We start from the raw sequence: 225,435 nt of genomic DNA on the forward strand, positions 1-225,435 counted from the left end.
ATGTCTTCTGCAGCCCAGCCCGACGTCCCCATCTGGTCGACGGTTCTGGACCGCCTCGCTGAGGACGAGCGGGTCACCCCGCAGCTGCACGGCTTCCTCAGCCTCGTCGTCCCCGCCGGGGTGATGAGCGGCGTGCTGTACCTCGACGTGCCGAACGACCTGACCGCCGCGCAGATCAACAAGCGCCTCCGCATCCCGATCATGGAGGCGCTGTCCAACGCCGGCGACGAGGTGACCTCGTACCGGACCGTCGTCAACCACGAGCTCGCCGACCAGCCCACCGCTCCCATCTCCGTCCCCGACTTCGCCTCTCCGGAGCCGGCGAGGCACGAGTCCCCGATCGAGCAGCCCACGCCGATCCGTCACGAGTCGCGGCTGAACCCGAAGTACACCTTCGACAACTTCGTCATCGGCCAGTCCAACCGCTTCGCTCACGCCGCGGCCGTCGCCGTGGCCGAGGCGCCGGCCAAGGCGTACAACCCGCTGTTCATCTACGGCGACTCCGGCCTCGGCAAGACCCACCTGCTGCACGCCATCGGCGACTACGCGCAGTCGCTGTACGCGGGCGTCAAGGTGCGCTACGTCTCCAGCGAGGAGTTCACGAACGACTTCATCAACTCGATCGCCAACAACCGCGGCGCCGTGTTCCAGGCCCGCTACCGCGACGTCGACATCCTGCTGATCGACGACATCCAGTTCCTGCAGGGCCGGGCGGAGACGCAGGAGGCGTTCTTCCACACCTTCAACCAGCTGCACGACCACAACAAGCAGGTCGTGATCACCAGCGACGTCGCGCCCAAGCACCTCACCGGCTTCGAGGACCGGATGCGCAGCCGCTTCGAATGGGGTCTCATCACCGACGTGCAGGCGCCCGACCTGGAGACACGCATCGCGATCCTCCGCAAGAAGGCGCAGAGCGAGGCCCTGCACATCCCCGACGAGGTGCTCGAGTACATCGCGACGGTCGTGTCGTCCAACATCCGCGAGCTCGAGGGCGCCCTCATCCGCGTCTCGGCGTTCGCGAGCCTGAACCGCTCGTCGCTGGACATCTCCCTGGCCCAGACGGTGCTGCGCGACATCATCGACACGGCCGAGGACAACATCATCTCGCCGACGGACATCATCACGGCCACCGCGCAGTACTTCAAGCTCACGGTCGACGACCTGTACGGCTCCAGCCGCTCGCAGCAGATCGCCACGGCCCGGCAGATCGCGATGTACCTGTGCCGTGAGCGCACGAACCTGTCCCTTCCGAAGATCGGTCAGCTGTTCGGCAACCGCGATCACACCACGGTGATGTACGCGTACAAGAAGATCAGCGAGCTCATGAAGGAGCGCCGCTCGATCTACAACCAGGTGACCGAGATCACCACCCAGCTCGGCCGCCGCTGACGCGGGAGCGCGCCTCCGCCCACAGGTGTTGTGGATAACGTGTGGAGAATCGCTCCCGCGCCCCCGCTCGATCACCGGTGTCTGTGGATAACTCGACCGGCGACGTGATCGGGACACAGCCCGGAAACCCGCGGATTCCTCAGGGATTCCACATCTCACACGCGTGTAGTTTCCTACTCGCGACTGATATCCACCGACTTATCCACACAATCCACAGCTGTTAACACCGTTAAGAGATCTCTCCCTGGTGAAGGGCTCTCCGATGACCAGAGACATGTGGATGCCGGGTCGGAGCGGAGACGGATGCGGGTCCGATGCAGGTCGGATGCGGTGTAGCGGGCGCTCCGCGTCGTACGACTAGCATGGGATGGCCTGCAGTGGGTCCACTGCGCTGCAACGACAACGAGGGAGCGCCCGTGAGGTTCCAGGTCAACCGCGATGTGTTCAGCGAAGCCGTGTCCTTCGTCGTCAAGCTGCTGCCTCAGCGCAACCCGCAGCCCATCCTCGCCGGCGTGCTCATCGAGGCATCCGCCGAGGGACTGACGCTCTCGGCGTTCGACTACGAGGCATCCGCGCGCACCACCATCGAGGCCTCGGTCGAGGAGCCCGGCACGATCCTGGTGCACGGGCGCCTGCTCTCCGACATCGCCAGCCGGCTCCCGAACGCCCCCATCGAGGTCGCGGTCGAGGAGGACGGCGGCATCGCGGTCACGTGCGGATCCGCGCGGTTCACGCTGGCGGCCATGCCGGTCGAGGAATATCCCTCGATCCCCGAGGTCTCCGGCTCCACCGGCGTCGTCCCCGCCGAGGATTTCGGCACCGCGATCGCCCAAGTCGCCTTCGCGGCCTCCCGCGACGACGTCACCCCCGTGCTCACCGGTGTGCAGCTCGAGGTCTCCGGCACCAGCCTGAGCCTCGTCGCCACCGACCGATACCGCGTCTCGCTGCGCGACGTGCCGTGGGATGGCGAGGGCGCGGAGCAGACCGCGCTCGTGCCGGCGCGCACCCTCACCGAGGTCGGCAAGACCTTCGCGCACGCCGGCAACATCGAGGTCGCCTTCTCCGGTGCTGGCGACCGCGAGATCATCGCGTTCACCGCCGGCAACAAGACCGTCACCTCTCTGCTGATCAAGGGGAACTTCCCGCCCGTGCGGCGCCTGTTCCCCGAGCAGACCGACCACTACGCGGTGATCAACACCGCCGACCTCATCGAGGCCGTCCGGCGCGTCTCCCTCGTGCTCGACCGCTCCGCCCCGCTGAAGTTCACCTTCAGCACCGACACCGTGACCATGGACGCCTCGGGCAGCGAGCAGGCCCGGGCATCCGAGTCCGTCGACGCGCACCTCACCGGCGGCGACGAGGTCACCCTCGGCCTGAACCCGCAGTACCTGCTCGAGGCGCTCAGCGCCGTGAAGAGCGAGTTCGTCCGCGTGACCTTCACGTCCTCGGAGAACGCCAACAAGCTCAGCCCGATCCTGGTGACGAGCCAGACCTCGGTGGACCAGGCCGGCTCCGACTCGTTCAAGTACCTCCTGCAGCCGAACCTGCTGCTGCGCTGACCCGAACCGCGCTTCGTCTCGCTCCGCCTGCGGCGGTGCTCCTCAACGGCCGCCGCCGGCCGGAGCGTCCGAGCCCGAAGGTAGGCTGATGCGGTGATTGTGGAGCACCTGAACCTGGTCGACTTCCGCAATTATGCGACCGCCGATCTCCGCCTGCATCCGGGCCCCAACGTGCTCGTCGGCCGCAACGGCCAGGGCAAGACGAACCTCGCCGAGGCGGTCGTCTTCCTCGCGATGCTCGGGTCGCACCGGGTGTCGTCGGATGCCCCGATGGTGCGCGACGGGCAGGAGTTCGCCGTCATCCGCGCCCGGCTCGCGCACGCCCAGCGCACCGTGCTCGTCGAGATGCAGCTGAACCGGCAGGGCTCGAACAAGGCGCGCATCAACGGTTCGCCGGCGAAGACGAACGAGCTCCCCCGCTACGCCCACGTCGTGCTGTTCGCCCCCGAGGATCTGCAGATCGTGCGCGGCGACCCGTCCGCGCGGCGCCGGTTCGCCGATCAGCTGCTCATCCAGCGCACCCCGCGTATGGCCGCAGTGCTCGCCGACTACGACCGGGTGCTGCGCCAGCGCACCGCTCTGCTCAAGTCCGCGCGCGCCCGCGGCATCCGCGGCGACGCGCTCACCACCCTCGACGTGTGGGACGACAAGCTGATCGCGCTCGGCTCCGAGATCATCCACGCGCGGCTCCACCTCGCCGAGGATCTGCAGCAGCCGCTGACGGATGCCTACACCGCGATCGCCGGCGCGGATCACCGTCCCGAGCTGGACTGGGCGCTGTCCGTCCGCGGCGGCGACCCCGAGGAGGACGCGCCGGCCGAATCCCAGGACGTCCGCGGCGACATCGAGGAGCTGTTCCGCGGCGCCCTGCGCACCAAGCGCGACACCGAGCTCGACCGCGGTCTCACCCTGGTCGGCCCGCACCGCGACGACCTCGTGCTCCGCGTCCGCGACCTGCCGGTGAAGGGCTACGCCTCGCACGGGGAGTCGTGGTCGGTCGCGCTCGCGCTGCGCCTGGCATCCGCCGAGCTGCTCCGGGCCGAGTCGCCGGCCGGCGACCCGGTGCTGATCCTCGACGACGTCTTCGCCGAGCTGGACGCCGACCGGCGGCGCCGGCTCGCCTCCCTCACCTCCGGGTACGAGCAGGTGATCGTGACCGCCGCGGTCGAGGAGGACATCCCCGACGCGCTGCACCGCCACGTGGTGCGGATCCACGCCGGGACGATCACGGATGAGCGCGAGGACGCGGGATGACCGAGCCGGAGACCCCCGAGACCGTCGCCACCTACCTGCGCCTGCGCGGGCTGAAGCCGAGCGCGAAGAACTGGAAGCGCAAGCGGCGCATCACCGACGACGACGAGAACGCGCCGTTCACCCCCGGCCGAGACCCGGGCCGGCTCGGCGACATCCTCGACTCCTTCACCAAGGAGTCCGGATGGGAGAAGACCCTCGCCGCCGAGGATCTGGTGCGGCAGTGGGCCGAACTCGCCGGCGCCGACACCGCGAAGCACTCCGAGCCGGTGTCGCTCGAGCGCGGCATCCTCACCGTGAAGTGCGATTCGACGGCGTGGGCGAAGAACCTGCAGTTCATGCGGGCGGTGATCCTCACCGAGATCGGCAGGCGGTATCCGGATGCCGGCGTGGAGAACCTTCGGTTCATCGGACCGGATGTCCCGTCCTGGAAGTGGGGACCGCGAGTCGTCCCCGGACGGGGTCCACGGGACACCTACGGGTAGGGCACCACGAAGGCACCCTGACGCGCTCAGAACGCCACACAAGGCGTTTGGCACGGCATCCGACCCCCGCGACCCACTAGAATGGACGGGCACCCCACGATCTGGAGAACGCCTTCTGATGACGCCTGAAACCCCCGCTGACGACAACGGATCGACGACCGGGGGCACCCCCGACCCTTCGACGGACTCAGGGTCCGGGGCAACGGGCTCCGGGGCGACGGGCTCCGAGGCTTCGGGCTCGGAGGCGAACGGCGCGGAGGCGAACGCGAAGCGCGTGCCCGGCGAGTACGGCGCCGACGCGATCCAGATCCTGGAGGGCCTCGAGGCCGTCCGCAAGCGCCCGGGCATGTACATCGGCTCGACCGGCCCGCGCGGCCTGCACCATCTGGTGTACGAGATCGTCGACAACTCCGTCGACGAGGCGCTGGCCGGCTACTGCGACACCATCGAGGTCACGATCCTCGAGGACGGCGGCATCCGCGTCGTCGACAACGGTCGCGGCATCCCGGTCGACCCGCACTCCTCCGACCCGACCAAGTCCACGGTCGAGGTGGTCCTCACGATCCTGCATGCCGGCGGCAAGTTCGGCGGCGGCGGATACGCGGTCTCGGGCGGTCTGCACGGCGTCGGCTCCTCCGTGGTGAACGCGCTCTCCACCCGGTTCGAGGTCGAGATCAAGCGCCAGGGTCACGTCTGGCGGCACAGCTTCGCGAACGGCGGCGTGCCGCAGCAGTCTCTCGAGAAGGGGGAGGAGACCGACGAGACCGGCACCACGATCACGTTCTGGCCGGACCCGGCGATCTTCACCGAGACCGTCGACTTCGACTACGACACGCTGCGCACCCGCTTCCAGCAGATGGCGTTCCTGAACAAGGGGCTGCGGATCACGCTACGCGACGAGCGTCCGGACTCCGCGTACGAGGTGGAGGAGGAGGGCACTGTCGTCCTCAAGCAGCCGGACGACGACTTCCTCTACGAGCGCGGCCTCGTCGACTACGTCGAGTACCTGAACCGGGTGCGTCATGCCGAGGTGGTCAACGACGAGGTCATCGCCTTCGAGTCGGAGGACACCGACCGGCGCATCTCGCTCGAGATCGCGATGCAGTGGACCACGGGCTACACCGAGAACGTGTTCACCTATGCGAACACGATCAACACGCACGAGGGCGGAACGCACGAGGAGGGCTTCCGCGCGGCGCTGACCAGCCTGGTCAACCGGTACGCCCGTGCGAACAACATCCTCAAGGAGAAGGAGGACAACCTCTCCGGCGAGGATGTGCGCGAGGGTCTCACCGCGGTCATCTCGATCAAGCTCGGCGAACCGCAGTTCGAAGGCCAGACCAAGACCAAGCTGGGCAACACCGAGGCGCGAGCGTTCGTGCAGAAGGTCGTGAACGACCAGCTCGGCGACTGGTTCGAGCGCAACCCGAACCAGGCGAAGAACGTCATCCGCAAGGCGATCGACGCGGCCACCGCCCGCATCGCGGCCCGCAAGGCGCGCGAGACCGCCCGCCGCAAGAGCGTCTTCGAGTCGGCCGCGATGCCCGACAAGCTCAAGGACTGCACCAGCAAGGACCCGTCGATCAGCGAGATCTTCCTGGTCGAGGGCGACTCGGCCGGCGGCTCGGCGGTGCAGGGCCGCGACCCGCACACCCAGGCGATCCTGGCGCTGCGCGGCAAGATCCTGAACGTCGAGCGCGCGCGCCTCGACAAGGCCCTCGGCAACAAGGAGGTCCAGGCGATGATCCAGGCCTTCGGCACGGGCATCGGCGAGGACTTCGACATCGAGAAGGCCCGCTACCACAAGATCGTGCTGATGGCGGATGCCGACGTCGACGGTCAGCACATCACGACGCTGCTGCTCACGCTGCTGTTCCGCTACATGCGCGGGCTCATCGAGGCCGGTTTCGTCTACCTCGCGATGCCGCCGCTGTACCGGCTGAAGTGGACGAACGCGCCGCACGAGTACGTGTACTCGGATGCCGAGCGCGATGCGCTGCTGCGCGACGGCCTGGCGAACGGCAAGCGGATCCCGAAGGATGCCGGCATCCAGCGCTACAAGGGTCTCGGCGAGATGAACGCCAAGGAGCTGTGGGAGACCACCATGGACCACACCACCCGCACGCTCCGCCAGGTGACCATCGACGACGCCGCGGCCGCGGACGAGATCTTCAGCGTGCTGATGGGCGAGGACGTCGAATCCCGCCGCACCTTCATCCAGCGCAACGCCAAGGACGTCCGCTTCCTCGACATCTGACAACCCCTACACACAAACACCACCGCTGCTCGTGAGCAGTGCCATTTGAACAGAACAGAGGGCGAAGGGATCTTCGCGGAGTGAGCATCGGGGTGGCGCGTCAGCGCCGGGGCCCCCGCTCTGCGAACGAAGCGAAGATCCTGCAGCCCGCGAGCAGCAGGCGATTCGTCCCGCTCCGCTCGCTCAACGACCGGATACGGACACATGACTGACGAAGAACGCCCCGACCCGAACGCCGCACACGAGCACGGCCGGATCGACCAGGTCGACCTGCAGGCGGAGATGCAGCGGTCGTACCTCGACTACGCCATGGCCGTCATCGTCGGCCGCGCCCTGCCCGACGTCCGCGACGGGCTGAAGCCGGTGCACCGCCGCGTCATCTACGGCATGTACGACGGCGGCTTCCGCCCCGACAAGTCGTTCTCGAAGTGCGCCCGCGTGGTCGGCGAGGTGATGGGTCAGTACCACCCGCACGGCGACTCGGCGATCTACGACGCCCTGGTCCGCCTCGTCCAGCCGTGGTCGATGCGCTACCCGCTGGCCCTCGGCCAGGGCAACTTCGGCTCCCCCGGCAACATGGGCGCCGCCGCCCCCCGGTACACCGAGACCAAGATGGCTCCGCTCGCGCTGGAGATGGTGCGCGACATCGAAGAGGAGACCGTCGACTTCTCCGACAACTACGACGGGCAGACCAAGGAGCCGGACGTCCTGCCGTCCCGCTTCCCGAACCTCCTCGTCAACGGGTCGGTGGGCATCGCCGTCGGCATGGCCACGAACATCCCGCCGCACAACCTGCGCGAGGTGGCGGATGCCGCGCTGTGGGCGCTGGAGCACCCCGACCTCCCGCGCGAGGAGCTGCTGGAGGGCCTGATCCAGCGCATCCCCGGTCCCGACTTCCCCACCGGCGCGCAGATCCTGGGCACCAAGGGCATCCACGAGGCCTACCGCACCGGCCGCGGCTCCATCACGATGCGCGCGGTCGTCGAGGTGGAGGAGATCCAGGGCCGCACCTGCCTTGTCATCACCGAGCTGCCGTACCAGGTGAACCCGGACAACCTCGCCGTGAAGATCGGCGAGCTGGCCCGCGACGGCAAGATCACCGGCATCGCCGACATCCGCGACGAGTCCTCCGATCGCACCGGCCAGCGCCTCGTCGTCGTCCTGAAGCGGGACGCGGTCGCGAAGGTCGTGCTGAACAACCTGTACAAGCACACCCAGCTGCAGGAGAACTTCGGCGCCAACATGCTGGCGATCGTCGACGGCGTGCCGCGCACGCTCGCTCTCGACGGCTTCATCATGCACTGGCTGGAGCACCAGCTCGACGTCATCGTGCGCCGAACCCGGTTCCGGCTGCGCAAGGCCGAGGAGCGGATGCACATCCTGCGCGGCTACCTGAAGGCGCTCGACGCCCTCGACGAGGTGATCGCGCTGATCCGCCGCTCCCCCACGGTCGACGACGCGCGCGAGGGACTGAAGAAGCTCCTCGACATCGACAATCTGCAGGCCGACGCGATCCTGCAGATGCAGCTGCGCCGCCTCGCGGCCCTCGAGCGGCAGAAGATCATCGACGAGGCCACCGAGCTCGAGGCGCAGATCGCCGAGTACAACGCGATCATCGCGGACCCGGCCCGTCAGCGCGCCATCATCCGCGAGGAGCTCACCGAGATCGTCGACCGCTTCGGCGACGAGCGCCGCACGCACATCCTGCACGGCTTCGACGGCGACATGTCGATGGAGGACCTCATCCCCGAGGAGGAGATGGTGGTCACCGTCACCCGCGAGGGGTACATCAAGCGCACCCGCAGCGACAACTACCGCTCCCAGCACCGCGGCGGCAAGGGCATCAAGGGCGCCCAGCTGCGCGCCGACGACATCGTCGAGCACTTCTTCGTCACCACCACCCACCACTGGCTGCTGTTCTTCACCGACAAGGGCCGGGTGTACCGCGCCAAGGCGTACGAGGTGCCCGAGGCCGGCCGCGACGCGAAGGGCACGCACGTGGCGAACCTGCTCGCGCTGCAGCCCGACGAGAAGATCGCGCAGATCCTCGACATCCCGGACTACAAGGCGGCCGAGTACCTCGTGCTCGCCACCCGCGGGGGACTGGTCAAGAAGACGCGCCTGGGCGACTACGACACCAACCGCCAGGGCGGCGTCATCGCCATCCGTCTGCGCGAGGGCGACGAGCTCGTCAGCGCGCTGCTGGTCGACAAGACCGACGACATCCTGCTCATCTCGCGCAACGGCATGTCGCTGCGCTTCAACGCCACCGACGAGGCGCTGCGCCCGATGGGCCGCGCCACCGAGGGCGTGAAGGGGATGAGCTTCCGCGGCGACGACACCCTGCTCTCGGCATCCGTCGCCACCGAGGACGGATACGTGTTCGTCGTCACCGACGGCGGCTACGCGAAGCGCACGGCGGTGTCGGAGTACCGGGTCCAGGGACGCGGCGGACTGGGCATCAAGGTCGCCAAACTCAACGACGATCGCGGGGTGCTCGCGGGCGGTCTCATCGTCTCCGAGGACGACGAGGTCTTGGTGGTTCTGTCCAGCGGCAAGGTGGTACGCTCTGCCGTGGCCGAGGTGCCCGCCAAGGGCCGCGACACCATGGGTGTCGTCTTCGCCCGGACCACAGCGGACGACAGGATTCTCGCGATCGCGCGGAACACCGAGCGCGGCCTCGGAGAGGACGAGGCGGAATCCGGCCCCGAGACCTCCGAGACCACCCCGACCCCTGAGGAAACAGACGCATGAGCACGGTAGCCGACAAGCTGGCGAAGAAGTCCACGCGCAAGACCACCGGCAAGCAGGTGCGCCTCCGCCTGGTCTACGTCGACTTCTGGTCGGCTGTGAAGCTGTCGTTCCTCGGCGCCGTCGCGCTGGCGATCGTCACCATGGTCTCCTTCTTCCTCATCTATCTCGTGCTGCAGGCGACGAGCGTGCTGGCCCAGGCCAGCGAGTTCCTGAGCACCATGACCGGGGGGGAGATCGAGCTCACGTCGCTGATCGGGCTGCCGCGGGTGATGGCGTTCGCGGCGGTCGTCTCCATTCTGAACCTCATCGTGTTCACGGTCCTGGGCGCTGTCGCAGCCGGCATCTACAACCTCGCGGTCAAGGTCACGGGCGGGCTGCTCGTGGGCTTCATGTCGAACTGACTTCTGCCTTTCGCTGACCCCGGGGGGTCGGGGCGGACGCCTTCCCTCCGCTCGCAGGTTCCGGGGGGTCGGGGCGGACGCCTTCCCTCCGCTCGCAGAGTGGGGCCCTCCGCCGCTTCGGGTAGGGGAAACCCGAGGGGGAGTGTGGGGGTAGGGCGGTGTCGCGGGGAGGACGGGCGGTCGTAGCGTGGGGGCATGACCACGAATCCGACGCCGTTGATGCCGCCCCCCGCAGGGGAAGCACCGCCGTCGCCCGTCCCCGCGGAAGGGCGTGAGGGCGGGAAGGCGCGGCTGCGCATCCTGCTGACGATCCTCGAGCTCGCCGCGCTCGGCGTCATCGGCTCCGCTCTGCTGGCGGCGTTCACCGCGATCCTCGGCCTCGGCCTGGGGCTGATCCTCGCCGCCGGCATCGGCATCATCCTGCTCGTCGGCCTGGTGTACGGCCTGTTCGGCCTGGCCTGGTTCGAGGTCGCCCGCGGTCGCCGCGCTCCCCGACACGAACGGGCTCGACGAGGCGGTCGCCTCCCAGTCCCCCGATCTGTGCATCCTGGACGTCCGGCTGCCGCCGACGTTCACCGACGAGGGCATCCGTGCCGCCCTGGCACTGCGCACCGCGCACCCGGGGCTGCCGCTGCTCGTGCTGTCGCAGTACGTCGAGGAACGGTATGCGGCCGACCTCATCTCCGCGCAGGCCGGGCCGCTCGGCTACCTGCTCAAGGACCGCGTCGCCGACGTCGCCGAGTTCGTGGAGTCCGTCGAACGCATCCGCGCCGGCGCCACCGTGCTCGACCCCGAAGTCGTCGCCCAGCTGCTCGCGCGGCGCAACCGCGACGAGCGGATGCTGCGCCTCACCGAGCGGGAGCGCTCCGTGCTCGCCCTGATCGCCGAGGGCAAGTCCAACAGCGCCATCGCCGGCCTGCTGTTCCTCAGCGAGGCCAGCGTCGAGAAGCACATCACCTCCATCTTCCAGAAGCTCGGGCTCGAACCCGAGGACGGCAACCGGCGGGTGCTCGCGGCGCTCGCCCACATCGAGAACAGCGGCAGCGCCGCACCGACCACTCCAGGAGGCACGCGATGAACGCGACCGGAACCACCAGAGCCGGGCTCACCACGATCACGGTCCTCACCGCCGTCGTGGGCGGGGCGGTGCTCACGACCACCGGTGCCTCGGCGGCCGTGACCGCCGGGTTCCAGCTGAGCAGCACCGACCAGACGCGCGCCGTGGACGTCGACGGCGTGGAGGCGATCGACGTCGAGGTCGGCGGCGCCGACCTGACCGTGCGCTTCGGCGACGGAGATCAGGCGCGGCTCGAAGTGAGCGGACCGGATGCCCGGGGCTGGTCGCTCCGCGCCGACGGCGGCGAACTCGTCGTGCACGGGCCCGACCGCGGCTGGAACTGGTTCGGTCCGGACTGGCTGCGCGGTGGCACCACCGCCACCCTGACGCTGCCCGCCGAGCTGGCCGGCGCGGATCTCGGCCTCGACCTGCAGGCGGGGCGGATCGATGCGGAGGGCGAGTTCGGCGTCGTCCGCATCGACGTCGGCGCCGGGTCGCTGAACCTGGAGGGCGCCGCGACCGCGCTCGACGCCGAGGTCAACGCCGGCCGCGCGGACATCAGCCTCACCGGCGTCCGCGAGGCGGACTACCGGGTCTCCGCCGGCCGCCTGCGCGCCGAGCTCACCTCGGCGCCGGATGCCGTCACCGCCGAGGTCTCCGCCGGGTCCCTCGATCTCACCGTGCCCGACGAGGAGTACGACGTGCGTCTGGAGCGCACCGCCGGGTCGATCGACAGCGAGCTTCGCTCGTCCCCGGACGCCCGACGGACCATCACCGCCACCGTCGCGGCGGGCAGCATCGACCTGCACCGGGAGGACTGAACGCCCCGATTCGGATTTTTCGTCGGCATCCGGTAACCTCTTGGAGGTTGACGGGGCTATAGCTCAGGCGGTTAGAGCGCTTCACTGATAATGAAGAGGTCCCAGGTTCAAGTCCTGGTAGCCCCACTCCGTTCGCGGAAACCCGCGGTCCCGCGCCGCACGGGGCCTTAGCTCAGTTGGTAGAGCGCTTGCTTTGCAAGCAAGATGTCAGGAGTTCGAATCTCCTAGGCTCCACACTGTGTTGAGACAGTTCGAGAAGGCCCCGCTCCGGCGGGGTCTTCTTGTCTCCGACGGCGATGCGCGACGAGGCCCGGAGCAGGATGCAAAGACAGGCTCCTGGAAAGGCGGCAATCCGCGTATTCTGACCGTCGTTGCTTTGGTGGATTGATCTTCGATTTGTGCGGTGTCCGGCCTCGGGCGGATACTCGTCACGCGCGCCGACCCCGCGCGAACCGCCATGAGCATCTCCCGCACCCCTGCGCTCACCCGCGTGAGCATCGTCGGACCCGGCCGGCTGGGCCTCGTCCTCGCCCGCGCGCTCCGCGCGGCCGGCGTCGAGGTGCACGGTCCGGTCGGCCGGGGTGAGCCGGTTCCGCCCGCCGAGGTCGTGCTGCTGTGCGTGCCGGATGCCGCGATCCCCGCGGTCGCGGCCCGGGCACGGCCCTCCGCGCGGCTGCTCGGGCACACCTCTGGCGCCGCACCGCTCGACGCGGTCGACTTCGGCTGGCATCCGCTGCAGACCTTCACCGGCGGCGAACCGGCCGAGGCGTTCCACGGCATCGCCTGCGCGATCGACGCGCACGACGACGACGGACTCGCGGTCGCCCGCACTCTGGCCGTGACGCTCGGCGCGCAGCCCTTCGTCCTCCCCGCGCACGCGCGTGCCGCGTACCACGCCGCCGCATCCTTCGCCTCGAACTTCCTCGTCACCATCGAGGACGCCGCCGAGCGGATGGCCGGGGTCGCCGGCATCCGTCCCCGCGAGGCGCGCGCCATGCTCGCCCCGCTGGTGCGCCGCACCGTCGAGAACTGGGTGGCGCACGGTGCCGCGGCGCTGACCGGCCCGATCGCCCGCGGCGACGAGGAGACCGTGGCGCGCCAGCGGACCGCCGTGACCGAGCTGCCCGAGCTGCTGCCGCTGTTCGACGCGCTCAGCATCCGCACCCGTGCGATCGCGGCCACGCGCTCCCCCGGGAGCAGGGAGGAGAACGCATGAGGATCCTGCGCACGGTCGCCGAGGTGCGCGACGCGGTGTCCGCCGCCCGCGGCGAGGGCCGCACCGTCGGGTTCGTGCCCACCATGGGCGCCTTCCACGAGGGACACCTCTCCCTGATGCGCACCGCCCGCGCCGCGCACGGCCTCGTCGTGGTCTCCCTGTTCGTCAACCCGACGCAGTTCAACGCCGCACACGACCTGAGTACCTACCCCCGCGACGAGGAGCGCGACGCCGCGCTCGCCGAGGCCGAGGGCGTCGACATCCTGTTCGTCCCCTCCGCCGCCGAGATGTACCCGGACGGCTTTGCCACCCGCATCCACGTGTCCGGCATCACCGAGGTGCTCTGCGGCGCGTACCGCGGACCCGAGCACTTCGACGGCGTCGCCACCGTTGTCGCCAAGCTCTTCGCCATCGTGGCCCCCGACGTGGCGTATTTCGGTCGCAAGGACGCGCAGCAGGTGCTCGTGGTGCGGCGCCTGGTGCGCGACCTGAACCTCCCGGTCCGGATCGACGCGTGCCCGATCGTCCGGGAGCCGGACGGCCTCGCGATGAGCTCGCGCAACGTCCGCCTCGATCCGGAATCGCGTGAGCGGGCGACCGCCCTGCACCGCGCCCTCGCCGCAGCCGAACGCGCCGCCGCGGCGGGCGAGCGCGACGCCGGAGCGCTCATCGCCGCCGCCCGCGCCGAGCTCGCGGCCGCCGGCGTCGAGCCGGAGTACCTCGAACTCCGTGACGCCCAGGACCTGCATGAACTGTCGCACGTCGAGGGCGAGGCTCTGCTCGCGGTGGCCGCGCACGTCGGCGGCGTCCGCCTCATCGACAACACCCTGCTGAGAGGAGACGCATGATGCGCCGCACCATGCTGAAGTCGAAGATCCACCGCGCCACGATCACCGGCAGCGACCTGCACTACGTCGGCTCGATCACGATCGATCCCGATCTGCTCGACGCAGCGGACATCCTCGAGCACGAGCAGGTGCATGTGGTCGACGTCGACAACGGCGCCCGCTTCGAGACCTACACGATCGCGGGCGAGCGGGGCTCGGGAGTGATCCAGGTCAACGGCGCCGCGGCCCGTCTGGTGCACACCGGCGACACGATCATCGTCATCTCCTATGCCGAGTACGACGGGGCCGAACTGCAGAACCACCGGCCGGTGGTCGTGCACGTCGACCGGAGCAACGCCGTCCTCGCGGTCGACGACGCCGTCGGCACCCTGCTCACCCCGGCGTCCGCATGAGCGCGCACGCGGAGGCGACCTCGCGCCTGGGTCTGGCCCACTTCCCCGCCAAGAAGGCGGCCGGCGAGCCGATCGCGATGGTCACCGCGTACGACCATCCCAGTGCGCAGGTGGCGGATGCCGCCGGGGTCGACGCCGTGCTCGTCGGCGACTCGGCGGCGATGACCGTGCTCGGCTACGACAGCACCGTCCCGGTCACCGTCGACGAGATGATCATGCTCGCCCGGGCCGTCCGCCGCGGGCTGCGGCGGGCGCTGATGATCGCCGACCTGCCGTTCGGGTCGTACGAGGCATCCGACGAGACGGCCGTCGCCACGGCGCAGCGCTTCGTCAAGGAGACCGGCTGCGACGCCGTCAAGATCGAGCGCGGCGGCACCTCCGTGGACCGCGCTCGGGCCATCGTCCGCGCCGGCATCCCGGTGATGGGCCACGTCGGCCTCACGCCGCAGACCGCCACCGCCCTCGGCGGCTACCGCGCGCAGGGCCGCACCGCCGCGGAGGCGGAGGAGCTGTGCCGGGCGGCGCTGGCGCTGCAGGGCGCGGGATGCTTCGCGCTCGTGCTCGAGGCCGTGCCGGCCGCGGTCACCGAGGCGCTCGTGCCCCTGCTGCGCATCCCGGTGATCGGGATCGGCGCCGGGCCGGCGACCGACGGGCAGGTGCTCGTCTTCCACGACCTGCTCGGCATCTACGACGGCCCCGCCGCCCGGTTCGTGAAGAGGTACGACGGGCTGCGCGAGCGGATGCAGGCGGGAGTCGCCGCCTACGTCGAGGACGTGCGGACCGGCGCCTACCCCGCGCCCGAGCACACGTACGGGATGCCGGATGCCGAGGCGGAGCGGATGCGGGAGTCGATCCGCTCCCTGTGACGAACCACCGACCCGGTGAGCGGATCATCGAACGCGGCCTCGCGAGCGTCGTCCGCTGTCGGCTGTGACAGGCTGGGGGCATGAGCCTTCCCCATGCCGATGTCGATCCCGATGGCCTGCTGGAGTACTCGGTGGTCTTCACCGATCGCTCGCTCAACCACATGTCCGCCCGGTTCGTCGAGGTCATGCAGCAGACCCTCGCCATCCTGAGCGAGGCGTACAACGCCGACGGCGTCGCGCTCGTGAACGGTGGCGGAAGCCTCGCGATGGAGGCGGTGGCCCGTCAGCTCGCGACCGGCCGGCGCGTGCTGATCGTGCGCAACGGACTGTTCTCGTACCGCTGGTCGCAGATCCTGGATGCCGGCGCCATCGCCGCGGAGACGACCGTGTGCGCGGCGCGCCCGGACCGTGAGGGTGCGCAGGCGAGCTGGAGTCCGGCCCCGATCGAGGAGGTCGTCCGCACGATCCGCGAGGCCCGGCCCGAGGTCGTCTTCGCCCCGCACGTCGAGACGGCCGCCGGCATCATCCTCCCCGACGACTACGTCGCCGCGCTCGCCGCGGCGGTGCACGAGGTCGGCGGCGTCCTGGTGCTGGACGGCATCGCCTCCGGCGCGATGCGCGTGGACATGGCGGCGCTCGGCGTGGATGTGCTGATCAGCGCCCCGCAGAAGGGCTGGAGCGGGAGTCCCGGAGTGGGCTACGTCATGCTCAGCCCGGCGGGGCGCGCGGCCGTGGCATCCGGCACCGCGACGAGCTTCGGGCTCGACCTCGCGCGCTGGCTCGCGATCGCCGACGGATACCGCGACGGGTCGGCGGCATACCACTCCACCATGCCGACAGACACGATCGCCCGGAACCTGCGGCAGATGGTCGAGACGCGCGACCGCGGTTACGACGTGCTCCGCGCCGCGCAGCTCGAGCTGGGTGGGCGGGTGCGCGACCTGCTCGCCTCACGAGGGCTCCCGTCGGTGGCCGCACCGGCATTCGCCGCGCCGAGCGTGATCGTCGTGCACACCGACGATCCCGCGCTGCGCAGCGGCGCCGCCTTCCGCGAGCACGGTCTGCAGGTGGCCGCCGGCGTGCCGCTGCACTGCGGCGAACCGGAGTCCTTCTCCACCTTCCGGGTCGGGCTGTTCGGTCTCGACAAGCTCGACGACGTGGACGGCACGGTCGCGCGTCTGGAAGCCGCCCTCGACGCGATGGGACGCTGAGGGCGGACTCCCCGACGCGGACCCGGCCCGCGCGACGGAGGCGGGGGCGCGCCGGACCTCAGCTCACCGCGCGCCGGAGCCTCTCCGCGAGGTGCGCCCGGTTCTCCTCCGTGAGCGCGAGCACGGCGTACGCCGTGGGCCACAGGGTTCCGTCGTCGAGGTTCGCGGGCTGCTCGAAGCCGAAGGTTCCGTACCGGGTCTTGAACTTCGATGCCGGTTGGAAGAAGCACAGCACCTTGCCGTCCTTCGCCCACGCCGGCATCCCGTAGTACGTCCGAGGGACGAGGTCGGGCGCGACCTCGGCGACCAGGTCGTGGAGCCCTTCGGCGAGGGCGCGGTCGTCCCCGCTGAGCTTCGCGATCGCCTCGTTCAGATCGGCCTCGCCTTCGGCGCGCACCTCTTCGGGTGACTTCTTCGCCCGGGTGCGCGCCTTGCGCTTGTCCGCCGCCGCGGCCTTCATGGCCTCGCGCTCCTCCGCGGTGAAGTTCTTCTCGTGGTCTGCCATGGCTCTCTCCTTGCTTTCGAGGGGCGACGACTTCAGGCTACGGATGCCGGAGCACGCCGGCTTCTCGAATCCTGATCGATCCGCCGGCCGGCGCCCGGTCGTCACCGGGACCGTACGCTGGAAGCTGGATCGTTCAGGTGACGGGAGGCGGCATGGCAGACGTCCTGCGGCTGGCCTCGCGCGATGCGGCGGACGTCGAGGAGATCTGGACGCGGTACGTGCCCTCCGCGCGGGTGCAGAACCTCGACCCGAAGCCGTTCGGCTTCCAGTGGTGCTCGGTGTCCCTGGGCGGGATGTCGATCGTGCGCTACGCCCTCACCGCCACCGTCGACTCGGCGGTGCAGCCGGAGGACCAGCTCTTCGCCTGCCGCGTCACGACGCCGAACGGATGGGTCCGCAGCGGCCGCTCGCACCTGGACACCTCGGTGCCCTGGGCGACCGACGGCGCGCAGGTCGAGGCGCACTGGGAGGGCACGGCGGACGTCAGTGCGCTCGTCTTCGACCGCGCCGAGGCGCAGCGCCTGGCCCGGCGCATCACCGGGGACGACCTGCTCCGGCTGCGGCTGACCGACGCGGTGCCGCGTGACCGCACCGCAGGTCGCCACTGGAACCGGGCCTTCGACTACCTGCTCTCGGCCTCCGCGGCCGCCGGGGACGACCCCCTCATCGAGTCGAGCCTGGTGCGTCACGCCCTGCTGACCACCCTGAGCACGTTCCGGTCCACGTTCTTCGACGCGGCGGTCAGGGATGCCGGCGGCGGCGCGCCGCGGGAAGCCCTCGAACGACGCTGACGCCGCCGGCGGATACCGGAGACGAAGAAGGTGTGCGCATCGCGGACCGGAATCGTGCCGGCCCGCGGTCCGGCGTCGCCGGTGCCGTAGCGTCCTCTCGAAATGGGACTCCTCTTCTACGGCGACTTCGCCGACCCGATCGAGATGGACGACCGCACCCTGGCACACCTCAAGGTCGTCATCGCCACGAAACTGCGCCGCAAGGAGAGCTTCACGCTGTCGTGGCGGCATGACGGCGAGGACGCCCGGGGGCGATCCACGCTCTGGCTGCATCCGTCCATTCCGCTCCGCTTCGTGTTCGACGAGCCGGAGCCGCCCGAGCTGAGCTCGCCGTGGCTGGCCGAGCTCGCCGCATCGGCGAACAGCAGCGGCGGGATCCAGCTGACCCCCGAGAAGCGCGCCCCGTCCGAGGGTCAGCCGAGCTGACGCGGACGGTGCGGGCCGATCTGATGCCGCGGCCCGCCACTAAGGTGGATCCATGGATCTGCGTGTCGCCGCGTACGCGGTCGTCACCGATGACGACGACCGCGTCCTCCTGGCGCGCTGGACCGAGGGCCGCCGCGTGGCGTGGACCCTGCCCGGCGGCGGGCTCGAGCCCGGCGAGGATCCCGAGGTCGCGATGCGCCGCGAGGTGCGCGAGGAGACCGGGTACACGGTGCAGTCGACCGGCCTGCTCGGCATCCACTCGCGGGTGATCCCGGCCGGGCGTCGCGTGCACGATGCGGATGCCCCGCTGCACACCCTCCGCATCGTCTACCGGGCGCGCGTCACCGGCGGCACGCTGCGCTTCGAACGCAACGGCTCCACCGACATGGCCGGCTGGTTCACCCTCGACGAGATCGCCGGCCTGCAGCGGGTGCGTCTGGTGGACATCGCCCTGCGGATGGCCGGACTGCTGGGCGGGGACGCGGCGGCCTAGAACACCGCGACTCAGAAGGCTCCCGGCCCGAAGCCCGCCCGCTCCACCGCGATGCAGAGCAGCACCCGGTTGCGCGCGCCGAGCGCGATCCGCGCCGCCTCCAGGTGGGTCTTCACCGTCGCCACGGAAAGATGCAGCCGGTCGGCAATCTCCTGGTTCGAGGCGCCCTCGGCCGCGAGCACGGCGACATCCTTCTCCCGCGGCGAGAGCGCGCCGAAGCGCTCGCGGGCGATGCGGCGTGCGGCCTCGTCGCCCTCCGCGGCGAACCGCGCGATCAGGTGCGCGGTGCTGCGCGGCGACACGAAGCCGTCGCCCTTCATCACGGCGTGCGCCGCCCGGATGAAGTCCGCGGGCTCGGCGTCCTTGAGCAGGAACCCCTGCGCGCCGGCCTCCAGCATCCGCATCACGTAGTCCCCGGAGTCGAAGCTCGTGATCGCGATGACGCGGGTGTCCGGCAGCTGCTCCCGCAATGCCGTCGTCGCCTCGTCGCCCGGCATCCCCGGCATCCGCACGTCCATCAGCACGACGTCGGGACGATGCCGACGGGCGATCTCGATCGCCTCGCCGCCGCCGGACGCCTCCCCGATCACCTCGAGGTCTGGGGCGGCCGAGAGGATACCGCGCAGCGCCTGCCGCACCAGGGCGTCGTCGTCGACGATGAGGATGCGGATCGCGGGCGAGACGCCGTCGGGACTGCTCATACGACGAATATAGGTCGCTCGCCGGTCACGTCCGCGGCGGCCACGGCAGGGTGACGTCCACGAGGAACTCCCCCTGCGTCTCGCCGATCCACGCCGTGCCGCCGAGCAGCTCTGTGCGCTCCCGGATGCCGTTCAGGCCGCGTCCGGCGCCGGCGACGCCTGAACCCGCGGCGCCCGGCAGCGGGTTGCTCACGCGGATGCGGACCCCGCTGGACGGCGCGGCCTCGACGTACACCGACACCGGGGATCCGGGCGCGTGCTTGAGCGCGTTCGTCAGACACTCCTGCACGATCCGGTAGACAGTGCGGTCCAGCGCCGCACCGGCGTGCTCGGCGTCGTCGATGAGCACGAACGCGTCCACCGCGGCCCCGCTCTGGCGCACGGTGCGGATGAGGTGGCCGATGGTGCGCATGGATGCCATCGACGGGGGCACGGCCGCATCGGTGTCTGCGGCGGTGCCCGGCTCCCGGCGGAGCTCGCCGAGCAGCCCGCGCAGGTCCTCGAGGGAGGCGTGCGCCTGATGGCGCAGGGTCTGCGCGGCCTGGGCGACGGCCTGGTCCTGCGAGCGCGCCGCCTCCTCGAGCGCCCCCGACTGCAGGGAGATCACCGACAGCCGGTGCGCCAACGCATCGTGGATGTCGCGCGCCAGACGTTCGCGCTCCGCCTGCCGGCCGACCTCGGCGGTCAGGCTCTCAGCCCGGTCGTGCTCCACGCTGACGCGGTTGCGCAGCGCCAGGCTCTCCCGCCGCGTCCGCACCAGGATCGCCAGACCGAAGGCCGCGCCCACCGAGAGCGCCGCGATGCCGATGGTCAGGGCCGCGCCCAGCACGAACGAGGGTGGTTCACCGGCACTGCGCGCCACCGAGGTGAGCAGGATGTCCGCGTCGCCCCACGGCGTGAACATCTCGCGCAGGACGAAGACCAGCACCAGAGCGGCCGCGGCACCGGTCGCCATCCGCCGTGCCTTCACCGGCCAGCGCAGCAGCGCGCTCGCTGCGCCCAGCAGGAGCAGCAGGTACTCCATGCCCACCAGAGCCAGCACGGCACCCGCGGCGAGCGGCACGGCCGGCTGCCGACGCCGGAAGAAGACCGCCACCCAGGCGAGCATGCCGAGCATGAACAGACCGGTCCCGAGATCGGTGACCTCGATGCTCCGCCCGGCACCGGGGTGGGCGGCGCCCGGCACGTTCGCCACGCCGCACGCCGTGACCATGATCCCGAGGACGTACAGACCCAGCGAGCCGCCGGCCCGGAGCCCCTGCGCCACCATCCGGCGGCCGGAGGCGACAGCGCGGTCGGCGACGGCGTCGATCCGGGACGGGACGCCGGGGGCGGGCGTGACGCCGGTGCGGTGCGGGGCGTCGGCGCGGGACGGGAGGTGCATGCATCCGAGAGTAGGGCCGGCCTCCCGCATCCGCTTCCGCCTCGCGGCCGGTGCGATCCAGCCGATCGGCTGGCGAGGTCCAGCCGGGGGGAGGAGGATGCCGGGCGGGCCCCGTTCCTAGCGTGAGAGGACCGCGGCGCTCGACCGAGCAGCCGCCCCACGTCCGAACGGAGAGCACCATGTCCGACAGCATCCCCACCCCGCCCGCGCAGCCGCCGGCCGCTCCGTACGGCGCCCCCGCGGCCCCCGTTCCGCCGCCGGCGCCCGAGCGGAAGAGGTCGGTCCTCACCCGCTGGTGGTTCTGGGTGATCGCCGGCGTCGTCGTGCTCGGCGTCGTCGGGGCCGTCGCCGGGGGCGGCGACCGGTCCCCCGAGTCGGCATCCGCGCCGGCCGCGGAGAAGCAGGCGGAGGATCAGCCCGCCGAGGGCGCCGCCGAGGATCAGCCCGCCGAGGAGCCGGCGGAGACGCCCATGCCCGGGATCGGCGAGAAGGTCGTGATGGACGGCTTCGAGATCACCGTCACCTCGATCGAGACCGGCGTGCCCAGCGTCGGCGGCGAGTACGCCTCCGAGCAGGCGCAGGGCGCCTTCACGCTGCTGCACATCGACGTCACGAACACCGGCACCGCCGCCGAGACGATCATCTCCTCGAGCTTCACCGTGCGCGACGCCGAGGGCCGCGAGTTCGAGGCGCACCCCACCGCGTCGCTGTACCTGCAGGACACCGGATTCGCCTTCGAGCAGATCAACCCCGGCAACACCGCCAGCGGCATCGTCGTCTTCGACCTGCCGGCCGGCACGGCGCCGCACACCCTGGAGTTCCAGCCGGGGATGTTCGGCGGGAAGTCGGTCACCATCGCGCTGACCTGACCCCGCCCACCGACCGCGCTGGGGATGCGGTCGCGGTGCCCGTCGTCTGCTGACGGCGGGCACCGTGGTGCGTGCGGCGGGCGGCGGGCGCGGGTGCTATTCCGGGACGGAGATGTCCGCGACCGTGGCGCCGTAGGCGCGGATGAGCGCATCGGCATCCGTGAACAGGCTGAAGCCGTGGCTGCCGGCGCCCATCGCGATGCGGCGCCCGACGATGGTCTCGTCGGCGTACACCGGCCAGTCGTGCGTGCTGCCGATCGGGACGATCGTGCCGCGCTCGTACCCGGTCGCTGCGAACGCGAGCTCGGGCTCGGGCAGGCGCAGCCTGTTCACGCCGACGACCGCGCGCAGCTTGGGCCACGAGATCGCACGCCCGCCCGGTACGAGGGCGAACAGGTACTCCCCCTCGGGTGCCGAGCTCGTCGAGGCGCGCTTCACCACGAGCGTCTTCACGATGTCGGACGGCTGCAGCCCGAGCAGGGCGGCGGCCTCGTGCAGGTTGCGCGCCGCGGGGCGCTTCACGATCTCGATCTCGAGGCCGCGAGCGGATGCGGCGGCGCGGACGCGGGCGTGCGGGTCGGGTTCTTCGTCACGTCGACCCGCCGGCTCGCTCGATGCACCGCCCTGGTCGCCTGCGGCGACCTCGTTCGACGACCGGGAGGACGGGGAGGTCACGCGTTCGGCGGCGAGAGCGGGTCGTCGGCGACCCAGAGCTCGTCGTCGGCGCGCAACGCCTGCCAGGCGGCGAAGACGACGCCGATGGCGGCGGCCGCACCCAGCACGATCGCGATCACCGAGCCCACGCCCGGGCCCTTCTTCTTCGGCGGCGGCGCGAACCGGTTCATGATGTCGTGGCGCTTGGCGTTCGCGACATCCCAGGCCGACAGCGCCGAGCCGACGACGCCGCCCACGGCGGGGACGACCTTGTCGTCCACCACGTGGCGGCCGATCTTCACACCGCGGTCGACGACCGGGGCGAGACGGCGGTTGTATGCATCCTGCACGACGGGGACCACCTGCTCGCGGTTGAGGTGACCGAGCTGGCGGCCGGCCTCCCGCGCGATGTCGGCGGCGTGGCCGACGAGCACCTGCTGCGACTCCCAGAGTCGTCTGGCCTCTTCCTGAAGCTTGCGCAGTTCCTTCTTACGCTTGCGGCTGAGGTTCACGTTGCTCTCCCGTCGGTCGGAGTCCGTATGGGCCCATCCTGCCAGATCAGGCTGGATGCGGGCAGTGATCTGGCGCATCCGCTGCGGGTGCGCCACAATACGCGTTCCGGCATCCGCAGCCCGTCCCCGGGCGGCCTCTGCGAGAATGTCAGCATGCCTCACGCCTCACACGTCGCAACCCTGTACACCAACCACGGTGACATCGTCATCAACCTGTTCGGCGATCACGCCCCGAACACCGTGAAGAACTTCGTCGGCCTCGCCGACGGCACCAAGGAGTGGACCGACCCCGCCACCGGCAAGCCGGGCGAGGGTCCGCTCTACAAGGACGTCATCTTCCACCGCATCATCCCGAACTTCATGATCCAGGGCGGCGACCCGCTCGGCCAGGGCGTCGGCGGCCCCGGCTACACCTTCAACGATGAGATCCACCCCGAGCTGAACTTCAACGAGCCGTACGTGCTCGCCATGGCGAACGCGGGCCTGCGCCGCAACGCCATCACCGGCCAGGTCGAGGGCACCAACGGATCGCAGTTCTTCATCACCACCGACCCGACCCCGTGGCTGCAGGGCAAGCACACCATCTTCGGCGAGGTCGCGGACGACGCCTCCAAGGCCGTGGTCGACGCCATCTCGGCCGTGCCCACGGGTGCCGGTGACCGCCCGATCGAGCCGGTCGTGCTGCACTCGATCGACATCGTCGCGGCCTGATCGGCGAGAGCACGAGCCGATCCGGATGACGACGCCAGAGTTCACGAGCAACCGCGACAACTTCTGCTACCGGCATCCGGATCGGCAGAGCTTCGTGCTCTGCCAGCGGTGCCTGCGCACCATCTGCCCGGAGTGCCAGACCCAGGCACCGGTCGGGGTGATCTGCCCCGAGTGCATGACCGAGATGCGCAGGAACCGCACGCCCGCGCAGCGCCGTGCGCAGCGGCGCTGGATCGGCGCGGTCGCGGCGGACACCCGGCCCCTGGCGACCTACGCGATCATGGCGCTGACGGCGTTCGTCGGCGCGCTGCAGCTGTTCGTCCCGGTGATCTCCGAGGTGCTCCTCTTCGCCGGGGTGTACATCCTCCCTGGCATTCCCGGCATCCCGTTCCAGCCGTGGCGGCTGCTCACCGCCATGCTGGTGCACGCGGGCATCATGCACTTCCTGCTGAACATGCTCGCGCTCTGGATGATCGGCCGCAGCCTGGAGCCGATGCTGGGACGCGCGCGCTTCGTCGCGCTCTACCTCATCGGCGGGCTCGGCGGCTCGGTCGCCGTGGCCTGCTTCGACCCGCGGATCGCGACCGTCGGGGCATCCGGCGGCGTGTTCGCCCTCCTCGGCGCGCTGCTGGTGATCGGCCGGCACATCGGCGCGGACATCCGCGGCATCCTCGTCGTGCTCGGCATCAACCTCGTGATCGGGTTCGTGCCCGGCTTCCACATCGCCTGGCAGGCCCACCTCGGCGGCGCCGCCATCGGCGCGCTGATCGGGCTCATCTACGCCCGCACCCGCCGACCCGCTCAGCGGGTCTGGCAGATCGTGCTGCTGGCCGCGCTCGTGGCCGCGCTGCTCGCCATCGCCTTCCTGGTCCCGGCGATGGTCCTCGGCATCCGGATCTGACGCCGGCGCGCATCCCGCGCGCGGCCGGGCGCGCATCCCGCGAAGTTATCCACAGGTCTGTACCCAGGTGGGGAGAATTACACACATGTGATTCCCCGCTCGGCATCCGCCCGGACATGCGACGGCGCCCCCTCACCGCGTGAGAGGGCGCCGCGAACGGATGCCGGTCAGCGCCAGCGTGTCGTCATCAGGAACCCGATCAGGGCGATGCCCAGGCCGATCGCGAGGTTCCACGCCTGGATGCCCGGGATCGGCAGCGCCTGTCCGGAGATGTAGTAGACGAGGATCCACACCAGCCCGAGGAGCATGAAGCCGACCATCACCGGCTTGAACCAGACGGCGTTGGGAGCCTCCTCGCCCTCCGCGCGCTCGACGGCGGGCTCTTCAGATCTGCGGTCTCGTGCCATGCCGACAGTCTAGCCATGGCGCATAGAATTCCCTCATGACGGCAACGGCTCCCGCGCGCCCGGCGCGACGGCGGTCGAGAGCCACCGTCACCAGCGTCCTCGGTGAGCTGCTTCTGACGGCCGGCGTGCTCGTGCTGCTCTTCGTCGCCTGGCAGATGTGGATCGGCGACGTCATCATCGGCGCGCAGAACAACGAGCGCGGCACCGAGCTCACCGAGAGATGGGCCGCCGAGCCGGTACCGGAGCCGCCGCCCGTGATCGCCGACGGACCGGCGCCGGTGTACGAGCCGCCCGTGCTCGAGCATCCGGACGACGCCGAGGTCTTCGCGACCATGCGCGTGCCCCGCTTCGGCGCGGACTACAACGTCCCGATCGCCGGGGGCACCACGCGGGCGCGCACCCTCGACCGGATCGGCATCGGCGTGTACACGCAGTCGAAGATGCCGGGCGAGATCGGCAACTTCTCCGTCGCCGGCCACCGCACCACGTGGGGCCGGCCGTTCCACGAGATCGACCGGCTGCGGCTGAACGACGCCATCGTCGTGGAGACCGAGGTCGGCTGGTACACCTACCGCTTCCGCACGCTCGAGTACGTCCGCCCGGACGAGACCGAGGTGCTGCTGGACGTGCCGCAGATGCCGGAGATGCAGACCGGCGAACGGTTCATCACGCTGACGGCATGCTCGCCGATGTACTCCCTCGCCGAGCGGATCGTCGCGTACGGGGTGTTCGAGGGCTTCCAGCCGCGGGCGGAGGGCCCGCCGGCCTCGCTGACCGAGGGGGTCTCCTGATGTACGCCGCGCTGTGGCGCCTGCTGCCCGGTCCCTGGTGGGTGCGGGTGCTGATCCTGCTGATCCTGGTGGCGCTGGTGCTGTATGCGCTGTTCTTCCACGTCTTCCCGTGGATCAGCCCGCTGATCACCCCGGCCGAGGTGGATCTGGGATGACGACGCGGGTGCTCGTGGTCGACAACCACGACAGCTTCGTGCACACCCTGATCGGCTACCTGCGGGAGCTCGGTGCGGACGTGCGGATGGTCGAGGCGGATGCCGAGGATACCCTGGCCCTGACGGCGAGCGGCGCGCTGCTCGACGGCTGCGACGCCGTGATGGTCTCCCCCGGTCCCGGCACGCCGGCGGACGCCGGGGCGTCGATCGACGTGGTGCGCCTCGCGGCGGACCGGCGGATGCCGTTGCTCGGGGTCTGCCTCGGGCACCAGGCGATCGGGGCGGCGTTCGGCGCGCCCGTCGTGCCGGCTCCGGAGCTCATGCACGGGATGGTGTCGCAGGTGGAGCACGACGGGTCCGGGCTGTTCCGCGGACTGCCGTCGCCGTTCGCCGCCGGCCGCTACCATTCGCTGGCGCTGAAGGAGGTCGACCTGCCGCCGGAGCTGCGGGTCACCGCGCGCGCCGAGCACGGCACCGTGATGGCGATCGCGCACGAGACGCTGCCGATCGCCGGGGTGCAGTTCCACCCCGAGAGCATCCTCACCGAGGGCGGGCACCGGCTGCTGGCGAACTGGCTGGAGCTCGCCGGGCGGCGCTGACCGCTCCGGCGGCGGCCGGCGGCGCCGGTCAGCCTGTGCCGGTGCAGTGCCGCAACTCGACCGTGGACTGGATCGGGATGTCGCCCGGGGCGAGCGACATCGATGACACGGTGTGCGGCGTGGTGGCCGGGCAGTCCGGCACCGCGACCGGCACCGGGGTGAGCGACAGGCTCTCCAGCTCCTGCGTGGCGGCCTCGAGCGTCCAGCCGGTGAGGTTCTTCAGCGTCACGCGGCCGCTGGCGACGACGAGGTTCACGACCGTGCCCGGCTCCACTTCGGCGCCGGCCTCCTCACTGGCTTCGAGGACGATCCCCTCGCCGGTGAGCGGGTCGTTCTCCGGGCGCACGGTGCCGAACACCAGTCCGGCATCCTCGAGCGCCTGCTTGGCCGCCTCCTGGCTGAGCCCCTCCAGCACCGGTACCGACACCGTCTGCGCGCCGCTGGAGACGTAGACGAGGATCTCCTCGCCCTTGTTCACCGTCGCGCCGGTGCCGGGCTCGGTGCGGATGACGTGGTCCTCGTCGAAGTCCGCGCTGGGCTCGGTGCGCAGCTCCGCGTGCAGGCCGAGCTCTTCGAGCGCCTCCTCGGCGTCGTCGGAGGTCATGTTGATCAGGTTGGGCACGGTGCGCGAGGTGCTCGGCACCTCCGGCGGGCGCATGCTGAGGCTGACCACCCAGAACAGCACGGATGCCACGAGTACGGCGATGAGCGCCACACCGGCCCAGATCCATGCCACCGGCGGGCCGGACTGGGTGCGGGTCATGGTCGTGTCGGTGCTCAGCTGCCGGAGCGTGCGGGCGGTCTCCTGCGCGTGCCGCGGATTCGGTCCGTACAGCTCGCTGGTGAGCGCCCCGATCTGCTTGCGGCTCGGCTCCCGCCCGCCGACCGCGGCGTCCAGCGCGGCGCGGAAGCTCGCGGCGTCCGGGAAGCGCTGGTAGGGGTCCTTGGCGAGGGCGCGCAGCACGACGGCGTCGAGCGCGCGCGGCACCTGCTCGTTGACCTCGGTGGGCGGCACCGGGGTCTCGCTCACGTGCTGGTAGGCGACCGCCACGGCGGAGTCGCCGCGGAACGGCTGCCGGCCGGTGAGCAGCTCGAACAGCACCACGCCGGTGGAGTACAGGTCGGTGCGGGCATCGACCGGCTCGCCCTTGGCCTGCTCGGGCGAGAAGTATGCGGCGGTGCCGATGATCTGCGTGGTCTCCGCGACCGTCGACGACGAGTCCGAGACGGCGCGCGCGATGCCGAAGTCCATCACCTTCACCGCGCCGGACGGCGTGATCATCACGTTCCCGGGCTTGATGTCGCGGTGGATGACGCCGGCGCGGTGCGAGTAGTCGAGCGCCTCGAGGATGCCGTCGACGTAGCGCACGGCATCCTGCACCGGCACCGGGCCCTGCGCGATGACGTCCTTCAGCAGGGTGCCGTGGACGAGCTCCATCACGATGTAGGGGAGGTCGGTGCCGGATGCCGTGCCTCCCGACCCTGAGCCCGAGCCTCCGGACCCTGAGCCGGAGCCTCCGGACCCTGAGCCCGTCGAAGGGTCCCCCGCGTCGTACACGCGCACGATCGACGGATGCGACATCCGCGACGCCGCCTGCGCCTCGAGCCGGAACCGGGTGCGGAAGGCGGTGTCGCGCGCGAGCTCCTTGTCGAGGATCTTGATCGCGACCTCGCGGCCGAGGGTCAGGTCGTAGCCGCGGTACACCTTCGCCATGCCGCCATGCCCGATGAGCTCATCGACGCGATAGCGATCCGCGATGATGCGCGGCTCCGTGGACACGAAACGACCCCCCAGATGACGACGGCTGAACGAACTAGCTTAGGTTACCCTTCGCCCTGACCCTCTCCCGCACCGTTCCCGGTGCCCGGCGTGGGGACGGGGACGGCGGGCAGGATCGTCGAGGACTGGCCGGCGGCCGACATCTCCGAGGGGCGGTCGCCGCAGAACGCGCGGTAGGTGGCGGTCACCGTCTGGCCGGCGGTGCCGTCGTTGACGACGATCGGGGCCTGGCGGTCACTCGGGCCGAAGGCCCGCGTCGTGCCGCCGGCCGCGAACTGCGCGTTGGTGAGCACCACCTCGTAGGACGTGACCGTGCCGGTGCCGGACGGGCAGGAGAACGCCGACCAGCTCACGGTGGCCTGCTCGCCCTCCTGGATGGTGCCGGAGAACGTGGGTGCCGACTGGGGCTGCCCGATCGGGACCTGCTCCGCGAACAGCGTGAGGGTGAGCTGCGTGCCCTGCTCCACGGTGCCCCGCGGCTCCACGCTCTGCACCGTGCCCACCTGCTCGGGGGTCTCCGCGGGCGTGTTCCCGGTGACGCAGGTGACCTCCAGACCCGCGCTCTCGGCGGTCTGCTGGGCCGCGTCGCAGGTCATGCCGACCAGGCCGAGCGCGTCGACGTCCACGCGCTCCGGGTCGTCGGGCGTGGGCGACGGGGGCGGCGCGGTCGTGGTGCGCACCGGCGCCGAGCTGCGGCTGCCGGTCGGGTCGGCGCCGCTCTGACCCTGGTTCCCGAACAGAGCGAACAGGGTGCCGCCGAGCACGAGGAGCAGCAGCAGGATCAGCGCGATCAGCGGCCACGTCCACGGGCTGCGCTTCTTCTTCTCGGGCTTCTCCTCCTCGACCGGCTGCCCGGTGGGCAGCTGGGCCGTGGTCGGCATCATCCGGGTGGCCTGCTCATCGCCCACGCCGGTGAGGATGCGGGTCGCGTCGCCGGCATCCGACACGCCCGCACCCGCGATGGCGGGCACGGCGATCGCGGCGGAGTTCAGGTCGCCGCGGCGGAGCGCCTGCGCCGCGCGCGCGACCGTGGCGGCCGAGGACGGCCGGTCCGCCGGCTTCTTCGCAATCATCGCCATCACCAGGTTCTGCACCGGGATCGGCACGGTCGCCGGCAACGGCGGCGGCTGCTCGTTGATCTGCGCCATCGCGATGGCGACCTGCGACTCGCCGGTGAACGGGCGCTTGCCGGCGAGGCATTCGTAGGCCACGATGCCGAGCGAGTAGATGTCGGTGGCGGGGGAAGCCGCGTGACCCGACGCCTGCTCGGGCGACAGGTACTGCACGGTGCCCATCACCTGGCCGGTGGCGGTCAGCGGCACCTGGTCCGCGATGCGCGCGATGCCGAAGTCGGTGATCTTGACGCGGCCGTCCGGCGTGATCAGCAGGTTGCCGGGCTTGATGTCGCGGTGCACCAGGCCGGCGGCGTGCGCGGCCTGCAGTGCGGACGCGGTCTGCGCCACGATGTCGAGCGTCTTGTCGGCGCTCAGCGCCCCGTCGCGCTCCAGGATCGTCGACAGCGCCTCGCCGGGGACGAGCTCCATCACGAGGTAGGCGGAGCCGTTCTCCTCGCCGTAGTCGAACACGCTGGCGATGCCCTCGTGGTTCACGAGCGCGGCGTGACGGGCCTCGGCGCGGAAGCGCTCGAGGAACCCCGGGTCGCCCATGTACTCGTCCTTGAGGATCTTGATCGCGACCGTGCGGCCGATGACGTGATCCGTCGCCTCCCACACCTCGCCCATGCCGCCGATCGCGATCCGCGACTGCAGCTCGTAGCGACCACCGAACGACACACCCTGCGTCGGCCTCATCTGCCCAGCACCGCCTCTATGACCTTTTTGGCAATCGGCGCGGCAATGTCATTGCCGGATCCGGACTGCCCCATTCCACCGCCGTCCTCGACGACGACTGCCACCGCCACCTGCGGGTTCTCCGCGGGGGCGAAACCTGTGAACCACAGCGTGTGCGGACGCGACCCGCCGTTCTGCGCCGTACCCGTCTTACCGGCGACCTCGACCCCGTCTATTCTTGCACCCGTGCCCGCGCCGGAATCGACGCCGGCGACCAGCGCGCCGGTGATCGCGTCGGCGCCTGCCGCGTCGAGCACCTCGCCGAACACGGTGTCGGAGTACTGGCGGTGCACGGCGAAGTCGTCGCCGATCACGGCATCCACCATGCGCGGCGTCATCACCACGCCGTCGTTGGCGATCCCGGCGGCGACCATCGCCATCTGCAGCGGCGTCGCGGTGACCTGGCCCTGGCCGAATCCGGTCAGCGCCGTCTCCGGGTCGTTCAGCGAGGACGGGTAGCTGGACGGGGTGACCGCGAGCGGGATCTCCAGTTCGGCGTTGAAGCCGAACTTCTCGGCGGTCTCGCGGATCGTGCGGTCGCCGAGCTGGTACGCGAGGTCGGCCATCGGGATGTTGCAGCTCAGCCGCAGCGCCTCCGCGATGGTCGTCGTGGCCCCGTCGCCGCACGTGCCGCCCCACGCGTTCGAGATCTCCGTGGACGTGCCCGGAAGTGTGTACCGCGCCGGGTTGGGCAGCTGGCTGTCCATGGTCCACTTCCCGGACGCCAGGGCCGCGGCGGCCACGACGACCTTGAAGGTCGATCCCGGCGGGTTCAGGTCGCCGCCGATCGCGCGGTTGTAGAGCGGATGCGCGGGGTCGGCGGAGAGCTGGTCGTAGGCGGCGTTCACGGCATCCGGATCGTGCCCGGCGAGCGTGTTCGGGTCGAAGCCCGGGGTGGAGGCCATGGCCAGGATGCGGCCGCTGGACGGCTCGATCGCGACGACCGCGCCCTTCAGACCCTGCAGCGCATCCCAGGCCGCGCGCTGCGCGGCGGGGTTCAGGGTCAGCTCCACGCTCAGCCCCTGCTGCGGCTGGCCGGACAGGATCCGCTCGATCTCGCCGAAGAACGCGTTCGCGCCGGTGCCGGAGAGGTCGGAGTTCATCACGCGCTCGATGCCGGTGGACGAGTCCAGCACCGGGTTGTAGTAGCCGGTCACGGGGGCCCACATCGCGGCATCCGTGTACACGCGCTGGTACTGGTAGCGGTCGTCGACCGGGGTCGACGTCGCGATCGCGGTGCCGTCGACGACGATCGATCCGCGCTGGATCTCGTAGCTGTCCAGGCGGGTGCGCGTGTTCGCGGCGTTCTGGGCGAGGTTGTCGGCGTCGACGACCTGGATCCAGCTCGTCGCGATGAACAGCGACAGGAACATCGCCAGGATCACGAAGCTGAGACGCCGGAGCTCCCTGGTCATCCGATCACCACCCTGGGCTGACGGCGGACGGCGTCGCTGATGCGCAGCAGCAGCGCGACCACCAGCCAGTTGGCGATCAGCGACGAGCCGCCCGCGGCGAGGAACGGCGTGGTCAGACCGGTGAGCGGGATCACCCGCGTCACTCCGCCGACCATGATGAACACCTGCAGCGCGATCGTGAACGACAGCCCGGTCGCCAGCAGCTTGCCGAAGTCGTCCTGTCCTGCCAGGCCGATCCGAAGGCCACGGCTGACGAACACCATGTACAGGCAGAGGATCGCGAACAGCCCGACGATGCCGAGCTCCTCGCCCAGGCTGGGGATGATGTAGTCGCTGTGCGCGAGCGGCGTCACGTACGGCCGGCCCTGCCCCCACCCTGTGCCGATCAGACCGCCGTGCGCGAGGCCGAAGATGCCCTCGACGAGCTGGTAGCTGCCGCCGTCCGCGGCGATCACCTCGGGGTTGAACGCGTCCAGCCAGTTCCGGAAGCGACCTCGGACGTACTCCAGGATGCGGGTGGCCAGGAACGCCCCGACCGCCACGCCGGTGAGGCCGATGAGCACCCAGCTGGTCTTGCCGGTGGCGACGTAGAGCATCGCGATGAACATGCCGAAGATCAGCACGCCGGTGCCGAGGTCGCGCTGGCTGACGATGATCGCGAGGGACAGCACCCACACCACCAGGACCGGCCCCAGCTCGCGCATCCGCGGCCACGTGATGCCGAGGAACCTCTTGCCGACCGAGGCGAGGCTTTCCCGGGTGCGGACCAGGTAACCGGCGAAGAACACAGCAAGGCAGATCTTGGCGAGCTCGCCGGGCTGGAACGCGAACAGGCCCGGGATCGACACCCACACGTCGGCGTTGGAGCCCTCCGCCTTCAGTCCCGGGATGAACGGCAGGACCAGCAGCAGGATGCCGGCCAGGCCCGAGACATACGTGAAGCGGTACAGCACGCGGTAGTTGCGCAGCGCGATCACGAGGGCGATGGCCCCGGCGACCGAGAGCGCGGTCCAGGCGAGCTGCTTGGTGGAGTACGCGTCCCAGCCGGTGTTCCGCTGCGCGATGTCGATGCGGTAGATCATCGCGATCCCGAGGCCGGTGAGCAGGGTCGCGATCGGCAGCACGAACGGGTCGGCGTCGGATGCCACGAAGCGCAGCACCACGTGCAGGGCGAGCACCAGCACCGCGAGCACGCCGCCGATCGCGAGGATCAGCGGGTCGAGGGTGCCGAGCGCCCCGAGCTGCACGAGGCTGAACGCGGCACCGGACAGGGCGCAGGCGAACAGGAGCAGGGCGAGCTCCCGGTTGCGCTGCTTCTGCGGCATCCGGATCTTCTTCAGCGCCTTCAGGACGCTGGTGTCTGCGGTCACGGCGGTCATGGTGTCGGCGCTCCGGTCGGCGTCGGCGTGGCCGGCGGGGTCGGCGTCGGCGTGGGTTCGGGGGTCACCGGCGGGAGCATGCTGTCGCGCAGCCTCTCGGTGATCGCGTCCGCGTCGGCGAGGGAGCGGGCGTTGATGGTGCGCTCCACCGACGAGCGCTGGTACTGCGGCAGGTCGGCGAGCAGGATGCCGGTGTCGCGCACCTCGGTGGAGAGCACGATCGGGCCGAGGTTCTGCTGCACGCCGCGGAAGATCACCACGCTGTCCTCGTCGGCGCCGACGAAGTAGCGGGTCTGGGTCCAGCTGTAGGCCAGCCAGGCGCCGGCGACGAGGGCGAGCACGGCGGCGATGAACGCGGCGAACCAGGCGATCCGCCGGCGTCGGGCCCGGCGGCGGTCCTCCTCGATGATCTCCTCGAAGTACTCGGCATCCGGCTCGAAGTGCGTCGGCTCGTTCGCCGCCTGCAGCACCGGGTGCAGCCAGCCCGTGAGCGAGGGCCGCGCGGGTGCCGGGCTGGGCACCGGCAGCTCGGCCGGGTTGGATGCCGCGCCGACGATCGTGGCGGTGCCGGAGGAGAGCGGATGCGCGCCGCCGACGTCGACGATGACGATCGTGACGTTGTCGGGGGCGCCGCCGTCGAGGGCCTGCTTGAGCAGGCTGTCGGCGGTGCGCCCCGGGGGCAGTCCGAGGCGGAGCGCCTTGCGCAGGTGCGCCTCGTCCACCACGCCGGACAGGCCGTCGGAGCAGATCAGCCAGCGGTCCCCGGGCAGCGTGGGCATGACGAACATGTCCAGCTCGGGGTCGATGTCCATGTCGCTGAGCACGCGCATCAGCACCGAGCGCCGGGGGTGGTAGCGCGCCTCTTCGGGCGTGATCCGGCCGGAGTCGACGAGGCGCTGTACGAAGGTGTGGTCGGTGGTGATCTGGGTGAGCTCGTCGTCGCGGAAGAGGTAGATGCGGGAGTCGCCGATGTGGCCGATCACGGCGTAGTCGTCGACCATGATGATCGCGCTCAGCGTGGTGCCGAGGCCGGCGAGCTCGGGGCGCTCCTTGGCGGCGCGGACAAGGTCGGCCGCGGCGGTCGTCGCGGCGGCCTGCAGGGCGGCCTGCGCGTCGTCGGTGGAGGGGTAGGCGTGGTCCAGTCCCTCCATCCGCTGGATCGCGATGGTCGAGGCGACGTCGCCGCCCGCGTGTCCGCCCATGCCGTCCGCGACGACGAACAGGTTGGCCCCGGAGTATCCGGAGTCCTGGTTGTTGGAGCGGACCTTCCCGGTGTGGGAGATTGCGGCGCTCGAGCCCTCGAAGACCATGGTCCGGGTTACGCCCGCAGCTCGAAGGTCGTGGCCCCGACCTTGATCGGCGCGCCGATCGGGATCGGATGCGGACGGTCGGAGATGCGCTCGCCGGCGAGGAAGGTGCCGTTCGTCGAGCCGAGGTCCTGGATGGTCCAGGCGCCGCCGTGCAGGGCGAGGCGGGCGTGGTGGCTGGAGGTGTAGTCGTCGCGGATGACCAGGCCGGACTCGCTGGAGCGGCCGATCGTCATCGGCTCGGTGCCGAGGGGGACCTCGAGCCCGGCCTTCGGGCCGGAGGTGATGACGAGTTTGGTCGGCGTCCTGCCCGGTGACGGGGCGCTCGGCTTCGGGGCCGGCGCGGGACGGGCGGCGGGGGCAGCCGCGGCCTGCTCGGCCGGGAGCTTGCGGACCCGGACGCCGAAGAGGTCGGCGCGCAGCGAGTAGACGACGCCGAAGACGAAGAACCACAGCAGCACCAGGAACCCGATGCGCAGGATGAGGAGGACCAGTTCACTCACGGGGCGACCCCGAAGGCTCGCGTGGCGTCCTCGCCGCCGGCCGCGACCGGCACCACTCTGAACACCAGGTCGGTCCGGCCGATGGTGAAGACGGTGTCCGGCGGCAGGGCGGCCTCGCGGATCTTCTGCCCGTCGATCTTGGTGCCGTTCGTGGACCCGAGGTCGCGGAGCATCGCGCGCTCGCCGTCCCAGAGGATCTCGGCGTGGCGGCGGCTGGATCCGGCATCCGAGATCGTGATGGCGGCGTCGCTGCCGCGGCCGATCACGGTGCGGGCGCTGGTGAGCGGATGCCGGCGCCCGTCCACCTCGACGACGGCCTGCCAGGAGACGCGTCCCTCGACCGAGCCGGAGCTGACGCGCACCATCCCGGTCGAGAGCTTGTCGTCGGCCTCGAGGGAGATCGACAGTGGCCCGGCGAAGCTGTAGCCCTGGGTCTTCGCGTGCGTGGTGAGCAGCGCGTGCAGCTCCTCGTTCAAGGCGCGGCCGAGGCCCCGCATCCGCTCGGCGTCTTCGGGGCTGAGGCGTACGACGTAATCGTTGGGGGTGATGATGCGCTCGCGACTGACCACCGCGGCCTTCGTGTCGGCCTCGCGGCGGAGCGCCGAGGCGATCTCCACCGGCTGGATGCCGCTGCGGAAGGTCTTCGCGAACGCGCTGTTCACCGCGCGCTCAAGACCCTTCTCAAAGCTGTCAAGTAGTCCCACTGGGCTCCTCTGGCATGCCGACCGGTACGCACATCGTAGCCAGCCCGCCTGAAGATCCGCCTCTGCGGGTCGCCTGGAGCGGGCGCGGCCGCGGTGCGGGTGGCCGGGCGGTCGGGTGGGCGGGTGGTCACGGGGCGGGTGGTCGGGGGCGAGACGTGGCCATCAGCACGAGACTCAGTCCCTGGCGCTGAGTCTCGTGCCGGAAAGCAAGTCTCGCGTCGGATGCCGGACGGATGCCGTGCAAGAGGAGGTCCGCGCACGTGATATCCTCGGGAGGTTGAGTTCTCCGGAACACGACATGCGCGAGTGGCGGAATAGGTAGACGCGCTGGCTTCAGGTGCCAGTGTCCTTACGGACGTGGGGGTTCAAGTCCCCCCTCGCGCACAGAACGGCCGAGGGCCCGGACCGCAAGGTTCGGGCCCTCGGCCGTCTCGTGTTCAGGGTGGGCCCTTGGAGCGCTGGGCCCGGCGGAGGCGGCGGAGCGTTCAGGCGACCTTCGCGGGGCCGGCGGCGACGCCGGTGCGGTAGAGGTCCGCGAGGGCATCCACTCCCCCCGCCTCGAAGGCGCGCAGCTGGCGCTCCGCGCCGGTGCCGTCGCGGCGGAGGCGTTCCAGGTGCTCGTCGACGAAGGCCGCGTCGCCCAGATCGTCGAGCACGGGACGGATGCCGGCCAGCAGGCGGTCCACAGCGCCCCAGGCATCCTCGATCCCGTCGCCGGCGGGAGTGAAGAAGCGGGCGCGCATGCCGTGCCGGGCGGCCAGCCACAGCGAGGCGTCGAGATCCTCGTGACGCGCCTCGTCATCGAGGCCGTCGGCGCACGCGATGGCGCGGATGAGTGCGACCAGCAGGAGCGTGTCCTCGACCCGCAGCTGCGCATCGGTGACGCGGGCCTCGACGGTGTCGAAGCGCTCGGACAGCCGCACCGCCCAGGACACCGAGGACGAATCCGGGAGCAGGCCGATGCGCACCATGCGCTCGACCATGGAGTGGTAGTCCTCGGCATCCGCGAATCGAGGCGGGCACCACGAGACCGGAAGCCGGCGGATGAGGATGCTGCGCCAGCTGGCGAAGCCGGACGGGCCGCCATACGCGAACGGCGCGTTCGTGCTGAGCGCGAGCAGCACCGGCAGCCACACCCGGAGGCGCCGCAGGGCGCGCACCCGCTCCTCGTCGTCGGGCACCTCGACGTGCACGTGGAGGCCGTTCACCTCGTGCTCGCGGGTGATCCCGCCCAGCAGCGCGGCCACCTCGTCGTAGTGCGGCGACACCGAGACGTCCGGACCGCCGATGAGGGTGAACGGCGTGCCGGTGGGACCGCTGATCGCGCCGAGCCTGGCGGCGTGGGCCGCCACGGTGCCACGCAGCTCGACCAGTTGCGTCGACGCCTCGTCGAGTGTGGCGACCGGGTCGGTGGCGCACTCCAGCTGGCTGGTCAGGTACTCCTTGGAGATGCTGCCGCCGGGGGTACCGGCGCGCAGCACCTGCCGCTGCGCACTCGCCGCGGACAACGGCACCAGGGTGCGGTCGTCGAGCAGCACGAACTCCTCCTCGACGCCGAAGCGGACCGATCGCGGCATGGGGACCTCCAGGAAGAAAGGGGCGATGCGCCGCCGGCGTCCCGAAGGGCCGACGGCGCACCGCCTGGTAGGGGGCGGGATCTCAGCGAGACCCCGTGCGGAGAGGGGTCACTTGTCGTCGTCGAACGCGTCCTTGACGCCTTCCTTGACCTCGTCACCGGCCTGCTTCACGTTGGCCTTCGCCTGGTCGAGCTTGCCCTCGGCCTGAAGGCTCTCGTTGTCGGTCGCGTCGCCGATGCCCTCCTTGGCCTTGCCGACCATCTCCTCCGCCTTGTGCTTGGCCTTGTCCATGCTTCCCACAGCGCTCTCCCTTCGTTACGGGACGGTGTGCCGCCCCTCGATGAGTGGAATGCCACTGTGCCACCGAGCAGGGCGACGGGCGACGGGATTGACAGCCGGGCGGCGGGCAGGGTAGCGGGAACGGGCCGCGAGCGGGGCGGAGGCGGACCGTGGAGCGGCCATGGTGACGGAGGCGGCCCGGCGGGGCGGGCGATGAACGGATGCCGTGAGCGCTGTCGCGGTTTCGGGGGAGACGGTGCCTCGCTGTGCGTCCGTCTCCTCCCGAACCTGCGATCCCCCTGAGAAACCCTTCGCCACTCCCCCAGGTGAGAGTTCCCTCCCGTATGGTGAAGGGGCATGCCTCGGGAGATCGATCGCCGCCGTCGTATCCCCAGCGACGGAGCGGCTATCCCCAGTGCCTCGACGATCCCTGCATGCAGTGGCCCTTCCGACTAGACGGTATGTAGTAGCCCTCTTTTGGTGAGGGGGTCGCGGGACGGGGCCTCACTCGCAAAGCTCGTGGGTTACCGGGTGGAGGTGGTCCGCCCGGCCTATCCGACAGTTGTGGGAGGCCCCGTGTTTACTGAGCGTACGAGTGTTGGGCTCGACGTGCACGCCCGTTCCGTCGCGGCAGCGGCGATCGATGGTGTGACAGGCGAGCTAATCCAGGCGAAGTTGCCGCCGGGCAATGATCGAATCGTTGAGTGGGTGCGCGGGCTTCCCGGTCCGGTCGCGGTGGCGTATGAGGCCGGCCCGACGGGGTTCGGGCTGCACCGGTCGCTGATGTCGGCAGGTGTTCGGTGCGTGGTCGCGGCGCCGTCAAAGTTGCAGCGTCCGTCGGGGGATCGGGTGAAGACCGATGCGAAGGACGCGGTGCATCTGGCGAGACTGCTGCGGCTGGACGAGATCACCGCGGTTTCGGTGCCGTCCGCCGATCAGGAAGCCGCACGCGATCTGGTGCGCGCACGCGAGGACTGTCGTGGCGATCTGATGCGCGCGAGGCATCGGCTCAGCAAACTGCTGCTGCGACACGGGATCGTCTATGACGATGGTGCCGCGTGGACGGCCAAGCACGACCGGTGGCTGCTCCAGCAGCACTTGGTCGGTGCCGCGTCGCGGGCGGCGTTCGATGCGGAGTACGAGACGGTGCTGCAGATCAAGGCACGCCGGGATCGGCTCGACCGGGCGATCGAGCAGCTCGCCGCCGACAGCGAGTTCACCCCGGTCGTGCGCAGGCTCGGGTGTCTGCGTGGAGTGAGCACGCTGACGGCGTTTGCTCTGGCCGTGGAGATCGGCGACTGGGACAGGTTCACCGGCAACAGCATCGGATCGTTCGTCGGACTCGTGCCCAGTGAGTTCTCGTCCGGGCAATCCCGGGTGCAGGGGCCCATCACCAAGACCGGCAACGGCCATGCCCGTCGGCTGCTCGTCGAATCCGCCTGGCATCATCGTCCGCGCTATCACGTCGGCGCTGTCATGCACGGGCGTTGGGAACAAGCCTCCGCCGCAGCTCGTGCCCGCGGTGACCTCGGGAACAGGCGCCTCCACGACCGGTGGGTCAGGTTCATCGAACGACGCAAACGACCCACGATCGCGAACGTCGCCGTCGCGAGAGAACTCGCCGGCTGGTGCTGGTCCCTGGCAGTGATGAACGACTGATCCCTCGAGCTGCTTCGCGATCTCAACGGCCGGTGGCAGCGCGAGGAGCGACCCGCGAAACACCTATGAGCAGCTCGGCATCATGCGGGCGACGCTCGTTCCTAGACACGCGGTCCCGCTCCTGCCGAAGAACCGTCCTGCGGTAACCAACCCGCGAATATCAGACTGACCGCGCGTCGCAACGACACGCTCACCCGCCAGCCCGACCACGAAGCAAGAGGCGCCGCCCGGGGCAATCCCGGACGGCGCCTCGCCATGCCCTCTTGACAACAAGGCACTACATATCAGGTGTTCTTCCCCGTGAGGTTGTGAACGCGTTCGGCGGGGGTGGAGCCTCCGAGCCCGGTGTGGGGTCTGTGGTGATTGTAGTGATGGAGCCAGTCGTCGTGAGCGGTTGCAACTGTCGCGCGTCAGACTTTGTGGCAGGACCATTGATTGAGTCCTGAGCGGAGAGTTCGACATGGGAAGACCACCTGTGATCCCGGTGGAGAAGAAGACGAGGATCGTGCTGAGCATCCTCGCCGGCGAGATGACGATCGCCGAGGCGGCCAGGCGCGAGAAGGTCAGCGAGCAGTCGATCGGCCGGTGGAAGGCGGACTTCCTCGAGGCCGGGAAGACGAGTCTCGCGGCGGGCAAGAACGGGCCCTCGACCCGGGAGCAGCAGCTCGAGGCGGAGGTCGCGGAGCTGACCCAGGCGCTCGGTGAGGCGGCGGTCGAGATCCGGGTATGGAAGAAGTCCGCGGAGGGACGCTTGGGCCCTTCGAGGACCTCGAGGTGATCCGCGTCGAGGCGGGCATGTCGACCGCGAGGTTCTGCAAGCTGATCGACATGCCCGAACGCACCTGGCGACGCTGGCAGGCCAAGGCGCGGCAGGAACAGCCGCCGAAGGGGGCCGCGGCCGCAGCCGGCGAGGGATGCCGCTCGGCCGCTGGTGGTGAAGCATGCGTTGGCGAAGCCGGCGTGGGGTCACCGGAAGATCTGGGCGATGACGCGGCACGACGGGCCCAAGGTGTCGCAGGCGACGGTGCTGCGGCTGCTGCGTGACGACGGGCTGATCCTGCCGTCGGAGTACCAGAAGCAGCGTCGGGAGTTGGCGAAGGACCGGAAGGCAGCGTTCGCTCGCAACCCGACCGGACCGAACCAGGTGTGGCAGCTGGACTTCAGCGAGTTCGAGACCACCCAGGGCGGGACCTGGCGGATCGCGGGGTGTCGGGACTGGTTCTCGAAGCTCGAGTACCCGTTCCATGTGTCGCCGACGGCGAACCAGTACGACGCGATCGCCGCGATCGATCTCGCCTTGGCCGAGGACGAGCGTCTGTTCGGGCACCCGCTCGTCGACGAGTGTGAGGTCGATGCGGACACCGGGGAGCTGCTGCCGGTCCTCACCATCGTCACGGACAATGGCGGCCCGTTCCGGTCGTTGAACTTCGAGTTGTTCATCATGCGTCACCCCGAGCTTCGGCATGTCCGCACCCGGGTGAAGTCGCCAGGCCAGAACGGGTCACGCGAACGCGGGTTCGGGACGCTGAAGTACGAGCGGCTGTTCCTCGACGAGATCCCGGACGCCTTGACGCTCATCGAGCGGGCCGAGGACTACCGAGTCGAGTACAACACCGAGCGCCCTCATGAGGCGATCGCCTGGAACCGGCCACTGGAGGTGCACCTCGGCCTGGCCGACCCCACCACCCCCACCTTTGAAACAGAAGAAATCCTGCCAACTACTTGACGCGGGACATCGCGACTGTGGTCCATACTTGCCGCATGGGGTTCATCAGGTGGCTGGGGCTAGTTGGGGTACTCTGGCTGACGCTGTGGTTGACGCTCGAAGTGTGGAAGTTGGACGCGATTCTCGCGAGCGTGCTCACCATCGTGACCACAGGGGGCTACTTGATGTGGCTTAGCAAGCGCGATGAGCGCGGCTTGCGCTAAGGGATGGGGAATACATGGCCAAGGTCAGCAAGAAGCGCCTGAAGCAGAAGACTGGCAAGAGTAACGCCTTCGGTGGGTATGAGAAGGTCAAGCACAAGGACGGCTCCTTCTCGATGAAGAAGACCAAGAAGAAGTAGCGTCCAACCTGGCCGTGTCGGGCGGCTTGCGAACGCGCGGCGCACGGCTGACTCAGTACGTCGGCGACCTGTGCGCCGGAAGCCATCAGGCGACGACGACCAGCCGGGATGTGAGGCGACGCTGTGCCTTGGCCACACCGTTGACGGTCCACGGCAGGCCGGTAGCCGTGGTGTGCCCCTCGGCATTCAGCGCGGCAGCCGTCGCGGCGAGCGTGCCCGTGCGGCGCAGCGCCAGCAGCCGCTCACCGGTCGCCTCGGGCAGCACCGACACGCGCCCCATGTGACGGCCTGCCCGCTTGGCTGCCTGCATCGCGGCGCTGGTGCGCTCACCGATCACGCGGCGCTCCCACTGGGCTACGGACATCATCACGTTGGCCACAAGCTCGCCGGTCGGGGTGCTGGTGTCCACTCCCAGGTCGATAGCGACCAGCGCCCAGCAGCGCGAGCGGGCCAGTTCCAGCACGCGGGCGAAGTCGGCCACGCTACGGCTCAGGCGGTCCAGCTTGGCGACCACAATGCCGTCAACGTCGCGGCGCTTGGGGCTGGTGTCCAGCCGGTCGAGCGCGGCCTGTAGCTGAGGGCGGGCGAGCGACTTGGCGCTGAGGCCCGCGTCCTCGTACCAGAGCATGTCCCAGCCGTGCGCGTCTGCGTAGCGCTGGATGGTGTCGCGCTGGGCATCAAGCCCGAGGCCGCTGCTGGCCTGTTCCTCGGTGGACACGCGCAGGTAACCGATCATGACGGTCATGCCGTCACCCCCCGCCACTTGCCACGGTTGGCAGTTCGGAGCCGGTGGCAGTTGGCGCACACGACCTCGCATTTCGCTATTTCGGCCCGTAGCTGCTCAATGGTGTACTTGGCCGGGTTGTGCACCATGTACGCCACGTTCGCCACCTTGTGCACGCCTGGTAGGTGATCAAGATCTACCTGGCACGGCTCGTAACGCTGCCCGCAGTCGCTGCACGGCTGGCGCTTTACGGCGTCCACAATGGCGCGGTGCTCAGCGTTCAGCCTGGACGACTTGCCAGCAGCGCGACGCTTCGTCCTGTGATCTCTACGGCACGGCTTGCACTGGCCATGCTGGCCTACGTTCTCAGGCGTCCGAGAGTGCCCGTTCTTGCACACGGTCTCCGGGTCAGCGGCGCGCACCGTGATGCCTCGCCGCTGGGCCGACGAAATGCCAGCAGACCGGCGCTGGGCACTGTAGATCCTCCGGCAGTGCAAGCAATGGCCGCTATTGCCCGTGTTCTCCGGTGATAGCGCGGACGATGATGCCAGGCGGATTCGACGAGCAGCCGACGGGCATGGCCGTTGCCGGTCTTGGTGATGGGCCCCTGCACCCGGGATTGCCCGGACGAGAACTCACTGGGCACGAGTCCGACGAACGATCCGATGCTGTTGCCGGTGAACCTGTCCCAGTCGCCGATCTCCACGGCCAGAGCAAACGCCGTCAGCGTGCTCACTCCACGCAGACACCCGAGCCTGCGCACGACCGGGGTGAACTCGCTGTCGGCGGCGAGCTGCTCGATCGCCCGGTCGAGCCGATCCCGGCGTGCCTTGATCTGCAGCACCGTCTCGTACTCCGCATCGAACGCCGCCCGCGACGCGGCACCGACCAAGTGCTGCTGGAGCAGCCACCGGTCGTGCTTGGCCGTCCACGCGGCACCATCGTCATAGACGATCCCGTGTCGCAGCAGCAGTTTGCTGAGCCGATGCCTCGCGCGCATCAGATCGCCACGACAGTCCTCGCGTGCGCGCACCAGATCGCGTGCGGCTTCCTGATCGGCGGACGGCACCGAAACCGCGGTAATCTCGTCCAGCCGCAGCAGTCTCGCCAGATGCACCGCGTCCTTCGCATCGGTCTTCACCCGATCCCCCGACGGACGCTGCAACTTTGACGGCGCCGCGACCACGCACCGAACACCTGCCGACATCAGCGACCGGTGCAGCCCGAACCCCGTCGGGCCGGCCTCATACGCCACCGCGACCGGACCGGGAAGCCCGCGCACCCACTCAACGATTCGATCATTGCCCGGCGGCAACTTCGCCTGGATTAGCTCGCCTGTCACACCATCGATCGCCGCTGCCGCGACGGAACGGGCGTGCACGTCGAGCCCAACACTCGTACGCTCAGTAAACACGGGGCCTCCCACAACTGTCGGATAGGCCGGGCGGACCACCTCCACCCGGTAACCCACGAGCTTTGCGAGTGAGGCCCCGTCCCGCGACCCCCTCACCAAAAGAGGGCTACTACATACCGTCTAGTCTTCCGGGGGCCTCTGGCACCATCATCGCACCGAAACTCGATTTTGTCCCCCAAATGGGGGACAAAATATTCAGATCTGTTGTACGCTGGTATCCGACGCACCCTCCGGTCGTCTTCCGGCCCCCATCGCTCCCCCCGCGGTGGGGGCCATCAACGTCCATCGGCGGATGCCGCGGGCCGCGCCCGGCCCGCCCCCGAGCATCGCACCGACGGGTAGCGACAGGCCTCTGCAACATTTGGATCACCTTCTGTCAACCCGTACCGCCGCATCCGTGCCCTGGGCTAGCGTTAGCACCAGTCGGCGCAGCCCGCGGCGGCTTGGCAATCAGCAGAACGGCAGTAAATGAGCACCCAGGGCACGGTCAAGTGGTTCAACTCGGAGAAGGGCTTCGGCTTCATCTCCCCCGACGACGGCGGCGACGACCTCTTCGCGCACTACACCGCCATCCAGGCATCCGGCTACCGCTCCCTTGAGGAGAACCAGCGCGTCGAGTTCGACGTCGCGCAGGGTCCCAAGGGCCTGCAGGCCGAGAACATCCGCCCCCTCTGAGGCGGGACTCACCGGACTCCCCGTTCCCGGACCATGTCGTCCGGGGCGGGGAGTTCGTGCGTCGAGGGCGCCCCGCGGGCGACGAGCGGGCTCGGCGTGTGCTGAGGGGGCCGGCCTCAGGCATCCGTCCGCCGCATGCCTTCGATGAGCGTGCGGAAAGACCCCTCCCACGCGTCGCCCACGGGCGCACCGCGCAGCTGCAGCGTCGCCAGCCCCTCGCACAGCGCATGGAAGGCGAAGGTGTGCGCGCGGAGGGCGGACGCGGGCGCGCCCTCGGGCAGCACCCGGGCGATCCGTGCGCGGAGCCGGGCGAGCGCCGAGCGCTGCAGCGGGCGGATCTCGGGCCACGCGGCCTCGGCGGGTTCGCTGTCGTGGAAGGCGACCCGGAAGAGCGCCGTGTGCTCAATCGCAAGGCGGCGGAAGACGAGGCCGGCGTTGACGAGGTCGGATGCCGGGTCCGCGGTCTCCGGAACGGCCGCGACCTCCTGCTCGAGGATGCGGAAGGCCCGGCCGGCGAGAGCGGCCAGCAGGTCGCGCTTGGACCCGAACGTGCTGTACACGGCGCGCGTGCTCGTGCCGGTCGCGCCCGCGAGCGCGCGGATCGAGAGCGCCTCGACACCCGAGGACTCGATCAGGCGCTCCGCCGCGTCGAGCAGGCGCAGAGCGGTCGCCTCGTCATGCATCCGTGGTCGCCCCATGCTTGACAGCATACCGAAACGGCGTTACGTTACGGTGTAACGATAGGCGTGCGGCGGCTGGGGAGCGGCGATGGACGGCGAGCGGCGGGGAGAGCCGGAGGGGCGTGCTCGCTTCCGGACGCTGCGCAGGGCGGCCTTCGCGAGCCGCGGCTTCCCGGCCGCCGAGCGGCTGATCACGGATGCACAAGGACGGCGGACGGCCGTCCTCGACCACGGCACTGGGCCGGCGGTGCTGCTGATCCACGGCGGCGTGGGGGTCACCGCCGAATGGGCGCCGATCGCGGGGCGGCTGTCGGGGCGCGTGCTCGTCGCGGACCGGCCGGGATTCGGCCTGTCGGATCCGAGGGATGTGCGGGTGCGCGGATTCCGGCGGGAGTCCGCGGAGTGGGTCGCGACGCTCCTCGATGCGCTCGAGCTCGACCGCGTCGACCTCGTCGCCGGGTCGATGGGCGGGTTCGTCGCCACGGCGTTCGCCACCGCGCATCCGGATCGGGTGCGCCGGCTCGTGCTCGGCGACCAGGACCGCCTGCTGCCGCCGTCCGCGGCGCAGGCGCTGGCGAGGCGGATGCCCGATGCCGAGGTGACGGTGGTCGCGGATGCCGGGCACATCCCGCATCTGGATCACCCGGAGGCCGTCGCGGCGGCGATCGCGGAGGCGCGGCGGTAGCGCGAGCGGGTCCGCGGCGCGACCGGGTCGGCGCCGGGGCCGTGTCAGGCGAGCAGCAGGCTGCGCAGCTGCTCGGGCGCGGCGGCGCGATGGACGGCGCCCGCTCCCTCACCGGCATCCCCGAAGCCCCACTCGGCGAAGATCACCGGGATGCCGTGCTCGGCGGCGCCGTCGATGTCGTGATGCCGATCGCCGATGAGCACCGGTGAGCTGACGTCGGCGCCGGCATCCGCGAGGCGCTCGAGGGCGCGGGCGACGACGAAGGACTTGCCGTCGCTGCGGCCCTCCGGGCCCGGGCGCGCCCCCGAGATCGCGGTGAAGGCGGCGAGCAGCTCATAGTGCTCGAGGATCGCGGCGACCTGGTTCTCGGGCTTGGTGCTCGCGGTGGCCTGCGGGATGCCGGCATCCGACACCGCGCGGATCACGTCCGCCACACCCGGGTACAGGGCCACGGATGCCGCGTATCCGTCGGCCGCGGCCAGGGCGCGGTACCGGCCCAGCGCCTCCTCGGCCTGTTCGGGCGTCATCCCGGCGTGGAGCTGGAACGACTCGAACATGGGCGGGCCGATCCACGCGGCGAGGGCCTCGGGCGCGGGCTCGGGCAGGCCGTACGAGGCGAACACCTGTCGCAGTCGGGGAAGGATGCCCGCGGATGCGTCGGCGATCGTGCCGTCGACGTCCCAGAGGATGCAGGAGTAGCGGGAGGCGGGCATGCCCTCCAGCCTACGGGTGCCGACTGCGCGCTCGCGCGCCGGCGGACACCCGGACCCTGAGCCTGTCGCCCGACCCCGAGCCCGTCGAAGGACCCTGAGCCTGTCGAAGGGTCCCGCCTCCTCCCTCAGAACAGCCGCGGAACGCCCGACTCGAGGCCCTTCATCTCCTCGTAGTCCAGCACCAGGCAGCGGATGCCGCGGTCCTCGGCCAGCACGCGCGCCTGCGGCTTGATCTCCTGCGCCGCGAAGACGCCCCGCACCGGGGCGAGGTGCGGATCCCGGCCGAGCAGTTCCAGGTAGCGGGTGAGCTGCTCGACGCCGTCGATGTCGCCCCGGCGCTTCACCTCGACCGCGATCGCCGCCCCCGCCGCATCCCGCACGAGCAGGTCCACGGGACCGATCGCGGTCGGGTACTCCCGGCGCACCAGGGTCGCCCCCTCGGCGACGAGCTCGACCTGTTCGGCGAGGAGGCGCTGCAGATCCGCCTCCACGCCGTCCTTCTGCAGCCCGGGGTCGATGCCGAGGTCGTGGTTCGAGTCGTGGATGACCTCGTAGATCTGCACGCGCAGGGCATCCCCGGTCTTCTTGTGCGTGACGCGCCACACCTCGACGACGCCGGCGCCGGCCTCCTCCTCCCCCGGCTCCTCGGTGGCGAGCGAGCACGGCGGGCTCATCCAGTTCAGCGGCTTGTAGCTGCCGCCGTCGGAGTGCACCAGCAGGCTGCCGTCGCCCTTGTGCACCAGCAGGCGCGTGGCCAGGGGCAGGTGGGCGTTGAGACGACCGGTGTAGTCGACGGAGCAGCGGGCGATGACGAGACGCACCCGTCGAGCCTACTTCGTCGCGCTCGCCGTCAGCTCGTCCGCAGGCAGCGGCCGGGCGGCGCCCGAGAACAGACCGGATGCCACGACGAGGCCCACCAGGATGAACAGGGTGTTCAGCAGGCCGATGTGCTCGCTGATGAAGCCCAGGACGGGCGGACCGCCGAGGAAGGCGATGTATCCGATCGTCGCGGCGGCGCTCACGCGCGCGGCGGCCTTCGCCGGATCGTCGGCGGCCGCGGACATCCCGATCGGGAATCCGAGCGACGCCCCGATGCCCCACAGCGCGGCGCCGACGAGCACGAGCGGCAGCGACGGTCCCAGGATGAAGAGCAGGATGCCGGCGGCCGCGGTCAGCGCGAGCGCGCGGAGCACGGGCACCCGGCCGAACCGGTCGACGACGGGGCCGCCGAAGAGGCGCACCACCGTCATGCCGACCGAGAAGACGGCGAGGGCGACGGCGCCCATGCCGGGCGCGGCGCCGTGACCCTCCTCCGCGCCGAGCGCGATCCAGTCGTTCGCGCCGCCCTCGGCGAAGGACATGCCGAGCATGACGACGCCGAGCGCGTAGGTGCGCGGCTCGCGCCAGGCCTCGAGCGCCACGTGCATCCGTTCCCGCCAATGCGGCTTCTCCTCGTCCACCGGGTCGAGCGCCGCCTCGCGGGCGGGGACTTGGAAGAAGCAGACGACGGCCGCGACCGCGATGACGACGCCGATGACGCCGGCGTGCGCGGCGACGTCGAGACCGACGGATGCCGCGAGGGCCCCCGCCCCGGCGCCGAGCACGGTGCCGAAGCTGAACAGGGCGTGGAAGACCGGCAGGATGGTCCGGCCCATCTGCTGCTCGATCGCGGTGGCCTCGACGTTCATCATCACGTCCACGCATCCGTTGCCGAAGCCGAACAGCGCCATGCCGAGCAGGACGACCGGCACCGAGCCGAACACGTTCGCGCCCAGGCCGATCAGGGCGATGCCCGCGGCGAACAACAGCATGCTCAGGAGCATGCCGCGGCGCGCGCCGGTGCGGGCCATCACGGCGGGGCTCAGGGAGATGCCGAGGATCGAGGCGACGCCCATCCCCAGCAGCAGCACGCCGACCTGCGCGTTGTCGAGGTCGAGCGCCTCCTTGATGCCGGGCACGCGGGAGGCCCAGGTCGCGATGGAGAGGCCGCTGGCGAGGAAGATCGCGAAGATCGCCAGGCGCCAGCGGACGAACTGGGAGCGGGTGAGCGTCGATTCCACTCCCCCACCCTATCGAATCGATTCGATCCGCGCAGCGACTCCGGGTTATCCTCGGGGTATGACGATCCAGCCGCGCCGGCCGACGATCGCCGACGTCGCCCGGGCGGCCGGGGTGTCGACGTCGACCGCCTCGGTGGTGTTCAGCGGCAAGGTGAACGTCGCCGAGGCGACCCGCCGACGGGTGCTCGACGCCGCCGCGGAGCTCGGCTATGCGGGGCCGGACCCGCGTGCGGCCTCGTTGCGCCGCGGACGCAGCGGGATCGTGGGCGTCGTGCTGTCCGCGCACCTGCGCCATGCGTTCCTCGACCCGGTCACCACGGCGATGATGGACGGGCTCACCGATGCGCTGACGGATGCCAGTGCGGGACTCCTCCTCCTGCGCGACGATCCGCAGGGCGACGATCCACCGCCGATCGCGGAGGCGCCGGTGGATGCGGTCGTGCTCATCGGATGCTCCGCGCGCACGCGCGCCGCGGTCGAGACCGTGCGGCAGCGCGGGCTGCCCGTGGTCGTCATCGAGGGCGCGGCGGGGGAGGGCGTGCCCCGGGTCACCCTGGACAACCGGGAGGCCAGCGCGGCCATCGCGCGGCATCTCCGCGACCTCGGGCATGAGCGGGTGGCGGAGATCACGCTGCCGATGGAGCCGGCGCGCGAGCGCGGACCGGTCACGCCGGCGCGCCTGCGCGCCGCGACCGTCGACGTCGCGCTCGACCGGCTCGCCGGGTTCCGCGAGGTGTTCCCGGACGCCCCGGTGGTCAGCGCCGCGGGGAACCTCATCGACGAGGGGATGATCGCCGCGCGAGCGCTGCTGACCGACGAGGCGGGGAAGCGGCTGCCGGATGCCGAACGGCCGACCGCGATCGTCGCGCAGAGCGACCTGCTGGCGGTCGGTGCGATGCGCGCCGCCGAGGATCTCGGCCTGCGGGTGCCGGAGGATCTCAGCGTCGTCGGCTTCGACGGGATCGCCGTCGACGGACTCGGTGACCAGCGGCTGACGACCATCGTGCAGCCCGCGATCGAGAAGGGGCGCGCCGCCGGCGCCCAGATCGCGCGGATGCTGGCCGGAGAGCCGGGGGAGTCGGTGCACTTCACCTGCCGTTTCCGCGAGGGGACGACGACGGCGCCGCCCGCGGGGCGGTGAGGGCGCGGGCGCTGGCGCCGCGTGCGCGCGCCGGGCGCGGGCCGGTCGCGCGGGGCGGTCGGCGGGAGCTTTCTGCATCGGAAACGCCCGTGTCCGGTGCGTTTCTCTCCCGCCGAGAGTGACGCGCTCCGCCGCCGGGAGGCTCCCACAGCCCCGGGGCGTTCCGCGGTGCGTTCTTCTCCCGGCGGCCGCAGCGTGTCCAGCCGTGAGGAGGTTCCCGCATCCGCGAGGCCGCCTTGCGGTGCGATTCTCTCCCGGCGAACCCGGCGATGGTCAGGAGCGCTGGGGGCCGAGGGGGAGCGGATACGAGGCGTAGTCGAGGATGCGGTAGCGGCCGCATTCGATGACGCGGTCCGGCACGGCGCCAGGCGGGGGAAGGTCCCACGGGACGGTCTGCGCGTCCTCAACAAGGAACGTCACCTCGCCGACGGCGAAGTCGGTGCGGTTGACGAGCCATGCGTAACCGCGCAGCCGGTGGTCGACCTGCACGAGCCGTGAGGGCTCGGCGAGATGCAGCTTCGGCAGGCGCACAGTCCAGAACTGGCCGGCGCCCGTGCGGCCGGAGCCGTCCACCCAGTCGGTGACGCACGTGAGATCGGGATCGGGCCGTCCGGCGGCGGCGCCGATGGTCGGGATGCCGATCACGACGCCGGCTGCAAGTGCGACGGCGGCGACGGACGCCGCCGCCCGCCGAACAAGCCGGGGCGACGGCAGAGCGGTCGGCCGGGCGACAAGACCCAGCACCGGAGCGAAGGCGATCGGTGCGAGATAGCGGGCTGCGTGCGTACCCAGCGCGATCGCCCCCAGGACGACCAGTGCCGGCGCGAGCCAGCCGTAGAGCGCAATCACACCTGAGCCGTCGCCGGCGCGGATGCTGCGAACAACGCACAGCGCGATGAGCGCCGCCGTGAGGACCGCAGCCGCCAAACCGTGCGGTGACGCCAGACGCTCGATCCCCAGCGCGGCGTAGTGGCTCATGGACTCCTGCCAGAGCGCCGGCTGTGCGTATCCGGTCCCGCTGTTCGCGATCCATTCCGACAGCGGTATGCGGCCGATCATCCCGCCTGCGGCACCGGCGAGAAGCGCACCGACTCCGGACAGCGAAGGCACTCGCTGGTCGTCACGCACGGCCCGGACGGCGAGGATCACGACGAGCGGAGCGACGGCCCAGGCGACGAAGAGCGGGTTGGAGACGGTCGAGACAACGGTGGTGACACCGAGCGCGAACGTCGTGCCGAGCAGCACTCTGCGCGACGTCGTGTCGAGAAGGCGGCGCACGAGGCCCACCGCCATGACGGCGCCGATCACCGTCGCGGAGTAGTACGTCGTCGTCAACAGCAGCGATGCCGGCTCGAGAGCATCGCGGGAAGCGGACGTCTCGGATGCGGCGAGCATGCCGAAGGCCCCGAGGGCGATAAGCGACCACGCGACGGGCGACCGGCCAGGCTCGCGCCGCCCGGCAGCCAGCCGGGTCGCTCCGTACAGCGCGACCATGTTCACGACCGCGTTCACGGCGAGCAGCGCATCGACATCGAGGAAGGGCAGGCCCGCCTTCAGCACGAGGAAGCATGCGGCTTCCGGAATGAACAGGACGCTCGAAAAGGCCCAGTCCTGCGGATCGCCCTCGAGCATCGAGCGGACGAGCAGCGCGACCGCCAGGGAGTCCCCATCGCGGAACAGCAGCTCGCCGCGGGGCGAGGCCGCGACGACCGCCGTGACGGCGATCGCGATCCCCGTCGCCGCGAGCAAGCCGACGAGCTCGCGGAGGGACGTGCGGGTCATGGCACTACTGTCGCACGCCCGTTGCCTGGCACTGGCGGGTCCGGTGCGGTGGGGTGCGCGGCGGGGCGGACGCTTCGACAGGCTCAGCGTCCGTGGACGGGCTCCGCGTCCGACGGTGCGACCGGCCGGCGCGGCGCGCGAAGGCCGGCGGAGTGCGGGCCGGGAGGGCGGGGGAGACCGCCCGATAGGATGGGGAACACCGCCCGCCGCGCCGAGAGGCCCCGAAGCGCCAGAGGAGCTGCTTATGCCGTTGCTCCTCGCCGTGTTCCTCGCAGGGGCGCTCGTCCTTCCTGCACTGGTCCGCTGGCTGGGAGCCCAGGCCTTCGCGATCGGCGCGCTCGTCCCCGCCGCCGCCTTCGTGCACGCGCTCACCCGCACACCCGACGTCCTCGACCCCGAGCGCGTGCCGTTCTTCAGCTACGACTGGATCCCCCAGCTCGGCCTGCACCTCTCCCTGCGCATGGACGTGCTCGGGTGGGTCCTCGCCCTGATCGTGACCGGCGTCGGCGCTCTGGTGCTGCTGTATTGCCGCTGGTACTTCCACGACGACGCATCCAGGGTGGCGCCCTTCGCCGGCGTGCTGCTCGGATTCGCCGGCGCGATGTACGGGCTCGTGCTCACCGACGACCTGGTGATGCTCGTGATGTTCTGGGAGCTCACCAGCATCCTCTCCTACCTCCTGATCGGGCATTACCACCGCCGCGCCGCCAGCCGCCGCTCCGCGCTGCAGGCCCTGCTGATCACGACGCTCGGCGGACTCGTGATGTTCGTCGGCGTGATCCTTCTCGTCGTCGACACCGGCACCGCCAGCATCCGCGAACTGCTCGCGATGGCGCCGACCGGACCCATCGTCGATGCCGCGATCGTGATGCTGCTCGTCGGCGCCGTGAGCAAGTCGGCGCTGTTCCCGCTGCACTTCTGGCTCCCGGGAGCGATGGCTGCGCCCACGCCGGTGAGCGCGTACCTCCACGCCGCCGCCATGGTGAAGGCCGGCATCTACCTGATCGCCCGCTTCGCCCCGATCTTCGCCTTCGCCGCGCCGTGGCAGCCGATCGTGATCACGCTGGGGATCATCACCATGCTTCTCGGCGGCATCCAGGCCCTGCGCGAGACGGACCTGAAGCGCATCCTCGCCTTCGGCACCGTGAGCCAGCTCGGCTTCTTCGCGATCGTGTTGGGCTACGGCACGCCGGCGGCCGCGCTCGCCGGGCTGGCCCTCGTCATCGGGCACGCCCTGTTCAAGTCGGCGCTGTTCCTGATCGTCGGCATCATCGACCGCCAGCTCTCCACCCGCGACATCACCGAGCTCTGCGGCGTCGGCCGCCAGGCCCCGGTGATGGCCACGGCGGCGGTCCTCTCGGTCGCCTCGATGGTGGGCCTCGCGCCCACGATCGGATACGTCGCGAAGGAATCCACCCTCACGGCGCTCATCGACGAGACCCTGCACGGCTCGGCATGGGGCGCCGCGGCCCTCGCCGGCGTCGCCCTCGGATCGGTGCTGACGGCGGCGTACGGCGCCCGATTCCTGTGGGGCGCGTTCGCGCGGAAGACGGATGCCGGCGGCCGCGTGCCGGACACCGCCTGGCCCGACCCGCCGGTGGGGTTCCTCTCCGCGCCGATCGTGCTCGCGGGCGCCACCATCGCCCTCGGACTGGGCGTTCCCGCGGTGGACCGGGCGCTGCAGCCATACGCGCTCAGCCTGGCAGGAGGCGACGCTTCGACAGGCTCAGCGTCCGCGACGGGCTCAGCGTCCGCGACCGGCTCCGCGTCCGGCGAGCCGGGGCATCTGGCGCTCTGGCACGGCCTCGAGCCGGCGCTGTTCGTCTCGATCGCGGCGATCCTGCTCGGCGTCGGCCTGTGCGCACTCACGATCCGCACCGGATGGGACCGCCGTCGCCGGTTCATGCCGTTCACGGCATCCGATGCCTACTATGCCGTCGTCCGCGGCATCGACCGGCTCTCGGTGCTGACCACGACCTTCACCCAACGCGGCTCGCTGCCCCTCTACGTCGGCACGATCTTCATCGTGCTCGTGGCCGCCGAGGCGACGGCCCTCGTCGGGGGAGGGGCGCTCGGCGAGCATCGGCTCTCCGGCTGGCACACACCGGTGCAGCTCGTCGTCGCGCCGATCATGGCGGCGGCCGGCCTCTTCGCCGTGCGTGCCGAGAAGCGCTACACCGGTGTGGTCCTGGTGTCGGTCACCGGGCTGGGCATGGTGGTGCTCTTCGCCACGAGCGGCGCCCCCGACCTGGCCCTCACGCAGATCCTCGTCGAGACGATCACCCTGGTCGCCTTCGCGCTCGTGCTCCGGCGCCTGCCGTCGCGCATGGGCGAGCACAACGCCTCGGCCGGCCGGGTGCCGCGCGCCCTGCTCGCCGTCGGCGTCGGCGTCGTGATGGCGTTCGTCGCGATCGTGGCCACGCAGGCCCGGTTCGTCGACCCGATCTCCCTCGCCTACCCGGAGCTCGCCTACGAACTCGGCCACGGCAAGAACGTCGTCAACGTCGCACTCGTCGACCTGCGCGGCTGGGACACCATGGGCGAGCTGGGGGTGCTGGTGCTCGCAGCCACCGGCGTGGCATCCCTCGTCTTCGTCACCCACCGCGCCGACCTGCTCTCGGCCACCCGCGACCTGCCCGACACGAAGCGACGCTCCACCGCCCGCCGGCCGATGGTGGAGACCACCGAGGGCGTGCGCTTCCAGACCCCCGAGAACCGCGACGCACCGCGCGCCTGGCTCGTCGGCGGTCAGCAGGTCAAAGCCGCCAACCGTTCGATCCTGCTCGAGGTGATCGTCCGGATCCTGTTCCACACGATCATCGTGGTGTCGATCTACCTGCTCTTCGCCGGACACAACAGCCCCGGCGGAGGCTTCGCCGGCGGCCTCGTCGCCGGGATGGCGCTGGTGATGCGGTACGTCGCGGGCGGCCGCTGGGAGCTGGGCGCGGCGGCGCCGACGGATGCCGGGCGCCTGCTCGGCGCGGGCCTCGTCGTCGCCGCCGGCACGGCCGTACTGCCCCTGTTCTTCGGACTGGGGCCGCTGCAGAGCGCGGTGTGGGAGGCCGACGTTCCCGTGCTCGGCCACCTCGAACTGGTGTCGTCGACGCTCTTCGACGTGGGCGTGTACCTCGTCGTGATCGGCCTCGTGCTCGACGTGCTGCGCAGTCTCGGCGCCGAGGTCGACCGGCAGACGCAGGCCCTGCGCCACGGGCAGCGGAGAGGGGCGGATGCCTGATGGACGTCTCCCTGACCCTGATCCTCATCATGGCGGTGCTGTTCGCGTGCGGGGTCTACGCGATGATGGAGCGCAGTCTGACGCGTGTGCTGATCGGCTTCCTCCTGCTCGGGAACGCCACCAACCTGCTGCTGCTCATCGTGATGGGCGTGCCGGGCAGGGCGCCGTTCCACGGCGAGGACGCGCGGGTCAGCGATCCTCTGCCGCAGGCGCTCACCCTCACCGCGATCGTGATCACGTTCGCCGTGTCCGCCTTCCTGCTCGCCCTCATCTACCGCTCGTGGCAGCTCGGCCAGGCCGACACCGTCGCGGACGACGAGGCCGACCTCGCTCTGCGTGCCCGGACGGATGCCGAGGAGGACGTCATCGACGACGAGGCGGAGCTCATCGACGAGGACGCCACGACCGACTTCGTCGGTCTGGAGACGGTGCCGGTCACGGTGCGCGTCGCGACGCCCCTGCCGGTGGATCCGGATGCCGCGGGGGACGCTTCGGCAGGCCCGGCGCCCGGGGGCTCAGCGTCCGGGGGCTCCGCGTCCGGGGGCTCCGCGGGGGAGGCGCCGGCTCCGGCGGCATCCGCTCACGACGTCGCGCGGGACAAGCGCGACGAGACGAGCCGCCCCGACGACAGCGGCGAGGAGGGCCGCCCGTGACCGCCCTCGTGCCGCTGATCGTCACCCTGCCGCTGCTCGGCGCGGCCGTCACCCTCGTGTTCGGGCGCAACCCGCGTCTGCAGATGGTCGTCTCGGTGGGCACGCTCGCCGCGGTGTCGATCATCGCCGCGGTGCTGCTGGTCGCCGTCGATGCCGGGTCGCCGCTGGCGGTCTCGGTCGGCGGCTGGCCGGTGCCGTTCGGCATCGTGCTCTACGTCGACCGGTTCGCGGCGCTGCTCGTGCTCGTCTCCAGCATCGTCCTGCTCGCCGTGCTCCTGTTCTCGATCGGCCAGGGCGTCGCCGACGGCGTCGACGAGACCCCGATCTCGATCTTCAACCCGTCGTACCTGATCCTCGCCGCGGGCATCTTCGACGCGTTCATCGCGGGGGATCTGTTCAACCTCTACGTGGGCTTCGAGATCCTGCTCGTCGCCTCTTACGTGCTGATCACGCTGGGCAGCACGGAGTCCCGCATCCGCACCGGGGCCGTCTACATCGTCGTCTCGCTGGTGTCGTCGATCCTGTTCCTCGCCGCGATCGCGATGATCTACGGCGCCGTCGGCACGGTGAACATGGCGCAGCTCACCGAGCGCGTCGCCGCCCTGCCGCAGGAGACGCAGCTCGTGCTGCACCTGCTCCTGGTCGTCGCCTTCGGCATCAAGGCGGCCGTGTTCCCGGTGTCGTTCTGGCTGCCGGACTCGTACCCGACCGCGCCGGCCCCGGTCACGGCGGTGTTCGCGGGCCTGCTCACCAAGGTCGGCGTGTACGCGCTGATCCGCACCGAGACGCAGCTGTTCGCCGAGAACAGCATCGACACGCTGCTGCTGATCGTGGCGCTCGCCACGATGATCATCGGCGTCCTGGGCGCCGTCGCGCAGGCCGAGCTGAAGAGGATCCTCTCGTTCGCTCTCGTCAGCCACGTCGGCTACATGATCTTCGGTCTCGCGATCGTGACGCCGGATGCCATCGGCGCGACGGTCTACTACATCGTGCACCACATCGTCGTGCAGACGACCCTGTTCCTCGCGGTGGGGCTGGTCGAGCGACGGGCGGGCAGCACGTCGATCCTGCGGGTCAGCGGGCTGATGAAGGCGGCGCCGGTGCTGGCCGTGCTGTACTTCGTGCCGGCGATCAACCTGGGCGGACTGCCGCCGTTCTCCGGCTTCCTCGGCAAGGTCGGACTGTTCGAGGCGGCGGCCGGCGTGGGCACCCCGCTGATGATCGTGGTGATCTTCGGGGGCGTCGTCACCTCGCTGCTCACGCTGTACACCCTGATGCGCGCGTGGAACCTCGCGTTCTGGCGCGAAGAGGAGGAGGACGACGCCGACCTGAGCCGTGTCGCCCACCTGACCACGGCCCCCGCCGCCGACGAGCGGCAGGAGACGCGGCGGATCCCTGCGATCATGACCATCGCCACCGGCGGCATGGTCTCGGTGACGCTCGCGCTGACCGTGTTCGCGGGGCCGCTGTACGCTCTCTGCGACCGCATCGGCGGTGCGCTCCTGCAGCCGGTCAGCCTGGTGCAGCTCGAGGAGGAGGTGGGCGGATGAGCCCGGACGCCTCGACCCGCCGCATCCTGCGCGACATCGGCCTGCAGGTGCCGTTCCTGCTCTGGCTGGTGGCGCTGTGGATGCTGCTCTGGCAGCAGTTCACGCCGCTGGCGGTGGTGACCGGCCTGGTGGTGGCGGTGGTGGTCACCCGGGTCTTCCGGCTCCCGACGGTCGAGCTGGTCGGCCGGATCAACCTCTGGTACGCGGCGCTGTACGTGGTGCAGTTCCTCGCCGCGATCGTGATGGGGGCGCTGCGGGTGACCGCCCAGGTGCTCGATCTCGGTCGGCAGCCGGGCGCGGCGATCATCGCCGTGCCGCTGCGCTACGCCGACGACCTCGTGATGACGCACGTGGCCGTCACCTCCTCGCTGATCCCCGGATCGCTGGTCGTGGAGGCCGATCGCGACCGCCGCATCCTGTACCTGCACGTGATCGGGGTGCGCAGCCGCGAAGACGTCGACGACGTGCGCGAGGGCGTGCTGCGCTGGGAGAAGCGCATCGTGCGCGCCCTGGGGACGCCCGCCCAGTACCGGGCGCTGCGCGCCGACGAGCTCGGCACCGGCAAGCGGAAGGCCCGCCCATGAACATCCTGCTCACGGCGATCCTCGTCGTCTTCGGCGTCGCCGCCATCCTCACCGTCATCCGGATCGTCCGGGGCCCATCGATCCTCGACCGCGCCGTGGCATCCGACGTGCTGCTGACCGAAGTGATGTGCGTGCTCGGCGCCGAGATGGCGATCAACGGGCACACCCGCAACGTCCCGGTGCTGCTCATCATCGCCGCGGTCGGCGTGTTCGGATCCATCTCCGTCGCCCGCTACGTCGCCCGGAGGGATGTCACGACGCCATGACCCTGCTCGGACTCGAGATCCCCGACCCGCTGCTGGATGCGATCGTGCTCGGGCTGATCCTCGTCGGCGCGCTGCTGTGCCTATCGGCCGCGATCGGCCTGCTGCGCTTCCGCGACGTGCCCTCCCGGCTGCACGCCGCGACCAAACCGCAGGTGCTCGGGCTGCTGCTGATCTGCCTGGCGATCGCGCTCTCGCAGCGCAGCGTCGGCGGCATCCTGCTCGGCCTCGTCATCGTCGCCCCGGTGGTGCTGATGCAGTTCGCCACCGCACCGCTGTCGGCGCACATGGTCGGCCGCCAGGCGTACCGCAACGGCACCATCCACCAGCGCGGTCTCGTCGTCGACGAGTACGCCGAGTCGAAGCAGACGCCCCCGGCCGCCGGGTAGCAGGTCGCCGGCCGGAGCGCCCTCAGAGCTCGGCGACGAACCGGCGGATGAGCTCGGCCGCCGCCCAGGAATCGCTGATCAGCGTGCCGTGCCCGTGGTCGGGGATCTCCTCGAAGCGGGCGCCGGGGATGTTGTCCACGATCTCCCGGCACCAGCTCATCGGCGCGAGCGGATCGCGCTGGCCGCGCAGCACGAGCACCGGATGCCGCACCCGGCCGTACGCCCGCTTCGCATCGTGCACGATGGTCGCGCGCATCTTGCGCAGCAGGTGCGGCCCGCCGCGCAGGTACTCCCGGGCGCCGCGCCAGAGCACCACGGGGCGCTCGTGCAGCAGGTCGAAGAGCAGGTAACCGGCCTGGGCGCGGATGCTGCGCGAGGCGCTGTTCACGGTCGGGCCGGCGAGCACGAGGCCGGAGACGACGTCCGGATGCCGGGCGGCCACCTCGGCCGCGATCTGCGCGCCCATGGAATGGCCGATGATCACGGCGTCCGTGATCCCGCGGTCGCGGAGGAAAGCCGCGACCAGGTCGGCGTGCCGCTCCATCGTCAGCGTCCGCTCCGGCTCGGGCGCCTCGCCGAACCCGGGCAGGTCGAGGCCGATGATCCGGCCGCTCAGCCGCGACACCAGGTCGATGTAGACGCTGCGGCCCATGCCGATGCCGTGCAGCAGCACGATCGGATGGTCGCCGACGCCGAAGTCCTCGGACACCAGGGTGGCCCCGCCGGATGTGAACTCCTCGATGACGGCGGGCGTGCCCTCGGGGGCGAGCAGACGTTCCGGCATCCTCCCAGGCTATCCGGCCGGCCGCAGCACCAGCGTGTCGACGGCCGCCCGCGTCACGGCTTTCGCGGTGAACGGCCACGGCCGCTGCACGCCCGCGGCCCAGTCCGCGGTCTGGTCGGTGTAGTGCTGGTGGAAGGCGTGGCCGGACTGGCCCGTCAGCTGGTTCCAGCTCGACGCGTCGAAGTTGGCGAGGTCGACGACCATGCGCATCGACGGCACCGTCTCGGTCGCGTACGACCCGCTGCCGAGCGACCATCCGGTGGCGTTCACGACCGACCCGCCGCCGCCGACCGGGAACGGGCCGCGGTTGAACAGCGCCTCGATCGGCGCGATGCCGGAGGAGCCGAGCGTCTCGCTGCGCAGCTGCAGGGCGTGCAGCGAGCCCCACCGCCACAGCCGCACGTCCTCGCCCTGCAGCTCGCGCAGCTGGCGGTAGGCGTCCTCGGCGGAGCGGGAGAGCATCTCCTCCATGCCGTCGACGTCGATCCGCTCGTTCGTCCACAGCGGGTGCGTGGGGTCGTCCAGCAGGGCGGCGACCACCGTGAACAGCCTGCCCTGGTCGTCGACCGGGAGCGGCACCTCGCGCTCGGTGAAGAGGTTGCGGGCCAGGTGCGCCCACAGGGCGTTCGCGTACGCGGCCGCGGGGGAGTCGGCGTCGTTCTGCGCGTCCCAAGTGCGCAGCAGATCCACGGCCGCCTTCGGGCCCTTGCCGGTGACGGTCACGCCCTCCATCGCCATCGCCAGGCGCTTGCCGATCCACATCTCTTCGTCGGCCTGGATGTCGCGCATGTCCTGCGCGGTCAGCGGGGCCGCCGCGGCGCGGCGCTCGAGGAGGTGCGCGATGCGGTTCGCGCGATAGCCGTGGTCCCAGTCCCGCGACAGGAAGTGCGCGTACTGGTCGTCGACGATGGCGTTGTTCGCCGTCACGATGTACCCGGATGCCGGGTTGTAGGACACCGGCAGCTCCTCGAACGGGATGAACCCGGTCCAGTCGTAGGCGCTGTCCCAGCCCGGCTGCGGCAGCCAGCCGTCCCCGGCCCCGCGCACCGGCAGCCGTCCCGGGGTCTGGTAGCCGATGTTGCCGTCGACATCGGCGTAGATCAGGTTCTGCGCCGGCACGTCGAAGAGCGCTGCGGCGCGGCGGAAGTCCTCGAAGTCCTGGGCGGTCGCCATCGCGAACACCGCGCTCGCCGTGGTGCCCGGGTCGAGGGCGGTCCAGCGCAGGCTGACCGCGTATTCCGCATCCGGCATGCCGTCGTCCGCGAGGGAGGTCGCGCCCGCGCTCCCGTCGGTGACGGCGGGACCGTCGGCGATCGCGGTCATGTCCGGTGTGAGGTCGGAGATGAGCGGCCCGTGCACCGTCCGGCGGATGGTCAGTTCGATGTCGTCGCCGCCGGCGACCTCGATCGTCTCGGTGGACACCTCGAGCGGGACGAGGGCGCCGTCGCGCCAGTAGCTGTCGCCCTGCACGCGCTCGATGTAGAGGTCGGTGACGTCGGTGGTCAGGTTGGTGAAGCCCCACGCGATCCGCTCGTTGTGCCCGATCACCACCCCCGGCAGCCCGGAGAAGGAGAATCCGCCGACGTCGAACGGGCACTGCGCGGTCACCGTCGCGCATTTCAGCTGCACCTGGTACCAGACCGAGGGCAGCGAGGCGCCCAGGTGCGGGTCGTTCGCGAGCAGCGGCTTCCCGCTCTCGGTGAGGTCGCCCGAGACCACCCAGGAGTTCGAGCCGATCCCCTCGCCGGGGGAGCCGAGGAGCAGGCTCGCCGCCTCGATCACATCCGATGCCTGCTGCCACTCCACGGTCATCAGGGCGTCGGATGCCTGGCTCTCGCCGGTCGTGGCCGCCGCGGGCGCGGCATCCGTCCCGCTCGCGGGGAGGCTCGAGATCTTCGGCACGATCACGGGGTTGTCGGCGAACGGATACCCGGGGTACATCGTTTCGAGCTGCGCGTTCACGGCGGCCGGGTCGCCGGTCTGCTGCTGCAGGTCGGCGGCGAGCAGGGCGCGGGCGGTCTCGTCCTCGATGTTCGTCCGCAGGTCCCAGGCCATCGCCTTCAGCCAGGCCACGGAGTCCGCCGGCTCCCACGGCTCCGGCTCGTACTCCGGATTCTGGATGCCGAGAACGGCATACTCCAGCGACAGGTCCGCGCCGGAGCGCGAGGAGAGGTACGCGTTCACCCCGTCGGCGTACGCCTGGTAGTACCCGCGCGTGGTGTCGTCGAGGGCCTCCACCTCCTGCTCGGCGACGGCGCGCCAGCCGAGGGTGCGGAGGAAGGCATCCGTCGCCGCCTGCGACGCGCCGAACATCTCGGCCACCCGCCCGGCGGTGACGTGCCGGCGGAAGTCCATCTCGAAGAAGCGGTCCTGCGCGTGCGTGAACCCCTGCGCGAAGAAGAGGTCGTGCGTGGACTCGGCGGTGATCGTGGGGATGCCGAGATCGTCGCGCTGCACGGAGACGGTGCCGTCCAGGCCGTCGAGCGTCAGTTCGCCGGCGGTCTGCGGGAAGGAGCGGTGGATGGTCCAGGTGACGGTGAAGGCCGCGGCGACGGCCATGACGACGACGAGCGCGATCACGAGGAACACGATCCGTCCGATGCGGGCCCTGAGCGGGTGGCGGGGAACGGCGGATGCCGCGGGTTCGGTCGTCATGGACGGACACCTCCGGGTCGGGCGGTGGGACTCCGTCTCACGGAGTCCGGGTGCGCGTGTCGGCACGCGCGTGCCCTGGCATCCTATGCCACTCGCTCCTGTCGTACTCCGTCGCGTGCGCTCCGTGGGTGCCAGGTCACCCGATCAGGCTCGGCTGCAGGTCCCGCAGGGTGCGCCGGTGCGTCATCCGGGTGACGCCGATCGCGGCGATCACGAGGGCGCCGACGAGCCAGACGCCGAGCACCCCGAGATCCCAGAGCGCGCGGTGCAGATCGCCGCCGTACATCAGCTGACGCATGGCGTCGACGACGTATCCCATCGGCAGCACGTGGTGCAGGGTGGACAGCGGCGCCGGCAGCGTCTGCCAGGGGAACGTGCCGCCGGCGGTGACGAGTTGCAGCACCATGAGCACCAGGCCCATGAACTGGCCGACCGAGCCGAGCCAGACGTTGAGGGCGAGGATGATCGCGGCGTAGGTGGCGGATGCCATCACCATGACCCCGAGCGAGCCGCCGGGGTGCTGGAAGTCGAAGCCGAGGGCGAAGCCGAGCACCGCGAGCAGGCCGACCATCTGCAGCGCGCCGAGCCCGGCGGGGGTGAGCCAGCCGGCGAGCGTGATCCGTACGGGGGAGTGCAGGGCGGTGACGGCGCGATGCGAGATCGGCTTGACGATGAGGAACAGCGCGTAGATGCCGATCCAGCCGGCGAGGGCCGCGAAGAACGGGGCCAGGCCCTGGCCGTAGTCCTTCGCGGCGGCGACCTTGTCGCTCGAGACCGACACCGGATCGGCGATCGTGTCGGCCTGGGCGGCGCGCAGCTCGGGGGTGGAGGCCGGGATCGCGTCGACGCCCTGGGCGAGGCCGTCGCGGAGCGTGCCGATGCCCTCGCCCAGCGTGTCCAGGCCGTCGCGCAGGGTGCCGGCCCCGTCGCGAGCGGATGCCGCGCCGTCGGCGGCGCTGCGGGCGCCGTCCGCGAGCTGCCGGGCGCCGTCCGCGACGGAGCGGGCGCCCTCGGCGAGCTGTTCGACCTTGCCGGCCGCCTCCTGTGCGGCGGTGTTCCCCTCGCGGAGCCGGTCGGCCACCGGGTCGAGCCGACTCAGCACGGTGTCGATCTGCTCCGGGGTCAGGCCCTGCTCGGCCATCGCCTGCGCGAGATCCCCGCGCGCGGTGGGCAGGGCGTCGGTCGCCTGCTGCGCGAGCGAGGCGGCTCGGCCCGCGGCATCCGCGAGCTGGGCGTTGCCGTCGCGCACCTGCGCGGCACCGTCGGCCAGTCTCTGGGCGCCGTCTGCGAGGGTGCCGGTGCCGTCGGCGAGGGTGGCGAGCCCGGATGCCAGGGTCGCGGAGCCGTCGTGCGCGGTGCCGGCACCGTCGAACAGCTGCGTGGCGCCGTCGGCGGCCTCGGACAGCTTGCCGCGGACGTCGCTGAGGCCGGTGAGCAGGCGCTCCGCGGCCTCGGAGCCGACCATCTCGGCGACCGACCGGCGGATGCGCTCGACCGTCTGGCTGCCGATGGTCGAGGCGAGGTAGTTGTTGGCGTCGTTGGTCTCGAGCTCGATCAGCGCCTGGTGCGGCTGATCGCCCCCGGCGGAGGCGAGCGCCGCGGAGAAGTCGGCGGGGAGGGTGACGGTGAAGTCGACGGTGCCGTCTTTGAGCGCCTGCTCGGCCTCGGCCGCCGTCATCACGCGCCAGTCGAACGCGCCGTCCTCGAGGAGGTTGTCGGCGACCTTCTGCCCGTAGTTCTCGGGGGCGGATGCCTCGGCCCCGGACCCTGAGCCCGTCGAAGGGTCGGTTCCGGCGTCCTCCACGACCAGCGCGACCGGCACGTCGGGGAACCGGCCGTACGGGTCCTGGTTCGCCCAGAGGTAGAGGCCGCCGTAGAGGATGGGCACGCACATCAGCGCCACCAGGGCGATCGCCGCCATCGGACTGGCGGTCAGCCGCCGCAGCTCCGCCGCGATCATGGACGGCACCTTCATCGCTCCTCCTCCTCCTCCGTTCCGGTCGTCCCTTCCTCCCGACCCGCGGAACGCGTTTCGTCTCGCTCGCCTTCGGCGTGCTCGCTCAACGACCGAGAGGGTTCGTGCTCGCTCGACGACCGGGAAGGGAACGAGGCGAGGACAGCCGCGGCGACGCCGCCGACGATCACCAGGACGGCGTAGCCACGCTCGGCGAATTCGGCGGAGATGCGCCACCAGCCGTCGGGGCGCCCGCCGTGCCGGTCGGGGGAGACGAGCACCAGCCCCTCCACGCCCTCCCGCAGCACCGCGAGCTCGCACAGGATCCGCACCCGCGCGGCCGGATCGACGGTGCCGATCGGGGCGTCGGCGAGGTCCGGGAAGCCGAGGTTCTCCAGCCAGCGCCGCGCGTGCACCGGGGTGGCCGCACGGCCGGCGAACATGAGCTCCTCGCCGACGACGGCGGCGACGGTCACGTCCGGATGCGGATCGCTGACGTCGGGGGCGTCGACGAGCGCCACCCGGTGCCGCAGCGCCGCGGCATCCGCATCGTCGTCGATCGTCACACGACCGGTGGATGGCCTCATCCGCCCGGAGGCGATGAGGCCGAGCACTGTCGGGCGCTGCTCGGTCTCGGCGAGCACGAAGCGGGCCTCACCGGTCTCGTAGCTCAGCGACATCTCCGGCAGGGCCTGGCCGCGGCGTCCCTTCGAAACGCGGTCGAGCACGATCCTCATGCGTCCTCCTCGGCCGGGTCGAGCAGGTCGGGGTGGGCGCGCAGCACGGCATCCGCCTCCCGCCAGGAGAGGCCGGCGACGCTGAGCAGGGTGCGCACGACGAGATCGGCGGCGGCCGGGGACGAGGCATCCGTGCGCGCCACGACCGTGCGCGCGATCTCCTCGATGAGCCGGGCGAGCGTGGGCGCCGCGAGGTCGGTGCGGAAGGTGCCGTCCTCCTGCCCGCGGCGCACGAGATCGGCGACCGCGCGGCGCAGCGGGGCCAGGGCCTGCGCGGTCTGGGCGACGTGCGCGTCGTCCAGGGCCAACGCCGCCGCGACCTGCACGTGCGCCGCCTCGCGCCAGAGCCGTGCAGCCAGGCGGGCGAGAGCGAGCCGGGCATCCGTGTCGGTGACGGATGCCGCGATGGCGTTGAACCGCTGCGCGCCCGAGGCGATCAGCTCGCGGATCAGGGTGTCGCGGTCGACGAAGTGCCCGTAGAGCGTGCGCCGGGACAGTCCGGCCCTGCGCGCGATCGCATCGATCGACGCGTGCGGGTCGCTCGCGAGTGCGTGGCGGGCCGCGTTCAGGATGCCGGCGCGGTTGGCGCGGGCGTCGCTGCGGGGCGGGCGGGCGGGGGTCATGCCTCCAGTGTACGTAACTTGCACATGACCGTGCAAGTTAGTGCCCCGGGCATCCGTTCCACGGATACGAAACGGGGGTCGACACGCCAGATGTCGGACCGAACCGTGGGAACGGTCCGACATCTGGCGTGTCGACCCCCGAAGTGCAGCGGAGGACGCCGGATCAGTCCGTGCCGGAGTCGAAGGCCGCGCCCTCGGATGCCGCGTCGACGGCATCCGTCAAGGCCTCGTCCGGCTCCGAGACCGAGCCGTGCACGGCCTCGGTGATCTCGCCCGCCTCGCCCGCGGTGACACGGCCGACGAGCTCGCCGGTCGCACCGCCCACGAGCCCGAGGCCGGCGTACTGCTCGAGGCGCGAGCGGGAGTCGGCGATGTCCAGGTTGCGCATGGTGAGCTGACCGATGCGGTCGACCGGGCCGAAGGCGGCGTCGCCGACGCGCTCCATTGACAGCTTCTCGGGAGCGTAGGAGAGGTTGGGCGAGACGGTGTCGAGGATCGTCCAGTCGTCGCCGCGGCGCAGCCGGATGGTCACCGAGCCGGAGATCGTCGAACCCACCCAGCGCTGGATCGACTCGCGCAGCATGAGCGACTGCGGCTCCAGCCAGCGGCCCTCGTACATCAGGCGGCCCAGGCGCCGGCCCTGCTCGTGGTAGGTGGCGAGGGTGTCCTCGTTGAGGATGCCGTTGACCAGGCGCTCGTAGGCGATGAACAGCAGGGCCATGCCCGGCGCCTCGTAGATGCCGCGGGACTTCGCCTCGATGATGCGGTTCTCGATCTGGTCGCTCATGCCGAGGCCATGGCGTCCGCCGATCGCGTTCGCCTCCTGCACCAGCTCGACGGGGTCGGTGTACTCGGTGCCGTTGATCGCGACCGGGCGCCCGCCGTCGAAGGTCACCGTGACGTCCTCGGCGTCGATCGAGACCTGCGGGTCCCAGAACTTCACGCCCATGATCGGGTCGACGGTCTCCAGCGAGACGTCGAGGTGCTCCAGGGTCTTCGCCTCGTGCGTGGCGCCCCAGATGTTGGCATCCGTGGAGTACGCCTTCTCGGCCGAGTCGCGGTAGGGGAAGCCGTGCGCGACGAGCCACTCGCTCATCTCCTTGCGTCCCCCGAGCTCGGTGACGAAGTCGGCGTCGAGCCACGGCTTGTAGATGCGCAGGCGCGGGTTGGCCAGCAGGCCGTAGCGGTAGAACCGCTCGATGTCGTTGCCCTTGTAGGTGGAGCCGTCGCCCCAGATGTCGACGCCGTCCTCCTTCATGGCGCGCACCAGCAGGGTGCCGGTGACGGCCCGGCCCAGCGGCGTGGTGTTGAAGTAGGTCTTGCCGCCGGAGCGGATGTGGAAGGCGCCGCAGGCGAGGGCGACGAAGCCCTCCTCGACCAGCGCGGTCTTGCAGTCGATCAGGCGCGACTTCTCGGCGCCGTACTCCAGGGCGCGGCCGGGGATCGAGGCGATGTCGTCCTCGTCGTACTGCCCCAGGTCGCCGGTGTAGGTGAACGGCACGGCACCCTTGTCGCGCATCCACGCGACGGCGACGGAGGTGTCGAGACCACCGGAGAACGCGATGCCGACGCGCTCGCCGACGGGGAGGGACTGGAGGACCTTGGACATGGCTCTCAGTCTATCGGCGGGGATGCGGCGCCCCCGGCCGTGCGTCGGCGGTCAATCCGGCCAGGCCCGTAGCTCGGCCGTGAGCCGGTCGAGGTACTCCGCGGGCCCGGCCTCGGCGAACCAGAGCCACAGCTCGGCGGCGTGGATCGGATACCAGGCGCGCACCGCGGCCGGCTCGGCGCCGTACGCGTCGATGAGGGCGGCGGCCGAGTGCGGGTCCTTCCGGCCGGCGGCCCAGGCGGCGCGCGCGAGCTCGCGGAGCGGATCGCCGACGTGTGCGGACTCCCAGTCCACGATGCCGGTGATCCGCGCGCCGGTCGCGAGCAGGTTCCCGTCCGACCAGTCGCCGTGGCAGAACGCGCGTCCCGAGGCCGGCGGCACCTCGAGGGGGAGGGGCGGGCCGCCGGCATCCCGGTAGCGGGCGATGATCGCGGCATCGTCCGGCGCCGGCGAGAGCCCGGCGGGCGGGTGCAGAGCGTGCAGCATGCGGAGAGCGGATGCCGAGGCGCGCAGTCCCTCGCGGCGGGCATCCGGGTCGAGCTCGTCCAGCCGCCGCCCCGGGCGCAGCGTCATCAGGATCGATCCCGGCCGTTCCGCGACGATCTCCGGAACGGGCAGACCGGAGCCGGCCAGCGCCCGCAGCGCCCGCACCTCCGTGCCGTGCCGCACCGGATCGGTCATGCGCTTCTCGACCAGTCGCCGCCCGTCCCGCACGACGATCCGCACGTGCCCGACCGCTCCCTGTCGCATCCGATCATCCTGTCATCGCGATGCGGGACGGGGAACGGCGGGGGCGACGGCCGGGCCGGCGCTCGCCGCATAACCTGCCGCGCGCCGCACGTTCAGGAGGAGAACTCCCGTTCGGGAGGAGCATCCGCCCCCACAGCATCCTCCCGAGGTCGAGAACTCCTCCCGAAAAGGCGAGGGGAGGTCTCTGCGGACCCTCTCGCCTCCTCCCGAGAGGGCGAGGGGAGGTCTCGGCGGACCCTCTCGAGGCCGAGGCGCACCCGACTCAGAACCCCGGGTACTCCTTCAGGCGCTCCTCGAACTCGGCCCGGTCGCCCTCGCCGAGCAGCTGGCGGGCGTGGATCACCAGCTGCACGCCCTCGAGCGGCTCGCCGTTCTCCTCGTGGTAGCTGCGGCGCTCGGCGAGGAGGTCGCCGGTGCGGTCCTTGGACAGGTCGTACACGGTGACGTACAGCAGCATCGGGTCGGGGTAGGCGTCGCTGTACCACTCCCAGGTGTGCTGCTGTTCGGGATCGGCCGACCCGTACAGCTTGGCGACCATGTCGTCGGAGATCCCCGAGCCGGGCTCGTTCAGGGCGTACAGGTCGTACATGCCGTGCGCGCGCAGCACCTCGTCGATCGTGCGCATGACGGCGCGCTTGCGCTCGTTGTCGCGGACGGGCTCTGCGGTGGTCCACACCGTGGAGGTGTACCGCTTCAGCATCGACTCGCCGCCGTAGCCGTTGCGCTCCGGGCTGATGTCGCGCGCCCCCGACTCCACCCAGCTGAAGCCGTACTCGGCGGTGAGCCGGTCGCGGATCTCGGCCATCAGGGCGTCGCCGTCGGACTGCACCTGCTCGAGCGAGCGCTGGTCGAGGATGTCGCGCGAGGACGTGCCCCGGATGCCCGGATACGCCTGCTCGTGCTTCTGCTCCTCCGTCTTGGTGCCGTCGTAGTCGTGCACGGCCGCGGCGCGCAGCGCCCCCATCGCGCCGACGGTGGCGACGTTGAACAGCAGGGTCACCGCCAGGGCGATGGCGCCGAGCATCCGCCCCCGCGCCGTGGCGAGGGCCGCGATGACCACGCCGACCACGACCAGCTGCAGCGTGATCATCGTGACGCCGTAGAGCGCGTCGGTGCCGCCGGCGAGCATCAGCAGCAGCAGCGTCAGCGTGAACAGCACCACGACCGAGATGGCGACGAGCCCCAGCACGTTCGCCGAGCGCTTCTCGGCGATCGCGGGTTCGGTGTGCGTGAGCGTCGCCGGCGCCGCGGGAGCACCGGCGGGGAGGCCGGCGGTGACGGCGGTGCGCCTGGCCCCGCGGTACCCGCCGGGCGGGGGCGGCGGGGGCGCGCCCTCCGAGCCGCCGACGTATCGCGAACGCTGCCTGTCTACCACGGCTTGTCCGTTCCTCCGCCGCCCTCGTCGCCGCCGCCGAGCTGATCCTCGCGCTCCTGCTGGCCCTGGTTCAGGCGCTCCTCGATGTCGTCGAGCTGCTCCTGCGAGGGCTGCGGCTCCTCCTCTTGCGGCGGTTGCTCGCCCTGCTGCGGCTGCTCCTGCTCCTGCTGACTCTGCTGCTGCTTCTCCTGCTGGCGCTGCTCGTTCTGCTCCAGAGTGTCGCTCATGTCGCGGTTCGGGTCCGGCGACTGCTCCTGCGCCTGCTCGCTGTTGCACTCCTCCGGGGTCTCCATCGTGATCTCCAGCGCCTCGCCGTACAGCTGGGCGGCCTTGGCCGCATCCCCGTCGGCCTGCGCGGCGTCGCCCTGGCGCTCGATGACGAGGGAGAGGTTGATCCGCACGTAGCAGACGTCGAGCCCCGAGGCCAGGGGGAGGGCCTCCTCGAGCTCGGCGCGCGCAGGGCCCAGCTTCTCGGCGCCGGCCAGCGCGGTGCCGATGTTGTACGGCGCCTTGAACGGCTCGAACCAGTTCAGCCAGTCCTGCCCGCGAGCGGCCGCCTCCGACTCCGCGTACTCGCCGACGATGTACGAGCTGATCGCCTGGTGCGCGAACGCGTAGATGCTGAGGATCCTGCCGGCGAAGAACAGCGCGGCCAGGGTCAGGGGGAGGGTCCCGATCGCGATCCAGCGACGGATGCGGCGCCGGCGGCGATTCGATGCGAGCAGGGCGGCCGCGGCGTCGGCCTGGGTGGGGGCGGTCATCGGTCACCTCCCTCGGTGGCGGATGCCGCGAGGCCGCGCATCCGCGTCACCAGCATCGTCGCGCGGGCGAGCTCGACGGCGAGGAGGGCGACGAGGGCGAGGGCGAGGATCCAGTACAGCTCGATGACGTTGCCCACCTCGCCGGAGGACGAATAGTCGGTGGTGCTGGTGGGCGCCTCCGGCAGCTGCGGAGCGGTGTCGGCGGTGCGGTGCTGGTACTCGACGCCGAGCTCCTGGGCGATCGTGCGCAGGGCGTCCTCGTCGATGACGGAGCGGGCCGGCGCGCCCTGGTACTCGATGTACTCGCCGCCCGACCCCGAGCCCGTCGAAGCGTCGTCCCCGCGCCCGGTCGTCTTCATCATCGGCCCGCCCTCGGCGGTGCCGTACCCGAACACCGCGCCGCCGTCGACGTACTTGGCGCTGGAGCCGAACGACTCCGGCTCGGAGGACGCCGTCTGCTCGCCGTCGCCGAAGTAGAACACCATGCGCGAACGGTCCGGCGAGGACTTCGCGGCAGCGGAGAGGGTGTCCGCGAGCATCCGGTTCGCGATGCCGATCGAGCTGCCGCGCGACTGGTCGGTGACCTCGGGGCGCATCACCTCGAGCGAGGACATCAGCGCCGTGGCATCCGTCGTCAGCGGCAGGCGCAGCTGCGCCGACGCGTCGAAGGTGATCAGGGCGAAGCGCGCCCCCGGATACTCGTCGACGATCGCCTGCACGTCCGCGCGGACGCCGGTGAGCCGCGGCTCGTCGCCGTTCCAGTCCTCGGCGACGATGCTCGCGGTGCTGTCCACGACCAGCACGATGTCGGTGTCGGTCGCGAGGGTCTGCGAGGTGCCGCCCGGGATGCCGGGACGCAGCAGCATCACGAACGCGAGGAGCACGATGAGCAGGCGCAGGGGCCAGAGCCAGCGCGGGGTGGAGCCTGAGCGCGTCGGAGGGTCGGGGCGTTTCGTCTCGCTGCGCTCGCTCAACGACCGGGACACGATCTCCCGGACGACGACGAACACCACCGGCGCGCACAGCAGCACGAGCAGGAGCGGATGCAGGACGGGCTGGAGGATCACAGGTGCAGCCTCCAGACCAGCACGAGGAAGGCGAGCAGGGCGACGAGGGTCAGCGCGATCCACAGGTTCGGGGTGTCCACCCACACGACCTGGGCCTGACCCTTCAGCGCCGTCGCCTCCTGCTTCTGGATCTCGGTGATGATGTCGCCGACCGTGGTGGTGTCGCGGAGCGCGTACGACTCCCCGCCGGTGAGACGGGCGGCATCCGTCAGCTGCGCGCTCACCTGCGCGTCCTTGCCCTGCACCGGGTTGATCGCGAACACGCGGACGCCCCGTGACTTCGCGTACAGGGCGGCCTCCTCCACGGTGAGGATCGAGGCGCCGGCGAGCTCGTTGTCGGTGGCGAGGATCACCGAGCGGCTGCGCTCGTCGTCGAGGTGGTCGAAGCGCATGGTGCAGGCCGCGAGGCCGTCGCCGATCAGCGAGGCGCCCGGCCCGTTCAGGGTGCCGACCCAGTGCTCGGGCGTCTCGCTGGTGTAGTCGAAGCTCTCCCGGATCCGCTGCAGCTGCTCCCGGATGAAGACGTAGTCGTCCGTGAGGGGGAAGACCTGCACCGGGGAGCTGTTGAAGATGGTCAGCCCGATCCGTTCGCCCTCGAAGCCGTCCAGCAGCTCGAGGAACACCCCGAGCACCTCGACGTCGACGTCCGACATCGACCCGGAGACGTCGAGGCACAGCATGATGTCGCGGCTGTTGTTCACCGGCTGGATCGTCTGCGCCGACATCGGCCGCGCCGCGACCACGCCCCCGAGCAGCACCGCCACCGCGCCGAGCGCGAGCACCCCCGCGAGCAGCGTCACCCGTCGGCGCACCGCCTGCCGGAAGGCGGGCAGCGCCCGCATCCGTTCCGCCCGCGAGATCAGCACGGGTGCGGATGCCCGGTCCCGCCGCCCCGCGCGCAGGCCGAGCAGGATGCCGACGACCACCGCCGCGACCAGCACGCCGACGGCGACGAGGACCAGCCACCAGGTGTTCAGTGCCACGTCGTCACCACCTTCCGGGCGGCTTCGGCGCCGTAGATCGGGTCGATGGCCGGCCCGCGCTGGAAGATGCTCGGGTAGTAGTGCCGCCGGATCGCGTCGATGAGCGCCGGGTGGACGCCGCGGGCGACGAGGTCGTCGAGGGCGAGCACCGGCGCCTCCAGGCCGGAGTACTCGTTGACGAATGCGCGCACTGCCCGGCTGAGCTCGAGGTTCGCCCGGCGCGGGTCGAGGGCGCCGGCGCGGTAGGCGTCCTCGATGCGCTGCACCTCGGCGAGGTACTCCCCGCGCAGCTGCGACAGCACGTCGGGGGTGAGCAGCGTGATCGGCGCCGCCCCGGTCAGCGTGATGCTGCGCCGCGGGCGGGTGAGCACGATCACCAGCCAGGTGGCGAGGGCGAGCAGGGCGAGGATGCCGAGGGCCAGCAGCAGCCAGCCCCAGCCGTACTGCACCGGCGGATAGAGCTCGTCAGAGGCGGGCATGCGACCTCCGGTTGAGCATGGCCAGCAGCGCCGGCACGGCGTCGTCGAGGCCGGTGAGCTCGGCGTGCGTGATCTCGAGGCGGCGCAGCACGTCGTGGCGGTGGGCGGTGTCGGCCGCCTCCTGCGCGTCGACGGCGCGGATGAGCTCCTCGTCGCCGTGCACGAAGTCGGGCACCACCCAGCCGCTGTCCACGTCACGGCGGGTGCGGGTGCTGCGGCCGAGCACCGGATGCGCGTCGCGCAGCGTGATCCAGAGCACGTCGTGCTGGACGCGCAGCCGGCGCAGCATCCGCTCCGTCTCCTCGGTGACCGGCGCCTCGTCGGTGACGATGACGACGATCATGCGCCGAGCGATGGTGCGCGCCACGAAGGAGAGCAGCGACTCGCGGTCGTTCGGCGCCGTGCTCTCGGCGATGGCCCGGTCGATCGCGCGCAGCGCGTGCTCAAGCGCGCCCTCGGTGCCGCCCGGGGCCCGTCGGCGCCGGCCGCCGGCATCGCCGTGGACCACGGAGAAGTCGTCGCCGTGCCGCACGGTGAGGAACCCGAGCGCACCGACCGCGAGGATGGCGAGCTCGCGCTTGGACCGCTCATCCTCGGCCAGCGCGTTCATGCCCCGGCCGGTGTCGACGACGAAGAGCACCGTGTGCCGACGGGTCGCCTTGGTCCGCTTGATCAGCGGTGAGCCGTGCTTGGCGGTCGCCCGCCAGTCGATGTCGCGCACCTGATCGCCGTACTCGTACGGACGCAGGTCCTCGAAGTCGAGGCTGCGCCCGCGCAGCAGCGAGGCGTACGCGCCGTCCAGCGCGTGCACCGACTTCTGCGTGGAGCGGATGAAGAGGCGGCTCTTCACCTGCGTGATCAGCATGGTCATCGGTTCCTGAGCCTGTGGTCACTGAGCCTGTCGACGTGTCAGGGCGTCGGCACCGAGGCGAAGATCTGGTCGATGATCTCCTCGCTGCGGATGCCCTCGGCGTCGGCCTCGAAGGTGAGCAGCACGCGGTGGCGCAGCACGAGGTGGCGCAGGGCGCGGATGTCTTCGGGCAGCACGTGGGTGCGCCCGCTGAGCAGAGCGAGGGCGCGCGACGCCTGCAGGAAGGCGATGCTCGCACGCGGGCTGGCGCCGTACTTGATGAACCGGGCGCGCTCCTCGCCGATGTACGGCGCCGGATTGCGGGTGACGTAGGCCAGCTGCACGATGTAGTTCCGGACGGCCGGGTCGACGTACACCCGGGAGGCGATCTCCTGCAGGTCCTGCACGTCGTCGAGGCTGATCGCGCCCGGCACGTGCCGGTCGGGGTTGAGCACGCCCGAGTCGATCCGGTTCAGGATCTCGAACTCCTCGGCGGGGCTCGGGTACTCCACGATCTCCTTGAGCAGGAAGCGGTCCATCTGCGCTTCGGGAAGCTCGTAGGTGCCCTCCTGCTCGATCGGGTTCTGCGTCGCGATCACCAGGAACGGGCGGGGCAGCGGATGCATCTCGCCGCCGATCGTGGTCTGCCGCTCCTGCATCGCCTCGAGCATCGCGCTCTGGGTCTTCGCGCTGGAGCGGTTGATCTCGTCGAGCAGCACGAAGTTGGCGTGCACGGGACCGAGGACGGTGCGGAACGACCCGGTGGCGGATTCGTATATCTGACTGCCGGTGATGTCGCTGGGCAGCAGGTCGGGCGTGCACTGGATGCGCTTGAAGCTCGCCTTCACGGTGTCGGCGAGCGTCGACGCCGCGGTCGTCTTCGCCAGACCCGGGACGCTCTCGAGCAGGATGTGCCCGCCCGCGATGAGCGCCACGAGCAGGCTGGTGCGCAGCCGGTCCTGGCCGACCATCTTCACCGAGTACGAATCCGAGATGATCTTCAGGATGCGCTGCGCGCGCACCAGCTCGTCGCGGGAGAGCGGGGCCTTCGCGTCCTGCGCGGCGGGGGCGGCGGGTGCCGAGGGCGGAGGAGGCGTGCGCATCGCCGGCGGCGGGGGCGGCGCCGACGAGGTGGATCCGGGAACCGGGACATCGGTCATTCAGTCTCTCCTCCTGCGTCGGGGACCGGCCACGACCGCAGATCCCCCGGTACAGGCTATCGGGCGCCCCCGGGGGAGCACCCGCCCCTGCGCCGCTCAGCGGTCTCCGGCAGTGAGATCGAGCAGCCTCTGCTCGACGGCGGAGACGTCCTCCGTCCGCTCGTCCACCGTGAGCTCACCCACCTGCGCGCGGACCCGGATGTCCCGCCCGGGCTGCGCCTCCACGTCGATCCGCGCGCCCGCTGCGGTCGCCCGGAACGACAGCCGGTCGCTCGCCTCGACCATCCACCCGCGGCGTTCGATCGCCTCGGAGACGCTCTCAGCGATCAGCGGGGCACGGCGGTCGTAGCCGCTCTCACGATCCGATCCCCGCGCCGCCCGGCGGTCGAGCGCGCCGCGGCCGAATCGCGCGAGCACCTCCGCCTCGTCGATGCGCTCGAACCAGCGGTCGTCGACCACCATGGACCATCCGTCGTCCTCGGCCAGCAGCTCCGCGCGCTGCCACAGGCTGACCATGACGGTGTGCCGTGTCATGGAGCGGGGGTGTTCCGCACGTCGTGGACGAACTCCGCCAGGCCCTGCGCGGGCAGCTCGAGGGCGGCGTCGGCGCCGGGGTTGACCACGACGCCGACCGACGGCGGAATCCGCTGCAGCAGCTCGAATCCGTTGATGCGCACGGCCGCTCGCTTGCCGGTGAGGTACGTCGTCATCGCGTCGCCCGACGTGAACACGGCCAGGAACTGATGGCCCTCGCGCTCCAGGAGCACCGGTGATTCAGGGAGGCTCGCGCCCTTCGGCTCGTCCTCTGCGAGGAAGTACACCTCGGCGGCCGCCAGGGCCCACAGCGCCGTCTCCGGCGTCAGCGTTCCCTGCCGCGCACCGAGGATCGCCCGCTCCACGGCCGGGATCGCCTTGCGCTGGTCACTCATCTCACGCTCCGAACTTCCGGCGGCCGGATCGTCCCGACTTCTCGTCGCACGCCGTCTCCCAGATTAGTGGGCAGGTCAGAAGGCACGGGTGACGTTCCAGGAGCCGTCGAGGCCGATCTGGAATCCGAACGAGCCCGGCGGTACGACCGATCCGCCGTCCATGACGAACTCGCGCACGTCGTTGAGCATGTACCCGGACCCGGTGTTGACGGCGGTGTGCCCTCCTTCGAGGAAGTGCGCCCAGCCGTCGGCGTCCGCCGCGGTCGCGGTGCGCTGCGGCGGTGCGGCGTCGTTCGGGAACACGATCCCGTGGATGGCGCGGTCGTCCGGGTTGGTCACCGGCCGGGACAGGTCCGGATCGCCCGTGGTCCAGTCGATCTCGTACCCCGTGTAAGCGCGCATGGTCGCCGGAGACATGCCGGTCGCGCGTGCGGCGTCGGACGCGCTGGAGACGTGTGCGCCGTCCTCGAGCGGCATGACCCAGAACGGGCGCCCCTCCGCACCGAGCGTCGGGTTCTCCGTCTCGTAGTAGTCCCGCTGCGCTCGGCCGTCGAAGAAGACGACGGAGTAGCGGCCGCCGCGTGCGAGGTCGTCGCGCTCGCCCCGGCCCAGCTGCGTGCCCGGTTCGGGCGTGCGCGGCGTGTCCGGCCTGTCGTCGAAGCGGTCCTGCGACCGCACCTGCCGGACCACGGTGTCCACGTGATCGGCGATGTTCGCGGTGACCTGGTGCAGCTTGCGGTCCGCGTGGGCGAAACCTCGGAGGGCGGCCTGCTTGAGCTCGCGGATGATCGGTTTGATCGCGCTCATCGGTCTCCTCGTACGGCACTTCCTCTGCGAGCACCCTAACCGGGCGCGCGGCGCCGCGCACATGGGGAGAACCACCCACGCCGTGTCATCGTCGCCGGATGCCGAGCTCCGCGCGGTTATGCTCCGAGCATGCGAACAGTGCCGTTCCTCGACCTCGCCGACACCGCCTTCGACGTGAACTCCGACGTCGTGCACGAGGCCCGCGACACCAGCTGGTACGCGGAGACGCCCTACGGCTGGGCGGTGCTGCGCTACGAGGAGGGCACGGCGCTGCTCAAGGACCGGCGCTTCCAGCAGGGGAACGCACGCTGGCCCGCGCAGAACGGCATCCACGACGGGCCGTGGCAGCAGTGGTGGGGCGAGACGCTGCTGAGCCTGGAGGGGGCCGACCACCTGCGGCTGCGGAAGCTTCTCGGTCCGGCGTTCCGCAACAAGACCATCGAGGCGATGCGGCCGCGGTTCCAGGCCCTCGCGAACGAGCTCATCGACGCGTTCGCCCCGCGCGGTCGCGTCGAGTTCGTCTCCGAGTTCGCCGAACCGTACGCCTCCCGCATCCTCTGCTACCTGCTCGGTCTGCCGGACGACGAGTGGCCGCAGGTCGCGCACTGGGTCGACGACCTCGGCAAGTCCTTCGGCATCCGCGTGCGCGACGACCTGCCCCGCATCGAGGCGGCACTCGAGGGACTCACCGGCTACATCGAGGAGGTGATCGAGGACCGCCTCGCCCGGCCGCAGGACGACCTCGTCACCACGCTCGTGCAGGCCCACGACCCTTCGACAGGCTCAGGGACCCCTTCGACAGGCTCAGGGACCCCTTCGACAGGCTCAGGGACCGAGTCCCAGCTCAGCCGCCGGGAGCTCAGCGTGGCGCTCGTCTTCCTCGCGTTCGCCGGGATGGAGACCACCCGCAACCAGCTGGGCCTCGCCCTGCAGACGTTCCTCGCGCATCCGGATCAGTGGGCGCTGCTCGCGCAGCATCCGGAACTCGGCGGCCGCGCCGTCGAGGAGGTGATGCGCGTCAACCCGACGGTGACCTGGGTGACCCGTGAGGCGACCGAGGACGTCGACCTGAACGGCCTGCACGTGCCGAAGGGCGGCATCGTGCAGGTGCTGTCGCACGCGATCGGCACCGATCCGTCCCGGATGGGCGACGAGCCCGGTTTCGACATCCGCGTGGAGGACCGCCCGCTGCACTCCGGCTTCGGCGGCGGCATCCACCACTGCCTGGGTCACTTCGTCGCGCGCACCGACATGTCCGTCGCGCTGCCGCTGCTCGCCCAGCGGATGCCGGATGCCGAGCCCGACGGTCCCGGTGAGTGGCTCCCGGTCTCCGGGAACACCGGGCCGGTGCGGTTCCCGATCCGGTTCACGCCCGGCCACTGAGCCCGCCGTCCGAGATCGTCGCGCGGGCGGAGATCGTCGCGCGGGCCGGGCGCGGTCGATCCCCAGGGCGTCTCGGACCGCAGGGCGATCCCGAGCGTGCGCTGCAGCTGCGCGAGGATCGCCGCGAGGATGAGCGCGGCCGCCGCGAGCCGGGCGAGGTGCCACCACCTGGTCATTTCTGCCTCCGCAGGTCACCTTAGCGAGCCGCGGGCTCGGGATCTCGAGCACCGGGGCGCCGACACGCCTCCGATAGGATGGGGTCGCCCGTTCGGGCCAGCTCATCGGCCGGTGCAAACCCGGCGAACAGCGGCAGCTTCAGGGGGGTCCACCCATGCCAGGAATCGTGATCGTCGGCGTCCAGTGGGGCGATGAGGGCAAGGGCAAGGCCACCGACCTGCTCGGCGAGCGGACCGACTGGGTCGTCAAGTACAACGGCGGCAACAACGCCGGGCACACCGTCGTCGTCGGCGACGAGAAGTACGCCCTGCACCTGCTGCCCTCCGGCATCCTCACCCCGGGCGTGAACGCTGTGATCGGCAACGGCGTCGTGGTCGACCTCGAGGTGCTCTTCAGCGAGCTCGAGGCGCTCTCCGCCCGCGGCGTGGACATCTCCCGGCTGAAGGTGAGCGCGAACGCCCACATCATCACCCAGTACCACCGCACGCTCGACAAGGTCACCGAGCGCTTCCTCGGCAAGCGCATGATCGGCACCACCGGGCGCGGCATCGGCCCCGCCTACGCCGACAAGATCAACCGCGTCGGCATCCGGGTGCAGGATCTCTTCGACGATAACATCCTGCGGCAGAAGGTGGAGGGCGCCCTCGACCAGAAGAACCACCTGCTGGTGAAGGTGTTCAACCGGCGTGCGATCACGTGCGAGGAGATCGTGGAGGACCTGCTGTCCTATGCCGAGCGGCTGCGTCCGCTCGTCGCCGACACCGCCCTCCTCCTCGACGAGGCGCTCGAGCGCGGCGACGTCGTCGTGTTCGAGGGCGGGCAGGCCACCATGCTCGACGTCGACCACGGCACCTACCCGTTCGTGACGTCCTCGTCGGCGACCGCCGGCGGGGCATCCACCGGGTCCGGCGTCGGGCCGAACCGGCTCGACCGCATCGTCGGCATCGTCAAGGCCTACACCACCCGCGTCGGCTCCGGTCCGTTCCCGACCGAGCTGTTCGACGAGCACGGCGAGTGGCTGCGCAAGCAGGGCTTCGAGTTCGGCACCACCACCGGCCGGCCGCGCCGGGTGGGCTGGTACGACGCCCCGATCACGCGGTACGCGACCCGGATCAACGGCATCACCGACCTCGTGCTCACCAAGCTCGACATCCTCACCGGTCTGGACCGCATCCCGGTGTGCGTGGCCTACGACGTGGACGGCACGCGCTTCGACGAGGTGCCGGTGAACCAGACCGACTTCCACCACGCCAAGCCGATCTACGAGTACTTCCCCGGATGGAGCGAGGACATCTCCGGCGCCCGCACGTTCGAGGACCTGCCGCAGAACGCGCAGGACTACGTGCTCGCCCTCGAGGGCATGAGCAACACCCGGATCTCCGTCATCGGCGTCGGCCCGGAGCGCGACCAGGTCATCGTCCGCCACGACCTCCTCGACTGAGAACGCCCCGGCCCTTCTCCGTCTATTTGTGCCGTTCTGCTGCCTAGCGTGCGCTGAAGCAGCAGAACAGCACAAATAGACGCGGGGGGCGCGCGGCGCGGGGCGCGGGGGCGTGCGGACGCGGGGGGTGGGGGAGACGGGGGAGGATGGGGGCATGACGCGGTTCTGGGTCGGCGGGTACGGCAGTGACATGGACGGCGACGCCGAGGGCATCGGCTTCCTCGCGGTCGACGAGGGGCGCGGTCCGACGACGCTCGCCTACCGGGGCGTCGCGGCGCCGGTCGCCTCGCCCTCGTGGCTCGCTCCGCATCCGGTGCTCGACATCGTGTACGCGGCCCTCGAGGGAGCCGGATCGGTGCAGGCCTTCGCCCGCACGGATGCCGCCACGCTGCGCCCGCTCGGCGATCCCGTCCCGGCGGGCGAGGCCGTGTGCCACCTCTCGGTGTCGCCGGACGGACGGATGCTGATCGCCAGCTGCTACGGCGACGGCCGCGTCGTCCGGTACGGCCTCGACCGTGACGGCCGCATCGTGCCGGCGCAGGCGGATGCCGCGGCCGCGCTGCGCACCGCCCTCTTCGGCGGCGACACGGGCGAGGACGGCGATGACGGAACGGATGCCGCTCGGCCAGGCGCCGGCGCGGCGGCATCCGACCCCTACCCGGTGCCGGCCGGAGAGGACCCCCGCTCCTCTCACGCGCACGCCGCCGTGTTCCTCCCCGACGGGCGCATCGCCACGACCGACCTTGGCTTCGACCTGGTGCGGATCTGGCGCCCGAGCGGCGCGGGCCTCGCGATCGACCACGAGGTCGCCCTCCCGCGCGGCACCGGGCCGCGGCACATGGTGCTGCACCCCAGCGGCCATCTCCACGTGGTCACCGAGTACTCCTGCGAGGTCTTCACCCTGGCATCCGGTCCCGACGGGCGCTGGGATCTCGTCGGCGCGACGACCGTGACGCCCATCGCGCAGATCGGCGCCGACTTCCCCGCCGAGCTCGCCCGCTCGCGCGACGGCGCCACGCTGTACACCGCCCTCCGCGGCAGCAACACCCTCGCCGCACTGCGGGTGCGCGGCTCGGGGGAGACGCTCGAGCCGTTCGCGGTCACCGAGTCCGGCGTCGACTGGCCGCGGCACCACCTCGTGTACGACGGCACGCTGCTGGTGTCGGGCCAGCGGTCGAACACGGTCGCCGTCGTCGACCTGGACGAGCGCACCGGCGCCCCGCGCGACGTCCGTCACGTCGCCACCGTGCCGACACCGACCCAGGTGCTGCCGGTCCGCTGAGCACGGCGCCTGACACCGCGCGGTCCCCGGTCGACCGGCACCCGGCCGGCCGTCACACACCGGTGCCGGATCGCTATCGTCGTAGCTACGCCGACCTTGGAGGATCATGACCGCTGAAGCCGCCCGCGACGAGCTGCTGCGTCTGCGCGCCAGCATCGACAACATCGACGCCGCTCTGATCTTCATGCTGGCCGAGCGCTTCCGCTGCACGCAGCAGGTCGGCCGGCTCAAGGCGGAGCATCGGATGCCGCCATCCGACCCGGCCCGCGAGGAGCAGCAGGTCGCCCGCCTCCGCGCGCTCGCCGAGGAGGCGCACCTCGACCCGGAGTTCGCCGAGAAGTGGTTCAACTTCGTGGTCGCCGAGGTCATCCGTCACCACTCGGAGGCCGCCGAGAACCGGTGATCCCGCGCCTCGGGCATCCGTCCCCTCCGCGTCCGCCGCGCGTGCGGCCGGTTGCGGATGCCGCCGGGAGCATTCCGCACCGCGCGAGGGTGTTTCGGATGCGGAAGGCCCCCGCCGGCGAGAGCCCACCCCGCCGACCGGCCGGGAACGCCTCAGACGCCAGCAACCGTCGGTGCGGTAATCTGATCGGTACCGCCGTTAAACGATCATAAGAGCGAACGGCGCCTGCTCACCCGCACGCACGGCGGAGCGGTCGCGCAGTCCGTGGCGTACGAGCTGCCGATCCGGTACAAGAGCCACCAGCGCACCGACGAGAAGGAGCGCATCGCCCGCGCGGCCGCCGCCCTCGTCGCCCCGGGCAGCGTCGTCGGCCTGTCCGGCGGCACGACCACGACCGCGATCGCCGCCGCGCTCGCCGCGCGGGAGGACCTGCCCGAGCAGGGCCTCACCGTGGTCACGAACGCGGTGAACATCGCCGCCCAGCTCGCCATGCGTCCCGAGGTGAAGGTGGTCGTCACCGGCGGGGTGATCCACGCGCGCAGCTACGAGCTGGTCGGGCCCTTCGTGGAGCAGCTGCTGCGCGGCATCCGTCTCGACATCGCCTTCATCGGCGTGAACGGCCTCTCCGCATCCGCCGGCGCGACCACGCACGACGAGCGCGAAGCTGCGGTGAACCGGCTCATGGCGCAGCGGGCCCGGCGCGCGGTGATCGTCGCCGACTCCGCCAAGGTCGGCGTGGAGGCCTTCGCCGCGGTCGGCGGAGCGGACCTGTTCCCGATGGTGCTCACGGATGCCGGCATCCCGGATGCAGAGCGCGAGGCGCTCCGCGACGCCGGCTTCGAGGTGCGCATCACCGACTGAGCCGGTCGTCCGAGCGAGGCGTTCGGGTCGCAGAAGGCGCTGGTATCGCAGCATCCATCCGGCCGGCCACCCGCCTCACCATCCGTTCACCGAGCGTTCCATTCGCGGTCCGGCGGTCTCGTAATTGCCGGTCACTTTCGGGAGTTGGAATACGGGTGTTCTCGGAAAGCCGGGAATCCCCCTCCCGAAAGGTCATCGCGGAGGCGAGCGTCGGACGGCATCCGGCGCACGAGTTCTTCACCGAGCGGTACGCGTGGGTGCGCGAGCGGATGCGGCGGGCGGTGCATCACGCGCAGGCGACCGGCGAGCTGGGTGAGAACCTCGACGTGGATGCCGCCGTCGACCTCATCATCGCGGCTGCGGACGGGCTGCAGCAGCAGTGGCTGCTCGATCGCTCGATCGACATGGTGGAGCGGCTGCAGCGGCTGTGGACGGGACTCGCGGCGGTCTCGCACCTCGCCGAGCACCCGGGCGCGGTCGCGGCGCGCTGACCGGAGGGCGCCAGCGGCGACGAGCCGGCGCCCGCGGGTGCGTTGAGCGCGGCGCGTGCTCATGCGAGGATGACCCTCGACCGGGCTCGCCGCGCGAGCCGCCCGCCTCGGGAGGAGCAGACATGCAGCTGGCGATGATCGGACTCGGACGGATGGGCGGCAACATCGTCCGCCGCCTCATGCGGGACGGACACGACTGCGTCGTCTACGACGTGAATGCGGATGCCGTCGCCGCGCTCGCCGCGGAAGGGGCGACCGGCGCGGACAGCATCCCCGATCTCGCCGCCAAGCTGCAGACCCCGCGCGTGGTGTGGATGATGGTGCCCGCCTCGCTCACCGGAGCCGTGGCCGACGAGGTCGCCGCGGTGCTGGAACCGGGCGACATCCTCATCGACGGCGGCAACTCGAACTACCGCGACGACGTCCGCCGCGCCGCCGCGATGCGCGAGCGCGGCATCGAATACGTCGACATCGGCACCAGCGGCGGCGTGTTCGGCCTCGAGCGCGGGTACTGCCTGATGGTGGGCGGGTCGGATGCCGCGGTGCGTCACCTGGAGCCGATCCTGCGCACGATCGCACCCGGCGCCGGGGAGATCGAGCGCACGCCGGGACGGACCGGCGACCTGGCTCCCGAGGAGCAGGGCTTCCTGCACTGCGGCCCGGCGGGCGCCGGGCACTTCGTGAAGATGGTGCACAACGGCATCGAGTACGGCATCATGGCGGCGATCGCCGAGGGACTGAACCTGCTGGAGAACGCGGATGCCGGGGTGCGCGAGGCGGAGCACTCCGCCGAGGTCGCGCCGTTGGAGGAGCCGGAGTTCTACCAGTTCCCGATCGACACCGCCGCCGTCGCGGAGCTGTGGCGCCGCGGCTCGGTGATCTCGTCGTGGCTGCTCGATCTGACCGCCGCCGCGCTGCACGAGAACCCGACGCTGGAGGGACTCGCCGGCCGGGTCTCCGACTCCGGCGAGGGGCGCTGGACGGTCAAGGCCGCCGTCGACGTCGGCGTGCCGGTGCCGGTGCTGGCGGCGTCCCTCTTCGAGCGCTTCGCCTCACGCGACGAGGACCACTTCGCCAACCAGGTGCTCTCCGCGATGCGGATGCAGTTCGGCGGTCATAAGGAGCGTCCCGCCGGCGACGTCCTCGAAGCCGGCGCGCGCAAGTCCGACTCCCACTGACCGTCCCCCTCCCGGTCGTTGCCCCCTCCCGGCCGTTGAGCGAGGGAGCCGAAGGCACCCGAGACGAAACGCGCTCCTACGCAGCCCCCGCCGTCGCCGCGCCCTCCACCATCGTCAGTAGCACCCGCGTGCCCAGCAGCTCCTCGGGCGTCGCCACCAGCGGATCGCGGTCCACGATGACGAGATCCGCCGGCGCCCCGGGCACCAGTCGTCCGCCCTCGGCACCGATCGCGCGGTGCGCGTGGGTGGTGTACCCCTCCAGCGCCTCGAGCGCGGTGAGCCCCTGGTCGGGCCGCACCGGCTCGGCGGCGGGCTGTGCGACGGGGCGCCGCGCCCGGGCATCCGCCATGATCTCCCACGGGTCGAACCCGGCGACCGGCCAGTCCGAGCCGAGCGCGAGGATCGCGCCGCTGCGTCGCACATCGCCGGTGCGCCGGGCCCGCTCGGCGCGGGTGCGCCCCAGCCGGCGCGACCAGTCGTCGCTGCCGTCCGGGCGGACGTGGTGCGTGCAGTGCGTGGGCTGCATGCTCGCGGCGATCCCGCTGCGGCCGATCAGCGCGATGACGTCGTCCTCGACCGATTCCAGGTGCTCGATGCGGTGCTGCGGCCCGCCCGCCGGCAGGCCTGCCAGGGTCTCCGCGACGACACGGATGCCGCGCTCGCCGATCGCGTGCGTGGCGGTCGGCACGCCGTGCGCGTGGAATCGGCGGATGCGGGCGGCGTACGTCTCGGCATCCGGCCACGTGGAGGCGAGTCCCTCGCCTTCCGAATCCGGCGTGGCGAGCCAGGCCGTGCCGCCCTCGACCGTGCCGTCGATGAACAGCTTGATGCCTTCGATCCGATAGCGGCGGCCGCCGCGGCCCTGCATCGCGATGAGCTCGTCGACCTCGGCATCCGTCATGTGCGGCTCGCACCACGGGGAGAGCCGCAGCCGCACCGGCAACTCGCCGTCGGCCTCGATCGCCGATGATGAGGTAGTTGATCATCGGCAGGAACAGGTAGTCGAGCAGCAGCGCCCAGCCGGCCGGATGCGCCACCTCCGCCACACGGGGACGGATGCCGTGCTCCGCGCACCACGCCTCGAAGACCGAGCGCACCGTGAACGCCCAATGGTTCTGCAGGTCGGGGAAGACGATGGCGGGTCGGCGTGCGCCGCGCTCGGCCAGGTGATCGAGGAGCTCGCGCATCGCGGATGCGTGGTCGCTGACGATCTCGCCGCTGCCGGCGGGCAGCCCGTGCGGGACCGGCTCGCCGGTGATCACCCGGATCCGGCCGGAGAGCATGGTGCGCGCGACCGGGTCGTCCAGCGCGGGGTCGAGGATGATCACGGCATCCGCGGGGAGATGGCGCAAGCGCTCCGGCTCCGGCTCCGTGGTGAGCAGGAAGACGATGAGGCCTGCGCGTTCGGCCTCCTCGACGACGCCGAAGGCGGCTTCGGTGTAGTACGCCATCGTGGTGCTGTCCGGCGGCAGGCGCAGGGCGAGCATGCCGGTGCGGGCGCCGCGGAGGTTGCGGGCGACGGTGTTCGGGCGGTATCCGAGCTCGTCGGCCACTTCGAGGACCCGGCGTCGCATCTCCTCCGACACGCGGCCGCGTCCGGTGATCGCGAACGACGCCGTGGAGCGGGAGACCCCGAGGCGGTCCGCGATGTCCTGGAGGGTGACCGCGCGGTCATGGGATCGCATGCTCCGAACTTACCGCCCCGCGTTCCCGGGCCGGTCGTTGAGCGGGCGACGGCGAAGCCGCCGCGAGACGAAGCGCCCCTTCCCGCGGGCGTTCCCCTTCCCCGGTCGTTGAGCGAGCGACGGCGAAGCCGCCGCGAGACGAAACGCCCTCCGCAGACCCTCACCGCCGGGACGCCTCCGCACACGGCACGCACCTCTCCGCGAACGGCCGCACCTCCAGCCGTTCGACCGGAATCGGCTTCCCGCACCCGAGGCAGATGCCGTAGGTGCCGGCCTCCAGCCGGGACAGCGCGTCATCCACCTGCCGCAGCTCGGCGGTGGCGGCATCCGACAGCGCCGTGAGCCGTGACCACTCCGACGACAGCGTCACGCCTTCGGGATCGTGCTCGTCGTCGTCGTTCGTGCCCTGCCGGTCGCGCACCAGCTCGGCGAGAGCGGATGCCGCGGCCTCGGCGCGCGCCGCGGCATCCGCCCGCATGGCGTCGAGCAGCTCCCGGCGGCGGTCAGCCATGGCGGCCGGCTACTCCAGCCATTCCGTGACGAAGCGGTCGTTCGCATGCACGTGCGTGGCCTCGTAGGTGCCGCCGTCGAGGACCTCGAAGCGGTGCGCGACCAGCGCCGGTGCGACGAGGATCTGTCCGCCGACGGCGACGACCCGCTCCTCGCCGACGGTGAACAGTGCGCGGCCGCGGTGGATGATGAAGGTCTCCGCGTACGGATGCCGGTGCAGGCGCGGGCCAGCGCCGGCGGCGGCGGTGAACTCGCGGATGATGCTCACCGGGGAGCCGATCAGGTATCCCTCGATGTTGGCGTCGGGGGCGAGGTCGATGGGCTGGATGGTCATGGGCGCCTCCATTCCGGGCTCAGCATACGCCGGGTGGGGGACACGGCCCGTGGCACGGGACGGCGCTTGGACGGGTTTGGCGTCCGTGGGGCGGGGCGACGCTTCGACGGGCTCAGCGTCCGGTGGGGAGCAGAGGGCCCCGGGGTGTTGCGGCGGACGCAGCAGCCCCGGGGCCTGTGCGAGGGACTCAGCCGACGGTGGCGGCGATGTCCGGGTGGTCGCTGAAGATGCCGTCCATGCCGGCGTTCAGGAAGACCTGGATCTCGCCGCCGCCGGGCGGCACGGCCCGCTCGCCGGTGTTCGCCTCGCTCCCGGAGATGCGTCCGCGGGCGAACGCGTAGGCGTCGGCACCCTGGCGCCGCCGGGCGTACCCGCGGGCCATCGTGCGGGCGACGGCGTCCACGCGTTCGCGTCGCGACGCCAGCACGAGGTCGGTCCCGGTGCCGGACGCCTCGACGATCGCCCGCCGGTTCTCCCGGATCCGCGCCGCGACACCGACGCCGAATCCGCGCAGGAATCCGCTCCGCGCCCTCCGCTTCTCGGCATCCGGCTCCCACCAGTACCGGTGGCGCTCGATCGCCCACCACGCCCGCATCGCGACCATGGCCTGCACCTGCAGACTCTCGATCAGCAGCCTCGCCTGCCGCACATCGGAGGCGTAGCCGACCAGGAACAGCAGCATGCCTCCACCGGGCCGCTCCCCGTACAGCGGACGGATGCTGTCCAGCGCATTCGCGACCCCGGCGCCGATCTCGCGGACGTCTCGCGCGTAGACGCCCGTGAACAGCATCCGTTCTTTGACGATCTCCTCCTGCGGCTGCCCGCGCTCCGCACGCCGCGCATCGATGCGCGCCTGCTCGATGCCGTACTTCAGCATCAGGCGTTCCGCGTGTTCGGTGAGCGCCTCGGCCTCCTCCGGCGTCGTGCTCTCCGCCTTCGCCAGCAGCTTCGTGATGAGATCCAGCTTGGCCTCGGTCATCGTGGCCTCCTTCCTTCGGATGTCACACATCCTTCGGAGAGCCACCCTCATCAGGAGGCGCGCGAGTCAGGTGCGGACGGCCCCTGTGGAGAGATCGCTCGAACCCGCTTGCTGTGGAGAGCCAACGGGGCAACCCGGCTGCCGCCGCGGGGAACCACCGTCTTCACCGGGAACCATCGAATTCGCTCGAACAGGATGGTTCCGCGTGGACAGCGCGGTTCCGCGCGCGCATCGGGCGAGGTGACGCGGATGCCCGAGCGGCGCGCTCAGCCGAAGAGCAGGCTCAGACCCGTGGCGCCGCCGCCGACGACGATGAGGGCGACGATCGTCACCCAGGCGACGATGCGGATGCGGCGGGTGCGGCGTTCCCCGAGGTCGCCGTAGTCCTCGTCCGGATCGCGGATGTCCGTCACGTTTCGTCTCCTCGTTCCGCTCGTCGCTCAATGACCGGGGGTGCGTCCCGTCTCGCTGCGCTCAACGACCGGGAGCCGGCTCGGTCACCGTCGGGCCGAAGACGGCGGGCAGGGTGGCGCGGGAGGTCTCGCGGAGCTCCTCGACCGAGACGGTGAAGAGGTCCTGCACCTCGAGCTGCGGCACCGAGTCCGTGACCCCGATGCGCAGCACCGGGTAGCCCCGGCCTTCGCACAGCCCGCGGAACTTCACGTCCTCCTCGCGCGGGACGGTCACGATCACGCGGCCGGTCGACTCGGAGAACAGCGCGGTCGCGGCATCCACCTCGTCCCGCTCCATGATCTCGTTCAGCCACACGCGTGCGCCGACGCCGAAGCGCATGACGCCCTCCGCGAGCGCCTGTCCGAGGCCGCCCGCCGACAGGTCGTGGGCCGAGGAGATCAGCCACTCGTCGCGCGCCGCCGCGATCAGCCCGGCGAGCCGCTTCTCGGCGCCGAGATCCACGGCCGGCGGGCGCCCGCCGAGGTGCCCGTGGATGACATCGGCCCAGGCCGAGCCGGACAGCTCGGTCGACGTCGTACCGAGCAGGTAGATGTTCTGCCCCTCGTCCTGCCAGCCCGACGGGATGCGGCGCGAGACGTCCTCGATGATGCCGAGCACGCCGACCAGCGGGGTCGGGTGGATGGGGGTGTCACCGGTCTGGTTGTAGAACGACACGTTGCCGCCCGTGACCGGGGTGCCCAGCTCGTAGCATCCGTCCGCGAGACCGTCCACGGTCTGCCCGAACTGCCACATGACCTCCGGGTTCTCGGGAGAGCCGAAGTTCAGGCAGTCGGTGATCGCGGTGGGCTCGGCGCCGGTGACGGCGACGTTGCGGTACGCCTCGGCGAGGGCGAGCTGCGCACCGGCGTACGGGTCGAGCTGGCAGTAGCGGCCGTTCGCGTCGGTCGCGATCGCGAAGCCCAGGCCGGACTCCTCGTCCACGCGGATCATGCCGGCGTCGTCGGGGAAAGCGAGGGCGGTGTTGCCGAGCACGTAGTAGTCGTACTGGTTAGTGATCCAGGAGGTGTCGGCGAGGTTCGGCGAGCCGACGAGCTTCAGGAACTGCGCGCGCAGCTCGGCCGGCTCGGTCGAGCGGGGCAGGTTCTCCGCGGCATCCGCCTGCAGCGCATCCAGCCACGCCGGGTAGGCGACCGGACGGTCGTAGACCGGGCCGTCGACCGCGACCGTGGACGGGTCGACATCGACGATGCGCTCGCCCTTCCAGTCGATGACGAGGCGCCCGTCGCCGGTGACCTCGCCGAGGACGCTGGTCTCGACCTCCCACTTGTCCACCACTGCCATGAACGCGTCGAGCTTCTCGGGGGCGACGATCGCCATCATCCGCTCCTGCGACTCCGACATGAGGATCTCCTCAGCGGTCAGCGTGGGGTCGCGCAGCAGCACGTTGTCGAGGGACACGTGCATGCCCGAGTTGCCGTTCGCGGCGAGCTCGCTCGTGGCGCACGAGATGCCCGCGGCGCCGAGGTCCTGGATCGCCTCGACGAGCTCCTTCTGGTACAGCTCGAGGCAGCACTCGATGAGCACCTTCTCCGCGAACGGGTCGCCCACCTGCACCGCCGGGCGCTTGGTCGGGCCGCTCTCGTCGAAGGAGTCGGATGCCAGGATGCTGGCGCCGCCGATCCCGTCGCCGCCGGTGCGGGCGCCGAACAGGACGACCTTGTTGCCCACGCCGGTGGCGTTGGCGAGCTTGAGGTCCTCGTGGCGGAGGACGCCGACGGCGAGGGCGTTCACGAGCGGGTTGGCCTGGTAGACGGCGTCGAAGACGGTCTCGCCGCCGATGTTCGGCAGGCCCAGGCAGTTGCCGTAGAAGCTGATGCCGGCGGTCACGCCGTGCACCACGCGCGGGGTGTCGGGGTGGTCGATGGCGCCGAAGCGGAGCGCGTCCATCACGGCCACCGGGCGGGCGCCCATCGAGATGATGTCGCGGACGATGCCGCCGACGCCGGTCGCGGCGCCCTGGAACGGCTCGATGAACGACGGGTGGTTGTGCGACTCGGCCTTGAAGGTCACCGCCCAGCCCTCGCCGATGTCGACGACGCCCGCGTTCTGGCCCATGCCGACCATGAGGCGCTTCTTCATCTCCTCGGAGACCTTCTGCCCGAACCGGCGCAGGTACTTCTTCGAGGACTTGTAGGAGCAGTGCTCCGACCACATCACGGAGTACATCGCCAACTCGCCCGACGTGGGGCGGCGGCCGAGGATCTCCTTGATCTTCGCGTACTCGTCGTCCTTGAGACCGAGGGCCGCGTACGGCTGCTCCTTGTCCGGAGTGGCGATCGCGTTCTCGACGGAGTCGGGGACGTGGGTGGTGGCGGATGCTTCGGGGGCGGCGGTCACGCGGACTCCTGGAGGAGAGGGAGGCGGGGCGGGTCCAGTCTACCGGCGCGGTTCCGGATGCCGGTGCCCGGCGTTCTACGCCGCCTCTCGTCCCCCGGTGACCATCTCGCGGAAGTACCCGATCCCCGTCACCATGTGGAGCACGGCCCCGACCGAGGTCACGACGAGGCCGACCGTGCCCACGGCGTCCAGCGCCGGGAGAAGGCCGACGCCGACGAGGACGAGGCCGACCATCAGGATCGCGGTGCGCAGCTTGCCGAGCCGCGAGCTGGCGGGCGTGACCCGCAGGCGCGTGGCGACGCTCACGATCAGGAGGGTGACATCGACCCCGGCGATGACGAGCACCACCCAGGCCGGGAGATGTCCGCCGATCACGAGCGCGAGCACGAGGGCGCCGACGCCCAGCCGGTCGGCGACCGGGTCGAACAGCGCCCCGAACGCGCTGGTCTGGCCGAGCCGGCGGGCCAGGAAGCCGTCGACCCAGTCGGTCGTCCCGAACAGGGCGAGCAGAGCCAGGGCCAGCCCCGGCAACTCACCGCGCACGATGAGGACGAACGCCGGTGCGATCAGCAGGAGACGGAGGAGCGTGATGGCGTTCGGGATCGTCGCCCAGTGCGGGCGGGGCCTTGGCTGTGCGGTGTCCATGCGCGTTCCTCCCGTGGCGCAAGGATGATCGAGTCGGCGCCCCACCGCAAGCCTGCCCGCGGCATCCGGCCGACGGCATCCCCCACACCCGCGGCACCGACCCGGCACCCGAACCCGCGTCCGAGCTCAGCCCAGCAGCGGCCGTCCGTCGTCCGACGACAGCGCCGTCTCGATCTCCTCGAGGGTGGCGGAGGCAGCGAGGGCGAACGCGATCGCGAGCTGCTCATGACTGGCAAGGCCCCAGATGCGCAGGAGCAGATCGCCGTACTCGCGGACCTGGGCGTCCTACGTCGACGTCGGCGATCCCGCCGACCGTGGCGGCCGTGTACCGGATCGCGGTCCAGTCCTCGGGCGCGGCATCCGCGAGCACACGCGCGATCTCCCGTCGCAGGCGGTCCTCGGTGACGGCCGGCGGCTCGCTCGTCTCATCGGATGCCATCGGCGCGACCTCCTTCATCTCCGCGGTGCCCTTCATCCGCGCCTTGCCGCGGACGCGTCGCGGCGGACGCGTCGGCGGCCGGGGCTGAGTACCAGCATGCCACCGTGGCGAACAGCTCACTGCACGACATCGTCCCCCGCCGAGTGTGGCCGGATCGACAGCGCTCGCCCCGCAAACGAGTATCAGAGGATCGCGTAGGCCTCGTACTGGGTGTCACCCGGCAGCGGGTCGAAGAAGTTCACTTCGAACTGCGCCGTTCCACCAGTCGGCAGACGGTCGATGTATCCCGATTCAGCCCCGATGATCTTGCCGGTCCCGTCGCGAGCGACAACCACGATCTGGACGAGTTCCTGATCTGCGCTGAAGGAGCTCGTCACCTTCCCATGGACGGAGGTCGAATAATCGTCGGTGGTCGGCACGACTTCCGTGATCTGGAAGGATCCGGTTTCTGAAGCTGGGGAACGGGTCGCTTCGGTTGCCGCCGGTCCCCGCACGTCGATGTTCGCGATCTGCCCGCCCCCGACGGAGAAGAACATTCCGGACACCGCTGAACGACCCGACAAGATCGTGCGGTAGTCGCTCGATGAATCGAGGATCGTGCCGGCGGCGTCCACCGCCTCGACATCGATGCCGGTGTTGGCGAACACGTAATCCTGGTTGGGGTTCTCGAAGATGGCTACATACCACCAGACAGTCGGGTCGTAGCTGCTCTGACCGAACGCTGTCTCGACGAGCACCAGATCCTTCCGAGCATCGACCGGCGCGGCCGTCTGTGAATCGGTCTCAGACGTCGTGTCTGTCTCTGCGTCGTCGGCCTGCTCGGTTACTGCGGTCTCGGGGCTGCCGAAGGCGTCATCGAACGACGTGGTGACCACCGCGAAGAACACAATGAACCCGATGACCGTGCCGACGACCGAGACGATCAGACCGACGACACCCATCCACTTCCGGCTGCCCTTGAGGAATAGCGACACGATGCTCAACACGAAAGCGATCGGCAGAAGCACCCAGCCGACCACAAGCGCGCCTGGGATGCACGCGAAGACGAGCCCGATGATGGCGAGGATCATCGCGATGAGGGCGAGAACATTCGGCTTCTCGTCGGGCGGACCGACCGGGCCATCTGGTGCTGCCGGAAGTGGTACACCGTACGGTGGCTCGGATGCGGTGGAGCTTGCGAGTCGCCATGGCGCCGGCGGAGCAGATGGCGGGGCCGAGGGCGGGAACTGCGGAGATGGCCCACCGTATGGCGGGCCCGATGGCGGGCTTGGGGGCGGGAGCTGTGGAGATGGCCCATCGGTGGGAGGGATTGGAACGGACATTCTGTCCTCCTCGTGAGATAGCGCTCGATTCGCCCTCGGCGACATGTGCCGAAGGCACCGGTCCTGCGCCTGCTCGATGTCTCGCTGCTGCGTACTCGACGATATGCTTCCGTGGCCCTTAGTTATCCGCATGGATCGGTTGGATCACACTGTATCGGGGCGACGAAGATTTGGCATCTACCCGCGTAACCCCACGCAGAAGTTGTGAAAGGACATCATGAAATCCTCGGCCGACAAGACCGTAGCCGTCATCGCGTTGCTCACGCTCCTGGGGCTGGGTACCGCCGCCTGCTCGGGCGATGCAACGCCCTCGGCGCAGAAGCCCGCGTCGCAGTCGTCGGCCGATTCGGGCTCGCCGGAGGCTAAGACCGAGAAGCCGGAGCCGGTCGACCTCACCGGCGAATGGAAGCAGACGAACGCGAACTCCGAGGAGAGCTTTCAGACCGCGACCATCACAGGCTCGACGATCGAGGTCTACTGGAACGGACCGGACATGTCCGCGCTCTACTGGGCGGGCACCGTCGACGTCCCTCGGGACGGTTCAACGACATTCACGTGGGACTCCGTGAACGACAAGAGCAAGACCAACACGTCGATCATGGCGTCGAGCGACGACACGAAGACCTTCACGTACACGGAAGGTGAGATCTCTTACAACGTCACTGCTCTGGACGCCACCGTGACCGTGCGGTTGGCGAAGCAGTAAGGCTCACTCCGCGACGCAGGACGGACCGACCCGCATCCCCGCGCCGACGCGGGCACGCCATCTGGCGAGGGCATCCACTACCATGGCCCGGGCGGATCTCCCATGGTCACGCCCGGATCCGGGGCCGGGAACGTCCCGGCCGGCTCATCGTGAAGGGTGCTCATGAAGCTGCTGCGAATCCCGCTGCTGGGGTGGATCCTCATCGCCATCGTGCTCGGCGTGCTGGTCGGTCCGATCATGCCGCTCTGGCTCGGCAACGTGTTCCTCACCTACAACTCGATCTTCTCGGGCTTGCTCGGATTCGCCGTGCCGCTGATCATCTTCGGCCTGGTCACCCCGGCGATCGCCGAGCTCGGCCGCGGCGCCGGCCGCTGGCTCGGTCTCACCGCGGTGATGGCCTACGTCTCCACGGTGCTCGCCGGGCTGCTCGCCTACGTGGTCAGCCGCTGGCTGTTCACGGCGTCCCTGAGCGGATCCGGCAGCATCTCGTTCGACGAGAGCTCGTCGCCGTTCGCGCCGTACTTCTCCGTCGTGGCGGCCCCGGACGGCGGCGCCACCGAGATCGTGCTCGCCCCGGTCATGGACGTCATGTCCGCGCTCGTGCTGGCCTTCGTGATCGGCGTCGGCCTGACCGCCATGCGCAGCAAGGTCGTGTTGCAGGGGGCGATCGAGTTCCGCGCCATCATCGAGGCGCTCATCCGTAGGATCATCGTGCCCGCACTGCCGCTGTACATCTTCGGCATCTTCATGGACCTCTCGCACAGCGGCTCGGCGGTCGACGTCATCACGAAGTTCCTGCTCGTCGTGGTCGTCTCGTTCGCGCTGACCGTGGTCGTGCTGCTGATCCAGTACACCGTCGCCGGGGTGATCGCGGGCGTGAACCCCCTGAAGGCGCTGTGGGGCATGCGCGACGCGTACGTCACAGCCCTCGGCACCTCGTCGTCGGCGGCGACGATCCCGGTGACGCTCGAGTCCGCCAAGCGCAACGGCGTGACGGATGCCGTGGCCGGATTCGTCATCCCGCTGTGCGCGACCATCCACCTGTCGGGTTCGATGGTGAAGATCACCTGCTTCTCGGTGGCGGTGCTGCTGATCACCGGCGGCGACGTCACGGTCGGCAGCTTCCTGCCGTTCATCTTCATGCTCGCGGTGATGATGATCGCCGCCCCGGGCGTGCCCGGCGGCGCGATCGCGGCCGCGGCGGGGCTGCTGGTGCAGATGCTCGGCTTCGGCGAGGCCGAGGTGGGCCTGATGTTCGCCGCCTACATCGCGCTGGACAGCTTCGGCACGGCGACCAACGTCACCGGCGACGGCGCGATCGCCCTCATCGTGAACAAGCTCTCGCGGGGACGCCTCGGCACGCCGCACGCCGAGCACGACGAGGCCGGAGCGCCGGGCGCGTCCGCAGCGTCGGGCGGCGCCGGCGAGGCAGCCGAGGCTCCCGAGCGCGCCTGAACCGAGAGGGCGTGTGCCGCCCGCTTCACCGCGCGGCGGTTCATGACGGATGCCCTGCCCCCGGGCATCCGTCCCTCGAGGGAATCAGTCGAGCACGAGTCAGTCGAGCACGAAGGTGACCTCGAGGGTCACCTGCCATTCGGTGATCCCGCCGTCGACGACGATGACCTGCTGCTCCTTGACCCAGGCGCCGCTGACGTTGCGCAGGGTCTCGTTCGCCCGCGACACGCCCTCCTGGATGGCGGCCTCGAAGCTCTCCGTGGAGCGGGCGGTGATGGTGGTGACACGTGCGACCGACATGGCGATCCTCCTTCGTGACGGAACGCTCCCCATGCAACGCCATCCGGCTCCGGCCCACAAGACCCCGTCGGAGTCACGGATGCCGCGTCACGGCCGGGTGTCGTCGTGGTGCACCACGCGGCTGAGCTCGATCACCCCGCCCGGCAGCTCCCAGTAGTGCAGCCGCCGCGCGCCGGGGGCGTTCTGCTCGATCGATGAGCGCCAGCAGCGGCCGCCGTCGGCCCGCACCACGTATGCGTCGTCGCCGCCCTCGCCGGTGCGCAGCCGGTGCAGCTCGCGCGCGGGGATCTCCCGGTCGCGTCCGGTGATGGCGTCCACGCAGGCGCGCACGGCCTTGCTCAGCTGCGTCTCGTCCAGCCCGGCCAGCGAGTCGATGAACCCGGGACCCAGCGAGTACTCGCGCAGCGGCCAGCGGGTGCGCTCGCCGGGAGCCGTGCGGATGCCCCAGGTGCGCTCGATCTCGAGACGGATGCCCTCGGGCGTGGGGTCCACGTGAGCGCGCTCGGCCGCGCGGCGGGCGTCCCGCAGGGCGCGGCCGGTCTCGCGGCGGTCCTCCGACAGCTCGGCGAGCCGCGCCTCCGCACCCGCCCGCTCCGCCTTCTCCTGCGCGAGCTGGGCGCGCAACCGCTCGTTCTCGGCACGCAGCTGCGACTCCGCGCCGCTGTTCGACGCGTTCGACCCGTTCGACCGGGCGACGAGGTTCGTCAACGCGAGCAGGTCGCTCCGCAGCGCCGCGACCTCGTGCGCCAGGGCGGCGACGTCGTGGCGGGTGGCAGGTTCGGCGCCTCGGTCGCGATGAGCGGCGGATGCCGGCTGTTCGGCATCCGTCCCCGAGTCCGATGGACGCGGGCGGTCCTCGCTGAGCCAGGGCGCGCCGCCCGCGACGAGCGCGAGAGGCGGGACCAGCGGGGCCTCCGGGTCGGCGTCGGCGACGCTCAGTGCGATCTCGCCGCCGGGCTTGCGGTGCACGCGCACCCGGACGACGTCGCCGACCTCGAGCAGGTCGCTCACCGGGCGGTCCTCGGCGCCGACGTCACGCCGGCGCAGCACCACGGGGAGCCGCGGATGCAGCTGCACGGTGGCCCGCAGCTCGGTGACCTTCACGACGAGCGCGAGCGTGTGCGCGCCGTCGGTGAAGACGTCGAGGTCGGGGACGAGGGGCTCGGGGTGCAGCTCGCCGCCCTCGAGGACGCCGCTGACGGGCTCGCCGACGACGAGCGCCGCGATCAGCGGGACGTCCGGCGGGAGCAGTGTGGCGGTGGCGGTGACGGCCGTGCCGTCGTCGAGCCGCACGATCGCGCGGGTGCCGTCGGCGACGAAGCCCTGGACGATGCCGCGGGCGCGACGGATGCCGGGGCCCGGCGCCGACTCGACGGTGCGGCGCCCGGTCTGCGCCATGGCGTCGTGGATGAGGTCGTCGGTGCCGGCCTGGCCGGGGAAGCGCAGGTGCGAGCGCGTCCAGTTCGGGTTCGCACCGAAGTCTGGTGGGTAGGAGCGGGCGGCGCCGTTGAACACCTGCGTCTTCGGCGGGACGAGCGACTCCAGGCGCTTCGAGGCCGTGCCGGTCGCGAGGGTGATGACGTCGGCGATGCCGTCGAGTTCGGCGCGCAGCCGGTCGACGTCGAACGCGTATCCGCCGTCGTGGTCGGTCGACACCAGCACCAGCGGACGCTCCCGCGGCTGCAGGATGCGAGCGGCGAGGGCGTCGGCGTCGGCCGGGGTCGTCACGTCCGCGTGTGTCATGTCTTCGAGCGTAGGCGGGAGGGAGGTGCATCGCCGCGAGACTTGGCCTTCTGCACGAGAATCAGCGCACAGCGCCACGTTTCGTGCTGGGTGCTGAGTTTCGCGCGAGCGGGGTGGCCGCTTGCGAGACTCGAAGCGCGGCGCGACGCCTGGACACCTGAGCCCTAGAGTTTGCTTATGTCCGCTCACCCGCTCCGCCTCAAAGTCGGGGACTGGATTACCCGGCGCCATGTACATCTCGACGGTCTAAGGTGCGCCGTGTTGCTTCCGGACCGCCCGAGCGCGGACCTACGTGACTACCTTGAGTCGGTTGACCTCGGTCTCGTGTTCAAGGAGGGCAACGGATTCAACTACGAGCTTGCCGCGCCGAGCGTAACTGCGCAATGACTCGCCGTGCCGTCGGAATGTCGGCCGGAGCCCAATTCAGTTCGGCAAGCTCGTCGGCAGCGCACCATCGCAGCTCTGCGTGTTCGGTTGGGGCTGGCTCACCCGACGTGATCGTTGCGTAGTACGTGCTGAGCGTTACGTTGCCGAACGGATACTCGTGTGCCGTCGTCTCGATGTGTTCCCCGACCAGGGCGTGGACGCCGAGCTCCTCCTGAACCTCACGCATGAGGGCAGACTGCTCTGACTCGCATGGCTCCAGCTTCCCGCCAGGAAACTCCCACGTGCCAGGTAACTTCATCTGTTCGCCGCGCCGCGCCGCGAGCACGCGGCCGTCCTTGACGATCACCGCTCCAACGACGTGCACCATGCTTGAACGCTAATCCAGTACCGCAGCGGGGCCGAAGAAGCGCTCGAAGAACCCCTTCAGCGCTTGGCGATGCGGCCGACGTGGCACTCGACGTCGCGGAGCGGATTCGAGTTGGGCGCGGCCCATGGTGACCGCGGATCTATTGGGCTACCTGAGCGGCGTTGCCGAGGTCATGTGGTCGGTGCCGTGCGCCTTCAGGCGAGCGCAAGACCGCCTCGTTCTGCAGATAGGATCGGCAGCGTCAGCACACGGCTTGATTCGCTTGGAGACACATGGTTAAGCCTTGGCTGTCGGCCGTTGTCCGAGCCGCTATCGTCGACATGCCGGCAGACCGGCGCCGTTGTCGCGCGAACGTTCAGGACGGCGAATCCGACACCGGATCCGTTTGAATGTCGTGGACGGGGAGGGAGGGTGTCTGAGATGCGCATCATCGATAACGTCGGCATATTGCTTGGCGATGATCTGAAGTCGACGCTTGCGCCACGCTCTAAGGTACGGGTTGCCGCATCCGCGTTTTCGATCTTCGCCTTCGAGGCGCTGCGTGATGAACTCGAGAGTATCGAAGAGCTTGAGTTCATCTTCACCTCGCCGTCCTTCATGGCGGAGAAGGCGACCGACCGGATCCGTCGAGAGCGGAGAGAGTTCTTCATCCCGCATGCTGAGTCGACACTGTATGGGTCTGCGTTCGAGATCCGGCTGCGGAACAAGCTCACCCAGCGCGCTATCGCCCGGGAGTGCGCCGAATGGGTTCGGCGCAGAGTGACGTTCCGGTCCAACGCTACGGGCGCGCCGATGCAGGGCATGGCGGTTGTCGACAACGCGGCGGCCTACTTCCAGCTGCAGGGTTTCACCACAGCAGATCTTGGGTACGAGCGCGGCGATGCGATTTCGAACACGGTCACAAAGTTCGAAGGCGAGGACGAAGCTCGTCACTTCCTGACGCTGTTCGACCAGATCTGGAACAATCCGGATCAGCTCATCGACGTCACCGAGGCAGTGCGAGCCCACATCGCGAGCGTCTATGCCGAGAACAGCCCTGCGCGCATCTACTTCTTGATCCTCTACAACCTGTTTTCGGAGTTCCTCGACGACATCACTGAGGACGTGCTGCCGAACGACCGCACCGGCTATCAGGACACGAAGATCTGGCAGAGCCTGTACAACTTCCAGCGCGACGCCGCGACGGGCATCATCAATAAGCTCGAGACGTACAACGGCTGCATCCTGGCCGATAGCGTGGGCCTGGGGAAGACGTTCACGGCGCTCGCGGTGATCAAGTACTACGAGTTGCGCAACAAGAGCGTGATGGTGCTGGCTCCGAAGAAACTCGCCGAGAACTGGACGAATTACAACTCGCCGTACACGACGAACCTGTTCCACGAGGACCGCTTCGGCTACACCGTGCTGGCGCACACGGACCTGTCACGAACTCGCGGCGAGTCGCTCGGCAAGGACCTCGCCCGCGTCAACTGGGGCAACTTCGATCTCGTCGTGATCGACGAGTCGCACAACTTCCGCAACGCGGACTACGCGCACGAGCGAGAGAGCCGCTACCAGCGGCTCATGCGCCAGGTGATCCGCGAGGGCGTGAAGACCAAGGTGCTGATGCTATCGGCCACCCCGGTCAACAACCGCTTCAACGATCTCAAGAACCAGTTGCAGCTCGCCTACGAGGGCGAGAGCGAGGATCTCGCGAAGCAGTTGACGCTCTCGACCACTGTCGAGAACGTCTTTCGCGAGGCGCAACGCGCGTTCAACGACTGGTCGAAGCTCGATCCGGCGCAGCGCACGACGGATCGCATCCTGCAGATGCTCGACTTCGACTTCTTCGAGCTGCTCGACGCCGTCACGATCGCCCGGTCGCGCAAGCACATCCAGGCGTTCTACGACATGACCGACATCGGCGCCTTCCCGAAGCGTCTGCCCCCCAAAGCGATCCGGGAACCGCTGACGGATATCGCCGACGTCCCGAAGTTCGACGAGATCTTCGAGCGCCTGCAACTGCTCACACTTGCGGTCTATCGACCCCTCGACTACGTCCATGCGAGCCGCCGAGCGATTTACGAGGACGTCGACAAGTTTGTCGGTGGCGCGGGGCTGAAGGGGCGTCAAGAAGGCATCCGGAAGCTCATGACCGTGAACCTGCTCAAGCGCCTCGAGAGCTCTGTCGAGGCGTTCCGGCTCACGCTCGGTCGGATCGACCGGATCACCGATGCGACGCTCGCCCAGATTGAGCGTGGCGAAACTGTGGAGGGCGTCGGGGATGCCGGGCTTGATCTCGACACGGACGATCAGGACGATGCCGAGCTGAGCGCGTTCCTCGTCGGCGGAGGCGTGAAGATCGCGCTCCGCGACATCGACACCGAGTTGTGGCGCCACGATCTCGCGGTCGATCGCGAGGTGCTTTGCGGGTTGCTCGATGAAGCGAACCGCGTCGTCCCCGACCGCGACCTCAAGCTGCGCCGGCTGCTCACGACGATCGAGGAGAAGGTCGCGAACCCGCTCAACACTCAGCCCAACGGCAGCCCCAACCGCAAGGTTCTAGTTTTCTCGGCCTTCGCCGACACTGCCGAGTACCTGTATCGCGAGCTCGCGCCCGTCCTCGCACGACACGGCCTAGAGACCGCCGTCATCACGGGCGGCAACCACGGTGTGCGCACGACGCTCGGCACCGGATTCGGGGCGCAGGAGGCGATGACGCTCTTCTCGCCGCGCTCGAAAAGCCGCGACCTCACGATGCCCGGGGAGACGCGAGAGATCGACGTGCTCATCGGTACCGATGTGATCAGCGAGGGGCAGAACCTGCAGGACTGCGACTTCCTGATCAATTACGATATTCACTGGAACCCTGTCCGGATCATCCAGCGCTTCGGTCGCGTGGACCGGATCGGGTCCATAAACCAGGTCATCCAGCTGGTCAACTTCTGGCCGGACATCTCGCTCGACGCGTACATCAATCTGAAGGAGCGCGTAGAGGGCCGGATGACCATCGCCAATATCGCGGGTACCGGAGACGATAACGTGCTCGATCCCGGCGGTGCCGAAGCTGCTTACCGGCGCGAGCAGCTGCGGCGACTGCAGGACGACGTGATCGATCTCGAGGACGTGCGCGCTGGCGTCTCAATCACCGACCTCGGCCTCAACGACTTCCGTATGGACCTGCTTGGTTACATCAAGGAGCACGGCGACCTCGCGCGGAGCCCGAAGGGCCTGCATGCGGTGATCCCCGCGGACCCGGCCAAGGGGCTCGTGCCGGGCGCGATCTTCGCGTTGCGCAACGTGAACGCGCCGGACGACGTCAACCGGGGCAACCGCCTGCACCCGCACTACCTCGTCTACCTCGACGATAAGGGTCAGGTCGTGGCGGACCACACGGAGGCGAAGCGCTTGCTTGACCTGCTGCGTGCCGGATGCCGCGGCGTGGACGAGCCCGTGGCGGACGTCGCGGCGATTTTCAATGAGGCAACGCGTGACGGTGTCGATATGGCGACCTACTCGGGCCTGCTGACCGACGCGATCCGCTCGATGATCGAGGTCACCGACGAGCGAGACATCGACAGCCTCTTCACGCCCGGCACCACGACCGCGCTCACGCAAGGCATCGCGGGGCTCGATGACTTCGAGCTGCTCGCCTTCATCGCTGTCGTCGACCGCGAGGCGCGGCATGGCTGACGTGCTGTATGCGTGGCCCGCGGCGGCCGCCTTCGGCCGTCGCGTGCCGAAGGAGAAGCTCTACGCGCACGGATCCGTGACCACGGCCGTGCGCGAGCGCTTCGTCGACGAAGTGGCGAGCGTCGAGTGGGCGTACAAGCTCGCCGAGTCGACCGTTAACGTGCCGGGCGACGATGAGGTACCCGAGCTACAGGTCTTCCGCGTTACGGCCAAGGGCGAGGACGTGTCGACCGCCGTGCTCGCCGCAATCGACAACGCGGTTGCGTTTCCGCTCGTCTTCGAGATCGCGCGCAGCGACGCAGAGACCCGGATGACCGCGGCGATGCAGAAGTCGGGCACGTATCACTCGACCGGATGGATGCCCTCGGGCCACGAGCGCGCGCCGCTGCCGACCGCGATCACCCTGTCCGCGCTGTACGCGGCGATCCTCGAGCCGCTGCTCCCTGTCGCCGGCCGCGCGGCCGAGAGCCCGGCGGAGCTGGCCGGTCGCTTGAAGCGCATCGACCAGCTCGAACGACAGGTCGCCGCCGCCGAACGCCGGCTCCGGAACGAACCCCAACTCAACCGCAAGCTCGAAATCCGCCGCGCGCTGACTGCGTTGCGGAGCGAGCTCGAAGCACAGAGGTAGCACCCCTTGGAGAAACTGCGCATGACATCGCCCGACCTCACCCAGGCGAACATCGACAAGCTCGCCGAGCTGTTTCCGAGTGTCGTGACCGAGACCCGCGACGCCGACGGCGCGGTCAAGCGCGCGATCGACTTCGATGCCCTGCGGCAGGAGCTCTCCGACCACATCGTCGAGGGCCCGCAGGAGCGCTACCAGCTCGACTGGCCCGGCAAGCGGGCCGCCGCTTTCGCAGCCAACGCCCCCATCGCGAAGACCCTCCGCCCCGTGCGCGAGGAATCGGTCGACTTCGACACCACCGAGAACCTCTTCATCGAGGGCGACAACCTCGACGCCCTCAAGCTGCTGCAGGAGTCGTACCTGGGCAAGGTCAGGCTCATCTACATCGACCCGCCGTACAACACGGGGAACGACTTCGTATACAACGACGACTTTGCGCAGACCACGGCGGAGTATCTGGCGCGGTCTAGCATGCTTGACGAGTCGGGAGCGCGGTTGGCGACGAACGCGGAGTCGAATGGTCGGTTTCATTCAGACTGGCTTGACATGATCTATCCTCGCCTCAAGCTGGCCCGAAATCTACTCACCGAGGACGGCTACATCGTAATCAGTATCGACGATGCTGAATTTTCCGCGATGGAGATTCTCCTCGACGAGGTCCTTGGCGCCGAGAATAAGCTCGCGGTTTTGGTGTGGGATCGCAACAGGAAGAACGATGCAAGGTTCTTTTCGGTCGGGCACGAGTATATGCTTGTGTATGCTCGATCGAAGCAAGTCCTCTCCGATCTGGGCACGCGCCTTCGTGAACCGCAACAGGGCATCGAGGAAGCTCGCGCCGAGTACTCCAAGCTTCGCGCCCAGTACGGCGAGGATTGGGATGCCATTCAGGTTGGATGGCGCAAGTGGACATCATCGTTCCCTGCGACAGATGAGCGACGGAAATTGGGGCGCTTTAGTAAGGTGGGACCTCGTGGCCCTTTCCGCGACGATGGGAACATCTCGTGGCCTGGTGGCGGCGGACCACGTTATGTTGTGCTGCACCCGGTGTCCGGCAAGCCATGCAAGGTCCCCGAGGGCGGCTGGCGCTACCCGAAGAAGGAATCGTTCGACAAGGCGGTCGCTGAAGGAAGGGTGGTTTTCGGCCCCGACGAGACCACCCTACCTCGCCAAATACGGTACCTGTTTGAGTCGGAAGGTCTCGTTATGGGGTCAGTTCACTATAGCTATGCACAGACTGCCGCGGTCGAGTTTCACGCACTCATGGGCGGGCGCGTCTTTGACAACCCGAAGAACTGGAAAGATCTTCGTAGGCTCATCGCCTATTTGACTGGTCCCGACGACATCATCCTCGATTTCTTTGGCGGGTCGGGATCTACCGCGCACGCTGTTATTGATCTGAATGTCTCCACACAGAGCTCGAGGCGGTTCATTCTCGTGCAAATTGCGGAACGGGTACCTGCGGGGAGCCCAGCGGCTGCGGCCGGTTACGGGTCCATCGCTGATATTGCTCGTGATCGTCTGCGCCGGATTGAGGCGGCTTCGCCGCAACCACAGGGTTATCGCGCATTCCGAATTGACACCACCAACATGGCGGACGTCCTCCGCACACCAGACGAGACGAACCAGCTCGACCTCGGTGAGCGCGCGTCAAGCATTAAGCCCGACCGCACGGGCGAGGACCTCCTCTTCCAGGTGCTCCTCGACTGGGGCCTCGAACTGACCCTCCCGATTCGACGGGAGCAGATTGACGGGCGCGAGGTGTTCGTGGTCGACGACGGTGGGCTCATCGCGTGCTTCGACGAGAGCGTGACGCCGGCAGTCGTGCGGGCGGTTGCCGAGCGGCAGCCGGTGCGCGCGGTGTTCCGCGACGACGGGTTCGCGACCGACGCCGAGCGCATCAACGCCGAGCAGGTCTTCGCCGAGGTGTCGCCGGACACCTCCGTCAAGACCATCTGAACGAGGCCCGGATGAAACTTCAGTTCAAGACGCAGGACTATCAGACCGACGCGGTCAACGCGGTCGTGGACGTATTCGCGGGCCAGTTGAAGGACGCCGGCGTCACTTACCGTATCGATCCCGGTCGTGCGAAGGATGGCCAGACGACCATCGAGCTCGGCCCCGGTCTGCGCAACGCCCCCATCGCACTCTCGGCGAGCCAGCTGCTCGCGAACATCCGAGCAATCCAGGCGGGCAAGGGTCTGAATCAGTCGACCGAACTCGCGACGAGCAAGGCCGCGCCAGGTGCGCCGAACCTCACAGTCGAAATGGAGACGGGAACCGGCAAGACCTACGTCTATATCAAGACCATGATGGAGATGCATCGCCGCTACGGATGGTCGAAGTTCATCGTCGTCGTCCCGTCGATCGCGATCCGCGAGGGCGTCAAGAAGACGTTCGATGTGACGGCTGAGCACTTCATGGAGGAGTACAAGACCAAGCCGCGCGCGTTCATCTACAACTCCGCGCAACTGCACGAACTCGAGCGGTTCAGCTCGGATGCCGGGGTGCAGGTGATGATCATCAACATCCAGGCCTTCAATGCCACCGGCAAGGACCAGCGGCGCATCTACGACGAGCTCGACGACTTCCAGTCCCGCAGGCCGATCGACGTCATCAGCGCCAACCGACCGATCGTCATCATTGACGAGCCCCAGCGCTTCGGCGAGGAGTTCGACAACAAGGGCAAGCCGAAGAAGGCATCGGCCTCGCTCGAAGCGCTGGCGAAGTTCGATCCGCTGATGGTGTTGCGCTACTCCGCGACGCACAAGCCGTTCCACGAATACAACAAGGTGTACCGACTCGACGCGGTCGACGCGTACAACGCAAAGCTGGTGAAGAAGATCGGCGTGCGCGGCCTTACCGTGCGGGGCCTGGCCGGCTCCACCGCCTACATCTACCTTGACGCGATCGAGGTGAAGAAGGGCGCGCCGCCCACCGCGCGCATCGAGATGGAGGTGCAGACGGGCACCGGCATCCGGCGGCTCGTGAAGCGCGTCACCAAGGGCAGCAGGCTGCACGACCTGGCGAACGGCGTCGAGGCGTACAAGGATCTCGTGGTCACCGATGTCGACGCAGTGCGCGACATCATCGAGCTGTCAACAGGTGATGTCCTTCACGCAGGTGAGGCCACGCTCGACGTGACCGAGGAGCAGAAACGTCGCATCCAGATACGCGAGGTCATCCGGTCCCACATCGAGAAGGAGCGCACGCTCCATCCACAGGGCATCAAGGTGCTCTCCCTGTTCTTCATTGACGAGGTCGCGAAGTACCGCGACTACGACCGCGAGGACACGCTCGGCGACTACGCGCGAATCTTCGAGGAGGAGTACGAACTGATCCGAGCCGAGGTGCTCGCCGAGCTTGAGATGGACGATGCCTTCGCGATCTACCAGGAATACTTGCGCCGCGACGCCGCGCGCGACGTGCACGGCGGGTACTTCTCGATCGACAAGAAGACGGGACGCCAGATCGATCCGAGGATCGCCGCTCGTGGGGACGAGAAGGGGCAGGCTACCGAGGCGGGCGACTACGACCTGATCCTGAAGGACAAGGAGAAGCTGCTCGACCTCGCGACTCCCCTGCGCTTCCTGTTCTCGCACTCCGCGCTCCGCGAGGGCTGGGACAACCCCAACGTCTTCGTCATGGGGATGCTCAAGAAGAGTGACAACTCGGTGTCGCGTCGCCAAGAGGTTGGGCGCGGCCTCCGCATCGCGGTGAACCAGCACGGTGAGCGGATGGATCATCCTGCCACCGTGCACGAGATCAACGAGCTCACGGTCGTGTGCGACGAGTCATACCAGGAGTTCGTCGACGGCCTGCAGAACGAGATCGCCGCCTCGCTCTCCGCGCGGCCTCGGAAGGCGACCGAAGAGTACTTCACGGGTCGCACTTATCGCGATGGGTCGGGCATCGAGGCGCTGGTTGACGAGGCGCTGGCGAAGCAGCTGGTGCGGTATCTGATCAAGAACGACTACATCGGCGACGACGACACGGTCACACAGGCGTATAAGGACGCGCGTGAGGTGGGAGAGCTCGCTCCGGCGCCCGAGGCACTCGCGCCGGTAGTCGACTTCCTCCTGCCGCTGGTCGACGCTCTGTACCTCGACATGCCGGTTCCCAGGAATGATCGCAAGCCGAAGCCGATCCCATTCAACCGGGAGAATTTCGAGAAGAAGGAGTTCCAGGCACTCTGGAATCGCATCAACCACCGTGTCGTGTACCAGGTCGACTTCGACTCGAGCGAGCTGATCGACAACTGCGTCGACGCGCTCGATGCGCAGCTGCACGTGGCATCGCTGCAGTACGTCGTGCAGACGGGCAGTCAACGCGACGCGTTGGATGTCGACGCGCTCGAACGCGGCACGGGCTTCACCGTGTCGGAAACGCGCACGCACACCGAGGAGCTGAGCGCGAGGTCACAGGTGAAGTACGACCTGCTGGGTGAGATCACAGAGAAGACCCACCTCACGCGGCGCACCGTCGCGAAGATTCTTCGCGACGTGAAGCCATCGACCTTCGCGAAGTTCCGGCTCAATCCGGAGCAGTTCATAACTGAGACGGCGCGCATTATCAATGAGCAGAAGGCGACGCTGATCGTCAACAAGTTGACGTACGACACGCTGGAGGACCGCTTCGACTCGACGATCTTCACCCAGAACCAGACGGCGCAGGACTTCACTAAGGCGGGTCAGCGGCTCAAGCGCCACGTCTACGATTACGTCGTGACCGATTCGAAGGTCGAGCGTGACTTCGTCTCCGCCCTCGATACGAGCACCGAAGTCGCGGTCTACGCGAAGCTGCCGCGCGGATTCTTCATCCCGACGCCGGTCGGCGACTACAACCCAGACTGGGCGATCGCCTTCACCGAAGGCAGCGTCAAGCACGTGTACTTCGTGGCCGAGACCAAGGGGTCTCTGTCGTCGCTGCAGCTGAAGGGCGTCGAGAATGCCAAGATCGACTGCGCCCGCAAGTACTTCGAAGCCCTCGAACGCGACAACAGCGCGGCTGTGAAGTACGGTGTGGTCACCAGCTACGCCGAACTCATGCAGTTGGTGTCGGCATAGGTAGGCGCGGTGTCTAGCTCGGTCCGTTGGCCGACAGGCGCGAGAGCTCCTCGATATCACATGACGTCAGCCAACGCGCAGCCTTCGCCAGGCGGCAGGCTGCGGTCAGAAGCGGGCACCGGAAGGTCCGAGATCTTCCACCGCAACGCCCGTACGCGCGGAGCATCGACAGAGATCGATGGAGGTCACGGGTAGACGGGGGAGGCCGGCTAAGTCGAGACCGGGTACGCGGCCTCTTGGCGGCGGCGCGTTTCGTCTCGGTCGCTGCGCGCCCTCGCTCAACGACCGGGAGTGGCGCGCCGGCGTTCGTCTCGGTCGCCTGTGGCTCCCTCGCTCAACGACCGGGGGCGCGGCGCTCAACGACCGGGGGCGCGGCGCTCAACGACCGAGGGCGCGACAGGGCGCGACCGGGCGCGACCGGGGGCCTCAGTCCCGCCAGCCGATCCCCGCCCCGGTGATCCGTCTCTGTGCCTCCTCGGGGGCCACCGGCTCACCGACATCCGACCCGCGCTCCAGCCCCACCGCGGAGTGCACGATCGTGTCGCGGTACACGTGCACGAGGTTGTAGCCCTGCGTGGCATCCTGCCCGCGGGTCGCGCCCGGCGGCTGGGCGAGGTCCTGGCCGTACGCGCTCGACGAGGCGACCGCGACCGGGATGCCGGCGAACGTGCCGAACGAGGGATGGTGCATGTGCCCCGACAGGATCGCGCGCACATCTGTACCGGCGATCGCGTCGGCGAGACGGGCCTGGCCGCGCAACTCGACCGTCACCGCGAGATCGAGCACGGTCGGCAGCGGCGGGTGGTGGATGAGCAGGATGCTGCCGGCCGGCGCCGGCGTCGCCAGCTCTCCGCGGAGCCAGGCGAGCTGCTCGTCATCGATCTCGCCCCAGTGCGCTCCCGGCACGGTCGAGTCGAGCGCGATCACGCGCAGGCCGCCGAACCAGTCCACCGACACGATCGGCTCGTCGCCGTCGCCGTCCAGCAGCTCGGCGCGGAACGCGGCGCGGTCGTCGTGGTTGCCTGCCGCCCACACCACCGGGCAGCCCAGGGTGGACGCGGCCTCGCCGACCAGCCCGCGCAGCCGCCGGTACGCGGTGCGGTCGCCCTTGTCGGTGAGGTCGCCGGTGAGCAGCAGCGCGTCGGGGCGCAGACCGCTGTCGACGAGCCGCTCCAGCAGCAGCGACAGGTTGCCGTCGGCGTCCGCTCCGCCGTACAGCGGCGTGCGCTCGGCGGGCAGGTGGGTGTCCGAGAGGTGCACGAAGGTGTGCGAGGGGCGGGGATGCTCGGTGAGGATCATGCTCTTTCCTGGTGTGCGGACACGGTCGTCTCCCGACACGGTCGGGTCATGGGTCGGCTCGGGGCGCGGCAGCGGTCGCCCCCGTCACGAGCTCGCCGGCGAACCCGCGCCGGACCGTCTCCTCCGGGGCATCCGGTCCGAGCAGCCGCTGCATGGTCTCCACGGCCGCGGCCGCGACCTGCTCCACGGGGATGCGCACCGTCGTCAGTCCCAGCAGATCGGCCCCGGGCAGCACGCCGTCGCAGCCGGTCACGCTCACCCCGCCGGGCACGTCGATGCCGGCGTCCCGCGCGGCTCGCAGCATCGCCAGCTGCCGCGGATCCGACGCGCACATCACCGCGGTCGCCCCGGCCCGCAGCGCGTCGAGCGCCTGGGGCACGCCGTCCTCGGGCCGCGCGCCCGCGGCGATCATGGTGACCTCGGCCCCGGCATCCGTCAGCGCCTCCTGCATCGCCCGCGCCCGCAGCTGCTCCGTGAAGGAGTACTCCGGACCCGCCGCGAGCACGGCCACCCGCCGGTGCCCGAGCCCGAGCAGGTGCGCGGCCAGCATCCGTCCGTGCGCCTGCTCGTCGTAGTACACCGCGTGGATCCGGCCCTCGGCCTCGACCCGCCCGGCGCGCAGGATCGGCACCTGATCCGCGAACGGCTGCAGCTGCTCGGTGGTCACCCCGCCGGTCGCGACGATCAGCCCGGCCACGCGCATCCCGAGCAGCCGGTGCAGGGCGTCCACCTGCCGCGCCCCCTGCTGGTCGGCCCCGATCCCGACGGTCACCGTCACGAGATCGAGCCCGCGTCGGTGCGCCTCGTCCTGCAGCAGCGAGAACAGCAGCCCGTACGCCGGGTTGCTGGCATCGCGCAGCATCAGCCCGACCGTGCGGGTGCGGCCGGCGGCGAGCTCGGCGGCCATCGTGTTGCGCACGTATCCCAGCCGCTCGGCGGTCTTCAGGATGCGGCGGCGGGTCTCCTCGGCGATCCGCCCCTCGCCCTTCAGCGCTCGCGTGGCGGTCGCCCGCGAGACGCCCGCGGCGGAGGCGACGTCGTTGATCGTGACGTGCAGCGGTGAACGCGGATCGCTCATGCCGAGCGCGACCCCCTCGACCGCGCCCGCCGCGCGACCCGCCGCGGTGCCCCAACGCGCGAACCACGTCCATACACGAGGTACATCGTGACACCCATGATGACCATCAGCAGCACCGTGTACACGAACGTGATCGGCATGGCGTCGAGGTTGTTCTCGCCGCGCGTGCTCTCCTGGATCGCGACGCCCAGCGGCGGGTACAGCGGGTGGTACAGGAAGATCGCCGCGTCGTAGTCGTCGAGCAGGCTGTTGAAGTTCAGCGCCGTGATCGCCGCCGCCGTGGGCAGCACCAGCGGGATCAGCACCCGCCGGAACGTGGTCAGCGACCGCGCTCCGAGGATGCGGGACGCGTCCTCCAGCGAGTCCGGCACCGACGCGAACGCCGCCTTCAGCAGCCGCAGCGTGAACGGGATCTTCACGCTGATGTAGGCGATCAGCAGCAGCACCGGCGTACCGGTGAGCACGATGTTCCCGACCAGAGCCTGCGGCCTGTCGAAGGCCATCACCAGCCCGAGCGCGATCAGCACGATCGGCAGGATCCACGGGATGTGCAGCACGTACTCCAGGAACGCGGTGACGGCGTTGCGGTGCTTCTGCAGCATCCGTGCCACGAACAGCAGCCCGCCGACGACGACCACCGACGCGAGCGCGCTGTACACGACGCTGACCAGGAACGGCCGCAGCGCCGCCGCACTGCTGAACACGGTGATGTAGTTCTGCAGCGTGAAGCTGTCGAGCGTGATCGACCCGGCCAGGATGCTGCGCGCGTCGACGAACGAGAACACCACGATCAGCACCACCGGGATCAGGTAGATCACCCAGAGCAGATACGCGATCACGTGCACGACGACGTTCGCGACGGGGTTCCGGATCGGCTGCTTCTGGATCGGCGTGGCCACCTTCGCGACCGAGAAGTACACGCCCGACTTCTCGGCGCGGTTCATGATCGCCAGCAGGATGATCGTCGCGACGCCCAGGATGATCGCCAGCAGTGCCGCGATGTCGCGGGTGATCGGGCTGCGCGACAGGTCGATGATCAGCGGCGCCACGGTCTGGAAGTCGGGTCCGCCGAGCACCAGTGGGGCGGTCAGCGCGCCCAGGCCGATGAGGAAGGTGAGCACGGTGACGGCGAACAGCATCGGCTTCATCACCGGCAGCACGATGCGGCGCAGGATCGTCCACGACGAGGCGCCCATCAGCTTCGCGGCCTCGATCGACGCGTAGTCGACCTTCGCCAACGACGACGACAGGAACAGCATGTGGTTCGTGGTCGTCGCGAAGGTCATCACGAACACCACGGCGAAGTAACCCGAGAACCAGTCACGGTTCAGGTCGGGGTTCAGGTTCGCCATCAGGTTGGTGACGAACCCGAACCGTCCGTAGATGAAGTTGTAGCCGGCGGCGAGCACGATGCCGCCGTAGATCAGGGTGGTCGCGTAGCCGAGCCAGAGCAGGCGGGCGCCGCGGATGCGGAAGTACTGCGTCACCAGCACGATGAACACGCCCACGACGTTCACCGTGATCGACAGGGTCACCGCGAGCAGGAAGCTGTTGCCGAGGGTGCGCATCGCCCTCTCGCTGCGCAGCAGCTTCTCGATCGCGCCGAGGCTGAACTCGCCGTCCGGGAAGAACGTGGTGCCCAGCAGCACGACGTTCGGCAGCACGAGGAACGCCGCCGCGAACCACAGCACGACAACGCCGGTCACCCAGGCGAGGGGTGAGCGGAGCATGGCACGGATGCCGCCGGCGCTGCCGCTCCGCGAACCGCGCGTCCTTCGCCCCCGAGCGCGGGCGGCGCCACGCTCGCCGCGCTCGCCGGTGCCATCGCGCTCGCCGTCGCGCTCGCGGGTGACGTCGGATGCCGCGACGCCGGTGAGCAGGCCGGCCTCACCGGGCAGCGCTGCCTCGGGCGGCGGGACGGGGGTCTTCGGGTCGTTCATCTCACACCGCCGGATACTGCAGCACCCAGCGCGGGTCGACGCCGATCCGCACCGCGTCGCCGGCGTCCCACCGGCGCGTGCCCGCCCCCGCCGGGACGCTCACGCGCAGCGCGGCATCCGCCACCGCCACCGTGTACACGCTGTGGCTGCCGTGGTACGTGCGGCCGGTCACGGTGCCGTCCAGCACCGCGGATGCCGGGCTCGGATCGTCGACGCCGGCCAGGTGCAGCTTCTCGGGGCGGACGTAGCTCTCGGCGGAGGCGTCGAGCCCTCCGGCATCCGCGATCCGGTCGAGGATGCCGGAGGTGAGGCGATTGCTCTCGCCGATGAACCGGCACACGAACGCGGTGGCGCTGCGGTCGTAGATCTCCTCGGGGGTGCCGACCTGCTGCAGCCGGCCGGACTCGAGCACCGCGATCTGGTCGCTGAGGGTGAGCGCCTCCTCCTGGTCGTGCGTGACGTAGACCGTGGTGACGCCGACCTGGTGCTGCAGCTCCTTCAACTGCTGGCGCAGCTGGACGCGCAGCTTGGCGTCGAGGTTGGACAGCGGCTCGTCGAGCAGCAGGATGCGCGGAGTCAGCACGAGCGCGCGGGCGATCGCGACGCGCTGCTGCTGACCGCCGGAGAGCTCGGCGACGTTCTTGTCGAGCTGGGAGGCGGCGAGCCCGGTGCGTTCGGCCACCTCGTCCACGAGCCGGCGCTGTTCGGCCTTGGGCACCTTGCGGATGGCGAGCCCGAACGCGATGTTGTCGCGCACGCTCATGCTCGGGAACAGTGCGTAGTTCTGGAACACCATGCCCACGCCGCGCTTCTCGCTCGGCACGCGCGTGACGTCGCGCCCGGCGATGTGGATGCGGCCGCCGGTGGGCTCGATGAAGCCGGCCAGCGCACGAAGGGCGGTGGTCTTGCCGCATCCGGACGGACCCAGGAGGGTGAAGAACTCACCCTCCTGGATCTCCAGGTCCAGATGCGAGACCGCGGTGTGGTCGCCGAAGGCGACCTCGACGTCGTCGAACCGGATCATCGCGTCATTCCGTCGTTCAGCTCGTTCAGCCGATGTACTCGAGCGTGACCTTCTCGACCCACTCGCCGAGGTGCTCGCCGACGAAGTCGAAGTCGATCTCCTGGCGCGGCAGGCTCTCCATCAGCTCGACGACCTCAGGGTTGGCCTGGTCGATGGCGCCCTCGTTGACCGGCATGGCGTTGAACTCGGCCGCGAACTCGCCCTGCACCTCGGCGCTGCCGAACCAGTCGATGAACTCCTGCGCCTGCTCCTCGTTGCCCGAGCCGGCGATGGGGGCGATCTGCTCGGTGACGTACGGCACGCCGTACTCGGGGACGATGATCCCCGTCTTCGTGCCGTACTCGGCGTCGCGGGCGGCGATGCCGCTGGACGGCAGCACACCGTAGTCGACCTCGCCGCGGGTGATCCGGGCGTACAGGTCGGTGCCCTCGACCGCGGGGGAGCCGTTGGTGTAGTACGACTCGACGAGCTTCCAGCCCTTGTCGCTGACACCGAGGTCGCCGTCCTCGTCGAGGTTCTCGGTGAGGATGCTGGCGAGCACGAGCTGCGGGGTGGCCTGGCCGAGCGCCGGGTTCACCTCGTAGCGGCCCTTGTAGGTCTCGTCGGTCCACAGCGTCTCGAGGTCGGCGGGCGGGTCGGTCACCCGGTTCTCGTCGTAGACCGTGACGATGGCCTGCTCGACCAGCGGCCAGTAGGCGCCGTCCTTCGCGTCGCCGGCTTCCTGCGGCACCTCGCCGCTCCACTCCGGCTCGTAGGCGGTGATGGCCTCCTCGGCCTTGAGCTGCTCGAAGAACATGTTGTTCAGGCCGAAGACGACGTCGCCGACCGGGTTGTTCTTCTCGGCGATGATGCGGTTGGTGAGATCCGCGCCGCCGAGCCCGACGATCTCGATGTCGAAGCCCGCCTTCTTGGCCTTCTCCACGATCCACTCGCCGCGACCGTCGCTGTTGGAGTTGGTGTAGACGATGAGGGTGCCGCCCTCGTCGCCGCCGCTTCCGCCTTCCGTGGCCTCGCCGGCCGGCTCCGCGGCAGCCGTGCAGCCGGTGAGTGCCAGTGCCGTGATCGTCGCCGCCCCGATGAGGGTCCAGCGCCTCTTCCGCATGTCGGCCATGGTCGTCCTTTCTCGCCTTCGAGGGTGTGTCCTATCCGACACTACCCATTTCTTGTAGCCAACGCACAAAGAAACGCAAATCTCTTAAGCGCGGTCGCGTGGCCGCACCCAGAGTAAGACGGGTTGGTGAACCGCGGGGCACCGTGAGGTGAACGGATGCGGGCGGCCAGCTTCACGGGACGTGGCCGGGCGCGGCGGGCGGCGATGGCTCGCGGCTCGGCCGGCCCGGGGCCGGCGGAGGGCTGTGAGGGCCCTCTTCCGTCGGTGCAGTTGACGACATATCGTTGACTATCGTTCGATCGAGGAGGTCACCATGGACGGTTCGTTCTCTTCCGGGGGATTCGGCGGACGCGGCTTCGGCGGCGGTGGATTCGGAGGCAATCCGGGCGCCGCCATCTGGGACGCGATGGAGCAGCTGAAGAACTCGTTCGAGCAGCGCGTCGGGCCCTCGCGCATGGCGCGCGGCGACGTCCGCGCGGCCGTGCTCGCGCTGCTCGCGGAGGAGCCGATGCACGGCTACCAGATCATCCACGAGATCGAGGACCGCAGCGGCGGGGCTTGGAAGCCGAGCGCGGGATCGGTCTACCCGACCCTGCAGCTGCTCGCCGACGAGGGCCTGATCAGCGCCGAGGAGCAGAACGGTCGCAAGACCTACACGCTCACCGAGGCCGGGCGCGAGGCCGTGGCGGAGAGCGCCGGCAAGCCCGCGCCGTGGGAGGCGTTCGGGTCGCGGCCGGGCGGACACATCGCCGCACTGCCGAAGGCGGGGATGGAGTTGGCGGCCGCGGCCGCGCAGGTCGCCCGCACCGGCACTCCGGAGCAGGTCACCGAAGCCGTCGCCGTGATCGACGAGGCCCGCCGTAGGCTGTACTCGATCCTCGCCAAGAGCTGAGGGTTCGAGCTCCGGCTCGGACCCTGAGCCTGTCGAAGGGTCCGGATGCGGTTTCGGACCCTGAGCTTGCCGAAGGGGCGGGTGCGGGTGTGTGGACCCTGAGCTTGTCGAAGGGCCCGGCGACGCTTCGACAGGCTCAGCGTCCGGCAGTGGCCGGGCGGGGACGCTTCGACAGGCTCAGCGTCCGGGTGTGGCGGGGACGCTTCGAGAGGCTCAGCGTCCGCAGGCGGGGCAGGACGGGGGAGGGTGGATGAACCATCGGGCGCGGTACCGGCGCATCCTGTCGTTCGCGGCGCGTGCGCTGGTGCAGATCTGGTGGTTCGAGCTCGTGCTCCCGCGCGTCGGCTTCGTGCGTCTCGCCGAGGGCACGCGGGATGCCCGGATGCTGCGCCTGGCCCGCCGGTTCCGCGACCTCGCCGTCGAGCTCGGCGGACTGATGATCAAGGTCGGGCAGTTCCTCTCTTCGCGGCTGGACGTGCTGCCGCCCGAGATCACTGCCGAACTCGCCGGTCTCCAGGACGAGGTGCCGCCCGTGCCCTTCCCGGAGATCCGGGCGCTCGCCGAAGCCGAGCTCGGCGTGCCGCTGGAGCGCGCCTTCGCGTCGTTCGAGCCGGTGCCGGTCGCCGCGGCATCCCTCGGGCAGGCGCACCGCGCGACGCTCTCGGCATCCGACGCCGCCGACACCGGGCTCGACCGCGTCGTCGTCAAGGTGCAGCGACCGGGCATCGACGGCATCGTGGCGGTCGACCTCGCCGCGCTGCGGCGGGTGGCCGGCTGGCTCCGCCGCATCCGCATCGTCGCCGACCGCGTCGACGCCCCCGCCCTCGTCGAGGAGTTCGCGCAGACCTGCCACGAGGAGATCGACTACCTGCACGAGGCCGCGAACGCCGAGCGCTTCGCGGAGTGCTTCGCGGGCGACCCCCGCGTGGGCGCGCCACAGGTCGTGTGGGAGCGCACCACGCGCCGCGTGCTCACGCTCGAGGACGTCACCGCGATCAAGATCAACGACCATCGCGGCCTCCGCGATGCCGGGATCGACCCCGCCGAGGTCGCGCAGGTGTTCGCCGAGGTGATGCTCGACCAGGTGTTCACCCACTCGTTCGTGCACGCGGATCCGCATCCGGGGAACATCTTCGTGACGCCGGATGCCGGGAGGGGCTGGCGGCTGACGTTCGTGGACTTCGGGATGATGGCGGAGGTGCCGGACGGCATCCGTGCGGGCCTGCGCACCCTGGTCATCGCGGTGGCCTCGCGCGACAGCCGCGGTCTCGTCGCCGCGGCCCGGCAGATCGGGGTGCTCTTGCCCGCCGCGAACACCGTCGAACTCGAGCGGGCCCTCACCGTGCTGTTCGCGCGCTTCGGCGGGATGGGGTTCAACCAGCTGCGCGACGTGGACCCGCGCGAGTTCCGCGACTTCGCCGTCGAGTTCGGCGACACCGTCCGGGCTCTGCCCGTCCAGTTCCCCGAGAAGCTGCTGCTGCTCATGCGCGCCGTCTCGCTGACCTCCGGGATGTGCAGCTCGCTGGATCCGGACTTCAACATCTGGGAACCGGTCGAGCCGTACGCCGGGCGGCTGCTGCGCGACGAGAGCGGCGGATTCGCGCAGGACCTCGGCAGGCAGACCCTCACGAACGCCGGCATCCTGTGGCGGCTGCCGCAGCGCGTGGACTCGCTGATCAGCCGCTTCGACGCCGGTACGCTCACGTTCGACACCACCGCGCTCGAGCGCCGCCTCGACCGGCTGGTGCGCATCGGCCGGCGGGCGGTGTCGGCCGTCCTGTTCGCCGGGCTGTTCATCGGCGGCGCGCTGCTGCTGGCGCCCGCGGCTCCGCTCGGGGTCGTGTTGATGTGCGCGTCGGCGGTGCCGCTGCTGCACGCCGTGTTCGGCGCGCCGGGCGGACGCGCCTGAGCCCGCGACGGGCGGCTGCCCGTGGGCCGGCGCCGGGTGCCTGAGTCCGGCGCCGGGACTGGACGGATGCTGGGGAAGAATGGGCCCATGGAGAAGGTCATCCTCGACTGCGACCCCGGCCACGACGACGCGATCGCCATCATGCTGGCGGCCGGCAACCCGGCCATCGACCTGCTCGGCATCACGACCGTCGCCGGCAACCAGACGCTGGAGAAGGTGACCCGCAACGCCCTGTCGGTGTGCACGGTCTCCGGCATCCGTGTCCCCGTCGCGCGAGGATCCGCGGGACCGCTCGTCGGGACGCAGGTGATCGCCGAGGACATCCACGGTGACACGGGCCTCGACGGACCCGTGCTTCCTGAGCCCGCGTTCCACCTCGATCCTCGGCACGCCGTCGAGTTCATCATCGACACCGTTATGGCGCACGAGCCGGGCACGGTGAACCTCGTCCCCGTCGGGCCGCTCACCAACATCGCGCTGGCGCTGCGCACCGAGCCGCGCATCGCCGATCGGGTGAAGTCCGTCGTGCTCATGGGCGGCGCGCACACGCGCGGCAACGTCACCCCGCACGCCGAGTTCAACGTCTACGCCGATCCGGAGGCGGCCGAGGCGGTGTTCCGCGCCGACTGGGAGGTGACGATGGTCGGTCTCGACACCACGCATCAGGCGCTCGCCACGGCCGAGCTCCAGGAGCGGGTGCGTGCGATCGGCGGGCCGGTGGCCGGGTTCGCGCTGGACATCTGGGGCTTCGTCGGCGACGCCTACCGGCGGCAGTACGAGTTCGACTTCCCTCCCGTGCACGACGCGTGCTGCATCGCCGCGCTCATCGACCCGGCGGTTCTCACGACCGCGGCGGCGGACGTCCGGGTGGAGCTGCGGGGCGAGTGGACTCGCGGGACGACCGTGGTGAACTTCGCGGACGTCCCGGGCATGCATCACAGCGACGGCTCGGCGCAGCGGCAGACCGACTTCCGCACGCGCGTTGCCCTCGGGATCGACCAGGACCGGTTCGCCGACCTGGTGGTCGACGCGATCGGCCGGCTCACCGCGGAGCTCTGAGCGCTCCGGCGTTACTGTGGCCGCATGGCAGAGTCCGCTCCCACCTACACGGCCGCCGCGGTGCGCGCGGCCGAGGCTCCGCTCCTCGCCGCCGGGGTGCCGCTGATGCGCCGCGCGGCCGCCGCCCTTGCCGAGGTGATCGCGGAGGTGATCGCGGAAACGATCCCCGAGCAGGTCGCGGAGCATCCGCCGCAGCGGATGTTGGTGCTGACCGGCGCCGGCGACAACGGCGGCGACGCGCTGTTCGCGGCGGCGGCACTGGCCGAGCGGGGCGTGCGGGTCGACGTCCTGCGTACGGCGGACCGCTTGCACGAGGAGGCGCTCGCCGCGGCGACGGATGCCGGTGCCGCGCCGATCTCCCTTTCCGACCTCGAGCCGGCGGCGTACGACCTCGTCGTGGACGGCATCCTCGGCATCGGCGCGCGCGGTGGCCTGCGAGGTGCGGCGCGGGATGCCGTGGGCGTTCTGCTGCCGGCGAGGCCGCGCGTGATCGCCGTCGACCTGCCCAGTGGGCTCGACCCGGACACCGGTGCGTCGGATGGCGTCGTCCTGCCGGCCGAGACCACGGTGACCTTCGGTGCGGTGAAAACCGGTCTCACCCGCGGCGACGGTCCGCGGCTGTGTGGTCGGATCGTGCTGGTGGAGCTGGGTCTGATGCTCGGGGAGCCGGTCGGGCAGGCCGTGGTCGATGAGGTGCGCGTCGGGCATCCGTGACGGGTGGCGGTTGCGAGCCCCCGGACAGGATGCCGTTCTCGGAGAACCCAGACCACTCGTGCTCGAGGCGGCGTGTCGCGCGGGCGACGCGCCGGGCGGCAGGCAGTCCGTCTGGGTTTTCCGCGGGTGCAGCTCAGGTGGACGTAGGCGGTCGCGTGCCTCAGCGCGACGCGCCCTCCGAATCGGCGGGACGAGCTCAGGCAGCTGAGCCCTGCGCGGCGTCCGCCTCGGTCCGCGCCAGATACTCGCGGATGGTGTCGCGGCTGCGGGCCAGGCACGCGATCCGGTCTTCAAGCCCCTCCAGTTCCGCACCGAGCAGGGCCGCAACCGTTCGAGGGCCTACACATTCCTCACTCGGCTTGCCGCGCCCGCGGCGACGGCGCTCCCGGGTGGGATGAGCACGGTGCTGCTCGTCTTCGGAGCGGCATCAGCGGCGGGGCTCGTCGCCGCCGCCCGTGTCGGACAGGGCACGGTCAAGGGCCTCAGCGTCTCCCTCGCGGTGACGGCGTTCGCCGTGGCGGCTTCCTCCGTCGCGTCCTCTCCGATGGTCTCGGTCTTCGTCGTTCTGCTCTGGGGCTTGGGATCCGGAGCCTTTCCCCCGCTGGCCCAGACGCTCATCCTGCGTATCGCCGGCATCCGTCATCGCGACTTCGCAGGCGCACTGATCCCGGTGCTGTTCAACGGCGGCATCGCCATCGGTGCGGGTGCGGCAGCAGCCCTCGTCGGGGCCGGCGGTCCGATGATGCTGCCGCTGCCAGCGGCGTTCGTCATCCTGGCCGCCACGGTCGCCCTCGCGATCGCCGAGGCGGTGCGTCCGCGGGCAGAGGGTCCGGCTCTCCAGCCATGCTCGGCGTGACCGCGGGAAGAAGGTCTTGACACGGCATCCGCGGCGTCCTAACGTACAACCAAATGGTTGTACGAAGTGAACTCAGTGAAGCGGAGATCGACCGTGTGTTCCACGCACTGGCGACGGCGACCCGGCGCGACATCCTGCGCCGGACGATCGAGCGGGAGCAGTCCGTCTCGGAGCTGGCGCGCGACTACGACATGTCCTTCGCCGCGGTCCAGAAGCATGTGGCCGTGCTCGAGGAGGCGCGGCTCATCGTCAAGCGCGCCGAGGGACGCGAGCGGCTCGTCCGCGCGAACCCCGACATGATCGCGCGCGCCCGGGCCCTGCTCGCCCGGTACGAGGAACTCTGGCGGGCGCGCATCGCCCGCCTCGACGACCTGCTGGCGGAGCCGCCGGCATCCGAGGAACGAAACGCCGAACGCACCCAAGAAGGAGACTGACAATGCCTGTCACCGACGTCACCACCGACACCGAGAACCTGACGATGACCGTCACGGCCGACCTGGCCGCCCCGGTCGAGCGGGTCTGGGCCGCGTACAGCGACCCGCGGCAGCTCGAACGGTTCTGGGGCCCTCCCGGGTGGCCTGCCGCCTTCACCGCCTGGGACCACACCGTCGGCGGCCGCGCGACGTACACGATGACCGGCCCGCGCGGCGAGCGGTCCTCCGGGTACTGGGAGTTCCTCGCGATCGAGGAGCCGCACCGCTTCGAAGTGCTCGACGGGTTCACGGACGAGAACGGGAACCCCACCACCGAGTTCCCCACCATGCGGATGGTGTTCACGTTCGAGCCGGCCGCGGAAGGAACCCGGATGGTGACGAAGACCCACTTCGAATCGATCGACGCGCTCGAGCAGGTTGTCGCGATGGGCGCCGTCGAGGGCACCAGGATGGCGATGAGCCAGCTGGACGCGGTGCTGCAGGACCTCCGCGAGTACGCCCAGGGCAAGGGCACACGGGTCGAGCTGCTCGACGACACGCACGTGAGGATCACCCGGCTCGTGGACGGACCGCGCGACATGGTGTGGCGTGCGCACACCGATCCCGACCTCATTCGCCGCTGGATGCTCGGCCCCGACGGCTGGGAGATGACGGAGTGCGAGGTCGGCCTGGCCGCGGGCGACCGCTACCGCACCTCCTGGGCGCCGGTCGGCGACACCGAAGGCGAACCGTTCGGGTTCGAGGGCGAGATGCTGCTCGTCGATGCGCCGCGCCGCGCCGTCCAGCTCGAGCGGATGCAGGGCACCGACGGCCCCGACGTGCTCAACGACATCAACTTCTACGAAGAGGACGGCGCGACACTCATCACCGTGCTCATGGAGTTCCCGGACGCGGAGACCCGCGACGCCATCCTCGCCACCGGAATGGCCGACGGCATGGAAGCCTCGTACAGCCGCCTCGAGTCGGCGGTACTCACGGTCTGATCGGGCGGGGCCGGCCGATCCGTCGCGGGTCGGCCGGCCCCGCGTCGTCCCGTCAGTCCTCGCTGGAGTGCAGGCCGCGGCGGGTGGACAGCAGCGTGACCTCCGGATGCTGCTCGACGAGCATCCGTTCGGCCTGATCCAGCACGTCGCGGACGTGCGAGGCGTGCGCGGCGACGACCGAGACGCCGATCTGCGTGCGGCGGTGCAGATCCGCCGAACCCACCTCGGCGGCGGACGCCTCGGTGCGGCGGCTGAGGTCGGCGATCAGCGGCCGGATCACGCTGCGCTTCTCCTTGAGCGAGTGCACGTCGCCCAGCAGGATGTCGAACTCGATCCACCCGATCCACATGACGAGAGTCTGGCAGGCGGATTAGCGGCGCTGGGGTCGTCCCAAGCGAGGCTTCGACAACTCTGAGCCGTCGATGGCGGAGAGGTCGCCGGTTTCCACCGCGGTCGGATCATAGGTCCGACGCCAGCACTGCCCGTTGGCATCCGCGAACTCGAACTTCTCGACCAGCCAATCCAGCGTGTTCATGATCGGCTGCGGACGCTCGTCGTCGCGGAGGACAACCGGGAAGCGCCATGGATAGGCGGCACCGGCCTCCGCCCTCTCGATGAAGTACCGACCGGGCGGGACCGTGAGGTATCGCCCGGCCGTCGGCAGCTCGCCGTTCGCGCGGCGTTCCGGATCGACTTTCGAGCGCGTCCAGATGAGGAGGTTGGTGACGCTGGACTGTCCGGCGTTGATCACCACGATGCCCCAGCGCCTCGGCGCATCCGGCGTGGCGAACTCCGCGACGTAGGCCTGCACGAGGGTTGCCTGCTCCCGGCGCTCTCGTTCCCGAGCCCGTTCGTCACGTCGGTGCTCGATGACGACGAGCCATCCGGACACGATGAGGCTCAGCAGCGCCAAGAGCAGCGCGAGCACGGAGATGATGTCGCCGAACGCCATGGTCCCCCCGGATAACGGCCGTCACCAGCGTATGACGATGACGAAGCGGCGAGAGGCCGGAACACGCCAGCTCCGACGCGCCGGATGCCGCGGGTCTCGACCTCCGGTGTTGGCGTCAGATGAGGCGGCGGAGGGCCTCTTCGAGGGACACGCCCTGCGCGTCGGCGCGGTCGCGCAGGCGGGCGTGCTCCTCGGGGGAGAGGGCGACGCGCAGCTCGATCGGGGTGGATGCCGCGGCCTCGGCGTCCAAGGCGTCGAGGAGATCGGCGGGCTCGGCCCACAGGGGAGGGGCGGAGGAGGAGCGGGGGGACGCTTCGACAGGCTCAGCGTCCGCGGCGGGCTCAACGTCCGTGACGGGGCGGCGGAGCGTGCGGGCGGGCGAGGCGCGGACGCTTCGACAGGCTCAGCGTCCGCGGCGGGCTGAGCGGCCGTGACGGGGGCAGCGTTCGTGGCGGTCGCGGCGGCCTGGACGGCGACGGCGCCGGCGAGTGCGGCACCGGCATCCGTCGCGGTCGAGAAACCGGGTCCGCGCCGCGGCTCGTCGCCGAGCTGGTAGGCCTTCGCGGCGGCGTTCGCGCGAGCATCCGCCGCCTCGTTCGCCGGATGCCCGGCGTGCCCCTTCACCCACGAGAACCGGACCTCGCGGCCGCGCATCGCCTCGTCGATGCCCTCCAGAAGCTCGCGGTTCAGCACCGGGCCGCCGTCGGACTTCCGCCAGCCGCGGCGCTTCCACCCCGGCATCCACTTCGTCACCGAATCGATGACGTACCGGCTGTCGCACTCGATCAGCAGCGGCTCCTCGGTGCCGGCCGTCGCGCGCAGCAGCTCCAGCACCGCCTGCAGCTCCCCCTGGTTGTTCGTGCCGTGCGGCGACCCGCCGGCCGCCCAGCGGTTCTCGTCGATGTACCAGGCCCAGCCCATCGGGCCGGGGTTGCCGAGCGCGGACCCGTCGGCGGCGGCGATGATCGTCATCCCTCCACCGTACGATGCGCGGCCCCCACCGCCCGCGCGGTAGCGTCGTGGGGTGTCCGCCTTCGTCCTCAAGCTCGCGATCGTGCTCGTCGTCCTGGCGCTCATCGCGCTGCTGGTGTGGAACGGCCGCACGCATCCGAACCGCGCGAAGGACTTCCCCGACCGCATCCGGATGCCCAGGCTCGTCGCCGTCATCGGCTGGCTGCTGGTGGCTGTCGGCATCCTGATGGGCCTTGCGGCCTTCACCGCCGGCGACGCCTCGGAGGCCGTGGACGACCGCGGCCTGCTGCCGATGCGGATCGCCGCCGTCGCGATCCTCGCGGGCGGCGTCCTGCTCGTGCTGCTGTACCGGAACTGGTACGTCGCGCCGGACGCGGATGCCGTGCGCTTCCGCACCCTCCTCGGTCGTGAGAAGCGGATCGCCTACGCCGACATCGTCGAGTATCGGATGCGGACCATGGGCGGTCGGCCGAACCTGCGTATCCGATCCGTCGACGGCACGCGGCTCACCCTCAACCCCGCGATGTTCGACATGTCGCCGCTGTTCGCGGCCATGGAGTTCCGGGAGCGGACGGGGCGCTGGCCGGTGCCGGGCGAACCGCGCTGAGCGCGGCTCCCGTTCAGCGCTCCGGCTCGTCGTCGCCGTCGCCGTCGGCGTCGCCGCGGCCGACGTCGCCGTGGCCGGGGCCGCTGTCCGAGGCATCCGCGGCCTCCGGCGCCGGCGGGGCGACCGGGATCACCACGCTCGAGTACTGCGCACCCAACCCGAGGTCGTCCGGGGCGAGGCGGGGTGCCTCGTCCAGCCGCTCGGGGGATCCGTCACGTCGTACGGCTCGGAGGGCAGGCCGGCCCAGTCCTGGCGCTGCTGCTCGGGACGTTCGGAGAAGACACCCATCGGTCCATTCTGCTCCCCGCCGGAGGCCGCGGCTCGCGGAGGCTGTCGCCGCCGCGCTCAGAACTCGGCGATGACCAGCTTCTTCATCTCGAGCAGCCGCTCCCAGGCGCCGGGGCGCGACATCAGCTCGCCCATGTTCTCCGGCACGATCTGCCAGCTCACGCCGTACCGGTCCGCGAGCCATCCGCACTGCTCGGCCTCGGGGACGGCCGACAGCGCCTCCCACAGCCGGTCGATCTCGGCCTGGTCGCGGCAGCGCACCTCGAGGGACACCCCCGGAGTGAACCCGAAGTCGTGCGCGATGTCGGAATCCATCATCGAGAACCACTGATCGCCGATCCGGAACTCCCCGAACAGCACCTCTCCCGCCTCGCCCTCCGGACGCGGCACGACCGTGCCCAGCGCGGCGTCGTCGAAGAGCGAGATGTAGAACTCCGCCGCCTCCCGCGCGCGTCCCTGCACCGCGCCGGTGTACATCAGCTGAGGGATGACGAACGGCCGGGGGTCGCCGGCCGGATCGGTCAGCATCAGCTGCCAGCTCACGCCGTACCGGTCCTGCACCCAGCCGTAGCGGGCACTGAACGGGTAGGCGTCCAGCGCCATCAGCACCTCGCCGCCGTCGGAGAGCGCCGCCCACGTGTCGTCGAGTGCGCGGCGCGCGCCCTCCTCGCCGTCGAACAGCAGCGGGTCGAAGTTGAGGATGAACGAGATCGACGGGTTCGGCGTGAACTCTCGTCCCGCGTTGATCAGCGTGATCCGGTATCCGTCCACCACGACGTCCACCGTGAGCGCCTTCCCGGCGAAATCCTCCTGCCAGCGGGGCACGTCGTCCGGGTAGCGCGAGACGACGTCGGATGCCGTTCGCGGCAGGGCATCCGCGTAGAACGCGCCGCCCTCCTCGGCGTACCCCTGGAACCACACATTCGGCACGATCTTCTGCGCCATGCTGCTCTCCTTCGCTCTCTCCGGTCTTCGTTCCTTCGCTCTCTCCGGTCCTCACTCCTGGCGGACCGCGTGCCATCCGGGGCCACCACCGCGAGGCCGACCGCTTCATACGGGCGCGGGCGTCGGGCCTTACGCGGGTGTGGGCCGCCCGGCCTCGCGCACCGCCTCGACGAGCTCGCGCCACGCGCCGTCCAGCCGCGAGTCCGGGATCTCGGTCTCCCGGCGCTCATCCGGCAGCCGCACCCAGATCCGCCACACGTAGCGGTCCGCCCCGACGGGATCATCGCCCGGCGCCTCGTCCCACGGGCAGCGCCTGACGAGCTCGACCCACCGGTCGGCCTCGGGCGGTTCCGGCCGCACGAGCCAGCGCCGGCGCATCCCCGCGATCCCGCCGCTGCGCACGACGACGATCAGGACCGCCGATTCGGCGTCCCCGTGGTCCGAGCCGTCCGGCTCAGCGGCGTTCTCGTACTCGAGCATCCTCGATCACCCCGACGGCGATCCACGCGTCGCGCACCGCCGCCTCCACGTTATCCCCGAGGTCCCGGGCTGCCGCAAGGGTCGTCTCGGCGAATTCGGTGAAGGTCGCCCGCTTCGGCAGGTCGCTCACCAGCGCCCGGTACCAGACCGCGCCGGCGTCGCCCCAGGCGTTGCCGCCCAGCGTCCGTGCGGTCAGTGCGAAGGCGCGGTTCGGGATGCCGGAGTTGATGTGCACCCCGCCGTTGTCCTCCTGCGTCTCGACGTAGTCGCGCATGTGCGCCGGCTGCGGGTCCTTGCCGAGCTCGTCGTCGTCGTACGCCGTGCCCGGCTCGATCATCGACCGGAGCGCCCGGCCCTGCACGGCATCCGTGAAGATGCCCTCGCCGATGAGCCAGCTGGCCTCGTCGGCGGTCTGCTCGAGCAGATACTGCTCGGTCAGCGCGCCGAAGACGTCGGCGATCGACTCGTTCAGCGCCCCCGCCTGCCCCTGGTACTCCAGTCCCGACGCGCTCTGGATCACGCCGTGGCCGAGTTCGTGGCCGATCACCGACACTGAGCGGGTGAACCCGCGGAACACCTCGCCGTCGCCGTCGCCGAACACCATCCGGGTGCCGTCCCAGAAGGCGTTGTCGTAGTCCTCGCCGTAGTGCACGGTGGCGTGCAGAGGCGCGCCGGCGCCGTCCAGCGAGTCGCGCTCGAACGCATCCAGCAGCAGCCGGAACGTGGCGCCGAGTCCGTCGTACGCCTCGTTCACCGAGGCATCCGCCACGGGCGGCTCGTCTTCGGAGCGGACGATGACGCCGGGCAGGCGCTCCGTGTTCTGCGCGTCGAAGATCGTCCGGTTCGGGGCGGAGGTCAGCTCCGCGACGAGCGCGCCGCTCTCGTCGATGGACAGCTCGAGCGCGGAGCGGAAGGTCGGCCGCCCGGCGATGAGCGTCTGCCGCGCGGCCTGCGCGGCGCGGGGGAAGCGGTCCGATTCGGCCAGTCGTGCCAGCAGGTAGGCGGGCACGATGCCCTGTCGTTCGATCTCGTGGTGTCCGGTCATGCATCTCCTCCGTCGCTTCTGCGGCAGACGATACGCCGGGGTGCCGACAATGTCACGGATGCCCGGGCGGCGAGGCTCTGGACGGGCGTTCCGTCCCGCTCCGGCTGCGGCGGTGCGGTTCCTGAGCCATGGCCGGGGGTGCTGGGAGATGCCGGATTCTCCCGGCGATCGGCGTCGTCGGCGTCGCCGGGAGAAGAACGCACCGCGCAGTGGTGCGGGGGATGCGGGATCCTCCCGGCGGGTTGTGCGGTGGGAGGAGGATCAGGAGGCGCGGGGGAAGAGGTGGCGGAAGGCCTCGGCCCACACCCGGCGCTCGCTGGGGAGGTGGAAGTCCGGGTCGACGCTGACGCTCGGGAACAGCGGCATGACGGGGGCCGCCGCGCCGTCGGTGGTGGCATCGTGCTGATCGGCCATGTCGACTCCTCCCGTCGCCGGGCCCGTGCCCGGATCTGAGTTTCGGAATGCGGAACAGTCATTCCGTACAATGACAACGGTAGGGTGCGGCGGGTGCCCCGTCAAGACCCCTTAACCCGATTGGGGCGGATTCTCGTGTTCGGGGCGGGGGAGAACCGCCCCGAACACGAGAATCCGCCCCAAACCCGGAGAGGCCGGGTCGGCGGGAGGCCGGGTCGCCGGGTCCCCGGCGACCCGGGTGGTCGGGAGGGTGGAGGGTTGGCGGGGTTGCGGGGTCAGCGGCCGGAGGCCACGGGGGCCCAGGCATCCGTGCCGACCTGGGTCGGCGTGCTGTTCTCGTCGAAGCGCTCGATGCGGAACGAGGCCAGCACCGGCGAGGGCTGACCGGTCAGCACCTCCTCGGCCATCAGCTCGCCGAGGATGAGGCCCAGGGTCGCGCCCGAGTGCGTGAACAGCGTGTACAGGCCGTCGATGCCCGGGACCGCGCCCGCGACCGGCTCGCCGTCGCCCGGGATCGGCTTCCACCCGGCCCCGACGCGGCTCGCGGTGAGCACCGGGTTGCCGGCGAGCACCTTGGAGGCCTCCTCGAGCAGGCCCTGCACCGAGGCATCCGGCACCGTGATCGAGCCGTCCTCACCGACGACGATCGACTCCTCCGCCCAGCCGGCGTCCAGCACCAGGCGACGGTCCGGCGTCGGACGCACGGCCACGCGCGGCGTGTTCAGCACCGTCTTCACCTCGACGTCCACCGGCTCGGTGAACAGCACGAAGGCGGCGGGCGAGGCATCCGGCACCGTGACGCCGAGCTCGGCGAGCTGCGCGGGCACGGCCGGGCCGGTCGCCAGCACGACGCGGTCGGCGTCCAGGCGCGAGCCGTCGGCGAGGATCACGCCGGTCACGACGCCGTCGCGCACGTCGACGCGCGCCTCACCGGCGTTCTCGACGACGGTCGCGCCGTTGCCGCGTGCCTCGGCGACGAGCGCCGCAATGAGGTCGGGCAGGTTGACCCAGCCCTCGCCCGGGTTGAAGATCGCGCCCTCCTCGGCGACGGCATCCGGGTTCACATCCGGTGCGAGCGCCGCGACCTGCGACCGGTCGATCCACACCGCGTCGTACCCGCTGGCGCGCTCGAACGCGAAGGTCTCGCGGAAGCTCTCCTCGGGACCTGCCCACTTCATCGCGCCGTCGAAGCGGAGGTAGGCGCTGCTCTCCGGGTGGCGCGCGGCCCAGGTGCGGTAGCGGTCGAGGGCCAGCAGCCGCAGGTAGTGGTAGGCGGCGGAGCGGTCGCCGGACGAGTTCAGCCAGGCGATCGAGCGCCCGGATGCCCCGTCGGCGAGCGATCCGGCCGTGACGAGGGTCACCGTGGCGCCGGCGCGGGCGAGGTGCGCCGCGGTGGAGACGCCGAGGATGCCGCCGCCGATGACGACGATGTTCTCCGGTCGTGATGCAGACATGCGTATGTTCCTTACTCGTAGTCGATTCGTGTGGATGCCCGGCGACGCTTCGACGGGCTCAGCGTCCGGGTTCCGCTCAGCGTCCGCCGACGGGCTCAGCGTCCGGGTTCCGCTCAGCGTCCGCCGACGGTCTCAGCGTCCGGCGGCCTCGCGGGCGCGGGCGATGAGCCGCAGGCCCTCGACCGCGTCTGCCGGGTCGACCGGCGCCGGGGCATCCGTGGTGAGGGCCGCGGCGACGCCCGCGTAGAACGCGCCGTAGTCGCCGCGCGCGGTCGGGATGCGCTCGCTCTCGCCGCCGGCGCCGAGCGTGCCCCAGCGCTCCTCCGGCGTCTCGCCGAACCCGGCGTCACCGGGGCGGCCGCCGCTGCGCAGCGCGGGCTCCTGCCCGTCCAGACCCCAGGACGTGTACCCGGCCTCGCTGCCCAGTACGCGGAAGCGCGGGCCGTGCACCGGGGCGACGGCGCTCATCCACAGATGCGACTGCACCCCGGACTCGTGCACCAGGGCGAGGAACACGTCGTCGTCCGCTGCGACGCCCGCGCGGCGCGTCTCGATCTCGGCGTACACGTCGCGCACGGGGCCGAACAGCTGCAGCGCCTGGTCGATCAGGTGCGGACCCAGGTCGAACAGGATGCCGCCGGCGTCGGCCACGGATGCGGTGGACTTCCAGCCCTCCTTGGGTGTGGGCTGCCACCACTCGAAACGCGACTCGAAGCGGCGCACCTCACCGAGCCGGCCGTCCGTGACCAGGCGGCGGAGCGTGAGGAAGTCGCCGTCCCAGCGGCGGTTCTGGAACACCGTCAGCATCCGCCCCTTCTCGGCGGCGAGGGCGATCAGCGCCTCGCCCTCCGCGGCATCCGCCACGAACGGCTTGTCGACGACGACGTGGCAGCCCGCGCGCAGCGCGGCTTCGGCCACTTCGGCGTGCGTGCCGCTGGGCGAGGCGACCACGACGAGGTCGATGTCGCCGGCATCCGCCCACAGCGCGTCCGCGTCGGGGAGGATGCGAGCCTGCGGGTGCTCCTCGAGCGCCTGCGCGGCCCGTTCCTGGCTGCCGGTGACGATCACGTCGATCCGGAACGCCGGGTCGGCGGCGAGGAACGGCGCGTGGAAGAATCGGCCGGCCGTGCCGAACCCGACGATCGCGGTGCGGATCGGCGTCGCTGCGGCATCCGTCATCACAGCACCTCCGAGAGGAAGAGCTTCAGGCGATCGCTCTGCGGGTCGTCGAAGATCTGGTCGGGGGTGCCGGCCTCGACGACCCTGCCCTCGTCCATGAACACCACCTGGTCGGCGACCTTGCGGGCGAAGCCCATCTCGTGCGTGACGACGAGCATGGTCATGCCGCGCTGGGCCAGCTCGGCCATCAGGTTGAGGACGCCCTTGACGAGCTCGGGGTCGAGGGCGCTGGTGGCCTCGTCGAAGAGCATCACCTCGGGCTGCATCGCCAAGGCGCGGGCGATCGCCACGCGCTGCTGCTGACCGCCGGAGAGATCGCGGGGGCGGTGGTCGGAGCGCTCGGCCAGTCCCACCTCGGTGAGCCGGGCCATCGCGATCCGCTCGGCCTCGCCCTTCGGCATCCGCTTGACGTTGCGCAGGGCGAGCGCGACGTTCTGCAGGGCGGTGTGGTCGGGGAAGAGGTTGAAGTGCTGGAACACCAGTCCCACCCGGCGGCGCAGCACGTCGGGCTTGAGGGCCAGCGCGTCGTCGTCGGCGAGCAGGATGCGGCCGGACTTGGGCTCGTGCAGGCGGTTCACGCCACGCAGCAGCGTGGACTTGCCCGAACCGGACGGCCCGATGATGCAGGTGGTCGTGCCGGGCTCGACGGTGAGGGAGACGTCGCGGATGACGTCGACGTCGCCGTACGCCATCACGAGGTTCTGGATCTGCAGCCGGGAGCCCTCGTAGAAGCGGCCGTCGGTGACCGGCTGGGGCGAGGTGTACGTCATGTGTTCTCTCCGCGGGTGAAGGTGGGGCTGAGGGTCTCGGCGACCTCCTCGAGGCCGCTCTTGGGCGGGGTGGCCTTGCGGCGCCCGGTGCGGAAGCGGTTGTCGAAGTAGTTCACCAGGTGCGTCAGCGGCACGGTGATGATCAGGTAGAAGACGCCGGCCGCGACCAGCGGCGACAGGTTGCCGGACAGCACGGCGGCGTCCTGCCCGACGCGGAACAGCTCGCGCTCGCTGACCAGCAGGCCGAGGAAGTACACCAGCGAGGAGTCCTTCACGATCGCGATGAACTGGTTCACCAGAGCGGGGAGCACGCGGCGGATGCCCTGCGGCACGACGACCAGGCGCATCGCGGATCCGTAGGTCATGCCCAGAGCGCGGCAGGCCTCGAGCTGGCCGCGCTCCACCGACTGGATGCCGGCGCGGAAGATCTCGCCGATGTAGGCGCCGGCGATCAGGCTCAGCGCGAGGATCCCCAGCGGGTACGGGGAGGGGCCGAAGATCTGCTGGCTGATCCGGGCGAAGCCCTGACCGATCAGCAGGATCGTGAGGATCGCCGGCAGGCCGCGGAAGATGTCGGTGTAGACGCGGGCCGGGATGCGCAGCCAGGGGCTGCGGGCGATGCCCATGATCGCCAGGATCATGCCGATCACGATGCCCAGCACCGTGGCGCACACCGAGATCACCAGCGTGTTCACGAGCCCGGTTCCGAGCAGCTGCGGCAGCACCTGCAGCATCGCCTCGAAATCGAAGAACGTCTTGATGATGTTGTCGAGCCAGTCCATGAGGATCTCCCTTCGGAATGCGGGGCCCGGTCAGTCAGGCCCGGGCCCCGCATCCCGAGGCGATTACTCGCCGCTCTCGCCCTGCTCGGAGTCGCCCTGCTCGCCGGTCTGCTCGTCGGAGGGCAGGTACTGCTCAGGCATCGGGGAGCCCGGGAACCACTTCTGGTACAGCTCCTTCCAGGTGCCGTCCTCCATGGCGTCGTGCAGCGCGTCGTTCAGCGCCTCGCGGAACTCGTCCTTGCCCTTCGCGATCGCGAAGCCGGCCGGCGCGTCGAACGACGGGATGTCGATCGCGTTCTCCAGGCCGTACTGGGCGGCGTACTCCTTGGCGGCCTCGTAGTCCAGGAAGTGCGCGTCGATGGCGCCGCTGTTCACCGCGGAGATGGCGGCGTTGTTGTCGGGGAACCGCACCAGCTCGGTCTCGGTGAAGTTCTTCACCGCGTAGGCCTCCTGCAGGGTGCCCTGCACCACGCCGAGGCGCTTGCCGGCGAGGCTGTCCTCGTCGGAGATGTCCGAGTCGGGGCTGGCCATCACGGTGAGGTAGCCGGCGAGGTACCCGTCTGTGAAGTCGACGGTCTTCTTGCGCTCCTCGGTGATGCCGATCGCGGCGACGCCCACGTCAAACTGGCCGTTGGCGACCGCGGCGAGCAGGCCGGAGAAGTCCTGGCCGGTGAAGACCACGTCCTCGATGCCGATGCGCTCGGCCACGTCGCGGAACAGCTCCACGTCGAAGCCGGTGAACTCGCCGGACTCGTCGGTGAAGGTGTAGGGCTTGGCGTCGCCGAGGCTGGCCACGCGGATCTGGCCCGGGGTGATCAGGCCGTAGGGGTTGTCGTCGGCGGTCTCGCCGCCGGACGGCGTGCTGTTGTTCTGGGCGCACGCGGTGAGCGCGAGCATCCCGGCGACCGCCGCGGCGACCGCGACACGGCGGAACAGGAACTTCTTGGCCACGGTGTGGCTCCTCTCTTGGGGGACTGCGTTGTCGGGAGGCTTTCGGGCCTCGTCGGTCTCGTCTAGGATTGAGACCGGTCTCAATCGGGGTTTCCAGGAGAATACATGCGTCCGGCCCGGGCGTCAATAGGCTGGGTCGGACGACGACGCGAAGGAGGCGGCCCGTGGCCGCGAACGCAGGCAGCGAGGACGGTCGTCGCCCCGGAAACGGCGACCGGCGCGGCGCGACCGTGGCCGATGTGGCCCGGCGCGCAGGGGTCTCGAAAGCGACGGCCGCCCGTGCGCTGGGCGACTACGGCGCGGTGAGCGCGAAGGTGCGCCAGCGGGTGCAGGATGCCGCGGCGGAGCTCGGATACCGTCCGAACGAGGTCGCGCGGAGCATGAGCACCGGCCGGTCGAACACGATCGGGATCATCGTCGGAGACATCGAGAACCCCGCGTTCTCGCAGGCGACGCGCGGAGCGGCGGACGTCGCCGAGGCCGCGGGGTACGACCTCATCCTTTCCAACTCCCGCGAGGACGTGGAGGCTGAGCTCAAGGCCATCGAGGTGCAGCTCGCCAAGCGGGTGGACGGGTTGATCATCGCCCCGGCATCCTCGCTGCGCGCGGCGAACTACGAGGGGATCGTCGACGCGGGGCGGCCCGTGGTGTTCTTCGACCGTCTCGTGCACGGGTTCGATGCGGATGCCGTCGTCGCCGCCAACCGCGACGGCGCCGCCCGGTTGACGCAGGTGTTGCTGGACGCCGGGCATCGGCGCATCGCGTACGTGTCGACCCTGGTCGAGCCGGATCCGATCGCGCCGCGGGCGGTCTGGCAGGACGACGGACTGACCTTCCGGCCCAGCCTGGTGTCGTCGGTGATCGACGACCGCGTCCGGGGGTACGCGTCCGCGCTGCGGGCGGCGGGCGTTCCGGACCCGCTCGCGCTCGTGCGCCTCGGCGCCGGCGTGGACGGCATCGGGCGGATGGTCACCGAGCTGATCACCGGGCCGAGCGCCGTGACCGCGATCATCGCCTCCGACAGCGTGATCGCGATCGAGGCGTTCCGGGCGATCCGCGAGCTCGGGCTGCGCATTCCGGACGACGTCTCCCTCGTCGGCTTCGACAACGCGCCGTGGACCTCGGTGACCGACCCCGGCATCACCGTGATCGCGCAGCCCGAGCGGGAGCTCGGTGCGATGGCGACGCGGCTGCTGATCGAGCGGATCGAGGGGTCGGATGCCCCGGCATCCGTCCACACCCTGCCCCAGGAGCTGATCCCGCGCGGCTCCGTCGCGGCGCCCCGCGCCTGACCCGCCCCGCACCCACGTGGGTGCACACTCCGGGGGTCGACACGCCACCGGTCGGGCCGGGCGACGGCATCCGTCCGACATCTGGCGTGTCGACCCCCGAACTGGACCGGCCCGGCCCGTCCCCAAAACGGTCGGGGGCGCGCGGGGTCAGAGTCGGTCGACGGCGGTGACGGTGATCACGGCCTCGCCGGCCGCGTCCGAGGCGTCGAGGTCGATGGTCGCGGAGATGCCCCAGTCATGGTCGCCGGCCGGGTCGTCGAGGATCTGCCGGGCGGTCCACACCCGGCCGGCCCGCGGCGACTCGTCGAGGATCAGGAGCTTCGAGCTGCGGGCATCCGGGCCGGTGCGGATCTCGTCATGCTCGGCGTAGTATGCGTCCAGCGCGTCGGCCCAGCCGTCGAACGACGGGTCGAGTTCGGTGAGCGCGTCGAGGTCGTCGCGCGCGGCGAGCTGGACCCGGCGGAACAGCTCGTTGCGCACCAGGATGCGGAAGGCGCGGACATTCGTGGTGAGCCGTTTCGGTGCCGGGGGCACGACCGGTTCGTCGGCGTGGGACACCGGATGCCCGGAGACGAGCTCCTGCCACTCGTCGAGCAGCGAGGAGTCCACCTGCCGCACGAGCTCGCCGAGCCACTCGATCAGGTCGCGCAGGTCGTCGTTCTTGAGATGCTCGGGGATGGTCTGGGAGGCGGCGCGATAGGCATCCGACAGGTACCGCAGCACCACGCCCTCGGACCGGGCGACCTTGTAGAACCCGACGTATTCCCCGAACGACATGGCCCGTTCATACATGTCGCGCACGACCGACTTGGGCCGCAGCTCGAAGTCGCGGATCCACGGCTGCGCGGTCGCGAAGACGTCGAAGGCGGCGGTGAGCAGCTCTTCGAGCGGCTTGGGATGCGTGATCCCCTCGAGCAGCTCCATCCGCTCGTCGTACTCGATGCCCTCGGCCTTCATCGCCGCGACCGCCTCGCCTCGGGCGAGGAACTCCTGCTGGCTGAGGATGGGCCGCGGGTCGTCCAGGGTCGCCTCGACGATGGAGATCGCGTCCAGCGCGAACGTGGGGTCGTCCGGGTCGAGCAGTTCGAAGGCCGCGAGGGCGAACGGTGACAGCGGCTGATTCAGTGCGAAGTTCGGCTGGAGGTCGACGGTGAGTCGGATGCCGTCGCCGTCGCGCTCCACGACCCCGGATTCCACCAGGGTGCGGAAGATCCCGATCGCCCGCAGGGCCAGCAGCCGCTGCCGCGAACGCGGCTCGTGGTTGTCGTATACGAGTGCGCGCATATTCGCGAACACGTCCCCGCCGCGCGCGATCACGTTCAGCATCATGGCGCTCGTGATCTGCATGTGCGAGGTCAGCGTCTCGGGCTCCGCCGCGATGAGCTTGCGGAAGCTCGGCTCGCCCCACGACACGAAGCCGTCGGGCGCCTTCTTGCGGATGATCTTCCGCTTCTTCTTCGGGTCGTCCCCGGCCTTCTTCAGCGCCGCCAGGTTCTCGGTCTCGTGCTCGGGCGCCTGGGCCACCACGGTGCCGGCGGTGTCGTAGCCGGCGCGACCGGCGCGTCCGGCGATCTGGTGGAACTCGCGCGCGTTCAGCTGCCGCATCCGCTGCCCGTCGAACTTCGTGAGCGCCGTGAGCAGCACCGTGCGGATCGGCACGTTGATGCCGACACCGAGCGTGTCGGTGCCGCAGATCACCCGGAGCAGTCCGCGCTGGGCGAGCTGCTCCACGAGACGGCGGTACTTCGGCAGCATGCCGGCGTGGTGCACGCCGATGCCCAGCCGCAGCAGCCGCGACAGCGTGCGACCGAACGCCGTGGTGAAGCGGAACCCGCCGATGAGCTCGGCGATGGCGTCCCGCTGCTCCCGCGTGGCGACCTTCGCGCTGGCGAGCGCCTGCGCGCGCTCCATCGCCGCCGCCTGGGAGAAGTGCACGATGTACACGGGCGCCTGACCGGTGGACAGCAGCTCCTCGATGGTCTCGTGGATCGGCGTGGTCGCGTAGAAGAAGTGCAGCGGCACCGGGCGCTCCACGCCGGTGACGGTCGCGGTCTCGCGGCCGGTGCGGCGAGTGAGGTCCGCGGCCAGGTCGGTGACGTCGCCGAGCGTCGCCGACATCAGCACCACCTGCGCCTGCGGCAGGGTCAGCAGCGGCACCTGCCACGCCCAGCCGCGGTCGGGGTCGCCGTAGAAGTGGAACTCGTCCATCACGACCTGCCCGACGTCGGCGTCCGGCCCCTCGCGGAGGGCGAGGTTGGCGAGGATCTCGGCGGTGCAGCACACGATCGGGGCGTCCGCGTTCACGGCCGAGTCGCCGGTGACCATGCCGACGCTCTCCGCGCCGAAGATGTCCACGAGGGCGAAGAACTTCTCGCTCACCAGCGCTTTGATCGGCGCGGTGTAGTAGCTGCGGCGGCCCGCGGCGAGGGCGGCGAAGTGCGCGCCGACCGCGACGAGCGACTTCCCGGTGCCGGTCGGGGTGGACAGGATGAGGTTGTTGCCCGAGACGATCTCGATGAGCGCCTCGTCCTGCGCCGGGTAGAGGCGGATGCCGGTGCCCTCGGCCCACTCGGTGAACGCCGCGTACACGGCATCCGCATCGGCGCCGCGCACGGCGGACGGATCGAGGACGGTCATCCCCCGATCCTTTCATCCACCGTTGGAATCGCGCGAATGGCCCCGATTCGGCCCGAATCGGGGCCATTCGCGCGATTCGAAAGCCGCTAGCGCTCGCCCAGCAGCTGGCCGCGGATGCGGCGGAGGTCCTCGAGCAGCGAACCGATGAGGATCCAGTGATCGGATGCCGGCGGCCGGACGACCAGCGGGGCGGTGAGCGCCGGGATCGCCGAGGTGACGGCATCCGGCTCGGGGGACAGGTCCGCCACCTGCACCGCGAGACGCACGTCGTGCCCGGCCCGGCGCAGCTGCTCGGCGATCGCGGCGACCGCGGGCTCGTCGGCGATGCTGTCGTCGTAGTGGTCGAAGTACGCCCGGGTCATCCCGATCACCTGCGTGACCACCGGCGAGAGCATGTCGAGCAGCCGGCGCATCTCGGCCAGGTCGTCGCGATGGCGGGAACGGCGGGGGTTGAGGGCGAGAGACTCCTCGCCGGCGACGACGGATGCCTCGGCGGCATCCCGCATCGGCCGCAGCAGCCGCGCCTGCAGCATCAGCTCCTGCAGCCGGGCCGCGGTCTGCGGAGTCGGCAGCGCCTCGGCGAGCCGATCCAGGGTCGCGGCCAGCTCGGCGCCGAGCAGGCCGAGGTCCCGGCGGGCCGGCGCGACCAGCACCGGCGGCACGATCAGCGCGTTCACGACGATCCCGATCAGCGCGCCGATCAGGGTCTCGGCGATGCGGGCCACCGCGTACTCCGGGCTGGACGACCCCAGCGCGAGCACCAGCATCGCCGAGATCGCCACCTGGTTCCCGGTGCCGGGGCTGGCCCGGAACGCCCACGCCGTGAGCATCGCCACCACGACCGCGAGCAGCACGATCCAGCTCGGCGAGCCCAGCAGCAGGCCGAGCAGGACGGCGATCACCACGCCGACGATGACGCCGGTGCTGCGCTCCAGCGCCTTCGCCAGCGACTGGTTCACGCTCGGCTGCACCACCAGCAGCGCGGCGATCGCCGCGAAGACCGGCAGCTGACCGGGCACGATCCAGCCAGCCAGCAGCCAGGCCGCGATCGTCGCCGCCGCCGACTTCACGACCTGCAGCAGCGAGGCCCGTCGGGTGGTGCGGATCGCGGCGGGGATGCGCATGCCTCTCACGCTAGTCGCGGCCGGGCCGGTCCCGAGGCGGGACGGCTGTCCGGGCGCGGATGCCCGGGGACGGATGCCCGGGGAGGGACGCTCGCGACGGATGCCCCAGGGCGGATGCCCGGGGGGCGGGGGCCGGGCCGGCGCGCCGCGCCCCGTGCTGCGGCGCCGCGGAAGTTCCCTTGCACCCTCCCGGCGCCGCGCCGGCGCCGTTCCCGGTCCGCCATCCGCATCCTGTCGGCGGGCCGTGCTTCGATGGAGGGGATGGACGGGCACGGTGGGCAGGCGCGGGAGCAGGCGCTGCGGGAGCTGGGCCGGGGGCTGTGGGCGACGATCATCTGCTTCGTGATCGGCGCCGCGGCCGGCACGGCGGTGCTCTGGGGCGCCGCCCGACCGTTCGCCGGCGACGGCTCGGTGATCATCCCGGCCGCCGCGATCGCCGGGATCATCGCGGCGGGCGCCTTCGTCACGAGCACGTTGATGCACCGCCGCGGCGAGACCGGCCCGATGCCGCCCTGGCAGGCCGTCGTCTCCGACCTGTCGTCGGTGGCCCTCACGCTCGCGTTCGCGGCGGTGACCGGGCTGGGCGTGCTCCTCGCCGGCGAGGTGCTCGCGGCAGGCCTGCACGGGCTCGAGCTGCCGCCCCTCGGCGGAGGGGTTCTCGTCGGCGTGGCCTCCGCCGTCGGCGGGCGGCCGGCGTTCCGCGCCGGCATCCGTCTGCGCACCCGCGACATCGCCGGTCTGCTGTCGGGCTTCCTCGTCATCGGCACGCTGTTCGCGATGATCACCGCCACCGACCCCGGCTGGTGGGAGCGCAACTTCTCCCAGCTCGGCATCGGCGCCGGAGCGTGGGCGTTCAACGGGACGCTCATCATCGCCGGGCTCCTCGTCGCCACGGTCGGCTCGTACCTCGGCCGCGACCTGCACCGGATGCTCGGCGACGACGCGCTCCCACGGATCGCGGGCGTCGTGGCGGCCTGGGCGGCCTCCGGAGCGGCACTCGCCGCGGTCGGGCTGCTGCCGATCGACACCCTGCGCCCCGTGCACACGATCGCCGCGATCGCCGCGGTCGTCCTGCTCGTGCTCGCGGCCGTGCTCACCGCGTCGGCGATGCCGGAGGCGCCCGGGCTGCTCCGGGCCGTCACCGTCGGGCTGGTCGTGCTCGTCGCCGTCTCCGCGGCGCTGGCGATGGCGCGGGTGTACTCGGTGACGGTGCTGGAGAGCATCGTCACCGGCCTCGCGCTGCTGTGGCTGTCGACGCTCGTGCAGGTGGTCGGCGTGCTCGCACCGGATGCCTCGCGGCCGTCGGCCCGGCGCTCGCCGCTGCGTTGAGGCGGGCGACGCTTCGACGGGCTCAGCGTCCGGGGGGGACGGGCTCAGCGTCCGGACGGGCACGGCGTCCGGGGCGACGGGCTCAGCGGACGCTTCGACGGGCTCAGCGTCCCGGGCGTCCGCGCCGGGTCAGCTCTCGCGGCGGCGGACGATCTCCGCGATCCAGAGCGGGGCGAACGGGGAGGTGCATCCCGGCGGCGTCGGGTAGTCCGCGAGCACCTGCAGCCGCTCACCGATCGCGATCGCCCGGTCGCGCAGCGCGGGATGATGGATGCCGATCGTCGCAAGCGTCTCGTTCATCGCCCACTGCTCCCGCGCGGGCGCATCGCGAAGCTCGCGTTCGATCCGGTCGAGCAGCCCGTCGAGGTCGAGCCCTTCGGGCTTCTTCGCGACCCGGTCGGTGGTCAGCGACCAGCCGGCTGCCCGGGCATGAGCATCCGCATCGTCCAGCCAGCGCACCCGCATCTCCTCCGCGTGCGGCGACTTCCGGGCGATGTAGTTCACGAACCAGTCGTGCGCCTTCGCGCTGCGGGTGCTGCGCAGCATCCGATCGAGCTCCGCGGCATCCGCCTCACGCGGCTTGAGGATCAGCAGCGCCACGAGCTGACCCGCGACATCCCCCGAGTCCCACAGCGCCCGGGCGAGACCGGCATCCATCCCGAGCCGCTTGGCCACCCCGCGCAGCTGCGTGAGGTTCACGCCGTGCGCGTCGCCGTGCCGCTCGTTGACCGCCCGCATCTTCGGGTCCTCGAGGGCCGCGAGCTCCCCGAGCACCTCCGCGACGTCCGCCATACTCACAGCGTACGCACGAACGCCGGGGCGGCGTCTGGTTCCGCCGCGGCCGGTGCGGCATCATCGGAGGCAGCCGCATCCGTTCGAAAGGGGACGAGGATGTCCGACCAGATCTTCACCTACCCTGCCGCGTCCGCACGCGGTGGGCGACACCCCCTGACCCGCGGCCCGCGCCGCCGGTGAGCGGCGCGCATCTGAGGCCCCCGGCCGGGAAGATAGGGCATCCGCCCGATGCCCGCCGGGGGCCTCAGCGAGGAGCGTAGGGGTGTCGGAGAAGGAGATCCCATGTACGAGCATCCCTACCTCACCCACCGCATCAACGTCCTCGAGACGGAGCGCCTGGAGGCCGAGCTCGAGCGCCGTCGCCGGATCCTCGAGCAGCCTGAGCGCCTCATCCCGCGCGAGCGCTGGACCACCCGGCTGCGGGGGTTCTTCCGCGGTCGGACCGCGGGCGCGGTCGCGCCGGTCGCGCCGGTCGCGGACGGGCGGGCGGATGTGTCGACGGATGCCGCGGGCGCTGCCGTCTCGGTGACGGATGCCGCGGGCGCGGGCGCGGTGGCGCCGGCGGCGGACGCGGAGGCCTCGGGCCGGTCGGCCGCGCCGGCGGCTGCCGCGGGTGCATCCGTCCCGGACGCGGACCGGCCCGGTCACCAGGACGCCGCGGCGGAGCCCGCGTTGTGCTCCTCCGCCGCATGACGCTTCCGCGAGAGCGGCGCGGCGCCCGAGCATCCGCCCCGGCATCCGCACGGGCATCCCTGCCGGCACCCGCGCCCACCCCGGGCCCGGTCGACGGCCCCGAGGTCCTCGGCCGGACCGGCCCCGATGTCGGTGGCCGGTGGCACGATGAGAGCATGCCTCTCATCGCACCGACCGCCGAGATGGTGGGACGCGACGCCGAGCTGGGTCTGCTCGACGCCGCGCTGCGCCGCGCGGCAGCCGGCGAGACGGCATCCGTCCTCGTCTCCGGCGAGGCCGGCATCGGCAAGACCCGGCTGCTGCGCGAGTTCCGCGCCCGTGCCGAGACGAGTGCCGCGGTGTTCACCGGCTGGTGCGTGGACTACGGTGCGACTCCCGCGCCGTACGCGCCGCTCCCGGCCATCCTGCGCGGCGTGCTCGCCGAACTCGGCGAAGAGACGACGGCCGAGGCCGCCGGTCCCGCGCGGGCCGCGCTGCGACTGCTGCTGCCCGAGCTGGGCCCGGTCGACCGCGCCGCCGTCACCCCCGACGGACTCCGCGAGGCCATCGCGACCCTGCTCGAGGCCGCCGCCGCGCGCCGCCCCGTGGTCGTCCTCATCGAGGACCTGCACTGGGCCGACGACGCCACGCTCGCCATGCTGTCGTTCCTGCTCCGCGCGGTGTCCGGGCACGGCGTGCTGTTCGTGCTCACCTGCCGGGTCGACGAGGTGCGCCGCGGCGGCGCCGTCCGCAGCTTCCTGGTCGAGGCCGAGCGGGCGCGTCTGCTCGACCGCATCGCGCTCGGCCGGCTCGACCCGGTCGCGGTGCGGGCGATGGTCGAAGCGCTCAGCGGCCCCGTCGACGACGCCGTCTTCACCCGCCTGCTCGACCGGTCCGAGGGGGTGCCCTTCTTCGTCGAGGAGCTCTCCTGCAACGCCCTCGGCCCGCTGCCCGAGTCGTTGCGCGACGTGCTGCTGGCCCGGTTCGACCGGCTCGGCGATGACGCGAAGCGCGTGGTGCGCATCGCCTCCGCCTCCGACGCCCCGGTTCCGCACGAGCTGCTCGCCGACCTCGCAGCTCTCCCCGACGAGCGGCTCGACGAGGGCATCCGCGAGGCCGCCGCGGCGGCGATCCTCGCCGTGCGGCCCGACGACTCGTACGGGTTCCGGCACGCACTGCTGCGCGAAGCGGTGCACGACGACCTGCTCCCCGGGGAGCGCGCCCGGCTGCACCGCGCCTACGCCGAGGCGCTCGAGATCCGGGCCGCCGCGCCCGGCGCCTGCCTGGAGTCGGCGCTCGCCTACCACTGGCATCAGGCGCACGACGCTCCTCGTGCGCTCGCCGCGTCCATCGGCGCGATGGAGCGGTCCAAGGCCAGCTACGCGTTCTCGACCGCGGCCCGCTTCGGCGAGCTCGCGCTCGAGCTGTGGGACCAGGTGCCGGATGCCGCGGCCGCCGCCGGCATCGACCGGGTCTCGCTGCTGCGCCGGCTCGGGTCGATCCTGCGCAACGCCGGCGACGGGGAGCGCGCCCTCGCCGTGGTGAACCTCGCGCTCGACGAGGTCGACCCGGCGACGTCCGACCGCGGGGTCTACGTGCGGCTGCTGCGCGACAAGGCGCTGTACCTGCAGAACCTCGGCCGGCCCGGCGCGGCGGAGCTGCTGGCCGAGGCGCTCGCCGCCATGGACGGCCTGGACGACGACCGGCTCCGGGCCTCGGTGCTGAACCTGCTCGCCGGGCGCCACATGGTCGCCGCGCGCATCGACGAGGCCATCGAGACCGCCGACGCCGCGTACCGGATCGCCGAGCGGCTCGGCGACCACTCGCAGATGTCGATCGCGGCGAACACGCGGGCCGCGTCGCGGGTGCACCGCGGCGACGTCGAGGGCGGTCTGGAGGACTACCGGCTCTCCTGGCAGCGGGCGACCGACGACTCCGCGCGTCTGCGCTACTACGTGAACTACTCCGACGTGCTGCACCACCTCGGGCGGCACCGCGAGGCCGTGCGGGTCGCCGAGGAGGGGATCGCCCGCGCACGGACCCTCGGCGTGGAGCGCACCACCGGCTCGATCCTCACCCAGAACGTCGCCGAACCGCTGCTGCAGCTCGGCGAGGTCGATCGGGCCGAGCAGCTGCTGGCGCGCGACCTCACCTTCCGCACCCACCGCATCTTCCGGGTGTACACGATGGCGACCCGGATGCGGGTCCTCGCCTGGCGGGGACGGATCGCCGAGGCGAGGGCGCTGCTCGCCGAATGGCGGGAGACGATGGCCGCCGTCGCCCCGTTCGAGCGCCAGGTGGAGTACTCCCTGCTGAGCACCGAGCTCGCCATCCACCTCGGCGCCGGCGAGGCCGAGGAGGCCGCCGCCGTGATCCGCCGGTTCCTCGCCGCCGACGGGCCGCTGATCGGGCACGCCTCGCGGCTGCTGCTGGAGGCCGGGTGGGTCGTCAGCGCCGTGCGCGCCGACGGGCGGATGCCGGATGCCGCGGCGCTCGCCGAATCCGTCCGGACCGCCTGGGCGGCGCTGCCGCCGGGGCTGCGCCCGGAAGGCTGGAGTGTCGTGCTCACCGCCCTGCTCGACGGCGCCCCCGACGTGCTCCGCGCCGCGCTGCCGGTGACGGACGAGGACGACATGCCGGCCGCATTCCGGGTCGTCGTGCGCCTCGACCTCGCGCGACGGCTGATCCACGACGGGGAGCGCGCCGAAGCGGCATCTGCGCTGTCGGCCGCCCGCGAGATCGCCGCCGCGATCGGCAACGCCCGGCTGCAGCAGGAGGCGGACGAGCTCGCCCTGGCATCCGGCCTCTCCGGCGAACCCGCGGCACCCGCGCTGGCCGAGCTGACCGCGCGCGAGAGCCAGGTCCTGGACCTGCTGGCCGAGGGGCTGAGCAACCGGCAGATCGGCGAACGGCTGTTCATCAGCGTAAGACCGTCAGCGTGCACGTCTCGGCGATCCTGCGCAAGCTCGGCGTGACCACCCGCACCGAGGCCGCCGTCGCCGCCACCCGCCGCGTCGGCGCCTGAGAACCGGCAGAACGCGTCCGGCACAGCGGCAGCCGTGCTGAAATCCTCGCCGACGACACCTTGCGGGAATACCCCAGTGGGGTATCTGTTGTACCCTGGTGAACACCCCAGAGGGGTATCGCGAACAGGAAGGTGAGAAACATGACCACGACCGAGTTCCAGGTGACCGGGATGACGTGCAGCCACTGCGAGATGTCCGTTCGTGAGGAGGTCGCGAAGGTCCCCGGCGTCGAGAGCATCGACGTCAGCGCGCAGACCGGACGGCTCGTCGTCTCCTCGTCCGCGCCCGTCGACCCCGCCGCGGTCATCGCCGCGGTCGACGAGGCCGGCTACCAGGCGGAGTCCGCCTGATGAACGCCGCGGCACGCCTCGGCCTCTTCGGCGTGGGGCTGGTGGCGGTGTTCGGCCTCGCCGCAGCCGCAGCGGGCGCTCTCGCGCCCGACGGCATCGCCACCCCCGCGGCCACCGAGACCGCGGCTTCGCAGGAGGAGCAGGACATGAAGGATCACAACGCACACGGCGGCGCCGGACACGGCGCCTCGGCCGGAGCGGATGCCGGGCACGGCGCCGGCCACCTGGGCGGCCTCGCGCTCGCCGACGGCGGGTTCGTGCTGGACGCCGTCGCGGCTCCGGCATCCGTCGGGGAGCAGGGGTCGCTGAGCTTCCGCATCCTCGGCGCCGACGGCGCACCGGTCACCGCGTACGACGTCGCGCACGAGAAGGAGCTGCACCTCATCGTCGTCCGCACCGACGGCGCGCACTTCCGGCACGTGCATCCCGAGCGGGCGGCCGACGGCACCTGGTCGCTGCCGTGGAGCTGGGACGCGGCGGGCAGCTATCGCCTGTTCGCCGACTTCACGGCCTCCGGCGCCGAGCCGGTGACCCTCGCCCGCACGATCGACGTCGCCGGCGACCTGCGGCCCGTCGACCCGCAGCCGACCGCGCACGCCACCGTCGACGGCTACGACCTGCACCTGAGCGGCGAGCTGGCCGCCGGCGCGGCATCCGAGCTCACCATCACGGTCTCGCGGGGCGGAGAGCCCGTCACCGAGCTCGAGCCGTACCTCGGTGCGTTCGGCCACCTCGTCGCGCTCCGTCAGGGAGACCTCGGCTACGCGCACGTGCACCCGGAGGGCGACGAGCCCGAGCCCGGCGACACGTCCGGGCCGGAGGTGCGCTTCGCCGCCACCGTCCCGACCGACGGCCGGTACCTGCTGTACTTCGACTTCCAGATCGGCGGCGTCGTGCGGTCCGTGCCGTTCGTCGTCGACACGGTCGGAGCGGCCGCGTCCGGCGGCGAGGACGCCGGGCACGGTCACGGCGGCACGGGACATGACGACGGCGGCGACACCGGCGGCGACTCCGGCCACGACGACACCGGCTCCGGCGACCACAGCCACTGAGCCCGCCCATCCGTCACCACGAACACCACGTCGAGGAGCATCATGAGCACCGCAGAGCAGACCCGGATCGAACTCGAGATCGGCGGGATGACCTGCGCCTCCTGCGCCATGCGCATCGAGAAGAAGCTGAACAAGCTGGACGGGGTCACCGCGACCGTCAACTACGCCACCGAGAAGGCGCAGGTCACCGCCGACGGACCCGTCGATCCGGCCCTGCTCATCTCGACTGTCGAGGGCGCCGGGTACACCGCGACGCTCCCGGCCCCGCCCGCGGACACCGACGGCACGTCCGACGATTCCGCCGAGGACCCCGAGCTGCGCACCCTCCGGCAGCGGCTGATCGGATCGATCGTGCTGTCGGTGCCGGTGATCCTGCTGGCGATGATCCCCGCGCTGCAGTTTCCGTACTGGCAGTGGCTGTCGCTCACCCTCGCGGCACCGGTCGTCGTCTGGGCGGCGTGGCCGTTCCACCGCGCCGCCTGGCTGAACCTGCGCCACGGCTCCGCCACCATGGACACGCTGATCAGCCTCGGCACCTCGGCGGCGTTCCTGTGGTCGCTGTACGCGCTGTTCCTCGGCACCGCCGGGCAGCCGGGCATGATCCACGGCTTCTCGTGGACCATCGCCCCGAGCGACGGCGCCGGCAACATCTACCTCGAGGTGGCCTCCGGCGTCACGATGTTCATCCTCGCCGGCCGCTACTTCGAGAAGCGCGCCAAGCGCCGCGCCGGCGACGCGCTGCGGGCCCTGCTCGAACTGGGCGCCAAGGACGTCGCGGTGATCCGGGACGGCGCCGAGACCCGCATCCCGATCTCCGAGCTGCACGTCGGCGACGAGTTCGTGGTGCGCCCGGGGGAGAAGATCGCGACCGACGGGGTCGTGGTGTCCGGGTCCTCCGCGGTGGACCGGTCGATGATCACCGGCGAGTCGGTGCCCGTCGAGGTCGGCGCCGGGGACGCCGTGACCGGCGCGACGGTGAACGCCGGCGGGCGGCTCGTCGTGCGGGCGACCCGGGTGGGCGCGGACACGCAGCTCGCGCAGATGGCGCGCCTGGTCGAGGAGGCGCAGACCGGCAAGGCCGAGGTGCAGCGCCTCGCCGACCGTGTCTCCGGGGTGTTCGTGCCGATCGTCATCGCGATCGCCGTCGCCACGCTGGGCGCATGGATCGGCGCCGGATTCCCGCTCTCGGCCGCGTTCACCGCCGCGGTCGCCGTGCTCATCATCGCCTGCCCGTGCGCGCTGGGTCTCGCCACGCCGACGGCGCTGCTGGTCGGCACGGGGCGCGGGGCGCAGCTGGGCATCCTGATCAAGGGCCCGGAGGTGCTGGAGTCCACGCGTCGCGTCGACACGATCGTGCTCGACAAGACCGGGACGGTGACCGAGGGGCGGATGAGCGTCGTCGACGTCATCCCCGAGGAGGGGACGGATGCCGCGGAGCTGCTCCGTCTGGCCGGCGCGGTCGAGCACGCCTCCGAGCACCCGATCGCCCGCGCCGTCGCCGCCGCGGCCCTGGCGCCCCGGTCGTCCACCGAGGACGGCACTTCCCGGTCGTTGAGCGAGGACGGCGGAGCCGCCCGAGACGAAACGCGTTCCGCTTCCCGAACCCTCCCTCCCGTCGAGTCCTTCCAGAACACCGAGGGCCGCGGCGTCAGCGGTGTCGTCGAGGGACGCGCCGTGCTCGTCGGGCGGCTGTCGCTGCTGGAGGACTGGGCGATCCACCCCTCGACGCGCCTCCTCGACGCGAAGGCAGGTGCCGAGGCCGCCGGTCAGACGGCCGTGCTCGTCGCCTGGGACGGCGCACCCCGCGGCGTGATCGTCGTCGCCGACCGGGTGAAGCAGACCAGCGCCGAGGCGGTGGCCTCCTTCCGCGACCTGGGCCTGACCCCGGTGCTGCTCACCGGCGACAACGAGGCGGCCGCGCGGCACATCGCCGCGGAGGTGGGCATCGACGAGGTGATCGCCGAGGTGCTCCCGGCCGACAAGGTCGACGTCGTCCGGCGGCTGCAGCAGGAGGGGCGTGTCGTGGCGATGGCCGGCGACGGCGTCAACGACGCCCCCGCGCTCGCGCAGGCCGACCTCGGCCTGGCGATGGGCACCGGCACGGATGTCGCGATCGAGGCATCCGACATCACCCTCGTCCGCGGCGACCTGCGTGCGGCGGCGGATGCCATCCGGCTGTCGCGCCGCACCCTCGCCACCATCAAGGGCAACCTGTTCTGGGCCTTCGGCTACAACGTCGCGGCGCTGCCGCTGGCCGCCCTGGGCCTGCTGAACCCGATGATCGCCGGCGCCGCGATGGCGTTCTCGAGCGTCTTCGTCGTCGGCAACAGCCTGCGGCTGCGCCGGTTCCGCTGACCGGCGCACACGCTCGGGAGGAGAACTCGGCCAGCGGCGGATCGCCGGGCCGGATTCCTCCTCCCGAGCGTGAGAACTCCTCCCGAACGGATGCCGGGGGCCGGACGCCGACGGCCCGGGCCCCGAACGGATGCCGGGGCCCCGCCCTAGACTGCCACCGTGAGCGATCAGGCCGTGAGGGTCGCCGAAAGGGAGGAGCGGCGATGATCGCCGACGAGGAGCTGCTGCAGGAGATCGCCGGAATGCTCGACCACGACGGGATGCTCGATATCGGTACGATGTTCCGCCGGCCGGGCATCCGCGCCGACGGAAAGATCGTGGCCTTCCTCGGCGCCGACGACCGGATGATCACGAAGGTGCCGCGCGAGCGGGCCCTCGAGCTGATCGCCGCCGGCGAGGCATCCGAGGTCACGATGGGGAAGCGGACCATGCGCGAGTGGATCTCCGTGCCCGCGGCCGCCGACCGCGACGGCACCCTGGCCCGGTGGACGCCACTGGTGCGCGAAGCGCTCGCGTACGTGACGTCGCTCGGCGGAGGTGCTTGACTCGGACGGGACCCGAGAGCACCGGAAGGGGTGATCCATGCGCCACACGCCGCGTTACATCATGGACGACGTCGACGAGGTCAGGGAGCTGATCCGCCGGCATCCGTGGGCGACGTTCGTCTCGCCGGCGTCCACCGGGCTCGTCGCCTCGCACTACCCGATCCTGATCGACGAGGAGGACCGGGAGGGCATCACGATCGTGAGCCACTTCGGGCGTCCGGACGACGAGCTGCACGAGCTCGGCAGGCACGAGATCCTCGTGATCGTGCAGGGGCCGCACGACTACGTGTCCTCCAGCTGGTACGCCCCGGGCGACCTCGTGCCGACCTGGAACCACCTCACCGCGCACCTGTACGGGGTGCCGGAGATCCTCGGGTTCGAGGAGAACTACGCCATGCTCTCGCGTCTCACCGATCACTTCGAGCACGGCCGGCCCGGCGGACGCAGCCTCGCCGAGGACGAGGAGGGCACACGGCGCATCGCCCGCGGCACGGTGGGTCTGCGGATGCGGGTGACGCGCTTCGACGCGCGCCAAGCTCAGCCAGAACAAGACGCCCGAGGTGCGCGAGAACATCATCCGGCACGTCGAGGGCGGGAACCCGGAGCTCGCCGAGGAGATGCGACGGCGCAACTGACGGCGCCCGCCGGAGTCGCCGGGGCAGGCGCCCCGGGTCAGGCGCTCTCGGCTCGGCCGGCGCGCCAGTAGCCCATGAACGCGACCGAGCGGCGGTCGACGCCGAGGTCGCGCACCAGGTGCCGGCGCAGCGCGGTGATGGTGCCGGCCTCGCCGGCGAGCCAGGCGTGCGTGGTCGGCTTCGTCGGGCTGGTCGCCCCGCACGCCGCCCGCGCCCTCGTCGGCGCCCGGCACACGCGAGTGATCCCGGTGGCGGTGCTGCTCGGTGCCGTGCTCGTCGGGACGGCGGATGCCATCGGCCGCACCGTGCTCGCCCCCGCCCAGCTGCCCGCCGACCTGGTCGTCGCCCTCCTCGGCGCCCCGTACTTCGTCTGGCTCCTCTGGAGATCGCGGGACGCGTAGCCCGGAGCGGGCGGCCCGCCCGCCGCACCTCCCGCGGGCCTTGGGGGTGCGCGATTCTCCCGGCGGTCGGGCGGATGCCGGTCGCCGGGAGCTTTCCGCATCGCGGGAGGTCGTCGCGCGTGCGGGATCCTCCCCGCGGCGCGCGGGCAACAGCGCGAGTCGCGAACGCTCGGCGTTCTGGGCATCCGCATAGCCGGGGCATCGACGCGCCCCAGACGCACGTGGTGTTCTCTTCCCCTGGGAAAGGACGACACCATGAACTCCACCGACCCCCGCTGGCTCGACGCGAACGGCCACGAGATCGATGAGGACCACCGCGGCCTCGTCTACGACATCCGCACGCTCATCGACCGCCGGCGGGCGCTCGGGATCTTCGGCGGGATCGCCGCGACGGCGCTGCTCGCCGCGTGCGCACCGCCCTCCGACACCGGCGCGAATAGCACGAGCACCACGGGCACCGACGGTCGCCCCGCCCCGCCCGACGGCGGCCAGGGCGGCGCTCCGACCGGACAGGACAACAGCGACCTCCTCGAGGGGGAGGTGCCGAACGAGACCGCCGGCCCCTACCCGGCCGACGGCTCGAACGGGGTGAACGTGCTCGACGACTCCGGCATCGTGCGCAGCGACATCCGTTCCAGCTTCGGCTCGTCGGCCACGACGGCCGAGGGCGTCCCGCTCGACATCGTGCTCACCGTCCGCGACGCCACCACGGGCGCGGCGATGGCGGGTGCCGGCGTGTACCTCTGGCACTGTGACCGCGACGGCAACTACTCGCTGTACTCGGATGCCGCGAAGAACGAGAACTACCTGCGCGGCGTGCAGGAGACCGACGACACCGGCACGGTGCGCTTCCGGTCGATCTACCCGGCGTGCTACTCCGGCCGGTGGCCGCACATCCACTTCGAGGTGTATCAGGACGTCGCCACGGCGGTCGCGACCGGACCGATCGTGAAGACCTCGCAGATCGCCCTGCCCGAGGAGACGAACGCCAAGGTGTACGCGACCTCGGGGTACGAGTCGAGCGTGCGCAACGCCTCGCGGGTGACGCTCACCGGCGACAACGTGTTCGGCGATGACGGCGGCATCCTGCAGCTGGCGACGATGACCGGCAGCGTCGACGACGGCTACACGGCTGCGCTGTCGATCGCGGTGTGATGATGGCATCCGATCGCGGTGTGACCGATGGCATCCGATCACGGTGCCGCGACGGCATCCGTCCGCCGGCCGCGAACGCCCAGGCGATTCCGATCACCTGTGCGTAACGTCGAAGACATGACCACGGTTCCCGTCGACGCCGCCGCGATCGCGGAGGCCAGGCAACTGCGAGACGCGTTCCAACGGTTCCTGCGGGAGTACGAGTTCGGGATGCGGGAGGTCGAGACCAAGATCTCCATCCTGCGCGACGAGTTCACCCACAACCACGCGTACAACCCGATCGAGCACGTGAAGAGCCGGCTGAAGTCGCCGGACAGCATCGTCGAGAAGGTTGCGCGGAAGGGCATCGAGCCCGACTTCGACACCATCCGTCGCGAGATCACCGACATCGCCGGGGTGCGGGTCACGTGCAGCTTCGTCTCCGACGTGTACCGGCTGTTCCAGCTGCTCACCCAGCAGGACGACGTCACCGTGAAGATCGTGAAGGACTACATCGCCCAGCCGAAGCCGAACGGCTACCGCAGCCTGCACGCGATCGTCGAGGTGCCGGTGTTCCTCTCCACCGGACCGGTGCCGGTGCCGGTCGAGGTGCAGTTCCGCACCATCGCGATGGACTTCTGGGCGAGCCTGGAGCACAAGATCCACTACAAGTTCCAGGGGCAGGTGCCGAGCCATCTGGTGCAGAGCCTCACCGAGGCGGCCGAGGCCGCCGGTGAGCTCGACCTGCGCATGGAGCGGCTGCACCACGAGGCGCACGCCGTGAACCAGCGGGCTCTGGAGGCCTGACTCCCGGGACGACCTGCCCTTCCCGCCACATTGTGTCCGGTGAGGTGGGTTGTCGCGCCCCGGACCAGCACGACGCGACACAATGTGTCGCCGGGGGGATCAGCCCAGGAACGTGCGGGCGGCGGTGGTCATCGCGGTGACGCCGACGTCGATGGTCGGATGCAGGACGGGCGCGAAGAACGGGGAGTGGTTGGTCGGGATGTCGCGGTCGACCGTCCCCGCCCGCGCGGCGGCCCGGTAGTCGTCGGGGTCGATGCCGCCCCAGAACCAGAACACCAGCGGCGCGCCGGCGTCGCGGGCGAACCACGACACGTCCTCGCTTCCAGTGAACAGCCCCGGGTCGACGACGGCGTGCTCGCCGAACTCCTCGTGGAACGCGGCGACGACCCGCGCCGTGGCATCCGGGTCGTTGATCGTCGCCGGGAGGGTGTGCAGGGTCGAGATCTCCGGCTCCCGTTCGGCTCCGGATGCCAGGGCTTCCGCCCGGATCACCCGCTCTACCTTCTCGAGGACCTTGTCGCGCAGCGCCTCGTCCGGGTACCGGAGGCTGAGCTGCAGCGTGGCATCCGCCGGGATGATGTTGTTCTTGGTGCCGGCGTGGATCGCCCCGACGGTGACCACCGCCAGCTCCCGCGGGTCGACCTCGCGCGACACAACGGTCTGCAGCCGCATCACGGTGGAGGCGGCCATCACGATCGGGTCGATGGTGGCGTGTGGCCGGGATCCGTGCCCGCCGCGGCCGTGCATCACCACCTGGATGCCGTCGGATGCCGACATCTGCGGCCCCGGGCGCACGCCGATCACGCCGGCGGGCAGCGGGGTGAGGTGCTGCCCGAGGACCACGTCCGGGCGGGGGAAGCGCGCCAGCATCCCGTCGTCGAGCATGGTGCGGGCCCCGGCGCCGAACTCCTCGGCGGGCTGGATGATCACGACGACGGTGCCGTGCCACTCAGCGCGGTCGGCGACCAGGCGCTCCACGGCGCCGATCATCGCGGTGACGTGCATGTCGTGGCCGCACGCGTGCATCACCGGCACGGTGTGCCCGTCGGGGTCGACGCCGGTCGCGGTGGACGCGTAGGGCAGGCCGGTGTCCTCCTTCACCGGGAGGGCGTCCATGTCGGCGCGGAGCCAGACGACCGGGCCGGATGCCTGGGCGGGCTCGCCGCCCTGACCGCGCTTGGGGTTGCGGAGCACACCGACCACGCCGGTGACGCCGACGCCCTCGTGCACCTCGAGTCCCAGGTCGCGCAGGTGCGCGGCGGCGATGCCGGCGGTGCGGGTCTCCTGGAACGACAGCTCCGGATGCCGGTGCAGGTCGGTGTACAGCGCTTCGAGGTCGATGGCCATACGGGTGAGCCTAGCGAGCGGTGACGCTCCGACGGCTCGGCGTCCACCCGCACGTTCTGACACATTGTGTCCCGAGGGGTGGGTCGTCCCGACGGGCACCCGCAGGTACGGACACAATGTGTCGCGACGGGTGGGTGGGGCTGCGGATGGATGGGGCTCCGGGTGGGTGGGGCTGGGGGCCAGGCGCGCCGTCAGCCGATCCAGGACGCGAGGGCGTCGACGGAGTCGCCGTAGTTGACCCGGATCACGGGGAGCGCCAGCTTGTCGGTGCCCGGGGTGACGTAGCCCCACTCGATCGTGCGCCCGAAGGTGAAGCCGGCCTTCGCGGTGCCCTCCTTCGTGGTCTCGGTGTAGTGACCGAACGGGTACGCGACGACCTCCTTGGCGCCGAGGATGGCGGCCGAGGTCTCCAGGTCGGCGGCGATCTGCTCGGCGGACCAGTTCGTCATCCGGCCGCGGCCGTTCTCGCCCGCCTCGTGCATGTCGTGCGTGTGCGAGCGCTGCAGCACGTAGGGCGACGGCGACGGGTCCTGTCGGTACTCGGTGATCACGAACGACGTCGTGAGGACCTTGTGCTTCACCACCACCGGCACGGCCAGGTCGAACCAGGTCGGGTCGGCGTCGTCGTCGGTGACGATCACGGACCGCGGCGGAAGGTACAGCCGCCCGTCGACGAACGCGTCCAGCTCGTCGTGCGCCGTGTCGGCGTCGGCGTCGGCGCGCCGGCCGCCGTGCGCTCGCCGGATGCCGGGGACTGCTCTCCGCGCAGGGCCGGCATCAGCGCGAACGCGGCGACGGCGGCACCCGCCAGCGCCACGGCGCCGATCACGGTGAACGTCAGACGGCGCCGCCGCCGGCGGGAGTACCGGCGGGGGCGCGGAGCGGGGAGGGTCACGCCTTGATCCTAGGGACGGCGAGGGTCATTCCCCGGACGCCGGGCGGATGTCGTCCGGATGGCCCGCGGAAGCGTGCGGAACCCCGCGACGTCACTCCGGCCGGCGCTGCTCCATCAGGGCGAGCGGGCGGCCCTCCAGGTCGGTGAAGAAGGCCATCCACTCCTGGCATCCGTCCTCGTGGGTGTGGATGAGCTGCGGCTCGTGCGTGAAGACGACCCCGCGCTCGCCGAGGTCGGCCCGCGCCCGCTCGATGTCCGGCACCCGGAAGTACAGGATCGACTCCTCGTGCACCGGCCCGTCGCCCTGGGAGAGGAACAGTCGCGTGCCGTCGCACTCGAAGAAGCTCAGCGTGCCGAACGTGTAGAGGTGGCGCAGCCCGAGCACATCCCGGTACCACGCCTCGGCGGCCGCGATGTCGTCGACGGAGCGGGAGATCTGGCCGATCGGGCCGAGCGAGACGGCGTCCATGCGGCGACGGTACCACCGCGCTGATGCCGGCGTCAGCCCCGCAGGTCGGCGACGAGCTCCTCGACGCGGCGGCGGATCTCGTCGCGGATCGGCCGCACCGCCTCGATGCCCTGACCGGCGGGGTCGTCGAGTTTCCAGTCCTCGTAGCGCTTGCCGGGGAAGAACGGGCAGGCGTCGCCGCAGCCCATCGTGATCACGACGTCGGAGGCCTGCACGGCATCCGTCGTGAGCACCTTCGGCTGCTCGCCGGCGATGTCGATGCCCACCTCGGCCATCGCCGCGACGGCCACCGGGTTGATGTCGGATGCCGGCATCGAGCCGGCCGAGCGCACCTCGATGCGTCCGCCGCCGAGTTCGCGGAGGAACCCCGCGGCCATCTGCGAGCGCCCGGCGTTGTGCACGCAGACGAAGAGGACGGAGGGCTTGGCGTCGGTCATCGGGTCTCCTCGGGGATGTCCAGGGTGGCGAGCAGAGCGCGGACGCGCCCGGCGATGTCGTCGCGGATGGCGCGGGCGCCCTCGGCGGATGCCAGGGCGGGATCGCCCACGGCCCAGTCCTCGTAGCGCACCCCCGGGATCACCGGGCACACGTCGCCGCAGCCCATCGTGACGACGACGTCGACGGCGCGGACCGCGTCGTCGGTGAGCGGCTTGGGGAAGCGCTCGGCCGCGGCGTCCCCCTCGATCTCAGCGAGCAGCGTGCGCACGTGGGGATGCACGGCGTCCGCGGGCTGGGAACCGGCCGACCGCGCGATCACGCGGCTGCCGCTGATGCTGTTCACCAGCGCGGCGGCCAGCTGCGACCGGCCGGCGTTCGCGACGCACACGAACAGCACCTGTGGAGCCGATGCCGCGCGATCGGGGCCGAGACCCGCGCGGCGCAGATCGGCGAGGCGCTGGCGGGCGAAGCGCTCGGTCAGCGGGATCAGCGCCGAGGTCACTCTCGCGCTGCGCGCCAGCGAGGTGTACGACTCGCGGACGATCTGCAGCACGGCATCCGGGGCGAACGCGGGCGTCTCGGCGGCGAGCTGCTCCGCGAGGCGGGTCACGCGGCCGTCGAGGTCGGGCAGGCGAGCGGCGTGCGGCTCGCCGGCATCCGGCGTCCCCACGGCGGCCGGGGCGAACGCCTCGAGCAGCGCCGTGACGGCGGCGCGCCGCCGCGGCTCGATGCGGTACCACACCCAGGTGCCGCGGCGCTCGGAGCGCAGGATGCCGGCCTCCTTGAGCACCTTTAGGTGGTGGGACACGGTCGGCTGCGAGACATCGGCGAGGGCCGCCAGGTCGCACACGCAGCATTCGCCGCGGGGGTCGGCGGCGATGGCGGAGAGCATCCGCAGCCGCAGCGGCTCGGACAGCGCCTTGAGCGCGCTCGCGACCGAGGCTGCCGCTTCGGCGCCGATGGCGTGCGCGGCCGTCGGCGTGCACACCGGTTCATCGGCGAGTGCCGTGCTCGTCATGCGATCAGCTCCCGCATTGTCGCCGCCGCGCTCACGGGCGGTCCTGTTTTGATCCGCGTCTATATTGACAGGGATCGAGGCAGAGGACAACACCGGATGCTCCGCAGCGTGAGGAGCCGATCGGTCAGCCGGCCGCCTCCGTCAACAGCGCTGCGCGGAGGGTGCGCTCCATCCAGTCCCGGTGCGTCTTCGTGCTCCACCCGGCCTGCAGCACGAGAGCCTCCCAGGTCGCCGGCGACCCGATCGACCAGATGGTCGCCGCGGCCTCGGCGTCGGACAGCTCGGGACGCAGACCGCCGCGCTCGCGCAGCGTGACGGCGGCGCGGCCGTAGCGCTCCAGCCGCTGCTGCGCTCGCCGGGTCTGCAGGGTGGCGATCTCAGGGTCCACCGCGGCGGCCTGGGCGATCACCCGGTGGACGGCGTGGGTGCGCGCGTTCGCCTCGGCCAGCCAGTCCGCGAGGACGGCGATCACCGCCCGGGCGTCGCCGGCGCGGTCGATCCGGTCGGCGAGGAACTCCACCACGGGCCTGTCCTCGGTGCCCGCCGCGCTGCGATCGAGCACGGCGGAGAGCACGGCGGCCTTGCCGCCGACGGTGATGTAGACGGTCTGCACGGCTGCGCCGGCCTCCCGCGCGATCATGCCGATCGTGGTCGCGACGTAGCCGTGCTGCCGGAACAGCCGGTCGGCGGCGTCCACGATGGCCGCGCCGGTCGCCGCCTGCGCCGCGTGCCGGCGAGAAGGTCTTGCCGTGGCCTGCTCCATGTTCTTAGAACAGCGTTCTATCAAATGGAATCACGTTCTAAGGAGCGTGTCATGGACACCGACGTCCTCGTCATCGGCGCAGGTCAGTGCGGCCTCGCTCTCAGCCGCGAACTGCGCGACCGCGGCGTGGCGCACGAGGTGCTCACCGGCGACGACGCGCCGGGGGACGTCTGGCGCCGGCGCTGGGACTCGCTGCGCCTGTTCACGCCGGCGCGGTTCGACGCCCTGCCGGGGATGCCGTTCCCGGCGCCGCCCCGGCACCGGCCGACGGCGGCCGAGTTCGCCGGGTACCTCGACGACTACGCCGAGCGCGCCGCCGTCCCGCTGCACACCGGCACCCGGGTCGCCCGCGTGACCGCCGACCCGTCTGGAGGATTCGTCGTCGGCACCGCGGAGCGCTCGTGGCGCAGCCGGCGCGTCGTGATCGCCACGGGCGGGGACAGCCGTCCCCGCGTTCCGGCTGCGGCGGCCGAGCTCGACCCGGGGATCCGGCAGCGGCACACGTCGGAGTACCGCCGGCCGGACGATCTGCCGGGGCGGCGGGTGCTCGTCGTCGGGTGCGGCACCTCCGGCGTGCAGCTCGGCGTCGAGCTCGCCCGCGCCGGCAGGGATGTCACGGTCGCCGGGCGGCCGAGGCCCCGCATCCCGCGCCGCCTGCTCGCCGTCGCCGGCACGGCCTGGTTCGCCTTCCTGCACCGGGTGCTCACCCGGGCGACGCCGATCGGACGGAAGGCCGCGCTCCGGGCGCCCTACGCCGGCGCGCCCCTGATCGGGATCACCGCCCGGGACCTGGACGAGGCCGGCGCGGCGCGCGGACCGCGGATGACCGGTGTCTCCGGCGGGCTGCCGGTGCTCGAGGACGGGCGGGTCGTCGAGTGCGACGCCGTGCTCTGGGCGACCGGCTACCGGTCCGACCTGGGCTGGGTCGAAGGTCTCGCGGTGGACGATCGGGGCCTGCCCGCGCACATCCGGGGGCTGTCCACCGACGTGGACGGCCTCGCCTTCCTCGGCCTGCCGTTCCAGTTCGGTCTGACCTCGACCCTGATCGGCGGCGCGGGCAGGGATGCGGCGTTCGTCGCCGACGCGCTCGCGCGCACCGCCGCGCCGACGGTGAAGGCTGGGTAGGGATCCCCAGGTCGGCGTGCTATGGTGAAGCGTCCCTCCCACCGGAGGCCTACTTTTCAGCACAGCCCGCGATCGCTTCCCGCGACGTGTGCGGCATCAACACCCAGGATCCGATCTCTGCGCTTCTGTTCGGCACGGATCCACCGAAAGCACACTTCTTGACCTACGCAGTCGGCTGCGGGGAATGCGCCCCCGGCCTCGTTCATTGGCGTGACGCGGACATCGATGTCCGGGTCGCCACCCGATCCGGCGAGTACGCCGGTCATGTCGTCGTCGACCCCGACGGCGTCTTCGCCCACGGTCCGCGCGGTCAGCGGCTCGGCCGGTTCGACTCCCTCCCGGATGCCGAGGCCGCTGTCGCCGCCTTCGACCCCGAAGCGGATGCCGCCGCCGTGGCCTCCCGCTCCCAGACCCCTCATCGTGCCCGCCGGAAGTTCCGGCGCGGCGCCCCCGGTCGCGCAAGCGGCCCGATTAACAGAAAGAAGAAGCACATGGCCACTGGCACTGTGAAATGGTTCAACTCGGAGAAGGGCTTCGGCTTCATCGCTCCGGACGACGGTTCGGACGACCTGTTCGCCCACTTCTCGGCGATCGCCGGGTCGGGCTTCAAGGAGCTCCGCGAGAACCAGAAGGTCGAGTTCGACCCCGAGCGCGGCCCCAAGGGCATGCAGGCGGTGAACATCCGCGCTCTCTGAGCGCCCTGCGACTCGAACCGGCCGGATCCTTCGGGGTTCGGCCGGTTTGTCGTCTGCCGAGCCGCGGCCGCGCATGCAGGTCCTCCGCTTCACCGCAGCTGCGCGAAGCGCTCGACCTTCGCGATCGGGCCGACCACGAGCACAGTGTCCCCGGCACCGAGGACGGTCTCGGGGGAGGCGTTGGTCCACGAGCCCTCCTCCGAGCGGTGCGCGGCGACCGTGACACCGTGGGACGCCCGCACCGCGGCGTCGGCGAGGGTCACGCCGTGCAGAGACCGCGGTGCCGTCGTCTTCACGATGGCGAACCCCTTGTCGATCTCCAGGTAGTCCGCGGCGGCCCCGCGCACGAGGTGGGCGACTCTGCGGCCCATATCCTTCTCCGGGTAGATGACGCGGTGCACGCCCAGCTGCTCGAGCACGGCGCCGTGCCGCTCGTCCACGGCCTTCGCCCAGATCACCGGTACCTGCAGCTGCAGCAGCAGCGAGGCGGTGAGGATGGAGGCGGTGATGTCGCTGCCGATCGCGACGACGACGCGATCGAAATCGCCGATCGCGAGCTGCTGCAGCACCTCGAGCTTCGTGGAGTCGGCGCGGACCACCTGGGTGAGTTCACCGTTCAGCGCCTGCACGATGTCCTCGTCGCCGTCGATGCCGAGCACCTCGGTCCCGGAAGCCATCAGCTCCAGGGCGAGGGACGTGCCGAAGCGGCCCAGCCCGATGACGGCGACGGAGTCGGCCTCGGCGATGCGGCGGGCGTCATGGCCGAACGACAGGAAGGTGGACACGGGCGGATCCTTTCGTGATGGGCATCCGTGATCAGCCGATCGCGGGACGCTCCTTGGGGAGTTCGTAGGCGATGCGCCGCTCGCGCAGGGCGAGGGCGGAGCCGAGGGTGAGCGGGCCGAGCCGGCCGAGGAACATGAGCGCGACGAGGATGAGCTTCGCCGCCGCCGGCAGGTCGGCGGTGATGCCGGTGGACAGGCCGACGGTCGCGAACGCCGACACCGCCTCGAAGAGCACCTTGTCGAGGTCGAGCTCCGTCATCGCGAGGATCGCGATCACGCCAGCCATCACGGCGGCGATCGCGACCAGAACCACCGTGATCGCCTCGCGGTGCACCGCGCGGGACAGCCGCTTGCCGAACACGTTCACCGCCGCGCCGCCGCGCAGCTCGGTCCACATGATGAAGAACAGCACCGCGAACGTGGTGACCTTGATGCCGCCGGCGGTGCCGGCGGGCCCGGCGCCGATGAACATCAGCACGTCGGTGATGAGCCAGGTCTCGTCGTGCAGCTGCGCGATGTCCACCGAGTTGAACCCGGCGGTGCGGGCCTGCACCGAGTACACGAAGCCGGCCAGCAGCCGCGACGCCGGGTCCAGGGCGCCGAAGGTGCCGGGGTTGTCCCACTCGGTGACCGTGACGCTCAGCATCCCGACCGCCAGCAGCGCGGCGGTGCCCACGAGCACGATCCTGGTGTTCATGGTCCAGTGCAGCGGGCGGCGCAGTTCGCGGCGCAGCTGGCGCAGCACCGGGAAGCCGAGACCGCCCAGGATGGTGGCCGCGCACAGCGGGAGGGTGATCCACGGGTCGGTGACGAAGCCCATCAGGCTGTCGCTGTACAGGGCGAACCCGGCGTTGTTGAACGAGGACACCGCGTGGAAGACGGCGTGCCAGGCGGCTCGGGCAGGGTCGTACCCGTGGCCGGTCGTGAACCGCAGGAACAGCAGGACCGCGACGACCCCCTCGATCACGAGGGTGGTGGCCAGGATGCCCGCCGCGAGCCGGCGCACGTTCCCGGCATCCGGCGACTTCGTCTCGGTGCTGGTGATCAGGCGCGAGCGCACCGACAGCCGTCGCGCCAGGGCGATGCCGACGAGCGCCGCGAACAGCATGATCCCCAGCCCGCCCAGCTGGATGAGCAGCATGATGACGATCTTGCCGAACGGGCTCCAGTACACGGCGGTGTCGACGACGATGAGGCCGGTCACACAGACCGCCGATGTGGAGGTGAACAGCGCCTCGACAGGACCGGTCCAGCGAGCCCCGGCGGACGAGATCGGCAGCATCAGGACCAGCGCCCCCAGCACGATGGTCGTGCCGAATCCGGTCGCGATGGCCTGGGCGGGGGCGAGCGGGTGGTGGCGGCCGGTGCGCGGCGCCATCACACCGGCGCTCACGACAGCACCAGCCGGTAGCCCATGCCGGCCTCGGTGCGCAGGTGCACGGGGGCGCCCGGTTCGCGCTCGAGCTTCTTGCGCAGCTGGGACATGTACAGCCGCAGGTACCCGGAGTCCGACACCTGATCGGTGCCCCAGATCTCGCGGAGCAGCTCCTGCCGGGTGACCAGCGCGCCCGGATGCCGGCACAGGTGCTCCAGCATCCGCCATTCCGTGGGCGTGAGGTGCACGGGATCTCCGTCGCGGGTGACCAGGCGCGCCGCGAGGTCGACCACGACGTCTCCGAACCGCACCACCGCCGCCCCGGCGGCGGGATCCGGGGCGGTGCGCCGGGCCAGCGCGCGCAGCCGGGCGAGCAGCTCGTCCACCTGGAACGGCTTGGTGACGTAGTCGTCGGCGCCGGCGTCCAGCGCGTCCACCTTGTCGGCGGAACCGGTGCGGCCGGAGACGACGATGATCGGCGCGCGCGTCCAGCCGCGCAGTGCGTGGATCACCTCGACGCCGTCCAGACGCGGCATGCCCAGGTCGAGCAGGATGATGTCCGGATGCGTCTGCGCGGCCATCGTCACGGCCTCCGCCCCGTCGGCCGCCGCGACCACCTCATAGCCGTGCGCGGCCAGGGTGATGCGCAGCGCCCGCACCAGCTGCGGGTCGTCGTCGGCGATCAGCAGCTTCACGAGGCGTCCTCCCCGGTCGTGTCCGGACGAGCGGATGCCGGGGCCAGCGGCAGCGAGATCGCCATGGTGAGCCCGCCGCCCGGGGTGCTCTCGGGGGCGAGCGTGCCGCCCATCCCCTCGGTGAACCCCTTCGAGAGGGCGAGACCCAGGCCGAGGCCGGTGGTGTTGTCGGTGTCGCCGAACCGCTGGAACGGGGCGAACATGCTGCGCTGCCGCTCCGGAGGCACCCCGGCGCCGTGGTCGATCACGCGGATCTCGCCGAAGCCTCCCCTCCGGGCGGTCGCCACGACGACCGTGGTGCCCGCCGGGGCGTGCCGGTGCGCGTTCGCGAGCACGTTCACCAGCACGCGCTGCAGCAGCACGGGGTCCGCGAGGAGCGGCGGCAGCGAGGGGTCGAGGTCCAGCTCGACGTCCTCGGGGGTCAGGCCCAGCTCGTCCAGCGCCGCGAGGACCGTGTCCTCGGCATCCGTCGCGGTGAGGGACACCGCGAGCACGCCGGCCTGCACCCGGCTGACGTCGAGCAGGTCGGTGATCAGGGCCGACAGCGTGGACAGGCTCTCGTCCGCGGTGGCGATCAGCTCGTCGCGGTCGGCGGGTGAGAGGTCGTGGGCGGCGCGCAGTCCGCCGACGGCGGCCATCGCCGAGGCCAGCGGCCGGCGCAGGTCGTGGCTGAGAGCCGAGAGCAGCGCGCTGCGCACCTGGTCGGTCTCGGCCAGCGCCTCCGCCTCCTTCGCGGTCGCGCTCAGGTCGGTGTGCTCGAGGGCGGCCGCCAGCTGCGCCACGATCACGTCCAGCAGCCGGCGGGCGGGCGGCTCGAGGGGCCCGCCGTGCAGCTCCAGCGTCGCCCGCGGGTGGCCGGCGTCGTCGCGGCCGACCGGCACCGGCGTGAACCGGCCGTCGCGCACCGGCTCGCCGTCGAGGGCGATGACTTCGCCGTCGGGTGCGAGCAGCCGCACCCCGCTGAGGCCGAACGCCTCCCGGGCCCGGGAGATCAGCGCCTGCACAGCGTTCTCGCCGCGCAGCACCGTGCCGGCGACCGACACGAGCAGCTCCGCCTCCGCGGTCGCGCGGATCGCGGCCCGGCCGCGCCGCGCCGCGGCGCTGACGATGAGGCTGACGAGCACCGCGTTGATCACGTACAGGCCGAGCGCGACCGCGTGCAGCGGATGCTCCACCGTGATCGAGAACTGCGGCGCGACGAACAGCAGGTCGAGCGTCAGACCGGAGAGCACGGCCGCGAACACGGCGGGGAACAGCCCGCCGATGAGGGCGACCACCACCACGAGCAGCTGGTACCAGAGCACCTCCGCGGTGATCGACTCGGGACTGCGCAGCGTGAAGAGGACCCAGGTGAGCAGCGGTCCGCCGATCAGCGCGACCGCGAACCCGGCGACCTGCCGTCGCCAGCCGAGGGCGCCGCCGGCGATCCGCGGCAGCACCGTGCCCATGCGACCGTCGCTCATCGCCTGGGCCGCCGGCTTCCTGACACCGGTCATGTCCCCTCCCGCTCGCATCCTAGACTCCCCGTCCCGCGCCGGCCTCGACGGCGGCGTCCGGGGGACCCGCCGGTCGCTGCGCCCGCCGGCCGGTGGCGACGACCGGCCGCCCCGCCCGCTCCTGCCCGGGCACCGGTCGCGACCGCCGGCCGTAGATCAGTTCGGACGAGTCCAGCAGCCACGGCACCAGCGTGATCGAGACGCCGTGCACCAGCATCAGCTGGCCGGCGATCCGCCGGGCGCGCCGGTTGTGCAGCAGCGCCTCCCACCAGTGCCCGACGATGTACTGCGGCAGGTACACGGTCACGACGCTCGACCCGTGCTTCTCGCGGTACTTCTCGATGAACTCCGCCACCGGCTGCGCGTAGGAGCGGTACGGCGAGTCCAGGATGACCAGCGGCACCGGCATCCGTCTCTCCGCCCATTCGCGCTGCAGCTGCTCGCCGTCCTCCGGGGTGAGCGCGACGTGGATCGCGAGGGTGGTGTCGTGCTCGGCCGCGATGGCATAGTCGATCGCCTTCAGCACCGGCTTCTGCAGCCGGTTGACGAGGATGAGGGCGAGGTCGCCGCTCGAGCCGAAGTGCACGGCGTCGTCGACACGGATCTCGTGCTCGACGTCGCGGTAGTAGCGCTTCACGCCCACCATCAGCAGCGCCAGGAACGGGATCGCGAAGAAGACCAGGTAGGCGCCGTGGGTGAACTTCGTGATCGTCACGATCACCAGGACGAGCACCGTGAACACGGCGCCGATCGCGTTGATCGCGAGGCCCGTGAGCGCGGCGCGGCGCTCGGATGCCCGAAGCGACGGCCCGCGGGGCGCGGTGGCGCGGAGCATCCGTCGCCAATGCCGCACCATGCCGATCTGGCCGAGCGAGAACGAGACGAACACGCCGATGATGTAGAGCTGGATCAGCGTGGTCAGCCGCGCCTGGAACACGATCAGCACCGCGATGGCGGCGATGCCGAGCAGGATCATGCCGTTCGAGAACACCAGGCGGTCGCCGCGGGTGTTCAGCGCCTTCGGTGCATAGCCGTCGCGGGCCAGCACCGCCCCCAGCAGCGGGAAGCCGTTGAAGGCCGTGTTGGCGGCGAGCAGCAGCACGCACGCGGTCGCCGCCTGGATGATGAAGAACGGGATGCTGCTGCCGCCGAACGTCGCGGCGGCGACCTGGGCCATCAGGCTGGGCTGCGGGGTGGTGCAGTCGAAGCCGACGAGCGCGCACGGGTTCTCCGCGTAGTGGACGCCGGAGATCAGGGCCAGCGCGGTGAGGCCCGAGAACAGGGCGATCGCGATGCCGCCCATCATGGTGAGGGTGAGCTGCGCGTTGCGGACCTTCGGGGCGCGGAACGCCGGGACGCCGTTCGACACCGCCTCCACACCGGTGAGCGCGGAGCATCCGCTCGAGAACGCGCGCAGCACCAGCAGGATCACCGCCGCCTGGCTGAGGTCCTCGGCGTGCATGCCGAAGGCGGCGCTGGAGGCGACCGGAGGGTCGCCGAGCAGGGTGCGGGCGATGCCGGTGACGATCATCACGCCCACCGAGCCGATGAACACGTAGGTCGGGATGGCGAACACCAGCGACGCCTCGCGCACGCCGCGGAGGTTGATCACGACGATCAGCAGCACGAAGCCGACGGCGAGCTCGACGCGGACCGGGTCGAGCTGCGGCACGGCGGAGATGATGTTGTCCACGCCGGAGGCGACCGACACGGCCACGGTGAGCACGTAGTCGACGAGCAGGGCCGCGGCGACGGTGACACCGGGGATCTCGCCGAGGTTCTTCGAGGCCACCTCGTAGTCGCCGCCGCCGGACGGGTACGCCTTGATCAGCTGCCGGTAGCTGAGCACCACGACCGTCAGCAGCAGCACGACCGCCGCGGCGACCCACGGTGCGAAGCTGAGGAACGCGAGGCCGCCGAGCGCGAGGATCATCACCAGCTCCTGCGGCGCGTACGCGACCGAGCTGAGCGCGTCGGAGGCGAAGATCGGCAGGGCCATGCGCTTGCGCAGCAGCTGCTCGTCGACCTGCTCGGTGGTGAGCGGTTCGCCGATGATCAGCCGTTTGGCCAGCTGCGGGGCTTCCGAGAGATCCTTCGCATCCACGGCGAGAGACGCTACGCGCGGTGCGGGCGCGCACGGACGTTCCTCACGCAATCCCTACGGCTGCGCGGGATCTCCTGACGGAATCCTCACGGACGTCCGGGGGGAGGCGGATGCCGGGGGGCGTGAGCGCGCTCAGCGCCGCGCGGCGCCGCGCCCCGCCATCGGCACCGGGCCGGTCACCGAGAGCTCGTCCTCCCAGCACTGGATGCCGGTGACCTCGGGCATCCGGGCCCGGGTGAACACCGGGTCCAGGCCCGCGCGGCGCTGCTCGGTGTAGTCGCGCAGCAGCTTGAACGCCACCCCGGACAGCAGCGCGATCGCGACGAGGTTGATGATCGCCATCACGCCCATGATGCCGTCGGCGGTGTTCCAGATCAGGTCGGCCGAGGCGATCGAACCCAGGAACACGACGACCACGACGAGCGCCCGGTACGCGGTGAGCACGGCCGGCTTGGCGTTGATGAACTCGATGTTCGACTCGCCGTAGTAGTAGTTGCCGATGATCGAGCTGAACGCCAGCAGGAAGATGATCACGCTGAGGGCAACGTTCGACCAGGTGCCCAGCGACCCGACCAGGGCGTTCTGGGTGAGCACGATGCCCCGCTCCGCACCGGCCAGGTCGGGTGTCGCCACGAGCACGATGAACGCGGTGATGGAGCAGACCAGGAAGGTGTCGAAGTACACGCCGAGGGTCTGCACCAGCCCCTGCTTGACCGGGTGGGTGACGGCGGCCGTCGCGCCGGCGTTCGGCGCCGAGCCGAGGCCGGCCTCGTTGGAGAACATGCCGCGCTTCGCGCCGACCATGATGATGGTGCCGAGCGTGGCGCCGACGACCTCGTTGAAGCCGAACGCCTGAGTGTAGATGGAGACGAACACCTCGGGCAGCCGCTCGACGTTCAGGCCGACGACGATGAGGCCGAGGATCAGGTAGAGCAGCGCCATCAGCGGCACCACCGCCTGCGACACCGACGCGATCCGGCGCAGGCCGCCGAAGATGACGAGCGCGGTAAGCACCGCCAGCCCCGCCCCGACCGCCCACGGGATCCAGCCGACCTCGCCGCCGAAGCTGCCGGAGACGGTGGCGCTGATCGTATTGGCCTGCAGGGAGTTGAACGAGAACGGGAAGCACAGGATGAGCACGACCGCGAACAGGATGCCCATCCATCGCGCCTTCAGGCCGTGCTGCATGTAATAGGCCGGGCCGCCGCGGAAGCCGTCCCGGTCGCGCACCTTGAACGCCTGGCCGAGGGTCGACTCGATGAAACTCGAGGCGCCGCCGATGAACGCCATCGTTCACATCCAGAACACCGCGCCCGGGCCGCCGATCGCGATCGCGGTGCTGACGCCGGCGATGTTGCCGACGCCGACGCGGGATGCCGCCGAGATCGTGAACGCCTGGAAGGCCGACACCGACTGCGGGCGGCCGTCGGCATCCGTCGGCGTGCGGTCGGTGAGTGTGCGGAACATCTCCGGGATCAGCCGGAACTGCACGACTCCTGAGCGCAGCGTGAAGTACACCCCGAGCACGGCGAGGATCGGGAAGACGATCCAGGTCCACAGCTTGTCGCCGGCGTCGAGCACGAACTGGTTGATCAGGTCCATCGCCCCAGTATGACGGACCGGTTCAGACGCGCGCGGTCGACCCTCGCACGATCAGCTCGAACGGCAGCTCGGCGGCCGCTGCCGCGGCATCCGTCGTCCCCTCGAGCTGCGCGAGCACCGCGTTCGCGGCCCGCTCGCCCTGCCCCATCGGGAACTGGTCGACGGTGGAGAGCTGGAAGAACTCGCCGAGCTCGTGCCCGTCGATGCCGATCACCGACAGGTCCTGCGGCACCCGGAAGCCGAGGTCGCGGGCGGCGAGGATCGCGCCGATCGCCATCTCGTCGGATGCCGCGAAGATCGCGGTCGGCCGCGGACCCGGCCGGCCGAGCAGCTGCTTGGTGGCCCGGAAGCCGCCGTCCACGGTGAAGTCCGCCGGCTCGAGGAAGGCCGGGTTCGGGGTGATCCCGGCATCCGCCAGCGCCCGCTCGAAGCCGAGCCGGCGCTGGGTCGGGATGTGGAAGTCGAGGTCGAACTCCGGATTCGCGCCGATGTGGGCGATGTCGCGATGGCCGAGGCCGAGCAGGTGCCGGGTGGCCAGCTCGGCGACCGCGGTGTCGTCCACGGTGAGCGTGTTCAGGCGCGGGTTCGGGCCGCCGATCGCGATCACGGGCAGCCCGAGATCGAGCAGCTGCTCCGTCTCGCCCTCATCCAGCTCGATCGACACGGCGATGACGGCATCCACCCGCTGACGGCGCAGGAAGGTGCTGAACACCTCCCGACGCACATCGGCGTCGGCGGTGATGTTGTACAGCGTGATGTCGTAGCCCGCCCGCATCAGGGCGGTGGACGCCCCGGACAGCACGGTGCTGAAGAACCAGCGGTCGAGGAACGGCACGATCAGGCCGATGTTACGGGTGCGGCCGGATGCCAGGCTGGACGCCCGCGACGACACGACGTATCCGAGCGTCTCGGCCGCCACGCGCACCCGCTCGCGGGACGCCTCCGACACGTGGCCGCGGCCGCTCAGCGCGCGCGACACCGTCGCCGTGGACACGCCGGCGAGCTTGGCGACCTCGTCGATGCTCACCATGTCGTGTCCTCTCCCTTCCGAGACTGGTCGTTCCGCATGAGGCAGGGCGTCCTCGACCCTGTCTCACGCAGAACGGCGAGTCTCATCGCATCCTCAGGCCTTCCGGTACCACGCCGCCGTGTCGGGCGGCAGCGCCGTGCCGGCGAACGGCCGGCTCTGCACCACGAACTCCACATCGCCGAGCTCGATCGGCTCCTCGCCGAGGTTGGCGATCACGTGGAGGTCGCCGCGCCGGAAGGCGACGGCCTGCTCCCCGGCATCCTCCCACACCAGCGACCCCGACCCGAGCGCGTGCTCGCGACGCAGCTGGATGAGGCGCTTGTACAGGTTCAGCGTGGACGCGTCGTCCTTCTCCTCGACGTCGCGCGCGAAGCGCGCCCACTCCGCCGGCTGCGGCAGCCAGGACTTCCCGGTGTCGTTGAAGCCGAAGGCGGGGGCATCCGCCTGCCACGGGATCGGCACCCGGCATCCGTCACGGCCGTATCGCTTGCCGCCGGTGCGGAACCAGGTCGGGTCCTGCCGGAACTCGTCCGGGATCTCGATCGCCTCGGGCAGACCCAGCTCCTCGCCCTGATAGAGGTAGGCGGAGCCGGGCAGGGCCAGCATCAGCGTCGTGGCGGCGCGTCCGCGCGCGAGGCCCACGACCGGGTCGGGCTTGCCCGGCGACTTCGGGCCGATGCCCTCGCCCTGCGGGTTCTCCGCGGTGAGCGCGAGGCGCGACGCGTGTCGGACGACGTCGTGATTGGAGAGCACCCACGTGCTCGGGGCGCCGACGCCGCCGAAGGCCTCCAGCGACTCGCGGATGACGTCGCGCAGCGACTCGGCGTCCCACGGCGTCATCAGGTACGGGAAGTTGAAGGTCTGGTGCATCTCGTCCGGCCGCACCCACAGCGCGGTCTGCGCGAGCGTCGGCAGCCAGGCCTCGCCGCACAGAGCGCGGTCGCCGTCGTACTCGGCGAGCAGCTCGTGCCAGTCGCGACAGATGTCGTGCACGCCGTCCTGGCCCCAGTACGGGACGCTCTCCTCGCCGCCGCCCATCGAGTCGGCATCCGCCACGGGGGCGTAGTCCGGCAGCCCCGCCTCTTTGACCATGCCGTGGGCGACGTCGACGCGGAAGCCGTCGACGCCGCGGTCGAGCCAGAACCGCAGGATGCTGCGGAACTCCTCCTTGACCTCTTCGTTGGTCCAGTCGAAGTCGGGCTGGGTGGCGTCGAAGATGTGCAGGTACCACTGGCCGGGGGTGCCGTCGGCCTCGGTGACGCGCTCCCACATGCCGCCGCCGAACACGCTCTCCCAGTTGTTCGGGGGCAGCTCGCCGTTCTCCCCCCGGCCGTCGCGGAACACGTAGCGGGCGCGCTCCTTGCTGCCCGGGCCCGCCTTCAGCGCCGCCTGGAACCACGGATGCTGGTCGGAGGAGTGGTTGGGCACGAGGTCGACGATGACACGGATGCCGCGGGCGTGCGCCTGCGCGAGCATCTCGTCGAAATCGGCGAGCGTGCCGAACAGCGGGTCGACGTCGCGGTAGTCGGCCACGTCGTATCCGGCGTCCTTCTGCGGGCTCACCATGAACGGGCTCAGCCAGATCGCGTCGACGCCGAGGTCCTTCAGCGCGTCCAGCCGGGCGGTGATGCCGGGCAGGTCGCCGATGCCGTCGCCCGAGGCGTCGGCGAAGGAGCGGGGGTAGATCTGGTAGATGACGGCGGTGCGCCACCACTCCGAGCCGGGGGCTGCGGACTGTTCGAGCTGTTCGAGCTGTGCCATGGGGAACAGGCTACTGCAAACGCTTACAGTCCGACCGCTCTCCGGGTACGAATCGCCTGATTCGCTGTGTTCGGGCCGGATTTCCGCCCGTTGAGCGATTCGACCGGATCAGGAGGCCGGGAGCACGATGTTCACCGGCGGCTCGCCGGCGAGCATCCGCTCGATCTGGCGGCGCACGAGGCGGGCGATGCGCGGGTTCATCGCCGTGGAGGCGCCGCCGACGTGCGGGCCCCGCGGTCGTGGACGAGGTGATCCGGCGCAGCGAGTGCGTCGGTCGACGCCGGGGGCGGATGCCCGGGCGGGAGGCGTCAGGCGGCGAGGCGGGCGACGGCGTTGATCGCGCTCTGGAAGAAGCCGAGGCCGTCCACGCCGCTGCGCATCGCGGCCGGCGTGTCCGGGCCGAAGCCGGGCTCGGTGGCGTGCTCCGGATGCGGCATCAGGCCGACGACGTTCCCGGCCTCGTTCGTGAGTCCCGCGATGTCGCGCAGCGAGCCGTTCGGGTTCACGCCGGCGTAACGGAACGCCACCAGGCCCTCGCCCTCCAGGCGGTCCAGGGTCTCCTCGTCGGCGATGTACCCGCCCTCGCCGTTCTTCAGCGGGATGATGATCTCCTGCCCGCGGGAGAACACGTTCGTCCAGGCGGTGTCGTTGTTCTCCACGGTCAGCCGCTGGTCGCGGCGGACGAAGTGCTGGTGGTCGTTGCGGATCAGGCCGCCGGGCAGCAGGTGCGCCTCGACGAGCATCTGGAAGCCGTTGCAGATGCCCAGAACCGGCATCCCGGACGCCGCGGCATCCTTCACCTCGGCCATGATCGGCGACAGCGCGGCGATCGCGCCCGAGCGCAGGTAGTCGCCGTAGCTGAAGCCGCCGGGCAGGACGAGCGCGTCCACGCCCTCGAGATCGTGCGAGCCGTGCCAGAGGGCGACCGGCTCCGCGCCGGCGATACGCACCGCACGGCGAGCGTCGACGTCGTCGAGCGAGCCGGGGAAGGTGATGACCCCGATCCGGACGGTCATTCCACGACCTCGATGCCGACGACGTCCTCGATCACGGAGTTGGAGAGCACCTCGTCGGCGATCCGGCGCGCCTCGGCGAGCACGTCCTCGGTGACCTCGCCGTCCACGGTGAGCTCGAAGCGCTTGCCGATGCGCACATCGCTGAAAGCGTCGACGCCCAGCCGGGCGAACGCGCCGCTGACCGCCTTCCCCTGCGGGTCGAGCAGTTCGGACTTGGGCATGACGTCGACGACGATGGTGGGCATTCGAGGCTCCGGAAGTCGCGGGAGGGGGCGGTATCAGTGTATCGCCCGGCCGGATGCGGCCGGATCGACGTCCGGGCGGAGGGGTGGGTGGGCCCCCTCCGGAGTCCCTCCGCCCGGACGGCCAGGTCGTCCCCCGATGACCCGGCCGCCGCATCGCCGAGGCCCGTGGCGACGCGGCGAGATCCCCAGGCATTCAGGCTAGAGTCGGAGGGCGAGACGCGCATCCTGGAGATTAGCGGAGCGTTGCACTCTCCAAGGGGGGAGATCCGGTGAAGCTGAGCGAGCTCTCCCGCGCCACCGGTGTCGGCATCACGACGCTGAAGCACTGGCTCCGCGAGGGCATCCTCCCCGGGGGTCGTCTGCGCAACCAGACCACCGCCGAGTACGAGCAGCGCCACGTGGACCGCGTGCTGCTGATCCGCACCATGCGCGAGGACTACAACGCCTCGATCGCGGCCATCCGCACACTGACGTCACTCATCGACGACGCGGCGTCCACCACGCTGGACGTGATGAGGGCGTGTCAGGCGTTCGTGATCGGAGCGCCGGAGGATGTGGCGACGAACCCCGCGTACGAGCCCTACCGGCAGCGGACCCACGAGCTGATGCGGATCCGCGACTGGCACGCCTATCCCAGCGCGGCCGAGCAGGGCCTGGCCTACGCGCTCGCCCAGGCCGCGGCCGTCGGGCTGGACTACAGCGTGGAGCAGCTGATGGAGTACGCGGATGCCCTCGAGCCGCTCGCCCACCGGCACATTGCCGCGCTCGGTCCCGACGGCTCAGCAGATGTCGTCGCCCGGCGGATGCTGATCGCGGTGCGCGCCCGCGCCCAGCAGCTGTTGGCCATCAGCCATCTGGCTCACGCTGCGATGTCGGTGCGGGCGGCGATCGAGCGCGGGGATGCCCCGCCCTCGACCGCTGCGCCGCCGCCGCGCTGACGGCGGGCACGATCCAGGCGGCGGCGCGAGGCGGGCGACAGCACGATCGCGATCCAGGCCATCGCGGCGACGATGATGCTGGCGACGATCGCCCAGAACAGGGCGGGCTCGTCGACGGCGAGGGCGGGGATGGCCCGCCCCGGGATCGTCGCCGCGAAGACGCCGGCGGTCACCGTCCCCGCCCAGGAGCCGATCATGTTGGCGCGGTGCGCGATCACGTTGCCGCGGCGGATCGCGAGGATGCCGAGCGTCGTCGTGATGAAGGTGAAGATCGCTAACGCGTGGAAGACCGAGAACCCGGCCGAGTAGATGAACATCCCCGAGACGCACACCAGGTAGAGCATGAGCGCGAAGGTGCGTCCGAGCAGACGGTGCGCGGCGTCCTTGCGGCGGCGAAGGATGTTCACGGGCCCGACGAGGATGACGAACGACGCGGCCACGGCGTGGACGACGATGAGGGCGGTGTGCAGGTCCATGCTCGATAAGATACGGGCGCTATCCAACCTGTGCATCCTGGATAGCGGCGAGCAGATCCGCTATCCGATGCCCCACGCGAAGGAGCGGCCGTGAGATTGAGCGACCTGTCCCGCGTCACGGGAGCGAGCATCGCGAGCCTGAAGTTCTGGATGCGGGAGGGCATCCTCCCGCCCGGCGAGCTGCGCAACCAGACGACGGCGGTATACGGCCGGAAGCATCTGCACAGGGTCGCGCTCATCCAGACGCTGCGGGCCGAGTTCGACGCTTCGATCGACCGCATCCGTGCCCTTACCGCGCTCATCGACGACCCGGCGGTCAGTCCGCTCGAGGTGATGGAGAACTGCCAGCTGCTCGCGACCGGGCTCGCGGTCGGTGACGCGGACCCGACATTCGCGGAGCAGATCCGCACGGTCGCCGAACGGGTCGGCTGGGGCGGGGCCGACAGCGCCGCAGCCCGCGCCCTCGCGGTGGCGCTGGAGGGGTCGGCGCGGGTCGGCTACGCGTACACCGATGAGGATCTCGTGCGGTACGCGCGGATGCTGGAGCCGATCGCCGTCGACGACATCGACTCGATCCACCCCGAGGGCACACTCGACGAGGTCGCCCGCAACCTGCTCGTCGCCGCGGCCGCGCAGAACCGGGTCCTCGTGGCGATGAATCAGATGGCGCACACCGCGGTCGCGATCCGGGCGACCGACGGCGACGGGTGAAGGGTCCGTCGGCGTCGGCCGGCTCAGGCCGAGTGGAACACCGTGTGCAGCTCGCCCACCGCGTCTCGGCCGCCGAGGCCGTCGATCTCGAACAGCACCGCCACCCCGGCGGCCGTGTGCCCGAGCCGCTCGAGGAGGTGCCGTCCCGCGGCGAGCGTGCCGCCGGTGGCGAGCACGTCGTCGATCAGCAGCACCCGCGACCCGGCGGGCAGGTCGTCGTGCATCTCGATCGTCGCGGTGCCGTACTCCAGGGCGTAGTCGACGGATGCCGCAGGACGCGGCAGCTTGCCGGCCTTGCGGATCGGCACCAGGCCCACGCCGGCCGCCATCGCGGCGGCCCCGGCGAGGAGGAACCCGCGCGCCTCGATCCCGGCCACGACATCGAACCCGCCGGCGAACGGCGCGATCAGGGCGTCGATTGTGGCGCGCAGCGCCGCGGCATCCGCCAGCAGCGGCGTGATGTCGCGGAACAGGATGCCCGGCTCGGGGTGATCGGGGATCGAGCGGATCAGGGTCTCCGCACGGGCGAGTTCGGGATGCACCCGGCAAGGCTACCCGAGGGCGCCGGCGCGCCGCAGACCGAGGAAGACGACCGGTGCGCACCGGGGGTCCGGATGAGAACATGGCCCCCATGACTCGATCCTTCCCCGAGGACTTCCTGTTCGGTGCGGCCACGGCCGCCTACCAGATCGAGGGCGCGGCGTTCGAAGACGGCCGCACCGCATCCATCTGGGATGCGTTCGCCCGCGTGCCCGGCGCCGTCGTGAACGGCGACAGCGGCGACGTCGCCTGCGACCACTACCACCGCTACCGCGAGGACATCGCGCTGATGTCCGAGCTGGGCCTGCAGGTGTACCGGTTCTCGACCTCGTGGTCGCGGGTGCGACCCGACGGGGGCCCGGTGAACCCGAAGGGTGTCGACTTCTACCAGCGCCTCGTCGACGGCCTGCTCGAGGCCGGTATCGTGCCGTGGCTCACGCTGTACCACTGGGACATGCCGCAGGCGCTCGAGGAGCGCGGCGGCTGGACCAGCCGCGACACGGTCGACCGGTTCACGGAGTACGCCCTTTCCGTGCACGACGCGCTCGGCGACCGCGTGCAGCACTGGACCACGCTGAACGAACCGTGGTGCTCGTCGTTCCTGTCCTACACCGCGGGCGTGCACGCGCCGGGCCGCGTCGACGTCGCCGACGGCCTGCTCGCCGCCCACCACCTGCTGCTCGCACACGGCCGCACGGTCGAGGCGCTGCGCGAGCGGGCGCCCGAACTCGACCTCGGGATCACGCTGAACCTCACCGTCGCCGATCCCGCCGACCCGCAGGACCCCGCCGACCTGGACGCCGCCCGCCGCATCGACGGGCAGTTCAACCGCTGGTTCCTCGACCCGATCTTCCGCGGCGCCTACCCCGACGACGTCGTGCGCGATCTGCGCAAGGTCGACTCCGAGGCCATGCTGCGCTGGCAGGACTCCGTGCAGCCCGGGGATCTCGAGGCGATCTCCACCCCGCTCGACGCGCTGGGCATCAACTACTACCACGGGGAGCTGCTCTCCGGGCATCCGCAGGGCGACGCCGAGGGCAACCCGCACGAGGCCGAGGGGCAGCAGCGCGAGACCGCGTCGCCGTTCCCGTCGCACGAGGGCATCCACTGGGTGGAGCGGGGTCTGCCGCGCACCGGCATGGGCTGGGAGGTGCAGCCGGAGGGCCTGACCCGGCTGCTGCGCCGCGTCGCCGACGAGTACGCCGGTGCGGTGCCGCTGTACGTCACCGAGAACGGCGCCGCCTACGACGACGTGGTGGAGGACGGGCGGGTTCCGGATGCCGAGCGCACGGCCTTCCTGCGTGACCACCTCGCCGCCACGCTGGACGCGATCGAGCAGGGCGTGGACGTGCGCGGATACTTCGCCTGGTCGCTGCTGGACAACTACGAATGGGCGTGGGGCTACCAGAAGCGGTTCGGCATCGTGCGGGTCGACTACGACACGCAGGAGCGGATCGTGAAGGACTCCGGCCGCGAATACCAGCGCATCATCGCCGCCCGCGCCCTCCCCAGTCGTTGAGCCCCTCCCGGTCGTTGAGCGAGGACGCGCGAAGCGCGACCGAGACGAAACGCTCCATCCGAGTCGGTGCGTTTCGTCTCGCTCCGCCTGCGGCGGTGCTCGCTCAACGACCGGAGGGAACCGCTGAGCGAGGACGGCGGAGCCGACCGAGACGAAACGCTCTATCGTGCCAGTGCGTTTCGTCTCGCTCCGCCTGCGGCGGTGCTCGCTCAACGACCGGAGGGTGCCCGGGTCAGTGCTTGCCCATCCGGGCGAACGCGCCGAGGACGGTCCGCTCGGAGGCGATCAGGTAGCGTTCGAGCTCCTCGGCGGCGGCCTCCGGACCCTGTTCGAGCAGCGCCGTGAGCACAGCGCGGTTCCTCCGGACGAACGGCTCGTGCAGCGCCCGCGGCTCGTCGATCTCCAGGAACGCCAGCCGCAGCTCGGCGGCGACGTTGCGGTACGCGCGGGCCAGCCGAGGGCTGTCCGCGAGCGCGACGATCGCGTCGTGGAAGGCCATGTTCGCGCTGCCCACCCGCCGCCACTCCTCGCTGGGCAGGTGCGCCTCGGCATCCGCCAGGGCGTCGCGCATGAGCTGCACGGCCGGATGCTCCGGCTCCGCCTGCCGCAGCGCCGTGCACTCGATCACGCGCCGGGCGCGGTAGATGTCCACCACGTCGGCGATCGTCGGCGACGCGACCGACACCCCGCGATGCGGGACGTGCTCGACGAGGCCCTGCTCCGCCAGCACCCGGAACGCCTCGCGCAGCGTGTTCCGGGACACCTCGAACTGCTCCGCCAGGGCCGACTCCGACAGCCGCGACCCCGGCGCGAAGTCGCCGTCGATGATCCGCTGCCGCAGCACATCGGCCAGCACGGCCTGGTGGATCACTCCGAGCCCCGGGCGTGGAACGCGAGCAGCCGCACGGCCGCGGCGACCGTGTCGTCGAGCACCTGAGCCGGATCGCCGTCGAGAGCGAGATGACGGTGCCCGGCATCCGTCCTCGTCGCCCAGCCGAGGTACACGGTGCCCGGCGGATGCCCGCCCTCGGGGCCCGGCCCGCCGACGCCGGTGGTCGAGACGCAGAGGTCGGCGTCGAAGAGCGCGCGCGCGCCGGACGCCAGCTGCTCGGCGCACTCCGCGGAGAACGGGTCCGTCCCCGGCGCGAGCCCGAGGACGCGCTCCTTGACCTCGGTGAAATAGGCCACGATCCCGCCGGCGAACCAGTCGGATGCCCCTTCGCCCGCGCCGACGGCGCTGGCGAGCTTGCCCGAGCTCAGCGACTCCGCCACCGCCACCCGCAGACCGCGGGCGCGCGCGAGATCGCTCAGCTGTGCCACGTCGTCCATGCCCGCGACGATACCGGCTCGCCGCAGGCAGCCGAAAGATTGTTGAACAATTCGACCGAAGATGTTCTACACTCGGTGCATCCGACACCCACCAACGACGATGGGACACCTCATGTCCGAGCAGACCCCCGCTGCCGTCACCGCCGAAGACCAGGCTCGGCTGGCCGCCGCGAAGAAGCGCGCCGGCCGCAGCGCCGTGATCGGCGCGATCTTCCTCATGGCGACCTCCGCCATCGGCCCCGGCTTCATCACCCAGACCGCCACCTTCACCGCCACCCTCGGCGCCGCCTTCGCGTTCGCGATCCTCGTCTCGGTGATCATCGACATCGCCGTGCAGCTGAACATCTGGCGGATGATCACCTCCTCGGGCAAGCGCGCCGGCGAGCTCGCCAACAGCGCCATCCCGTTCTCCGGCCACGTCATCGCCGTGCTCGTCATCATCGGCGGGCTGGCGTTCAACATCGGCAACATCGCCGGCGGCGGGCTCGGCCTGAACGCGCTGCTCGGCATCGACACCAAGCTCGGCGGGCTGCTCACCGCCGCCCTGGCGATCGTCATCTTCCTGGTCAAGAAGGCCGGGCCGGTGATGGACGTCGTGCTCATCATCCTCGGCATCGGCATGATCGGGATGACCCTGCTGGTGGCGTTCATCGCGCAGCCGCCGGTCGGCGAGGCGATCCGGCAGACGTTCGTGCCGGACGAGCTGAACTTCGCCACCATCACGACGATCGTCGGCGGCACGGTCGGCGGGTACATCACCTACTCGGGCGCGCACCGGTACCTCGCCTCCGGCCACGTCGGACCGGAGCACGCCGGACCGGTCATGCGCGCCGCCGCGAACGGCATCGTCGTCACCGGCGTCATGCGCTACGTGCTGTTCCTGGCGATCCTCGGCGTGGTCGCCTCCGGCGTCACGCTCGACCTCTCCGGACAGGCCGCGAACCCGGCCGGGCAGGCGTTCGGCGCCGTGCTCGGCGAGACCGGCATCCGCATCTTCGGCGCCATCTTCTGGGCTGCCGCGATCAGCTCGGTCATCGGCGCGGCGTACACCTCGGCGACCTTCCTCTCCACGTTCCACAAGCGGTTCCTCGGCGGCTGGTCGCTGCAGTGGGCGACGGTGATCTTCATCGTCGTCTCGCTCATCGTGTACGTCTCGGTCGGCACCGCGCCGGCGGCGATCCTCGTGTTCGTCGGCGGATTCAACGGACTCATCCTTCCCTTCGGGCTCACCGTGTTCATGTACATCGGCTGGTTCCGCCGCGACCTGCTCGGGGCGCGGAAGTACCCGCTGTGGCTGCTGATCGCGGGCACCCTGATCACCGCCCTGACCTGGTACATGGGCTTCGCCTCGTTCACGCAGATCTTCGCCTTCCTCGGCGTCGGCGCGTGACAGCATCACGAACGGATGAGCGTGACATGGCATCCATCGACCTCAACTCGGACCTGGGCGAGAACGTCCCCGACCGGATCGTCAGCGACGACGAGAGCATGCTCGAGATCGTCACCAGTGCGAACGTGTCGTGCGGGTTCCACGCCGGCAGCCCCGAGGGCATCCGCGCCACGCTGGCCGCCGCCGTCGCCCGCGGCGTGGTGATCGGCGCACACCCGGGCTACCGCGACTACGAGAACTTCGGCCGCACCCCGATGGATGTGGACTCGGCGACCCTGCAGGCCCACGTCGAGTACCAGCTCGGTGCGATCGCCGCCCTCGCCACGGCGGTCGGCGGCACCGTCGCGTACGTCAAGCCGCATGGTGCGCTGTACAACACGATCGCGCGGGACGAGCGGCAGGCGAAGGACGTCGTCACCGCCATCCGCGCCGTCGACCCCGGTCTGGTGCTGCTCGGCCTCGCGGGCGGCGTCGTCCTCGACATCGCCGAGCGGGCCGGTCTGACGGTGGCCGCAGAGGCGTTCGCCGACCGCGCCTACCAGCCGGACGGGCAGCTCGTCTCCCGCGCTCAGGAAGGCGCGGTGCTGCACGATCCGGCCGCGGTCGCCGAGCGGATGGTGCGACTGGCGCAGGAGGGCGTGATCCGCGCGATCGACGGCACCGATGTGCGCGTCCAGGCGCAGTCGATCTGCGTGCACGGCGACAGTCCCGGCTCGGTCGCGATGGCGGCGGAGACGAAGCGGATGCTGCAGGATGCCGGCGTGACCATCGCGCCGTTCGCGGGAGTCTGACGTGCCCGTCCGCGCCACACCCGAGCAGCTGGCCGCCGCCCGCGCCGCCCGCGCCGCGTACCGGCAGGGCGTCGCCGAGCCGACCAGCGGCGTCGCCCCCGGGCTCACCCAGGCGAACCTGATCGCCGTGCCCGCGGACTGGGCGTTCGAGACCCTGCTGTTCGCGCAGCGCAACCCGAAGCCGTGCCCTGTGCTCGAGGTCATCGAGCAGGGCCAGGTCGCGTCCGCGCTCGCGCCCGGCAGCGACATCCGCACCGATATCGGCCGCTACCGCATCTGGCGCGACGGCGAGCTCGTCTCCGAGCAGACGGACGCGCGGGACGCCTGGGCGGAGCATCCGGACCTCGTCGCGTTCCTGATCGGATGCAGCTTCACCTTCGAGGCCGGCCTCGCCGAGGCGGGCATCCCGATCCGGCACCAGGAGCTCGCCCGCAACGTGCCGATGTACCGCACCACCGTGCCGTGCGCGCCGGCCGGAAGGCTCCGCGGGGAGATGGTGGTGTCGATGCGGCCGATCCCGGCGGGGCGGGTCGCGGATGCGGTGCGGATCTCGGGCCGCACGCCCGCCGTGCACGGCGCCCCGGTGCACATCGGCGACCCGGCTTCCCTCGGCATCGCCGACCTGTCGCGACCGGACTTCGGCGACCCGCCGGAGGTGCGCGAGGGCGAGGTTCCGGTCTTCTGGGCCTGCGGCGTCACCCCGCAGGCGGCGATCATGGCGTCGAAGCCGCCGTTCGCGGTCACGCACGCACCGGGGTACATGTTCGTCACCGACGTGCCGGATGCGGAGTACGTGGTCTGATGCGCATCCTCACCGCCTCCGACCGCGCCCTCCTCGTCGAAGCCGCCGACCTCGATGAGGCCATGCGGCTGAACCTCGCCTGGGCGGGCGTGCGGGGCGTGGAGGAGCTCATCCCCGGCGCGCGCACGGTGCTCGTGCGGTTCGACCCGCTGCGCGTCTCCGCGCGGGAGCTCGCGGCCGAGCTGGCATCGACGAGCACGGATGCCGCGCACGCGCCGCACACGCGGGAGGTGACCATCCCGGTGACCTACGACGGCGAGGACCTCGCGGACGTCGCCGCGCTGCTCGGCGTGAGCGTCGACGAGCTGATCGCCCGGCATCTCGCGGCGCAGTGGCGGGTGGCGTTCGCCGGGTTCGCGCCCGGATTCGGGTACCTCGTCGGGGACGATCCGCTGTTCGACGTGCCGCGGCGGCCGTCACCGCGCACGCGGGTGCCGGCCGGGGCGGTCGCGCTCGCCGGGCACTTCACCGGCGTGTACCCGAGGGAGAGTCCCGGCGGATGGCAGCTCATCGGGCGCACGGACGCCCGGATGTGGGACATCGACCGTGACCCGCCCGCCCTCCTCGCCCCCGGCACCGCCGTCCGCTTCGAATCCGCCCGCCCCACCTCCCGGTCGTTGAGCGAGCACGCCGCCCCTTCCCGGTCGTTGAGCGAGCACGCCGAAGGCGAGCGAGACGAAACGCGCCGTCCGTCAGGCCCCCGCTCCACGGAGCACGCGCCCTCCCGGTCGTTGAGCGAGCACGCCGAAGGCGAGCGAGACGAAACGCGCCGTCCGTCAGAGCCCCGCTCCACGGAGCACGCTTCGACGGGCTCAGCGTCCGAACCCTCCGGGGAGGGCTCGGTCGAGGTCGTCCGGAGCTCGCTGCAGCTGCTGGTGCAGGACCTCGGTCGCCCGGGTCATGCGGCGCTCGGCGTCTCCGCGGCCGGGGCCGCCGACCGCACCGCGTTGCGCGACGCGAACCGCGCGGTAGGCAACCGCCCCGACGCCGCCGTGCTGGAGAGCGTCGGCGGCGCGCTGCTGCGCTTCCACGGCGAAGGCGTCGCCGCGGTGACCGGGGCGCTCGGCGACCTCACCCTCACCGACCGTGACGGCCTCGCCCGCGGCATCCGTCAGGGCGAGCCGTTCGCCGTCGCCGACGGCGACGAGCTGCTGCTCGGGCATCCGTCGCGCGGGCTGCGCTACGTGATCGGCGTGCGCGGCGGCATCCGCGCCCCGGCGGCCCTCGGCAGCGTCTCCGCCGACACGCTCGCCGGTCTCGGGCCCGCGCCGCTGCGTGCCGGCGACGTCGTCGCGACGGGTGACCCGCGCACGGCCCCGCACGCGGTCGATCCGCTTCCGCTGCCGCGTCCCCTGCCGGCATCCGGTGACACCGTCGAACTGGAGATCACGCTCGGGCCGCGCGACGGCTGGTTCACCGAAGCGGCGCTCGCCGCGCTGACCGGGCAGGACTGGGAGGTGACGCCGCGCTCCGATCGCGTCGGCATCCGCCTGCACGGCGAGACGCCGCTGGAGCGGGCGATCACCGGCGAGCTGCCCAGTGAGGGGGCGGTCACCGGTGCCATCCAGGTGCCTCCGGACGGGCAGCCCGTGCTGTTCCTCCCCGACCACCCGCTCACCGGCGGGTATCCGATCATCGGCGCGGTCACCGACCGCTGCCTCGATCTGGCCGGGCAGCTGCCGCCCGGCGCCCGCATCCGCTTCCGCATCACCGGAGAGGCCTGACATGACGAAGATCCTGATCGCCAACCGGGGCGAGATCGCCGTGCGCATCATCCGCGCATGCGCCGAGGCGGGGTACGCGTCGGTCGCGGTGTACGCCGACCAGGACGCGGATGCCCTGCACGTGCGTCTCGCCGACGAGGCCCATGGCCTGGGCGGCACGACGGCCGCCGACACGTACCTGTCCATCACGGCGCTCCTCGACGCCGCGCAGCGCAGCGGCGCCCACGCGGTGCATCCGGGCTACGGGTTCCTGTCCGAGAGCGCCGCGTTCGCCCGCGCGGTCGAGGACGCCGGGCTGGTCTGGATCGGCCCCACCCCGGAGAGCATCGACGCCCTCGGCGACAAGATGACCGCGCGGCGCATCGCCGAGCGCGTGGGGGCGCCGCTCGCCGCCGGCACCGACCGTCCGTTGGCAGGCCCCGCCGAGGCGGTCGCGTTCGCCGAGGAGCACGGCCTCCCGATCGCGATCAAGGCCGCGTACGGCGGCGGCGGCCGCGGCCTGAAGGTTGTCCGCGACCGGGCCGAGGTGGCGGATGCCTTCGACGCGGCCACCCGCGAGGCCGTCGCCGCCTTCGGGCGCGGCGAGTGCTTCGTGGAGCGGTTCCTGGAGAGCCCACGGCACATCGAGGTGCAGGTGCTCGGCGACGGCCACGGCGATGTGATCGTCGTCGGCGACCGGGACTGCTCGATGCAGCGCCGCAACCAGAAGCTCATCGAGGAGGCGCCGGCGCCGGGGCTCACGCCCGACCAGCGCCAGCGCCTCCACGACGCGGCCCGTCGCATCTGCGCCGAGGTGCACTACCGCGGCGCCGGCACGGTCGAGTTCCTGCTCGCCGCGGACGGCACGATCTCGTTCCTCGAGGTGAACACGCGGCTGCAGGTCGAGCATCCGGTGACCGAGGAGGTGACCGGCGTCGACCTCGTGCGGGAGCAGTTCCGCATCGCCTTCGGCGAGGGGGTCTCGCTCACCGCGACGCCCAAGCCGCGGGGGCATGCGTTCGAGTTCCGGATCAACGCCGAGGATCCGGGCCGCGGCTTCCTGCCGAGCCCCGGCCGCGTGGACGACCTGCGCGTGCCCGGCGGCCCCGGGGTGCGGTGGGACAGCGGCGTGGAGGCGGGGGATGCCGTGCAGCCGGCGTTCGACTCGATGATCGCCAAGCTGATCGTGCACGCCGACTCGCGCGACGCCGCCCTGGTGCGCGCTCGCCGCGCGCTGCGCGAGCTGCGGATCGACGGCCCGGCGACGGTCGTCCCGTTCGACCGGCTCGCGATCGCGCAGCCCGAGTTCTCGACCACCGGCTTCGCGGTGCACACGCAGTGGATCGAGAGCGCCCTGCTGCCGCGGCTCGAGCCGCAGCTGCGCCCGGCGCCGGAGGACGAGCAGCGCCTGCAGCGGTTCCCGGTCGAGATCGACGGCCGGCGGGTGACGCTCGGGCTGCCGGTGAGCCTGCTGCGGGGGTTCGCGGCGGGTGCCGCTGCCGGCGCGTTCGGTGCGGGCGGGCTTGGTGCGTTCGGTGCGGGAGGTGCGGATGCCTCGTCGTCGGATGCCGGGCGGGCGTCGGCATCCGACCCGGCCGCGTTGCGCGCGCCCGCCCCGGGCACCCTGGTGCGCTGGCTCGTCGAGGACGGGGCCGAGGTCGCCGAGGGCGACGCGGTGGCGGTGCTGGACGCCATGAAGATGGAGACCCCGGTCACCGCCCACCGCTCCGGTGTCCTCGCGCACGCCGTCGAGGTCGGCGCCACCGTCGCCCCGGATGCCGTGATCGCCCGGATCGTCTGACCGCCATGCCGTCCCGACGGCCACCCGCACCGGCATCCGCCCTCTCCCCGGCATCCGCCTGCTCCCCGGCACAGGAAGTCTCGCGGGTGCAGGACGATCCGTGGCGGCTCCTCCTGTCCCGGCGAGACGTCCTGTCCTGGAGGCGCGACGCGCGCGGGCGACCCCGACGGCGACGCCGCCGCCTCAGCTGAACGGGTTCGTGACGACCTCGTACGGCGGCACCGGCGGGTTCGGGCCGAACTCGCTGTCGACGTAGAGGATCTCGCCGCGCAGCTCGGCGGCGGTGGTGAGCACCCGCGTCGGGGAGCTCGGGGTCTCCGCGATGAGGCTCGCGCCTGACCCGTCGGCCGCGACCCGCAGCTCGGTGATCACACGGGAGAAGTTGCGGACGACCGTGAGCGTCGTCCCCTGCAGCACGAGCCCGTCGGCATTGACGAGGTTCGCCCCGCCGGTCGGGATCTCGGCGATGCTGCCGTCCATGCCGAACCGCCACAGCTTGCCGACGTTCCCCTGCGCGACGATGAACGCGCTGCCGTCGGTCGCCACCTCGATGCCGCCGAGGTTGAAGCCCTGCTGGCGGGTGATCGTGCCGGCGGCATCCGCCCACACCGTCGCCGTCCACGCGCCGTCGGTCTGCGCGACGCGGTAGATGCGGGGGTCGTTCGAGTCGGTGAAGTAGGCGGCGCCGTCCGGGCCGATGATCACGTCGTTCACGAAGACGTCGGATGCCGGCATCCGCATGGTGCGCGATCTCGCCCCGGGCGAGCTCGACGGCACCGCCGGGTCGCTGCCCGCAGCTCTGCAGAAGGTGGTGGCGGATGCCGCGCAGCAGGGCCTTCCGGTCGAGTTCCGCAGCCACGGGGCGCCGGCCGATGTGCCGCTGCCGGTGGCATCCGCGATCATCCGCACCGCCCGCGGCGCCCTCGCGAACGTCGCCGAGCACGCGCGCGCACCGCGCCGTGGTCAGCCTGACCGCTCAGCCGGAGGAGCTGCGGCTGGACGTCCGCGACGACGGGATCGGATTCGACGCCCGCGAGCCGGCGATGCGACAGGCCGCTGCGCAGCGCCGCGCGCAGGGCCGCGGCCGCGGGCTGGACGGCATCGCGGAGCGCATCGCCGCCGTCGGCGGCACGCTGGAGATCGAGAACGCGCCGGGGGAGGGGACGACGCTGTCGGCCGTGTTCCCGGCGCGGGGGAGGGAGGCCGGATGACGCTGCGGCTGGTGCTCGTGGACGACCACCCGGTGGTGCGCGCCGGGGTGCGCGCGCTGATCGAGTCGAGCGACGACCTCGAGGTGGTCGGGGAGGCCTCCGCTCGAGGCCGTGCGGGTGGTGGCCGAGCGGCATCCGGATGTCGTCCTGATGGACCTGAGCCTCGGCGACGGCGTGGGCGGCATCGCGGCGACCGCGCGGCTGCGCGAGCTCGACCCCGCCCCTGCGGTGCTCGTGCTGACCACGTACGACAGCGAGTCCGACATCCTGCGGGCCCTGGATGCTGGGGCCGCCGGCTACCTGCTGAAGGATGCCCCGCCGGAGCAGCTCTTCGCCGGCATCCGTGCGGTGGCGAAGGGGGAGCCGGCACTCGCCCCCTCCGTGGCGGGCGTGCTGATGCGGCGCGCCGCGTCGCCGGAGCCGCGGATGACCGAGCGCGAGGTGGAGGTGCTCGAGCTGCTGGCGGAGGGGCTGGGCAACCGCGAGCTGGCGAAGGCGCTGTTCGTGTCGGAGGCGACGGTCAAGTCGCACCTCTCGCACATCTACGCCAAGCTCGGCGTCGACACCAGGGCCGGGGCGGTCGCCGCAGCGATCGAGCAGCGCATCATCCGGCGCTGAGCGATTTCCCCTGACTCGCGCCACATTGTGTCCCGTTCTGCGGGTGGTCGCACCGCGAACCCGCAGGACGGGACACATTGTGGCCGTAGGGGGAGGGTGTGTGGCCGTAGAGAGGGTGCGCTACTCGGGGTCGCCGCCGAGCGGGCCGACCGCGGGGATCGGGCCGCCGTCGTCGGCGCCGGTCCTGCGCCACCGGGCGATCGCGTTGCCCAGGTGGTAGATCAGCAGCGCGGCGACCGTGCCGAGGACGATCGCGCCGAGCTGGAACGCTCCCCAGCCCATCGCGAACCCGGCGATCGCGATGACGAACGACACCGCCACGGTGTACTGGTTCACCGGGCGGGAGAAATCGACCCGGTTGTCCACCCAGATCTTGATGCCGATCACGCCGATGAGCCCGTAGAGCGCGGTGGTCACCCCGCCGAGCACGCCGGCGGGGATGGTGTTGAAGATGACGCCGATCTTGGGCGAGAACGCGAGCAGGATCGCGACGATGCCGGCCACCCAGTACGCCGCCGTCGAGTACACCCGGGTCGCGGCCATCACGCCGATGTTCTCGCCGTAGGTGGTGGTGCCCGATCCGCCGAAGCCGCCCGCGATCGTGGTCGCCAGGCCGTCGGCGACGAGGGCGCGGCCGGTGCGGCGGTTGATCGAGGGGTCCTCCGTCATCGTCGCCACGCCGCGCACGTGTCCCACGTTCTCGGCGATGAGCACCAGCACGACGGGCAGGAACATCGGCACCAGCGCCCACGCCGCGGGGTCGGCGACGGCGGCGAGATGGAAGTCGGGGAACCCGATCCACGCGGCATCCCCGACGGCGGAGAAGTCGACCTGCCCGGTGGCGACGGCGACGAGGTAGCCGACCACGACGCCGAGGAAGATCGAGATGCGGCCGAGGAACCCGCGGAACAGCACGCTGAACAGGACCACCGCCACGAGCGTGACGGTGGCGAGCTCGGGCTGCGCCTTGAAGTTGTTCCACGCGGCGGGCGCCAGGTTGAACCCGATCAGCGCCACGATCGAGCCGGCCACCACCGGGGGCATCAGCCGGTCGATCCAGCCGGTGCCGACCGCCTGCACCAGGAAGCCGATCGCCGCGAGCAGGATGCCGGCCGCGGCCACCCCGACGAGCGCCTGGGCGATCTGCTCGCCCGTCTCCAGCGCCTGCCCGGCGTTCAGCGCCGTGATCGGCGCGATGAACGCGAACGACGAGCCGAGGTAGCTGGGCAGCCGGTTGCGGGTGAGCAGCAGGAACAGCAGCGTCCCGAGACCCGAGAAGAGCAGGGTCGTCGACACCGGGAATCCGGTGAGGATCGGCACCAGGAAGGTCGCGCCGAACATGGCCACGACATGCTGGGCGCCGATCGCGATCGTCGCCGGCCAGCTCAGCCGCTCCTCGGGCTTGACGACCTGGCCGGGCGCGACGGTGCGGCCGTCGCCATGGATCTGCCACAACGGCATGGGGGCTCCTCCGGGGTGGGGTTCTGGACCGTGGAAAACCCTATCGCCCGCGCCCCGGGCATCCGCACCCCCGCCCGGAACCACGGCCCCGGGCATCCGCACCCCCGCCCGGAACCACGGACTTCACGCGGAACCGCCCGTTTCGCCCGTATTGCGTGGTTCCGCGTGAAGCGCGTGGTTCGGCGTGCGTGATGCCGGGCGGATGCCGGGCGGATGCCGCCGCGTGGCGGATGCCGTCAGGCGGTGAGCCGGTCGATCAGCTCCCGGTACCGGTCGGCGGTGCGCTCCACGATCTCGTCCGGCAGCGCCGGCGGCTCGCCCTGCCTGTCCCAGTGCGAGGCCAGCCAGTCGCGCACGATCTGCTTGTCGAAGCTCGCCATCCGCTCCTCGGGGGTGGCGCCGGTGCGCCACGCCTCGGCATCCCAGTACCGTGACGAGTCGCTGGTGAGCACCTCGTCCGCCAGGCGCAGGGTGCCGTCGGCGTCGAGACCGAACTCGAACTTGGTGTCGGCGAGGATCAGCCCCTTCGCCTCGGCGATCTCCGCCGCGCGACGGTAGATCGACAGCGACGCCTCCTGCAGCTCGGCCGCGCGCTCGGGCCCGACCAGCTCGGCGGCTCGCTCGTACGTGATGTTCTCGTCGTGCTCCCCCATCGGGGCCTTGTATGCGGGGGTGAACAGCGGCTCGGGCAGGCGGTCGCCGTTCTCCAGTCCGGCCGGCAGGGGGATGCCGCAGACGGTGCCGGATGCCCGATACTCGGCCCACCCGGACCCGGTGAGGTATCCGCGCACCACGCATTCGATCGGCAGCATCTCCAGCGACTGCGCGAGCATCGCGCGGTCGGCGACGGATGCGGGCGGCTCGCCGTCGGCGAGGTGGTTCGGGACGTCGGAGAGGCGGTCGAACCACCACCGGCTGAGCCGGGTCAGCAGCGCCCCCTTCTCCGGGATGCCGGGGGAGAGCACGTGGTCGAACGCGCTCACCCGGTCGGACGCCACCACGAGGATGCGGGTGTCGCCGGGATCCTCCGACGCGTAGAGGTCGCGGACCTTGCCGGAGTAGATGTGCCGCCAGCCGGGGATGCTCGGTGCGGGGTTCTCGGAGGGAGTGCTCACCCCCACATCATCGCATCGCCGGGGGCCGGACGCTTCGACGGGCCCAGCGTCCGACGGGCTCGGCGTCCGACGGGCTCGGCGTCCGCGGGGCTCGGCGTCCGCGGGCGTCGTCGGATGCCGGGTGTACCGTGGCCGGGTGACTTCTCCCGCGGCATCCGAGACGACCGTCCGGAGCCCGTGGCCGGCGCTGTGGGCGCTCGTCATCGGGTTCTTCATGATCCTCGTGGACACGACCATCGTGTCGGTGGCGAACCCCGCCATCAAGGCCGCGCTCGACCCGGACACCAACAACCTCGACAACGTCGTCTGGGTCACCAGCGCCTACCTGCTCGCCTATGCGGTGCCGCTGCTGATCACCGGGCGGCTCGGCGACCGGTTCGGGCCGAAGAACATCTACCTCATCGGCCTCGCCGTCTTCACCGCGGCGTCCCTCTGGTGCGGTCTGTCGACGACGCTCGAGGGGCTGATCGCGGCGCGGGCGGTGCAGGGGCTGGGCGCGGCGTTCATGACGCCGCAGACGATGGCGGTGATCACCCGCACCTTCCCCGCGCAGCGCCGCGGCGCGGCGATGGGGCTGTGGGGCGCGACCGCGGGCGTCGCGACGCTGGTGGGGCCGCTGCTCGGCGGCTTCCTCGTGGACGCCCTCGGCTGGGAGTGGATCTTCTTCGTCAACCTGCCGGTCGGGATCGCCGGGTTCGTGCTCGCGTGGCTGTTCGTGCCCAGGCTGGAGACCCACGCGCACCGGTTCGACGTCGTCGGCGTGGTGCTCAGCGCCGTGGCGCTGTTCCTCATCGTGTTCGGGCTGCAGGAGGGCGAGAAGTACGACTGGGGCGTGATCGCCGGCCCGATCTCGGTGTGGGGGCTCATCATCGCCGGGGTCGTCGTGCTCGCGGTGTTCGTGGCGCAGCAGGCGGTGACCCGCAGCGAGCCGCTGGTGCCGCTGGAGCTGTTCCGCGACCGCAACTTCTCCGGCGCGAACGTGGCGATCGCCGCGGTCGGCTTCACTGTCACCGGCATGTCGCTGCCGTTCATGTTCTTCCTGCAGCTGGCACGCGGCCTCACGCCCACCCAGGCGGCGCTGCTGATGATCCCGATGGCGGTGATCTCCGGCGGGCTCGCGCCGCTGGCGGGCAAGCTGCTCGACCGGATCGACCCGCGGCTCATCCTCATCCCCGGGCTGCTGTGCGTCGCCGGCGGCGTGCTCTGGAACGCGGCGTTGATGAACCCGGGCACGCCGGTCTGGATGTTCCTGCTCCCGTCCGCACTGCTCGGCGTCGGCAACGCCGGCATGTGGGGCCCGCTGGCCACGACCGCGACCCGGCAGCTGCCGCCGCGGCAGGCCGGCGCCGGCGCGGGCATCTACAACACCACGCGCACGATCGGCTCGGTGGTCGGCTCCGCCGCGATCGCCGCGTTCATGCAGGACCGGCTGGAGGCCAACCTTCCCGGCCTGGCCGAGGCGCCCACCGGTTTCGGGGGCGGGACGCTGCCGGATGCCGTGGCGCAGGGCTTCTCCGCCGGCATGGCCCAGGCGATGCTGCTGCCGGCCGCGGTGCTGGCCCTGGCGCTGATCGCGTCGCTGTTCCTCGGGCGGTACCGTCAGGACACCGGCGGCACCCGTGCTTGACTGAGCGGATGACGATCGCGCTGGCATCCCCCTCCCTCGACCTCTTCGACTCCTGGGCGGAGACGGTCGCCGAGTTCGGCGACGTGCACATCGACGGCGCCGGTCTCGACCGCGGAGTGCGCCCGGACCGGCTCAGCTGCGAGGCGTTCATCGCGAAGGCTGCGCTGTACAGCCGTCCGGGCGCCGACCTGCCCGAGGGCCACGTCCCGTGCGACCACTACTGGATCACGGACGACGGCCGCGTGGTCGGCTTCATCGCGTTCCGCCGTGAGCTCAACGACCATCTGCGCCGCGTCGGCGGGCACATCGGCTACTCGGTGCGGCCGTCGCGCCGCCGCGAGGGCATCGCCCGCACCGCCCTCAGGCTCGTGCTCGACCGGGCCCGCGCCGCCGGGCACGACCGCGTCATGCTCACCTGCGACGACGACAACGTCGGCTCCGCGCGCACCATCGAGGGCGCCGGCGGCCTGCTCGAGGACGTCATCGACGCCGCGGATGCCGGGCATCCGGCGCTCCGCCGCTACTGGATCGCGCTCTGACCCGCATCCGTCCCAGCAACGACACGCCGGTGCCGGGACGCCGGGGCTGATCAGCGGGCGACGCGGGCGGCGATGTCGCGGCGGAAGTGAGCGCCGTCCAGGCGGATCCGCTCGATCGCCCGGTACGCCCGGTCCCGGGCATCCGCGAAGTCCGAACCCGTCGCCACGACGTTCAGCACGCGGCCGCCGGTCGCGACCAGGGCGCCGCCGGGAGCATCCGGCCCGCCGGTCGCGGCGTGCACGATGCGCACGCCCTCGACGGATGCCGCCTCCTCGAGGCCCTCGATGAGCCGGCCGGTCTGCGGCGCCTCCGGGTAGCCCTCGCTCGCGAGCACGACCGTGATCGCGACGTCGTCGGAGAACTCGGGCTGCGGCTGGGCCTCGAGAGTGCCGGATGCCGCCGCCAGCAGCAGCTCCGACAGCGGCGTGCGCAGCCGGGGCAGCACGACCTGCGTCTCCGGGTCGCCGAACCGGGCGTTGAACTCGATCACCCGCACCCCGGCCGGCGTGAGGATGAGGCCGGCGTAGAGCAGCCCGATGAAGGGCGTGCCCTCGGCGTCCAGCTGCCGGATCACCGGCAGCGCGATCCGCTCGGTGACGTGCGCCACGAACTCGTCCTCCCCGCCGAACTGCTCGGCGAGCCACGGCAGCGGCGAGTACGCCCCCATGCCGCCGGTGTTCGGGCCCTCGTCACCGTCATGGGCGCGCTTGAAGTCCTGCGCGGGGCTGAGCGCGCGCACGGTGTCGCCGTCGCTGAGGAAGAACAGCGACACCTCCGGGCCGGAGAGGAACTCCTCCACGAGCACCGGGCCCGACGGCAGGTAGTGCTCGGCGTGGGCGAGCGCCTCGGCGCGGTCGGAGGTGACGATGACCCCCTTGCCGGCGGCGAGGCCGTCGGCCTTCACCACGTGGGGGGCGCCGAGCTCGTCGAAGGCCGCCTCGACCTCGGCGACGGATGCCGCGCGCACGGCCCGGCCGGTGGGGACGCCCGCCGCCTCCATGATCCGCTTGGCGAACGCCTTCGAGCCCTCCAGCTGCGCCGCGGCCCGGCCGGGTCCGAAGACGGGGATGCCGTGCTCGCGCAGCACGTCCGCGACGCCGGCGACGAGCGGCGCCTCCGGGCCGATGACGACGAGGTCGATGGCGTGCTCGTTCGCGAAGGCCTCGACAGCGGCGCCGTCGAGCGGGTCGACGTCGACGAGCGTCGCATCCTGGGCGATGCCGGCGTTGCCGGGGGCCGCGAAGATCTCGTGCGCGGTGTGCTCCGACCGCAGCGACAGGATGATCGCGTGCTCGCGCGCGCCGGAACCGAGGACCAGGATCTTCATGCCGCCAGCCTACCGAGCAGGGCGGTCACCGCTCCCGTCGATGACCACGCGGGATCACGGCTCGAGGGGGCGCTCCACCGAACGGTCCCACGGGAGGGTCCACCCGGCCGCGTCGAAGAGGCCGTCCAGGACCATCGCCGTGAAGCCCCACACGATCGTGCCGTCGATATCGAACGCGGGCCCGCGGAAGGTGCGCCCGACGCGGTGCACCGTGGACGTGAAGCGGTTGGCGGGCTCGAGCAGCTGCGCGACGGGCACCCGGAACACGTCCACCGTCTCGGCGTGATCGACCGCGGCGACCCGGGAGGGGGAGCGCCACCAGGCGAGGACCGGGGTGACGATGTAGCGGCTGGGCATGACCGGCAGGTCGGGGAGGACGCCGAGCACCTCCACTCCGGCGGGATCGAGGCCGGTCTCCTCCCGCGCCTCGCGGAGCGCCGTCGCGACGGCATCCGCATCCTGCGGGTCGCGGCGTCCGCCGGGGAACGAGACCTGGCCGGCGTGCGAGGACAGGGTCGCCGAGCGTCGCTGCAGCAGTACGTCGAGGTCGGCCGCGACCGTGCTCTCATCGGTGCCGGCCGGGATGCTGTCCAGGCGGCCGAACAGCATCAGCACCGCCGCCGGGCGGGAAGGCCCGACGACGGGGGCGAAGCGCGACGGCAGGTCTTCCGCGCGCCCGGCCGCGGCGGCCAGTTCGGCGCGCGCTCCGCGGAGCGTCTCGGCTGCAGGGCTCATCGTTGTCGAGCCTACGTCGCTTCGCCGCGCCGAGGACACAGCACGGAAAGTACCCTGGATGCCATGCCCGCCCGCAGGATCGACGTCGCACAGGGCCGTGCCGCGCTCGCCGCCGTGGCCGCCGGCACCGTTGCGCGGAACGACACCGCCACCGCGGTGCGCTACCTGCTGCAGCTGCTCGACGAGAAGGCGCCGGGCAACAGCGTCGAGGTGCGCGTGCCGCCCTTCGGTGCGGTGCAGGTGGTGCAGGGTCCGCGGCACACGCGCGGCACGCCGCCGAACGTGGTCGAGACGGATGCCGCGACCTGGATCGCCCTCGCCACCGGCGCCGAGCAGTGGGCGGATGCCGTCGCCGCAGGCCGCGTGCGGGCATCCGGCATCCGTGCCGATCTGTCCGACCTGCTGCCCCTCCGGCCCTAGCCGGCCCCGGCCCGGGCCGGGGCGCGGCCCCCCGACCGACCCGGGACACCGCGCGCGGGTCGTGGGACAATGGAGGCATGGCCCGCAACGCAACCCACGAGACCGTCGAGGCGCGGATCCGTCCCGTCCCGCGCTACGGCGTGTTCATCGGACTGGGCGTCGTGCTCGGGATCATCACCGCGGCGATCCTCACCGCGGTCGGCAGCTACGAGCCGTCCCAGGCGCTCGACGTCGTCTACCCGCCGGGCCAGGTGTTCGGGTTCGCGCTGCTGTGGACCGTGCCGATCGGCATCGCCGCGGGCGGGATCGTCGCGCTGATGCTCGACCGCGCCTCGCGCAAGCATGCCCGCGTGGTGCGCGTCGACCACGAGCGCGTCACCGACGCCGACTGAGCCTCGCCGCCACGAGCCCGCGCCGTCAGGCCAGCTCGCCGATCACAGGGCGGATCGCCACGTCGAACGCGACCACGTCGCGCCGGAGCGTGTCGGTGACGGCGACCGTGAGCGCGCCGATCCACCAGATGCCGCGCTGGGTGAACGGCAGCACCTGCACGTTCAGCTCGAAGGAGTGAGCGCGCCGGCCCACCTCCCGCTCGAACTCGGCGATCGCGCTGGCGTAGGCGCGGTACGCGTCGCCGGCGGAGCTCACCGAGTCCACGTACCGGCGGCGCGCGTCGTGCGCGTACCGCAGCGCGGTCTCCGCGTGCGGGACGATCGCCTCGCGGAGCTCCTCGGCCCCGGTCGCCGGCAGGGCGACGAGCGTGTCGAAGCCGTCCACCAGCTCGAGCGGCACATCGGAGCGGTGCGCGCGCGGCTCCACGGTCATGTCCCAGAAGTCGCGCCACTGCCGCTCCACAGCCGGGTTCGCCTCCGCCGCGTCCGGTGCGCGCACCTCCAGGCCGCGCAGGGCCGGCAGGTCGTCCGGGGCGCGGACGCCGAGCAGCTGGCGCAGAGCGAGCGCGACCAGCACCGGCGTGCTCGCGTCCTCGCGGATCAGCCACTGCGGCTTGTCGACCATGGCCCCATCGTAGGTCGGTCGGGGGTGCCGGGGCATCCGCCGGCGCGGCGCCGGGTCGCGGACACGCCCGGTAGTCTTGTCTGGTGGCAGAATCCCCCACCAACCCGTACGCCGCGGCCGGCGTCGACACGGCTGCCGGCGACCTCGCCGTCGAACTGATGAAGACCTCCGTGCGGGCGACGCACGGGCCCGAGGTGCTCGGCGGCGTCGGCGGCTTCGCCGGCCTCTTCGATGCCAGCGCCCTGCGCGGCTACGCCCGCCCGCTGCTGGCGACCAGCACCGACGGCGTCGGCACCAAGGTCGCGATCGCGCAGGCGATCGACAAGCACGACACGATCGGGCAGGACCTGGTCGGCATGGTCGTCGACGACATCGTCGTGGTCGGCGCGAAGCCGCTGTTCATGACCGACTACATCGCGTGCGGCAAGGTGGTGCCCGAGCGCATCGCCGACATCGTCCGCGGCATCGCCGACGCGTGCGCGGCCACCGGCACCGCGCTCGTCGGCGGGGAGACCGCCGAGCACCCCGGCCTGCTCGGCCCGCGCGACTACGACGTCGCCGGTGCGGCGACCGGCGTGGTCGAGGCGGATGCCGTGCTCGGCGCCGACCGCGTGCAGGACGGCGACGCCGTCATCGCCCTGGCCTCCAGCGGCCTGCACTCCAACGGCTACTCGCTCGTGCGCCACATCGTGGCGAACGCGGGGATCTCCTACGGCGACAACGCCCCCGACTTCGGCACCACGTGGGGCGAGGCCCTGCTCGAGCCCACCCGCCTGTACACGACGCCGCTGCTGCGTCTGCTGGACGCGGTGCCCGGCGGCGTGCACTCCCTCAGCCACGTCACCGGCGGCGGCATCGCCGCGAACCTCGCCCGCGTGCTGCCCCGCGGCAGCTGGGCGGAGGTGGACCGGTCGACCTGGTCGCCGAGCGCGGTCTTCCGCGTGCTCGCCGACGTCTCCGGCACGCCCCTCGAGCAGACCGAGGGCACCTGGAACCTCGGCATCGGCTTCCTCGCCGTGGTCGCCGAGGACCGGAAGGATGCCGCGATCGCGGCGACCCAGGCGGAGGGCATCCCGGCGTGGCAGGTGGCCACGGTGCACACCGGAGCGCGGCCCGACGGGGATTTCGAAGAGGGCGCCAAGGGCGTCGACGGCGGCGCGGTGCGCCTGGTGGGCGCGTACCCGGACAGCGCCCGCGGCCAGTGAAAGAACGGATGACATAACACTCCATGTGCGGCATCGTCGGAATGGTCGGGAACGGCCCGGTCAACCAGGACATCTACGACGCGCTCCTGCTGCTGCAGCACCGCGGCCAGGACGCCACCGGCATCGCGACCGCCGAACGCAACGGCGTGATGCACATGGCGAAGGCCAGCGGCATGGTGCGCGAGGCCTTCCGCACCCGCGACATGCGGTCGCTGCTCGGGAGCGTGGGCCTCGGGCACGTCCGCTACGCCACCAAGGGCACCGCCTCCAGCGAGGAGGAGATGCAGCCGTTCTACGTGAACGCGCCCTACGGCATCGTGCTCGTGCACAACGGCAACCTCACCAATACGCGTGAGCTCACCGCCGACATGGAGCGGCGCGACCGCCGGCACTTGAACTCGTCCAGCGACACCGAGCTGCTGCTGAACGTGCTCGCGAACGAGCTGCAGGCCACCACCTCCACCGTCGATCTCGACCCGGAGCGCATCTTCGAGGCGGTCTCCCGCACGCACAAGCGCATCGAGGGCGCCTACGCGGTGATCTCGATCATCGCCGGCTACGGCCTGCTCGCGTTCCGCGACCCCTTCGGCATCCGTCCGATGATCCTCGGGCGCCGCAAGGCGACGCCCGTGGACGCCGGAGGCGCCGACGCTTCGACGGGCTCCGCGTCCCCCGCGACGCCCCTGCATGACGAGTGGGTGGTCAGCAGCGAGTCGCTGGTGCTGGAGAACGGCGACTACGAGATCGTGCGCGAGGTCGAGGCGGGCGAGGCCGTGTTCATCACGAACGACGGCGAGCTGTTCACCCGCCAGTGCGCCGAGGAGACGCAGCTGACCCCGTGCGCGTTCGAGTACGTGTACCTCGCGCGACCCGACTCGGTGATGAACGGCGTCTCGGTGTACGAGTCCCGGCTGCGGATGGGGGAGCGGCTCGCCGACACCATCGCCAAGCACGTGCCGCTGGACGAGATCGACGTGGTCATGCCGATCCCGGACTCGTCGCGCCCGTCGGCGATGGAGGTCGCACGCAAGCTCGGCAAGGAGTACCGCGAGGGCTTCTACAAGAACCGCTACGTGGGCCGGACCTTCATCATGCCCGGGCAGGCGGTGCGCAAGAAGAGCGTGCGGCAGAAGCTGAACGCGATGTCGTCGGAGTTCCGCGGCAAGAACGTGCTCCTCATCGACGACTCGATCGTGCGCGGCACGACGAGCAAGCAGATCATCCAGATGGCGCGGGATGCCGGGGCCACGTCGGTCATCTTCGCGTCCGCGGCGCCGCCGGTGCGGCATCCGCACGTCTACGGCATCAACATGCCCTCGCGTCACGAGCTGGTCGCCCACGGGAGGACCATCCCCGAGATCGCGGAGGAGCTCGGCTGCGACCGGATCGTCTACCAGGAGGTGGAGGACCTCAAGGCCGCGATCATCGAGGGCTCCTCGCTCACCGACCTGGACATGAGCTGCTTCGACGGCCGGTACGTCACGGGCACCGTGACCGACGAATACCTGGACTGGGTGGAGAGGTCGCAGTCGTCATAAGCGGGGGTCGGCCCCCGAGCTCGTCGACGGGCCGACCGCTCTGGCGCGGGCGGGCGCTCGCGGTCCTCGGCATCCTGCTCTGTGCATTCTCGCTGCGCTCAGCGGTCGCCTCGCTGTCGCCGGTGATCGACCACATCGCGGCGGATTTCCCGCTGCCCTCCGCCGTGGTCGGCGTGATCGGCACGCTGCCGCCGGTGTGCTTCGCCGTCTTCGGCCTGCTGACGCCGATCCTGGAGCGCTGGCTCGGCCTGGAGCGACTGACGATCGTCGCCCTCACCGCCATCACCGCGGGTCTGCTGCTGCGAGGCCTCGCCGGTGACGCGACGACGCTGCTGCTGGCCACGGCTCTCGTGTTCGCCGGCGTCGGGATGGGCAACATCCTGCTGCCTCCGCTGGTCAAGGCGCATTTCCCGGACCGCATCGGCGTGATGATGACGCTGTACACGACGGCGATGGCGGTCTCCACGTTCGTGCCGCCGCTGGTCGCGGTGCCGGTGGCGGATGCCGCGGGCTGGCGCGTCTCGCTCGCGCTCTGGGCGGTCTTCGCGGTGGCGGGGGTGATCCCCTGGCTCGTCATGCTCGTGCAGCAGCGCGGCGGCGCGGCCGCGTCGTCGTCGGCCGAGTCCGTCGTCGCTCCGGCGTCGCCGGGCGCGCGCCCGGCCGGCGAGGACGAGACGCCGGCGCATCCGCGCTCCGACGTCACCGCCACCGGCCCGATCGCCACCTCACCCGAGAACCGCTGGCTGTTCGCCCGGCTGCTGCGCCTCCCACTGGTGTGGGCCCTCGCGGTCACGTTCGGCACCTCGGCGACGATGGCCTACGTCGCCTTCGCCTGGCTGCCCGCGATCCTCATCGACGTCTCCGGGGTGAGTGCCGCCACCGCCGGCCTGCTGCTGTCGCTGTTCGCGCTCATCGGGCTTCCGGCATCCATGCTCGTCCCGGTGCTCGTGGTGCGGTTCCAGGCCACACGGCCGCTGTTCCTGCTCGGCGCGCTCGGCGGCGCCGGCGGGCTCGTCGGCCTGCTGATCGCTCCGACGCCGGCCCTGCTCTGGCTCTGGGTGGTGCTCTACGGCCTGGCCGGTCTGCTCTTCCCGCTGAGCCTCGTGCTCATCAGCATCCGTTCGCGCACCGCCGAGAGCGCGGTGCTGCTGAGCAGCCTGGTGCAGAGCGTCGGATACACGGTGGCCGCGATCTTCCCGGTGCTCGTCGGCGTGCTGCACGAGGCGACCGGCGGATGGGCTGTGCCGCTGCTGGTGATCGTCGCCCTGCTCCTCGGCGCCATCCCGGCGGGCATGATGGCCGGCCGCCGCGGAACCGTCGAGGACGAGTGGGAGCGCCGCCACGGGCCGTGGTGAGGACCGCGGTCAGGGCTCGCGCAGTCCGAGTCGGTCGCAGGTCGCGGCGCCCTCGACCGGGAAGACGCCCAGGCGTCCGTCCGCGAGGACGCACGTGAACAGCGTCGGCACGTCGTGCCCTCCGCCGGGTGCAGCGGAGGCGGCGTCGCCCTCGGCGAGGATGCCGACGCGCCAGAGCGTGGCGCACTGATCCTCCGCGAACGCGACGAATCCGTCAGCGCGGCCGCCAGCTACGCGCTCGGGACGATCTACTCGTACCCGGGGTACGGCGGGCGCTCCTACACCGCGACCGCGAGCAACCCGTGCAGCGCCGGCTACTCGTACAGCTTCTCCAACCTGGGCAGCATCGGCTGGAACGACGACATCGACTCGTTCCGGAGCTACAACGGCTGCGCCACCCGGGTCTGGGAGCACACCAGCTTCAGCGGCGCCTACTACGGGTACTACAGCTACAGCAGCGACATGGGGTCGTGGCGGAACCGGGCCTCGTCCATCCGCTGGGCGTGACCCGACGCGAAGGAGCCGCCGGGCGGTGACCCGGCGGCTCCTTGCTGTGTTGTGCGGTTGTGCGGTTGTGCGGTCGGCGAATGCCGGCCCGTGTCGTCCGCCTCGGGAACGGGATCAGGCTCGTTCGAGCTCGTCCTCGTCCTCGTCGGCGTACTCGTCGGCCCAGCGGTCGACGTACGGGTCGTCCTCGGTGCTCGGGTGCGCGAGCTCTCGCTCGAGCGCCGCGTAGTTCACCTCAGGACTGTACGCCTTGAGTTCGCGAGCGATCTTTGTGTGCTTCGCCTTCTGACGGCCACGCCCCATGCGCGAGACCCCCTTACGAGTTCAGCAGCGGGCTGTGCGGGGCCCGATGCTTATTCATGGCACCGGCTCGCGGCCGGTAAGAGTAGCATTCAGGATACCACGCACGCCAGAGGCCGAAGCCGTCCTCCAGCCCGGTGAAGGGAACGATCGCCATGACAGATTCCGCACCCACAGCATCCGAAGAAGCGGCCCAGAACGCCGCCCTGCAGAAGGCCGTCATCGTCGGCGTCCAGCCCGGCCAGCCCGAGCACGTGCTCGACGAGGCGGTCCGCTACGCCCGACTCCTCGGGGCGCCGCTCGTCGTCGTCCACGTCGACGTCACGCGCTTCGTCACCTACGAGGACCCGGACGGCTACGTGCACTCGGCGCCCATCGACCTGAACATCGAGGCGGGCGTGGCCGAGTTCGAAGAGGTGCAGAAGGCCGCGGAGGCGAAGCTGCGCGACAGCGGCCTCACCTGGACGGCCCGGCAGCTCGTCGGGGACCCCGCCCTGGCGATCAAGCAGCTCGCGAACAAGCTCGACGCCCAGCTCATCGTGATCGGCACCCGCAAGCGCGGGATCGGCGAGTCGATCCGCGAGTTCTTCACCGGATCGGTCGCCGCGCGGCTCGCGCACCGTCAGCACCGGTCGATCCTCGTCGTGCCGCAGCACGACCTGGTGCCGGACGACCAGAAGGAGATCTGGCCCGAATAGGCGGTTCTGGCCCGAATAGGCGTTTCGTCTCGCTCGCCTTCGGCGTGCTCGCTCAACGACCGGTGAGCCGGTGCCCGGTCGTCGAGCGAGCGGATCGAGGCGACCGGTGAGCGGGTGCCCGGTCGTGGAGCGAGCGGATCGAGGCGACCGGTGAGCGGGTGCCCGGTCGTGGAGCGAGCGGAGCGAGTCGAAACGCGTCAGCGACCCGGATCCGCCAGCGCTTCCGTGACCGCGCGGGCGGCGGCATCCATCGCGTCCTCGAGGGCGCTGACGACCGACGTCGGGAGCCTCCCGCCGCGGGCGACGTGCGTGCGCAGGTCCGCGCGCACGCGCGCCCGGAAGGCGTTGATCGATGCATCCGCCCGGTGCAGGTTCTCCCGGCTCTCGACGGCCTCGTCGCGCACGGATGCCGCGCGCGCCCGCGACGCCGACCGCTTCTCCTCGTGCGCCGCCGCGGCGAGATCGGCCCGCAGGCTTTTCATCGCCTCCTGCACGCTCTGGCGCACCTCGTTCGCGATCAGGCGGACCGAGTCGGCGAGGCCCTCCTCGATCCCGGCGAGATCGCCGCGGCGCGCCTCGAGCTCGGCGCGGCCGGCATCCGTGATCGCATAGATCGTGGTGCGGCCTTCGATGGTCTTCGTGACCAGGCCCTCCTCCTCCAGCTTCGCCAGCCGGGGGTAGATGGTGCCGGCGCTCGGCGTGTACGTGCCGCCGGTGCGGTCGGAGAGCGCCTGGATGATGCCGTACCCGTGCTGCGGCGACTCGGCGAGGAGCGACAGCAGGTACAGGCGCAGGTCGCCGTGCGAGAACACCGCGGGGCTCATGATTCCCACTCCGCGTCGTCGGCGACCGAGGTCTGCGGCCGGCGCAGCACGGTGATGGCGCCGGAGACCGAGTTGGCCCGGACATCCACGAAGCTGCCGGCGAGCTCGCCGGTCTGCCCGCTGTACGAGCTGGGGCCTCCGCTGGAGCGCTCCACGCCGTCCACGAGCATCTTGCCGCTGAGCGAGCGCAGCACGTAGTTGGCGGCGAGGCTCTCGTCCAGCCGGATCGTGCTCGCGCCGGACACGGCGTTGAGGTTGATGGTGTTCACGTCGCCCATGGCGTCCACGAGGATCGCCCCGGAGACCGTGTCGATGGTCGCCTTGCGCAGCGAGCCGGTCACCGCCACGTCGCCGGAGACGCTGTTGGCGTTGATCGAGCCGACCAGCCCGCGGATCTGCACGTCCCCGGAGACGGAGTTGACGGTGAGGTCGCCGGCGAGGGTGTCGGCGATGATCTCGCCCGAGACGGTGTTCAGCCGGACGTCGTTGCGGATGCCGGAGACCAGCGCCCCGGCGCTGACGACGCCGAGGGTGAGGGCGATGCCGCGGGGCACTGCGACGCTCACCTCGGCACGCGGGCCGCCGGAGCCGAAGTTGCGGAACACCTCCAGGAAGTTGTCCCAGCCCAGCTGCGGGTGGTCGATCTCGACCTGGCTGCCGTCGGACTCGACGCGGAGGTCCTTGATGGTGACGCCGCGCACCTCGATGCGGATGCCGGGTTCGTCGTGCGCGACGATGTCGACCTGCCCGCCGACGAGCCCGACCTTCAGGCGCGACGCGGCGGCGATGTCGATGACGCGTTCCTCGCCCGGGGCGATGAGCCACTTCTCGGTCATGTCTGCTCTCTCCTGTTCCGCGATAACGAGATATATCGCGTTGCACCGAGCGTAACACGATATATCTCGACCTTGTCAACCCTCGAGTTCCGTCACTTTGTGTCACGTCGTGCGGGTGAGCCACCATCGAACCCGCACGACGTGACACAATGTGGCGGGAAGGGCACGACGCGACACAATGTGCCGGGAAGGGTGGGTGCCGTCAGGGAGGGGTCTCAGCCGAGCGGCGGGGTGTGCCAGATGCGGTCGATGTAGTCGCGGATCGAACGGTCGGACGAGAAGAAGCCACACCGGGCGACGTTCAGGATCGCCGAGCGGGTCCAGGCATCCGGGTCGGCGTATGCGGCATCCACCCGCTCCTGCGCGGCGATGTAGGAGCCGTAGTCCGCGAGCACCATGAACCGGTCCTCGTCGAGCAGGTTCGCGACCACCGGCGCGAACACCGCCGCGTCGCCGCCCGAGAACGCACCCGAGGCGATCAGGTCGATCGCGCGGCGCAGACCCTCGTCGCTCTCGTAGAAGTCGCGCGGGCGGTAGCCGCGGCGGGCCAGCTCGGCGACCTGCGGCTCCCGCATCCCGAACAGGAAGAAGTTCTCGTCGCCGACGAGCTCGCGGATCTCCACGTTCGCGCCGTCGTCCGTCCCGATCGTGAGGGCGCCGTTGAGCGCGAACTTCATGTTCCCGGTGCCGGAGGCCTCCTTGCCGGCGAGGGAGATCTGCTCGGACAGGTCGGCCGCCGGGATCACGCGCTCAGCGAGGGTGACGTTGTAGTTCGGCGGGAACAGCATCCGCAATCGCCCCTCGAGGCGCTCGTCGGCGTTCACCACCGCGCCCACCGCGTTGATGAGGTGGATGATGCGCTTCGCCATCGCGTACCCCGGCGCGGCTTTCGCGCCGAAGATCACGGTCCGCGGCGTGAGGGCGGATGCTGGGACGCGGCCCGACACGACACCCTCGTACGCGCTGACCACGTGCAGCACCTTCAGCAGCTGCCGCTTGTACTCGTGCAGGCGCTTCACCATCACGTCGAGCAGATGCCCGTCGCCCACCTCGAACCCGTCCCTGGCCTGCAGCACGTCGCGCAGACGGCGCTTGTTGTCGTGCTTGACACGGGCGAACGCGGCGCGGAAGTCCGCGTCGTCGGCGAAGGGCTCCAGCTCGCGCAGCCGTTCCAGATCCGTGATCCAGCCGTCGCCGATCGCCGCCGTGATGAGCTCGGACAGCCCCGGATTCGCCAGGCGCAGGAAGCGGCGCGGGGTGACCCCGTTGGTGACGTTCGTGAACTTCTCGGGCGCGAACGCGGCGAAATCCGGCAGCACGGTGTCGCGCAGCAGCTGCGAGTGCAGCTCGGCCACGCCGTTCACGCGCGCGCCGGCGACGGTGGCCAGGTGCGCCATCCGCACCGCGCGCACCGGCGACTCGGCGATGATCGACATGTCCCGGATGCGGCGCTCGTCCTCGCCGAAGCGCTCGCGCACCCGGTCGAGGAACTCCTCGTTGATCCGGTAGATGATCTCGAGGTGCCGGGGCAGCAGGCGCCCGAGCAGCTCGACCGGCCAGACCTCGAGGGCCTCCGGCAGCAGGGTGTGGCAGGTGTACGCGAAGCAGCCCTGGGTGACCCGCCACGCGGCATCCCACGCCATGCCCTTCTCGTCGACCAGCACGCGCATCAGCTCGGGCACGGCGATGACCGGATGCGTGTCGTTGAGCTGGAAGATCACCCGCTCGGGGAGGGCCTCCAGGTCGTAGCCCTCGGCGAGCATGTGGTCGAGGAAGTCGTGCAGGGATGCCGCGACGAAGAAGTACTGCTGCTGCAGCCGCAGCTCCTTGCCCTGCGGGGTGGAGTCCTCCGGGTAGAGCACCTTGGAGATGTTCTCGGCGAAGGTGCGGGCCCGGACCGCCTCCTCGTAGTCGCCGGAGTTGAAGATGCGCAGGTCGAAGGCATCCGTCGCCTCCGCGCTCCACAGCCGCAGCGTGTTCACCCGGCCGTTCTGGAAGCCGGGGACCATGTAGTTGTACGGCACGGCGCGCACGCTCCACGCCGGGATCCACCGGCTGCGGGTGACGCCCGCGTCGTCGTAGGTCTCGGTGCGCCCGCCGAAGGAGACGAGCTGCGCGTGCTCGGGCCGCGGGAACTCCCACGGCGATCCGAGATCGAGCCAGGTGTCGGGCTGCTCGACCTGCTGTCCGTCCACGAAGGTCTGCCGGAAGATGCCGTACTCGTAGCGGATGCCATAGCCGATGCTCGGCACGCCGAGCGTGGCCAGGGAGTCGACGAAGCATGCCGCCAGGCGACCGAGGCCGCCGTTGCCGAGGCCGGGCTCGATCTCGAGCTCGCGGAGCTCGTCGAGGTCGAGGCCGCAGGCCGACATCGCCTCGGCGGCGACCCCGGCGAGCCCGCTGGCGAGCAGGTTGTTGTCGAGCTGACGGCCGAGCAGGTACTCGGCGGACAGGTAGCAGACGCCCTTCGCCTGGGTCTGCATCTGGTGCCGCTGGTCCTCCAGCCAGCGCGACATCAGGTAGTCGCGCACGGTGTACGCCAGAGCGAGGTAGCGGTCGTTCGGCGTCGAGGCGGAAAGGGCAACACCGCGATCGAAGTTCAGGTTGCGCAGGAACTCGGCGACGAAGCCGTCGACGGTCGCGGGCGGAGCGATCACCGGTGCGAGGGCGAGCGGGTGGGTGACGTCTTCGGGCACGGTTCGACCGTAGCGACCGGAGGCCGGATTCGCACGGAGATTTCCCGGGGGGAGGAGTTGACCTTGACGTTGCGTCAACTTCTACGGTGGACTCAGCGACGGAACGAGCATCAACGGAACGAGAGGAGGGATGCCATGGACTGGTCGATTCAGGAGGTGGCCCGGATCGCGGGCACCACGAGCAGGACGCTGCGTCACTACGACGACATCGGGCTGCTCAAGCCCTCGCGGATCGCCTACAACGGCTACCGGCACTACGACGAGGCCGCGCTCGTGCGCCTGCAGCGCATCCTGCTGCTGCGCGAGCTCGGACTCGGGCTGCCGCAGATCGCCGAGGTGATCGACCGCGAGCGCAGCGAGGCATCCGCTCTCGAGGCGCACCTGTCCTGGCTGCGCCAGGAGCAGGACCGGCTGAACCGGCAGATCGCCTCCGTCGAGAACACCATCACCGCATTGAAAGGAGGGGGACCCCTCATGGCAGAGAACATGTTCGACGGCTTCGACCACACCCAGTACAAGGACGAGGTGGAGGAGCGCTGGGGAAAGAAGGCCTACGCCGACGGCGACCGCTGGTGGCGCGGGATGACCGAGGAGGAGCGCGCCGCCTGGCAGCAGCGCGCCTCCGACCTCGGCCGCGACTGGATCGCCGCCGCCGAGCGCGGCGTCGACCCGGCATCCGACGAGGCGCAGGCGCTCGCCCGCCGTCACGTCGAGTGGCTCACCGGCATCGGCGGCACGCCCGCCGCGGCGCCGGGCGGCGACGTCAAGGGCTACGTGATCGGCCTCGGCGAGATGTACGTCGCCGACCCGCGCTTCGGGGCGAACTACGCCACGAGCGAGGGCGGCACGGCCGGCGCCGAGTTCGTCCGCGACGCGCTCCGCATCTATGCGGAGGCCAACCTGTAGGCCGCTGACGCACACACGGAGGGGAGGAGTTCTCACGCTCGGGAGGTGATTTCCGGGCTGAGGCTCCTCCCCTCCGCGCGTTCTCCTCCCGAGGCGGCGGGCGGCTGACGCCGGTCGCTTCCGTTCCGGACGGCCGGGGCGCGCGTTCGGGCCGGGCGGGGGTTAGTCTGGCAGCACGATGAGCATCACGCGCCGCACTCTGCTCGTCGGCGCCGGCGTCGGTGCCGTCTCGGTGCTGCTCGCGTCGTGCACCGGGGAGCCGGCGCCGTCGGCGAGCCCCCGGCCGACCGCGACCCGGACGTCCTCGCCGGGCCCGACGCCCCCGCCGGCACCCGGCGCCGTCCCCCGGCCGGCCGGTCTCGCGCGCAGCCGCTGGTCGGCCGACCCGTACGCGCGCGGGTCGATGAGCTACATCCCGGCCGGCGGCGACCCTCAGCACCGCGAAGCGCTCGCCGCGCCCGTCGGCGACCGCCTGTTCTTCGCCGGGGAGGCGACGGATGCCGGACGCCCGGCCACCGTGCTCGGGGCCGTGGACTCCGGACGCCGGGCCGCCGAGGCGGCTATCGAGGTCGCCGGCGACGAGGAGCGGATCGCGGTCGTGGGTGCGGGGGTCGCCGGAGCGGTCGCCGGGCGCGTGCTCGCCGACGCCGGGCACCGGGTGACCGTGCTCGAGGCGCGGGACCGGATCGGCGGCCGCATCCATTCGGTGATCGACGACGACTGGCCGCTGCCGGTGCAGCTGGGCGCCTGGCTCACGGTGCAGGGTCAGGCGGACGCGCTGCGCGACCGGCTGCTCGACCTCGGGATCGGCGAGATCGCGTTCGACTCGGCGACCGGCTGGTCGGCGGAGGGTCCCGTCCCGCCGGTGGACGGCGCGGTGCTCGAGGGCGCGATCGCGCAGGCGCAGCAGCAGCCCGCGGATTCCCCGCTCACCGACGCGCTGATCGCCGTGGGCGCCGACCTGCAGGATCCGGCGCTCGTCGCGGCGCTCGCCTGGCTCGAGGCGACGACCGGTGCGGATGCCTCGCGGGCGTCCACCCGGCATCCGCCCGCCTTCCTGGCCCCCGCGCTCACCGGCGCGGACGGCGACGTCGGCGCCCTGGTCGCCGAGGCGGCGAAGGATCTGGACGTCGCGCTGGGCGCACCGGTGGTGCGGATCGTCCACGACGAGGAGGGCGTCAGCCTGCGGCTGGGCACGGGGGAGTCGCAGTCGTTCGACCGCGTGATCGTCACCGTGCCGCTCGGGGTGCTGAAGACGGACGGCATCGAGTTCGATCCGGAGCTGCCGTTCGAGCACCGCAGCGCGATCTCGCTGCTCGCCTCCGGCGCGGTGGAGACGGTGTGGCTGCGCTTCGACGAGCCGTTCTGGGACGCCGGTGCCGCCATCTGGCACATCGTCGGCGGGGACGGGCCGATCCGCACGTGGCTCAACCTGGAGATCGCGATCGGCGAGCCGATCCTCGTCGGCCTCGTGGGCGGGCCGGATGCCGTCGGCTTCGCCGCCCTGGGTGACCGGGAGGCCGAGGATGCGGCGCGCGCCTCGCTCGCCTTCGTCGCCCCGGACCCCGCCTGACGAGCCGAAACGCCGGGTCCGGGGGAGTGCGTTTCGTCTCGGTCGGCTGCGCCGTCCTCGCTCAACGACCGAAGGGGCGGTCGCACAGTGCGTTTCGTCTCGGTCGGCTCCGCCGTCCTCGCTCAACGACCGAAGGGGCGGTCGCACAGTGCGTTTCGTCTCGGTCGGCTGCGCCGTCCTCGCTCAACGACAGGGGCGGTCGCTCAGCCTCCGTTCTCGGCGGGCACCGTCGGGTAGACCCGGCTGAGCACCACGAGGCCGGTCGCGACGAGCGCGAAGATCGCGAGCGCGACGGCGCAGGTCGCGGCGAGCTCCGCGATGCCGGAGACCTGCCGCGGGTCGAGGAAGTAGTACGGGTACCAGCCGATCAGCGTGCCCCGCCAGATCGTGAACAGCCCCCATCCGATCGGGTACAGCAGCACGAACGGCACGATCCGCCATGACGCCGCCCGCCGCCCCGGGCCGAGGATCCACGCCACGACCGTCCACGCCGGCAGCACGAAGTGCAGCACCACGTCCGACCAGGGCACCGTGATCGGGATGCCGCGCATGCCCGCCTGCCACACGATCAGAGCGAACGCGAGCCCGGCGGTGATCGTCCAGCTGAGCACGATCGCCCGGGCCGTGGTGAGCCACGGCGGATCCTCGGGGGTGTGCAGGGCGATGATCCCGGCGATGACGGCGAGCGCGGCGAAGGCGACGTTCGACTGGATGGTCAGGTAGGCGAAGAAGTTCTGGCTCGCCAGCGACTGCGATCCGAGGCCCCAGAGGAGCCGGTGGACGAGGGCCGCGACGCACACGGCCGCCGTGAGCAGACGCGCCCAGCCGAAGGCCCTTCTCGTGATCACGCGCGGGTCGTCCTCCTGCTCGGCTCGGCGGGTCGCCCCCACCGCCGAGTCTACGGAACGCCTCGCCGAGGTCGTCCCGGAAGACGGGCCCCGTCCCCGGACGACGGATCGGGGACCCGGCCCCCGGCGGCTAGAGTGGCCGCGTGACCCCGCTCCGCGTCCTGCTCGTCGCCGTCGGCGGGACGCTGGGGACGGCCGCGCGGATGCTGCTCGGCCTCGCCCTGCCCGCCGGTGCGCTCCCGTGGGATGTGCTCGTCGCGAACGTCCTCGGCGCGCTGCTGCTCGGCGTCGTCACCGCGCGGGTGCCGGCGGAAGAGATGCGGCTCCTGTTCGGCACCGGCGTGCTCGGCGGCTTCACGACGTACAGCGCGCTCGCCGTCGGCACGGTCGAACTGTGGACCTCGGCGCCCCTGCTCGCCGTCTCGTACGCGGTTGGCAGCGTCGCGCTCGGCCTGGCGGCCGCGGCGGCCGGGCTGCGGCTCGGCGGCGGGGCCGGGCAGGGCCGGGCAGGAGATGCGCCGTGAGCCCGCTCGTCCTGCTGCTGGCGGCCGCGGCCGGCGGTCTCGGCGCCGCCGCGCGCTACGTCGTGGACATCGGCGTCGCCCGGCTCGCCGGCACCCGGTTCCCGTGGGGCGTGTTCGTGATCAACCTCTCCGGCTCCCTCCTGCTCGGCGTCCTCACCGGGGCGCTGCCGGGGTCCGCGTTCGTCCTCGGCACCGGGTTCCTCGGCGGCTACACGACGTTCAGCACGGCGATGATCGACACGGTCGCGCTGTGGCGGGACGGGGAGCGGCCGGCATCCGTGGTCAACGCGCTCGGCATGCTGCTGCTGGGGGTCCTCGCGGCGGCGCTGGGGCTCGCGCTGGGGGCGGCACTCAGGCCCTGAATCAGGCGGTAGGGTACCAACGTGCAGAACGGGGGACGTCGGTGTCGAAACTCGCCATCCTGAGCCTGCGCAACCGCGCGCTGATCGCGCTGATCACGATCGTCGCCGCCGTCTTCGGCGGACTCGCGCTCACCGACCTGAAGCAGGAGCTCATCCCGTCGCTCGAGCTGCCGGCGCTGGTGGTGATGACGAACTACCCGGGCGCCTCGCCCGAGGTGGTCGAGAACGACGTGTCCACCCCGATCGAGACCGCGATCCAGGGTGTGCCCGGGCTGGAGTCGACCAGCGCCACCAGCACGACCGACGCGTCGGTCGTGCAGGCGATGTTCGCGTACGGCACCGACCTCGCCACCGCCGAGCAGAAGATGCAGCAGGCGATCAACCGGATCGCCCGGCAGCTGCCCGCGGATGTCGCGCCGCAGGTGCTCAGCGTCTCCATCGACGACTTCCCGGTGATCCAGATCGCGGTGACCGGCTTCGACGACGCCGAATCCGCGCAGGCCGACCTGGAGAGCGTCGTCATCCCCGACCTCGAGGACGTCGACGGCGTGAACACCGCGCAGATCGTGGGCGGCACCGGACAGCGGATCACGATCACCCCCGATCCGGCACGGCTCGCCGCCGCGGGCGCGAGCACCCAGGCCATCGCGCAGGCGCTGCAGCAGAACGGCACGCTGTTCCCCGGCGGCGACATCACCGAGGGCGACCGCACGCTCACTGTGCAGACCGGCGCGAAGATCACCTCCGTCGGCGAGATCGCCGCCCTGCCCCTGGTGGGGACGGATGCCGTGATCGGCGACGTCGCGACGGTGGCGCGGACGAGCGACCCGGTCACCTCGCTGTCGCGCGTGGACGGGGAGGACGCGCTGTCGGTCGCGGTGACGAAGCTGCCGGCGGCGAACACGGTGGACGTGTCGAGCGGCGTGCTCGCCGCGCTCGACGGGCTCGCCGACGCCTTCCCGGATGCCGAGTTCACGGTCGTCTTCGATCAGGCCCCGTACATCCAGCAGTCCATCGAGACGCTGGCCACCGAGGGGCTGCTCGGGCTCACGTTCGCGGTGGTCGTGATCCTGGTGTTCCTGCTGTCGATCCGCTCCACCCTGGTCACCGCGATCTCGATCCCGACCTCGGTGCTGGTCACGTTCATCGGGCTGCAGGCGTTCGGGTACTCGCTCAACGTGCTCACCCTCGGGGCGCTGACGATCGCGATCGGGCGGGTGGTCGACGACTCGATCGTCGTGATCGAGAACATCAAGCGCCACTACGTCGAGGGCGCCGACAAGGCCGAGGCCATCCGTCTCGCGGTGCGCGAGGTGGCCGCGGCGATCACGGCGTCGACCATCACGACGGTGGCCGTGTTCCTGCCGATCGTGTTCGTCGGCGACATGGTCGGCGAGCTGTTCCGCCCGTTCGCGATGACCGTGACGATCGCGATGACCGCATCCCTGCTGGTGGCCCTCACGATCGTGCCGGTGCTGGCGTACTGGTTCCTGCGGCCGGGCAGGCCGCTGCGCGACGCCGACGGCCGCCGGATCGATCCGGAGAGCCCGCTGGCGCCGCCGACGCCGCTGCAGCGGCTGTACCGCCCGATCCTCGGCTGGACGCTGCGGCATTCGGCGATCACGGTCGTGCTCGCGGTGCTCGTGCTGGGCGCGACGCTGGCGGCCGCCCCGCTGATGAAGGTCAACTTCCTCAGCGACTCGGGGCAGAACACGATGACGGTCAGTCAGGACCTCGGCCCGTCCGCGAGCCTGCAGGCGAAGTCGGATGCCGCCGCGAAGGTGGAGGACGCGCTGGCCGAGGTGGACGGCATCGAGCACGTCCAGGCGTCGATCGGCTCGAGCGGTTCGGCGCTGCGCGACGCGTTCTCCGGCGGCGCGGGCGTGACCTACTCGATCCAGACCGCGGAGGGCGAGGATCAGGAGGCGCTGCGCGCCCGGGTGCAGCGGTCCATCGACGAGCTCGACGGCGTCGGGGAGGTGACCGTGAGCGGGTCGCGCGGGTTCGGGTCGAGCGACATCGAGGTGACGGTCACGGCTCCCGACGCGCAGGCGCTGCGCCAGGCGACGGATGCCCTCGTCGCCGACCTCCGCGAGCGGGAGGGCGTCGGCGTCGTCACCGACAACCTCGCCGCGTCGCTGCCCTACATCGCGGTGGTCGTGGACCGCGCCGCCGCCGCGGAGCGCGGACTGTCCGAGGTGGCCGTGGGGTCGATCGTGTCGAACGCGATGCGAGCGCAGCAGCTCGGCACGGTCGAGATCGACGACACCACGCTGACCGTCTACCTGGTCGCGGCGGAGCCGCCGGCGACCGTGGACGAGCTGCGCGAGCTCCTCGTGCCGACCGTCGCCGGCCCGGTGCGGCTGGCGGAGATCGCAGTGGTCGAGCAGCGCGAAGGGCCGACCTCGATCTCGACCGAGCAGGGGCGGCGCACCGCCACGATCACCGTGCCGCCGGCATCCGACGACCTCGCCGTCGCCACGGCGGCGGTGACCGCGGCGATCGCGTCTGTCGACCTGCCCGACGGCGCCCGCGCGACCGTCGGCGGCGTCGCCGAACAGCAGGCCGAGTCGTTCTCGCAGCTGGGGCTGGCGATGCTGGCGGCGATCCTCATCGTCTACGTCGTGATGGTGGCGACCTTCAAGTCGCTGCGGCAGCCGCTGCTGCTGCTGGTGTCGGTGCCGTTCGCGGCGACCGGGGCGATCCTGCTGCAGATCGTGACCGGCGTGCCGCTGGGAGTGGCGTCGCTGATCGGCGTGCTGATGCTGATCGGCATCGTGGTGACGAACGCGATCGTGCTGGTCGACCTCGTGAACCAGTATCGCGAGAAGGGGCTCTCCACGCCCGAGGCGGTGATGGCCGGGGGTGAGAAGCGCCTGCGGCCGATCCTGATGACCGCGCTCGCGACGATCTTCGCGCTCACGCCGATGGCGCTCGGGATCACCGGACACGGTGGTTTCATCTCCCAGCCGCTCGCGATCGTCGTGATCGGCGGACTGGTGTCCTCGACCGTGCTGACCCTGATCGTCCTGCCGACGCTGTACAACCTCGTCGAGGGCGCGAAGGAGCGCCGCGCCGCCCGCCGCGCGGATCGCACCGCGGCGGGCCCGGGTCGCGACGTGGGCTGACCCCGCCGGTCAGGCGAACTCGATGCCCCAGTGCAGCCGCCAGGTCTCGTCCTGCGCGAGGCGGCGCAGCCCGCGTCCGGAGTTGAAGGCCTCGGCCGGCGCGGTCATCGGCTCGACCGCGACCGCGAGGGGCTGGCCGGGGTACCGGTCGGTCGTGAACGCCTGCACGAAGTCGAAGCCCTCGCCCTGCCACAGCGTGACCGCGCGTCCGTCCGGGGCGGTGAGCGTGGAACGCACGCGCCCGTCCGCGTCCCGCCGCAGGTTCGCGAACCCGGTGTCCAGCTGCACATCGCCGATGCGGACACCTGCGCGCAGGTCCGTGCCGCTCGAGACCGGGGACTCGCCGACCGGCAGCATCCGCTCGTCGGTCTCGAAGTACGTCTCGGCGGGGATCCGCAGCACCAGCTGTCGCGGGTCCACGTCGCCGATCGTCAGGAACGGGTGCGTCCCGAGGGCCACCGGCGCGGCCTCGGCCGAACGGTTCGTGAGACGGTGCTCGACCTCGAGCCCGGCATCCGTCAGCGCATAGCGCACCGACGTCTCGAGGAGGTACGGGTACCCCGTCTGCGGCACCACGGAAGCGGCGAGCGTGACCGCGGCATCCGTCTGCTCGGCGATCTCGTACGCGGTGAACCGCAGCAGTCCGTGGCTGGCGTTGCGGAACTTCGGCTCGCTGACGGCGAGGGCGCGCGTGGTCTCGCCGTCCTGCCACACCCCGTCGCGGATGCGGTTCGGCCAGGGGACGAGCACGACACCGGAGCACATCGGCGTCGGTTCGTCCTCCGGGTAGGGCGGCACGATGGTGACGCCGCCCACGGTCAGGTGGCGGAGCGAGGCGCCGACCTGCGCGATCTGCGCGGTCACGTCGCCGCGCCGGAGGTGGATCTGGATGCCGGTGGGGGAAGTCACGTCGCCATCGTACGACCCGGAGGTCTCCCAGGTCAGGGCGGTAGACTGATCGGGTCGGCTTCGGACATCCGCCCCCTCGAGGGGCGGTTCGTTTGCGAGTGTGCGCACTCCGTTTGTGAGTCCAGGGGCCGATGGTTCATCAACCATCACATGAATGGCCCCGGCCGACGGATGCCCGGGTATGTCCGCCGCGCGCTGAGCTCTGTGCGCGCGGTCCGCGCTCTGCGCGGACGGATGCTGTTCTCGTGTCAGAGACAGTCAGGAAACACCATGCCCAAGAACAGCAAGCCCAAGGGCGGACGCCCCGCGCGCAACTTCGACCCCCGCTACGGCGCGAAGAAGACCCCGTTCCACGACCGCCATGCCGGCCCTCGTCCCGGCGGCCGTGACGAGAGGGCGGATGCCGGCGAGCGGCGGCCGTTCGGCGGTGACCGCCGACCGGGCTTGATCAGCCCGAAGCACCGCGGCTACCGACCCGCCGACACGGAGTCCGGCGCGCCCAAGCGCCGCTGGACCGCGCCGGAGAAGGCCGGCCGCGACGAGGCCCGCGGCATCCGCAACCGCGCCGAGGGCGGATGCCGCGAAGCGCCGCACCATCGAGCCGAGCGCCCGCGCTTCGAGCGCGACGACCGCCGGGCGGAGCGTCCGCGGTTCGAGCGGGACGACCGACAGCGCTTCGACCGCGGCGACCGCCGGGCGGAGCGTCCGCGGTTCGAGCGGACGGAGCGTCCGCGGTTCGAGCGCGCGGATCGTGCGGAGCGTCCCCGCTTCGAGCGCGATGACCGACAGCGCTTCGACCGTGACGATCGCGCCCGCACCGACCGTCCGCGGTTCGAGCGGGACGACCGACAGCGCTTCGACCGCGGCGACCGTACCGAGCGTCCCCGTTTCGACCGCGACGACCGTCGAGCCGACCGTCCCGGTTTCGATCGCGACGACCGCCCGCGGACCGTGCGCGCCGACCGCGCCCGGACCGACCGCGACGACCGCCCGGCGCGTCCCGCCCGCGAGACCCGTCCCACCCGGAGCGACTGGACCGGCACGGCATCCGCAGCCCGCGAGCAGGCGGAGGACGTCGTGCACGAGCGGCTCGAGGCCCAGGCCGTGCAGGCCGGCGAGGTCGCGGACGTGACCTTCGCCGACCTCGGCCTCGGCTCGAACATCACCGAGATCCTCACGAACATGGGGGCCGAGAAGCCGTTCCCGATCCAGGCCGCGACGATCCCGCCGATCCTGGCGGGTCGCGACGTCCTCGGCCGCGGCCGCACCGGCTCGGGCAAGACGATCGCCTTCGGCGCCCCGCTGGTGGAGAGCATCCTGACCTCGCAGAAGGGCACCCGCCGCCAGATCGGACGCAAGCCGCGCGCGATCATCCTCGCCCCGACCCGCGAGCTCGCCCTGCAGATCGACCGCACGGTGCAGCCGATCGCCCGCAGCGTCGGCCTGTTCACGACGCAGATCTACGGCGGCGTCCCGCAGGCGCGGCAGGTCGGTGCCCTGAAGAAGGGCGTCGACATCGTGATCGGCACCCCCGGCCGCATCGAGGATCTCATCGACCAGGGCAAGCTCGACCTCTCCGAGGTGCGCATCGTCGTGCTCGACGAGGCCGATCACATGTGCGAGCTGGGCTTCGTCGAGCCGGTGCAGCGGATCCTCCGCCGCACCGGGGAGGGCAGTCAGAAGCTGCTGTTCTCGGCGACCCTCGACCGCGAGGTCGCCGCGCTCGTCGACGAGTTCCTGGTCGACCCGGCCGTCTACGAGGTCGCCGGCGAGACCCAGGAGTCCAGCACGATCGACCACCGCGTGCTCGTGATCGAGCACCGCGACAAGGCCGAGGTGCTCACCTCCCTGGTCGACCGGGACGGGCAGACGCTCGTGTTCGCGCGCACCCGCGCCTACGCCGAGATGCTCGCCGAGCAGTTCGAGGACGCCGGCATCGCCGCCGTCTCGCTGCACGGCGATCTGAACCAGGCCAAGCGCACGCGCAATCTGCAGAAGCTCACCTCCGGCAAGGTGCAGGTGCTCGTCGCGACGGATGTGGCCGCCCGCGGCATCCACGTCGATGACATCGACCTCGTCGTCCAGGCCGACGCACCCGACGAGTACAAGACGTACCTGCATCGCGCCGGCCGCACCGGCCGCGCCGGGCGTCAGGGCCGCGTGGTCACGCTGATCACCCGGCACCGTCGTCGCCGCATGGAGGACCTGCTCGACCGCGCCGAGATCGACGCACCGTTCGAGACGGCGCAGCCCGGCGACGACGTGATCGAGGAGATCGCCGGACGGATGCCGACCGACGCCGCCCTCACGTCCTGACACCTTCCCGGTCCCTCCGAGGTTTGGGGCGGATTCTCACGTTCGGGGCGGCTCTGGCCCGCCCCGAACGTGAAATCCCGCCCCAAACGGGTGGAGGGTGTCAGAACAGCGTGGGAGCCGGGGCCGGCGTCGCTGCGGGAGGCGCGGTTCGCATGCGCAGGATGCTGCGCGCCTGGTCGTGCTCCTGCTCGGACTGCGCGTGCAGGCCGTGGGCGCGGATGAGCGGCCGCATCCGCTTCGCGAGCCATTGCCGGTACGCCTTCGGCGCCTCGACCGCCGCGCCCGGGTAGAGCCCCCGATAGGACGACACGAGGTCGGGCCGCTCGCGCTGAAGCCACTGGAAGAACCACGGCTTCACACCCGGCCGCAGGTGCAGCGCACCGTAGACCGCATGGTCGGCGCCGGCCTCCTTGATCCTCCGCAGCGCGTCGTCGATCGCGGCGATCGAGTCGGTCAGATGGGGGAGCACCGGCATGAGGAAGACGCCGACGCGGAACCCGGCATCCGTGAGCGCGTGCACCGTGTCGAGCCGCGCTTGCGTCGTCGGTGTGCCCGGCTCGATCGAGTGCTGCAACGCGTCGTCGTACATGGCGATCGACATCTGCACGTCGATGGGCACCTGCGTGGCCGCATCCCTGAGCAGCGGGATGTCGCGACGGATCAGCGTCCCCTTGGTCAGGATCGACATCGGCGTGCCCGAGTCCGCGAGCGCACGGATGATCCCGGGCATCAGCCGGTACCGCCCCTCGGCGCGCTGGTACGGGTCGGTGTTGGTTCCGAGCGCAACCGTCTCGCGCTGCCACGATCCGCGCCGCAGCTCGCGCTGCAGCACCTCGACGATGTTGGTCTTCACCACGATCTGCGAGTCGAAATCCGCCCCGCCGTCCAGATCGAGATACTCATGCGTCCCGCGAGCGAAGCAGTTGTGGCTGATCACGCCGTTGGCCACGAAATCTCCGGTACCCGTGGTGATGTCGACCAGATCCCGGACGCCTGGAAGCGGCTCGATCGACACCAGGTCGGCGACCGAGGTGACCGCGGTTCCTTCGAGACCGGTCAGGTCGGCTTCCGCCAAGAATCCCGTCCCGAGCCCCATCAGCCGGTCGTTCGACGTCAGATGGGGACGTTGACCCTCGTGCGCATCGGCGACGTGCTTCCACCCCCGTTCGGTGAGGAAACGGTGATCGCCGCTCGCGATCAGCGTCGTCCCGTCGGCGAGCGTCACCCGGTAGGCGGCCTTCCGCGTGGACCACTTCGCCTCGACACTCGTGCGCACGTAACGGCGGTACGCGCCGCGTCGCTCCGCGCCGAGGATCTCCCTGCCGATGATCTCCGTGCCGATGATCTCCGTGCCGATGATCTCCGTGCCGATGATCTCCGTGCCGATGATCTCCGTGCCGATGATCTCCATGCCGACCTCCAGCTCCCCGATCGGCCGCTGCCGGCCGTCGGTGCAGAGGACCGGCGTCGCGGGATCCAGGCAATAGACGCAGGCGTGACTGCAGCCGCGGTACGGATTGATCGTCCAGTTGAACGGCATCCGCGACGGGCCGGGCACCCGGTTCAGCGCGGACCGGGCGAGCACCTCGTGGAAGGTGACGCCGGCGAACTCGGGCGTCGTCACCGATCGCACCAGGCCGCTGCGGTTCTCAAGGCCGGGCAGCGCGTCGCCATCCGTCTCGTCGATCGCCTGTCCCTGCCACCGCATGCTCACAGTCGAACAAAGAATCGAACAGAAGTCAAGCTCTCATCGAATCTCTCTACGACCATCGAAAACGCCCCGCATCCGGGGCACAATGGAACCATGCCCGTCACGCAGCCCCGGCACGCTGCGTCGCGCCCCGCCGCGCTGTCGGTGGCGGTCCCGCTCGGACTGCTGTTCACGGCCGCCGCCTCGCTCGGCGCGCTCGCCGCGGCGCCCGTCGCCGAGCCGGTGACGCCGCCCGTGCCCGCTGCGGCGCTGCGCCTGCCCGCCCCCGACGTCGCCCAGCAGCCGGTCGCCGATCCCTGTGGGGATGCCGGCGTGCAGGCGGCGCTGGCCTCCGGCGACGACGAGGCGGCGATCGCGGCGTTCGGCGGCGGCGAGGCGTTCCGCGCGGCAGTCACCACGGGCAACGCGCCGTGCATCTCCCTCTCCGACCCCGCGCGGCTCTGGGTGGTCGTGAACAAGGGCAGACCGCTGTCGCCGGTCGACTTCGTGCCGGCCTCCCTCCAGCCGTATCAAGTGCGCTCCACATCCCCCTCCGACGACGTCCGGCCCGAGGTGGCGCAGGCGCTCGCCGCGATGGCGGCGGCCTCGCAGGGTGCGGGCGCGGGGGTGCTCGGCGCGAACAACGGCTACCGTTCCTACGGGCTGCAGCAGAGCACGTACGCCGACTATGTGCGCGATCTCGGCCAGCAGGAGGCGGATGCCGGCTCGGCGCGACCCGGGCACAGCGAGCACCAGACCGGCCTCGCCGTCGACCTGGTGGCCTGCGACGACGGATGCGGCGGGCTCGACGACTTCGGCGGCACCGCCCAGGGGCGCTGGGTCGCCGAGCACGCGTGGGAGTTCGGCTTCATCGTCCGCTACGAGAGCGGCGCCACCGGGACGACGGGCTACGCCCCTGAGCCGTGGCATCTGCGCTACATCGGTCCCCAGCTCGCGGCTGCCTACCATCACGGTGGATACCGCAGCCTGGAGGACTTCTTCGGCCTGCCGCCGGCACCCGATTACCCGTTCTGACCGGGTCCTGAGGCATCCCACAACGTCGGAACCGAGTGTCACGGATTGTGGGATGCATTCCCACAATCGACTGCCGGTGCGGCGTGCGCAGACCTAGAATCGCGGGTGCGACGACGCATTTTCAGGCGAGAGGATGCCATGGAACGGGACATCTACGAAGAGGACCACGAAGCCTTCCGCGACCTGGTGAAGGACTTCATCAAGCGCCACGTCACAAACGAGGCGCGCGAGAAGTGGGATGCCGACGGGGAGATCGACCGGGACACCATGCGCGCCGCGGGCGAGGCGGGCCTGATCGGGCTGTCCGTGCCGGAGGAGTTCGGCGGCGCCGGCATGCTGCAGGATTACCGCTTCCGCACCGTGGTGATGGAGGAGGTCATCGCCGCCGGCGCGGGATCCCTCGCGGGTGCCTTCGGCATCCAGGACGACCTGGCGGTGCCCTACCTCGTGCACATGGGTACGCAGGAGCAGAAGCAGAAGTGGCTGCCCCGCATGGCCACGGGCGAGGTGATCGGCGCCCTCGCCATGACCGAGCCCGGCGCCGGCAGCGACCTGCGCGGCATCACCACGACGGCGAAGAAGGTCGACGGCGGCTACATCGTCAACGGCGCCAAGACCTTCATCTCCTCGGGTGCCACCGCCGACCTCGTCGTCACCTTCGTGAAGACCGGCGAGGGCAACCGGCCCGACGCGTTCAGCCTGCTGCTCATCGAGAACGGCATGGAGGGCTTCGAGCACGGAAAGAAGCTGCACAAGATGGGCTTCCACGGCCACGACACCGCCGAGCTCAGCTTCAGCGACGTGTTCGTGCCGGCGGAGAACCTCATCGGCGGCACCGAGGGTCAGGGCTTCGTGCAGCTGATGATGAACCTGCCGCTCGAGCGCCTGTCGATCGGGGTGGCCGGCGCCGCCGCCGCGCAGGCCGCGCTGGACTGGACGGTCGCCTACACCCGCGACCGCGAGGCGTTCGGCGAGCGGATCATCGACTTCCAGAACACCCGGTTCCAGCTCGCCGACGTCGCCACCACGGTCGACGCGCTGTGGGCGTACATCGACCGCGCGCTGATGGCCTACAAGGACGGCAGGCTCTCCGCCGAGGAGGCGGCGAAGGTCAAGTTCTGGGCCACCGAACGCGAATGGGAGGTGCTCGACACCTGCGTGCAGCTGCACGGCGGATACGGCTACATCATGGAGTACCCGATCGCCCGCGCCTTCCTGGACGCCCGGGTGCACCGCATCTACGGCGGCACCAACGAGATCATGCGCGAGATCGTCGGTCGCCAGATCGCGGGCAAGCGCTGAGCACGCGCTGAGCGTCAGGGGAGCTGCCAGGGGAAGGTGAGCGCGAGGATGAGCGCGGATGCCGCGAGCACTGCCGCGATGAACACGACGTCCCGGATCTGGAAGGGCACGAGGTGCCGCTCGGTGCGGGTGGGGTGGGCGCCGAAGGCGCGGGAGTCCATCGACAGGGCGACGCGCTCGGCGTGCCGGATGGCGCTCGCCAGCAGCGGGACGATGTACCCCCAGCCGCGGGCGAGCCGCGCGAACGGTCCGCGTCCGCCGTGGTGGCCGCGCACTCGGTGCGCCGCCCGGATCACCGACAGTTCGTACCGGAACCGCGGCACGAACCGATAGGCGGCCAGAGCCGTATACCCGATCCGGTAGGGCACGTGCAGCTGCTGCACGGCGGCGCGCACCAGATCGGGGCCGGTGGTGCTCAGCCCGCCGATCAGGGCCAGGCCGAGGATCGCAGCCAGCCGCAGCCCGGTGGCCAGTCCCACGGCGAGGGCGCCCTGATGCAGCGTCCACCCGCCGAGCGTCAGCACCGCCGGCGTGTCCGCCACCTGAGCGGGGTCGACCCAGATCGCGAACCCGACCGTCACCACGGCGACGGCGATCGGCATCCCGAGCAGCAGCAGCGCGAGCGCGCGAGCGGTGAGGCGCGCTCCGGTGAGCACGAGCAGGTACGCCAGCAGGAGGAACGCGGTGGGCGCGACGAGGTCGCGCGTGAAGACCAGCAGCACCATGGCCGGCAGCACGGCGCCCACCTTGGCCAGCGGGTTGAGGTGGTGCAGGAAGCGGGATGCCGGAGCGGAGATCTCCGCGTACGGGTCCCGGCCGGCCGCCGCCAGCGGCTGCCGTCCGGTCCCCGCCTCCGAGCCCCGACCGATCCTCGCCTCCGGCGGCGGCGTGCCGGTCATGAGGCGGCTCCGGCGGCGCTGAGCATCCGCAGCACGGGCGGCATTCGCAGTCCGGCGCCGTGCAGCAGGGCCTCGTCGGCGAGCAGCCGCGCCGTCTCGCCGGCGGCGTGCAGCCGGCCGCCGGCGAGGACGACGGCGTGCGTGCTGTACTCGGCGACGAGCTGCAGATCGTGGGTGACGATCACGATCGTGGTGCCGTCGGCGCGCAGTCCGGTCAGCAGCTCGAGCATCTCGGCGGCCCGGGCGCGGTCTTGACCGAACGTCGGCTCGTCCAGCGCCAGCACCTCCGGCTGCGTGATCAGCGCCGTGCCCACGGACAGCCGCCGCTTCTCCCCGCCCGACAGCAGGAACGGATGCACGCCGGCCTTGCCGGCGAGACCGAACCGGTCGAGCATCTGATCCACGCGGGCGTCGATCTCGGCGGCGGGGCGGTGCTGCAGCCGCAGGCCGTGGGCCAGTTCATCGCGCACGGTGTGCGCGATGAACTGGTGCTCCGGGTTCTGGAAGACGAACCCGATCCGCGAGACCAGCCGGCGCGGTGAGGCCGCGCCGACGTCGATCCCGGCCACGCGGACCGTGCCTCGCGGGGGCGGCGCGACGCCGCCCAGCGCCTGGATGAGGGTGGTCTTGCCGGCCCCGTTGACGCCGATCACCGCGGTGAACGCGCTCCGTGGGATGTCGAGCGACTCCACCGTCAGCACGCTCGTCCCGCCCTTGCGCACCACGAGATCGCGCACGACGACGGCCGGCTCGGTGCGCTCCCCCGCGGAGCGCTCCGCTACGGAGGGCCCGGCCGCGGAGTGCCCGGCCGCGGACCGCTCCGCGTCGGCCGGCGCCCCGCCCGGACCCCGCCGTGTCCCCGGCATCCGTTCCGCGAACTCCTCCGCAGTGACCGGCAGCGGTCCGCTCCACGCGCCGAGAGCGCGCAGCCGCAACGCGGCCAGGGTGCTCGAGGGCAGCCACACCCCGAGCGAGAGCAGCTCCTCCGCGTGCTCGCGGATCACCTGCGCCGCCGGGCCGTCGAAGGCCATGCGGCCCTCCGCGTCGAGCGCGATCGCCCGGGTCGCGAACCGCATCGCGGCGTCCAGGTTGTGCTCCACCAGGACGACGGCCCTGCCGGCATCGGTCACCAGCGTCGACAGCGCGTCGTACACGTCGTCGATGCCGCGCGGGTCGAGGTTCGCGGTCGGCTCGTCGAGGACGATCACCCGCGGGCGCATTGCGAGCGCGCAGGCGATCGCGAGCCGCTGACGGGCGCCGCCGGAGAGGAGATCCGGGTTCCATGAGCGCCGCTCCCACAGGCCCACCTGCCGCAGCGCCTGCTCGCTGCGGTGCAGGATCTCGGGCACCGGCAGCAGCAGGTTCTCCAGCGCGAAGGCCACCTCGTCCAGCACCGTGCCGGTGACCAGCTGTGCGTCCGGATCCTGGAACACCATCGCGACATCCGTGCTCAGCTGTGCGACCGGGGTCGACCGGGTGTCGCGCCCGGCGACGACGACGGTGCCGGAGAGCTCGGCCGGCACCGACTGCGGCACGAGCCCGTTCAGCGCGAGCGTGAGCGTGGACTTCCCCGATCCGCTCGGTCCGAGCAGCAGCACCACCTCGCCGGGATGCACATCGAAGGACACCGCCTGCGGCGAGGGCCTCGCGGCACCGGCGTGGGTGACGCTGAGGTCACGCACGCGGAGCAGAGGCGGGGAGGAGTGCACGGTGAGAACCCGGTTCGGTGCGGCTGCCGGCGCGCGCCGGCACACCTAACTTAGCCCAACCTCACCTGGCATCCGACGCTTCCCCTCGTGCCGCGGCTGGGCGCCGCTAGAGTGAAGCCGCCCACCCGAAGGAGCGCCATGAACGACCTGCTGTCCCTGCTGCCGCCCGGCTCCGACGTCGAGGACGGCGTGCTCCGGATCTCCGGATGCCGCGTGGACGACCTCGCCCGCGAGTTCGGCACCCCCGCGATCGTCGTCGCCGAGCCGGCGCTGCGCGCGCGGGCCCGCGAGTACCGGGAGGGGCTGACCGCGCGCTGGCCGCGGTCGCGGGTGGTGTTCGCGTCCAAGGCGTTCCCCGCCACGGCGGTGCAGCGGGTGATGGTGGAGGAGGGACTCGGGCTCGACGTCGCCGGCGGAGGGGAGCTGCGCAGCGCCGTCAAGGCGGGCGTCGACCCGGCCCTGATCGTGCTGCATGGCAACGCGAAGTCGACGGACGAGATCGAGTACGCGGTGCGGATCGGCGCCGGGCTCGTGGTGGTCGACAACGCCGACGATGTCGACCGCCTGGAGGCGATCGTGCCGCCAGGGCGGAGGCAGGACGTGCTGGTGCGGATCGTGCCCGGCATCGTCTCGTCCACGCATCCGCACGTCGCCACCGGCCAGCTCGGGTCGAAGTTCGGGCTCACGCCGGATGCCGCCCGCGCGTTGATCACGCGCATCGAGCGCAGCGACCGACTGCGGATGCGGGGCGTGCACGCCCACGTCGGCTCGCAGATCCTTGAGCCCGCCGAGCTCGCCGCGGCGATCGAGCCGCTCGCGGCGATGGGCGAGTTCCCGGTGTACGACCTGGGCGGCGGGCTCGGCGCCCGGTACACGTACGCCGAGCAGCCGCCCTCGGTGGCTTCATACCTGGACGCGCTGATCGACGCGGCCCGCGCCCACCTGCCGGCATCCGCGGAGCTCATCATCGAACCCGGACGCAGCATGGTGAACGCCACCGCCGCGACGCTGTACACGGTCACCACGGTCAAGCGCGACGCACGCACCTTCGTCGCCGTCGACGGCGGGATGGGCGACAACCTCGAGGTGGCGATGTTCGGCCAGCGCTACGAGGCGGCGCTCGCCGCCCGCATGACCGAGGAGGCGACGGAGGACACGATCGTCGTCGGGCGGCACTGCGAGAGCGGCGACGTGCTCATCGACGGCATCCGTCTGCCGGAGGCGAAGGTGGGGGATCTCCTCGTCGTGGCGGCCACCGGCGCCTACACCCACACCATGGCGAACAACTACAACGGCGCCCGGCGTCCGCCTGTGGTCTTCGCCAGGGACGGCGAGGCGAGGGCCGTGGTACGCCGTGAGACCTGGGACGAGCTGCTCGCCCGCGATCTTTGACGCAATTGTCAAAAATTCGCATCGCGGGTACCATCGACCGGTCGGTCAACGCGGACCGGCGCTGTATACCCGGGAGCAAACACTCATGACCTCTGTGCGTCACCAGCTTCTCCGCCGCAAACCCGCCCCGCTCGAAGGGGTCGAGGACTCGCATCTGAAGCGCAGCATCGGCCTGTTCGCGCTCACGATGATCGGCATCGGCGCCACGATCGGCACCGGCATCTTCTACGTCCTCTCCGGAGCCGTCCCGATCGCCGGACCCGCCGTGGTCTGGTCGTTCGTGATCGCCGGGGCCGTGGCCGGCGTCACGGCGCTCTGCTACGCGGAGCTGGCCGGTTCCGTCCCGGTGTCCGGATCGACCTACTCCTACGCGTACACGACCCTCGGCGAGGCGCCGGCGATGGGCGTCGCGGCCTGCCTGCTGCTCGAGTACGGCGTCTCCACCGCCGGTGTCGCGGTGGGCTGGTCGCAGTACGTGAACCAGCTGCTGTTCAACCTCTTCGGCTTCCGCATCCCCGAGGTGCTGTCGAACGCCCCCGAGCAGGGCGGCATCATCAACCTGCCCGCCGTCATCGTGATCGTGCTCTGCGGCCTGCTGCTGCTGCGCGGCGCGGGCGAGTCCGCCACCGCGAACGCCGTGATGGTGGTCATCAAGGTCGCCGTGCTGCTGTTCTTCGTCGCCGTGGCGCTCACCGGCTGGAACGCCGACCACTTCGCGAACTTCGCGCCCGCCGGGTTCCAGGGCATCGTCGCCGCCGCCGGTCTCATCTTCTTCTCCTTCATCGGCCTGGACGCGGTGTCCACCGCCGGTGGCGAGGCGAAGAACCCGAAGCGCAACCTGCCGCTCGCGATCCTGTTCGCCCTCCTCGTCGTCGTGGTGATGTACGTCGCCGTCGCCATCTCCGCGGTCGGCGCGCAGTCGCCGGAGAAGTTCGAAGGCCAGAGCGCCGGCCTCGCCGCGATCCTCGAGGCGATCATCGGATCGTCCTGGCCCGGCACCGTCGTCGCCGCCGGCGCCGTGATCTCGATCTTCAGCGTCACCCTGGTCACCCTTTACGGGCAGACCCGCATCCTGTTCGCGATGTCGCGCGACGGCATGCTGCCCCCGGTGTTCGCCCGCGTCGACCGCCGCACCCTGGCGCCGGCCGCGAACACCATGATCGTCACCGCCGTGATCGCTGTCCTCGCGGCCCTGGTCCCGATCAACTTCCTGCTCGAGATGACCAGCATCGGCACCCTGGTGGCGTTCCTCGTCGTCGCCGTCGCCGTGATCATCCTGCGCCGTCGCGAGCCGGACATGGAGCGCGGCTTCACCCTGCCGCTGCACCCGCTGATCCCGATCCTGTCCATCCTCGGCTGCCTCTGGATCATCTCTCAGCTGCGCCCGATCACGATCATCGTGTTCGTCGTCTGGACGGCCGTGGTGCTGGTGTTCTACTGGTTCTACGGGCGCCGGCACTCGGTGCTCGGCGGCGCCCCCGAGCCGGCCGACGTGCCGTTCACCTCGACCGTGGTGCAGCCGAAGGACGCCGACCGATGAGCATTCTCGTCGGGGTCAGCCCGGGGCAGCGCTCCACCTCGGTGATGCACCTGGCCGCGATGCTGGCCCGGTCGCTGGACACCCCGCTGGTCGTCGCCGCGGTGCTGCCGCAGTCGTGGTCGCCGCTCACCCACAACACCGACCGCGAGTGGCGCGATCACGTGCGGCAGTCCGCCGACGTGGTGCTCGACCACGCCGCATCCGTGCTCGTCGGCGTGAAGGCGACGTTCGTGCAGCACACCGCCCGTTCCGCGCACAAGGGCCTGCTCGAGCTGATCGAGGAGCACAAGCCCGACCTGGTGGTGCTCGGCTCGTCCTCGGCCGGGTCGCTGGGGCAGATCTCGCTGGGCTCGGTCAGCGACGCGCTGCTGCACGCGTCGCCGGTGCCGGTCGCGATCGCGCCCCGCGGCTTCCGGGCGTCTGGTGCCGCGCGGGTCACGCGCGTCACGGCCGCCTACGGCGGCTCGGATGCGGCCGCCGACGTCGTGCGGGGAGCCGCCGTCGTCGCGGGGACCATCGGCGCGTCGCTGCGGATCGCCTCGTTCGCCGTGACGCCCTCCGGCAGCGTGACCGCGGGCGTCGGCCGCTCGGCAGACCGCGGCATCGCGGACGAGTGGGTGCGCGACATCGAGGACCACGTCCGCTCCCTGCTCGACGACGTCGCGGCGCTGCCGCGCCCGCCCCGGCTCGAGGGCGCCGTCGTCGGCCTGGGCGACTCCTGGGCCACCGCGCTGGAGGACGTGGAGTGGCGCGCTGGGGATGTGCTCGTCGTCGGCTCCAGTACGCTCGGACCGCTCGCGCGGGTCTTCATCGGGTCGCACGCGACAAAGGTCGTGCGGCACTCGCCGGTCCCGGCGGTCATCGTCCCCCGCCGGGCGGCGGCGGAGCTCGCGGATGCCGCGGAGGAGGGCGCCCCGGTCGCCGACGGGCGCTGAACGGAAGCGGTGCGGGTGCGCGTCAGCGGATGACGCGCACCCGCACCGTCATGTCGGGGCCGCGTGCGCCGCGCACTGTCAGTCGCGGACGCGGACGGACAGGCAGGTGACGCAGCCCTCGAGCTTCTCGAACTCGCTGATCGGGGTCTCGATCACGGTGAGGCCGCGGTCGCGGAACAGCTGGGCGCTCTGCGGGGCGTCGGACGACATCAGCACGGTGTCGTCGTCGAGGACGACCACCGCGGTGCCGTGCTCCTCGGGCACCGGCAGGAACTCCGGGTAGATCGACGGGTCGTCCACCAGCGGCGGGTAGCCGATCACGGTGCCGTCGGGCAGCGCGGTGACCCCGCTCTTCAGATGCAGCACCTTGGTGACCGGCACCGGGACAACGGTCCAGCCGCGGGGCGAGAGCAGCGCGTCGAGCTGGGCGATGCCCTCATCGTTGGTGCGCAGCGTGCGTCCGACGTAGACGGTGCGGCCCACCTTGAGCACGTCGCCGCCGTCGAGGGTGCCCGGCTCCTCGATCCGCTCGAACGGGATGCCCGCGCGCTCCAGCGCCGCCCGGGTGGTGTCGATCTCCCCGCGACGCGAGTCGGCGCCGGGGCGGGTGAGCACGGCCAGGTCGCCGAACATCACCACGGTGTCCTCCACGAAGACGCCGTCGGGGTGGGCATCCGCCGGCTCGATCTCGACCACGTCCCAGCCGCGGGACCGGTACGCGTCGACGTACTGCTCCCACTGCCGCTGCGCGAGCTCCGCGTCCACCGGGACGCGCTCGATGTGGGTGAGCTCGCCTTCGGCGAGACGGGGCGAGGGACGGCGGACGAGGATGCGGGACATGCCCTCCACGATATCCGGCGGGGCGGACGGTCAGCGCCGGGTGACGCCCGCGCGCGTGAGCGCTGAGCCGGTCGCGAGCCCGACCGCGGTCCAGGCGACCGGCCCGACGAGCGAGAACGCGAGATAGGCGAGCTGCGCCCAGGCGGGGAAGCGCTCCAGGTCGACGGCGAACCAGACGATCACGCCGATGAGGCCGCCGATGACGATCGCCGAGACGAAGAAGCGCCAGGCGCCCCAGGACCGGTACCGGGTGAGCGCCGCCACGCCCTCCTGCACGGCGCCGAACAGCAGGGCCGTGCCGATGAAGCGCACCGTCCAGGCGGGGTTGAACGCGCTGGAGATGAGCGCGGCGATCACATGCGTGACCAGGGCGACCAGCGGCTGGCGCAGCACCTCCTGCGCGACGATGCCGGGCAGCACGTGCACCCCCAGCACCAGGCCGTACAGGAACGCGAGCGGCCCCGCGATCACCGGCACCGTGAGCAGCCCGGCGACGCCGCCCAGGATGCCCGTCGCCACGCCGATCGCCGCGCAGACGAGCAGCGCGCGCGTGCTGAGAACGGTGCGGGTGCTCACCGGTTCAGCCTATCGGCGGGGGTCCGACGCGGCCGATCTGCGGCGTCCGCCGTGTGCGGTGGCGTGCTGTCCGCGATGCCGGGTAGGTTGAGCGACGTTGTGGCGACGACGCCGCATCGGACACATCGGGAGAGCTCATGAGACGAACACCCCTCAGGGCGACAGCGGCCGCATCCCTGGCCGTGTTGTTCATCGGATCGACGGCGACAGCAGGATTCGCGGACGAGGGGGTGACACACCCCGCGCCGGTTGAGGGCACCCCCGGCCACTACATCGTGGTCCTGAAGGGCGACCCGCTCGCGACCTACGACGGCGACGCGAAGGGACTCCGCGCGACGAAGCCGGAGAAGGGCAAGCAGCTGGACGCCCACTCCGAGAACTCGCAGAAGTACATCGCGCACCTGAAGAACGAGCAGCGCAAGCTCGCCCAGCAGGCCGGCGTCACCCCGGACGCCAGCTACCAGGTCACCCTGAACGGCTTCAGTGCCGAGCTCACTGGTGAGCAGGTGGACGCGCTCCGGGCATCCAAGGACGTCCTCGGCGTGTTCCCCGACGAGATCCGGCATCCGCAGGCGCAGTCGTCCACCGACTTCCTCGGCCTCGGCTCCGACGTGGACGGCACCGGCGGCGTCTGGGAGGAGATCGGCGGCGTCGGCACCGCCGGTGACGGCGTGGTCGTGGGCGTGATCGACACCGGCATCGCCCCCGAGAGCCCGTCCTTCGCGGGGCACGGCCTGAAGAAGAAGGACCACAAGAAGTCCCAGGGGCAGCCGTACGCGGACGGCGACCACGTCGTCTACCAGAAGGCGGACGGCGGCACCTTCCGCAGCCCGATCGTGCGGGGCCAGGAGTGGAACAAGAACGACTACTCCACCAAGCTGGTCGGCGGCCGGTACTTCCACACCGGCGCTCAGGCGGCCGGCTTCGACTTCCAGCACGACTACCTGTCCCCGCGCGACGGCGACGGGCACGGCTCGCACACCGCGAGCACCGCGGCCGGGAACTTCGGGGTTCCGGCATCCGTCAACGGCGTCGACTTCGGCACCATCTCCGGCGTCGCGCCGGCGGCGAAGGTGGCGGCCTACAAGGCCTGCTACGTCGGCCCGGACACCAGCGTCAGCGACGACGACATCTGCGCGCTGAGCGACCTCGTCGCCGCGATCGACGCGGCCGTCGCGGACGGCGTCGACGTGATCAACTACTCGATCGGCGGCGGGGCGGCCACGAGCGTCCTTGAGCCCGACGACATCGCGTTCTTCAACGCGGCGGCGGCCGGCGTGTTCGTCGCCGTGAGCGCCGGCAACAGCGGCCCGGACCCGGCCACGGCCGACCACGCCTCGCCCTGGTACACCACTGTCGCGGCATCCACCATCCCGACCTGGGAGGGCACCGTCCGCTTCGACGGCTTCGAGGAGGCCGGCGCCTCGGTGAGCGTGCCGTTCGGCGAGGAGGTCACCGGGCCCTCGATCTACGCCGGCGACGCCGCCGCGGCGGAGGGCGCGAACCTGTGCCTGCCCGGCACGCTGGACGCGGCGAAGGTCGCCGGGCACATCGTGGTGTGCGATCGCGGCAGCAACGCGCGCGCCGAGAAGTCGCAGGTCGTGAAGGATGCCGGAGGCATCGGCATGGTCCTGGTGAACGTGCCCGGCGGTGCGGACTCGCTGGACAACGACTTCCACGCGGTGCCCACCGTGCACCTGTCCTCGGTGCACCGTGACGCCGTGCTGGCGTACGTGCAGGGCGGCGCCGACCGTCCGATCACGCTGATCGGCGAGAACGTGACCGGTGAGACCACGCCGGTGCCGCAGGTCGCCGGCTTCTCCAGCCGTGGCCCGATGAACGCGGACGGCTCCGACATCATGAAGCCGGACGTGGCCGCACCGGGCGTGGCGATCCTCGCCGCGACGCACAACGCCGCGGAGGGGGAGCCGACCTACGGCATCCTGTCCGGCACGTCGATGGCCTCGCCGCACGTGGCGGGCCTCGCCGCGCTGTACCTCGGGGAGCGCCCGGATGCCACGCCGGCGGAGATCAAGTCGGCGCTGATGACCACGGCGTGCGACACGGTCGACGCCGACGGCTCGGCGAACACCGACCCGTTCGCGCAGGGCGCCGGCCAGGTCGACCCGACGCGCTACTTCGAGCCCGGCCTGCTGTATCTCAGCGGACCGGCGGACTGGGCCGCGTTCATCGAGGGCAAGGGCCTGGCGGACTTCGACGGCATCGAGCCGATCGACGGCAGCGACCTGAACGGCGCATCGATCTCGATCGGCATGCTCGCCAGTGCGCAGACGGTCACCCGCACGGTGACCGCGACCGCGCCGGGCACCTACACCGCCGAGGTGTCGGTGCCGGGTGTGAACGCGACGGTCGAGCCGTCGACGCTGACGTTCTCGGAGGCCGGCGAGTCGCAGACCTTCACGGTCACCTTCGACAACGCCGGCGCCCCGGCCGAGCAGTGGGCCACGGGCATGCTCACCTGGAAGGGCGAGGGCGGCGACGTCCGCTCGCCGATCGCGGTGTTCCCGGTCACGGCCGCCGCTCCGGGTGAGGTCGCCGCGACGGGTGCCGACGGCTCCACGACGGTGGAGATCACCCCCGGCGTCGACGGGGAGCTGCCGCTGAACCTCAGCGGTCTCACGCCGTTCGAGCTGCTGGTCGACGAGGCGAACCCCGTGCCCGGGCACTCCGGGAACGAGAAGTCCGGCGACGAGAACAAGGACGTGTCGTGGATCGTCGAGGTGCCCGAGGGCACCACGCTCTCGCGGTTCGACCTCGACTCCTCGGACGACGAGGGCAGCGACCTCGACCTCACCGTGTACCGCGTGGTGTCGCCGGAGGACTTGCGCTACTACGAGCGCTGGCAGTCGGCGACCGGTGCGGCGGACGAGCAGGTGACCATCCCGTCGCCGACGGCGGGCACGTACCTCGTCGTCGCGAACATGTACTCCACCACCGGCCCGATGACGTGGGACATGACCTACGCCAACGTGCAGCCGGCCGGGGAGGGCGGGTTCACGGCCACCCCGAACCCGCTGACCGTCACCCGCGGTGAGGCGACGAGCTACGACCTCAGCTGGTCGGGGCTGGACGCCCGTAAGCACCTCGGCGTGGTGCAGTACGGCGACTCCGACGTGCGCACGATCGTCACGGTCGACGCGCGCTGACGCGCCACGGAAGGCCGGATGCCCCTCGCCGGGCATCCGGCCTTCCCGCGTCTCCGGCCCCGCCCGCGGCGCTCGCCGCCGTTGTGTCGCCGGGAGCTTCCCGCATCCGCGGGGCCGCTGCACGATGCGTTCTTCTCCCGGCGGGGTCGGCCCTCTCCGTCGGCGGGAGCTTCCCGCATCCGCGGGGCGCTGCGCGGTGCGTTCTTCTCCCGGCGGGGTGACGGCGGCGGTGCGGCAGAGGGCGGCGGCGGCGGGCCGGCGGCTCGGGTCAGAGCTTGCGGATGCGGGGGAGCAGGCGCACCGGCGGGATCGGCGGGGCCGGGATGCGCTCCTCCCCGTGCCCCGGGACGTGCCCGAAGCGGTCCGAGCCGGAGGCGCCGGCGGCCTCCCACGCCTCCCGGGCCTCGACGATCTCGTCGTGGCTGCGGGCGGCGAAGTTCCACCACATCACCAGGTCCTCGGCGAACGGCTCCCCGCCCAGCAGGAACAGCAGGGCACCGGCATCCGTCGACACCTCGACGTCGTCCCGGGAGTCGCCGAGATACAGCATGCCGTTCACGTCCAGGCGATGCCCGTCCACCTCGGCGTCGCCCTCCACGAGCAGGACCGCGTGCTCCCACCGGGCATCCAGCGGCAGCGCCACCCGCGACCCGGCCGTGGCCCGGACCTCCGCGCCGACGATCGGGGTGTGCACGGTGGCGGGGGAGTCCACGCCGGCGAATCGCCCGAGCACGACGATCGCGGTCGCGTCCTCGCCTTCGGCGGCGGCCAGCTGCACCGCGGGCAGGCTGGTGTGCTGCTCGAAGCCGTGCGCGTGCGTGCGCGCACCCTCCGGCAGGGCGACCCACAGCTGCAGGGCGTCGAGGGGTCCGGCATCCTCGCCCACGGAGTACTCGGAATGCACGATGCCGTTCCCGGCGGTCATCAGGTTCAGCTGGCCGCGACGCAGGTCGACGTCGCTGCCCACGCTGTCCCGGTGCCGGATCTCCCCGACGAGCGGCCAGGTGACGGTCTGCAGTCCGATGTGCGGATGCGGCTCCAGACGCATCCGCACCTGCGCGGGTCCGAAGCGGTCGAGGAAGCACCACGCCCCGATGGTGGGGAGGTTCCGGTGCGGCAGCGTGCGCAGCACGTGCATGTTCCGCACCCCGCCGAGCGGCACCTCGCGCGGTTCGAGCAGGACGCGGTGCCGGCCGATCATCGCTTCGGCCAGCGGACGTCGGCGCCGGGAACGTCGTGGGTCTCGAGGTACCTCCGCACGTACGGGCAGTACGGCACGATCGTGTCGCGGGATGCCACGGCATCCGCCAGCGCGTCCTGGACGAGCCGGCCGGCGAGGCCCTTG

211 protein-coding genes, 3 tRNA genes and 8 pseudogenes (1 of these 222 only partly in view) are annotated in these 225,435 nt (G+C 71.1%); 106 read left to right on the plus strand and 116 right to left on the minus strand.

The annotated features are described in order from the left end of the window. The 16 genes and pseudogenes from dnaA to JRG78_RS00080 all read left to right on the plus strand — a co-directional run bounded on the left by dnaA (position 1) and on the right by JRG78_RS00080 (position 16,510). Positions 1-1,392, plus strand: a complete 1,392-nt coding sequence (gene dnaA / locus JRG78_RS00005) for a chromosomal replication initiator protein DnaA (protein ID WP_259606987.1) — start codon at positions 1-3, stop codon at positions 1,390-1,392. 416 nt (positions 1,393-1,808) lie between these two features. Continuing rightward, the gene (dnaN, locus tag JRG78_RS00010; protein ID WP_259606988.1) at positions 1,809-2,951 is read left to right on the plus strand and encodes a DNA polymerase III subunit beta; all 1,143 of its coding nucleotides are present in this window, start codon (positions 1,809-1,811) and stop codon (positions 2,949-2,951) included. A 93-nt stretch (positions 2,952-3,044) separates the two neighbouring features. After that, positions 3,045-4,205, plus strand: a complete 1,161-nt coding sequence (gene recF, locus JRG78_RS00015) for a DNA replication/repair protein RecF (RefSeq protein ID WP_272653455.1) — start codon at positions 3,045-3,047, stop codon at positions 4,203-4,205. Continuing rightward, positions 4,202-4,687, plus strand: coding sequence for a DUF721 domain-containing protein (locus JRG78_RS00020; RefSeq protein WP_259606990.1), 486 nt, complete (start codon positions 4,202-4,204; stop codon positions 4,685-4,687). The genes recF and JRG78_RS00020 overlap by 4 nt, the downstream gene beginning before the upstream one ends. 118 nt (positions 4,688-4,805) lie before the next feature. Beyond that, positions 4,806-6,944 carry a DNA topoisomerase (ATP-hydrolyzing) subunit B gene (gyrB, locus tag JRG78_RS00025; protein ID WP_259606991.1) on the plus strand — a complete coding sequence of 713 codons (2,139 nt, stop codon included), beginning with the start codon at positions 4,806-4,808 and terminating at the stop codon, positions 6,942-6,944. A 204-nt stretch (positions 6,945-7,148) separates the two neighbouring features. After that, the gene (gene gyrA, locus JRG78_RS00030) at positions 7,149-9,698 is read left to right on the plus strand and encodes a DNA gyrase subunit A (RefSeq protein ID WP_259606993.1); all 2,550 of its coding nucleotides are present in this window, start codon (positions 7,149-7,151) and stop codon (positions 9,696-9,698) included. Continuing rightward, on the plus strand, positions 9,695-10,099 hold the full coding sequence (locus JRG78_RS00035) for a DUF3566 domain-containing protein (protein WP_259606994.1): 405 nt from the start codon (positions 9,695-9,697) through the stop codon (positions 10,097-10,099). Before gyrA ends, JRG78_RS00035 begins: the two co-directional genes overlap by 4 nt. 478 nt (positions 10,100-10,577) lie before the next feature. Beyond that, a pseudogene (locus tag JRG78_RS00040) lies at positions 10,578-11,177 on the plus strand (LuxR C-terminal-related transcriptional regulator); the annotation flags it as partial. Further along, positions 11,174-11,977, plus strand: a complete 804-nt coding sequence (locus tag JRG78_RS00045) for a DUF4097 family beta strand repeat-containing protein (protein WP_272653456.1) — start codon at positions 11,174-11,176, stop codon at positions 11,975-11,977. The pseudogene JRG78_RS00040 and the gene JRG78_RS00045, both read left to right, overlap by 4 nt. A gap of 52 nt (positions 11,978-12,029) precedes the next feature. Then, a tRNA-Ile gene (locus JRG78_RS00050) sits at positions 12,030-12,103 on the plus strand. A 35-nt stretch (positions 12,104-12,138) separates the two neighbouring features. Then, positions 12,139-12,211, plus strand: a tRNA-Ala gene (locus JRG78_RS00055). A gap of 223 nt (positions 12,212-12,434) precedes the next feature. Continuing rightward, on the plus strand, positions 12,435-13,193 hold the full coding sequence (locus JRG78_RS00060) for a DUF2520 domain-containing protein (RefSeq protein ID WP_259606996.1): 759 nt from the start codon (positions 12,435-12,437) through the stop codon (positions 13,191-13,193). Beyond that, on the plus strand, positions 13,190-14,041 hold the full coding sequence (gene panC / locus JRG78_RS00065; protein ID WP_259606997.1) for a pantoate--beta-alanine ligase: 852 nt from the start codon (positions 13,190-13,192) through the stop codon (positions 14,039-14,041). The genes JRG78_RS00060 and panC overlap by 4 nt, the downstream gene beginning before the upstream one ends. Then, the gene (gene panD / locus JRG78_RS00070) at positions 14,041-14,433 is read left to right on the plus strand and encodes an aspartate 1-decarboxylase (protein WP_259608217.1); all 393 of its coding nucleotides are present in this window, start codon (positions 14,041-14,043) and stop codon (positions 14,431-14,433) included. The genes panC and panD overlap by 1 nt, the downstream gene beginning before the upstream one ends. Next, positions 14,430-15,299 carry a 3-methyl-2-oxobutanoate hydroxymethyltransferase gene (panB, locus tag JRG78_RS00075; protein WP_259606998.1) on the plus strand — a complete coding sequence of 290 codons (870 nt, stop codon included), beginning with the start codon at positions 14,430-14,432 and terminating at the stop codon, positions 15,297-15,299. The genes panD and panB overlap by 4 nt, the downstream gene beginning before the upstream one ends. 80 nt (positions 15,300-15,379) lie before the next feature. Then, a complete protein-coding gene (locus JRG78_RS00080; protein ID WP_259606999.1) occupies positions 15,380-16,510 on the plus strand; it encodes an aminotransferase class V-fold PLP-dependent enzyme in 1,131 nt (376 codons plus the stop codon). A 58-nt stretch (positions 16,511-16,568) separates the two neighbouring features. Here the strand turns inward: JRG78_RS00080 and JRG78_RS00085 are convergent, their stop codons facing one another. Continuing rightward, positions 16,569-17,015: an iron chaperone gene (locus JRG78_RS00085; RefSeq protein ID WP_259607000.1), complete on the minus strand. Its 447-nt coding sequence runs from the start codon at positions 17,013-17,015 to the stop codon at positions 16,569-16,571. A gap of 152 nt (positions 17,016-17,167) precedes the next feature. Here JRG78_RS00085 and JRG78_RS00090 point away from each other — a divergent pair, with 152 nt between their 5' ends. From JRG78_RS00090 to JRG78_RS00100, 3 genes are all read left to right on the plus strand, one after another. Next, positions 17,168-17,806: a hypothetical protein gene (locus tag JRG78_RS00090; protein WP_259607001.1), complete on the plus strand. Its 639-nt coding sequence runs from the start codon at positions 17,168-17,170 to the stop codon at positions 17,804-17,806. Between the two features lie 102 nt (positions 17,807-17,908). Next, positions 17,909-18,232, plus strand: coding sequence for a DUF7882 family protein (locus JRG78_RS00095; protein ID WP_259607002.1), 324 nt, complete (start codon positions 17,909-17,911; stop codon positions 18,230-18,232). 52 nt (positions 18,233-18,284) lie between these two features. Next, positions 18,285-18,725 (plus strand): NUDIX hydrolase, encoded by a 441-nt coding sequence (locus tag JRG78_RS00100; RefSeq protein WP_259607003.1) that lies wholly within the window; start codon positions 18,285-18,287, stop codon positions 18,723-18,725. A gap of 11 nt (positions 18,726-18,736) precedes the next feature. Here JRG78_RS00100 and JRG78_RS00105 read toward each other — a convergent pair whose 3' ends face one another. Then, entirely contained in the window at positions 18,737-19,426 is a 690-nt protein-coding gene (locus JRG78_RS00105; RefSeq protein ID WP_259607004.1) for a response regulator transcription factor, read from the minus strand. 25 nt (positions 19,427-19,451) lie between these two features. Further along, positions 19,452-20,810, minus strand: a complete 1,359-nt coding sequence (locus JRG78_RS00110; protein ID WP_259607005.1) for a sensor histidine kinase — start codon at positions 20,808-20,810, stop codon at positions 19,452-19,454. Between the two features lie 179 nt (positions 20,811-20,989). On the opposite strand from JRG78_RS00110, the gene JRG78_RS00115 reads away from it, so the two are divergent. Then, positions 20,990-21,679, plus strand: a complete 690-nt coding sequence (locus JRG78_RS00115; RefSeq protein ID WP_259607006.1) for a DUF4352 domain-containing protein — start codon at positions 20,990-20,992, stop codon at positions 21,677-21,679. A 96-nt stretch (positions 21,680-21,775) separates the two neighbouring features. On the opposite strand, the gene JRG78_RS00120 is transcribed toward JRG78_RS00115, so the two are convergent. Together JRG78_RS00120 and JRG78_RS00125 are read right to left on the minus strand one after the other, a co-directional pair. Beyond that, the gene (locus JRG78_RS00120; RefSeq protein ID WP_259608218.1) at positions 21,776-22,210 is read right to left on the minus strand and encodes an aminoacyl-tRNA deacylase; all 435 of its coding nucleotides are present in this window, start codon (positions 22,208-22,210) and stop codon (positions 21,776-21,778) included. 140 nt (positions 22,211-22,350) lie between these two features. Beyond that, positions 22,351-22,845, minus strand: a complete 495-nt coding sequence (locus tag JRG78_RS00125) for a DNA helicase (RefSeq protein ID WP_259607007.1) — start codon at positions 22,843-22,845, stop codon at positions 22,351-22,353. Between the two features lie 153 nt (positions 22,846-22,998). Here JRG78_RS00125 and JRG78_RS00130 point away from each other — a divergent pair, with 153 nt between their 5' ends. Both JRG78_RS00130 and JRG78_RS00135 read left to right on the plus strand, forming a co-directional pair. Continuing rightward, positions 22,999-23,556 carry a peptidylprolyl isomerase gene (locus JRG78_RS00130; protein ID WP_259607008.1) on the plus strand — a complete coding sequence of 186 codons (558 nt, stop codon included), beginning with the start codon at positions 22,999-23,001 and terminating at the stop codon, positions 23,554-23,556. Positions 23,557-23,581: 25 nt separating this feature from the next. Continuing rightward, entirely contained in the window at positions 23,582-24,457 is an 876-nt protein-coding gene (locus tag JRG78_RS00135) for a rhomboid family intramembrane serine protease (protein ID WP_272653457.1), read from the plus strand. A 167-nt stretch (positions 24,458-24,624) separates the two neighbouring features. On the opposite strand, the gene JRG78_RS00140 is transcribed toward JRG78_RS00135, so the two are convergent. Then, positions 24,625-24,864 (minus strand): cell division protein CrgA, encoded by a 240-nt coding sequence (locus tag JRG78_RS00140; protein ID WP_259607010.1) that lies wholly within the window; start codon positions 24,862-24,864, stop codon positions 24,625-24,627. 35 nt (positions 24,865-24,899) lie between these two features. Here JRG78_RS00140 and JRG78_RS00145 point away from each other — a divergent pair, with 35 nt between their 5' ends. From JRG78_RS00145 to JRG78_RS00155, 3 genes are read left to right on the plus strand one after another with little or no spacing between them, the layout of a single operon-like run. Continuing rightward, a complete protein-coding gene (locus JRG78_RS00145) occupies positions 24,900-25,655 on the plus strand; it encodes a class E sortase (protein WP_272653458.1) in 756 nt (251 codons plus the stop codon). Beyond that, the gene (locus tag JRG78_RS00150) at positions 25,655-25,810 is read left to right on the plus strand and encodes a hypothetical protein (RefSeq protein ID WP_259607012.1); all 156 of its coding nucleotides are present in this window, start codon (positions 25,655-25,657) and stop codon (positions 25,808-25,810) included. Before JRG78_RS00145 ends, JRG78_RS00150 begins: the two co-directional genes overlap by 1 nt. Continuing rightward, complete coding sequence (locus JRG78_RS00155; protein WP_272653459.1) at positions 25,807-26,409, plus strand: anthranilate synthase component II; 603 nt, start codon at positions 25,807-25,809, stop codon at positions 26,407-26,409. Before JRG78_RS00150 ends, JRG78_RS00155 begins: the two co-directional genes overlap by 4 nt. Before the next feature lie 28 nt (positions 26,410-26,437). On the opposite strand, the gene pknB is transcribed toward JRG78_RS00155, so the two are convergent. The 7 genes from pknB to JRG78_RS00190 are packed head-to-tail and all read right to left on the minus strand — an operon-like array spanning position 26,438 to position 35,347. Beyond that, a complete protein-coding gene (pknB, locus tag JRG78_RS00160; RefSeq protein WP_272653460.1) occupies positions 26,438-28,189 on the minus strand; it encodes a Stk1 family PASTA domain-containing Ser/Thr kinase in 1,752 nt (583 codons plus the stop codon). Positions 28,190-28,233: 44 nt separating this feature from the next. Then, entirely contained in the window at positions 28,234-30,000 is a 1,767-nt protein-coding gene (locus JRG78_RS00165; RefSeq protein ID WP_272653461.1) for a serine/threonine protein kinase, read from the minus strand. Beyond that, a complete protein-coding gene (locus tag JRG78_RS00170; RefSeq protein ID WP_272653462.1) occupies positions 29,997-31,454 on the minus strand; it encodes a peptidoglycan D,D-transpeptidase FtsI family protein in 1,458 nt (485 codons plus the stop codon). Before JRG78_RS00170 ends, JRG78_RS00165 begins: the two co-directional genes overlap by 4 nt. Further along, positions 31,451-32,833, minus strand: coding sequence for an FtsW/RodA/SpoVE family cell cycle protein (locus JRG78_RS00175; RefSeq protein WP_259607016.1), 1,383 nt, complete (start codon positions 32,831-32,833; stop codon positions 31,451-31,453). Before JRG78_RS00175 ends, JRG78_RS00170 begins: the two co-directional genes overlap by 4 nt. Continuing rightward, on the minus strand, positions 32,830-34,143 hold the full coding sequence (locus tag JRG78_RS00180) for a PP2C family protein-serine/threonine phosphatase (protein WP_272653463.1): 1,314 nt from the start codon (positions 34,141-34,143) through the stop codon (positions 32,830-32,832). Before JRG78_RS00180 ends, JRG78_RS00175 begins: the two co-directional genes overlap by 4 nt. A gap of 8 nt (positions 34,144-34,151) precedes the next feature. Then, positions 34,152-34,643 (minus strand): FHA domain-containing protein FhaB/FipA, encoded by a 492-nt coding sequence (locus JRG78_RS00185; protein WP_259607018.1) that lies wholly within the window; start codon positions 34,641-34,643, stop codon positions 34,152-34,154. Further along, positions 34,640-35,347, minus strand: a complete 708-nt coding sequence (locus JRG78_RS00190) for an FhaA domain-containing protein (RefSeq protein ID WP_259607019.1) — start codon at positions 35,345-35,347, stop codon at positions 34,640-34,642. Before JRG78_RS00190 ends, JRG78_RS00185 begins: the two co-directional genes overlap by 4 nt. Before the next feature lie 300 nt (positions 35,348-35,647). Here JRG78_RS00190 and JRG78_RS00195 point away from each other — a divergent pair. Continuing rightward, a tRNA-Leu gene (locus tag JRG78_RS00195) sits at positions 35,648-35,731 on the plus strand. 101 nt (positions 35,732-35,832) lie between these two features. Here JRG78_RS00195 and JRG78_RS00200 read toward each other — a convergent pair. Beyond that, positions 35,833-36,924, minus strand: coding sequence for a carboxylate-amine ligase (locus tag JRG78_RS00200; protein WP_272653464.1), 1,092 nt, complete (start codon positions 36,922-36,924; stop codon positions 35,833-35,835). A gap of 108 nt (positions 36,925-37,032) precedes the next feature. Beyond that, complete coding sequence (locus tag JRG78_RS00205; protein ID WP_432806422.1) at positions 37,033-37,215, minus strand: CsbD family protein; 183 nt, start codon at positions 37,213-37,215, stop codon at positions 37,033-37,035. Positions 37,216-37,779: 564 nt separating this feature from the next. On the opposite strand from JRG78_RS00205, the gene JRG78_RS00210 reads away from it, so the two are divergent. Beyond that, complete coding sequence (locus JRG78_RS00210) at positions 37,780-38,862, plus strand: IS110 family transposase (protein WP_272653466.1); 1,083 nt, start codon at positions 37,780-37,782, stop codon at positions 38,860-38,862. Between the two features lie 284 nt (positions 38,863-39,146). On the opposite strand, the pseudogene JRG78_RS00215 reads toward JRG78_RS00210, so the two are convergent. Further along, positions 39,147-39,254: pseudogene (locus JRG78_RS00215) on the minus strand (integrase core domain-containing protein); the annotation flags it as partial. Between the two features lie 68 nt (positions 39,255-39,322). Here JRG78_RS00215 and JRG78_RS00220 point away from each other — a divergent pair. The 4 genes from JRG78_RS00220 (at position 39,323) to JRG78_RS00235 (ending at position 40,928) form a co-directional block, all read left to right on the plus strand. After that, positions 39,323-39,640, plus strand: a complete 318-nt coding sequence (locus tag JRG78_RS00220; RefSeq protein ID WP_022883238.1) for a transposase — start codon at positions 39,323-39,325, stop codon at positions 39,638-39,640. Then, positions 39,637-39,906: a hypothetical protein gene (locus tag JRG78_RS00225; protein ID WP_272653467.1), complete on the plus strand. Its 270-nt coding sequence runs from the start codon at positions 39,637-39,639 to the stop codon at positions 39,904-39,906. The genes JRG78_RS00220 and JRG78_RS00225 overlap by 4 nt, the downstream gene beginning before the upstream one ends. Continuing rightward, on the plus strand, positions 39,848-40,588 hold the full coding sequence (locus tag JRG78_RS00230; protein WP_272653468.1) for an integrase core domain-containing protein: 741 nt from the start codon (positions 39,848-39,850) through the stop codon (positions 40,586-40,588). Before JRG78_RS00225 ends, JRG78_RS00230 begins: the two co-directional genes overlap by 59 nt. 217 nt (positions 40,589-40,805) lie before the next feature. Next, positions 40,806-40,928 carry a hypothetical protein gene (locus JRG78_RS00235; protein WP_272653469.1) on the plus strand — a complete coding sequence of 41 codons (123 nt, stop codon included), beginning with the start codon at positions 40,806-40,808 and terminating at the stop codon, positions 40,926-40,928. An 85-nt stretch (positions 40,929-41,013) separates the two neighbouring features. On the opposite strand, the gene JRG78_RS00240 is transcribed toward JRG78_RS00235, so the two are convergent. Both JRG78_RS00240 and JRG78_RS00245 read right to left on the minus strand, forming a co-directional pair. Beyond that, positions 41,014-41,673 carry a recombinase family protein gene (locus tag JRG78_RS00240; RefSeq protein WP_272653470.1) on the minus strand — a complete coding sequence of 220 codons (660 nt, stop codon included), beginning with the start codon at positions 41,671-41,673 and terminating at the stop codon, positions 41,014-41,016. 337 nt (positions 41,674-42,010) lie between these two features. Next, positions 42,011-43,066 carry an IS110 family transposase gene (locus tag JRG78_RS00245; RefSeq protein WP_272653471.1) on the minus strand — a complete coding sequence of 352 codons (1,056 nt, stop codon included), beginning with the start codon at positions 43,064-43,066 and terminating at the stop codon, positions 42,011-42,013. A gap of 468 nt (positions 43,067-43,534) precedes the next feature. Here JRG78_RS00245 and JRG78_RS00250 point away from each other — a divergent pair, with 468 nt between their 5' ends. Beyond that, positions 43,535-43,741 (plus strand): cold-shock protein, encoded by a 207-nt coding sequence (locus JRG78_RS00250; protein ID WP_259607023.1) that lies wholly within the window; start codon positions 43,535-43,537, stop codon positions 43,739-43,741. A gap of 116 nt (positions 43,742-43,857) precedes the next feature. Here the strand turns inward: JRG78_RS00250 and JRG78_RS00255 are convergent, their stop codons facing one another. Then, positions 43,858-44,439: a TetR/AcrR family transcriptional regulator gene (locus tag JRG78_RS00255; RefSeq protein WP_272653472.1), complete on the minus strand. Its 582-nt coding sequence runs from the start codon at positions 44,437-44,439 to the stop codon at positions 43,858-43,860. Positions 44,440-44,509: 70 nt separating this feature from the next. Between JRG78_RS00255 and JRG78_RS00260 the strand changes: the two genes are divergently transcribed. Further along, complete coding sequence (locus JRG78_RS00260; RefSeq protein ID WP_272653473.1) at positions 44,510-45,106, plus strand: alpha/beta fold hydrolase; 597 nt, start codon at positions 44,510-44,512, stop codon at positions 45,104-45,106. 44 nt (positions 45,107-45,150) lie between these two features. On the opposite strand, the gene JRG78_RS00265 is transcribed toward JRG78_RS00260, so the two are convergent. The 3 genes from JRG78_RS00265 to JRG78_RS00275 form a co-directional block, all read right to left on the minus strand. After that, positions 45,151-45,819: an HAD hydrolase-like protein gene (locus JRG78_RS00265; protein ID WP_259607026.1), complete on the minus strand. Its 669-nt coding sequence runs from the start codon at positions 45,817-45,819 to the stop codon at positions 45,151-45,153. 125 nt (positions 45,820-45,944) lie between these two features. Continuing rightward, entirely contained in the window at positions 45,945-46,640 is a 696-nt protein-coding gene (gene nucS, locus JRG78_RS00270; protein WP_259607027.1) for an endonuclease NucS, read from the minus strand. Positions 46,641-46,649: 9 nt separating this feature from the next. After that, a complete protein-coding gene (locus tag JRG78_RS00275) occupies positions 46,650-47,879 on the minus strand; it encodes an MFS transporter (protein ID WP_272653474.1) in 1,230 nt (409 codons plus the stop codon). A 58-nt stretch (positions 47,880-47,937) separates the two neighbouring features. Here JRG78_RS00275 and JRG78_RS00280 point away from each other — a divergent pair, with 58 nt between their 5' ends. After that, positions 47,938-49,020: a LacI family DNA-binding transcriptional regulator gene (locus JRG78_RS00280; protein ID WP_272653475.1), complete on the plus strand. Its 1,083-nt coding sequence runs from the start codon at positions 47,938-47,940 to the stop codon at positions 49,018-49,020. Positions 49,021-49,293: 273 nt separating this feature from the next. On the opposite strand, the gene JRG78_RS00285 is transcribed toward JRG78_RS00280, so the two are convergent. Beyond that, complete coding sequence (locus JRG78_RS00285) at positions 49,294-50,802, minus strand: hypothetical protein (protein WP_272653476.1); 1,509 nt, start codon at positions 50,800-50,802, stop codon at positions 49,294-49,296. Between the two features lie 244 nt (positions 50,803-51,046). Between JRG78_RS00285 and JRG78_RS00290 the strand changes: the two genes are divergently transcribed. From JRG78_RS00290 to mnhG, 6 genes are read left to right on the plus strand one after another with little or no spacing between them, the layout of a single operon-like run. Next, complete coding sequence (locus JRG78_RS00290) at positions 51,047-54,037, plus strand: Na+/H+ antiporter subunit A (RefSeq protein WP_272653477.1); 2,991 nt, start codon at positions 51,047-51,049, stop codon at positions 54,035-54,037. Continuing rightward, positions 54,037-54,690, plus strand: coding sequence for an NADH-quinone oxidoreductase subunit K (locus tag JRG78_RS00295; RefSeq protein WP_272653478.1), 654 nt, complete (start codon positions 54,037-54,039; stop codon positions 54,688-54,690). Before JRG78_RS00290 ends, JRG78_RS00295 begins: the two co-directional genes overlap by 1 nt. Further along, positions 54,687-56,240: a Na+/H+ antiporter subunit D gene (locus JRG78_RS00300; protein ID WP_272653479.1), complete on the plus strand. Its 1,554-nt coding sequence runs from the start codon at positions 54,687-54,689 to the stop codon at positions 56,238-56,240. The genes JRG78_RS00295 and JRG78_RS00300 overlap by 4 nt, the downstream gene beginning before the upstream one ends. Beyond that, the gene (locus tag JRG78_RS00305) at positions 56,237-56,824 is read left to right on the plus strand and encodes a Na+/H+ antiporter subunit E (protein ID WP_259607034.1); all 588 of its coding nucleotides are present in this window, start codon (positions 56,237-56,239) and stop codon (positions 56,822-56,824) included. The genes JRG78_RS00300 and JRG78_RS00305 overlap by 4 nt, the downstream gene beginning before the upstream one ends. Next, a complete protein-coding gene (locus JRG78_RS00310; RefSeq protein ID WP_259607035.1) occupies positions 56,821-57,090 on the plus strand; it encodes a monovalent cation/H+ antiporter complex subunit F in 270 nt (89 codons plus the stop codon). The genes JRG78_RS00305 and JRG78_RS00310 overlap by 4 nt, the downstream gene beginning before the upstream one ends. Then, the gene (gene mnhG, locus JRG78_RS00315; RefSeq protein WP_259607036.1) at positions 57,087-57,476 is read left to right on the plus strand and encodes a monovalent cation/H(+) antiporter subunit G; all 390 of its coding nucleotides are present in this window, start codon (positions 57,087-57,089) and stop codon (positions 57,474-57,476) included. Before JRG78_RS00310 ends, mnhG begins: the two co-directional genes overlap by 4 nt. A 22-nt stretch (positions 57,477-57,498) precedes the next feature. Here mnhG and JRG78_RS00320 read toward each other — a convergent pair whose 3' ends face one another. The 17 genes from JRG78_RS00320 to JRG78_RS00400 all read right to left on the minus strand — a co-directional run bounded on the left by JRG78_RS00320 (position 57,499) and on the right by JRG78_RS00400 (position 74,999). After that, positions 57,499-58,260 (minus strand): alpha/beta fold hydrolase, encoded by a 762-nt coding sequence (locus tag JRG78_RS00320; protein WP_259607037.1) that lies wholly within the window; start codon positions 58,258-58,260, stop codon positions 57,499-57,501. Between the two features lie 9 nt (positions 58,261-58,269). Next, positions 58,270-60,915 (minus strand): penicillin acylase family protein, encoded by a 2,646-nt coding sequence (locus tag JRG78_RS00325; RefSeq protein ID WP_259607038.1) that lies wholly within the window; start codon positions 60,913-60,915, stop codon positions 58,270-58,272. Between the two features lie 136 nt (positions 60,916-61,051). After that, entirely contained in the window at positions 61,052-62,890 is a 1,839-nt protein-coding gene (locus JRG78_RS00330; RefSeq protein WP_272653480.1) for a YhgE/Pip domain-containing protein, read from the minus strand. After that, complete coding sequence (locus JRG78_RS00335; protein ID WP_272653481.1) at positions 62,887-63,606, minus strand: hypothetical protein; 720 nt, start codon at positions 63,604-63,606, stop codon at positions 62,887-62,889. The genes JRG78_RS00330 and JRG78_RS00335 overlap by 4 nt, the downstream gene beginning before the upstream one ends. Then, positions 63,603-64,229: a TetR/AcrR family transcriptional regulator gene (locus tag JRG78_RS00340; protein ID WP_259607041.1), complete on the minus strand. Its 627-nt coding sequence runs from the start codon at positions 64,227-64,229 to the stop codon at positions 63,603-63,605. Before JRG78_RS00340 ends, JRG78_RS00335 begins: the two co-directional genes overlap by 4 nt. A 163-nt stretch (positions 64,230-64,392) precedes the next feature. Continuing rightward, positions 64,393-65,838: an argininosuccinate synthase gene (gene argG, locus JRG78_RS00345; RefSeq protein ID WP_259607042.1), complete on the minus strand. Its 1,446-nt coding sequence runs from the start codon at positions 65,836-65,838 to the stop codon at positions 64,393-64,395. 51 nt (positions 65,839-65,889) lie between these two features. Beyond that, positions 65,890-66,588 (minus strand): phosphotransferase family protein, encoded by a 699-nt coding sequence (locus tag JRG78_RS00350; protein ID WP_272653482.1) that lies wholly within the window; start codon positions 66,586-66,588, stop codon positions 65,890-65,892. 262 nt (positions 66,589-66,850) lie between these two features. After that, a complete protein-coding gene (locus tag JRG78_RS00355) occupies positions 66,851-67,963 on the minus strand; it encodes a hypothetical protein (protein ID WP_272653483.1) in 1,113 nt (370 codons plus the stop codon). Next, a complete protein-coding gene (locus tag JRG78_RS00360) occupies positions 67,957-68,724 on the minus strand; it encodes a hypothetical protein (protein ID WP_272653484.1) in 768 nt (255 codons plus the stop codon). Before JRG78_RS00360 ends, JRG78_RS00355 begins: the two co-directional genes overlap by 7 nt. After that, positions 68,721-69,791 (minus strand): vWA domain-containing protein, encoded by a 1,071-nt coding sequence (locus JRG78_RS00365; protein WP_272653485.1) that lies wholly within the window; start codon positions 69,789-69,791, stop codon positions 68,721-68,723. The genes JRG78_RS00360 and JRG78_RS00365 overlap by 4 nt, the downstream gene beginning before the upstream one ends. Beyond that, positions 69,788-70,774, minus strand: a complete 987-nt coding sequence (locus JRG78_RS00370) for a vWA domain-containing protein (protein ID WP_272653486.1) — start codon at positions 70,772-70,774, stop codon at positions 69,788-69,790. Before JRG78_RS00370 ends, JRG78_RS00365 begins: the two co-directional genes overlap by 4 nt. Then, a complete protein-coding gene (locus JRG78_RS00375) occupies positions 70,765-71,253 on the minus strand; it encodes a hypothetical protein (protein WP_259607050.1) in 489 nt (162 codons plus the stop codon). Before JRG78_RS00375 ends, JRG78_RS00370 begins: the two co-directional genes overlap by 10 nt. Beyond that, entirely contained in the window at positions 71,240-72,124 is an 885-nt protein-coding gene (locus JRG78_RS00380) for a DUF58 domain-containing protein (RefSeq protein WP_259607051.1), read from the minus strand. Before JRG78_RS00380 ends, JRG78_RS00375 begins: the two co-directional genes overlap by 14 nt. A gap of 38 nt (positions 72,125-72,162) precedes the next feature. Next, positions 72,163-73,206 (minus strand): AAA family ATPase, encoded by a 1,044-nt coding sequence (locus JRG78_RS00385; protein WP_432806455.1) that lies wholly within the window; start codon positions 73,204-73,206, stop codon positions 72,163-72,165. A gap of 153 nt (positions 73,207-73,359) precedes the next feature. Further along, the gene (locus JRG78_RS00390; RefSeq protein ID WP_272653487.1) at positions 73,360-73,797 is read right to left on the minus strand and encodes a hypothetical protein; all 438 of its coding nucleotides are present in this window, start codon (positions 73,795-73,797) and stop codon (positions 73,360-73,362) included. Continuing rightward, positions 73,794-74,192 carry an SseB family protein gene (locus JRG78_RS00395; RefSeq protein WP_272653488.1) on the minus strand — a complete coding sequence of 133 codons (399 nt, stop codon included), beginning with the start codon at positions 74,190-74,192 and terminating at the stop codon, positions 73,794-73,796. The genes JRG78_RS00390 and JRG78_RS00395 overlap by 4 nt, the downstream gene beginning before the upstream one ends. 75 nt (positions 74,193-74,267) lie before the next feature. Further along, positions 74,268-74,999: a hypothetical protein gene (locus tag JRG78_RS00400; protein ID WP_259607055.1), complete on the minus strand. Its 732-nt coding sequence runs from the start codon at positions 74,997-74,999 to the stop codon at positions 74,268-74,270. Between the two features lie 129 nt (positions 75,000-75,128). Between JRG78_RS00400 and JRG78_RS00405 the strand changes: the two genes are divergently transcribed. From JRG78_RS00405 to gnd, 7 genes are all read left to right on the plus strand, one after another. Further along, positions 75,129-76,382: a cytochrome P450 gene (locus JRG78_RS00405; protein WP_259607056.1), complete on the plus strand. Its 1,254-nt coding sequence runs from the start codon at positions 75,129-75,131 to the stop codon at positions 76,380-76,382. Between the two features lie 331 nt (positions 76,383-76,713). Beyond that, positions 76,714-78,000, plus strand: a complete 1,287-nt coding sequence (locus tag JRG78_RS00410) for an adenylosuccinate synthase (RefSeq protein WP_259607057.1) — start codon at positions 76,714-76,716, stop codon at positions 77,998-78,000. Between the two features lie 154 nt (positions 78,001-78,154). Continuing rightward, positions 78,155-79,282 carry a lactonase family protein gene (locus tag JRG78_RS00415; RefSeq protein ID WP_259607058.1) on the plus strand — a complete coding sequence of 376 codons (1,128 nt, stop codon included), beginning with the start codon at positions 78,155-78,157 and terminating at the stop codon, positions 79,280-79,282. A 106-nt stretch (positions 79,283-79,388) separates the two neighbouring features. Beyond that, positions 79,389-79,685: a chorismate mutase gene (locus JRG78_RS00420; RefSeq protein WP_259607059.1), complete on the plus strand. Its 297-nt coding sequence runs from the start codon at positions 79,389-79,391 to the stop codon at positions 79,683-79,685. Positions 79,686-79,949: 264 nt separating this feature from the next. Next, positions 79,950-80,546, plus strand: coding sequence for a DeoR/GlpR family DNA-binding transcription regulator (locus tag JRG78_RS00425; protein ID WP_272653489.1), 597 nt, complete (start codon positions 79,950-79,952; stop codon positions 80,544-80,546). A 155-nt stretch (positions 80,547-80,701) separates the two neighbouring features. Continuing rightward, on the plus strand, positions 80,702-81,037 hold the full coding sequence (locus JRG78_RS00430) for a TetR family transcriptional regulator C-terminal domain-containing protein (RefSeq protein ID WP_259607061.1): 336 nt from the start codon (positions 80,702-80,704) through the stop codon (positions 81,035-81,037). Between the two features lie 122 nt (positions 81,038-81,159). Further along, positions 81,160-82,215, plus strand: coding sequence for a phosphogluconate dehydrogenase (NAD(+)-dependent, decarboxylating) (gnd, locus tag JRG78_RS00435; RefSeq protein ID WP_259607062.1), 1,056 nt, complete (start codon positions 81,160-81,162; stop codon positions 82,213-82,215). Positions 82,216-82,291: 76 nt separating this feature from the next. Here gnd and JRG78_RS00440 read toward each other — a convergent pair whose 3' ends face one another. The 10 genes and pseudogenes from JRG78_RS00440 to JRG78_RS00480 form a co-directional block, all read right to left on the minus strand. Next, positions 82,292-83,176, minus strand: a complete 885-nt coding sequence (locus JRG78_RS00440) for an amidohydrolase family protein (RefSeq protein WP_272653812.1) — start codon at positions 83,174-83,176, stop codon at positions 82,292-82,294. 574 nt (positions 83,177-83,750) lie between these two features. Beyond that, positions 83,751-83,900, minus strand: a pseudogene (locus tag JRG78_RS12645) (LacI family DNA-binding transcriptional regulator); the annotation flags it as partial. Positions 83,901-84,060: 160 nt separating this feature from the next. Then, positions 84,061-84,411 carry a TraR/DksA family transcriptional regulator gene (locus JRG78_RS00445; RefSeq protein WP_259607063.1) on the minus strand — a complete coding sequence of 117 codons (351 nt, stop codon included), beginning with the start codon at positions 84,409-84,411 and terminating at the stop codon, positions 84,061-84,063. Positions 84,412-84,420: 9 nt separating this feature from the next. Next, positions 84,421-84,744, minus strand: coding sequence for a cupin domain-containing protein (locus tag JRG78_RS00450; protein ID WP_259607064.1), 324 nt, complete (start codon positions 84,742-84,744; stop codon positions 84,421-84,423). 187 nt (positions 84,745-84,931) lie between these two features. Beyond that, a complete protein-coding gene (locus JRG78_RS00455; protein ID WP_272653490.1) occupies positions 84,932-85,723 on the minus strand; it encodes a DUF2786 domain-containing protein in 792 nt (263 codons plus the stop codon). A gap of 266 nt (positions 85,724-85,989) precedes the next feature. Beyond that, positions 85,990-86,136 carry a hypothetical protein gene (locus JRG78_RS00460; protein WP_259608260.1) on the minus strand — a complete coding sequence of 49 codons (147 nt, stop codon included), beginning with the start codon at positions 86,134-86,136 and terminating at the stop codon, positions 85,990-85,992. A gap of 61 nt (positions 86,137-86,197) precedes the next feature. Then, positions 86,198-88,534: a phosphoribosylformylglycinamidine synthase subunit PurL gene (purL, locus tag JRG78_RS00465; protein ID WP_259607067.1), complete on the minus strand. Its 2,337-nt coding sequence runs from the start codon at positions 88,532-88,534 to the stop codon at positions 86,198-86,200. A 75-nt stretch (positions 88,535-88,609) separates the two neighbouring features. Then, positions 88,610-89,179 carry a CDP-alcohol phosphatidyltransferase family protein gene (locus JRG78_RS00470; RefSeq protein ID WP_259607068.1) on the minus strand — a complete coding sequence of 190 codons (570 nt, stop codon included), beginning with the start codon at positions 89,177-89,179 and terminating at the stop codon, positions 88,610-88,612. A 223-nt stretch (positions 89,180-89,402) separates the two neighbouring features. Further along, positions 89,403-89,654 carry a hypothetical protein gene (locus JRG78_RS00475; RefSeq protein WP_259607069.1) on the minus strand — a complete coding sequence of 84 codons (252 nt, stop codon included), beginning with the start codon at positions 89,652-89,654 and terminating at the stop codon, positions 89,403-89,405. A 146-nt stretch (positions 89,655-89,800) separates the two neighbouring features. Continuing rightward, positions 89,801-90,688: a hypothetical protein gene (locus JRG78_RS00480; protein WP_259607070.1), complete on the minus strand. Its 888-nt coding sequence runs from the start codon at positions 90,686-90,688 to the stop codon at positions 89,801-89,803. A gap of 469 nt (positions 90,689-91,157) precedes the next feature. Between JRG78_RS00480 and JRG78_RS00485 the strand changes: the two genes are divergently transcribed. Both JRG78_RS00485 and JRG78_RS00490 read left to right on the plus strand, forming a co-directional pair. After that, a complete protein-coding gene (locus JRG78_RS00485) occupies positions 91,158-91,646 on the plus strand; it encodes a hypothetical protein (protein WP_259607071.1) in 489 nt (162 codons plus the stop codon). 162 nt (positions 91,647-91,808) lie between these two features. Next, positions 91,809-93,101 carry a dicarboxylate/amino acid:cation symporter gene (locus tag JRG78_RS00490; RefSeq protein ID WP_272653491.1) on the plus strand — a complete coding sequence of 431 codons (1,293 nt, stop codon included), beginning with the start codon at positions 91,809-91,811 and terminating at the stop codon, positions 93,099-93,101. 99 nt (positions 93,102-93,200) lie between these two features. On the opposite strand, the gene JRG78_RS00495 is transcribed toward JRG78_RS00490, so the two are convergent. The 3 genes from JRG78_RS00495 to JRG78_RS00505 all read right to left on the minus strand — a co-directional run bounded on the left by JRG78_RS00495 (position 93,201) and on the right by JRG78_RS00505 (position 95,898). Then, positions 93,201-93,401: a dodecin family protein gene (locus JRG78_RS00495; protein WP_259607073.1), complete on the minus strand. Its 201-nt coding sequence runs from the start codon at positions 93,399-93,401 to the stop codon at positions 93,201-93,203. Between the two features lie 87 nt (positions 93,402-93,488). Beyond that, a complete protein-coding gene (locus JRG78_RS00500) occupies positions 93,489-95,144 on the minus strand; it encodes a hypothetical protein (protein WP_272653492.1) in 1,656 nt (551 codons plus the stop codon). A 346-nt stretch (positions 95,145-95,490) separates the two neighbouring features. Beyond that, the gene (locus JRG78_RS00505) at positions 95,491-95,898 is read right to left on the minus strand and encodes a (deoxy)nucleoside triphosphate pyrophosphohydrolase (RefSeq protein ID WP_259607075.1); all 408 of its coding nucleotides are present in this window, start codon (positions 95,896-95,898) and stop codon (positions 95,491-95,493) included. A gap of 420 nt (positions 95,899-96,318) precedes the next feature. On the opposite strand from JRG78_RS00505, the gene JRG78_RS00510 reads away from it, so the two are divergent. The 4 genes from JRG78_RS00510 to JRG78_RS00525 are packed head-to-tail and all read left to right on the plus strand — an operon-like array spanning position 96,319 to position 105,258. After that, positions 96,319-99,570 (plus strand): helicase-related protein, encoded by a 3,252-nt coding sequence (locus JRG78_RS00510; protein ID WP_259607076.1) that lies wholly within the window; start codon positions 96,319-96,321, stop codon positions 99,568-99,570. After that, positions 99,563-100,198 (plus strand): DUF4391 domain-containing protein, encoded by a 636-nt coding sequence (locus JRG78_RS00515; RefSeq protein ID WP_259607077.1) that lies wholly within the window; start codon positions 99,563-99,565, stop codon positions 100,196-100,198. Before JRG78_RS00510 ends, JRG78_RS00515 begins: the two co-directional genes overlap by 8 nt. A 21-nt stretch (positions 100,199-100,219) precedes the next feature. Next, positions 100,220-102,151 (plus strand): site-specific DNA-methyltransferase, encoded by a 1,932-nt coding sequence (locus JRG78_RS00520; protein WP_259607078.1) that lies wholly within the window; start codon positions 100,220-100,222, stop codon positions 102,149-102,151. 11 nt (positions 102,152-102,162) lie between these two features. Next, the gene (locus tag JRG78_RS00525; RefSeq protein ID WP_259607079.1) at positions 102,163-105,258 is read left to right on the plus strand and encodes a type III restriction-modification system endonuclease; all 3,096 of its coding nucleotides are present in this window, start codon (positions 102,163-102,165) and stop codon (positions 105,256-105,258) included. A gap of 426 nt (positions 105,259-105,684) precedes the next feature. On the opposite strand, the gene JRG78_RS00530 is transcribed toward JRG78_RS00525, so the two are convergent. The 5 genes from JRG78_RS00530 to JRG78_RS00550 form a co-directional block, all read right to left on the minus strand. Then, a complete protein-coding gene (locus JRG78_RS00530; protein WP_259607080.1) occupies positions 105,685-106,557 on the minus strand; it encodes a metallophosphoesterase in 873 nt (290 codons plus the stop codon). A gap of 46 nt (positions 106,558-106,603) precedes the next feature. After that, positions 106,604-107,635 carry a LacI family DNA-binding transcriptional regulator gene (locus JRG78_RS00535; RefSeq protein WP_259607081.1) on the minus strand — a complete coding sequence of 344 codons (1,032 nt, stop codon included), beginning with the start codon at positions 107,633-107,635 and terminating at the stop codon, positions 106,604-106,606. After that, on the minus strand, positions 107,632-109,365 hold the full coding sequence (locus JRG78_RS00540; RefSeq protein ID WP_259608222.1) for an ABC transporter permease: 1,734 nt from the start codon (positions 109,363-109,365) through the stop codon (positions 107,632-107,634). Before JRG78_RS00540 ends, JRG78_RS00535 begins: the two co-directional genes overlap by 4 nt. A 211-nt stretch (positions 109,366-109,576) precedes the next feature. Then, the gene (locus JRG78_RS00545) at positions 109,577-110,599 is read right to left on the minus strand and encodes an ABC transporter ATP-binding protein (RefSeq protein WP_259607082.1); all 1,023 of its coding nucleotides are present in this window, start codon (positions 110,597-110,599) and stop codon (positions 109,577-109,579) included. Positions 110,600-110,624: 25 nt separating this feature from the next. Next, positions 110,625-111,710 carry an extracellular solute-binding protein gene (locus JRG78_RS00550; protein WP_259607083.1) on the minus strand — a complete coding sequence of 362 codons (1,086 nt, stop codon included), beginning with the start codon at positions 111,708-111,710 and terminating at the stop codon, positions 110,625-110,627. Positions 111,711-112,023: 313 nt separating this feature from the next. Between JRG78_RS00550 and JRG78_RS00555 the strand changes: the two genes are divergently transcribed. From JRG78_RS00555 to JRG78_RS00585, 7 genes are all read left to right on the plus strand, one after another. Further along, positions 112,024-112,602 carry a PadR family transcriptional regulator gene (locus JRG78_RS00555; protein WP_259607084.1) on the plus strand — a complete coding sequence of 193 codons (579 nt, stop codon included), beginning with the start codon at positions 112,024-112,026 and terminating at the stop codon, positions 112,600-112,602. A 250-nt stretch (positions 112,603-112,852) separates the two neighbouring features. After that, positions 112,853-114,511, plus strand: coding sequence for an ABC1 kinase family protein (locus tag JRG78_RS00560; RefSeq protein ID WP_259607085.1), 1,659 nt, complete (start codon positions 112,853-112,855; stop codon positions 114,509-114,511). Between the two features lie 87 nt (positions 114,512-114,598). Next, positions 114,599-115,570 carry a nucleoside hydrolase gene (locus JRG78_RS00565; RefSeq protein ID WP_259607086.1) on the plus strand — a complete coding sequence of 324 codons (972 nt, stop codon included), beginning with the start codon at positions 114,599-114,601 and terminating at the stop codon, positions 115,568-115,570. A 24-nt stretch (positions 115,571-115,594) separates the two neighbouring features. Further along, entirely contained in the window at positions 115,595-116,284 is a 690-nt protein-coding gene (locus JRG78_RS00570; protein WP_259607087.1) for an NAD(P)H-hydrate epimerase, read from the plus strand. Between the two features lie 403 nt (positions 116,285-116,687). Continuing rightward, entirely contained in the window at positions 116,688-117,140 is a 453-nt protein-coding gene (locus tag JRG78_RS00575) for a hypothetical protein (protein ID WP_272653493.1), read from the plus strand. A gap of 53 nt (positions 117,141-117,193) precedes the next feature. Further along, positions 117,194-117,574: an ArsR/SmtB family transcription factor gene (locus JRG78_RS00580; protein ID WP_259607089.1), complete on the plus strand. Its 381-nt coding sequence runs from the start codon at positions 117,194-117,196 to the stop codon at positions 117,572-117,574. Between the two features lie 2 nt (positions 117,575-117,576). Beyond that, complete coding sequence (locus tag JRG78_RS00585) at positions 117,577-118,557, plus strand: SRPBCC family protein (protein WP_259607090.1); 981 nt, start codon at positions 117,577-117,579, stop codon at positions 118,555-118,557. A gap of 52 nt (positions 118,558-118,609) precedes the next feature. Here the strand turns inward: JRG78_RS00585 and JRG78_RS00590 are convergent, their stop codons facing one another. Genes JRG78_RS00590 through JRG78_RS00600 form a run of 3 tightly spaced genes read right to left on the minus strand, consistent with a single transcriptional unit; the run spans position 118,610 to position 120,481 of the window. After that, positions 118,610-118,906, minus strand: a complete 297-nt coding sequence (locus JRG78_RS00590) for a DUF503 domain-containing protein (protein WP_259607091.1) — start codon at positions 118,904-118,906, stop codon at positions 118,610-118,612. A 21-nt stretch (positions 118,907-118,927) separates the two neighbouring features. Continuing rightward, on the minus strand, positions 118,928-119,485 hold the full coding sequence (locus JRG78_RS00595; RefSeq protein WP_259607092.1) for a hypothetical protein: 558 nt from the start codon (positions 119,483-119,485) through the stop codon (positions 118,928-118,930). A 45-nt stretch (positions 119,486-119,530) separates the two neighbouring features. Beyond that, positions 119,531-120,481: a ribonuclease H family protein gene (locus JRG78_RS00600; RefSeq protein WP_272653494.1), complete on the minus strand. Its 951-nt coding sequence runs from the start codon at positions 120,479-120,481 to the stop codon at positions 119,531-119,533. 52 nt (positions 120,482-120,533) lie between these two features. Here JRG78_RS00600 and JRG78_RS00605 point away from each other — a divergent pair, with 52 nt between their 5' ends. After that, complete coding sequence (locus tag JRG78_RS00605) at positions 120,534-121,088, plus strand: hypothetical protein (protein WP_259607094.1); 555 nt, start codon at positions 120,534-120,536, stop codon at positions 121,086-121,088. Positions 121,089-121,101: 13 nt separating this feature from the next. Here JRG78_RS00605 and JRG78_RS00610 read toward each other — a convergent pair whose 3' ends face one another. The 10 genes from JRG78_RS00610 to JRG78_RS00655 form a co-directional block, all read right to left on the minus strand. Then, complete coding sequence (locus JRG78_RS00610; RefSeq protein ID WP_272653495.1) at positions 121,102-121,245, minus strand: hypothetical protein; 144 nt, start codon at positions 121,243-121,245, stop codon at positions 121,102-121,104. A 188-nt stretch (positions 121,246-121,433) separates the two neighbouring features. Then, positions 121,434-122,321: a VOC family protein gene (locus tag JRG78_RS00615; RefSeq protein ID WP_259607096.1), complete on the minus strand. Its 888-nt coding sequence runs from the start codon at positions 122,319-122,321 to the stop codon at positions 121,434-121,436. Between the two features lie 129 nt (positions 122,322-122,450). Beyond that, positions 122,451-122,801 (minus strand): protealysin inhibitor emfourin, encoded by a 351-nt coding sequence (locus JRG78_RS00620; protein ID WP_259607097.1) that lies wholly within the window; start codon positions 122,799-122,801, stop codon positions 122,451-122,453. Beyond that, the gene (locus JRG78_RS00625) at positions 122,776-123,846 is read right to left on the minus strand and encodes a M4 family metallopeptidase (RefSeq protein ID WP_259607099.1); all 1,071 of its coding nucleotides are present in this window, start codon (positions 123,844-123,846) and stop codon (positions 122,776-122,778) included. Before JRG78_RS00625 ends, JRG78_RS00620 begins: the two co-directional genes overlap by 26 nt. Before the next feature lie 261 nt (positions 123,847-124,107). Continuing rightward, the gene (locus JRG78_RS00630; RefSeq protein WP_259607100.1) at positions 124,108-124,260 is read right to left on the minus strand and encodes a hypothetical protein; all 153 of its coding nucleotides are present in this window, start codon (positions 124,258-124,260) and stop codon (positions 124,108-124,110) included. Positions 124,261-124,535: 275 nt separating this feature from the next. Beyond that, positions 124,536-125,714, minus strand: a complete 1,179-nt coding sequence (locus JRG78_RS00635) for an NAD(P)/FAD-dependent oxidoreductase (protein ID WP_259607101.1) — start codon at positions 125,712-125,714, stop codon at positions 124,536-124,538. Between the two features lie 132 nt (positions 125,715-125,846). After that, positions 125,847-126,893, minus strand: coding sequence for a Gfo/Idh/MocA family protein (locus JRG78_RS00640; protein WP_259607102.1), 1,047 nt, complete (start codon positions 126,891-126,893; stop codon positions 125,847-125,849). After that, the gene (locus JRG78_RS00645; RefSeq protein WP_259607103.1) at positions 126,893-127,663 is read right to left on the minus strand and encodes an amino acid ABC transporter ATP-binding protein; all 771 of its coding nucleotides are present in this window, start codon (positions 127,661-127,663) and stop codon (positions 126,893-126,895) included. Before JRG78_RS00645 ends, JRG78_RS00640 begins: the two co-directional genes overlap by 1 nt. Continuing rightward, on the minus strand, positions 127,660-128,445 hold the full coding sequence (locus JRG78_RS00650; protein WP_259607104.1) for an amino acid ABC transporter permease: 786 nt from the start codon (positions 128,443-128,445) through the stop codon (positions 127,660-127,662). The genes JRG78_RS00645 and JRG78_RS00650 overlap by 4 nt, the downstream gene beginning before the upstream one ends. A gap of 63 nt (positions 128,446-128,508) precedes the next feature. Then, positions 128,509-129,342 (minus strand): ABC transporter substrate-binding protein, encoded by an 834-nt coding sequence (locus JRG78_RS00655; protein ID WP_259608223.1) that lies wholly within the window; start codon positions 129,340-129,342, stop codon positions 128,509-128,511. A 218-nt stretch (positions 129,343-129,560) separates the two neighbouring features. Between JRG78_RS00655 and JRG78_RS00660 the strand changes: the two genes are divergently transcribed. Then, positions 129,561-130,688, plus strand: a complete 1,128-nt coding sequence (locus JRG78_RS00660) for a LacI family DNA-binding transcriptional regulator (RefSeq protein WP_259607106.1) — start codon at positions 129,561-129,563, stop codon at positions 130,686-130,688. A 147-nt stretch (positions 130,689-130,835) separates the two neighbouring features. Here JRG78_RS00660 and JRG78_RS00665 read toward each other — a convergent pair whose 3' ends face one another. Together JRG78_RS00665 and JRG78_RS00670 are read right to left on the minus strand one after the other, a co-directional pair. Beyond that, the gene (locus JRG78_RS00665) at positions 130,836-133,325 is read right to left on the minus strand and encodes a DEAD/DEAH box helicase (RefSeq protein ID WP_259607107.1); all 2,490 of its coding nucleotides are present in this window, start codon (positions 133,323-133,325) and stop codon (positions 130,836-130,838) included. Between the two features lie 86 nt (positions 133,326-133,411). Beyond that, positions 133,412-134,449, minus strand: a complete 1,038-nt coding sequence (locus JRG78_RS00670) for an FUSC family protein (protein ID WP_259607108.1) — start codon at positions 134,447-134,449, stop codon at positions 133,412-133,414. Between the two features lie 261 nt (positions 134,450-134,710). Here JRG78_RS00670 and JRG78_RS00675 point away from each other — a divergent pair, with 261 nt between their 5' ends. Beyond that, on the plus strand, positions 134,711-135,778 hold the full coding sequence (locus JRG78_RS00675) for a DUF998 domain-containing protein (protein WP_259607109.1): 1,068 nt from the start codon (positions 134,711-134,713) through the stop codon (positions 135,776-135,778). A 129-nt stretch (positions 135,779-135,907) separates the two neighbouring features. Here JRG78_RS00675 and JRG78_RS00680 read toward each other — a convergent pair whose 3' ends face one another. After that, the gene (locus JRG78_RS00680; protein ID WP_259607110.1) at positions 135,908-136,570 is read right to left on the minus strand and encodes a DNA alkylation repair protein; all 663 of its coding nucleotides are present in this window, start codon (positions 136,568-136,570) and stop codon (positions 135,908-135,910) included. A gap of 285 nt (positions 136,571-136,855) precedes the next feature. Between JRG78_RS00680 and JRG78_RS00685 the strand changes: the two genes are divergently transcribed. From JRG78_RS00685 to JRG78_RS00715, 7 genes are all read left to right on the plus strand, one after another. Then, positions 136,856-137,266, plus strand: coding sequence for a hypothetical protein (locus JRG78_RS00685; RefSeq protein WP_259607112.1), 411 nt, complete (start codon positions 136,856-136,858; stop codon positions 137,264-137,266). A gap of 155 nt (positions 137,267-137,421) precedes the next feature. Next, positions 137,422-140,220, plus strand: coding sequence for an ATP-binding protein (locus JRG78_RS00690; protein ID WP_272653496.1), 2,799 nt, complete (start codon positions 137,422-137,424; stop codon positions 140,218-140,220). Between the two features lie 191 nt (positions 140,221-140,411). Further along, complete coding sequence (locus JRG78_RS00695; protein ID WP_259607114.1) at positions 140,412-140,621, plus strand: heavy-metal-associated domain-containing protein; 210 nt, start codon at positions 140,412-140,414, stop codon at positions 140,619-140,621. Continuing rightward, positions 140,621-141,673, plus strand: coding sequence for a heavy-metal-associated domain-containing protein (locus tag JRG78_RS00700; protein ID WP_259607115.1), 1,053 nt, complete (start codon positions 140,621-140,623; stop codon positions 141,671-141,673). Before JRG78_RS00695 ends, JRG78_RS00700 begins: the two co-directional genes overlap by 1 nt. A 42-nt stretch (positions 141,674-141,715) precedes the next feature. Continuing rightward, positions 141,716-144,028 carry a heavy metal translocating P-type ATPase gene (locus tag JRG78_RS00705; protein ID WP_259607116.1) on the plus strand — a complete coding sequence of 771 codons (2,313 nt, stop codon included), beginning with the start codon at positions 141,716-141,718 and terminating at the stop codon, positions 144,026-144,028. A gap of 203 nt (positions 144,029-144,231) precedes the next feature. After that, entirely contained in the window at positions 144,232-144,573 is a 342-nt protein-coding gene (locus JRG78_RS00710) for a TfoX/Sxy family protein (RefSeq protein WP_259607117.1), read from the plus strand. Positions 144,574-144,610: 37 nt separating this feature from the next. Then, entirely contained in the window at positions 144,611-145,279 is a 669-nt protein-coding gene (locus JRG78_RS00715) for an FMN-binding negative transcriptional regulator (protein WP_336297693.1), read from the plus strand. Here JRG78_RS00715 and JRG78_RS00720 read toward each other — a convergent pair. Further along, positions 145,246-145,377: pseudogene (locus tag JRG78_RS00720) on the minus strand (SIP domain-containing protein); the annotation flags it as partial. The gene JRG78_RS00715 and the pseudogene JRG78_RS00720 sit on opposite strands and share 34 nt — an antisense overlap. Position 145,378: 1 nt before the next feature. Here JRG78_RS00720 and JRG78_RS00725 point away from each other — a divergent pair. From JRG78_RS00725 to JRG78_RS00735, 3 genes and pseudogenes are all read left to right on the plus strand, one after another. Continuing rightward, positions 145,379-145,609: pseudogene (locus tag JRG78_RS00725) on the plus strand (iron chelate uptake ABC transporter family permease subunit); the annotation flags it as partial. A gap of 255 nt (positions 145,610-145,864) precedes the next feature. Further along, complete coding sequence (locus JRG78_RS00730; RefSeq protein ID WP_259607118.1) at positions 145,865-146,764, plus strand: dioxygenase family protein; 900 nt, start codon at positions 145,865-145,867, stop codon at positions 146,762-146,764. 117 nt (positions 146,765-146,881) lie between these two features. After that, positions 146,882-147,550, plus strand: coding sequence for a GTP pyrophosphokinase (locus tag JRG78_RS00735; RefSeq protein ID WP_259607119.1), 669 nt, complete (start codon positions 146,882-146,884; stop codon positions 147,548-147,550). A gap of 99 nt (positions 147,551-147,649) precedes the next feature. Here the strand turns inward: JRG78_RS00735 and JRG78_RS00740 are convergent, their stop codons facing one another. The 7 genes from JRG78_RS00740 to JRG78_RS00770 all read right to left on the minus strand — a co-directional run bounded on the left by JRG78_RS00740 (position 147,650) and on the right by JRG78_RS00770 (position 152,480). After that, entirely contained in the window at positions 147,650-148,897 is a 1,248-nt protein-coding gene (locus JRG78_RS00740; protein ID WP_259607120.1) for an amidohydrolase, read from the minus strand. Between the two features lie 191 nt (positions 148,898-149,088). Next, entirely contained in the window at positions 149,089-149,538 is a 450-nt protein-coding gene (locus JRG78_RS00745) for a polysaccharide deacetylase family protein (protein ID WP_259607122.1), read from the minus strand. Then, entirely contained in the window at positions 149,535-149,792 is a 258-nt protein-coding gene (locus tag JRG78_RS00750) for a hypothetical protein (protein WP_259607123.1), read from the minus strand. The genes JRG78_RS00745 and JRG78_RS00750 overlap by 4 nt, the downstream gene beginning before the upstream one ends. A gap of 91 nt (positions 149,793-149,883) precedes the next feature. Continuing rightward, on the minus strand, positions 149,884-150,261 hold the full coding sequence (locus JRG78_RS00755) for a VOC family protein (protein WP_259607124.1): 378 nt from the start codon (positions 150,259-150,261) through the stop codon (positions 149,884-149,886). A 32-nt stretch (positions 150,262-150,293) separates the two neighbouring features. After that, positions 150,294-150,698 carry an arsenate reductase ArsC gene (locus JRG78_RS00760; protein ID WP_259607125.1) on the minus strand — a complete coding sequence of 135 codons (405 nt, stop codon included), beginning with the start codon at positions 150,696-150,698 and terminating at the stop codon, positions 150,294-150,296. Next, a complete protein-coding gene (locus JRG78_RS00765; protein WP_259607126.1) occupies positions 150,695-151,717 on the minus strand; it encodes a metalloregulator ArsR/SmtB family transcription factor in 1,023 nt (340 codons plus the stop codon). The genes JRG78_RS00760 and JRG78_RS00765 overlap by 4 nt, the downstream gene beginning before the upstream one ends. A 124-nt stretch (positions 151,718-151,841) precedes the next feature. After that, entirely contained in the window at positions 151,842-152,480 is a 639-nt protein-coding gene (locus JRG78_RS00770) for a TetR/AcrR family transcriptional regulator (RefSeq protein ID WP_259607127.1), read from the minus strand. 51 nt (positions 152,481-152,531) lie between these two features. Here JRG78_RS00770 and JRG78_RS00775 point away from each other — a divergent pair, with 51 nt between their 5' ends. Together JRG78_RS00775 and JRG78_RS00780 are read left to right on the plus strand one after the other, a co-directional pair. After that, the gene (locus JRG78_RS00775; protein WP_259607128.1) at positions 152,532-153,605 is read left to right on the plus strand and encodes a flavin-containing monooxygenase; all 1,074 of its coding nucleotides are present in this window, start codon (positions 152,532-152,534) and stop codon (positions 153,603-153,605) included. Positions 153,606-154,096: 491 nt separating this feature from the next. Then, complete coding sequence (locus JRG78_RS00780; protein ID WP_259608224.1) at positions 154,097-154,300, plus strand: cold-shock protein; 204 nt, start codon at positions 154,097-154,099, stop codon at positions 154,298-154,300. 89 nt (positions 154,301-154,389) lie between these two features. Here JRG78_RS00780 and JRG78_RS00785 read toward each other — a convergent pair whose 3' ends face one another. The 11 genes and pseudogenes from JRG78_RS00785 to purS all read right to left on the minus strand — a co-directional run bounded on the left by JRG78_RS00785 (position 154,390) and on the right by purS (position 166,409). Continuing rightward, on the minus strand, positions 154,390-155,085 hold the full coding sequence (locus JRG78_RS00785) for a potassium channel family protein (protein ID WP_259607129.1): 696 nt from the start codon (positions 155,083-155,085) through the stop codon (positions 154,390-154,392). A 31-nt stretch (positions 155,086-155,116) separates the two neighbouring features. Beyond that, positions 155,117-156,463 (minus strand): TrkH family potassium uptake protein, encoded by a 1,347-nt coding sequence (locus JRG78_RS00790; RefSeq protein WP_259608225.1) that lies wholly within the window; start codon positions 156,461-156,463, stop codon positions 155,117-155,119. 11 nt (positions 156,464-156,474) lie between these two features. Further along, entirely contained in the window at positions 156,475-157,155 is a 681-nt protein-coding gene (locus tag JRG78_RS00795; RefSeq protein ID WP_259607130.1) for a response regulator, read from the minus strand. Further along, positions 157,152-158,591: pseudogene (locus JRG78_RS00800) on the minus strand (sensor histidine kinase); the annotation flags it as partial. The gene JRG78_RS00795 and the pseudogene JRG78_RS00800, both read right to left, overlap by 4 nt. Before the next feature lie 79 nt (positions 158,592-158,670). Next, a complete protein-coding gene (locus tag JRG78_RS00805) occupies positions 158,671-160,650 on the minus strand; it encodes an APC family permease (RefSeq protein WP_259608226.1) in 1,980 nt (659 codons plus the stop codon). Between the two features lie 237 nt (positions 160,651-160,887). Then, a pseudogene (locus JRG78_RS00810) lies at positions 160,888-162,357 on the minus strand (alanine/glycine:cation symporter family protein). A 22-nt stretch (positions 162,358-162,379) separates the two neighbouring features. Continuing rightward, complete coding sequence (locus JRG78_RS00815; RefSeq protein ID WP_272653497.1) at positions 162,380-163,387, minus strand: LacI family DNA-binding transcriptional regulator; 1,008 nt, start codon at positions 163,385-163,387, stop codon at positions 162,380-162,382. Between the two features lie 93 nt (positions 163,388-163,480). Continuing rightward, positions 163,481-165,148 carry a glycoside hydrolase family 13 protein gene (locus JRG78_RS00820; RefSeq protein ID WP_259607132.1) on the minus strand — a complete coding sequence of 556 codons (1,668 nt, stop codon included), beginning with the start codon at positions 165,146-165,148 and terminating at the stop codon, positions 163,481-163,483. A gap of 108 nt (positions 165,149-165,256) precedes the next feature. Further along, positions 165,257-165,376, minus strand: a pseudogene (locus JRG78_RS00825) (hydroxyacid dehydrogenase); the annotation flags it as partial. Between the two features lie 80 nt (positions 165,377-165,456). Beyond that, positions 165,457-166,164 (minus strand): phosphoribosylformylglycinamidine synthase subunit PurQ, encoded by a 708-nt coding sequence (gene purQ, locus JRG78_RS00830; protein WP_259607133.1) that lies wholly within the window; start codon positions 166,162-166,164, stop codon positions 165,457-165,459. Then, positions 166,161-166,409 (minus strand): phosphoribosylformylglycinamidine synthase subunit PurS, encoded by a 249-nt coding sequence (gene purS, locus JRG78_RS00835; protein ID WP_272653498.1) that lies wholly within the window; start codon positions 166,407-166,409, stop codon positions 166,161-166,163. The genes purQ and purS overlap by 4 nt, the downstream gene beginning before the upstream one ends. A gap of 269 nt (positions 166,410-166,678) precedes the next feature. Here purS and JRG78_RS00840 point away from each other — a divergent pair, with 269 nt between their 5' ends. Continuing rightward, positions 166,679-167,347, plus strand: a complete 669-nt coding sequence (locus JRG78_RS00840; protein ID WP_259607136.1) for a MerR family transcriptional regulator — start codon at positions 166,679-166,681, stop codon at positions 167,345-167,347. Here JRG78_RS00840 and JRG78_RS00845 read toward each other — a convergent pair. Beyond that, positions 167,269-167,823, minus strand: a complete 555-nt coding sequence (locus tag JRG78_RS00845) for a DUF2306 domain-containing protein (RefSeq protein WP_259607137.1) — start codon at positions 167,821-167,823, stop codon at positions 167,269-167,271. The genes JRG78_RS00840 and JRG78_RS00845 overlap by 79 nt on opposite strands. A gap of 90 nt (positions 167,824-167,913) precedes the next feature. On the opposite strand from JRG78_RS00845, the gene JRG78_RS00850 reads away from it, so the two are divergent. Beyond that, a complete protein-coding gene (locus tag JRG78_RS00850; RefSeq protein WP_259607138.1) occupies positions 167,914-168,534 on the plus strand; it encodes a MerR family transcriptional regulator in 621 nt (206 codons plus the stop codon). A gap of 23 nt (positions 168,535-168,557) precedes the next feature. Here JRG78_RS00850 and JRG78_RS00855 read toward each other — a convergent pair whose 3' ends face one another. After that, entirely contained in the window at positions 168,558-169,076 is a 519-nt protein-coding gene (locus JRG78_RS00855) for an adenine phosphoribosyltransferase (RefSeq protein WP_259607139.1), read from the minus strand. Positions 169,077-169,156: 80 nt separating this feature from the next. Here JRG78_RS00855 and JRG78_RS00860 point away from each other — a divergent pair, with 80 nt between their 5' ends. Beyond that, on the plus strand, positions 169,157-170,593 hold the full coding sequence (locus JRG78_RS00860; RefSeq protein WP_442927273.1) for a glycoside hydrolase family 1 protein: 1,437 nt from the start codon (positions 169,157-169,159) through the stop codon (positions 170,591-170,593). 232 nt (positions 170,594-170,825) lie between these two features. On the opposite strand, the gene JRG78_RS00865 is transcribed toward JRG78_RS00860, so the two are convergent. Together JRG78_RS00865 and JRG78_RS00870 are read right to left on the minus strand one after the other, a co-directional pair. Then, positions 170,826-171,464, minus strand: coding sequence for a GntR family transcriptional regulator (locus JRG78_RS00865; protein WP_259607141.1), 639 nt, complete (start codon positions 171,462-171,464; stop codon positions 170,826-170,828). Next, positions 171,461-171,922 (minus strand): CinA family protein, encoded by a 462-nt coding sequence (locus JRG78_RS00870; protein ID WP_272653500.1) that lies wholly within the window; start codon positions 171,920-171,922, stop codon positions 171,461-171,463. Before JRG78_RS00870 ends, JRG78_RS00865 begins: the two co-directional genes overlap by 4 nt. 112 nt (positions 171,923-172,034) lie before the next feature. On the opposite strand from JRG78_RS00870, the gene JRG78_RS00875 reads away from it, so the two are divergent. The 5 genes from JRG78_RS00875 to JRG78_RS00895 are packed head-to-tail and all read left to right on the plus strand — an operon-like array spanning position 172,035 to position 178,409. Then, complete coding sequence (locus JRG78_RS00875) at positions 172,035-173,312, plus strand: NRAMP family divalent metal transporter (protein ID WP_272653501.1); 1,278 nt, start codon at positions 172,035-172,037, stop codon at positions 173,310-173,312. A gap of 26 nt (positions 173,313-173,338) precedes the next feature. After that, on the plus strand, positions 173,339-174,103 hold the full coding sequence (locus JRG78_RS00880) for a LamB/YcsF family protein (protein ID WP_259607144.1): 765 nt from the start codon (positions 173,339-173,341) through the stop codon (positions 174,101-174,103). Position 174,104: 1 nt separating this feature from the next. Continuing rightward, complete coding sequence (locus JRG78_RS00885) at positions 174,105-174,905, plus strand: putative hydro-lyase (protein ID WP_259607145.1); 801 nt, start codon at positions 174,105-174,107, stop codon at positions 174,903-174,905. Then, complete coding sequence (locus JRG78_RS00890; RefSeq protein WP_259607146.1) at positions 174,905-176,629, plus strand: urea amidolyase family protein; 1,725 nt, start codon at positions 174,905-174,907, stop codon at positions 176,627-176,629. Before JRG78_RS00885 ends, JRG78_RS00890 begins: the two co-directional genes overlap by 1 nt. A gap of 1 nt (position 176,630) precedes the next feature. After that, a complete protein-coding gene (locus JRG78_RS00895) occupies positions 176,631-178,409 on the plus strand; it encodes an acetyl/propionyl/methylcrotonyl-CoA carboxylase subunit alpha (RefSeq protein WP_259607147.1) in 1,779 nt (592 codons plus the stop codon). Between the two features lie 183 nt (positions 178,410-178,592). Here JRG78_RS00895 and JRG78_RS00900 read toward each other — a convergent pair whose 3' ends face one another. Further along, complete coding sequence (locus tag JRG78_RS00900) at positions 178,593-179,312, minus strand: hypothetical protein (protein WP_259607148.1); 720 nt, start codon at positions 179,310-179,312, stop codon at positions 178,593-178,595. On the opposite strand from JRG78_RS00900, the gene JRG78_RS00905 reads away from it, so the two are divergent. Next, the gene (locus tag JRG78_RS00905) at positions 179,282-179,620 is read left to right on the plus strand and encodes an ATP-binding protein (protein ID WP_336297715.1); all 339 of its coding nucleotides are present in this window, start codon (positions 179,282-179,284) and stop codon (positions 179,618-179,620) included. The genes JRG78_RS00900 and JRG78_RS00905 overlap by 31 nt on opposite strands. A gap of 111 nt (positions 179,621-179,731) precedes the next feature. Next, entirely contained in the window at positions 179,732-180,238 is a 507-nt protein-coding gene (locus JRG78_RS00910) for a response regulator transcription factor (RefSeq protein WP_336297695.1), read from the plus strand. Positions 180,239-180,358: 120 nt separating this feature from the next. On the opposite strand, the gene JRG78_RS00915 is transcribed toward JRG78_RS00910, so the two are convergent. Further along, positions 180,359-181,699, minus strand: a complete 1,341-nt coding sequence (locus JRG78_RS00915) for a uracil-xanthine permease family protein (protein ID WP_259607150.1) — start codon at positions 181,697-181,699, stop codon at positions 180,359-180,361. A 236-nt stretch (positions 181,700-181,935) separates the two neighbouring features. Continuing rightward, positions 181,936-182,814 (minus strand): phosphoribosylaminoimidazolesuccinocarboxamide synthase, encoded by an 879-nt coding sequence (locus JRG78_RS00920; RefSeq protein WP_259607151.1) that lies wholly within the window; start codon positions 182,812-182,814, stop codon positions 181,936-181,938. Positions 182,815-182,950: 136 nt separating this feature from the next. On the opposite strand from JRG78_RS00920, the gene JRG78_RS00925 reads away from it, so the two are divergent. Then, positions 182,951-184,441, plus strand: a complete 1,491-nt coding sequence (locus tag JRG78_RS00925) for a DHA2 family efflux MFS transporter permease subunit (RefSeq protein WP_259607152.1) — start codon at positions 182,951-182,953, stop codon at positions 184,439-184,441. An 8-nt stretch (positions 184,442-184,449) separates the two neighbouring features. Next, a complete protein-coding gene (locus tag JRG78_RS00930; RefSeq protein WP_259607153.1) occupies positions 184,450-184,980 on the plus strand; it encodes a GNAT family N-acetyltransferase in 531 nt (176 codons plus the stop codon). A gap of 50 nt (positions 184,981-185,030) precedes the next feature. Here JRG78_RS00930 and purD read toward each other — a convergent pair whose 3' ends face one another. Beyond that, positions 185,031-186,308, minus strand: a complete 1,278-nt coding sequence (gene purD, locus JRG78_RS00935) for a phosphoribosylamine--glycine ligase (protein ID WP_259607154.1) — start codon at positions 186,306-186,308, stop codon at positions 185,031-185,033. A gap of 54 nt (positions 186,309-186,362) precedes the next feature. Beyond that, the gene (locus JRG78_RS00940; protein ID WP_259607155.1) at positions 186,363-187,043 is read right to left on the minus strand and encodes an NUDIX hydrolase; all 681 of its coding nucleotides are present in this window, start codon (positions 187,041-187,043) and stop codon (positions 186,363-186,365) included. A 63-nt stretch (positions 187,044-187,106) separates the two neighbouring features. Here JRG78_RS00940 and JRG78_RS00945 point away from each other — a divergent pair, with 63 nt between their 5' ends. Both JRG78_RS00945 and JRG78_RS00950 read left to right on the plus strand, forming a co-directional pair. Next, entirely contained in the window at positions 187,107-187,463 is a 357-nt protein-coding gene (locus JRG78_RS00945) for a sterol carrier family protein (RefSeq protein WP_259607156.1), read from the plus strand. A 77-nt stretch (positions 187,464-187,540) separates the two neighbouring features. Beyond that, the gene (locus JRG78_RS00950) at positions 187,541-187,855 is read left to right on the plus strand and encodes a potassium transporter Trk (protein ID WP_259607157.1); all 315 of its coding nucleotides are present in this window, start codon (positions 187,541-187,543) and stop codon (positions 187,853-187,855) included. Between the two features lie 25 nt (positions 187,856-187,880). Here the strand turns inward: JRG78_RS00950 and JRG78_RS00955 are convergent, their stop codons facing one another. After that, the gene (locus JRG78_RS00955) at positions 187,881-188,480 is read right to left on the minus strand and encodes a zinc-binding alcohol dehydrogenase (RefSeq protein WP_259607158.1); all 600 of its coding nucleotides are present in this window, start codon (positions 188,478-188,480) and stop codon (positions 187,881-187,883) included. Positions 188,481-188,563: 83 nt separating this feature from the next. Here JRG78_RS00955 and purM point away from each other — a divergent pair, with 83 nt between their 5' ends. From purM to JRG78_RS00975, 4 genes are all read left to right on the plus strand, one after another. Beyond that, positions 188,564-189,685 carry a phosphoribosylformylglycinamidine cyclo-ligase gene (gene purM, locus JRG78_RS00960; protein WP_259607159.1) on the plus strand — a complete coding sequence of 374 codons (1,122 nt, stop codon included), beginning with the start codon at positions 188,564-188,566 and terminating at the stop codon, positions 189,683-189,685. 23 nt (positions 189,686-189,708) lie between these two features. Further along, positions 189,709-191,223, plus strand: coding sequence for an amidophosphoribosyltransferase (gene purF / locus JRG78_RS00965; RefSeq protein ID WP_259607160.1), 1,515 nt, complete (start codon positions 189,709-189,711; stop codon positions 191,221-191,223). After that, the gene (locus tag JRG78_RS00970; protein ID WP_259608227.1) at positions 191,220-192,578 is read left to right on the plus strand and encodes an MFS transporter; all 1,359 of its coding nucleotides are present in this window, start codon (positions 191,220-191,222) and stop codon (positions 192,576-192,578) included. Before purF ends, JRG78_RS00970 begins: the two co-directional genes overlap by 4 nt. A 114-nt stretch (positions 192,579-192,692) precedes the next feature. Beyond that, positions 192,693-193,085, plus strand: coding sequence for a hypothetical protein (locus tag JRG78_RS00975; RefSeq protein WP_259607161.1), 393 nt, complete (start codon positions 192,693-192,695; stop codon positions 193,083-193,085). A 114-nt stretch (positions 193,086-193,199) separates the two neighbouring features. Here JRG78_RS00975 and JRG78_RS00980 read toward each other — a convergent pair whose 3' ends face one another. Beyond that, entirely contained in the window at positions 193,200-193,388 is a 189-nt protein-coding gene (locus JRG78_RS00980; RefSeq protein ID WP_259607162.1) for a DUF3073 domain-containing protein, read from the minus strand. A gap of 152 nt (positions 193,389-193,540) precedes the next feature. Between JRG78_RS00980 and JRG78_RS00985 the strand changes: the two genes are divergently transcribed. Continuing rightward, positions 193,541-194,083: a universal stress protein gene (locus JRG78_RS00985; protein WP_259607163.1), complete on the plus strand. Its 543-nt coding sequence runs from the start codon at positions 193,541-193,543 to the stop codon at positions 194,081-194,083. A 197-nt stretch (positions 194,084-194,280) separates the two neighbouring features. Here the strand turns inward: JRG78_RS00985 and JRG78_RS00990 are convergent, their stop codons facing one another. The 3 genes from JRG78_RS00990 to JRG78_RS01000 form a co-directional block, all read right to left on the minus strand. Then, positions 194,281-194,907 (minus strand): PadR family transcriptional regulator, encoded by a 627-nt coding sequence (locus tag JRG78_RS00990; RefSeq protein WP_259607164.1) that lies wholly within the window; start codon positions 194,905-194,907, stop codon positions 194,281-194,283. Then, positions 194,904-195,743, minus strand: coding sequence for a DUF4097 family beta strand repeat-containing protein (locus JRG78_RS00995; RefSeq protein ID WP_259607165.1), 840 nt, complete (start codon positions 195,741-195,743; stop codon positions 194,904-194,906). Before JRG78_RS00995 ends, JRG78_RS00990 begins: the two co-directional genes overlap by 4 nt. A 215-nt stretch (positions 195,744-195,958) precedes the next feature. Continuing rightward, positions 195,959-198,439, minus strand: coding sequence for a glycogen/starch/alpha-glucan phosphorylase (locus tag JRG78_RS01000; RefSeq protein WP_259607166.1), 2,481 nt, complete (start codon positions 198,437-198,439; stop codon positions 195,959-195,961). 135 nt (positions 198,440-198,574) lie between these two features. Here JRG78_RS01000 and JRG78_RS01005 point away from each other — a divergent pair, with 135 nt between their 5' ends. Further along, entirely contained in the window at positions 198,575-199,345 is a 771-nt protein-coding gene (locus JRG78_RS01005; protein ID WP_259607167.1) for a MerR family transcriptional regulator, read from the plus strand. A gap of 178 nt (positions 199,346-199,523) precedes the next feature. Then, positions 199,524-200,918, plus strand: coding sequence for a flavin monoamine oxidase family protein (locus JRG78_RS01010; RefSeq protein WP_259607168.1), 1,395 nt, complete (start codon positions 199,524-199,526; stop codon positions 200,916-200,918). Between the two features lie 203 nt (positions 200,919-201,121). On the opposite strand, the gene JRG78_RS01015 is transcribed toward JRG78_RS01010, so the two are convergent. Continuing rightward, complete coding sequence (locus JRG78_RS01015) at positions 201,122-201,808, minus strand: Pr6Pr family membrane protein (RefSeq protein ID WP_259607169.1); 687 nt, start codon at positions 201,806-201,808, stop codon at positions 201,122-201,124. Positions 201,809-201,909: 101 nt separating this feature from the next. Here JRG78_RS01015 and JRG78_RS01020 point away from each other — a divergent pair, with 101 nt between their 5' ends. From JRG78_RS01020 to JRG78_RS01030, 3 genes are read left to right on the plus strand one after another with little or no spacing between them, the layout of a single operon-like run. Then, on the plus strand, positions 201,910-202,290 hold the full coding sequence (locus JRG78_RS01020; protein WP_259607171.1) for a fluoride efflux transporter FluC: 381 nt from the start codon (positions 201,910-201,912) through the stop codon (positions 202,288-202,290). Next, positions 202,287-202,652, plus strand: coding sequence for a fluoride efflux transporter FluC (locus JRG78_RS01025; protein ID WP_259607172.1), 366 nt, complete (start codon positions 202,287-202,289; stop codon positions 202,650-202,652). The genes JRG78_RS01020 and JRG78_RS01025 overlap by 4 nt, the downstream gene beginning before the upstream one ends. Positions 202,653-202,693: 41 nt before the next feature. Beyond that, a complete protein-coding gene (locus JRG78_RS01030) occupies positions 202,694-205,780 on the plus strand; it encodes an efflux RND transporter permease subunit (protein WP_259607173.1) in 3,087 nt (1,028 codons plus the stop codon). 9 nt (positions 205,781-205,789) lie between these two features. On the opposite strand, the gene JRG78_RS01035 is transcribed toward JRG78_RS01030, so the two are convergent. Beyond that, entirely contained in the window at positions 205,790-206,689 is a 900-nt protein-coding gene (locus tag JRG78_RS01035; protein WP_259607174.1) for an aldose 1-epimerase family protein, read from the minus strand. A gap of 270 nt (positions 206,690-206,959) precedes the next feature. Here JRG78_RS01035 and JRG78_RS01040 point away from each other — a divergent pair, with 270 nt between their 5' ends. Beyond that, complete coding sequence (locus JRG78_RS01040; protein WP_259607175.1) at positions 206,960-209,005, plus strand: DEAD/DEAH box helicase; 2,046 nt, start codon at positions 206,960-206,962, stop codon at positions 209,003-209,005. Between the two features lie 100 nt (positions 209,006-209,105). Here JRG78_RS01040 and JRG78_RS01045 read toward each other — a convergent pair whose 3' ends face one another. Then, positions 209,106-210,713: an Rv2578c family radical SAM protein gene (locus JRG78_RS01045; RefSeq protein WP_259607176.1), complete on the minus strand. Its 1,608-nt coding sequence runs from the start codon at positions 210,711-210,713 to the stop codon at positions 209,106-209,108. 96 nt (positions 210,714-210,809) lie between these two features. On the opposite strand from JRG78_RS01045, the gene JRG78_RS01050 reads away from it, so the two are divergent. Then, positions 210,810-211,730 (plus strand): M15 family metallopeptidase, encoded by a 921-nt coding sequence (locus JRG78_RS01050; protein ID WP_259607177.1) that lies wholly within the window; start codon positions 210,810-210,812, stop codon positions 211,728-211,730. Positions 211,731-211,868: 138 nt separating this feature from the next. Further along, complete coding sequence (locus tag JRG78_RS01055) at positions 211,869-213,032, plus strand: acyl-CoA dehydrogenase family protein (RefSeq protein ID WP_259607178.1); 1,164 nt, start codon at positions 211,869-211,871, stop codon at positions 213,030-213,032. A 14-nt stretch (positions 213,033-213,046) separates the two neighbouring features. On the opposite strand, the gene JRG78_RS01060 is transcribed toward JRG78_RS01055, so the two are convergent. After that, a complete protein-coding gene (locus JRG78_RS01060) occupies positions 213,047-213,862 on the minus strand; it encodes an energy-coupling factor transporter transmembrane component T (RefSeq protein ID WP_259608228.1) in 816 nt (271 codons plus the stop codon). A gap of 65 nt (positions 213,863-213,927) precedes the next feature. After that, positions 213,928-215,613 carry an ABC transporter ATP-binding protein gene (locus JRG78_RS01065; protein ID WP_259607181.1) on the minus strand — a complete coding sequence of 562 codons (1,686 nt, stop codon included), beginning with the start codon at positions 215,611-215,613 and terminating at the stop codon, positions 213,928-213,930. 165 nt (positions 215,614-215,778) lie between these two features. Here JRG78_RS01065 and lysA point away from each other — a divergent pair, with 165 nt between their 5' ends. From lysA to JRG78_RS01080, 3 genes are all read left to right on the plus strand, one after another. Then, on the plus strand, positions 215,779-217,032 hold the full coding sequence (lysA, locus tag JRG78_RS01070) for a diaminopimelate decarboxylase (RefSeq protein ID WP_259607182.1): 1,254 nt from the start codon (positions 215,779-215,781) through the stop codon (positions 217,030-217,032). 85 nt (positions 217,033-217,117) lie between these two features. Continuing rightward, entirely contained in the window at positions 217,118-218,572 is a 1,455-nt protein-coding gene (locus JRG78_RS01075; RefSeq protein ID WP_259607183.1) for an amino acid permease, read from the plus strand. Then, a complete protein-coding gene (locus JRG78_RS01080; protein ID WP_259607184.1) occupies positions 218,569-219,507 on the plus strand; it encodes a universal stress protein in 939 nt (312 codons plus the stop codon). Before JRG78_RS01075 ends, JRG78_RS01080 begins: the two co-directional genes overlap by 4 nt. Positions 219,508-219,585: 78 nt before the next feature. Here JRG78_RS01080 and ddaH read toward each other — a convergent pair whose 3' ends face one another. Together ddaH and JRG78_RS01090 are read right to left on the minus strand one after the other, a co-directional pair. Then, the gene (gene ddaH / locus JRG78_RS01085; protein ID WP_259607185.1) at positions 219,586-220,347 is read right to left on the minus strand and encodes a dimethylargininase; all 762 of its coding nucleotides are present in this window, start codon (positions 220,345-220,347) and stop codon (positions 219,586-219,588) included. Between the two features lie 30 nt (positions 220,348-220,377). Then, positions 220,378-220,923, minus strand: a complete 546-nt coding sequence (locus tag JRG78_RS01090) for an ECF transporter S component (RefSeq protein ID WP_259607186.1) — start codon at positions 220,921-220,923, stop codon at positions 220,378-220,380. Positions 220,924-221,153: 230 nt separating this feature from the next. Between JRG78_RS01090 and JRG78_RS01095 the strand changes: the two genes are divergently transcribed. Next, positions 221,154-224,090 (plus strand): S8 family serine peptidase, encoded by a 2,937-nt coding sequence (locus tag JRG78_RS01095; RefSeq protein ID WP_259607187.1) that lies wholly within the window; start codon positions 221,154-221,156, stop codon positions 224,088-224,090. A 268-nt stretch (positions 224,091-224,358) separates the two neighbouring features. Here the strand turns inward: JRG78_RS01095 and JRG78_RS01100 are convergent, their stop codons facing one another. Continuing rightward, positions 224,359-225,291: a pirin family protein gene (locus JRG78_RS01100; RefSeq protein ID WP_259607188.1), complete on the minus strand. Its 933-nt coding sequence runs from the start codon at positions 225,289-225,291 to the stop codon at positions 224,359-224,361. Next, a protein-coding gene (locus JRG78_RS12540) for a GNAT family N-acetyltransferase (protein ID WP_336297696.1) crosses the window boundary here: on the minus strand, positions 225,288-225,435 show its 3' portion. Its footprint extends 146 nt past the window's final position; the window shows 148 of its 294 coding nt (coding positions 147-294); its start codon lies off the right edge, out of view; the stop codon is at positions 225,288-225,290. The genes JRG78_RS01100 and JRG78_RS12540 overlap by 4 nt, the downstream gene beginning before the upstream one ends.

The sequence above is a fragment of the Microbacterium sp. EF45047 genome (assembly GCF_028472845.1).
Lineage (GTDB): Bacteria > Actinomycetota > Actinomycetes > Actinomycetales > Microbacteriaceae > Microbacterium > Microbacterium neungamense.

Bases quoted from the DNA above. Each gene is read 5' to 3' on its own strand.
- JRG78_RS01045 (WP_259607176.1), bottom strand. From the start codon at position 210,713: ATGCGGTGGCAGGGACAGGCGATCGACGAGACGGATGGCGACGCGCTG.
- JRG78_RS00650 (WP_259607104.1), bottom strand. From the start codon at position 128,445: ATGGACTGGCTCGACAACATCATCAAGACGTTCTTCGATTTCGAGGCG.
- JRG78_RS00875 (WP_272653501.1), top strand. From the start codon at position 172,035: ATGTCCGAGCAGACCCCCGCTGCCGTCACCGCCGAAGACCAGGCTCGG.
- JRG78_RS00895 (WP_259607147.1), top strand. From the start codon at position 176,631: ATGACGAAGATCCTGATCGCCAACCGGGGCGAGATCGCCGTGCGCATC.
- JRG78_RS00170 (WP_272653462.1), bottom strand. From the start codon at position 31,454: ATGACCAGGGAGCTCCGGCGTCTCAGCTTCGTGATCCTGGCGATGTTC.
- JRG78_RS00165 (WP_272653461.1), bottom strand. From the start codon at position 30,000: ATGAGGCCGACGCAGGGTGTGTCGTTCGGTGGTCGCTACGAGCTGCAG.
- ddaH (WP_259607185.1), bottom strand. From the start codon at position 220,347: ATGTCCCGCATCCTCGTCCGCCGTCCCTCGCCCCGTCTCGCCGAAGGC.
- JRG78_RS00765 (WP_259607126.1), bottom strand. From the start codon at position 151,717: ATGACGAGCACGGCACTCGCCGATGAACCGGTGTGCACGCCGACGGCC.
- JRG78_RS00545 (WP_259607082.1), bottom strand. From the start codon at position 110,599: ATGATCCGGTTCGACGACGTCGAGGTCGCCTTCGGCGACCACACCGCG.
- JRG78_RS00085 (WP_259607000.1), bottom strand. From the start codon at position 17,015: ATGGCAGACCACGAGAAGAACTTCACCGCGGAGGAGCGCGAGGCCATG.
- mnhG (WP_259607036.1), top strand. From the start codon at position 57,087: ATGACCCTGCTCGGACTCGAGATCCCCGACCCGCTGCTGGATGCGATC.
- JRG78_RS00115 (WP_259607006.1), top strand. From the start codon at position 20,990: ATGTCCGACAGCATCCCCACCCCGCCCGCGCAGCCGCCGGCCGCTCCG.
- JRG78_RS00200 (WP_272653464.1), bottom strand. From the start codon at position 36,924: ATGCCGCGATCGGTCCGCTTCGGCGTCGAGGAGGAGTTCGTGCTGCTC.
- JRG78_RS00240 (WP_272653470.1), bottom strand. From the start codon at position 41,673: ATGACCGTCATGATCGGTTACCTGCGCGTGTCCACCGAGGAACAGGCC.
- JRG78_RS00395 (WP_272653488.1), bottom strand. From the start codon at position 74,192: ATGAGTGACCAGCGCAAGGCGATCCCGGCCGTGGAGCGGGCGATCCTC.
- JRG78_RS00100 (WP_259607003.1), top strand. From the start codon at position 18,285: ATGGATCTGCGTGTCGCCGCGTACGCGGTCGTCACCGATGACGACGAC.
- gnd (WP_259607062.1), top strand. From the start codon at position 81,160: ATGCAGCTGGCGATGATCGGACTCGGACGGATGGGCGGCAACATCGTC.
- JRG78_RS00375 (WP_259607050.1), bottom strand. From the start codon at position 71,253: ATGCCCGCCTCTGACGAGCTCTATCCGCCGGTGCAGTACGGCTGGGGC.
- JRG78_RS00905 (WP_336297715.1), top strand. From the start codon at position 179,282: ATGTGCCGCTGCCGGTGGCATCCGCGATCATCCGCACCGCCCGCGGCG.
- JRG78_RS00080 (WP_259606999.1), top strand. From the start codon at position 15,380: ATGAGCCTTCCCCATGCCGATGTCGATCCCGATGGCCTGCTGGAGTAC.
- JRG78_RS00740 (WP_259607120.1), bottom strand. From the start codon at position 148,897: ATGGCCATCGACCTCGAAGCGCTGTACACCGACCTGCACCGGCATCCG.
- JRG78_RS00535 (WP_259607081.1), bottom strand. From the start codon at position 107,635: ATGAGCGATCCGCGTTCACCGCTGCACGTCACGATCAACGACGTCGCC.
- JRG78_RS00560 (WP_259607085.1), top strand. From the start codon at position 112,853: ATGAACCATCGGGCGCGGTACCGGCGCATCCTGTCGTTCGCGGCGCGT.
- JRG78_RS00955 (WP_259607158.1), bottom strand. From the start codon at position 188,480: ATGGTCGACAAGCCGCAGTGGCTGATCCGCGAGGACGCGAGCACGCCG.
- JRG78_RS01075 (WP_259607183.1), top strand. From the start codon at position 217,118: ATGACCTCTGTGCGTCACCAGCTTCTCCGCCGCAAACCCGCCCCGCTC.
- panD (WP_259608217.1), top strand. From the start codon at position 14,041: ATGCGCCGCACCATGCTGAAGTCGAAGATCCACCGCGCCACGATCACC.
- JRG78_RS01010 (WP_259607168.1), top strand. From the start codon at position 199,524: ATGAGCATCACGCGCCGCACTCTGCTCGTCGGCGCCGGCGTCGGTGCC.
- JRG78_RS00630 (WP_259607100.1), bottom strand. From the start codon at position 124,260: ATGGCCGATCAGCACGATGCCACCACCGACGGCGCGGCGGCCCCCGTC.
- JRG78_RS00715 (WP_336297693.1), top strand. From the start codon at position 144,611: ATGCGCCACACGCCGCGTTACATCATGGACGACGTCGACGAGGTCAGG.
- JRG78_RS00405 (WP_259607056.1), top strand. From the start codon at position 75,129: ATGCGAACAGTGCCGTTCCTCGACCTCGCCGACACCGCCTTCGACGTG.
- JRG78_RS00265 (WP_259607026.1), bottom strand. From the start codon at position 45,819: ATGCCCGCCTCCCGCTACTCCTGCATCCTCTGGGACGTCGACGGCACG.
- JRG78_RS00735 (WP_259607119.1), top strand. From the start codon at position 146,882: ATGACCACGGTTCCCGTCGACGCCGCCGCGATCGCGGAGGCCAGGCAA.
- JRG78_RS00980 (WP_259607162.1), bottom strand. From the start codon at position 193,388: ATGGGGCGTGGCCGTCAGAAGGCGAAGCACACAAAGATCGCTCGCGAA.
- JRG78_RS00770 (WP_259607127.1), bottom strand. From the start codon at position 152,480: ATGGAGCAGGCCACGGCAAGACCTTCTCGCCGGCACGCGGCGCAGGCG.
- JRG78_RS00665 (WP_259607107.1), bottom strand. From the start codon at position 133,325: ATGACCGTCCTCGATCCGTCCGCCGTGCGCGGCGCCGATGCGGATGCC.
- gyrA (WP_259606993.1), top strand. From the start codon at position 7,149: ATGACTGACGAAGAACGCCCCGACCCGAACGCCGCACACGAGCACGGC.
- JRG78_RS00790 (WP_259608225.1), bottom strand. From the start codon at position 156,463: ATGGCGCCGCGCACCGGCCGCCACCACCCGCTCGCCCCCGCCCAGGCC.
- JRG78_RS00625 (WP_259607099.1), bottom strand. From the start codon at position 123,846: ATGACCGGACACCACGAGATCGAACGACAGGGCATCGTGCCCGCCTAC.
- JRG78_RS01100 (WP_259607188.1), bottom strand. From the start codon at position 225,291: ATGATCGGCCGGCACCGCGTCCTGCTCGAACCGCGCGAGGTGCCGCTC.
- JRG78_RS00485 (WP_259607071.1), top strand. From the start codon at position 91,158: ATGAAATCCTCGGCCGACAAGACCGTAGCCGTCATCGCGTTGCTCACG.
- JRG78_RS00320 (WP_259607037.1), bottom strand. From the start codon at position 58,260: ATGCCGGAACGTCTGCTCGCCCCCGAGGGCACGCCCGCCGTCATCGAG.
- JRG78_RS00730 (WP_259607118.1), top strand. From the start codon at position 145,865: ATGAACTCCACCGACCCCCGCTGGCTCGACGCGAACGGCCACGAGATC.
- JRG78_RS00505 (WP_259607075.1), bottom strand. From the start codon at position 95,898: ATGGTGCACGTCGTTGGAGCGGTGATCGTCAAGGACGGCCGCGTGCTC.
- JRG78_RS00565 (WP_259607086.1), top strand. From the start codon at position 114,599: ATGGAGAAGGTCATCCTCGACTGCGACCCCGGCCACGACGACGCGATC.
- JRG78_RS00310 (WP_259607035.1), top strand. From the start codon at position 56,821: ATGAACATCCTGCTCACGGCGATCCTCGTCGTCTTCGGCGTCGCCGCC.
- JRG78_RS00470 (WP_259607068.1), bottom strand. From the start codon at position 89,179: ATGGACACCGCACAGCCAAGGCCCCGCCCGCACTGGGCGACGATCCCG.
- JRG78_RS00805 (WP_259608226.1), bottom strand. From the start codon at position 160,650: ATGGCCCTGCCGATCTTCGCCTCCGACGCGCTCAGCTCGGTCGCGTAC.
- JRG78_RS00410 (WP_259607057.1), top strand. From the start codon at position 76,714: ATGCCAGGAATCGTGATCGTCGGCGTCCAGTGGGGCGATGAGGGCAAG.
- JRG78_RS00520 (WP_259607078.1), top strand. From the start codon at position 100,220: ATGACATCGCCCGACCTCACCCAGGCGAACATCGACAAGCTCGCCGAG.
- JRG78_RS00325 (WP_259607038.1), bottom strand. From the start codon at position 60,915: ATGACGACCGAACCCGCGGCATCCGCCGTTCCCCGCCACCCGCTCAGG.
- panB (WP_259606998.1), top strand. From the start codon at position 14,430: ATGAGCGCGCACGCGGAGGCGACCTCGCGCCTGGGTCTGGCCCACTTC.
- JRG78_RS00220 (WP_022883238.1), top strand. From the start codon at position 39,323: ATGGGAAGACCACCTGTGATCCCGGTGGAGAAGAAGACGAGGATCGTG.
- JRG78_RS00105 (WP_259607004.1), bottom strand. From the start codon at position 19,426: ATGAGCAGTCCCGACGGCGTCTCGCCCGCGATCCGCATCCTCATCGTC.
- dnaA (WP_259606987.1), top strand. From the start codon at position 1: ATGTCTTCTGCAGCCCAGCCCGACGTCCCCATCTGGTCGACGGTTCTG.
- JRG78_RS00710 (WP_259607117.1), top strand. From the start codon at position 144,232: ATGATCGCCGACGAGGAGCTGCTGCAGGAGATCGCCGGAATGCTCGAC.
- JRG78_RS00645 (WP_259607103.1), bottom strand. From the start codon at position 127,663: ATGACGTACACCTCGCCCCAGCCGGTCACCGACGGCCGCTTCTACGAG.
- JRG78_RS00640 (WP_259607102.1), bottom strand. From the start codon at position 126,893: ATGACGGATGCCGCAGCGACGCCGATCCGCACCGCGATCGTCGGGTTC.
- JRG78_RS00135 (WP_272653457.1), top strand. From the start codon at position 23,582: ATGACGACGCCAGAGTTCACGAGCAACCGCGACAACTTCTGCTACCGG.
- JRG78_RS00600 (WP_272653494.1), bottom strand. From the start codon at position 120,481: ATGACGATCATCGCCGCCGCCGACGGGTCCGCGCTCGGCAACCCCGGC.
- panC (WP_259606997.1), top strand. From the start codon at position 13,190: ATGAGGATCCTGCGCACGGTCGCCGAGGTGCGCGACGCGGTGTCCGCC.
- purQ (WP_259607133.1), bottom strand. From the start codon at position 166,164: ATGACCGTCCGGATCGGGGTCATCACCTTCCCCGGCTCGCTCGACGAC.
- JRG78_RS00620 (WP_259607097.1), bottom strand. From the start codon at position 122,801: ATGCTCGAGTACGAGAACGCCGCTGAGCCGGACGGCTCGGACCACGGG.
- JRG78_RS00525 (WP_259607079.1), top strand. From the start codon at position 102,163: ATGAAACTTCAGTTCAAGACGCAGGACTATCAGACCGACGCGGTCAAC.
- JRG78_RS00380 (WP_259607051.1), bottom strand. From the start codon at position 72,124: ATGACCATGCTGATCACGCAGGTGAAGAGCCGCCTCTTCATCCGCTCC.
- JRG78_RS00130 (WP_259607008.1), top strand. From the start codon at position 22,999: ATGCCTCACGCCTCACACGTCGCAACCCTGTACACCAACCACGGTGAC.
- JRG78_RS00250 (WP_259607023.1), top strand. From the start codon at position 43,535: ATGAGCACCCAGGGCACGGTCAAGTGGTTCAACTCGGAGAAGGGCTTC.
- JRG78_RS00700 (WP_259607115.1), top strand. From the start codon at position 140,621: ATGAACGCCGCGGCACGCCTCGGCCTCTTCGGCGTGGGGCTGGTGGCG.
- JRG78_RS01005 (WP_259607167.1), top strand. From the start codon at position 198,575: ATGGACTGGTCGATTCAGGAGGTGGCCCGGATCGCGGGCACCACGAGC.
- JRG78_RS00095 (WP_259607002.1), top strand. From the start codon at position 17,909: ATGGGACTCCTCTTCTACGGCGACTTCGCCGACCCGATCGAGATGGAC.
- JRG78_RS00690 (WP_272653496.1), top strand. From the start codon at position 137,422: ATGCCTCTCATCGCACCGACCGCCGAGATGGTGGGACGCGACGCCGAG.
- JRG78_RS00930 (WP_259607153.1), top strand. From the start codon at position 184,450: ATGACGATCGCGCTGGCATCCCCCTCCCTCGACCTCTTCGACTCCTGG.
- JRG78_RS00685 (WP_259607112.1), top strand. From the start codon at position 136,856: ATGTACGAGCATCCCTACCTCACCCACCGCATCAACGTCCTCGAGACG.
- JRG78_RS00580 (WP_259607089.1), top strand. From the start codon at position 117,194: ATGGTTGTACGAAGTGAACTCAGTGAAGCGGAGATCGACCGTGTGTTC.
- JRG78_RS00480 (WP_259607070.1), bottom strand. From the start codon at position 90,688: ATGATCCTCGCCATCATCGGGCTCGTCTTCGCGTGCATCCCAGGCGCG.
- JRG78_RS00945 (WP_259607156.1), top strand. From the start codon at position 187,107: ATGCCCGCCCGCAGGATCGACGTCGCACAGGGCCGTGCCGCGCTCGCC.
- JRG78_RS00305 (WP_259607034.1), top strand. From the start codon at position 56,237: ATGAGCCCGGACGCCTCGACCCGCCGCATCCTGCGCGACATCGGCCTG.
- JRG78_RS00060 (WP_259606996.1), top strand. From the start codon at position 12,435: ATGAGCATCTCCCGCACCCCTGCGCTCACCCGCGTGAGCATCGTCGGA.
- JRG78_RS00230 (WP_272653468.1), top strand. From the start codon at position 39,848: ATGACGCGGCACGACGGGCCCAAGGTGTCGCAGGCGACGGTGCTGCGG.
- JRG78_RS00655 (WP_259608223.1), bottom strand. From the start codon at position 129,342: ATGCTCGCGCTCACCGCGTGCGCCCAGAACAACAGCACGCCGTCCGGC.
- JRG78_RS00760 (WP_259607125.1), bottom strand. From the start codon at position 150,698: ATGACCGACGCCAAGCCCTCCGTCCTCTTCGTCTGCGTGCACAACGCC.
- JRG78_RS00335 (WP_272653481.1), bottom strand. From the start codon at position 63,606: ATGAGGATCGTGCTCGACCGCGTTTCGAAGGGACGCCGCGGCCAGGCC.
- JRG78_RS00870 (WP_272653500.1), bottom strand. From the start codon at position 171,922: ATGGACGACGTGGCACAGCTGAGCGATCTCGCGCGCGCCCGCGGTCTG.
- JRG78_RS00585 (WP_259607090.1), top strand. From the start codon at position 117,577: ATGCCTGTCACCGACGTCACCACCGACACCGAGAACCTGACGATGACC.
- JRG78_RS00915 (WP_259607150.1), bottom strand. From the start codon at position 181,699: ATGCCGTTGTGGCAGATCCATGGCGACGGCCGCACCGTCGCGCCCGGC.
- JRG78_RS00985 (WP_259607163.1), top strand. From the start codon at position 193,541: ATGACAGATTCCGCACCCACAGCATCCGAAGAAGCGGCCCAGAACGCC.
- JRG78_RS00550 (WP_259607083.1), bottom strand. From the start codon at position 111,710: ATGGCCGACATGCGGAAGAGGCGCTGGACCCTCATCGGGGCGGCGACG.
- JRG78_RS00420 (WP_259607059.1), top strand. From the start codon at position 79,389: ATGACCGCTGAAGCCGCCCGCGACGAGCTGCTGCGTCTGCGCGCCAGC.
- JRG78_RS00530 (WP_259607080.1), bottom strand. From the start codon at position 106,557: ATGATCCTCACCGAGCATCCCCGCCCCTCGCACACCTTCGTGCACCTC.
- JRG78_RS00845 (WP_259607137.1), bottom strand. From the start codon at position 167,823: ATGGACCTGCACACCGCCCTCATCGTCGTCCACGCCGTGGCCGCGTCG.
- JRG78_RS01040 (WP_259607175.1), top strand. From the start codon at position 206,960: ATGCCCAAGAACAGCAAGCCCAAGGGCGGACGCCCCGCGCGCAACTTC.
- JRG78_RS00045 (WP_272653456.1), top strand. From the start codon at position 11,174: ATGAACGCGACCGGAACCACCAGAGCCGGGCTCACCACGATCACGGTC.
- JRG78_RS00755 (WP_259607124.1), bottom strand. From the start codon at position 150,261: ATGGACGCCGTCTCGCTCGGCCCGATCGGCCAGATCTCCCGCTCCGTC.
- purF (WP_259607160.1), top strand. From the start codon at position 189,709: ATGTGCGGCATCGTCGGAATGGTCGGGAACGGCCCGGTCAACCAGGAC.
- JRG78_RS00570 (WP_259607087.1), top strand. From the start codon at position 115,595: ATGGCAGAGTCCGCTCCCACCTACACGGCCGCCGCGGTGCGCGCGGCC.
- JRG78_RS00775 (WP_259607128.1), top strand. From the start codon at position 152,532: ATGGACACCGACGTCCTCGTCATCGGCGCAGGTCAGTGCGGCCTCGCT.
- JRG78_RS00515 (WP_259607077.1), top strand. From the start codon at position 99,563: ATGGCTGACGTGCTGTATGCGTGGCCCGCGGCGGCCGCCTTCGGCCGT.
- JRG78_RS00900 (WP_259607148.1), bottom strand. From the start codon at position 179,312: ATGATCGCGGATGCCACCGGCAGCGGCACATCGGCCGGCGCCCCGTGG.
- JRG78_RS00020 (WP_259606990.1), top strand. From the start codon at position 4,202: ATGACCGAGCCGGAGACCCCCGAGACCGTCGCCACCTACCTGCGCCTG.
- JRG78_RS00415 (WP_259607058.1), top strand. From the start codon at position 78,155: ATGACGCGGTTCTGGGTCGGCGGGTACGGCAGTGACATGGACGGCGAC.
- JRG78_RS00780 (WP_259608224.1), top strand. From the start codon at position 154,097: ATGGCCACTGGCACTGTGAAATGGTTCAACTCGGAGAAGGGCTTCGGC.
- JRG78_RS00815 (WP_272653497.1), bottom strand. From the start codon at position 163,387: ATGGTGAGCATCGACGAGGTCGCCAAGCTCGCCGGCGTGTCCACGGCG.
- JRG78_RS01050 (WP_259607177.1), top strand. From the start codon at position 210,810: ATGCCCGTCACGCAGCCCCGGCACGCTGCGTCGCGCCCCGCCGCGCTG.
- JRG78_RS01080 (WP_259607184.1), top strand. From the start codon at position 218,569: ATGAGCATTCTCGTCGGGGTCAGCCCGGGGCAGCGCTCCACCTCGGTG.
- JRG78_RS00280 (WP_272653475.1), top strand. From the start codon at position 47,938: ATGACGATCCAGCCGCGCCGGCCGACGATCGCCGACGTCGCCCGGGCG.
- JRG78_RS00445 (WP_259607063.1), bottom strand. From the start codon at position 84,411: ATGGCTGACCGCCGCCGGGAGCTGCTCGACGCCATGCGGGCGGATGCC.
- JRG78_RS00260 (WP_272653473.1), top strand. From the start codon at position 44,510: ATGGACGGCGAGCGGCGGGGAGAGCCGGAGGGGCGTGCTCGCTTCCGG.
- JRG78_RS00950 (WP_259607157.1), top strand. From the start codon at position 187,541: ATGGCCCGCAACGCAACCCACGAGACCGTCGAGGCGCGGATCCGTCCC.
- JRG78_RS00340 (WP_259607041.1), bottom strand. From the start codon at position 64,229: ATGACCCCCGCCCGCCCGCCCCGCAGCGACGCCCGCGCCAACCGCGCC.
- JRG78_RS00860 (WP_442927273.1), top strand. From the start codon at position 169,157: ATGGCCCCCATGACTCGATCCTTCCCCGAGGACTTCCTGTTCGGTGCG.
- JRG78_RS00455 (WP_272653490.1), bottom strand. From the start codon at position 85,723: ATGACCGAGGCCAAGCTGGATCTCATCACGAAGCTGCTGGCGAAGGCG.
- JRG78_RS00680 (WP_259607110.1), bottom strand. From the start codon at position 136,570: ATGGCGGACGTCGCGGAGGTGCTCGGGGAGCTCGCGGCCCTCGAGGAC.
- JRG78_RS00180 (WP_272653463.1), bottom strand. From the start codon at position 34,143: ATGGTCTTCGAGGGCTCGAGCGCCGCAATCTCCCACACCGGGAAGGTC.
- JRG78_RS00995 (WP_259607165.1), bottom strand. From the start codon at position 195,743: ATGACCGAGAAGTGGCTCATCGCCCCGGGCGAGGAACGCGTCATCGAC.
- JRG78_RS00295 (WP_272653478.1), top strand. From the start codon at position 54,037: ATGGACGTCTCCCTGACCCTGATCCTCATCATGGCGGTGCTGTTCGCG.
- JRG78_RS00450 (WP_259607064.1), bottom strand. From the start codon at position 84,744: ATGACCATCCAGCCCATCGACCTCGCCCCCGACGCCAACATCGAGGGA.
- JRG78_RS00150 (WP_259607012.1), top strand. From the start codon at position 25,655: ATGTACGCCGCGCTGTGGCGCCTGCTGCCCGGTCCCTGGTGGGTGCGG.
- purS (WP_272653498.1), bottom strand. From the start codon at position 166,409: ATGCCCACCATCGTCGTCGACGTCATGCCCAAGTCCGAACTGCTCGAC.
- JRG78_RS00695 (WP_259607114.1), top strand. From the start codon at position 140,412: ATGACCACGACCGAGTTCCAGGTGACCGGGATGACGTGCAGCCACTGC.
- JRG78_RS00490 (WP_272653491.1), top strand. From the start codon at position 91,809: ATGAAGCTGCTGCGAATCCCGCTGCTGGGGTGGATCCTCATCGCCATC.
- JRG78_RS00990 (WP_259607164.1), bottom strand. From the start codon at position 194,907: ATGAGCCCCGCGGTGTTCTCGCACGGCGACCTGCGCCTGTACCTGCTG.
- argG (WP_259607042.1), bottom strand. From the start codon at position 65,838: ATGTCCAAGGTCCTCCAGTCCCTCCCCGTCGGCGAGCGCGTCGGCATC.
- JRG78_RS00350 (WP_272653482.1), bottom strand. From the start codon at position 66,588: ATGCGACAGGGAGCGGTCGGGCACGTGCGGATCGTCGTGCGGGACGGG.
- JRG78_RS00235 (WP_272653469.1), top strand. From the start codon at position 40,806: ATGGCCAAGGTCAGCAAGAAGCGCCTGAAGCAGAAGACTGGCAAGAGT.
- JRG78_RS00390 (WP_272653487.1), bottom strand. From the start codon at position 73,797: ATGACACGGCACACCGTCATGGTCAGCCTGTGGCAGCGCGCGGAGCTG.
- JRG78_RS00820 (WP_259607132.1), bottom strand. From the start codon at position 165,148: ATGGCACAGCTCGAACAGCTCGAACAGTCCGCAGCCCCCGGCTCGGAG.
- JRG78_RS00155 (WP_272653459.1), top strand. From the start codon at position 25,807: ATGACGACGCGGGTGCTCGTGGTCGACAACCACGACAGCTTCGTGCAC.
- JRG78_RS00110 (WP_259607005.1), bottom strand. From the start codon at position 20,810: ATGCACCTCCCGTCCCGCGCCGACGCCCCGCACCGCACCGGCGTCACG.
- JRG78_RS00590 (WP_259607091.1), bottom strand. From the start codon at position 118,906: ATGTGGATCGGGTGGATCGAGTTCGACATCCTGCTGGGCGACGTGCAC.
- JRG78_RS00880 (WP_259607144.1), top strand. From the start codon at position 173,339: ATGGCATCCATCGACCTCAACTCGGACCTGGGCGAGAACGTCCCCGAC.
- JRG78_RS00035 (WP_259606994.1), top strand. From the start codon at position 9,695: ATGAGCACGGTAGCCGACAAGCTGGCGAAGAAGTCCACGCGCAAGACC.
- JRG78_RS00555 (WP_259607084.1), top strand. From the start codon at position 112,024: ATGGACGGTTCGTTCTCTTCCGGGGGATTCGGCGGACGCGGCTTCGGC.
- JRG78_RS00360 (WP_272653484.1), bottom strand. From the start codon at position 68,724: ATGACCGCCCCCACCCAGGCCGACGCCGCGGCCGCCCTGCTCGCATCG.
- JRG78_RS00540 (WP_259608222.1), bottom strand. From the start codon at position 109,365: ATGCTCCGCTCACCCCTCGCCTGGGTGACCGGCGTTGTCGTGCTGTGG.
- purD (WP_259607154.1), bottom strand. From the start codon at position 186,308: ATGAAGATCCTGGTCCTCGGTTCCGGCGCGCGCGAGCACGCGATCATC.
- JRG78_RS00675 (WP_259607109.1), top strand. From the start codon at position 134,711: ATGGACGGGCACGGTGGGCAGGCGCGGGAGCAGGCGCTGCGGGAGCTG.
- JRG78_RS00255 (WP_272653472.1), bottom strand. From the start codon at position 44,439: ATGGGGCGACCACGGATGCATGACGAGGCGACCGCTCTGCGCCTGCTC.
- lysA (WP_259607182.1), top strand. From the start codon at position 215,779: ATGAACGACCTGCTGTCCCTGCTGCCGCCCGGCTCCGACGTCGAGGAC.
- JRG78_RS00285 (WP_272653476.1), bottom strand. From the start codon at position 50,802: ATGACCCGCACGTCCCTCCGCGAGCTCGTCGGCTTGCTCGCGGCGACG.
- JRG78_RS00140 (WP_259607010.1), bottom strand. From the start codon at position 24,864: ATGGCACGAGACCGCAGATCTGAAGAGCCCGCCGTCGAGCGCGCGGAG.
- JRG78_RS00205 (WP_432806422.1), bottom strand. From the start codon at position 37,215: ATGGACAAGGCCAAGCACAAGGCGGAGGAGATGGTCGGCAAGGCCAAG.
- JRG78_RS00940 (WP_259607155.1), bottom strand. From the start codon at position 187,043: ATGAGCCCTGCAGCCGAGACGCTCCGCGGAGCGCGCGCCGAACTGGCC.
- gyrB (WP_259606991.1), top strand. From the start codon at position 4,806: ATGACGCCTGAAACCCCCGCTGACGACAACGGATCGACGACCGGGGGC.
- JRG78_RS00175 (WP_259607016.1), bottom strand. From the start codon at position 32,833: ATGACCGCCGTGACCGCAGACACCAGCGTCCTGAAGGCGCTGAAGAAG.
- JRG78_RS00385 (WP_432806455.1), bottom strand. From the start codon at position 73,206: ATGCGCACGCCTCCTCCGCCCTCGGCACCCGCCGCCCCCGCCGCGCAG.
- JRG78_RS00495 (WP_259607073.1), bottom strand. From the start codon at position 93,401: ATGTCGGTCGCACGTGTCACCACCATCACCGCCCGCTCCACGGAGAGC.
- JRG78_RS00475 (WP_259607069.1), bottom strand. From the start codon at position 89,654: ATGAAGGGCACCGCGGAGATGAAGGAGGTCGCGCCGATGGCATCCGAT.
- JRG78_RS01055 (WP_259607178.1), top strand. From the start codon at position 211,869: ATGGAACGGGACATCTACGAAGAGGACCACGAAGCCTTCCGCGACCTG.
- JRG78_RS00670 (WP_259607108.1), bottom strand. From the start codon at position 134,449: ATGCGCATCCCCGCCGCGATCCGCACCACCCGACGGGCCTCGCTGCTG.
- JRG78_RS00615 (WP_259607096.1), bottom strand. From the start codon at position 122,321: ATGGCGCAGAAGATCGTGCCGAATGTGTGGTTCCAGGGGTACGCCGAG.
- JRG78_RS00090 (WP_259607001.1), top strand. From the start codon at position 17,168: ATGGCAGACGTCCTGCGGCTGGCCTCGCGCGATGCGGCGGACGTCGAG.
- JRG78_RS00330 (WP_272653480.1), bottom strand. From the start codon at position 62,890: ATGAAGGTGCCGTCCATGATCGCGGCGGAGCTGCGGCGGCTGACCGCC.
- JRG78_RS00145 (WP_272653458.1), top strand. From the start codon at position 24,900: ATGACGGCAACGGCTCCCGCGCGCCCGGCGCGACGGCGGTCGAGAGCC.
- JRG78_RS00635 (WP_259607101.1), bottom strand. From the start codon at position 125,714: ATGTCTGCATCACGACCGGAGAACATCGTCGTCATCGGCGGCGGCATC.
- JRG78_RS00290 (WP_272653477.1), top strand. From the start codon at position 51,047: ATGCCGTTGCTCCTCGCCGTGTTCCTCGCAGGGGCGCTCGTCCTTCCT.
- JRG78_RS00890 (WP_259607146.1), top strand. From the start codon at position 174,905: ATGCGCATCCTCACCGCCTCCGACCGCGCCCTCCTCGTCGAAGCCGCC.
- JRG78_RS00500 (WP_272653492.1), bottom strand. From the start codon at position 95,144: ATGACACACGCGGACGTGACGACCCCGGCCGACGCCGACGCCCTCGCC.
- JRG78_RS00510 (WP_259607076.1), top strand. From the start codon at position 96,319: ATGCGCATCATCGATAACGTCGGCATATTGCTTGGCGATGATCTGAAG.
- JRG78_RS00400 (WP_259607055.1), bottom strand. From the start codon at position 74,999: ATGAGCGCGATCAAACCGATCATCCGCGAGCTCAAGCAGGCCGCCCTC.
- JRG78_RS00705 (WP_259607116.1), top strand. From the start codon at position 141,716: ATGAGCACCGCAGAGCAGACCCGGATCGAACTCGAGATCGGCGGGATG.